The 230,686-nt window shown below is 40.5% G+C and carries 186 protein-coding genes, 7 tRNA genes, 3 rRNA genes and 2 pseudogenes (1 of these 198 cut by a window edge); 98 read left to right on the plus strand and 100 right to left on the minus strand.

The annotated features are described in order from the left end of the window. The first annotated feature begins 127 nt into the window (after positions 1-127). Entirely contained in the window at positions 128-628 is a 501-nt protein-coding gene (locus KJA62_RS00005; RefSeq protein WP_213317988.1) for a phage holin family protein, read from the plus strand. 166 nt (positions 629-794) lie between these two features. Here KJA62_RS00005 and KJA62_RS00010 read toward each other — a convergent pair. From KJA62_RS00010 to mnmE, 4 genes and pseudogenes are all read right to left on the minus strand, one after another. After that, positions 795-4,442 (minus strand): annotated as a pseudogene (locus KJA62_RS00010) (DEAD/DEAH box helicase); the annotation flags it as partial. A 43-nt stretch (positions 4,443-4,485) separates the two neighbouring features. Next, positions 4,486-5,736, minus strand: a complete 1,251-nt coding sequence (gene brnQ / locus KJA62_RS00015) for a branched-chain amino acid transport system II carrier protein (RefSeq protein WP_213317992.1) — start codon at positions 5,734-5,736, stop codon at positions 4,486-4,488. Between the two features lie 90 nt (positions 5,737-5,826). After that, positions 5,827-6,462 carry an endonuclease III domain-containing protein gene (locus tag KJA62_RS00020; RefSeq protein ID WP_213317994.1) on the minus strand — a complete coding sequence of 212 codons (636 nt, stop codon included), beginning with the start codon at positions 6,460-6,462 and terminating at the stop codon, positions 5,827-5,829. Between the two features lie 2 nt (positions 6,463-6,464). After that, positions 6,465-7,808: a tRNA uridine-5-carboxymethylaminomethyl(34) synthesis GTPase MnmE gene (gene mnmE, locus KJA62_RS00025; protein ID WP_213317996.1), complete on the minus strand. Its 1,344-nt coding sequence runs from the start codon at positions 7,806-7,808 to the stop codon at positions 6,465-6,467. Positions 7,809-8,090: 282 nt separating this feature from the next. Here mnmE and KJA62_RS00030 point away from each other — a divergent pair, with 282 nt between their 5' ends. From KJA62_RS00030 to secA, 3 genes are all read left to right on the plus strand, one after another. Continuing rightward, positions 8,091-9,002, plus strand: coding sequence for a phosphatidylserine decarboxylase (locus tag KJA62_RS00030; RefSeq protein WP_213317998.1), 912 nt, complete (start codon positions 8,091-8,093; stop codon positions 9,000-9,002). Between the two features lie 59 nt (positions 9,003-9,061). Then, positions 9,062-10,387: a tetratricopeptide repeat protein gene (locus KJA62_RS00035; protein WP_213318921.1), complete on the plus strand. Its 1,326-nt coding sequence runs from the start codon at positions 9,062-9,064 to the stop codon at positions 10,385-10,387. A 262-nt stretch (positions 10,388-10,649) separates the two neighbouring features. Then, complete coding sequence (gene secA, locus KJA62_RS00040; RefSeq protein ID WP_213318000.1) at positions 10,650-13,553, plus strand: preprotein translocase subunit SecA; 2,904 nt, start codon at positions 10,650-10,652, stop codon at positions 13,551-13,553. Between the two features lie 63 nt (positions 13,554-13,616). On the opposite strand, the gene KJA62_RS00045 is transcribed toward secA, so the two are convergent. The 7 genes from KJA62_RS00045 to KJA62_RS00075 all read right to left on the minus strand — a co-directional run bounded on the left by KJA62_RS00045 (position 13,617) and on the right by KJA62_RS00075 (position 20,632). Next, complete coding sequence (locus tag KJA62_RS00045) at positions 13,617-14,138, minus strand: hypothetical protein (RefSeq protein WP_213318002.1); 522 nt, start codon at positions 14,136-14,138, stop codon at positions 13,617-13,619. Between the two features lie 72 nt (positions 14,139-14,210). Continuing rightward, positions 14,211-15,701: a ribosome biogenesis GTPase Der gene (gene der / locus KJA62_RS00050; RefSeq protein ID WP_213318004.1), complete on the minus strand. Its 1,491-nt coding sequence runs from the start codon at positions 15,699-15,701 to the stop codon at positions 14,211-14,213. Positions 15,702-15,817: 116 nt separating this feature from the next. Continuing rightward, positions 15,818-17,050 carry a CCA tRNA nucleotidyltransferase gene (locus KJA62_RS00055; protein WP_213318006.1) on the minus strand — a complete coding sequence of 411 codons (1,233 nt, stop codon included), beginning with the start codon at positions 17,048-17,050 and terminating at the stop codon, positions 15,818-15,820. Between the two features lie 40 nt (positions 17,051-17,090). Beyond that, positions 17,091-18,368, minus strand: a complete 1,278-nt coding sequence (clpX, locus tag KJA62_RS00060; protein WP_213318008.1) for an ATP-dependent Clp protease ATP-binding subunit ClpX — start codon at positions 18,366-18,368, stop codon at positions 17,091-17,093. An 8-nt stretch (positions 18,369-18,376) separates the two neighbouring features. Then, positions 18,377-18,979: an ATP-dependent Clp protease proteolytic subunit gene (locus tag KJA62_RS00065; protein WP_213318010.1), complete on the minus strand. Its 603-nt coding sequence runs from the start codon at positions 18,977-18,979 to the stop codon at positions 18,377-18,379. Between the two features lie 200 nt (positions 18,980-19,179). Then, the gene (gene tig / locus KJA62_RS00070) at positions 19,180-20,514 is read right to left on the minus strand and encodes a trigger factor (RefSeq protein WP_213318012.1); all 1,335 of its coding nucleotides are present in this window, start codon (positions 20,512-20,514) and stop codon (positions 19,180-19,182) included. Between the two features lie 46 nt (positions 20,515-20,560). Next, positions 20,561-20,632, minus strand: a tRNA-Gly gene (locus KJA62_RS00075). A gap of 210 nt (positions 20,633-20,842) precedes the next feature. Here KJA62_RS00075 and KJA62_RS00080 point away from each other — a divergent pair. The 5 genes from KJA62_RS00080 (at position 20,843) to KJA62_RS00100 (ending at position 31,234) form a co-directional block, all read left to right on the plus strand. After that, positions 20,843-24,343 carry a DEAD/DEAH box helicase gene (locus KJA62_RS00080; RefSeq protein WP_213318014.1) on the plus strand — a complete coding sequence of 1,167 codons (3,501 nt, stop codon included), beginning with the start codon at positions 20,843-20,845 and terminating at the stop codon, positions 24,341-24,343. Between the two features lie 4 nt (positions 24,344-24,347). Continuing rightward, positions 24,348-25,448 carry a rod shape-determining protein gene (locus tag KJA62_RS00085; RefSeq protein WP_213318016.1) on the plus strand — a complete coding sequence of 367 codons (1,101 nt, stop codon included), beginning with the start codon at positions 24,348-24,350 and terminating at the stop codon, positions 25,446-25,448. Beyond that, a complete protein-coding gene (locus tag KJA62_RS00090) occupies positions 25,445-27,238 on the plus strand; it encodes a phosphoenolpyruvate carboxykinase (GTP) (RefSeq protein WP_213318018.1) in 1,794 nt (597 codons plus the stop codon). The genes KJA62_RS00085 and KJA62_RS00090 overlap by 4 nt, the downstream gene beginning before the upstream one ends. A 169-nt stretch (positions 27,239-27,407) precedes the next feature. Then, on the plus strand, positions 27,408-30,011 hold the full coding sequence (locus tag KJA62_RS00095; RefSeq protein WP_213318020.1) for a CT620/CT621 family type III secretion system effector: 2,604 nt from the start codon (positions 27,408-27,410) through the stop codon (positions 30,009-30,011). Between the two features lie 14 nt (positions 30,012-30,025). Then, complete coding sequence (locus tag KJA62_RS00100) at positions 30,026-31,234, plus strand: CT620/CT621 family type III secretion system effector (RefSeq protein WP_213318022.1); 1,209 nt, start codon at positions 30,026-30,028, stop codon at positions 31,232-31,234. A 46-nt stretch (positions 31,235-31,280) separates the two neighbouring features. On the opposite strand, the gene KJA62_RS00105 is transcribed toward KJA62_RS00100, so the two are convergent. The 10 genes from KJA62_RS00105 to KJA62_RS00150 form a co-directional block, all read right to left on the minus strand. Next, positions 31,281-32,333 carry a hypothetical protein gene (locus tag KJA62_RS00105; protein ID WP_213318922.1) on the minus strand — a complete coding sequence of 351 codons (1,053 nt, stop codon included), beginning with the start codon at positions 32,331-32,333 and terminating at the stop codon, positions 31,281-31,283. An 86-nt stretch (positions 32,334-32,419) separates the two neighbouring features. Then, positions 32,420-33,424, minus strand: a complete 1,005-nt coding sequence (locus KJA62_RS00110; protein WP_213318023.1) for an NAD(P)H-dependent glycerol-3-phosphate dehydrogenase — start codon at positions 33,422-33,424, stop codon at positions 32,420-32,422. Beyond that, positions 33,421-34,785 carry a UTP--glucose-1-phosphate uridylyltransferase gene (locus KJA62_RS00115; RefSeq protein ID WP_425513833.1) on the minus strand — a complete coding sequence of 455 codons (1,365 nt, stop codon included), beginning with the start codon at positions 34,783-34,785 and terminating at the stop codon, positions 33,421-33,423. Before KJA62_RS00115 ends, KJA62_RS00110 begins: the two co-directional genes overlap by 4 nt. Positions 34,786-34,806: 21 nt before the next feature. Then, positions 34,807-35,172 carry a hypothetical protein gene (locus KJA62_RS00120; protein ID WP_213318027.1) on the minus strand — a complete coding sequence of 122 codons (366 nt, stop codon included), beginning with the start codon at positions 35,170-35,172 and terminating at the stop codon, positions 34,807-34,809. Positions 35,173-35,175: 3 nt separating this feature from the next. After that, a complete protein-coding gene (locus tag KJA62_RS00125; RefSeq protein ID WP_213318029.1) occupies positions 35,176-36,480 on the minus strand; it encodes a type III secretion protein ATPase in 1,305 nt (434 codons plus the stop codon). Continuing rightward, positions 36,477-37,028, minus strand: a complete 552-nt coding sequence (locus tag KJA62_RS00130) for a FliH/SctL family protein (RefSeq protein WP_213318031.1) — start codon at positions 37,026-37,028, stop codon at positions 36,477-36,479. The genes KJA62_RS00125 and KJA62_RS00130 overlap by 4 nt, the downstream gene beginning before the upstream one ends. 65 nt (positions 37,029-37,093) lie before the next feature. Beyond that, positions 37,094-38,248: a hypothetical protein gene (locus KJA62_RS00135; RefSeq protein ID WP_213318033.1), complete on the minus strand. Its 1,155-nt coding sequence runs from the start codon at positions 38,246-38,248 to the stop codon at positions 37,094-37,096. A gap of 132 nt (positions 38,249-38,380) precedes the next feature. Then, entirely contained in the window at positions 38,381-39,196 is an 816-nt protein-coding gene (locus tag KJA62_RS00140; protein WP_213318035.1) for a NifU family protein, read from the minus strand. Next, positions 39,196-40,359 (minus strand): aminotransferase class V-fold PLP-dependent enzyme, encoded by a 1,164-nt coding sequence (locus KJA62_RS00145; RefSeq protein ID WP_213318036.1) that lies wholly within the window; start codon positions 40,357-40,359, stop codon positions 39,196-39,198. The genes KJA62_RS00140 and KJA62_RS00145 overlap by 1 nt, the downstream gene beginning before the upstream one ends. Further along, positions 40,335-41,015 (minus strand): 2,3-bisphosphoglycerate-dependent phosphoglycerate mutase, encoded by a 681-nt coding sequence (locus tag KJA62_RS00150; RefSeq protein WP_246481867.1) that lies wholly within the window; start codon positions 41,013-41,015, stop codon positions 40,335-40,337. Before KJA62_RS00150 ends, KJA62_RS00145 begins: the two co-directional genes overlap by 25 nt. A 169-nt stretch (positions 41,016-41,184) precedes the next feature. On the opposite strand from KJA62_RS00150, the gene KJA62_RS00155 reads away from it, so the two are divergent. Further along, positions 41,185-41,883, plus strand: coding sequence for a pseudouridine synthase (locus tag KJA62_RS00155; RefSeq protein ID WP_213318038.1), 699 nt, complete (start codon positions 41,185-41,187; stop codon positions 41,881-41,883). A 56-nt stretch (positions 41,884-41,939) separates the two neighbouring features. Then, positions 41,940-42,488, plus strand: coding sequence for a hypothetical protein (locus KJA62_RS00160; protein WP_213318039.1), 549 nt, complete (start codon positions 41,940-41,942; stop codon positions 42,486-42,488). Positions 42,489-42,496: 8 nt separating this feature from the next. Here KJA62_RS00160 and KJA62_RS00165 read toward each other — a convergent pair whose 3' ends face one another. Next, positions 42,497-43,051: a biotin--[acetyl-CoA-carboxylase] ligase gene (locus KJA62_RS00165; RefSeq protein ID WP_213318040.1), complete on the minus strand. Its 555-nt coding sequence runs from the start codon at positions 43,049-43,051 to the stop codon at positions 42,497-42,499. Positions 43,052-43,175: 124 nt separating this feature from the next. On the opposite strand from KJA62_RS00165, the gene KJA62_RS00170 reads away from it, so the two are divergent. Then, positions 43,176-44,306 carry an FtsW/RodA/SpoVE family cell cycle protein gene (locus KJA62_RS00170; protein WP_213318041.1) on the plus strand — a complete coding sequence of 377 codons (1,131 nt, stop codon included), beginning with the start codon at positions 43,176-43,178 and terminating at the stop codon, positions 44,304-44,306. Between the two features lie 18 nt (positions 44,307-44,324). On the opposite strand, the gene KJA62_RS00175 is transcribed toward KJA62_RS00170, so the two are convergent. The 4 genes from KJA62_RS00175 to KJA62_RS00190 form a co-directional block, all read right to left on the minus strand. Next, complete coding sequence (locus KJA62_RS00175) at positions 44,325-46,346, minus strand: heavy metal translocating P-type ATPase (RefSeq protein ID WP_213318042.1); 2,022 nt, start codon at positions 46,344-46,346, stop codon at positions 44,325-44,327. Positions 46,347-46,392: 46 nt separating this feature from the next. Then, complete coding sequence (locus KJA62_RS00180; protein WP_213318043.1) at positions 46,393-47,136, minus strand: VIT1/CCC1 transporter family protein; 744 nt, start codon at positions 47,134-47,136, stop codon at positions 46,393-46,395. A gap of 14 nt (positions 47,137-47,150) precedes the next feature. Further along, entirely contained in the window at positions 47,151-48,434 is a 1,284-nt protein-coding gene (gene serS, locus KJA62_RS00185) for a serine--tRNA ligase (RefSeq protein WP_213318044.1), read from the minus strand. Between the two features lie 102 nt (positions 48,435-48,536). Continuing rightward, on the minus strand, positions 48,537-49,892 hold the full coding sequence (locus KJA62_RS00190) for a hypothetical protein (RefSeq protein WP_246481868.1): 1,356 nt from the start codon (positions 49,890-49,892) through the stop codon (positions 48,537-48,539). 220 nt (positions 49,893-50,112) lie between these two features. On the opposite strand from KJA62_RS00190, the gene KJA62_RS05180 reads away from it, so the two are divergent. Genes KJA62_RS05180 through KJA62_RS00205 form a run of 3 tightly spaced genes read left to right on the plus strand, consistent with a single transcriptional unit; the run spans position 50,113 to position 52,652 of the window. Continuing rightward, entirely contained in the window at positions 50,113-50,754 is a 642-nt protein-coding gene (locus tag KJA62_RS05180) for a DUF8085 domain-containing protein (RefSeq protein ID WP_246481869.1), read from the plus strand. A gap of 47 nt (positions 50,755-50,801) precedes the next feature. Continuing rightward, the gene (locus tag KJA62_RS00200) at positions 50,802-52,175 is read left to right on the plus strand and encodes an alanine/glycine:cation symporter family protein (protein WP_246481870.1); all 1,374 of its coding nucleotides are present in this window, start codon (positions 50,802-50,804) and stop codon (positions 52,173-52,175) included. Positions 52,176-52,199: 24 nt separating this feature from the next. After that, positions 52,200-52,652 (plus strand): YbhB/YbcL family Raf kinase inhibitor-like protein, encoded by a 453-nt coding sequence (locus KJA62_RS00205; RefSeq protein ID WP_213318045.1) that lies wholly within the window; start codon positions 52,200-52,202, stop codon positions 52,650-52,652. On the opposite strand, the gene KJA62_RS00210 is transcribed toward KJA62_RS00205, so the two are convergent. The 4 genes from KJA62_RS00210 to KJA62_RS00225 form a co-directional block, all read right to left on the minus strand. Continuing rightward, positions 52,649-53,317, minus strand: a complete 669-nt coding sequence (locus tag KJA62_RS00210; RefSeq protein WP_213318046.1) for an SET domain-containing protein — start codon at positions 53,315-53,317, stop codon at positions 52,649-52,651. The two genes, KJA62_RS00205 and KJA62_RS00210, sit on opposite strands and share 4 nt — an antisense overlap. 28 nt (positions 53,318-53,345) lie before the next feature. Then, positions 53,346-54,146: an MBL fold metallo-hydrolase gene (locus KJA62_RS00215; RefSeq protein ID WP_213318047.1), complete on the minus strand. Its 801-nt coding sequence runs from the start codon at positions 54,144-54,146 to the stop codon at positions 53,346-53,348. Continuing rightward, entirely contained in the window at positions 54,143-56,623 is a 2,481-nt protein-coding gene (locus KJA62_RS00220; RefSeq protein WP_213318048.1) for an FtsK/SpoIIIE family DNA translocase, read from the minus strand. The genes KJA62_RS00215 and KJA62_RS00220 overlap by 4 nt, the downstream gene beginning before the upstream one ends. A gap of 71 nt (positions 56,624-56,694) precedes the next feature. After that, positions 56,695-56,768, minus strand: a tRNA-His gene (locus KJA62_RS00225). Positions 56,769-57,264: 496 nt separating this feature from the next. Here KJA62_RS00225 and KJA62_RS00230 point away from each other — a divergent pair. The 3 genes from KJA62_RS00230 (at position 57,265) to rrf (ending at position 62,212) form a co-directional block, all read left to right on the plus strand. Next, positions 57,265-58,814 (plus strand): 16S ribosomal RNA (locus KJA62_RS00230). Between the two features lie 226 nt (positions 58,815-59,040). Continuing rightward, positions 59,041-61,981 (plus strand): 23S ribosomal RNA (locus KJA62_RS00235). A gap of 116 nt (positions 61,982-62,097) precedes the next feature. Next, positions 62,098-62,212, plus strand: a 5S ribosomal RNA gene (gene rrf, locus KJA62_RS00240). Together the 16S, 23S and 5S rRNA genes form the textbook arrangement of a ribosomal RNA operon. Before the next feature lie 277 nt (positions 62,213-62,489). Here the strand turns inward: rrf and KJA62_RS00245 are convergent. The 5 genes from KJA62_RS00245 to hctA all read right to left on the minus strand — a co-directional run bounded on the left by KJA62_RS00245 (position 62,490) and on the right by hctA (position 66,249). Then, on the minus strand, positions 62,490-62,654 hold the full coding sequence (locus KJA62_RS00245; RefSeq protein WP_213318049.1) for a hypothetical protein: 165 nt from the start codon (positions 62,652-62,654) through the stop codon (positions 62,490-62,492). A gap of 17 nt (positions 62,655-62,671) precedes the next feature. Next, the gene (gene nqrF, locus KJA62_RS00250) at positions 62,672-63,964 is read right to left on the minus strand and encodes an NADH:ubiquinone reductase (Na(+)-transporting) subunit F (protein ID WP_213318050.1); all 1,293 of its coding nucleotides are present in this window, start codon (positions 63,962-63,964) and stop codon (positions 62,672-62,674) included. A gap of 120 nt (positions 63,965-64,084) precedes the next feature. Then, on the minus strand, positions 64,085-64,438 hold the full coding sequence (gene yajC, locus KJA62_RS00255; RefSeq protein WP_213318051.1) for a preprotein translocase subunit YajC: 354 nt from the start codon (positions 64,436-64,438) through the stop codon (positions 64,085-64,087). A gap of 72 nt (positions 64,439-64,510) precedes the next feature. Continuing rightward, entirely contained in the window at positions 64,511-65,764 is a 1,254-nt protein-coding gene (gene rlmD / locus KJA62_RS00260; RefSeq protein ID WP_213318052.1) for a 23S rRNA (uracil(1939)-C(5))-methyltransferase RlmD, read from the minus strand. Positions 65,765-65,883: 119 nt separating this feature from the next. Then, complete coding sequence (hctA, locus tag KJA62_RS00265; protein ID WP_213318053.1) at positions 65,884-66,249, minus strand: histone H1-like protein HctA; 366 nt, start codon at positions 66,247-66,249, stop codon at positions 65,884-65,886. Between the two features lie 263 nt (positions 66,250-66,512). Here hctA and KJA62_RS00270 point away from each other — a divergent pair, with 263 nt between their 5' ends. Beyond that, complete coding sequence (locus tag KJA62_RS00270; RefSeq protein WP_213318054.1) at positions 66,513-69,266, plus strand: hypothetical protein; 2,754 nt, start codon at positions 66,513-66,515, stop codon at positions 69,264-69,266. On the opposite strand, the gene hemG is transcribed toward KJA62_RS00270, so the two are convergent. From hemG to alaS, 5 genes are read right to left on the minus strand one after another with little or no spacing between them, the layout of a single operon-like run. Then, the gene (hemG, locus tag KJA62_RS00275) at positions 69,261-70,538 is read right to left on the minus strand and encodes a protoporphyrinogen oxidase (protein ID WP_213318055.1); all 1,278 of its coding nucleotides are present in this window, start codon (positions 70,536-70,538) and stop codon (positions 69,261-69,263) included. The genes KJA62_RS00270 and hemG overlap by 6 nt on opposite strands. Beyond that, complete coding sequence (gene hemN, locus KJA62_RS00280) at positions 70,535-71,923, minus strand: oxygen-independent coproporphyrinogen III oxidase (protein ID WP_213318056.1); 1,389 nt, start codon at positions 71,921-71,923, stop codon at positions 70,535-70,537. Before hemN ends, hemG begins: the two co-directional genes overlap by 4 nt. Then, the gene (hemE, locus tag KJA62_RS00285; RefSeq protein ID WP_213318057.1) at positions 71,910-72,896 is read right to left on the minus strand and encodes a uroporphyrinogen decarboxylase; all 987 of its coding nucleotides are present in this window, start codon (positions 72,894-72,896) and stop codon (positions 71,910-71,912) included. Before hemE ends, hemN begins: the two co-directional genes overlap by 14 nt. A gap of 46 nt (positions 72,897-72,942) precedes the next feature. After that, positions 72,943-76,224: a transcription-repair coupling factor gene (gene mfd, locus KJA62_RS00290; RefSeq protein WP_213318058.1), complete on the minus strand. Its 3,282-nt coding sequence runs from the start codon at positions 76,222-76,224 to the stop codon at positions 72,943-72,945. Further along, on the minus strand, positions 76,200-78,821 hold the full coding sequence (gene alaS / locus KJA62_RS00295) for an alanine--tRNA ligase (RefSeq protein WP_213318059.1): 2,622 nt from the start codon (positions 78,819-78,821) through the stop codon (positions 76,200-76,202). The genes mfd and alaS overlap by 25 nt, the downstream gene beginning before the upstream one ends. Before the next feature lie 406 nt (positions 78,822-79,227). Between alaS and tkt the strand changes: the two genes are divergently transcribed. Then, positions 79,228-81,219, plus strand: coding sequence for a transketolase (gene tkt / locus KJA62_RS00300; RefSeq protein ID WP_213318060.1), 1,992 nt, complete (start codon positions 79,228-79,230; stop codon positions 81,217-81,219). 37 nt (positions 81,220-81,256) lie between these two features. Here tkt and KJA62_RS00305 read toward each other — a convergent pair whose 3' ends face one another. After that, entirely contained in the window at positions 81,257-82,129 is an 873-nt protein-coding gene (locus tag KJA62_RS00305; RefSeq protein ID WP_213318061.1) for an AMP nucleosidase, read from the minus strand. Positions 82,130-82,273: 144 nt separating this feature from the next. Here KJA62_RS00305 and efp point away from each other — a divergent pair, with 144 nt between their 5' ends. Both efp and KJA62_RS00315 read left to right on the plus strand, forming a co-directional pair. Beyond that, positions 82,274-82,846, plus strand: a complete 573-nt coding sequence (gene efp / locus KJA62_RS00310; protein ID WP_213318062.1) for an elongation factor P — start codon at positions 82,274-82,276, stop codon at positions 82,844-82,846. 41 nt (positions 82,847-82,887) lie between these two features. Continuing rightward, positions 82,888-83,127 (plus strand): hypothetical protein, encoded by a 240-nt coding sequence (locus tag KJA62_RS00315; protein ID WP_213318063.1) that lies wholly within the window; start codon positions 82,888-82,890, stop codon positions 83,125-83,127. Between the two features lie 29 nt (positions 83,128-83,156). Here the strand turns inward: KJA62_RS00315 and KJA62_RS00320 are convergent, their stop codons facing one another. The 3 genes from KJA62_RS00320 to KJA62_RS00330 all read right to left on the minus strand — a co-directional run bounded on the left by KJA62_RS00320 (position 83,157) and on the right by KJA62_RS00330 (position 85,801). Further along, positions 83,157-84,047, minus strand: coding sequence for a metallophosphoesterase family protein (locus KJA62_RS00320; RefSeq protein WP_213318064.1), 891 nt, complete (start codon positions 84,045-84,047; stop codon positions 83,157-83,159). A gap of 12 nt (positions 84,048-84,059) precedes the next feature. Continuing rightward, the gene (locus tag KJA62_RS00325) at positions 84,060-85,625 is read right to left on the minus strand and encodes a TCP-1/cpn60 chaperonin family protein (protein WP_213318065.1); all 1,566 of its coding nucleotides are present in this window, start codon (positions 85,623-85,625) and stop codon (positions 84,060-84,062) included. Between the two features lie 105 nt (positions 85,626-85,730). Beyond that, positions 85,731-85,801 (minus strand) — tRNA-Cys (locus KJA62_RS00330). A 140-nt stretch (positions 85,802-85,941) separates the two neighbouring features. Here KJA62_RS00330 and murF point away from each other — a divergent pair. The 7 genes from murF to murC are packed head-to-tail and all read left to right on the plus strand — an operon-like array spanning position 85,942 to position 95,057. Next, complete coding sequence (gene murF / locus KJA62_RS00335; RefSeq protein WP_213318066.1) at positions 85,942-87,291, plus strand: UDP-N-acetylmuramoyl-tripeptide--D-alanyl-D-alanine ligase; 1,350 nt, start codon at positions 85,942-85,944, stop codon at positions 87,289-87,291. A 12-nt stretch (positions 87,292-87,303) separates the two neighbouring features. After that, positions 87,304-88,443, plus strand: coding sequence for a phospho-N-acetylmuramoyl-pentapeptide-transferase (gene mraY, locus KJA62_RS00340; RefSeq protein WP_213318067.1), 1,140 nt, complete (start codon positions 87,304-87,306; stop codon positions 88,441-88,443). Then, positions 88,440-89,717 carry a UDP-N-acetylmuramoyl-L-alanine--D-glutamate ligase gene (gene murD, locus KJA62_RS00345; protein WP_213318068.1) on the plus strand — a complete coding sequence of 426 codons (1,278 nt, stop codon included), beginning with the start codon at positions 88,440-88,442 and terminating at the stop codon, positions 89,715-89,717. Before mraY ends, murD begins: the two co-directional genes overlap by 4 nt. After that, positions 89,714-90,472 carry a lytic transglycosylase gene (locus tag KJA62_RS00350; protein ID WP_213318069.1) on the plus strand — a complete coding sequence of 253 codons (759 nt, stop codon included), beginning with the start codon at positions 89,714-89,716 and terminating at the stop codon, positions 90,470-90,472. The genes murD and KJA62_RS00350 overlap by 4 nt, the downstream gene beginning before the upstream one ends. Before the next feature lie 23 nt (positions 90,473-90,495). Beyond that, positions 90,496-91,623, plus strand: coding sequence for a peptidoglycan glycosyltransferase FtsW (locus tag KJA62_RS00355; protein WP_213318070.1), 1,128 nt, complete (start codon positions 90,496-90,498; stop codon positions 91,621-91,623). Beyond that, positions 91,559-92,611, plus strand: coding sequence for a UDP-N-acetylglucosamine--N-acetylmuramyl-(pentapeptide) pyrophosphoryl-undecaprenol N-acetylglucosamine transferase (locus tag KJA62_RS00360; RefSeq protein ID WP_213318071.1), 1,053 nt, complete (start codon positions 91,559-91,561; stop codon positions 92,609-92,611). The genes KJA62_RS00355 and KJA62_RS00360 overlap by 65 nt, the downstream gene beginning before the upstream one ends. A gap of 13 nt (positions 92,612-92,624) precedes the next feature. After that, positions 92,625-95,057 (plus strand): UDP-N-acetylmuramate--L-alanine ligase, encoded by a 2,433-nt coding sequence (gene murC, locus KJA62_RS00365; RefSeq protein ID WP_213318072.1) that lies wholly within the window; start codon positions 92,625-92,627, stop codon positions 95,055-95,057. A 113-nt stretch (positions 95,058-95,170) separates the two neighbouring features. On the opposite strand, the gene KJA62_RS00370 is transcribed toward murC, so the two are convergent. From KJA62_RS00370 to mqnC, 5 genes are all read right to left on the minus strand, one after another. Continuing rightward, positions 95,171-95,551, minus strand: a complete 381-nt coding sequence (locus tag KJA62_RS00370; RefSeq protein ID WP_213318073.1) for a KH domain-containing protein — start codon at positions 95,549-95,551, stop codon at positions 95,171-95,173. Between the two features lie 194 nt (positions 95,552-95,745). Further along, positions 95,746-96,540 (minus strand): cell division protein FtsQ/DivIB, encoded by a 795-nt coding sequence (locus tag KJA62_RS00375; RefSeq protein WP_213318074.1) that lies wholly within the window; start codon positions 96,538-96,540, stop codon positions 95,746-95,748. A 62-nt stretch (positions 96,541-96,602) separates the two neighbouring features. Beyond that, complete coding sequence (miaA, locus tag KJA62_RS00380) at positions 96,603-97,631, minus strand: tRNA (adenosine(37)-N6)-dimethylallyltransferase MiaA (protein ID WP_213318075.1); 1,029 nt, start codon at positions 97,629-97,631, stop codon at positions 96,603-96,605. Between the two features lie 12 nt (positions 97,632-97,643). Continuing rightward, the gene (locus KJA62_RS00385) at positions 97,644-97,976 is read right to left on the minus strand and encodes an STAS domain-containing protein (RefSeq protein ID WP_213318076.1); all 333 of its coding nucleotides are present in this window, start codon (positions 97,974-97,976) and stop codon (positions 97,644-97,646) included. A 205-nt stretch (positions 97,977-98,181) separates the two neighbouring features. After that, positions 98,182-99,264, minus strand: a complete 1,083-nt coding sequence (gene mqnC, locus KJA62_RS00390) for a cyclic dehypoxanthinyl futalosine synthase (protein WP_213318077.1) — start codon at positions 99,262-99,264, stop codon at positions 98,182-98,184. 85 nt (positions 99,265-99,349) lie between these two features. Between mqnC and KJA62_RS00395 the strand changes: the two genes are divergently transcribed. The 5 genes from KJA62_RS00395 (at position 99,350) to KJA62_RS00415 (ending at position 103,779) form a co-directional block, all read left to right on the plus strand. Further along, the gene (locus KJA62_RS00395) at positions 99,350-100,978 is read left to right on the plus strand and encodes a hypothetical protein (protein WP_213318078.1); all 1,629 of its coding nucleotides are present in this window, start codon (positions 99,350-99,352) and stop codon (positions 100,976-100,978) included. 5 nt (positions 100,979-100,983) lie between these two features. Further along, on the plus strand, positions 100,984-101,622 hold the full coding sequence (locus KJA62_RS00400) for an HAD family hydrolase (protein WP_213318079.1): 639 nt from the start codon (positions 100,984-100,986) through the stop codon (positions 101,620-101,622). A gap of 70 nt (positions 101,623-101,692) precedes the next feature. Beyond that, a complete protein-coding gene (rsfS, locus tag KJA62_RS00405; RefSeq protein WP_213318080.1) occupies positions 101,693-102,055 on the plus strand; it encodes a ribosome silencing factor in 363 nt (120 codons plus the stop codon). Between the two features lie 15 nt (positions 102,056-102,070). Then, positions 102,071-103,321 carry a beta-ketoacyl-ACP synthase II gene (gene fabF / locus KJA62_RS00410; protein WP_213318081.1) on the plus strand — a complete coding sequence of 417 codons (1,251 nt, stop codon included), beginning with the start codon at positions 102,071-102,073 and terminating at the stop codon, positions 103,319-103,321. A gap of 8 nt (positions 103,322-103,329) precedes the next feature. Then, the gene (locus tag KJA62_RS00415; RefSeq protein ID WP_213318082.1) at positions 103,330-103,779 is read left to right on the plus strand and encodes a bis(5'-nucleosyl)-tetraphosphatase; all 450 of its coding nucleotides are present in this window, start codon (positions 103,330-103,332) and stop codon (positions 103,777-103,779) included. Positions 103,780-103,836: 57 nt separating this feature from the next. On the opposite strand, the gene KJA62_RS00420 is transcribed toward KJA62_RS00415, so the two are convergent. Beyond that, positions 103,837-104,460, minus strand: coding sequence for an inorganic pyrophosphatase (locus tag KJA62_RS00420; protein ID WP_213318083.1), 624 nt, complete (start codon positions 104,458-104,460; stop codon positions 103,837-103,839). A 136-nt stretch (positions 104,461-104,596) separates the two neighbouring features. Between KJA62_RS00420 and KJA62_RS00425 the strand changes: the two genes are divergently transcribed. Further along, positions 104,597-105,637 carry a Glu/Leu/Phe/Val dehydrogenase family protein gene (locus KJA62_RS00425; RefSeq protein ID WP_213318084.1) on the plus strand — a complete coding sequence of 347 codons (1,041 nt, stop codon included), beginning with the start codon at positions 104,597-104,599 and terminating at the stop codon, positions 105,635-105,637. A gap of 7 nt (positions 105,638-105,644) precedes the next feature. Here KJA62_RS00425 and KJA62_RS00430 read toward each other — a convergent pair whose 3' ends face one another. Continuing rightward, entirely contained in the window at positions 105,645-106,628 is a 984-nt protein-coding gene (locus KJA62_RS00430) for an inositol monophosphatase family protein (RefSeq protein WP_213318085.1), read from the minus strand. 122 nt (positions 106,629-106,750) lie between these two features. On the opposite strand from KJA62_RS00430, the gene KJA62_RS00435 reads away from it, so the two are divergent. From KJA62_RS00435 to KJA62_RS00445, 3 genes are read left to right on the plus strand one after another with little or no spacing between them, the layout of a single operon-like run. After that, complete coding sequence (locus tag KJA62_RS00435) at positions 106,751-107,497, plus strand: lysophospholipid acyltransferase family protein (protein WP_213318086.1); 747 nt, start codon at positions 106,751-106,753, stop codon at positions 107,495-107,497. A 44-nt stretch (positions 107,498-107,541) separates the two neighbouring features. After that, positions 107,542-109,218, plus strand: coding sequence for an AMP-binding protein (locus tag KJA62_RS00440; protein ID WP_213318087.1), 1,677 nt, complete (start codon positions 107,542-107,544; stop codon positions 109,216-109,218). A gap of 26 nt (positions 109,219-109,244) precedes the next feature. Then, positions 109,245-110,357, plus strand: coding sequence for an aminotransferase class I/II-fold pyridoxal phosphate-dependent enzyme (locus KJA62_RS00445; protein WP_213318088.1), 1,113 nt, complete (start codon positions 109,245-109,247; stop codon positions 110,355-110,357). Here the strand turns inward: KJA62_RS00445 and priA are convergent. Both priA and KJA62_RS00455 read right to left on the minus strand, forming a co-directional pair. Further along, positions 110,286-112,538, minus strand: a complete 2,253-nt coding sequence (priA, locus tag KJA62_RS00450; protein WP_213318089.1) for a replication restart helicase PriA — start codon at positions 112,536-112,538, stop codon at positions 110,286-110,288. The genes KJA62_RS00445 and priA overlap by 72 nt on opposite strands. Beyond that, the gene (locus tag KJA62_RS00455) at positions 112,493-113,221 is read right to left on the minus strand and encodes a hypothetical protein (RefSeq protein WP_213318090.1); all 729 of its coding nucleotides are present in this window, start codon (positions 113,219-113,221) and stop codon (positions 112,493-112,495) included. Before KJA62_RS00455 ends, priA begins: the two co-directional genes overlap by 46 nt. Positions 113,222-113,405: 184 nt before the next feature. Here KJA62_RS00455 and dsbH point away from each other — a divergent pair, with 184 nt between their 5' ends. Together dsbH and lysS are read left to right on the plus strand one after the other, a co-directional pair. Continuing rightward, positions 113,406-113,906: a disulfide reductase DsbH gene (dsbH, locus tag KJA62_RS00460; protein ID WP_213318091.1), complete on the plus strand. Its 501-nt coding sequence runs from the start codon at positions 113,406-113,408 to the stop codon at positions 113,904-113,906. A 246-nt stretch (positions 113,907-114,152) separates the two neighbouring features. Beyond that, positions 114,153-115,763 (plus strand): lysine--tRNA ligase, encoded by a 1,611-nt coding sequence (gene lysS, locus KJA62_RS00465; protein ID WP_213318092.1) that lies wholly within the window; start codon positions 114,153-114,155, stop codon positions 115,761-115,763. On the opposite strand, the gene cysS is transcribed toward lysS, so the two are convergent. Beyond that, complete coding sequence (gene cysS, locus KJA62_RS00470; RefSeq protein WP_213318093.1) at positions 115,764-117,212, minus strand: cysteine--tRNA ligase; 1,449 nt, start codon at positions 117,210-117,212, stop codon at positions 115,764-115,766. It lies immediately after the preceding gene. Positions 117,213-117,462: 250 nt separating this feature from the next. Here cysS and KJA62_RS00475 point away from each other — a divergent pair, with 250 nt between their 5' ends. Next, positions 117,463-118,509 carry a thioredoxin family protein gene (locus KJA62_RS00475; protein WP_213318094.1) on the plus strand — a complete coding sequence of 349 codons (1,047 nt, stop codon included), beginning with the start codon at positions 117,463-117,465 and terminating at the stop codon, positions 118,507-118,509. Here KJA62_RS00475 and rnpA read toward each other — a convergent pair. Continuing rightward, a complete protein-coding gene (rnpA, locus tag KJA62_RS00480) occupies positions 118,484-118,852 on the minus strand; it encodes a ribonuclease P protein component (RefSeq protein ID WP_425513825.1) in 369 nt (122 codons plus the stop codon). The two genes, KJA62_RS00475 and rnpA, sit on opposite strands and share 26 nt — an antisense overlap. A 17-nt stretch (positions 118,853-118,869) precedes the next feature. After that, the gene (gene rpmH, locus KJA62_RS00485; RefSeq protein WP_213318096.1) at positions 118,870-119,007 is read right to left on the minus strand and encodes a 50S ribosomal protein L34; all 138 of its coding nucleotides are present in this window, start codon (positions 119,005-119,007) and stop codon (positions 118,870-118,872) included. A gap of 294 nt (positions 119,008-119,301) precedes the next feature. Here rpmH and rpmJ point away from each other — a divergent pair, with 294 nt between their 5' ends. Continuing rightward, positions 119,302-119,439 (plus strand): 50S ribosomal protein L36, encoded by a 138-nt coding sequence (rpmJ, locus tag KJA62_RS00490; RefSeq protein WP_213318097.1) that lies wholly within the window; start codon positions 119,302-119,304, stop codon positions 119,437-119,439. 15 nt (positions 119,440-119,454) lie between these two features. After that, positions 119,455-119,760, plus strand: a complete 306-nt coding sequence (gene rpsN / locus KJA62_RS00495; protein ID WP_213318098.1) for a 30S ribosomal protein S14 — start codon at positions 119,455-119,457, stop codon at positions 119,758-119,760. Positions 119,761-119,806: 46 nt separating this feature from the next. On the opposite strand, the gene KJA62_RS00500 is transcribed toward rpsN, so the two are convergent. Beyond that, complete coding sequence (locus KJA62_RS00500) at positions 119,807-120,322, minus strand: TIGR04086 family membrane protein (RefSeq protein WP_213318099.1); 516 nt, start codon at positions 120,320-120,322, stop codon at positions 119,807-119,809. A gap of 95 nt (positions 120,323-120,417) precedes the next feature. On the opposite strand from KJA62_RS00500, the gene KJA62_RS00505 reads away from it, so the two are divergent. Then, a complete protein-coding gene (locus KJA62_RS00505) occupies positions 120,418-120,906 on the plus strand; it encodes an Asp23/Gls24 family envelope stress response protein (protein WP_425513826.1) in 489 nt (162 codons plus the stop codon). Positions 120,907-120,976: 70 nt separating this feature from the next. Here KJA62_RS00505 and uvrC read toward each other — a convergent pair whose 3' ends face one another. Together uvrC and mutS are read right to left on the minus strand one after the other, a co-directional pair. Then, positions 120,977-122,785, minus strand: coding sequence for an excinuclease ABC subunit UvrC (gene uvrC / locus KJA62_RS00510; protein ID WP_213318100.1), 1,809 nt, complete (start codon positions 122,783-122,785; stop codon positions 120,977-120,979). A gap of 9 nt (positions 122,786-122,794) precedes the next feature. Further along, on the minus strand, positions 122,795-125,263 hold the full coding sequence (gene mutS, locus KJA62_RS00515) for a DNA mismatch repair protein MutS (protein ID WP_213318101.1): 2,469 nt from the start codon (positions 125,261-125,263) through the stop codon (positions 122,795-122,797). A gap of 177 nt (positions 125,264-125,440) precedes the next feature. Between mutS and dnaG the strand changes: the two genes are divergently transcribed. The 3 genes from dnaG to KJA62_RS00530 all read left to right on the plus strand — a co-directional run bounded on the left by dnaG (position 125,441) and on the right by KJA62_RS00530 (position 128,284). Continuing rightward, entirely contained in the window at positions 125,441-127,225 is a 1,785-nt protein-coding gene (gene dnaG, locus KJA62_RS00520) for a DNA primase (protein WP_213318102.1), read from the plus strand. 124 nt (positions 127,226-127,349) lie between these two features. Continuing rightward, on the plus strand, positions 127,350-127,904 hold the full coding sequence (locus tag KJA62_RS00525) for a CT795 family Sec-dependent secreted effector (RefSeq protein WP_213318103.1): 555 nt from the start codon (positions 127,350-127,352) through the stop codon (positions 127,902-127,904). Positions 127,905-128,077: 173 nt separating this feature from the next. Further along, positions 128,078-128,284, plus strand: coding sequence for a hypothetical protein (locus tag KJA62_RS00530; protein WP_213318104.1), 207 nt, complete (start codon positions 128,078-128,080; stop codon positions 128,282-128,284). Between the two features lie 42 nt (positions 128,285-128,326). On the opposite strand, the gene KJA62_RS00535 is transcribed toward KJA62_RS00530, so the two are convergent. Then, positions 128,327-131,359, minus strand: a complete 3,033-nt coding sequence (locus KJA62_RS00535) for a glycine--tRNA ligase (RefSeq protein ID WP_213318105.1) — start codon at positions 131,357-131,359, stop codon at positions 128,327-128,329. Between the two features lie 237 nt (positions 131,360-131,596). Here KJA62_RS00535 and pgsA point away from each other — a divergent pair, with 237 nt between their 5' ends. Beyond that, positions 131,597-132,217, plus strand: coding sequence for a CDP-diacylglycerol--glycerol-3-phosphate 3-phosphatidyltransferase (gene pgsA / locus KJA62_RS00540; RefSeq protein ID WP_213318106.1), 621 nt, complete (start codon positions 131,597-131,599; stop codon positions 132,215-132,217). A 19-nt stretch (positions 132,218-132,236) separates the two neighbouring features. Here pgsA and KJA62_RS00545 read toward each other — a convergent pair whose 3' ends face one another. Then, on the minus strand, positions 132,237-133,661 hold the full coding sequence (locus tag KJA62_RS00545) for a glycogen synthase (protein ID WP_213318107.1): 1,425 nt from the start codon (positions 133,659-133,661) through the stop codon (positions 132,237-132,239). 153 nt (positions 133,662-133,814) lie between these two features. On the opposite strand from KJA62_RS00545, the gene KJA62_RS00550 reads away from it, so the two are divergent. From KJA62_RS00550 to ispE, 8 genes are all read left to right on the plus strand, one after another. After that, positions 133,815-133,886: transfer RNA gene (locus KJA62_RS00550), tRNA-Gln, on the plus strand. Next, positions 133,855-134,001 carry a hypothetical protein gene (locus KJA62_RS00555; protein WP_213318108.1) on the plus strand — a complete coding sequence of 49 codons (147 nt, stop codon included), beginning with the start codon at positions 133,855-133,857 and terminating at the stop codon, positions 133,999-134,001. Before KJA62_RS00550 ends, KJA62_RS00555 begins: the two co-directional genes overlap by 32 nt. A 184-nt stretch (positions 134,002-134,185) precedes the next feature. Next, a complete protein-coding gene (locus KJA62_RS00560) occupies positions 134,186-134,743 on the plus strand; it encodes a 50S ribosomal protein L25/general stress protein Ctc (RefSeq protein ID WP_213318109.1) in 558 nt (185 codons plus the stop codon). Beyond that, positions 134,721-135,320, plus strand: coding sequence for an aminoacyl-tRNA hydrolase (gene pth / locus KJA62_RS00565; RefSeq protein WP_213318110.1), 600 nt, complete (start codon positions 134,721-134,723; stop codon positions 135,318-135,320). The genes KJA62_RS00560 and pth overlap by 23 nt, the downstream gene beginning before the upstream one ends. 102 nt (positions 135,321-135,422) lie before the next feature. Further along, the gene (gene rpsF / locus KJA62_RS00570) at positions 135,423-135,761 is read left to right on the plus strand and encodes a 30S ribosomal protein S6 (RefSeq protein ID WP_213318111.1); all 339 of its coding nucleotides are present in this window, start codon (positions 135,423-135,425) and stop codon (positions 135,759-135,761) included. Between the two features lie 19 nt (positions 135,762-135,780). Beyond that, positions 135,781-136,029 carry a 30S ribosomal protein S18 gene (gene rpsR / locus KJA62_RS00575; RefSeq protein WP_213318112.1) on the plus strand — a complete coding sequence of 83 codons (249 nt, stop codon included), beginning with the start codon at positions 135,781-135,783 and terminating at the stop codon, positions 136,027-136,029. Positions 136,030-136,052: 23 nt separating this feature from the next. Beyond that, entirely contained in the window at positions 136,053-136,565 is a 513-nt protein-coding gene (gene rplI / locus KJA62_RS00580; RefSeq protein WP_213318113.1) for a 50S ribosomal protein L9, read from the plus strand. Between the two features lie 41 nt (positions 136,566-136,606). Next, positions 136,607-137,458 carry a 4-(cytidine 5'-diphospho)-2-C-methyl-D-erythritol kinase gene (gene ispE, locus KJA62_RS00585; protein WP_213318114.1) on the plus strand — a complete coding sequence of 284 codons (852 nt, stop codon included), beginning with the start codon at positions 136,607-136,609 and terminating at the stop codon, positions 137,456-137,458. On the opposite strand, the gene KJA62_RS00590 is transcribed toward ispE, so the two are convergent. Next, positions 137,455-137,694 carry a hypothetical protein gene (locus KJA62_RS00590; RefSeq protein WP_213318115.1) on the minus strand — a complete coding sequence of 80 codons (240 nt, stop codon included), beginning with the start codon at positions 137,692-137,694 and terminating at the stop codon, positions 137,455-137,457. The two genes, ispE and KJA62_RS00590, sit on opposite strands and share 4 nt — an antisense overlap. 202 nt (positions 137,695-137,896) lie before the next feature. Here KJA62_RS00590 and KJA62_RS00595 point away from each other — a divergent pair, with 202 nt between their 5' ends. Further along, complete coding sequence (locus KJA62_RS00595; RefSeq protein WP_213318116.1) at positions 137,897-139,246, plus strand: putative Na+/H+ antiporter; 1,350 nt, start codon at positions 137,897-137,899, stop codon at positions 139,244-139,246. A 13-nt stretch (positions 139,247-139,259) separates the two neighbouring features. Here KJA62_RS00595 and KJA62_RS00600 read toward each other — a convergent pair whose 3' ends face one another. The 3 genes from KJA62_RS00600 to KJA62_RS00610 are packed head-to-tail and all read right to left on the minus strand — an operon-like array spanning position 139,260 to position 144,725. Then, positions 139,260-142,175, minus strand: coding sequence for an insulinase family protein (locus KJA62_RS00600; protein WP_213318117.1), 2,916 nt, complete (start codon positions 142,173-142,175; stop codon positions 139,260-139,262). Next, positions 142,172-143,173, minus strand: coding sequence for a 1-acyl-sn-glycerol-3-phosphate acyltransferase (locus tag KJA62_RS00605; RefSeq protein ID WP_213318118.1), 1,002 nt, complete (start codon positions 143,171-143,173; stop codon positions 142,172-142,174). Before KJA62_RS00605 ends, KJA62_RS00600 begins: the two co-directional genes overlap by 4 nt. Positions 143,174-143,186: 13 nt before the next feature. Then, positions 143,187-144,725, minus strand: coding sequence for an Rne/Rng family ribonuclease (locus KJA62_RS00610; protein WP_213318119.1), 1,539 nt, complete (start codon positions 144,723-144,725; stop codon positions 143,187-143,189). A gap of 208 nt (positions 144,726-144,933) precedes the next feature. Between KJA62_RS00610 and KJA62_RS00615 the strand changes: the two genes are divergently transcribed. The 4 genes from KJA62_RS00615 to KJA62_RS00630 all read left to right on the plus strand — a co-directional run bounded on the left by KJA62_RS00615 (position 144,934) and on the right by KJA62_RS00630 (position 152,326). Next, positions 144,934-145,437, plus strand: a complete 504-nt coding sequence (locus tag KJA62_RS00615; RefSeq protein WP_213318120.1) for a DUF177 domain-containing protein — start codon at positions 144,934-144,936, stop codon at positions 145,435-145,437. A 16-nt stretch (positions 145,438-145,453) separates the two neighbouring features. After that, the gene (gene rpmF / locus KJA62_RS00620; protein WP_213318121.1) at positions 145,454-145,639 is read left to right on the plus strand and encodes a 50S ribosomal protein L32; all 186 of its coding nucleotides are present in this window, start codon (positions 145,454-145,456) and stop codon (positions 145,637-145,639) included. Positions 145,640-145,659: 20 nt separating this feature from the next. Continuing rightward, on the plus strand, positions 145,660-146,631 hold the full coding sequence (locus KJA62_RS00625; protein WP_213318122.1) for a phosphate acetyl/acyltransferase: 972 nt from the start codon (positions 145,660-145,662) through the stop codon (positions 146,629-146,631). Positions 146,632-146,770: 139 nt separating this feature from the next. Further along, a complete protein-coding gene (locus KJA62_RS00630) occupies positions 146,771-152,326 on the plus strand; it encodes an autotransporter domain-containing protein (RefSeq protein ID WP_213318123.1) in 5,556 nt (1,851 codons plus the stop codon). 77 nt (positions 152,327-152,403) lie between these two features. On the opposite strand, the gene lpxB is transcribed toward KJA62_RS00630, so the two are convergent. Both lpxB and pcnB read right to left on the minus strand, forming a co-directional pair. Then, complete coding sequence (gene lpxB / locus KJA62_RS00635; protein ID WP_213318124.1) at positions 152,404-154,230, minus strand: lipid-A-disaccharide synthase; 1,827 nt, start codon at positions 154,228-154,230, stop codon at positions 152,404-152,406. A 49-nt stretch (positions 154,231-154,279) separates the two neighbouring features. After that, on the minus strand, positions 154,280-155,554 hold the full coding sequence (gene pcnB / locus KJA62_RS00640; protein WP_246481907.1) for a polynucleotide adenylyltransferase PcnB: 1,275 nt from the start codon (positions 155,552-155,554) through the stop codon (positions 154,280-154,282). Positions 155,555-155,865: 311 nt separating this feature from the next. On the opposite strand from pcnB, the gene glmM reads away from it, so the two are divergent. From glmM to KJA62_RS00655, 3 genes are all read left to right on the plus strand, one after another. Beyond that, positions 155,866-157,275 (plus strand): phosphoglucosamine mutase, encoded by a 1,410-nt coding sequence (gene glmM / locus KJA62_RS00645; RefSeq protein ID WP_213318126.1) that lies wholly within the window; start codon positions 155,866-155,868, stop codon positions 157,273-157,275. A gap of 9 nt (positions 157,276-157,284) precedes the next feature. Continuing rightward, a complete protein-coding gene (glmS, locus tag KJA62_RS00650; protein ID WP_213318127.1) occupies positions 157,285-159,120 on the plus strand; it encodes a glutamine--fructose-6-phosphate transaminase (isomerizing) in 1,836 nt (611 codons plus the stop codon). Positions 159,121-159,253: 133 nt separating this feature from the next. Then, positions 159,254-159,973 carry a Bax inhibitor-1/YccA family protein gene (locus KJA62_RS00655; RefSeq protein ID WP_213318128.1) on the plus strand — a complete coding sequence of 240 codons (720 nt, stop codon included), beginning with the start codon at positions 159,254-159,256 and terminating at the stop codon, positions 159,971-159,973. Between the two features lie 60 nt (positions 159,974-160,033). On the opposite strand, the gene ftsY is transcribed toward KJA62_RS00655, so the two are convergent. After that, positions 160,034-160,903, minus strand: a complete 870-nt coding sequence (gene ftsY / locus KJA62_RS00660; RefSeq protein ID WP_213318129.1) for a signal recognition particle-docking protein FtsY — start codon at positions 160,901-160,903, stop codon at positions 160,034-160,036. A 68-nt stretch (positions 160,904-160,971) separates the two neighbouring features. Between ftsY and sucC the strand changes: the two genes are divergently transcribed. From sucC to KJA62_RS00680, 4 genes are all read left to right on the plus strand, one after another. Further along, on the plus strand, positions 160,972-162,150 hold the full coding sequence (gene sucC, locus KJA62_RS00665; RefSeq protein ID WP_213318130.1) for an ADP-forming succinate--CoA ligase subunit beta: 1,179 nt from the start codon (positions 160,972-160,974) through the stop codon (positions 162,148-162,150). A gap of 2 nt (positions 162,151-162,152) precedes the next feature. Further along, positions 162,153-163,022 (plus strand): succinate--CoA ligase subunit alpha, encoded by an 870-nt coding sequence (gene sucD, locus KJA62_RS00670; RefSeq protein ID WP_213318131.1) that lies wholly within the window; start codon positions 162,153-162,155, stop codon positions 163,020-163,022. Between the two features lies 1 nt (position 163,023). Then, positions 163,024-163,680: a zinc metalloprotease gene (locus KJA62_RS00675; protein WP_213318132.1), complete on the plus strand. Its 657-nt coding sequence runs from the start codon at positions 163,024-163,026 to the stop codon at positions 163,678-163,680. A gap of 221 nt (positions 163,681-163,901) precedes the next feature. Continuing rightward, entirely contained in the window at positions 163,902-165,368 is a 1,467-nt protein-coding gene (locus KJA62_RS00680; RefSeq protein WP_213318926.1) for a DegQ family serine endoprotease, read from the plus strand. A 43-nt stretch (positions 165,369-165,411) separates the two neighbouring features. On the opposite strand, the gene KJA62_RS00685 is transcribed toward KJA62_RS00680, so the two are convergent. Next, complete coding sequence (locus KJA62_RS00685; protein WP_213318133.1) at positions 165,412-166,776, minus strand: M20/M25/M40 family metallo-hydrolase; 1,365 nt, start codon at positions 166,774-166,776, stop codon at positions 165,412-165,414. Positions 166,777-166,942: 166 nt separating this feature from the next. Between KJA62_RS00685 and KJA62_RS00690 the strand changes: the two genes are divergently transcribed. Then, the gene (locus KJA62_RS00690; protein ID WP_213318134.1) at positions 166,943-169,867 is read left to right on the plus strand and encodes an insulinase family protein; all 2,925 of its coding nucleotides are present in this window, start codon (positions 166,943-166,945) and stop codon (positions 169,865-169,867) included. Positions 169,868-169,960: 93 nt separating this feature from the next. Then, a complete protein-coding gene (locus tag KJA62_RS00695; protein WP_213318135.1) occupies positions 169,961-170,635 on the plus strand; it encodes a 3'-5' exonuclease in 675 nt (224 codons plus the stop codon). A gap of 53 nt (positions 170,636-170,688) precedes the next feature. Here the strand turns inward: KJA62_RS00695 and KJA62_RS00700 are convergent, their stop codons facing one another. Next, positions 170,689-171,993, minus strand: coding sequence for a DNA recombination protein RmuC (locus tag KJA62_RS00700; RefSeq protein ID WP_213318136.1), 1,305 nt, complete (start codon positions 171,991-171,993; stop codon positions 170,689-170,691). Positions 171,994-172,111: 118 nt separating this feature from the next. Next, the gene (locus KJA62_RS00705; RefSeq protein ID WP_213318137.1) at positions 172,112-172,930 is read right to left on the minus strand and encodes a CDP-alcohol phosphatidyltransferase family protein; all 819 of its coding nucleotides are present in this window, start codon (positions 172,928-172,930) and stop codon (positions 172,112-172,114) included. Between the two features lie 475 nt (positions 172,931-173,405). Here KJA62_RS00705 and KJA62_RS00710 point away from each other — a divergent pair, with 475 nt between their 5' ends. Continuing rightward, complete coding sequence (locus tag KJA62_RS00710) at positions 173,406-176,537, plus strand: ribonucleoside-diphosphate reductase subunit alpha (RefSeq protein WP_213318138.1); 3,132 nt, start codon at positions 173,406-173,408, stop codon at positions 176,535-176,537. A 24-nt stretch (positions 176,538-176,561) separates the two neighbouring features. Further along, on the plus strand, positions 176,562-177,602 hold the full coding sequence (locus KJA62_RS00715) for a ribonucleotide-diphosphate reductase subunit beta (protein ID WP_213318139.1): 1,041 nt from the start codon (positions 176,562-176,564) through the stop codon (positions 177,600-177,602). 59 nt (positions 177,603-177,661) lie between these two features. Here KJA62_RS00715 and KJA62_RS00720 read toward each other — a convergent pair whose 3' ends face one another. Then, a complete protein-coding gene (locus KJA62_RS00720) occupies positions 177,662-178,297 on the minus strand; it encodes a hypothetical protein (protein WP_213318140.1) in 636 nt (211 codons plus the stop codon). A 183-nt stretch (positions 178,298-178,480) separates the two neighbouring features. Here KJA62_RS00720 and KJA62_RS00725 point away from each other — a divergent pair, with 183 nt between their 5' ends. Continuing rightward, on the plus strand, positions 178,481-179,158 hold the full coding sequence (locus tag KJA62_RS00725) for a tRNA (guanine(46)-N(7))-methyltransferase TrmB (RefSeq protein ID WP_213318141.1): 678 nt from the start codon (positions 178,481-178,483) through the stop codon (positions 179,156-179,158). On the opposite strand, the gene KJA62_RS00730 is transcribed toward KJA62_RS00725, so the two are convergent. Further along, a tRNA-Val gene (locus tag KJA62_RS00730) sits at positions 179,149-179,222 on the minus strand. The genes KJA62_RS00725 and KJA62_RS00730 overlap by 10 nt on opposite strands. Before the next feature lie 110 nt (positions 179,223-179,332). Between KJA62_RS00730 and mnmM the strand changes: the two genes are divergently transcribed. Continuing rightward, positions 179,333-179,902: a tRNA 5-(aminomethyl)-2-thiouridylate-methyltransferase MnmM gene (mnmM, locus tag KJA62_RS00735; protein ID WP_213318142.1), complete on the plus strand. Its 570-nt coding sequence runs from the start codon at positions 179,333-179,335 to the stop codon at positions 179,900-179,902. A 13-nt stretch (positions 179,903-179,915) separates the two neighbouring features. Here mnmM and murB read toward each other — a convergent pair whose 3' ends face one another. Together murB and KJA62_RS00745 are read right to left on the minus strand one after the other, a co-directional pair. Beyond that, on the minus strand, positions 179,916-180,800 hold the full coding sequence (gene murB, locus KJA62_RS00740) for a UDP-N-acetylmuramate dehydrogenase (protein WP_213318143.1): 885 nt from the start codon (positions 180,798-180,800) through the stop codon (positions 179,916-179,918). Positions 180,801-180,821: 21 nt separating this feature from the next. Beyond that, positions 180,822-181,331 (minus strand): transcription antitermination factor NusB, encoded by a 510-nt coding sequence (locus tag KJA62_RS00745; protein WP_213318144.1) that lies wholly within the window; start codon positions 181,329-181,331, stop codon positions 180,822-180,824. Between the two features lie 370 nt (positions 181,332-181,701). Here KJA62_RS00745 and infC point away from each other — a divergent pair, with 370 nt between their 5' ends. The 6 genes from infC to KJA62_RS00775 all read left to right on the plus strand — a co-directional run bounded on the left by infC (position 181,702) and on the right by KJA62_RS00775 (position 186,209). Beyond that, positions 181,702-182,259 (plus strand): translation initiation factor IF-3, encoded by a 558-nt coding sequence (gene infC, locus KJA62_RS00750; protein WP_213318145.1) that lies wholly within the window; start codon positions 181,702-181,704, stop codon positions 182,257-182,259. After that, positions 182,240-182,434 carry a 50S ribosomal protein L35 gene (gene rpmI, locus KJA62_RS00755; protein WP_213318146.1) on the plus strand — a complete coding sequence of 65 codons (195 nt, stop codon included), beginning with the start codon at positions 182,240-182,242 and terminating at the stop codon, positions 182,432-182,434. Before infC ends, rpmI begins: the two co-directional genes overlap by 20 nt. Before the next feature lie 32 nt (positions 182,435-182,466). Further along, on the plus strand, positions 182,467-182,832 hold the full coding sequence (rplT, locus tag KJA62_RS00760; RefSeq protein WP_213318147.1) for a 50S ribosomal protein L20: 366 nt from the start codon (positions 182,467-182,469) through the stop codon (positions 182,830-182,832). Between the two features lie 18 nt (positions 182,833-182,850). After that, positions 182,851-183,879 (plus strand): phenylalanine--tRNA ligase subunit alpha, encoded by a 1,029-nt coding sequence (gene pheS / locus KJA62_RS00765; RefSeq protein WP_213318148.1) that lies wholly within the window; start codon positions 182,851-182,853, stop codon positions 183,877-183,879. A 21-nt stretch (positions 183,880-183,900) separates the two neighbouring features. Continuing rightward, positions 183,901-183,985: transfer RNA gene (locus KJA62_RS00770), tRNA-Ser, on the plus strand. A 172-nt stretch (positions 183,986-184,157) separates the two neighbouring features. Further along, entirely contained in the window at positions 184,158-186,209 is a 2,052-nt protein-coding gene (locus tag KJA62_RS00775) for a calcium-binding protein (protein WP_213318149.1), read from the plus strand. Here the strand turns inward: KJA62_RS00775 and KJA62_RS00780 are convergent. Together KJA62_RS00780 and KJA62_RS00785 are read right to left on the minus strand one after the other, a co-directional pair. Then, complete coding sequence (locus KJA62_RS00780) at positions 186,196-187,296, minus strand: LptF/LptG family permease (protein ID WP_213318150.1); 1,101 nt, start codon at positions 187,294-187,296, stop codon at positions 186,196-186,198. The two genes, KJA62_RS00775 and KJA62_RS00780, sit on opposite strands and share 14 nt — an antisense overlap. Beyond that, positions 187,297-188,376, minus strand: a complete 1,080-nt coding sequence (locus tag KJA62_RS00785) for an LptF/LptG family permease (protein WP_213318151.1) — start codon at positions 188,374-188,376, stop codon at positions 187,297-187,299. Between the two features lie 108 nt (positions 188,377-188,484). Here KJA62_RS00785 and tilS point away from each other — a divergent pair, with 108 nt between their 5' ends. Together tilS and ftsH are read left to right on the plus strand one after the other, a co-directional pair. Continuing rightward, on the plus strand, positions 188,485-189,444 hold the full coding sequence (gene tilS, locus KJA62_RS00790; RefSeq protein ID WP_213318152.1) for a tRNA lysidine(34) synthetase TilS: 960 nt from the start codon (positions 188,485-188,487) through the stop codon (positions 189,442-189,444). A gap of 201 nt (positions 189,445-189,645) precedes the next feature. Continuing rightward, entirely contained in the window at positions 189,646-192,372 is a 2,727-nt protein-coding gene (ftsH, locus tag KJA62_RS00795) for an ATP-dependent zinc metalloprotease FtsH (RefSeq protein WP_213318153.1), read from the plus strand. A 75-nt stretch (positions 192,373-192,447) separates the two neighbouring features. On the opposite strand, the gene pnp is transcribed toward ftsH, so the two are convergent. Next, positions 192,448-194,550, minus strand: a complete 2,103-nt coding sequence (gene pnp, locus KJA62_RS00800; RefSeq protein ID WP_213318154.1) for a polyribonucleotide nucleotidyltransferase — start codon at positions 194,548-194,550, stop codon at positions 192,448-192,450. Between the two features lie 30 nt (positions 194,551-194,580). Continuing rightward, on the minus strand, positions 194,581-194,850 hold the full coding sequence (gene rpsO, locus KJA62_RS00805) for a 30S ribosomal protein S15 (protein ID WP_213318155.1): 270 nt from the start codon (positions 194,848-194,850) through the stop codon (positions 194,581-194,583). A 254-nt stretch (positions 194,851-195,104) separates the two neighbouring features. Between rpsO and KJA62_RS00810 the strand changes: the two genes are divergently transcribed. Genes KJA62_RS00810 through KJA62_RS00820 form a run of 3 tightly spaced genes read left to right on the plus strand, consistent with a single transcriptional unit; the run spans position 195,105 to position 196,450 of the window. After that, the gene (locus KJA62_RS00810) at positions 195,105-195,770 is read left to right on the plus strand and encodes a hypothetical protein (RefSeq protein WP_213318156.1); all 666 of its coding nucleotides are present in this window, start codon (positions 195,105-195,107) and stop codon (positions 195,768-195,770) included. Continuing rightward, positions 195,760-196,233, plus strand: a complete 474-nt coding sequence (locus KJA62_RS00815; protein ID WP_213318157.1) for a nucleoside deaminase — start codon at positions 195,760-195,762, stop codon at positions 196,231-196,233. The genes KJA62_RS00810 and KJA62_RS00815 overlap by 11 nt, the downstream gene beginning before the upstream one ends. Then, positions 196,220-196,450 (plus strand): hypothetical protein, encoded by a 231-nt coding sequence (locus KJA62_RS00820; protein WP_425513827.1) that lies wholly within the window; start codon positions 196,220-196,222, stop codon positions 196,448-196,450. Before KJA62_RS00815 ends, KJA62_RS00820 begins: the two co-directional genes overlap by 14 nt. Positions 196,451-196,460: 10 nt before the next feature. Here KJA62_RS00820 and KJA62_RS00825 read toward each other — a convergent pair whose 3' ends face one another. From KJA62_RS00825 to KJA62_RS00840, 4 genes are all read right to left on the minus strand, one after another. Then, positions 196,461-197,174: a hypothetical protein gene (locus tag KJA62_RS00825; RefSeq protein WP_213318158.1), complete on the minus strand. Its 714-nt coding sequence runs from the start codon at positions 197,172-197,174 to the stop codon at positions 196,461-196,463. A 79-nt stretch (positions 197,175-197,253) separates the two neighbouring features. Next, complete coding sequence (locus KJA62_RS00830) at positions 197,254-197,802, minus strand: CT847 family type III secretion system effector protein (protein WP_213318159.1); 549 nt, start codon at positions 197,800-197,802, stop codon at positions 197,254-197,256. Positions 197,803-197,816: 14 nt separating this feature from the next. After that, the gene (locus tag KJA62_RS00835) at positions 197,817-198,311 is read right to left on the minus strand and encodes a DUF720 domain-containing protein (protein WP_213318160.1); all 495 of its coding nucleotides are present in this window, start codon (positions 198,309-198,311) and stop codon (positions 197,817-197,819) included. A gap of 47 nt (positions 198,312-198,358) precedes the next feature. Further along, complete coding sequence (locus KJA62_RS00840; RefSeq protein ID WP_213318161.1) at positions 198,359-198,841, minus strand: DUF720 domain-containing protein; 483 nt, start codon at positions 198,839-198,841, stop codon at positions 198,359-198,361. Positions 198,842-199,185: 344 nt separating this feature from the next. On the opposite strand from KJA62_RS00840, the gene KJA62_RS00845 reads away from it, so the two are divergent. Together KJA62_RS00845 and KJA62_RS00850 are read left to right on the plus strand one after the other, a co-directional pair. Continuing rightward, on the plus strand, positions 199,186-199,368 hold the full coding sequence (locus tag KJA62_RS00845) for a hypothetical protein (RefSeq protein WP_246481871.1): 183 nt from the start codon (positions 199,186-199,188) through the stop codon (positions 199,366-199,368). A 376-nt stretch (positions 199,369-199,744) separates the two neighbouring features. Further along, positions 199,745-200,659 (plus strand): hypothetical protein, encoded by a 915-nt coding sequence (locus KJA62_RS00850; protein ID WP_213318163.1) that lies wholly within the window; start codon positions 199,745-199,747, stop codon positions 200,657-200,659. Here the strand turns inward: KJA62_RS00850 and KJA62_RS00855 are convergent. The 3 genes from KJA62_RS00855 to KJA62_RS00865 are packed head-to-tail and all read right to left on the minus strand — an operon-like array spanning position 200,616 to position 202,712. Then, entirely contained in the window at positions 200,616-201,494 is an 879-nt protein-coding gene (locus tag KJA62_RS00855) for a methionyl aminopeptidase (RefSeq protein WP_213318928.1), read from the minus strand. The genes KJA62_RS00850 and KJA62_RS00855 overlap by 44 nt on opposite strands. Before the next feature lie 14 nt (positions 201,495-201,508). Next, complete coding sequence (locus tag KJA62_RS00860) at positions 201,509-202,126, minus strand: MarC family protein (protein ID WP_213318164.1); 618 nt, start codon at positions 202,124-202,126, stop codon at positions 201,509-201,511. 1 nt (position 202,127) lies between these two features. Next, a complete protein-coding gene (locus tag KJA62_RS00865) occupies positions 202,128-202,712 on the minus strand; it encodes a MarC family protein (RefSeq protein ID WP_213318165.1) in 585 nt (194 codons plus the stop codon). A gap of 84 nt (positions 202,713-202,796) precedes the next feature. Here KJA62_RS00865 and KJA62_RS00870 point away from each other — a divergent pair, with 84 nt between their 5' ends. Next, entirely contained in the window at positions 202,797-203,441 is a 645-nt protein-coding gene (locus KJA62_RS00870) for a nucleoside monophosphate kinase (RefSeq protein WP_213318166.1), read from the plus strand. On the opposite strand, the gene KJA62_RS00875 is transcribed toward KJA62_RS00870, so the two are convergent. Next, complete coding sequence (locus KJA62_RS00875) at positions 203,401-205,206, minus strand: ABC transporter substrate-binding protein (RefSeq protein WP_213318167.1); 1,806 nt, start codon at positions 205,204-205,206, stop codon at positions 203,401-203,403. The two genes, KJA62_RS00870 and KJA62_RS00875, sit on opposite strands and share 41 nt — an antisense overlap. A gap of 45 nt (positions 205,207-205,251) precedes the next feature. Between KJA62_RS00875 and fumC the strand changes: the two genes are divergently transcribed. After that, a complete protein-coding gene (fumC, locus tag KJA62_RS00880) occupies positions 205,252-206,634 on the plus strand; it encodes a class II fumarate hydratase (protein ID WP_213318168.1) in 1,383 nt (460 codons plus the stop codon). A gap of 22 nt (positions 206,635-206,656) precedes the next feature. Here the strand turns inward: fumC and KJA62_RS00885 are convergent, their stop codons facing one another. Together KJA62_RS00885 and KJA62_RS00890 are read right to left on the minus strand one after the other, a co-directional pair. After that, positions 206,657-208,357 carry a SulP family inorganic anion transporter gene (locus KJA62_RS00885; RefSeq protein WP_213318169.1) on the minus strand — a complete coding sequence of 567 codons (1,701 nt, stop codon included), beginning with the start codon at positions 208,355-208,357 and terminating at the stop codon, positions 206,657-206,659. A gap of 70 nt (positions 208,358-208,427) precedes the next feature. Beyond that, a complete protein-coding gene (locus tag KJA62_RS00890) occupies positions 208,428-208,637 on the minus strand; it encodes a hypothetical protein (RefSeq protein WP_213318170.1) in 210 nt (69 codons plus the stop codon). A 190-nt stretch (positions 208,638-208,827) separates the two neighbouring features. Here KJA62_RS00890 and KJA62_RS00895 point away from each other — a divergent pair, with 190 nt between their 5' ends. The 4 genes from KJA62_RS00895 to KJA62_RS00910 all read left to right on the plus strand — a co-directional run bounded on the left by KJA62_RS00895 (position 208,828) and on the right by KJA62_RS00910 (position 213,701). Further along, the gene (locus KJA62_RS00895) at positions 208,828-210,087 is read left to right on the plus strand and encodes an NhaD family Na+:H+ antiporter (RefSeq protein ID WP_213318171.1); all 1,260 of its coding nucleotides are present in this window, start codon (positions 208,828-208,830) and stop codon (positions 210,085-210,087) included. 70 nt (positions 210,088-210,157) lie between these two features. Beyond that, positions 210,158-212,002 carry a protease-like activity factor CPAF gene (locus KJA62_RS00900; protein ID WP_213318172.1) on the plus strand — a complete coding sequence of 615 codons (1,845 nt, stop codon included), beginning with the start codon at positions 210,158-210,160 and terminating at the stop codon, positions 212,000-212,002. A gap of 33 nt (positions 212,003-212,035) precedes the next feature. Further along, the gene (ispH, locus tag KJA62_RS00905) at positions 212,036-212,986 is read left to right on the plus strand and encodes a 4-hydroxy-3-methylbut-2-enyl diphosphate reductase (protein WP_213318173.1); all 951 of its coding nucleotides are present in this window, start codon (positions 212,036-212,038) and stop codon (positions 212,984-212,986) included. A gap of 22 nt (positions 212,987-213,008) precedes the next feature. Next, entirely contained in the window at positions 213,009-213,701 is a 693-nt protein-coding gene (locus KJA62_RS00910) for an SAM-dependent methyltransferase (protein ID WP_246481872.1), read from the plus strand. On the opposite strand, the gene KJA62_RS00915 is transcribed toward KJA62_RS00910, so the two are convergent. From KJA62_RS00915 to KJA62_RS05220, 4 genes and pseudogenes are all read right to left on the minus strand, one after another. Further along, entirely contained in the window at positions 213,702-215,285 is a 1,584-nt protein-coding gene (locus tag KJA62_RS00915) for a hypothetical protein (protein WP_213318174.1), read from the minus strand. 46 nt (positions 215,286-215,331) lie between these two features. Continuing rightward, complete coding sequence (locus KJA62_RS00920) at positions 215,332-216,936, minus strand: hypothetical protein (protein ID WP_213318175.1); 1,605 nt, start codon at positions 216,934-216,936, stop codon at positions 215,332-215,334. Between the two features lie 8 nt (positions 216,937-216,944). Beyond that, a complete protein-coding gene (locus KJA62_RS00925; protein ID WP_213318176.1) occupies positions 216,945-217,484 on the minus strand; it encodes a SycD/LcrH family type III secretion system chaperone in 540 nt (179 codons plus the stop codon). A gap of 1 nt (position 217,485) precedes the next feature. Next, a pseudogene (locus KJA62_RS05220) lies at positions 217,486-217,926 on the minus strand (hypothetical protein); the annotation flags it as partial. Positions 217,927-219,269: 1,343 nt separating this feature from the next. On the opposite strand from KJA62_RS05220, the gene KJA62_RS00935 reads away from it, so the two are divergent. Continuing rightward, positions 219,270-219,351, plus strand: a tRNA-Leu gene (locus KJA62_RS00935). Between the two features lie 154 nt (positions 219,352-219,505). Next, entirely contained in the window at positions 219,506-219,844 is a 339-nt protein-coding gene (locus KJA62_RS00940) for a hypothetical protein (protein WP_213318178.1), read from the plus strand. A gap of 14 nt (positions 219,845-219,858) precedes the next feature. On the opposite strand, the gene xerD is transcribed toward KJA62_RS00940, so the two are convergent. Beyond that, the gene (xerD, locus tag KJA62_RS00945) at positions 219,859-220,746 is read right to left on the minus strand and encodes a site-specific tyrosine recombinase XerD (RefSeq protein WP_246481873.1); all 888 of its coding nucleotides are present in this window, start codon (positions 220,744-220,746) and stop codon (positions 219,859-219,861) included. 83 nt (positions 220,747-220,829) lie between these two features. On the opposite strand from xerD, the gene KJA62_RS00950 reads away from it, so the two are divergent. The 3 genes from KJA62_RS00950 to KJA62_RS00960 all read left to right on the plus strand — a co-directional run bounded on the left by KJA62_RS00950 (position 220,830) and on the right by KJA62_RS00960 (position 224,432). Continuing rightward, positions 220,830-222,422: a glucose-6-phosphate isomerase gene (locus KJA62_RS00950; RefSeq protein ID WP_213318180.1), complete on the plus strand. Its 1,593-nt coding sequence runs from the start codon at positions 220,830-220,832 to the stop codon at positions 222,420-222,422. Positions 222,423-222,598: 176 nt separating this feature from the next. Further along, entirely contained in the window at positions 222,599-223,585 is a 987-nt protein-coding gene (locus tag KJA62_RS00955; RefSeq protein WP_213318181.1) for a malate dehydrogenase, read from the plus strand. Positions 223,586-223,607: 22 nt separating this feature from the next. Continuing rightward, positions 223,608-224,432: a hypothetical protein gene (locus tag KJA62_RS00960; RefSeq protein WP_213318182.1), complete on the plus strand. Its 825-nt coding sequence runs from the start codon at positions 223,608-223,610 to the stop codon at positions 224,430-224,432. Here KJA62_RS00960 and KJA62_RS00965 read toward each other — a convergent pair. The 6 genes from KJA62_RS00965 to KJA62_RS00990 form a co-directional block, all read right to left on the minus strand. Beyond that, positions 224,393-225,445 (minus strand): NAD(P)/FAD-dependent oxidoreductase, encoded by a 1,053-nt coding sequence (locus KJA62_RS00965; RefSeq protein ID WP_213318183.1) that lies wholly within the window; start codon positions 225,443-225,445, stop codon positions 224,393-224,395. The two genes, KJA62_RS00960 and KJA62_RS00965, sit on opposite strands and share 40 nt — an antisense overlap. Before the next feature lie 113 nt (positions 225,446-225,558). Further along, positions 225,559-226,464 carry a DUF2608 domain-containing protein gene (locus tag KJA62_RS00970; protein ID WP_213318184.1) on the minus strand — a complete coding sequence of 302 codons (906 nt, stop codon included), beginning with the start codon at positions 226,462-226,464 and terminating at the stop codon, positions 225,559-225,561. Positions 226,465-226,532: 68 nt separating this feature from the next. Continuing rightward, the gene (gene aroE, locus KJA62_RS00975) at positions 226,533-228,020 is read right to left on the minus strand and encodes a shikimate dehydrogenase (protein ID WP_213318185.1); all 1,488 of its coding nucleotides are present in this window, start codon (positions 228,018-228,020) and stop codon (positions 226,533-226,535) included. Then, the gene (aroB, locus tag KJA62_RS00980; protein ID WP_213318186.1) at positions 228,020-229,120 is read right to left on the minus strand and encodes a 3-dehydroquinate synthase; all 1,101 of its coding nucleotides are present in this window, start codon (positions 229,118-229,120) and stop codon (positions 228,020-228,022) included. Before aroB ends, aroE begins: the two co-directional genes overlap by 1 nt. A gap of 94 nt (positions 229,121-229,214) precedes the next feature. Beyond that, on the minus strand, positions 229,215-230,312 hold the full coding sequence (gene aroC / locus KJA62_RS00985; protein WP_213318187.1) for a chorismate synthase: 1,098 nt from the start codon (positions 230,310-230,312) through the stop codon (positions 229,215-229,217). Further along, a protein-coding gene (locus KJA62_RS00990) for a shikimate kinase (protein WP_213318188.1) crosses the window boundary here: on the minus strand, positions 230,309-230,686 show its 3' portion. It continues 192 nt past the right edge of the window; the window shows 378 of its 570 coding nt (coding positions 193-570); its start codon lies off the right edge, out of view — the gene reads right to left on this strand; it ends in the stop codon at positions 230,309-230,311. Before KJA62_RS00990 ends, aroC begins: the two co-directional genes overlap by 4 nt.

Below are 230,686 nucleotides of genomic sequence, written 5' to 3' on the forward strand. Positions count from 1 at the left end.
TTGATTTTTTCACAGGGTAAATTATAATCTTTACTAGGGAACGTTGCTATTCTGTGGGGGCTAGCGTCCAGAACTGAGCTAGAAGTCTTTCCTTCATTTGGAGTGGTGTCTTTTTTTTGAGGTCCATATGTCATTGCCAAGAGAGTTGGATGGTAAGAGATTGTGTTGGAAATGCGAAGGGAGTGTTTCTATCCACGTGGCGCAGTGCCCCTATTGTAGTGCTTTTTTGCAAGATCCTCCCGTTTCGGGTAGTGCTTTTTCGTCCTGCCATCTTTCTCCGGAAGCTCCTCAGGAGAGTGGTTTGGAAGATTCTTCGGGTTTATTTTCTGTTTCATCGTCCGATTGGGATTCTGTGCTGTCTACGGAGAACAGAGGTTACTCTGAAGAACACTCCGCTCGTACGGATTCTGATAATAGGCCCGTAGACTGGAGAGAGGCGGTACCTTTCGTCATGACTACCGCTGGGTTAGGTTTAACGATGTTTTCCTTGCTTTTGTTTCTTTTTTCCAAGGACGGCGTGTTGACTTTGTCGTGGAACAAAAGCGCTATGATGTACTGTCTTTTGGTCGGAGCTCCTGTCTTGTATAAGGGATATAAGATGTTGTCTTCGGAGAAAAGTTTTTTTTAATAAGTTATTTTTCGTAAAAATCTCCTAATTCAAACTCTTCGTTCAGGGCTTCTTTAGCGGTCATGATGTCAAGAGTAGTGTCTTCCGAATTTTCTTTCTTGATAGAAGGTGTTTCATTTGTTCTTTGATTTTCCAGCTCTGAAGCAGTGAAGGCCTGGTTTTGTAAATCTTCTCCGTAAGAGAGGATGGTCCGTAGGTCTTCTTTGTTCAGCATGTGGAGAATATTAGAATCTTGGCTAACGATTACGCTATCTAGAAGTTTTGTTTTGGTTTCTATGAGAGCATTAATTCTCTCCTCTAGCGTATTTGTTGCCATTAGCTTGTATATAAAAACTTTATTTTTTTGTCCTATACGATGAACCCTATCTAGAGCTTGATTTTCTTTTGCTGGATTCCACCAACGGTCATACATTATCACTACGTTTCCTGCTGTCAAATTGATACCTGTGCCGGAGGCAAGTAATGATCCAACAAAAACCCGACAATTGGGATCAGAAGCAAAGGTTTCTATTTCTTCTTTTCGGTTTAGAGATTTTCCTTGAATGGAAGCATATTTTATACCTATTTCCTCCAAGTAGAGGCATATGATGCGAATCATGTTAATGTATTGAGAAAAAACAACTATTTTGTATCCGGAATCTAAAGCTTCATGGAGAATTTTCAAAAATAGGTCCCATTTCCCAGAAGTATGCTGTTTATAATCTTCTGGCTTTTTAAAAAAAACAGCTGGATGATCGCAAATTTGCTTAAGATGGTTAAGCAAGGCAAATATGTGAATGTAAGTCGAGGGGGTATTATCCTCACTTTCGAGCTTTTGAACATGGAAGGAGTCTCGTTTCAGCACGGAGGTGTAGAGAGCCTCTTGTTCTCTGGACAGAGCACAGGGAAGGGTATGGTCCATTTTTTCGGGTAAATCTGGGAGGACATGTTTTTTTGTTCTCCTAAGGATAAATGGGCGAGTTAATTTCAGAAGGGATTCTTTCATAGATAAGTCACTGTCTTTTCCTAATTTTTTGGAAAACATCTTTTTGAACATGGAATCTGAAGGCAGATAATTAGGAAGGATAGTGTCGATAAGCCCTTTAAATTCTAGGATATTGTTTTCAACGGGAGTTCCTGTTAATCCCAGTTTCATACGAGCGTTTAATCGAGCTAGGACCTTGTGGGTTTGACTATTTTTGTTTTTAGCCATGTGAATCTCGTCAAAAACTGCTACAGTGAAGTCTTTATCGAAAAACAATTGATAATTTTGCCGTAAAGTTCCGTAGGAGGTAAGGACCAGATCAACACCAGGCAAAGAAGAAGGTTTTTCAGGACCATGAAAAGAAGCTACGGATACATTTGGTAGATTAGATTTTAAAATATGTTCCCAGTGGGACAGCACACTTGTCGGACACACAACCAAAAATGAGGGGCAAGAGCCTTCTTCGCAGCCTGTCTGAAAAACAATATCTAGTAGGGCTACGGCTTGGTGAGTTTTTCCTAAACCCATTTCATCACATAATAGCCCAGACAATCGATGCCCGAACAAAAACCACAACCATAACAGCCCACTCTCTTGATAAGGACGTAATTTATGGTCTGTAGAAAACTTATCTGTCGGTAAGGGGGGAAGGCAGGAATCTTTGATTTGGGTTAGCTGTTGAAAAAATTGTAGATCATGATCTGCTGCCTGTACATTGGGAGACAAAACTAAAGAAGCTAAGGCGTCCAATTTAAAAATATCTGTTGCTGTCGCGGTAATGGAATTGGTTTTGGAAGAAAATTGCTTTGGTAGAAATTGAGCAAGAAACTGGAATAATAAATTATTTTCTAAATTTAAAAAGCCTGCACTGGAAACTAAAAAAGTTTTTTTCTTTTTTAAAGCTGATAAGACCTTGGTCAAAGGCACCTCACCTATATCTGTTTGTAAAGTAAGCTCGAGTTGGAGGGAACGGTCTTCCGTTGTTGACGAGATGCTGTTAACAATCAAATTATATTTTTTAGGCAGCTGTAATGAACTGTCCACCAGACGGAAAAAAGGTTGAGAGGGTACAACTTCTGTCATAAAATGCGGGATTTTGTCTGAAGGAACAATCCCTGCGTAAGAGCTTGCGGGCAATAATTCATCAGGAATAGGCGAAAATCCTTTGCCTTCACGGTACAAGTAGGAACCAAAAAGATGATAAGTTCCTTTGGGGGAACCTTCTAAAGTAGGAGTTAGCGTTAACTCTGATGTTTTTTCATCGAAGGAGGCCTCCAAGAACAATTTGTCGGTAAAGTTTTCAGAAGCGAAGAAGTTTCGTACTTTCACCAAAAGAGAAGCGTTTTCTTCTATGAATTTGTGCACATCTTTTGCTTCGATAGTAGTCCCATCTTGTACAGGAGTGGATAAAGTGAGTTTAGGAAAGAATCCGTACTTGGGAAAAAAGATCCACTGATCAAAAATGATTTCTGTAGTCTGAGGGTTGGCGTCATCTAATTGGTAGCGAAAGAGTAAAGTTCCTTGTGTCGTTACAGAATAAGATAACTCTCCAGGGCATTGACCTTCTTTGTGGACTGTGAAGCCTTGCGTAGTGATTTTGTCTCCATAAACGTTGAGAAAATGATCAACGTCACACGCTTTTATGAGAATATCTTTATCTCCCAGAGGCAATTCAGTAACAGTGACCAACCCCTTTCCGGGGGTATATAATAAAGTATTATTGATAACAAGTGCGTCTTTGAGGTCTCCTGGAGTTTTAAGGTAGGCATGTGCGATTAGGGAGGCATCTCTTAGAAACTGCATTTCGTAGTGAACAGTCAATGGCGTCTGCTCATAAGGTAAGACGGAAAAAAGTTGTTGTTTTAGCTGTTCAGGGAGAATTTCTAGTTTAGAAAGAGGCAAGGTTAACTGTTCATTAACAGGACGGATAACCCCCCCTTTACCTGGAAGATACTTTATTCTCCCGATAGGGATGTTAGAATGCTCTAAGATTTCTTCAGGAATGGGATCGTAATGCTTCCTGCAGTGTAGGACTACCGGATTTTCAGAGACTTGGATGTCGGACAAAATATAATTTTTTGGCCAGTAAGAAAGATTGGTTCTTTCAAACGAGATACTTTGAAAAATTTTATCTGCGAGGGGGCGAGAAAGTAAAGAACCTTTTAAGGACAAAAGAGGAGTATCTATGGAAAATTCAAAGGGTTGCTTGTCCGCGTCTTCCTGGAAGTTTAAAAGACTAGTTTTTAGTTGGTGCAAGTAGAAATGTTTGGCTAAAAAATAGTGAGGAGAAAGCGCGTAATCTATTTCTATCGATGTGTGTCCATCTTTCCATGCAGAGAGTTCTTGCTTAGAAAAAGCTTCTAGAAGTAGAGGTGTAAGAGAAGCTTCAGGGGATGTTTTGAGAATCTTGACTAAGAGGGCAAAGGAGTCAGGAGTGTTGCAAGATATGGAGAGGTTACAGGAAGGATCGCTAATAGTAAAAGTGTTGTTAGTTGTTGGAGCAACTTCTACAGAAGATTCAAAAAGGTGAAGGAACAATTGATTCCAAAAAGAACTTTCGAAGCTTTTATGCAAAGGCAAAAGAAAAGAAAGCTCTTCTAGTGCCAGATACGAGGCTAGAGGATGGAAACAATCTTCTCCATCAGGACAATTGCAATAAGCAAAGGTAAGGGTTTCAGGATTATCGAGTCCTAATTTTAGAAAAGATGTCCAAAAACCATCAGGAGATTCATCGGAAGGAAAATGTATTTCGTAACAATTTTTGACAAAATCAACAGTTACGTTACTTCTGTGTATTTCCAGTTGCTCATGAGCTTCGCGAGCATGAGCTAGCAAAGAATTTAAAATCATATGGCGTGTTTTTGAAAAATCTGTTGTTTCCCAAAGGATCTTGTTATAGGCATTTCATTACCAATTCGAGAGCAAGAATCACGTAGAAGAACACGGTGCCAGCGTGGCGTAAGTTCCATAATTTGTGGCAAATGTTGCCTATAGTCAAGCCTATGAGTGCCGGATAGCAAAATTGTAAAACAGGCAAAAGCAAACCACTTATGTTATCGAAATTCAATATAGATACTAGATAGGTAGGAACCAAAGTAATAACAACTGCTACGGAAAAAGGTGTGTTTTTGGGCAAGCAACTTCTTCGCATGAAGTCTGCAAAAATTCCTGTTAAAGCAATTTCTGTAGTCAAGCAAGCTATAAAAATCCCTAGAGTTGGAATGAACGCCTTGCTTCCTAGAGTGAGATGACAAATCCTTCCTAGACAATCTCCCTTAGGGAAATGTAGGAGCGCTCCCGAATGTCTAGAAGATAGCGCGGAGAATCCGACGTAAACCACAGCTAAAAAGAAGCTGGCTAAAAGGAACCCAAAGAAGATAGTTTTTTTAGATTTTTCTCCGATATTTTGAAATGCTAAAGGCGACTCGTCGGACGCATGCCCTGGATGGTTGTTTTGTCTTGATAATTCGCGCAAGGATACGATGAGAATGGAACTGAAGAAGAAAGAAGCAAGAAGATCCATAGTGTTGAAACCTTCTATCACACCCGATAAGAACGCTTGTGGACGAGATGGATGGAGGAGAGCAAGATCGGGAATATGAGATTCTTGCATTAACCCGCGTACCACGGTCCATCCTAAGGACAACAGCATAATGGGGGAGAAGATATATCCTAGCCAGGCCACAAGGTTAGATAATTTATTTGAGAACAAGAAGATAAGGATACAACATAACAGACTGAACCAAGGGAGTGAAGGAAGGAAGCTTGTTTTGACCGAAAAGGATGCTAGGGTGGAGTACGAGATAGCAATGGCTCTAGGGATTCCTCCGAAAGGTCCTATGAGGCACAGGATAGCAACAATAATGAACATCCCCGGAATCTTTCCTATGGACAGAAAAAATTTTTTATAGTCTCCAGAGTAAAGGAGAATGCTTATCAGGCCTAAGAGTGGGACGATGACTGCAGAAACGATCATACCAAAGCTTGCGCAAAGGTAATGAGGATAGTTAATTGCTCCAACAACGATAGGGAAAACGGTGTTGCCAGCACCGAAAAACATAGCGAAAACTGTGCCAGCAATAGATAAAAAAGAAATTGGCGCTGTTTGTTTTTTCTTTTTATTATTTTTGCTGGAAAATTTCATAAGATAAAATTCAAATTAGAGAAACGATTCACAGGGAAGTTTACTCTTTCTAAGTTTTAAAAACAAAGTAAAACAGGAGAGGAGAATAAATCAATCGGGTGTTTTTTGTTTTGATAAACAAGAACATATGGGACATGAAGACACTTGGTGGCCTTTCGCGGGACAGTATTTTCTAGCGAATAAGATCAATTGGAGGTGTAGCTTTCTAGAATTTTTTTGTCCAAAAAATTTTACCAAGTCTTTTTCCGCAGCAGTAGGAGTTTTTGCTTTAGTTATACCCCATCTTTGGGCTAGTCGGAGGATATGGGTGTCTACGGGAAACGTCTCCATGTTGTACAGCACACTTAGAAAAACGGAAGCTGTTTTTCGTCCGACTCCCGGGAGGGAGGTTAGCTCATCCAACGTCTTCGGTGGGTTGCCTTGATAGTTTCGGAGTAGACATCGACTCAAATCTAGCAGGTATGAAGCTTTTCTTTCCCCTAGTCCACAGGGTTTTATTAGGGCGTACAATTGCTCGAAACTCAAAGAGGACATGGTTTCGGGTGAGGGGGCTTTTAGAAAAAGTTGGGGAGTCACTGTATTGACAGCTTTGTCTGTTGAGTTTCCTGAAAGGAGAATAGCAACAAGAAATTGAAAGGGGGTCTCCCAACCGACAAGAGATGGCTGGGGATCAGGGAACAGTAGGGCGAGCTTGTCTAGGATCAATTTTTTTTTAGGTAATGACATAATTACTTGCCTATGCAGAACTGACTAAAGATTTCTCCCAGGATTTCTTCCGTAACTTCTTTCCCCGATAGGGTTCCGGTTTCTTGTAGAGCCTCTCGCAATTCTAAGGCAATGAATTCAGGTTCTATGCCAGATTGGTGAGATTGAAGAGCTGCCTGTAACTTTTCCAAGACTTTGTTCAAAATATTGTAGTGTCTTGAAGAGACCAAAAACACTTTGGAGCTAGCTTGTTGCGTGTGTTCTTGCAACCATTTGCCTATAGCCCGTTTACATTCACGGAGGCCTATGCGAGTTTTTGCAGATACGGCATATTGTGGAATATTTGCTTCAATTTTTGGAATCGGGTGACATAGATCTGTCTTGTTCCAGATAAGAAAGGAGGGTTTTTGTTTTAAAATTTCAGGTAAGTTAAGTTGTGTATCTGAAGGGTCAGCTACCCATAAGATGAGTTTTGCGTTTTCCATAGCTTCAAAACTTTTTTGGATTCCTATTTTTTCTACTGGATCTTTAGCCTCCCGCCTTCCAGCTGTGTCTACGAGCTTAACGCTTTTCCCTCCTATCGTCCAATTTTCTCTCAGCATATCCCTAGTAGTTCCTGGAATGTCGGTGACTATAGCTCTGTCCTCTTCCAAAAAAGCGTTTAATAGAGAAGATTTTCCTGCATTAGGGTTGCCTGCTAAGACAATTGTTGCCCCCTGAGAAAGTTTTTGGCCCTCATCAAAGCTGTCGAGTAATTCTTGTACTGACAAAAGCGCCTCAGAGATCCATGTTTTAGATTGATCTAGCATGGAGAAATCCTCCCCCTCTTCAGGAAAATCTGCTTGTACCTCGAGAAAAGCCAGTGCCTGGACGATGAGTTGAGATATGTGAGATATTTTTTGGGAAAAATTTCCTTTTAAGTGGTTTTGAGCTATATCGAATGCCTCAGCATTCTCTGCAACAATGATGTTTTGAATAGCTTCTGCTTGTATGAGATCTATCTTGCCATTGAGAAAAGCTCTCTGTGTAAACTCTCCTGGAAGGGCTGAACGAGCGCCTGCGCAAAGAAGGGCTTCTAAAATTTTTGTGGAAGCGAAATAGCCCCCATGGCATTGAAATTCAACAGTATCTTCTCCTGTGAAAGATTTAGGGGCTCGCATCACGAGAACTAGACATTTATCTATGATCTTGCCTGAAGTTTCTAAAGCGGACCCTAGATGCACTGTATGAGAAGGGTATTTGGACACAGGTCCAGAAAATACTGCTTCAGCAACTTCTATGGCCTTTGGCCCGGAAACTCTCACTACGGAGATACTAGCTTCCCCTGGGGCTGTAGCTATAGCAGCGATGGTCGCATTGAGTAACATGGTTTCAACTCAACTAGTTTTGGTCTCACAAATGGTCGCGTAGTAATTTGGAGAAATTAGGGCTCTTGGTTTATGCAATGATTAAGCATCATTCTTAGGAACATTTTAACGTACAAAAGCATTATTGAACAACAAGTGCATATTGATTATGTGTAGGAAAGGATAAAAATCTTTTTGTTTTCAACAATATTTATGAACTCGAAAACTATTTTTTAATAATAGTTTTGAATATTTTTTGCTTTAAAACTATTATTAGAGATTGGGTTTCTTCTAAAGGAAGGTATGGACCACAGTCATTGTTACGTTGATAGAGAAAGTAAAAAGAGATTAATAGAGCCCGTTTATTGCGAGAAAACAATGAACGCAATCTATGGTTCCAAGATTGGTCGGTGGTTGGCCGATATAGTGTCCTCATACGCGGTGTTTTCTCGTTTTTACGGTTGGATACAAAGACTTCCTGTAACGAGAAAAAAAATAGTTCCTTTTGTTCGTCGATATGATGTGAATGCCCAAGAGTGTACTAAAGAACTATCGGCGTACCGGTCGTTTGACGATTTCTTTACAAGAAAACTGCGTCCAGAGTCGAGACCTATTGCTCAGGAGGATAATGTTGCAGTAGCACCTGCTGATGGTAGGTATTTGATCTATAAGAATGTCTCCGAATTCGGAGAATTTGTTGTCAAAAGTAAGCGATTTTCTCTAGAGAAATTGCTTGGAAGAAAGGAAAAATTGGTCAAGCGATATGCGCAAGGAGCCATGGTTATTATTCGACTTGCTCCATTTGATTATCACAGATTTCACTTCCCTTTTGATTGCGTGCCCTCTCAAAGCCAACTTATTTCGGGAAAGTTACATTCTGTGCATCCTTTAGCCATGCGTGATTACTTTGTCCATTTTTGCGAAAATAAGAGAATGTTGACTGTTTTAAATAGCAAATTGTTTGGTGAGGTTCTATGCCTAGAAATAGGAGCTATGAATGTAGGCAGCATTCATAACACATTTGTTCCGGGAAAAATGTACCGCAAGGGTGATGAAAAAGGTTTTTTTTCTTTTGGGGGTTCGTCTATTATCCTGCTGTTCCAGCCGGGCACTATCATTTTTGATGAAGATCTTGCCAGTAATTCAAGGATGGGGTTGGAGACTTTTTGTAAGATGGGCCAGTCTTTAGGTTTTTATCAAAAGTGCGATTTTTAGAGACATTAAAGATTTTTTTTGGTATCGCAAGAGCAGAGTTTTATCTGGATTGGCAAATTATGTGGATAATGGTGTCGTGGATCTTGGTGGTGGGGCTGGTGCTGGCTTTGCTTGCTAAAGCTTATTCGCGCGTTGTTGCTTTTCGCAGATATGCCGCTCGAGCAATCAAGGAGGTCCGTTTCTGTATCGGAATAAAAGATTGGGGAGTCGCGGAGCAAAAGTTACTTCCTCTTTTGAAAAAAAGAAGGTTTCGTAAACAGTACCTCATCGATTATGTTCGGATTCTTCGAGAAACGGGTAGATTTCGAGAGGTTGACTTATACCTAGATCAAATTCAACGGTTTGACTCTAAAGATTTCCGATACTATCTTGAACTAGGATACAGAGATTATCGAAGAGGAAGCTATAAAACGGCAGCTCAGTTTTTTTCTAAAATTCGTCAAGAAAATTTGGAAGAGCAAGATGTAGCAAAGTATGCATCTGCTCTGGTCCAACTAGGGGAGTTGGACCTTGCTTGTAGTTTGATAGAGCCCTTGGTTTCTCCTCTGTCTCCCCAGGAAACTTTCATAGCCCTAGGTCATATTTATTTCGCATCTAAGCGATACGCTGATGCAGCAGAGTTTTACTCAAGAGCTTCTTCCCTAGGGTATTGTTCCTCGGATATCATTTACAAATTTGCTCAAGCATCGAGGTTAATAGCTGATTATGAGAAGGCCAAGCTTCTTTTTAGATCCTTGTTGAAGGAGTCTTTTTATAGAGATGAAGCGTTGTTTAATATCGGACTTTGTGAACAAAAAATGGGTAGACAACACCAAGCTTTACTCATTTACCAAAGTAGTCCTTTATGGAAAAGAGGAGACGCGCTGCTGATGCGGCACGCAGCTTCTGCGGCGATGGCTGTTAAAGATTATTCCTTGTCCGAAAGTTGCTGGAAGCTTGCTTTGAAGTGTCCAACATATTCTGGAAATCCCGACTGTTGCTTTGATTATGGACTTAGCCTGTGTCGGCAGGGAAAATATGGTGAAGCAGAAAAGATATTTTTGAAAGCAGTAGCGCTGTTTCCAGAGCATTTGGGAGCGTTAAAAGCATTGGCGTGGTTATCGGGTATAGGTCTCGCTGCTTTAACTTCCCCTGAAGAAGGACTATCCTACGCTCGAAAAGCTGTGGGAGTTGTTCGGAATACGGAGACTCTTGAATTGCTTAGTGCTTGTGAGGCTCGGTCGGGGTATTTTGATGTGGCCTATGAAATACAGACTTTTCTATCAAGTTCTGATTCGTCGCAAGAGTCTAAGCGGCGGCGTTCGCTGATCTTAAGAAATCTTCGTAGGAAACTACCTCTGAATAATCAGCTTATTTCTGAGTTTAGTGAGCTTTTAGCTGCCTAATGCGATTTTTTTTAAGAAAAAATTTCTTTCAAAAGATTTTTTTCAAGCAGTAGTGTAGGATGAGCTTTTGATTTTTCTATTTTTTAAGCTCCCTTTCAGTCAATCCTTTTCGAGGTTCGTAGGGAACTTTTCATCGTCTTATTAAGGGAAATTCGTTATGGTAGGTGGAAATTGAAAAATCTTTAAGCGCTAAGGTTAGCGCGTCTGCCGACGTGGTAGCGCTTGTAAGTATTGGACTTCAAATTAATAGCGTAATCGGAAAATGTTAGGCTTCGTAAAACAGTTTTTTGGCTCTTCTCAAGAGAGGACTTTAAAAAAATTTCAAAAAATCGTCGAGAAGGTTAATGCCTTTGATCAAGAGTTGACCCAGTTGTCAGATGAAGAGTTGAAAGGAAAAACCCAGGAGTTCAAAGCTAGGATAGCTCAGGGGGAGACTTTGGATCAGTTGTTGCCTGAGGCTTATGCAACGGTGAAAAATGTTTGCCGGCGTTTTTCTGGAGTGCGAATAGAAGTTTCTGGCTATCGACAAGAGTGGGATATGGTTCCTTATGACGTCCAAATTCTTGGTGCCATAGGAATGCATAAGGGTTTTATAACTGAGATGCAAACAGGAGAAGGAAAGACTTTAACGGCTGTTATGCCTTTATATCTAAATGCCCTTAGCGGACGCCCTGTTCATCTCATCACTGTCAATGACTACCTGGCAAAACGAGATTGTGAGTGGGTAGGGTCTATCCTGCGTTGGTTGGGGTTAACTACTGGGGTATTGACCTCGGGAACGCCCCTAGAAAAGCGTAAAGAAATTTATCTTTGTGATGTTGTTTATGGAACAGCTTCGGAATTTGGCTTTGACTACTTAAGAGATAATTCTATGGCTTCCACTGCCTCGGAGCAAGTCGGGAGGGGATTTTATTTTGCAATTATTGACGAAGTGGACTCTGTATTGATTGACGAGGCGCGCACTCCTCTCATTATTTCAGGCCCGGGAGAGAAAAATAATCCTGTGTATCATGAATTAAAGGACAAAGTTTCAGAATTAGTTCGAGTGCAGAGGGATTTTTGTAACGCGAAAGCTCTTGCTGCCCGTTCAGGTTTGGAAGGGTACCTTACAACGGATGTTTTGCCTAAAAACAAAAAGGTTGTTGAGGAAATTTCAGAGCATTGCCGGGCGCTTTGGTTGGTCAGTAAGGGAATGCCCCTCAACAGAGTTTTGCGTCGAGTTCGTGAACACCCAGATCTCAGAATGTTGATTGATAAATGGGATATCTACTACCACGCCGAGCAAAATAAAGAAGAGGCCTTAGAGCAGTTATCTCAGTTGTTTATTATCGTGGATGAAAGAAACAATGATTTTGAGCTCACAGATAAAGGGATGCAAAAGTGGGTTGAAGGCCTTGGAGCTAGTGACCATGATTTTGTCATGCTGGATCTTGGAGATATTTTCTCTTCCATAGACGCTGATGAGGCACTGTCGCCAGCAGAGAAAATGGACAAAAAGATAGCGGTATCGGAAGAAGATACTTTACGTAAGTCCAGAGCACATGGTTTGCGACAACTAGTTCGAGCGCATCTGTTAATGGAAAAAGATATAGACTATATTGTTGAAGGAAATGAAGTTATTATCATAGATGAGCACACGGGGCGTCCTCAGCCCGGAAGAAGGTTTTCTGAAGGACTTCATCAAGCAATAGAGGCTAAAGAACAGGTGCCGATTCGTAAGGAGTCTCAAACGTATGCAACAATTACACTTCAAAATTATTTTAGGTTGTACGACAAACTTGCTGGGATGACTGGGACGGCCATCACGGAGGCCAGAGAATTTAAAGAGATTTATGGCTTGTATGTGTTACAGGTTCCAACTTTTAAGCCTTGTCTACGAGTGGATTTTGATGATGAGTTCTATATGACTGACAGAGAGAAGTATAGCGCTATTGTTAATGAAATTCTGTCAGTCCATGCAAAAGGGAATCCCATCCTTATTGGAACAGAATCTGTTGAAGTCTCAGAGAAATTGTCTAGAATTTTGAAGCAGAAGCACATTCCTCATACGGTTTTAAATGCGAAAAATCATGCTAAAGAAGCAGAAATTATAGCACAGGCTGGTAAACGTGGAGCTGTGACTGTGGCTACTAACATGGCTGGGCGAGGAACGGACATTAAGCTAGATGAAGAGGCGATTGCTGTAGGGGGGCTTTATGTTTTAGGGACTACCAGACATCAGTCTCGCCGAATAGATCGTCAGCTTAGGGGGCGTTGTGCTAGGCTAGGGGATCCGGGAAGTGCTAAATTTTTCTTATCTTTCGAGGATCGCCTAATGAGATTGTTCGCTTCTCCGAAGCTCAACGCTTTGATCAGACATTTTCGTCCGCCAGAAGGGGAGGCTATGTCAGATCCTATGTTAACTCGCTTAATAGAAACTGCGCAAAAACGGGTAGAGGGTAGAAATTACACTGTGCGTAAGCATACCCTAGAATATGACGATGTTATGAATAAACAGAGGCAAGTGGTGTACGCTCTGCGCAATGAGATTATTCATTCTTCAGATATTTTGTTGTTGGCTAGGGAGGTTTTGGAAGAGGTTGGTAGTGTCTTGAGTTATGCTTTGTATGATGAGCAAGCAACAACAGGTTTCCAATTGCCAAAGGCGTTAGCGTGGTTGTATCATTCCTTCCCAGCAGAAGTAGATATCGAATATCTTAAGTCATTACGAGATCCCGAACGAGCTGGGGCTGTTTTGTCAGAACTTTTGGGCAAAACCTTTGACGCAAAAATGGGGAAAATTATTGGTGGGCTGGAAGCTTCTGGAGAAGTTACTGACGCACAGTTTTTGCTTGCAGATGTGGCTCGCTCTCTGATGATTTTTCATCTGGATGCGCAATGGAAGGATCATATTGTTGATATGGATCTTTTGCGAAGTGAAGTTGGACTACGTACGGTGGGACAGAAAGACCCCCTGTTAGAGTTTAAACAAGAATCGTTTCTTTTGTTTGAAGCTCTTATTAGAGATGTTAGAGTGGATATAGCAAAGCATTTATTGATGTTGGAACTAACTGTTGAACGTCCTCAAGAAAATGTTATTCCGACGGTAGCGACATCTTTTAACCGATCTTATAATGAAGTGATTCCTAAGACACTAACCTTAGCTCCATCTTCGGGGGAAGAATAAAAACTTCGTTAAAGCCTTCTCTCATGTGGGAAGGCTTCGTATTTTTGGCATTAATAGCGAGAGCTAGTTGAAAATATGCCACTCAGACCACCCTTCAGGTATACTGTAGTTTCTAATCCAGAAGGTTCTTCGATCATCAGCTATGAAGAACTGCACGTAGTGATCCAAAATCGTTCGTATTGAGATGATGATATTGTCTAAGCTTGAGTTTGCCTTGGGGAAGTCTCTAGGTCCGTTGAATAATTGCTCTATGCCAGTAGTAATGATGTAGTCGGTGCGCAGGACTGCGTTAAAATCTAAGCTTTTAATGGGTAGTTTTTCTGGGGGAATCTGAAACCAGGCGGACCAGGTATCTCCTAAAGTCCTGGTGTAGGCTAGGCTATTCGAATTAATGTAAAATTGTCTTGTTTCAGGTAGAATAGCGTCTCCTAAAACAATAAGGAGGTCGCTGTCTTCTTTTTGATTTTCTTCTATGTATACACCAGTTTCTGTATAGAGGTCCAGGGACCGAGACTCATCAGAGTTTTGGCTAAGGTGTTCTTCCAAGTAGGGGTCGTATTCTTCTTCAAAGGAATTGTAAGTCATGGTAAAACTCTCTAATTAATAAAATTAATTTTTTAATTAGTTAATACCAATAGTTACAATTAGAATCAAAAGTTAATTATATCTTTTTGGCTTTTCTTTTAATTCTATATCAAAAGGAATTCCATGAAAATTAAAGGCATCCCTAAGATTGTTTCTTAAATATTGCTCATAAGATTTAGTTAATAAAGATTTAGAATTAATAAATAATAAAAATAGAGGAGGAGAAAAACTTTTTTGTACTCCGTAATATACTCGCAATCTCCTTTTAGCAATTAGTTGTGGTGGGTGTTTGGCTAAAGTATTAACGAGTGTTTTATTTAACAAAGAAGTCGGAATTTTTCTTGTAGCTATTCCGTGTAAACCTTGAATAGTTGCAAAAATTTTATCTAGATTGCGACGAGTTTTTGCGGAAACGCATAGGATGGGGGCTTCTTGCAAATAGGGGTCGGAAGCTCGAAGGTCTCGAACGTAGTGCTCCATCCGAATATCCTTTACCATATCCCATTTATTGATCAAAATAATGAAAGGCTTTTTAGCTCTAGCAATGGAGGAAAGAATTTTCTTGTCGTGAGAGGATAGGCTTAGGGAACCATCTATAACTAGTAAACAAACTTCTGACCTGGCGATAGCCTTTTCTGTTCTGGCTGAAGAAATCCATTCTACGGGGTTTCTTATACTTTTGACTTTTCTTAACCCTGCAGTATCAATGAACAAATAGTCCCCTGTTTTATGAGAATACAGGACATCAACATTGTCTCTTGTGGTCCCTGGGGAATTGTCTATCAAGCAACGTTCTTCGTTGAGTAATGCATTGATAAGGGAAGATTTCCCCACGTTAGGACGACCCACAAGAGCTACTTTAATAGAGTCTCTCAAGGAACAGGAGGGAATAGTTGATTGACAAGTTTCGCGATCTAATTCCGAGAAATCTTCAAGTATATGTTCCACAAAATTTTCAGTAGAATCATTGATGGGGGGAGATAATTCTCCTTCTGGGTTAGAAGCGTTATTGGAAGATTCAAGATCTTTTTGTTGAAACGAATTTTCTTCAAGCAACGTTTCTTGTACTGGAGAGACAGCCAGATTTGTTACAGTGCGGACCAAAAAATCTATATGTTTCCCATGAGCGGCAGAGAGTGCCACTACATTTGGAAATCCCAAGCTATAAAACTCATGTAAACGTTGCTCTTCTTTCTTTGAATCAGCTTTATTGGCCACCAGAACGACAGGTTTATTTAGGGGTTTTAACATTTTTGCTATTCTGGCGTCTTCCTCGGTAATTCCACAGCGGATATCGGTGACTAATAGAATGAAATCTGCTTCTTCAGCAGCAATAAGAGCTTGTTTAGCTATATCTTTTTGAAACTTATCTGGGGAATATTTATCTACTCCCCCTGTATCAATTAGGGAAACAGAAAAATTGAACCTTTTGGTTGTAGCTACTAGACGATCTCTTGTAGTACCTTCTTCGTCACTGACAATAGCCAGTGATCTATTACATAAGCGATTAAACAAAGAAGATTTCCCCACGTTAGGTCTTCCCAAGATAGCGATACGCAACATAAAAGATTCCGAAATAAGGGTTTAAATATCTGGGGGAAATGATAAAAGTTAAAAAATTAAATCTGAAGCATTAAAATTGATAATTTAAGAAAGTTCTTTAGACTTAGATAAAGAATTTATTTCCAAAAACCATGAGATTTGAGCAAGTGTAAAATTTCTTCTTTATTTTGGTTGTTCTTTTCTATAGATAGGGTTTCGGCTTCTTTAAGAAGGTCGCCAAGTAGCCTGCCGGGAGCCACACCTTTGGCTATCAAATCTGCAGCTGCAACTACTGGGCGTTTTGTTTTTATTCGCATAGTAAAGGGATAAAGTTCTTGTTTTAGCCTAGAGGTTTTAGACATAAAGTCTTTCCTTGAATCTTCTTGTGGGAGTAAAGCTCCATAGAGAGGAAGAAAAAGTTCTGCTTTTGAGGAAGCAAAAAAATGCGCCCAAAAAACTCTGTTAATATTTTTTTTAGAAAATTCCTGGAAAGCCTCATCCCACTCCTCAATTAGCTCTAACTCCTTTGAAGAAACTTTCAAACGGAGGAAAATATTTTTTTTCTCTATTGTTGATAAACCTGTAAACAAGGGAAGATAGTAGAGGATAGATGGTAGTGGAGTTGTTAGGCGCTCGAGGCATTTCATGGCTCTTTTCACTGAAGTAAGAGGAAGAGACCTTAATTCAGGAAATACAGTTTGCAGAATCTTGAGTTCTTCAAGAAGAGCTACAGCTTGGTAAAGGTTAGGAAAGGCTGCAATTTTTTTCAGTTCCTGCCATATACGTTCTGGGGATACTGAGACAGTGAGAGTATCAACCTCTTTGAGAATCGCCTTTCGAGTTGAAGGTTCTATAGAGAATCCCAGGCGAGAAGAAAATCGAGCAGCTCTTAGAATACGTAGTTTATCTTCCGTAAAACGTACTCGAGGATGCCCGATGGCTCTAATAATCCCCCTTTCTATATCTTTAATTCCATCGACATAATCAAAGATTTTATCCGCAAATGGATCATAGAATAAGCCATTGATGGTGAAATCTCTTCGTAGAGCATCTTCTTTCATGGAGGAAAAAACCACCCGGTCGGGGTGTCGCCCATCGGAATAATTTCCATCCGAACGAAACGTGGCCACCTCAAATAGCACTCCATCCTGTTTTACAACGATAATGCCAAAAGCTGCTCCTATGGCAATGGTATCAGGAAATAATGTCGAAATCAGAACGGGAGAGGCATTAGTAGCAATGTCAATATCTCCGATAGGGAGACCCATAATCATGTCGCGAACACAACCGCCAACGAAAAACGCCTCACAATCGGCATTTTTCAAAACAGTAATAATCTTCTTTGCCGATTCAAAGCGATCCGTCATCATAGTTCGACTTAACCAAAGCTTTGTTGTCTATTTGACATTGCTACGCGATAGCCCGAGGAGTCCTTCGAACAACTTCTGGAAGTTCGTTGTTTACGATGGTTTCTTCTTTGATGCAGATTTTTTCCACCGTGGGATCAGAAGGTATCTCAAACATCAAATCTCGTAGGAGATTTTCTAAAATCATCCCAAGGGCCCGAGCCCCAGTTTTCACCTGCTTAGCTTTCCTAGCTATAGCATAGAGAGCTTCTTTCTCAAAGACCAACTTTACATTTTCTTCAGCAAACAATTCTGTGTATTGCTTAACAATAGCATTAGCCGGCTCTGTAAGAATGGCTACAAGTTCATCCAAAGAAAGTTCCTCGCAGTTGACAATGCAGTTAAACCTTCCAATAAACTCTGGGATCATGCCAAAAGCTATTAAGTCTTCGGTTTCTACTTTAGACAAAAGATGATCTTTGTATTCTTGAGAGAGTGTAGTGGTGTCGCCAGTAAATCCGATGGCTGTTTTGCCCAACCGTTTGGCTATGATTTTATCTAAATTAACGAAGGCTCCTCCAACGATGAACAACATATTCTCCGTATTGACTCGAATACATTCTTGGTTAGGGTGTTTTCGCCCGCCTTTCGGAGGAACATTGGCCACAGTTCCTTCAATGATCTTTAATAAAGCCTGCTGGACACCCTCTCCAGAAACGTCCCTAGTGATAGAAACATTCGCTGTAGTTCTACCGATTTTGTCTATTTCATCGATATAAATAATGCCTCTTTCAGCTAGAGAAACGTCATAATCAGCAGCTTGAAGGAGTCTCAAGACGATATTTTCAACATCTTCTCCCACATAACCGGCCTCAGTAAGAGTGGTGGCATCGGCAATTGTGAAGGGAACATCTAAAATTTTGGCTAGTGTTTTGGCTATTAGAGTTTTTCCTGATCCCGTGGGGCCAAGAAGAAGAACGTTGGACTTGCCATAACCGACCGTCTTATTTTGTAATAGTGCTCGTATCCTTTTGTAGTGATTGTAAACAGCCACTGCAATGGTTTTTTTTGCTCTTTCTTGTCCTACAACATACTCATCTATGCAATTCTTGATTTCTATTGGGGTCAAAACTTTCAAGTCTTTCGTTTCGGACGAAGAAGAATTTTGACTCGCGGAGATTTTTTCGGGAGGCGGAGGCGTAGAAGGCTTCTTATCTAAAATCCCAGAGCATAACCTGATACAGTGGTCGCAAATGTACACCGATGGTCCCGCTATAAGTTTTTCTACATCTTGTTCTGAACGACCACAAAAAGAACAGAGTGTTAAGTTTTTTTTATTCATAGATAGGCTTAATGTAAAAGGTCTTTATCTTTTGCCGAGGTAACAACCTTATCTATAAGGCCGTAAGCGATAGCTTCCTCAGCTCCCATGAAGAAGTCTCTTTCCGAATCAGCTAGAATTTTCTCTACTGATTGGCCTGTGCACTCAGACAAGATTTTGGAAAGATGCTTCTTTAAAGTTAAAATTTCTGCTGCTTGTAGCTGAATATCGGCTGATGTTCCCATAATCCCTCCGGAAGGTTGGTGAATCATCATTCGACTATGAGGCAAGGCATGTCTTTTACCTTTAGTCCCCGCGGAAAGGAGGAGAGCGCCCATAGAAGCTGCCTGCCCGATGCAGTAGGTATTTACGTCACATCCCAAAAAACGAATTGTATCGTAGATAGCTAATCCCGCCGTAATATATCCTCCAGGCGAGTTGATAAAAATCTGAATGTCTTTTTTAGGATCCTCAGACATTAGAAATAGCAACTGAGCAATGACCGTATTTGCTAGAGGTTCGGTAATTTCTTGGCCGATCATCACGATCCGATCTTTGAGGAGTCGTGAATAGATGTCCATTGCACGCTCGCCTCTTCCCGTATCCTCTACAACATATGGAACCAAAGTCATTCTTCATCCTCTCACAAAATTGTTAAGGGAGTCTCCGTTCAACTACAGGGCAACTCCCATGGAATTCTGAGAACCTATTATTGCTGAAAACAAAACTGCCAAATCTTCCATAGGGAATCCTCTAGCAACAAAAATTCTCTTTAAAATCCCGAATTCTATGATTAAGGCCTTACAGGGTCAAGTTTTTTCCTGAAGAAACCTTATGCAGTAACTGTTGATGACTGGGAACAACATTTCTTTAAAACATGCTCCATAACCTTTTGATAGGTCAAGCGCTCCCTCGCTGTTGCTACCAGTTCTCTCAACACGTCATTCGTTAGAGCTTCTTTCGGAGGATTAACGCCAAATCGTTCTCGCGAACACAGCTCCAAAGCTATCTGTAGCTCATCCCGAGAAATTTGTAGCTTCTCCTGTTGGAAAATGCTATGGATAAGGAACGATATTTTGATAATTCGAGTTGTTTCTTCTTCTGCCTCTCTTTTTATCTCTTCCTTGCGTTCTTCTAGTTCCGCGTCAGAGCAGTACTGGATAAGCCGCGCATTCAGTAATTTTTCTCGAACGACAGCCTCTAAACGGTTCTTAAATAGAGTTTCAGGAAGTTCAAAGGAGACAGAATCTGCTAGAGCTTTTTCTGCTGCAGCTAACTTCTTTGAATGTAAATCATTCTTCGCCTTATTGGTGAGTTGAATGCGTAGTTTCTCTTTTAAATCCTCTAAAGATTCTGCGTGCACCTGACGAGCCTTTTCGTCGTCCAACTCAGGGACATTTACCTCTATGATTGAATTGACGGTGAATATCAAAGTGTCTCCTCTTAGAAAAGATTTAATGTCATCCGACTCAATCTTCTCAACAATTTTGGCTCCTGTAGAAACATTCAGAAATTTGTCTCTAAAGACGTCACTCATTTCATCTTGGGATAATTTGAAATACTTATTCTCAAAAACAGGAACTAGAGATCCTGCTTCCTCATCGCTCCCCTCAGAAACATGAAGAGACAGAGAAATGAAATCACCTTCTTGCGAATTTCTGGTTACAGGGGTTTTTGTAGCAAAAAAGTAGGCAACATTTTCTAATCCAGAACGCATGTCTTCCTCAGTGACGATAGGTTCTTCAGAAAATGTCTCCGTCAGAGATAACTGACCCAAATCAACCTCTGGAACAACAGGAAAAGACTCATAGCTTACAGAAATTTCCGCCCCTTCTTCGCTAAGTTTTTCTATCCTTATGTGGCGGAAAGCATTTTCCGATAAGGGAGGCTTCTTCGCCAACTCGCCAAGAGAACGATAAGCAGCTCTTACAACCTCTTCTCTCATCCCTTTGTCTAAGGAGGAAGCATACTTGGAAGTAACAATGCTGTCGGGGACTTTCCCCTTGCGGAACCCTGGTAAGGTGATGCCTTTTTTTATGGCTTTTATAGTTTTTTTTCTCAGGTCTTCCAGAAGTTTCGGGAAAATTAGCACGGAAGCTGTAACAACGCACCCAGGCTTTTCTTCCAAGCTTATAGAGAAACTCTCATTTTCAAATTTCTGAGACACTTAATCACCTTTGTTACGTAAGAAGGGAACTTCTTTTCGAAGCGAAAGCGGGTGATGAGGCTTGAACTCACGACCTTCACGTTGGCAACGTGGCGCTCTACCACTGAGCTACACCCGCACACAGAACAAACGTTATAGGGAGACCATACTAGTGATTTACAGAGTTTTTAGCAAATGTTAGCGTTACAAAATGTACGGGAAAAGTTTTTTAGCGTGTCGCAGGGGTAAAAGTGCACTAAAATTTTTCGTTGATTTACACTATACAAACGAGTACAAGTAAGCAAACTCTGTAAATTCTATTAAACAAAGACTCCAAATTAGAGGGGAAATGCTCAATTTTCGCAAATTACGACGAGATTTTTCTGCAAATGTTCTTCAAGAGGGGAAGGAATTGTTTGATCAAGGAACAGTTCTGAACGGTAAAATCCTGTCCATGGACGGCGAAACAGTTAGAATAGGTGCTCAAGTTCGGGGCCCATATGATAACGTTTATGAGTGCGAAATTGAGGTAGACAGGAATGAATCTGACACTATCGATTCGAATTGTGACTGCTCGTATAATTACGATTGCCAACATATTGTGGCGTTACTTTTTTACCTAGAGCAAAATTTCAATGAGATGGTTGTGGCCTATGCCAAAGAAACCGATCTAGAGAAAGATGGGGCTATCGAGGAAGAGGTTAAAAGGGAACTTCAGGAGACTTTTGAGGAGGCAGCAACCAGAGAAGAGGAAAGGAAGGATCGGGAGCATCAAAAGGAAATTTTGAGTGAATATATTCAAGCTTCACAAGCTCTCAGTGCCAATCCATTTTTCCTTCCTTTGGAATATTTAGAAAGAGATTCTGCGGAGTTGGCAGTGTTATTTACAGGAAACTCTACTGAGGATGTGTTTTCTTCGAATCGTATAGAGTTCCAGCTGGTTCTAAGAATGCCTTGTCGATCAAAACCTTTCTATGTTCCTAATATAAAAGTTTTTTTGGAGGGGGTGCTTTATCAAGAGCCAATAGTACTGAGTGGAAGAAGATTCTTTTTTACCATGCAGTCCTTTTCCCCTTCCGATAGGAAGATGATAGACTTGTTAACCCGGTATGCTAGGTACGCTAATGTAAATGGTGATGAGCGTTTACTTAAGTCAGCTCAGCTTTCATCAGCTTCTCTAGGCGTAATTTTGGCTAAAACGTTCGAGCATCAGTTGGCCGAGAGAAATGGACAGTCTTCTGAGAGAGAGTGTTTTTCAGGAATTTTTTGCGGTAATTTAGAGGAGCCTCTTTGTTGGTCTGCGACACCAGCGAAAATGAAATTCCACCTAGACTTGTTTGATACCCCGTACAAGGCTGTTCTTATGACGCCCTCCCTTATAGTCGATGATGAAGAGATTCAGCCAGAGCAGGCCCTTTTGTTAGAATCAGATGCTCCGGGCGTTATCTACAAGAACGTATATAGAAGGTTTGCTTCCCAGATTAAGCGAACGCATTTGAGATCGTTCGCTCAATTGCGGGATGTGACGGTCCCTGAGCCTTTGTTTGGATCTTTTAGGGAAAATGCTTTGCCTGTTTTTCGGGAGTATGCCGAGGTTTCTAATGTTAATGTATTGAATTCTTTCGTTACGCTTCCGTTTGTAGAGGAAGTAAAAGCTATCTGTGACATGAGCTACTTGGATGGAGAATTAGAGGCTAAATTATATTTTTTGTATGGGTCTTTAAAAATACCGGCTTCACCATTGTCTCTACAGTACAAGGATGTTTGTGCTTTCGTTAGGGAGGATGGGATTTTATCAAGGAGCCTGGTGGAAGAGAGGAAAATGATAGAGGAAGTCTTCACAGGCTTTATCTACGACGAACGGGATGGTGCTTTTCACGTCAAAAGTGAGAAGAAGATTGTCGAGTTTATGACAGAGACAATTCCGAATAATCAGCATCGAATCACTTTCAACTGCCCAGAAAATCTTTCAGAACAGTTCATTTATGATGAAACAGTTTTTGATTTACATTTTCGTGAAGGAAGTGATGTTAATCATTGTGAGGCAGAACTAAAAGTTAACGGTTTGCTTAAAGGTACAAGCATAGATTTACTATGGGATTGTATTAGTGCCAAGAAGCGTTTTTTGGAATTATCTCCTAAAGTAGGACAGTCGAAAGTTTCTAGTAGAAGAAGCAAGAGCGCCACAGCTTCTAGGCTTCCGTGTATTTTGGTCTTGGATTTAGAAAAAATCGCGCCTGTTGTGCAAATCTTTAATGAATTAGGATTTAAGGTTCTCGATGACTTTGTAGAAAAATGTCCTTTGTGGAGTTTGACAGGAGTGTCAGCGGAACATTTTTCTGGATTACCAGTGAATTTCACTATGAGTGAGAAGTTGTTGGAAATTCAAAAACAGATTCGCGGGGAAGTGGAATTTTCCTCCCAGGAGGTGCCTACACAAATTCAAGCTACACTAAGAAACTATCAAACAGAGGGAGTGCGTTGGCTGGAAAGGCTTCGGAAGATGCACCTTAACGGCATCTTAGCAGATGATATGGGGTTGGGGAAGACTTTACAGGCTATTATTGCTATTACGCAAAGTAAGATGGAGAAAGAATCTGGTCCCTCGCTGATTGTTTGCCCAACTTCTTTGGTGTATAATTGGAAGGAGGAATTTCGTAAGTTCAACCCTGACTTCAAGGTTCAAGTCGTTGACGGGGTTCCTTTGCAGCGCAGACGGCAATTGGCTTCTTTACAGGATTATGATGTTGTTATTACCTCCTATAATTTGTTGCAAAAAGATGTGGAGGTATACAAAGACTTCGTTTTTGATTATGTAGTTTTAGACGAAGCTCATCACATCAAGAATAGAACTACGCGTAATGCCAAATCTGTCAAGATGATTAAGGCAAACCATAGACTGATATTGACAGGAACACCTATAGAAAACTCTTTAGAAGAGTTGTGGAGTCTATTTGATTTCTTAATGCCAGGTTTATTGAGTAGTTACGATCGGTTTGTTGGCAAGTATATTCGTACGGGGAATTACATGGGGAACAAAGCGGATAATATGGACGCTTTAAAAAAGAAAGTAGCTCCGTTTATCCTTCGTCGAATGAAAGAAGATGTTTTAGAGGATCTGCCGCCTGTTTCAGAGATTTTGTACCATTGTCATTTGACAGATTCTCAGAAGGAGCTGTATCAATCTTATGCTGCTTCAGCCAAACAAGAACTTTCAAGACTTGTTAAACAAGAAGGTTTTGATAGAATCCACATTCATGTACTAGCTACGCTTACTAGGCTAAAGCAGATCTGCTGCCATCCGGCTATTTTTGCAAAAAATTCTCCGGAGCCGGGGGATTCAGCAAAATATGACATGTTGATGGATTTGTTAGGATCTTTAGTGGAAGCTGGGCACAAAACCGTGGTGTTCAGTCAGTACACAAAGATGTTAACAATTATTCGCCAGGATTTGGAAGCAAAAGGCATACCTTTTGTGTACTTAGATGGTTCCACCAAGAACAGATTGAGTTTGGTTAATCAATTCAATGAGGATCCCTCTTTGGCTGTGTTTTTGATTTCTTTGAAAGCAGGAGGAACTGGATTGAACCTCGTTGGAGCAGATACAGTGATTCATTACGATATGTGGTGGAATCCTGCTGTGGAGAATCAGGCTACAGATAGGGTGCATAGGATTGGACAAAATAGATCAGTTTCTTCTTACAAGCTGGTAACATTGAATACTATTGAGGAGAAGATTTTAAGTTTGCAAAATAGGAAAAAGAGTCTTGTCAAGAAAGTGATCAACTCGGATGATGAGGTCATTTCCAAGTTGACTTGGGAAGAAGTTTTGGAATTACTGCAGATATAATGTTATGATCTCCCATAGAAATCTTTCCAAGATTCGGAATATTTCTAACCGTTTGTACAACAAAGCGTTGTGTCGGTTTGATAAAGTCTTCAATTTTTTTTCTGGTAATATAGGTATTGATTTAGGCACGGCGAACACCTTGGTCTATGTGAGAGGGCGAGGGATAGTTCTCAGTGAGCCTTCCGTGGTTGCTGTTGATGCTAACACTAACGAAGTTTTAGCTGTAGGTCATAAGGCTAAAGCTATGTTGGGGAAAACTCCTAGGAAAATTATGGCTGTTCGGCCTATGAAAGATGGAGTTATTGCAGATTTTGAAATAGCAGAAGGAATGTTAAAGGCTCTCATTAAAAGAGTCACTCCGGCTAGAAGCATGTTTCGTCCGAAGATTCTTATAGCGGTGCCATCGGGAATTACTGGGGTGGAGAAGCGTGCTGTAGAAGATTCTGCCATTCATGCTGGAGCTCAAGAAGTTATTCTTATTGAAGAGCCCATGGCTGCTGCCATTGGAGTGGATCTTCCTGTTCATGAACCTGCTGCAAGCATGATTATTGACATTGGCGGTGGAACAACGGAGATAGCTATCATTTCTTTGGGAGGAATTGTAGAGTCTCGATCACTTCGTATAGCTGGGGACGAATTTGATGAATGTATCATCAATTATATGCGTCGTACTTATAACTTGATGATAGGGCCTCGTACTGCAGAAGAGATTAAAATTACCATAGGTTCCGCGTATCCCCTGGGAGATCAGGAATTGGAGATGGAAGTTCGTGGTCGGGATCAGGTTGCAGGGTTGCCTATAACCAAGCGGATTAACTCTGTGGAGATTAGAGAGTGTTTGGCGGAACCCATTCAGCAGATTATAGAGTGTGTTCGTTTGACTTTAGAAAAGTGCCCTCCAGAGCTATCTGCTGATCTTGTAGAGAGGGGAATGGTTCTTGCTGGTGGTGGAGCTTTAATCAAAGGTCTAGATAAAGCTTTGACAAAAAACACTGGCCTTTCGGTCATCACTGCTCCGCATCCTTTGCTTGCTGTGTGTTTGGGTACAGGAAAAGCATTAGAGCATTTAGATAAATTCAAAAAGCGAAAAGGAAGTATGGTATGAGTATGGAAGAGCTCATTCGTCATGAGGGTTTGAAAGCTTGGATTACTGAGGTGGCGGCTCATACTCAGCCAGATTCCGTGCATATCTGTTCTGGTTCCCAAGAAGAGTTTGATGCTTTGACCGCTGAAATGGTTAAGAGTGGAATGATGATCCCCTTAGACGCTAGCAAAAAGCCGGGATGTTTCCTAGCTCGATCAGCTCAAGAAGATGTTGCTAGGGTAGAAAAACGAACTTTTATATGTACCCCTAAAAGGGAAGAGGCTGGGCCAACTAACAATTGGGAAGATCCTGCGGCTATGAGAGAAAAGCTTATGAAGCTTTTTAAGGGCAGCATGAAAGGCAGGAAAATGTATGTGGTGCCGTTCTGTATGGGGCCGTTGAATTCAGAGTTTTCTATTATTGGAGTAGAGATTACAGACTCTCCCTATGTTGTTTGTTCTATGCGAATTATGACTCGCATGGGTAGTGCTGTTTTAGAAGCTTTAGGAACTTCTGGCAAATTTCTCCGTTGCTGGCATAGTGTTGGAAGGCCATTGTCTTCAGGGGAGAAAGATGCCCCTTGGCCTTGCAACCCAGAGAATATGTATATAGTGCATTTTCAGGATGATGCGAGTGTCATGTCTTTTGGAAGCGGATACGGAGGTAATGCTCTGTTAGGCAAAAAGTGCGTTGCTCTAAGAATTGCCTCTTATATGGCTAAGACTAGTGGTTGGCTGGCAGAGCACATGTTGATTATTGGTGTGACAAATCCTGAGGGTAAGAAAAAATATTTTGCAGCTTCCTTTCCTAGTGCGTGTGGGAAAACTAATTTAGCTATGTTACAGCCAAAAATTCCTGGATGGAAAGTAGAGTGTATAGGTGATGATATAGCATGGATTCGTCCAGGCAAAGGTGGCATGTTGTATGCAGTAAATCCAGAGTTCGGGTTCTTTGGTGTTGCTCCGGGGACATCAGAGAAGACAAACCCTAATGCTTTGGCAACTTGTTCCAAGAATACTTTATTTACAAACGTAGCGTTAACTAAGGACGGAGATGTTTGGTGGGAAGGGCTTACAGATACTCCTCCAGAAGGTTTAACTGATTGGCTGGGTAAGGCTTGGGCTCCAGGAGGGGCTCCAGCGGCTCACCCTAATTCGAGATTTACGGCACCGTTGCAGCAGTGTCCTTCTTTGGATTCTGCTTGGAACAGTCCGGAAGGGGTGCCATTGTCGGCAATTGTTTTTGGAGGAAGACGCTCAGATACTGTACCTCTGGTGTATGAAGCTCTTTCATGGCAGCATGGCGTAACCATAGGAGCTGGAATGTCATCGACTACGACGGCAGCAATTATCGGTGAGCAAGGGAAGCTAAGACACGATCCGTTTGCCATGCTGCCTTTTTGTGGATATAACATGGGGGATTACTTTGCCCATTGGCTATCTTTTGCTAAAGACCCTAACTTAAAGTTACCTAAGATTTTCGGGGTTAACTGGTTCTTAAAAGACAAGAATGGAAAGTTTCTTTGGCCGGGATTCGGTGAGAATCTTCGTGTATTAGAATGGATGTTCAAGCGAACAGACGGCGACGATTCTGTAGCACAACAGACTCCAATAGGGTATTTGCCTGCGCCAAATGCTTTAAATTTAGATGGGTTGCAGTTAGAAGAAACTTCCTTACAAAGGTTGTTGACAGTTGATACCGTTGGTTGGAAACAGGAAGTTGAAAATATTCGAGAATATTTGAAAATGTTTGAGGATCATTGTCCTAAAGAAATTTTGGGGGAACTCGATAGAATTAGTTCAAGCTTATAAAGTTTGGCTAGGCAGGACTCTTTTTGGAAGCGAAGAAAAAGTTCTTCGCTTTTTTTTTGTTTTAAAATTATTAGATCTTTGCGTTTTGCGTTTTTATTTAAACAAACATCTTTTTTCTATTACTTTTATTTTTTAAAATAAATAAAAGTAGATAAATTAGTTTGTTGTTATGGCTATTGAGCCTAGTTATATTTATTATAATAAAAGAATCACAGAATCTCTATTAGGGAATCCTGTTAACTTAAGTGCTAATTTATCCAGAGAAGCTATTCTTTTTCATCAGCTTAATGAAAAAGCTGTTAATCTCAAAAGTGCTTTAGGATTGTTGGAGAATACTGTAAATTTTCAAAAACAACCTGAGCCAATATACAAAAATTCAGAAACTTTCTCCTTAGCAAACGATCTCAGGGAATCTTTATCACAAGCTAGTAAGTATGGTCAGCATACCGATAATTCTCTGGGGATGAAGGATGTTAGTACTGTAATTTTCTCTCAGGGTACTGGAAAAGATCTTGCTTATGTCGACACCGATATTATTGACAAACCGAATAAAATTTCTGCAGCAGTTTTTATTAAAGGCTTAGAGAAGGCTTTTCAGTTTTGGACACTGGATCCAAATAAAGGAGGGGTAGCACCTACCGGATCTAAAGAAAGGCTAATAGTAGAAAAATATCAACATGATTTAAAAACGCTTGAACTTGGGTGGACTTCTATTGGGAATAATACAACAGGGACGTCGGAGGCTGATTCGAGATGGTACGAAAGTTTATACAAAATTCCTGGAGATTTCGTCGCTTCTGTAGAATCTTTACAGAAAGGAATTCATGAAGCGATTACTGAAATCATAAATCTCGAAGACAAAAAGCCCACGGCTGAGGAAATAGAATCTTTGCAAACTAGATTAACAACGTTAGGAGCTCCAGGGGAGATAAACGAAGAGTTGGTAGCGCTTATAGGAAGGAAGGTTACCGTAGAACTTTTAAAACCTATCAAAGAGCAAATGATTGATTTTGGGAAACAGGAATACCCCAACGTCAACAAAATTAGTGTTTTTTGGCAAGATCTTATGGGTGTTTACCAAGATATGTTGGCAGCCACCTATCCTGGGGTGGAGAAAATTTCAGAGCAGATTTCTGAGAACGTAGAATATATTGATAAATCTAGAGAGTGCATTGAAAAAATTACTAATTTTGTGACTTCCTTAAAAGATTTTTTAACAGTAGCGTGGACCCAGCCTGGCAGTGAAGATAGTTTTTATGGAAATGCTAGATATGGAAGTCTTGTCGATAATTATATGTTAATGGGGGGATTATTAAGACTGCTTTCTGATGGTTTAACAGATGATAAAAATTCGAATTGGCCAAAAGAAATACAAACGGCTTTAAAAGAATTTTTCAATTCTGTGGGAACTGAAAGTAAATTTTTCATAGCTAGGCAAAACAATACCAAAATAGCCTGGTCTAAATTTATGGGGGCCTTGTTCGCTTACCAAGCGTGCGTACGTGGCGCTAGTTTACCTAACTCCTATCATTCAGAAGAAATTAAGAACGAATCAACGTATTGGCAAAACCACGATGATAATAAGTTCGCTGAGGTTATTAGTGAGGAACTAAAAAGACTAAAACAGGCTTATGATTCTACTATAGGAAATAATGCCAATAGTAATGCTTTCGTTTCTTATGCTTGTTTCGGAGTGAGAATTTTTACTTCTTCCAATTCTTCTCGGATAGATCGAGTAAACCCTCGGTTCCTCCAGCAATTAATGGACTTAGTCAAGAATGATACAACCATTAATTGGGGAGGGTTCCAGGATGTCAAGGATGCAGGGGACCAAGCTATTCAAAAAATAAATGAGGCCATCAAGAAAAAAGAAGAAGAAAACAAAACTCTTTTGGAAAAGAAAAACAAACTAGACCCTTCGCAAATGAATTATGCTTTATCCATGTCGAAGTACCAAAAGGCATTCATCGACACTTCTCCATTGCAGACCTCTTATGTCAGTCTCTTGTTAGACAAGTATTTCCCTGAGCAGAACCATATTTTGAAATTAATTGGCGGACAGATGGTCTTTTCTAATAGAGCTGCTAGGGAACTGAATAAAATAGTGCAAGATATTACGATGTTTCAAGCATCAGATGTTTACTATTCCCTATCTTTATATCTGCGTCAAATGAACCTGCGAGCAATAGACAACGCTAAAGGAAAAGCTGAAGCTGTGAAAAACAAAGAGCTAGAGCGCACACAGGCAGACCTAACAAGGTGCATGTATCTCGACCAGAAGATAGATAAAATAATAGAGGAAGTAAAACAGATAAAGAAGGAAGAAGATCCTGACCCAGTTAAGAGAAAGGAATTTCTTTATAAGTTGTATCAATACAAGAATCAAGTAGCATCGTTGCGTCAAAATCTTTGTAACTTGAAGGTGTTTTTGCAAGGAATGACTTTTGAAAATCCTTCGGCACCAGATTCCACGGATAAGGCTTTTCAGGTTTCTATATATGGAGAACCCTCAGAGACGTGGCTAAGGCAACTAGCTATCTTAGAGAGCTTTGTTGTTGAGGGAGGAAACAAAGGAGAAGTTCCTGGAGGAGAACAACAGTTTCTGAAAAGTGTCGAGGCTGAAGAACAAAACTACACAACCTTTAACCAGAACCAACAGCTGGCTCTACAGATGGAAACATCTGCTATTCAGCAGGAATGGACTATTGTGACAACTGGTCTGGGATTATTGAATCAAATATTTTCCAAAATCATCCGACGAATTAAATCATAATGCAGGGAAGAATTATGAGTAACGATTTTATCAGGGGTACATCCGCTATTTCACGTTTTCCAAATATGGAAACGATGGTTAACAATATTGAGCATGGTCTTCATTCTGAAGTTATTGGAATGGTAGTCGACTACAGCAGGCTCCAGCATTATGTTAAGAATCTTAATGAATTAGTAGAAGCTTTGGATGGTATTCAGCTTAGTGTGGAAATGGATGGTAAACAAGAAGCTAAAAGAGAGTTTATTAATAATTCTGCAAAATTATCTTCTGTAGCAGTGATTTCGGAAGAGAATTCCAAGAAGAAGCAGCGTAAGGAGATACAGAAAGCTTTTGAGAAGCATCAACAGCGTTTAGAAGATATTAGATCGATAACATCTCCCCAATCCCTTACGACAGCATCTCCAATAGTTACGATTCCAGAAAATTCAGTTATCACGCAGATGCCTTTTCAATCTGCTTTTGCATATATTGTGTTAGATAAATATCTTCCAGCGCAGGAAGAAGCTTTATATGCTTTAAGTTTGGAGCTAAATTTAGCGGGCTATGCTCAAGCCCTGTTTAATCCTGTAGTAGAAACCATTAAAAGTTTTAACTCAGCTCCAATTTTTTATAATTTTGGATCATATCTGGCCCAAACCATGAATATGGCTAACTTTAAGGACGGGTATGACAATGTATTAGAAAAATATCAGCAGGAAAAGAATTGTGTTGCGACGGATTTAAATTCCATTGAAAACGCCAGGGAGTATTTATCCGCAGTGAAGAGAAAAGTAATTGCAGACACAAATTTGACTGCAGGTCAAAAAACTGACATTAATAATATTTGTGATGGATATCTAAGCTCTCTAGAGATTTGCTCCAATCAATTGAAGTCGCTTTTGGTTTACCTTAATGGTCTAGGATTCGTTCGTGGGGCCAGTGAGTATGAGCCTTCCTATGTTGTGATTGGACAAGAATTTTCTGCTGTACAAATACAAGATTTAGAAAACGCTGTTGTTGATGGAGATGTCAATATTGGTACCGGGGAAATCAAAGGTGGACTACTAACAGTATTTAACAAAATTGTATCAGATGTCCAAAGTTACGGAGACCTAGCTCAAACTCAACAACTAATGTTGCAATTGGAGCTAACTGCTATGCAGCAAGAGTGGACCTTAGTTGCAGCTTCTCTGAAATTATTGAATGGAATGTACAAAGGATTAACAGCTTCCATCAAGGGGTAGCGATTAATTTTTTGTTGAGGCGGCGCTTTTTTGCCGCCGTTTTTGTTTAAAAGAATATACCGCCGGAGAGGTTACACGCTCTTTGGTATCCCCACCGAGCTTCTACGTTGCAGTAAGTTTTATCTGCTATCAGGTATGTAATCCCTCCACAGATGTTGATTCTGTGGTAGTTTTTAAGGTTTCTTGTTTTAAAGAACAGATTAGTAAACTGTCTTTCTAGGCTAGTGAAACTAATTTCCGGAGCTTCCCAGATAGTGTTGCCTGTGCTTACAGCGATGTAAGGAATTAGACAATCATTGAAGTAAGTTGTGAGCCCTATATTAAAGGCCCACTCAGAGTATCGAACGTCACCTCCAGCAGAATTATCAAAATAAATCTCCGGGTTAGCTTGATCGTGGACGATAACGTAATCTACAGGGCAGGAGCAACGACGGTAATCAGCACCGACACTGATAAGGGAGACCCCATCTTTCCATATCACCTTTTTTATTCCGAAATCCCAAGCTATACCGTAATTGCTTTTGACTTCAACAAGCCCGTTCGTAACTTGTGATTCAGAAGCCAGAGGTGTTTTAGTGAAATCTCTGTAGGCATTGAGGGGTAATCTATAGTAGGTGGCAAGGCCGCCTAATTTTGCTGTAAAAGATACATCTAGAAGGGGAAACTGTGCTGGGGAGTAGTCCTGGAAAGCGACTGTGGCGAACAAGGAGCTGGAGGACACTGAACAATTTACCGCATCGTAAGTAACATTTTTCGTCGTAGATGTAATTTTTGTACTTGTAGAGGGGCCGCCGGCTGTTGGCGAGGCCGTTGATACAGAGGTGACTACAGGAACGTTTTTGACTGCGGCGCTTTCAGAGAAGATGTAATCTCCGGCGAACCCAAATCGGAAATTACCTCCGATAAGTGCGAAAGGATTGATATCTGGGCAAAGTCTGATTTGTTGGCAGGAAGGTGGATTTGCGGTATAGGGGAGGATAGGATCAGCTGGATTGCCTGCAGACATTGCCTGCAGAGAGCCACTAGCAAAGATCCCGAAGAGGCCTAAAACAGGGCTAACTTTTCGTAAAATCCAGGGTCTCAACGGTCTATACAGCATCTTAATGAACTTTCTCTTTTCAGTGTCCGTGATGCTATCTTTACCAGATACAGCGAAATAGTACAACGAAAACTATAAATTAAATTTTATAAATATTCTTCTTTGGTATCTCTCTGCATTAACAGGGCTACACCCTCGGCAGGATCGAGTCCTTCGTATAGGACATGATAAATACCGGACGTGATAGGCATGGAAATGCGGTGATGCTCAGCAATTTGGTGAGCGGACACTGCAGTGTAAGAACCCTCCACGACCATACCAATTTGTTGTTTGGCCTTTTCTATAGGAATACCTTCAGCGATTAATTTTCCGAATTGATAGTTTCTACTGAAACTGGAAAAGCAGGTAACACATAAATCTCCTAGCCCAGCCAATCCATTAATGGTGTCTGATCGACAGCCGAGAAGAGCTGCACACTTACGAATTTCATGGAGGCCTCTGGTAATTAGACCTGATTTGGCATTATCTCCGAAACGAAAACCATCAGAAATGCCACAAGCGATAGCAATTACATTTTTCAGAGCGCCTCCGAGAGCGACACCTTTAATGTCGGAATTGGGGTAGACGCGGAATTTTGGTGTAGAAAAAGCAGAGTGTATTTTAGTCAACGTGTCCGTGGAGTAGGCGCTCACAACGACGGAACACGGACACCCTTGTAGTACTTCAGAGGCTATAGATGGTCCGCTCAAATACCCTATGTAGGGACGAGCTTTTTCTCCAAATTCTTCGAGCAGGATTTCACTTAAGAATAATCCCGTATTTTGTTCTATTCCTTTGGAAGTGATCACAAAAGGGACATCTAGTTGCTTAATGGCTTGAATCTTTTTTGCCAGAGAGCGAATACCAGCAGAAGTCACTCCCTCAATGATCATATCTGCTTCGTGGAGAGCTTCTTCGAGATTCGTGGTGAACTTGACAGAATCAGGGACTAGAACGTTGGGGGCTTTAGGATGCGAGCGCTGAGTATTCAAATGCTCAACAAGGCTAGGATTCCGAGACCATCCTGTTACTTGAAACCCTTTCTTAGAAAGCAGTACGGTGAGGCAGTATCCCCAGATGCCCATTCCGAGATAAGCTATTCTTTGTGTCATGTAGCCTCAATAAAAGATTCTTTGAAAAAAGCTTTACTTTGCCACTGCGTAAAACCAGACTGAGAAGCATAATAAAAACTGGCTTCCAATTCAAATGTTGTATTTGGTGTCACCTCTTTACCTGTAGCATCGCGATATAGTTGGCGCTCTCTAGTATTCAAAGCCTGGCGTACAGTTTCTGGACTATGATTTCCCTCCAAATTTTTCAAGGGAGCGAAACATACATCTCTTGGATACACTAAGGTTGAACAACGGTTTCCGTAGTGGAAGAGGTCAAAGATGAATTCTTCGAACTTCCATGCTTGCCCATCAATGGTACGCCCCTGGGAAAATTTTTTTGTATGCTTACAGGCTCTATGGATAGGCAAAGGCAAGGATGACACTGTTTTAATGAAATCCATAGACAAACAGTATAAGCCGATATTACCTAAGGGGTATTTTAATCGGCCTTCACGATCTTTAGCAAAGCGTTCTTGATTAGGAATTTCGGAGTATTCGATAACTGTGGTTCTATTGGTGGCAATATCCGTTGCTAGCACACCTATATCCTCTGTAGGATGGTTTCTTAGTACAGTTTTTATAGTGACGTCGTTTTTTTCCGAAAAATGATACCCAAATAGCTCAGGGTCAAAGGGAAGTGCCAGTGGATTGTCAATGGGAATGACACTAACCATTTCGATGCCTTCATTTTTCCACTGATCCCAGAGACCAGACTCAAGCATCATTCGGGCAAAACAACCGTTCCCATTGGGGCCAAAAGCCATACTGTTGCTTGTCTCCAAGAATAAATTACCTTCTAGATCTAGTAAAGGCCACAGTTTTTGTTGGAAAAAAGACACTTGGTGAGGAGATAAGCCAAAGTATTCATGAGAATCAAAGTAAGAGAGTGTCTGTGCATTATTGAGAGGAGAGGTCATGAAGGCTAAGGGCAGCCTTTGTTGGGAAAGGTGACTTGCTGCCAAGACTTTTTCTGCTATCATTTGGAATAAGGTTTTGTTTTTTACCGCGGAGATAGGGAAAAGTCCCTTGGGCCCATTACATTTCAGTCTAGACCCTTGTCCACCGGCTAGCACAACACAACCTACTCGTTTTTTCCTAAGCAAATCGTTGCCAATCTTTTGAAGATTGGGATTTTTTCCTGAAAAAGAAAAAGTTTCTAAAGGGGAGAACTTTGTTAACGAAGGAGTTTGAGAAAGTAACTCTCGTTGCTGTCGAAAAAAAGCTATATCTAAAGACTCGAGTTGGTGATGAAAAAGAGTTAAATCCTCTGATTTATTGATCTGCTCCAAAAGATGGTTCTGTGAAATATTTTCTAGCTTTCTATACAAATGGGTCATTGTAATGTACTGTTTAGCAAGAATGTTATATTCAGTCCCTTATGCTTAGAGGCAGATTTTCTTGCCGTCATGTTTCCTCTGAGAAAAATTCTCGAGGGTTCTTTTTCGTTTCAATCGTTCCTCTAGAAGGGTCTGGTGCTCAGAAAATTTTTGTTCCAGTATTTTGATTTCTTGACGAATAGTCTTTTCAAAAACTCGCAGATTTCTTAAGAACCCATCGTACTGGAGAGTCTTCTTCCCAGAAAGAAAGCTTTGCTCTCTGGCTTTTAAAGTTTCGTGTATCGTTGCACAAACAGTCCACAACTGGCTCTCCAAAGCATCTTTTCTATCTAGAACTTCTCTGGAATTATACAGGCTATCGAATATTTTTATTCTAGACAAAGTAATGAGAATTTGTAACTTTTTTTTCATCTGTCACCAGTGGAGATCCATCAGGTTTTGAATAACAACTTCATAAGGGATGGGTTGGGATTTGTTTTGTGTAATAAATTGTTTGAGTGCGGGCACCAATTTCAAGGCTTGATCGAGGTCTTGGTTTGTCCCTGGCGTGTAAGCTCCTAACTGGATGATGTCGAGGTTTTCTTTATACACTTTAAGCAGAGTTAAGATGGTTTGTGTTTTCGCTTGTTGGTTTTTAGTCGCCAGCAGGGGAAAGGATCTAGATAGGCTTTCTAGCAAGTTTATCCGTGGGAAAGAGGCCAGACTTGTTTCGTATGAAGAAAGTACGATATGGCCATCGAGGAGAGATTTTGCGTAATCCACAAAGACATCGGGAATATTTTGGTAACATAATACGGAGTATAGAGCAGTTATAGATCCTTTGTTGCTATTGCCAGATCTTTCAATAAATTTTGCCGTTTGGTAGAAGACAGATGCGGGATAGTGATGTTGGGAGGGGGCTTCTCCTAAAGCTAGGCCTACTTCTTGTAGGGCCGCGCCGTACCGAGACAAAGAATCCATAGTGAATAATACGTTTAGACCTTGCTGACAGAAATGTTCAGCTATTTCCATGGCAGTGTTGGCTGCCAGTATTTTCGTTGCTGCAGGTTCTGATGATGAAGCGACGACAGCTACGGTTCGTAACCTTTTGGATGAAATCGTCAAATCATTTAGAAATTCACTAATCTCTCTACTTCGTTCTCCTACTAGAGCAGTCACATAGATATCAGCTTCTGAATTATTTGCGATGGAAGAGAGGAGAGAGGTTTTTCCTTGGCCTGGCTCAGAAAAAATAGCTATGCGTTGGCCTTTTCCCAAGGTGAGGAAAGAATCTATCAGCTTAATACCTGTGGGAAAAATTTCTTTAACAGGGGTCTTTTCGCAATTTCGAGACTTGCTCTTGAAATAGTACGAAGTTTGTTTGGGAATAGGGGGGCCCTTATCCAGGGGATTTCCAAAAGCATCTATCACTCGTCCTAGAAGAAAGTTAATGTCAGGTTTTGGAATAGGTGATTGAGAAGGAATAACTTCTGCTTCAGGGTGTATATAATAAGTTTCACAGAAAGGTATTAACAGTGCTTTATTGTTTTCAAATCCAATAATTTGAGCATGAATCTCCTGAGAAAATTTATTAATAATTTTGCAATGCTCGCCAATAAACCCTTCAAGACCTGACGCTTGTACGATGGGCCCCTTAACACAAGATACTTTCCCACATTTTCTAATAGCTGTCCAAGATTTAAGGAACGTAAATTCTTTGTACAAAAGAGAATGGTTCATGAATTTAATAGAGTTAACAAATTATCTAGTTCTTCGGAGAGATTTTGATACAACAAAAGGGAACCCATACTAATCTTGCATGCTTGTTCGGGAATGCTAGGGTCTGAAGAAAAAGTAATGCCTTGTAGCTCTTTTAGGTGGCCTCGAGTTTCTATCCACTTAGAAATCAAAGAATAATCTTTAGGGGACAATGAAATAATAACTGGGGAGTTTTTGCTTTTCGAAGAGAAATTGTTCAGAATAGATGTTAGTAAGAGTTGTAATTCTTCGGGTTTTTCTAATTTTCGTCTCAAAAATTTTTCGCAAACTAGGATAGATAGTTTGATTAATTCAGGTTTTAGTTTTTCCACCAACGAATTTGTGGAATCAATCATATGAGTCGTTAGTTTCCCTAACAATTTCGTTAAAGCCAGTAACTCGTCTGCTTTTGCATGCCCTCTAGTTTTGGAAGAAACATCTTCTTCAGAAGGAGTTTGGACGGATGGTAGAAGTTTCTGTGAAGTCTCGGGGATTAAAGAGAATTTGTTCTCCTGTTGGCAAACATTCATAACTCCCTTCCCTCCCCTTGAAAATGGCTATTGCTTAATCTTAAGTTAGGTTAAAAGCTTTTAAGCTATAGTTTTTTATTAGAACTTCTGAGGATCTCTTCGCGTTTCTCCTGGGGTAAAGCTGTGAGGATAGCTTCAGCTTTTTTTGAATCCAAGTAGGAGAGCAGCAGAGAGATTTTCCTCGGATGTTCGTTATGAATTACCTCTACCAATTTAGCCATATTTATTTCCCCTGTTATTTTTGCTCTCCTATGTAGGTATCTTTCCGTGATTTTTGTAAATAAGTAAGAATAAGCAGCAATAAGAATAGATGCGCTCAAAAGTAAATAAATAGAACCTACCAACCAGGGACGGGAAAAAAAGGAAGTTTTTTCTAGGGGCAGTATGGGTGCGGTATCGATGAACACATGCGGGAGAACACCGTTTGATAAGCAAAGATCTTCAGTATATGACTGAATCCATTCCTTTTTCTTAGATAACTCCTCAGGACGTAAGGAGGTTGCCGTTCTTTGATCTAGTGTAAGGGTAATAAAGCCTTTTAACCCATCGTTGCTAATAGGGTGTTTCAAAGTTTCTGATGAAAGAGTGTTATTTTGCTGAAGAAAGACTGAAAGTAGAAAACTATTCTTAGGAAAAATTTTTTCGCATTGCTTGGATAAACCGGAGGTTATTAGTTTCTCTGTCAGATCTTTTTCGTGTTGTTTAGTACCTGGCTTCCCTGAATAAACAATCCCATTTTGGTCTGAGATTATGACATCTTCGGGATTCAAATTGGAAATAGCGCTGCATAAGTAATGGGTTATGGAATCCACCAAAGATGAGGAAAGCACCCGAAAATCAGAGACAGTTTGTACGATGACAGAAACTTGAGTTGGAGAAGGTTTTTCTTGGGAATTTTTATCTTCTTCAGCAATAATAGGTAAGGCTATGTGTACGGATTCGACAAAATCGAAAGAGGAAAGATCTTTTTCGAGTTGGGCCTTTAGAGCTAATTTTTCGCTAGTAATAGGGTCTTTGAAAGAGGTGAAAATGGATAACTTCTCCCACGTGGAGGTAGTTTTTTTTGGTTGAGGAGCCTCAGAAGATACTGGAGAGGTGCTGGTTTTGGTATTTAACCGCAAACATAAAAATAGCACAAAAGCTGTTACAACAATCCCAGTGGTTGTTGACAGCCATGATCGGATCTTGTGAAAGAGCTGTGAATAACGTCTCTCGATCATATAAATTGATTTATTGATGATAAGTCTTCGTTCTCTGTAACAAAAACTAAATAAATTGACAACGTATCGAAAAGAAAGATTACTTTTATTGGGCTATCTTTTTCGGAAAAAGTAAACAATAAGAATTTGTTGCTAATGTAATTGGGAATCTTTTGGAGAGAAGAACAAAGAGTCTTCTTTAACTTTCACCGTTATTGAAGGGTGTACATGAGCTTGGAGAAGGTGTAGGATGGAATTCAAGGTTGTCCCCACGGCAGAAAAGCATCCAGAGCAATTGCCGGAATAGGCGACGAGCACCTCGTCTCCCACAATATCTTCGACTGATAAACTGCCCCCGTCTATAGCAAGATAAGGCATAATGCGTTGTTCAACGACGTCTTTGAGAATTTGAAGTCGGTTTTCTTTAGATGTTGTAGCCCATTCCTCATCTGACAGTGGGTTAGCATCTTCTTGATCAAGGAAGTCTGGGGTGCTATAAGTAAATCCAGGTACGGCAATGTCAGAACATTGTTCTGAAGCAGAATCCATGGCATCTATAACGAAGTGAATGAGAGGTTGGTATTCTTTGGGTATAGAGGTTTTGTCTGGGGAATCTCTAAGGTGTTCCTCTATGGTATTCACGCCTACTTTGTAGGATTCTGTATAGAGTTTAGATGTGACGAGTTCGCAGGATGCTTCAGCAACAGCTACGAGTAAGGCGTGGCCAAAGATCTGAAACTTAGCATCCAAAATTACTCCCGTTTCATTGTCCACAAGCCAGTACAACACAACGACATTGCCCATGAGTCGATGTCCTTGCTTGCCAACAATTAAGCGAGCATTTTTTGTTTCTGCATCTTGGGGAGAAAAGACTCCCGAACAAAAAGGAGAGCAAATCTTTTTTAATATTTTGCGACTAAAAATACTTGGCAAGAAACCGGGAAACAAAGAAGGAATGGAGGGAAGCATTAAAGAGCACCTTTTGTGATAGTTTTTAAATGTGCAATATTTTTTTTGATTTCTTTAATGATAGTTACCAAGTCAGCTGCTGAGAGCGTCTCGTTTAAAGAAAATCCTATCGAAGAATGACAGAGTAAAGGAGGCACGCCGCAGCTTTGCAATACCTGAGAAAGAGGTTGAAAATTTTCGTAGCCTATAGCAACACAAATTCGAGAATTTTGTAAAAGAAAGGCTAGAGCTTCAGCAGGGGTATCAGGGAAGGCTGCAAGAATAACATTAGGGAGACGATCGGAAGCATCTTTGAATAGGTACTGTACCTCAGGAAGTTCTTTGGATAGAGTGGAACAAAATTGATGATTTAGAGAACCAGTTTTTAGTGCAAAAGAACTCAATGTTTCTGATCGTTCTTTGCAAGCATTCGCGAGAGATACTACAGCGCCTAGAGGGAAATTTTGTAGCAGTGTTTGAGAGTCAGGAAATATAGGAGAAAGGATTTTATTTAAATGATGTCGGAAGAAACAGCCCCCGATGGCTCCAGAAGATCCTAAAGGTAGTCCAGAAAAGGTAATGATGTCTGCCTCAAAAACCTCTTTGTCTAGCAGGATTTTGCCTAATGCATGAGAAATGTCTAGGTGTAAGAGGATATTGCGTTCCTTGCAGATGTTTTTAATAAAGTTTAAGGGTTGTATAACACCTGTTAGACCGTTAGCTAAAGACAGGGAAACCATTAATGTTTTAGGAGACAAGGAATCGATGAAAGATTCTTCGGTGATAATTCCCATTTTATTGGGGATGATCCAATCATAGGAGGCTCCTTCAATATGTCTACGACAAATGGAGGTGATTAAGGTTTGTTGATCATGTGAAGGGACAAGAAAATGCGATCGTCCCTGAAATAATTGTGAGTGTAAGAGCAAAGATGAAACAATACCGGTCAGACCTTGAGAGGTCGGTACTATGTAACTAAAATGAAAGCTCTCTTTGGCTGCTGGCACTAAAGAGCGAACACTTTTTTCGCTTTTTTCCAGTAACTCCTGAACGGACAAGCCCTCTTCTAAAGAAAAAACATCCGGCAGGGAAGTGGCTAACTGTCTCGTCTTCTCCGAAGGAGGTTTTGCTACCTCATTGTTTAACCATATTACGGGCTCTAAAGATTCGCTTTTGTGAAGCATTGGTTTTCTCTTGTGTACACGATAGGGTTCCCTGTCGGGACTTCCAAAGAGATTACTCCTTCTTTGCTTAATTTTTCTATATTCATGATTATGGATCTTAAAGAATTACCATGTGCAGATATCAAAATGTTTTTTCCAGCATCTAAAAGAGGTACTATTGTCTCCAGGAAGTAAGGAATAGTTCTTTTCGCTGTGTCTTCCAAACTTTCGCCCGAAGGAGGTGGAACATCATAGCTACGCCTCCACAGTTTCACCTGTTCTTCCCCGTACTGCTCGGCCGTTTCTTTCTTATTTTTGCCTTGTAAATCACCATAATGACGTTCGTTGAGAGCGTTATTTGTGATGAGGGGAATCATAGAAGATTTTTCTTCAGAATTGTTAAAATCACTTCGTTCCTTTAGATCGTTTTCTTCGTGAACGATGTAAGGAATTTTTTTAGAAGAATGCTTTGTCATAGCTAACAACGCCGTCATAATGCTGCGTATCAGTTTTGATGTGAAAATGTAATCTACGGGTAACCCTTGGATAATAGTGCCAGCTTGAAGGGCTTCTTCTACACCTAGAGGACTCAAAGGGACGTCAACCCACCCTGTAAACAGATTTCTCTCATTCCAGACAGATTTCCCATGACGTAGCAGGATTAGTTTTGCGGGCATAAACAACCTCCTATTGAAACTTAGGGTGCATAAAAACAAACATTTAGTTTTTGGGCAAGGGTTATGAGAATGTAAAATCATGTAAAAATTTTTTTTAGAAGGATATGATGGCAATCTATTTGCAGTCTTAGGCAAAATATATGCATCGGTATTTGTTATAGGGAATCTCATGACCAAATTTCGGTTGAACAAGTTTTTGGCTTCTGCAGGGGTGGGATCTAGAAGGAAGTGCGATGATTTGGTGTTTTCTGGCCAGGTGAAGGTCAATGGGAAAGTTGCGGAGGGACCTTTTGTAGTCGTCGATGAGGCAGACCGAGTAGAGCTTCGCGGGAAGAGAGTTTTTCCTGAAAACAAGAAGGTGTATTTCATGCTCCATAAGCCTATGGGGTATTTGTGTTCATCAGAAAGAAAATTTGCTGGGAGTAAGCTTGTCATTGACTTGTTTGCTCATCTGCCTTACCGAGTATTCACTGTAGGTAGGCTAGATAAAGAAACTACAGGGCTTATCTTAGTTACTAATGATGGAGATTTTGCCAACAAAGTTATCCATCCTTCTTTTGGTGTCACTAAGGAGTATCTGTTGAAAGTTGCCCAAGATGTTTCTCATGCACAGTTGCAATTGTTATCTGAAGGAGCCATCATGGATGGCAAACATGTAAAACCTGTTTCTGTCAAGAAAGTACGAAAGGGGACTCTTAAAATTGTTGTTAACGAAGGCAAGAAGCATGAGGTTCGTATTTTAGCAGAAAATGCGGGGCTCGATTTGCTTGAGCTTTCTCGTATCCGCATAGGCAACTTGGTTCTTGGAGGTCTTCCTTACGGGGAGTATAGGGAATTAACGGATGCTGAGCTTGCTGTTTATTTCTAAACACAAAAACTGCTATATCAGCAAGAGTCCTTGTTAGTTTCACGGTGTAGCTGTTCATGCTAACTTTTGTCACTTTGGCCTCCTTTTTTATAGGGTTATTGATTAGTTCTTATTGTCGTTTGTATCTGGCTTTGTGCTGTGTCGTAGATAGTTGGGTTATGCTCGTGGGGCATGCCATTAAAAAGCGTGAAGCCTTGATTTCTTTGTGTCGATTGTCCGCGGATCCCATAATTCGATCATATTTAGAGAGGCTGTTGCAGGAAGAAAAATTTTTGAGGAAATGTATTGTTTTGGGAAAGAGAGTTTTTTTAAAACAATCCAAAGAAATTGTTCTCACCTTTCATGAAATGGAAATGGAATTTCTTTACAGAATTCAAAAATTATATTCTCAGTTTGAAAAGCTTTCGGAAGACCTCCCCTCGTGGCAAGAGTTCAAAGAGTTGTCGGAAAATTTTTTAGCTGCGGATAACTTATTTTCTTTCGAAACGATGGCCTTTGAGCAAGCTGTCGAGAAGTATGAAGATTTACGGACAAAGCCTATTCTCCAACTGGCTAAAGAGATATTTCGTTTTTCAGCAATTCCTGAAGTAAGATTCGGTCGCTAGTTTCATAGTTACACGATCTTTCTCATGGTGGATAGAACATGGGAACGGACTTTCGTACTCAAATTGGAAAGAACATTGTCTAGGTTGTAGACAATTCCTGTCTCTATGAGTAAAGAAGTTGCTGGTTGACCCACATTTTTTAAATTTTCTAGAGAAGAATTTACGTTTAATCCAATACCCAAAATTATTGCAGTAGATTCGGGTGCTACAGGAATTGTTTCGCACAATATTCCTGACAGCTTTCTCTGCTTGACAAGTACGTCATTAGGCCATTTAACACATAACTCTTTGATGCCAAAGGTCTTTGTAAGTTCAATAATAGCTTCTGCTCCAGGGCGGATAAGGTAAGAGGAATCGATATTCTGTGAGGACACGAAGAAACAGAAGGAGGCGGTGATGTCCTTGTTTGTAGACGACCAACTCTTCCCAAACTGACCTCTTCCCCCCGTTTGATTCCAGGTGTAAACTACAGTAAGAGCAGACTTGTTCAGTTGCGAAAGAAGCTGTTTTGATAAATCATTAGTGGACGTAGTTTCTGCAACTTCGTAAAATATAATTTCCATAGCTACGAGGATAAAAGCTATTTCTATCTTTCGTCAATCTCATCTTTCCTGGAATAATGAGATTGATGTTGCTTCTCATTATTTATAGTATGAAGTTTACTTCGTGATTTTTTCTTTGTGATTTATGTTAAGCCTTAAATATTTGCGTCATTTGAATTACTGGAGCATATTTGTAACAATTTCTCTTATGTTAGTAAGTCTTGTCGTGGTTTCTGCTATGGATCCTGCTTCCTTAGGAAGTAATGACTTCTTTACTACTAAGACATGTATTCAAATGCGGCATTTTGCCATTGGCTGGCTAGTGTTTTTTGGATGCTCTTGTTTCGATTATTCAAAGCTTAAGACATGGGCTCTTCCAGTTTACTTAATTACATTATTGAGTCTTGCTGGACTGTTTCTAGCTCCAGCTGTCCAGAATGTGCACAGGTGGTATCGGATTCCCTTTATTCATCTAAGTTTTCAGCCTTCAGAATATGCTAAGCTTGCGGTAGTTATTATGTTGGGATATGTCTTGGAATTATCTAAATGTGCTATTTCTTCAAAACGGACAGCTTTGATGGCTTGTCTTATTGTTTTTCTTCCTTTCTTTTTGATCCTTAGAGAACCAGATTTAGGAACAGCTCTAGTGTTATGCCCTGTAGCGTGGGGGATCTTTTACTTGGCCAACGTCTACCCTCCTTTGGTTCGTGTCAGTGGTTTTATTGGTGGGGTCTTGTTTTTGTTTACCTTGTTGGTTTTTACTGGGGTTATTCCTCACGAAAAGGTGAAACCCCATGCACTGAAAGTTCTTAAAGAATATCAGTATGAGAGATTAAATCCCGTTAATCATCATCAAAGGGCCTCTTTAATTTCTATAGGATTGGGAGGGGTTTTGGGTAGAGGATGGAAATCCGGAGAATTTGCGGGTAGAGGTTGGCTTCCTTACGGCTATACAGATTCCGTTTTCCCCGCGTTGGGCGAAGAATTTGGTTTAGTCGGTTTAATAGGATTGCTGGGACTATACTACTCCTTAATTTACTTCGGGTGTCGGACGGTAGCTGTAGCTTCTGATAATTTTGGAAGGCTCTTGTCTGCAGGTATCACGGTATACATATCTATGCATATCTTAATTAACATTAGTATGATGTGTGGCATTTTGCCTATCACGGGAGTCCCTCTGGTCTTGGTCTCATACGGAGGGTCTTCAGTGATAGCTACTATGGCTTCTCTAGGTTTATTACAAAGCATTTATGCAAGAAGATTTCGTACTTATTGAATCAATCTGTCAGACCCACTAAGTTTTAAGTAGTCGAAGTGCGTTTAATCCCACAACAACGGTGCTGCCTTCATGAAGGATGACAGCCATCCACAGAGGAATAATTCCTAACGATGCAGGGACTGAGACAAAGAAAATTATGGAAAGAGCTAAAGCAATGTTTTGGGATACTATAAACCGAGTTTTTTTTGCTTTCTTTAATAATTTGGGTAGGCAAGCTAAGTTGTTGTTAAGCAATACAATATCGGCAGCATCTATAGCAGCTGCATTGCCTGCTTCTCCCATGGCTATACCGACAAAAGACTTAGCTAGAGCCGGGGCATCATTGATCCCATCCCCAATCATCATCATTCGATTAGACCGTGATAAAGAATCCAATTTTTTCAATTTATCTTCCGGAGCTAGATTGGCGTAAACGTGGTCTATTCCCAAAAGATTAGCTGTGTTCTTAGCGCTAATTTCATGATCTCCTGTTAGCATTACTATCTTTAACCCGCTGTCGGATAAGTTTTTTACAACCTCTTGTGCATCAGATCTTAGAGTGTCTTTGCAATAAAAAATAGCAGCAGAAGAGCCTACAGTAGCTAAAGAACAAATTTCTCCTCGTGCTTTAGCCTCAGAAATGAGGACACGAATTTGCGGCAAGTATTGAGGAGAGATGTTTTTGATGGCTGTGTCCACTTTGCCAACAAAGACGGATTTGCCATCGATATAGGCCTGAACTCCTTCTCCAGGCTTAGCAACATATTTTTCTAAAGCAGCAGGTGGGATATTATGCTTTGCAATGAAGTTTTCTATAGCCTGAGCTATGGGGTGGGTGGTTGATTGCTCAACACCCCTCACTATAGACAAAAACTGATTCTTAAACGGGGTTTCTCCAAAGAAATCCCAGCCAAGACAAGTAAGTTGACCAGTTGTTAATGTTCCCGTTTTATCCATAGCGACCATGTTACACGCCAGTAACCGATCCAAGGTAACACCTCCTTTGAGGAGAATTCCCTGTTTGGCGCAGGAATTAACAGCGCTTAGGTAGGCTATTGGTACTGCTATAATGAGAGCACAAGGAGAAGCAGCAATTAAAAAGGCTAAAGCACGATAGATGGAGCAGTTGCTCAAGTCTTGAATATTGATGAAGGGCATAGAGGATAGTAGAGGGACAAGAAAGGCTATCCCTAGAGAAATTGTGAAAATGCTGACAGCATAGGCTGAGGAGTACTTGTCTAATCTTTGCTGTAGTTTCGGTTTGGTCTGTTGAGCTCGAACGACAAGCTGAATAATGTGTTCTAAAGTAGAGTCTGCCCCAGTCTTTAGTACTTTTAGGTCGAGGGCTCCTTCCAAGTTTCTTGCTCCTGAAGGTACCAATGAACCTTCTTTGCAAAATATAGGTACTTTTTCTCCCGTTAGGTGCATAAGGTTTACCGATGATGTTCCTCGTGTGACCTCTCCGTCTAAAGGAACTACTTCTCCACTTTTGACGTGTATAGTATCTCCGACTTGAATAGATTTTATAGATCTGCTTCTCAGAACTCCGGTGTCATCAAAAATCCAGGCCGTCTGTGGAGAGAGTTGCTTGAGCGATGAAAGAGTACTTTTGGCACGTTCAGAAACAGACTCACCCAAGGCTTCTGAGATAGAAAATAAAACAAGCAGTAAAGCTCCCTCCAAGCTACTTCCGATGAAAATGGATCCGAAAGCTGCAATGGTCATCAGTACGTCTATGTTGAACTCTTTTTCAGCTAAGTCTTCGAGAGATTTTATGATGGCGGGAGTCCCAGACAAGAAAAAAGTCATCAAAATAAAAAAATGTGATAGGTGAAGATACATCAGTGCATGCCCAGGACAGTAACGCTGTCCCAAATGCAAAAAAAGAGCTATCAGGTAAGTTGTTAACGATAGCAGGGAAGTTTTAAGAGGCAAGCTTTTGCTAATAGATCTCCCAGCCTGAGTAAGCAAAGGACTTCTATCTTCCGACATCCCTGAATCAAAAAAATCCGTCATGAGCTCTGGAGAGAAAGGGGAAGGAAATAGTTTTTTAAACACAAAAACTCCTCAATGGTAATAACAATAGTAACAACCTAAGTCACGCCTAAAAAATTCTTAGCAAGGAATAAGCTACGCCCAAGGACGTGATGAAGATAGCCATCCCCCACACTGCCTCGCCAATAGTGCGGTTCCCTATCATTTTGGCTCTAGCAAAAGAAACAACAGCCACGGCTAGTATTGATGAAAAACAAGCCAGTAGAAGATGGTTCAACAGCATCAAAGGTGTAAAAATACACAAGCCCAAACATCCACCAAGAACTGTAGATAGAGACTGAGTCAAAGGATGAGGAAAGTTTTCTAGATCTATATTTAACTCTTCTCTAATCATGGTGTCTAAGATAAGTTTAGAATCAGAACTGACGTATTCAGTCATTTCTTCTAGCAGCGGTTCCTTAAAACCTTTGTTAGAGAAGATAGACGTAAGTTCTTCTTTTTCATAATCAAAGTTGTTTTCAATTTCTACTTTTTCTTCATCGATAGATCGGTGACAGAGTTCTATATAAGACCAAGCATTTCTAGCTTTTGTGCATGCTTGGGAAAAGATAAGGGCTACTCCTAAAGAAAGCATCAGAGGGAGATGTTGATTTTTAGGTGTCGCAGAAAAAATAAAAAGTAGCCGAAGCAGTCCAGAAAAAACGGCCAAGCGATAAACTTCTTTTAGCATGCAGTAGAGGAAGCCGTAATAAGTGTTGTGAGGCTCTCCCTTACAAACAGCATGCTTATCTTTGATAACTTTTACATGATCTTTTGCGCTATGTGACCCAAAATGAGGGTGTAAATTGCCCATAGTTTTTCTCTATATTAATTAATGGGAGATAAGAGTTCTTTATTATCTAAATAGGGTTGAAGAACTTTAGGAATTTTTACAGAACCATCTTTTTGTTGATAGTTTTCTAAAATAGCAACAAAGAGACGAGGGGTCGCTAGTCCTGAACCATTCAACGTATGTACAAAACTCATTTTGCCATCTTTATTCTTATATCTCGTATTTGATCTTCTAGATTGATAATCTCCGCATTTAGATATAGAGGATACTTCATAATAAGACTTTTGTCCGGGAAGCCATACTTCTACGTCGATAGTTTTAGTTGCCGTAAAAGACATATCACCCGTAGACAAGAGGGAAAGTCGATAATGTAAGCCTAACTCTTGCAGAATCTCCTCAGCAACTTCTAAAAATTTCTCAAAAACAACGTCTTCGGTTTCTAATGTAGCAAAAGAAAACATTTCAATTTTGTGGAATTGATGCATGCGTACAAGACCTCGTTCGTTGGCCCCAGCAGCTCCTGCTTCTCTTCGGAAGCAAGGGGAAAACGCGGCGTACATCAATGGCAAGTCGGAAAGTTCTAAAACTTCATTAGAATGAAAACCGTTCAAGACTACTTCAGCTGTTGGGATGAGAAACAATTGCTTATCCCCATCCTCTACCGGATAATATTGGCCATCGAATTTAGGAATCTGGCCAGATCCAAACAGAATGTCTTGACGTACAGCCAAAGGTGGCATCCACAAGGTGAAGCCCTTAGAGTATTGCTTGTCTAGCATATAGGAAAGCAAAGCCCATTCTAGGCGGGCCCCCATGCCGCGATAAGCTGGCCACCCAGAACCTGTTGTTTTTGCTGAGAGACGAAAATCTAACAAATTTAACTTTTGATTAAGTTCTAGATGGTGTAGGGGGGAGAAGTCAAAACTGGGCTTTTCTCCTACAGTTTTGATAACAACGTTACCCTCTTTTCCTGGAGAAATTGGGACACCTTCGTCAGGGAGGTTAGGAATTCGAGCCAACATATCCATCAGCTCAGATTCAGACTGATTTAATTCATTTTCCAGAGATTTAATACGAGAGGACAATGACTCTACTTGCTCTAAAAGCTGAGGAAGAGTATCGGGACTTTCCCTTCCTAGAGTGTGTATCTTCTCTGATAAAACACGTTTTTGGGCAACAAGGCCCTCCGACTCAGTCTTGAGAGAACGAACAGTTTTATCTAAAGCAAGCAATGGGGCTAAGGAGATAGAAGGATCTTTTGAGCGCAAACGAATTTCGTACTCTTCTGGGTTCTTCCTAAGTAAGCGGATATCTAACATATAGTCCCTTCGATCTAAATCAAAAAACAAAGATCTGATTATAAGGGAATCTAGATAGTGGACAACAGCTTTTTCCCTAGGATTCGTTTAATAACTGGAGGATTATGCATAAATGCTTACAGATCCGTTGAGATGAATGCGCACAGAAATCGTGTCTGAAAAAACGTTCAATCCTCCGAAAGTACTAGCAGTTTCGACGAAATCCAAAACAGTACCTTTGGGCAGTAATTGTTTTTGCAGCATATCCTTCTCAGTTTTCAACCCTTTCGCCAATAAGGACAGGGTGGCAGAAAAGACCTGTCTGAGACGAGGCTCAATACCCACAATTGTATTGGGCGTGATGGCAGCAAGTCCTACAGTTAGGGCGGGTAATCCTTTGATGTCTCTTTCCAAGTATTCCCCGCCGGTTGAGTAAAAAGCGGAAGTAATATATTCCATCTCTTCAGAAGAAAGATTGTGAAAGCTCCAGAAAAGAGCAGCGGCTTCACTCGGAGAAGAAATATTCATTAATGAGGAAAGGCGGACAAGCGTCATGTCTGATTTGGATTGACCTTCTAGACCTAGTTTATTTGCGCGAAAATTTAGATAGCGAGAAAAAGCTTCCTCCACAGTTGAGTTTTGCTGGAGGTAAGCAGAAAAGACTTGCAGATTTTGAAAAAAATCTTCTTTGTAAGATCCTGATCCAAAAGCATCTAAGTTGTATAGGCACACGTCCAAAAGGACTACAGGATGTTTCGTCCTACCCAACTGAAGCAACTTCTTCGATGGAGATTTGGTTAAGGATAGAAGATCGCCATAATTTCCTAATTTTCTAAGAGAAAGAAAGGCATCTTTTTGTTCTGTAGACAATCGACTATAAGAGGGACTTAACTCTGGAAAAGCCTTTAAGACAAGCATAGCTTTGTCATAAAATAATGCTGGATCGTTTTCCGTAAAGTATGGTTGGAATAGTTGCCTTGCTTTGCGTGAGCATCCAATATTTTTAAGCACTAAAGAAGTTTCCAAGATCTTGACAGAGTTATCAAAAGCTTTGGGCGAGTTCAAGTATTTAACTAATTGCTTATGCAAAGATTGAAATAACTTGAATGAGGGCAAGGCTTCATTCGATTTTACCAGCTTAGTTAAAGTTACATACGACAACCGAGACCCATTCAACAGAAGGTGTAGGTATATGAGAGAGCGGATGGTGGAGTCAAACTCTGGAGATTCCCTTTCGAATAATGTTTCTGAAGAGTGTTGAGAGCCTTCATCAGTGTTTAGACGCTGGGCAGACAAATGTGCAGGGACGTCTGCGAGCCAAAGGAGCTCCGGATATTGTCGTAATTTCTGCTCAATCCAGAGTTCTGAGCCAATTTTTGCTGCGGCCTTGCCTGGAGTAGAAGAAGAGTTAGGCAAAGGGAAAGATGGAATCGGCGTAACTAGGAGCGCCAAGAAAAGACCACAAAGAAACCTACACATACTGAAATGCCTTTTTTTAGTTGATCGACTCCCAGTTTTAAGCGGGGCTTAACTCGGGAAACCCATCCTTCATAACAAAATGGCCAATATCAAATCAACTCGAGAAAAACAAGTAATCTTTGCAGATAAAAATATTTTTATTCTCAATAAATTGCTCTCTCGAACGATTTTTTAATGGAAAGTTGGTATAATTTCCCAAAATTTGTTAGAAATCATAACTATGAAGAACAGTCTAAATGCCAGCTTGTTGTTTATCCTTTGTTCGAGTGCTTTGTTACTCACTGGGTGTATGAGATCAGATAAGATAGGCAGTTCCACGAAAAACCCTTCTTCTGGTACAATGGAGCGCGTCGAAGGCAGGTCTTTGCCCAAAAAGTTTGGGGTAAAGAGGCTGCTTTCTAGGTCTCGAAGAAAGAAGAAGGGAAAGCATACCTTGACTGGTAAGTTTAAGGATTACTCAGCTAGCGTTTCTGAGCAGGACAAACGTGATATGAAGTTTGTCGTGTCTTCTGCTGCAGAGAAATCGACCGTGTCTTTGGCTCTGTCTCAAAGAAAAATTTTGGAAGCTTTGGACAGAATTCAGGAAATACATCCTCTAGCTCTTCTAGAAACCCTAGCTTCCGATCCTTCCTTAGTCGAGGGATTAGAGAAAATGCGGGGGCGAGACTGGGTCTGGAATCTTTTCACAGAAAAGCTCGGGGAGGCTTTTTCATTGGCGGCTTCTCAGGGTTTGCTCTCTTCCAGTAACGTAGAGTCTTTTTCTACTTCCTTAGGGATAGATGCTAAGGTGGTCTCGGATCTTGTTCAAGGTGAGAATTGGTCAGAGCTTTTGGATGCGGCAATGACCTCCCAAAAGGCCTAAAAAGATTTTCTCAATACGTGCCAGAGTAAAGTAATTTTAATTTTGAAATGTCTATGTATTTTTTAGATGCCCTTAACGAGATAGTTTCTTCTTATATCATATTCCCCTTGATCTTATTTCTTGGAGGAATGTTAACTCTAAGATTTCGTGGAGTGCAGTTTACTAGGGCTCTTCAGGGGTTTCGCTTTATGCTTGGCCAGGAGCTAGAGAAAACCGAAGGGATAGTTGGAACTGTTTCTCGCTACGAAGTCATAGCTACAATTTTGGCGGGTAATTTTGGTACTGGCAATATCGTTGGTATGGCGATGGCTCTTAGTTGCGGTGGACCCGGCGCTATTGTGTGGATCTGGGTTGCCGGGATGCTCGGCTCTGCTTTGCAGTTTTTTGGGTCTTACATAGGTATAAAGTACCGCTATCTGAATAGCCAAGGAGAATTTTTAGGAGGGCCCATCGGTTGTTTAGTAAAAGGTTTACAAAGTAAGGTGTGTGCCGCATTTTTCTGCATTTTTATGCTGATCACAGCATTTTCTGCAGGAAATATTGTCCAAGTTAGTTCTGTAGTGTCTCTATGTTCTAAAGGTTCTCCCTTGGTGGCTTCCCTCATTGGTTTGTTAATCATGTTTTTAGTGATTCCTGTGTTAGCTGGCGGAAAAGTTCGGGTGATGCGTTTTTCAGCCAAGATAATTCCCTTTGTAGCGGGGTTTTATTTTCTTGCTTGCGTGACGGTCATTGGAATTCATTCTAATAATATTGTTGCAGCTTTGAAAGATATATGGAGCTCGGCTTTCGGGATCAGTGCTGTTGCAGGAGGGGTAGGTGGTTATTCCTTGTCAAAAGTTTTGTCAACAGGGGTTAGCAGAGCAGTTATGGCTACAGATTGTGGCAGTGGTATGGTTGCTGTTCTTCAGTCAAATTCTCGGTCGCGTAGCCCAGCTATAGACGGTCTTGTTACTTTAGTTCCCCCCATTGTTGTTTTAATTGTGTGTTCATTAACTACTTTGGTGTTGCTTGTTTCGGGAGCATATTCTTCCGGTGAAACAGGAACGCTTATGATTATAAAAGCTTTCTCAGACTCTTTGGGCCCCTTAGGTATGCTTGTTGTTATCATTGCGATGTTGTTGTTTGGATTCACGACTTTGTTGACATGGTTCGTTTGCGCAGAAAAAGGGTTGTCTTATTTCTCTTGCAGTTCATCGCTTAACTCTGGGTTGAAAATAGCATTCATAGCACTTATTCCTTTTGGTGGGCTTATGGATGTGCGGCTTGTTTGGATTCTAGGAGATATTGGCTTTACCGGGATGGTCTTTTTCAATTGTTTGTCTGTTATTGGATTGCTTGGTAATATCATTTCTTTGAAAAGACAAATAGAGAATTTGTCAGAAGTTCCCTTCGTAGCCATGGATAGGGGACTTCAAAAATAGGGACGAATTGCAGGGATTGTTGTTATGGAGCTTATTAGTCCATCGTTTTCTTATGGAGGGGAGATTCCCGTTAAGCATACTTGCCAAGGAATAGAGGTTTCTCCTGAGTTGATGTTTCTAAATGTGCCCAAACACACTAAGACTTTGGCATTGATAATGGAGGATCCCGATGTTCCGGAGTACGTTAGAAAGGACCAACTATGGATTCATTGGATCGTGTACAACATTTCACCTGAAACTACAGGTGTAAAAGAGGGTGAAGTCTTGCCCGCTTGTTTTGGGATAAACACGTCTGGAGCTTCAGTGTACCAGGGGCCTTGCCCTCCGGATAAAAGGCATCGTTACTTTTTTACCTTATATGCGCTGGATTGTTCCCTGGAGCAAGAAACAGCAATGACCAGGGACCGGCTTTTAGCTTCAATGGAAGAGCATATATTGACAAAAGCTGAATTGATGGGAACTTATGAGAAGCTTTAGCTTTCTCTGGGGATGAACTCGTCTCGTTTTTTTCTGTGCTTCCAGTAGAGGGGTCCATAGTGGTAGCAGATCTCTTCGCCTTTTTTTACAAGCCTAATAGTGCGGATAATGACGTGAAAGAGTCCATCATGAAAAACGCCTATAGCTTCTGCGTTAGGATTGTCACTATGGTTAATAAACCGAGTAAAGTTTCCGCAGGTTCCGCTATCAATTGTGAAGTATTTTATTGTAAATAGTGGCAGAGGATAGCGAAAACAGTAGTCATTTTCATCCATCCACACAGCTTTTCTTTTTCTCAATATGCCAGTGTATTCTCCGATATAACTCCATGCCGGAATGTTTTCCAAAGCGAAAACTCCGTATCCAATATTAGAGTTAATCCAGGAAATAACGAATGAGTTAAAAGAAGGAGTCTCCAATTCTTTTTTGTGAAATTTACCTAACCATTTGGAAGAAAGGGAAACTAAGTGACGTTTTTCGGCCTTTTTACAAAGATGCTTAATAGCCGCTTCTACTTCCCAATCGGAAAATGTTAAATTAGGGAGGAATTGAAAGTTTAAGAGTTGCGATGCTCTGTCTATGGAGTATGAGGTTCCCTGGTCAGGGCCTCCTCCTAGGGATAGATTGATAAAATTTAAGTCGTTCTCTGTATCAGTAGTGGCCATGTGGAAAGAGTAGGTTGTTCCAAGCCCATTATAGAGACGATATTAATTTTGTCGATTTTTCAAAAAACAATGGTTCAGAAAGTTTGTCTTGATAAGCTATTTTCGGAGTTACAGAAGAAATATCTGATAAATAATGGCTGATTTTATCAAAAGCTAGTTGTTCGGTATTTGTCTCGGCAGAGAGGTGAGCTAGGTACAATCCCTTCAGCCTAGGGGACGTTATTTGCATTAGCAGTTTGCCACATTCGTCGTTGGAAAGATGGCCTAGCTTGCTTAACACCCTGTTCTTGTATATTGACGGACGAGAAGAGCGGAGCACCATGTCTGGTTCATGGTTTGCTTCAATTACCAAATACTCGCAATCCATGAGGTCGGTAATAAGAAGAGAAGTGACAAAGCCCGCATCTGTGCAAAAACCCAGCCTTTCGCCTTGGTAGGAAAAAACAAACCCGACAGGGTCTGCTGCATCGTGGCAAACACTGAATGATCGGATAATTAGATCTTGAAAGCTGAAAGTGTCTCCAGTAGAAAATATTTTAAATTGAGGATGAAATTCCAGGGATCGGCACAAAGATTTAGCTGTTTCCAAATTAGCTATCACTGGTGTGCCAAAAGTTTTTGCAAAGCTTTTTATTCCTGCTGTGTGGTCAGTATGTTCGTGCGTGACTAGTATAGCCTGTATATCTTCGGGATGAATGCTCAGTTCAGATAATCTGGACAGGACGGTATTCTTCCCAATCCCCAGATCTATTAGAATTTTACAGCTGTCTGTTCCTAAAAAAAAGCAGTTCCCTTTAGAACCTGAAGCTAAGGGGCAAAAACCTATCATTGCAAATGCTCTGGGGGTTGTAATCGAGATAAAATTTTCCTAGGTTTAGCTCCCTCTGAAGGACCTATCACTCCGGCTTCTTCTAATTGATCCATCAAACTTGCTGCTCTGGCGTATCCAACTTTTAATTTTCTTTGTAAAAAAGTCGTAGACGCATTGCCTGTCTGCAAAATAAGATCCTTAGCTTGTTGTAGAAGAGGATCTTTTTCTGAAAAGTTTACGTCACAACTAACGTCTGAAGTATCGAAAGAGGGGACAATATAATTGGTTGGAAACTTTTTGCGTAGGTCCTGAATGACTCTGTTGATATCATCATCTCGGATATACGCGCCCTGAGCTCTTATGGTTCCAAAACTTGAGGGAGATAGAAAAAGCATATCCCCGTTCCCCATCAAAATTTCCGCTCCAGGTTCATCTATAACAATTTGGCTATTGATTCTACTAGAAACTTTAAACGATATTCTTGATGGGAAGTTTGCTTTGATCAGCCCCGTAATTACTTCTCTTGAGGGCCTTTGTGTGGCAAGGATAAGGTGAATACCGACTGCTCGAGCCATTTGAGCTAATCTAACAATAGGGGTTTCAACATCTTGGGATGATGATAAGAGCAAATCAGCTAATTCATCAATTATTCCAACGATGAAGGGCATTTTTTCGGGAATTTCTATGTCTGACGAATTTTCAATTTCCTCATCGACGGAGCGAGAGTTAAAGGACTGGATATTTCTTAATCCTAATCTTCTAAGGATTTCATAACGATGTTCCATTTCTCTTACCAGCCACATCAAAGCAGAATGGGCATCTTTAGCTTCTGTCACAACAGGTGAAAGCATGTGAGGTAATTCAGAATAACCAGTAAGCTCTACTTTTTTGGGATCAACAATAACTAATTTGATGTCAGATGGATGGGTTGTCATTATGATGGACATCACGATAGCATTGATGCACACAGATTTCCCCGATCCTGTCGTTCCTGCAATAATCAAATGAGGCATGGTAGCTAGATCTGCCCAAAGATTTTCTCCATTGGCTTTTTTCCCTAGAAGAAGTGGAATTTGAAGTTTTGTAGAAGATTTTCTGTAATCCTCCAGTAAATCGCGAAAATTAACTTCTTGGGGATAGGGATTTGGAATTTCAATTCCTACAGCAGCCTTTCCTGGGATGGGAGCAATAATCCGAATGCTGGAGGCTTGTAGGTTCAGAGCGATATCATTTTCTAGCGCTTTGATCTTTTGCACTTTCACCCCCGTTTGTGGTAAGACTTCAAAAGAGGCTAGTGTTGGCCCAGAACAGATATTTCCTAGGGAAACTTCTATACCAAAACTGGAAAGAGTCTCATGAAGTACCTGCGCTTTGTTTTTTAGCTCTTCCTTTAAAGAGAGGTTGGAGTTAGAAGTTTTTTTGCTTAGCAAATGACAATCTGGAAGAAATTCTTCAGGGCAGCGCAGGGGGGTAGTTCTCTGAAGTTTTGAGGGTTGCCTTGTGATGTTACTTAAAGGTGTCTTTTGAGAAGGGAGAGGTAATGGGGTAATTTTAGAAGACTTTTTCGAAGAGTCTATGTTTAGAGAGGATGGGGGGAGTGTTCCTCCCTTAAGGTTGTTGAGAGATTGGTAGTCATGAGGAAGGGGTGAGGGCTCTTGAATAAAATTCTTGAAAGATCTCTCTTGGGGATGAGGGGTGAGTAGAAGTAGAGAATCCTGTGAGCCAGTGGGAACTAGATGAGAATTTTTTGATGACTCTGAAGAAGAAATAACGGTTGGGACTAAAGGACTACTAGGTTGTTTAGAGGTAATTTTTATGGATGGTTTTGGTAGGTATTTTCCTTTGTCTAAAAGATTTGCCATGGCTTTTCGTGAAAAAAGGAATAGGCGGTAGAAGTATTTTTTTGCCAGCCCTCCCAAAATTTTTTTTTTCGCGAAAGCGAAACCATTAGTCAGGTAAAGCAGAGAAGCAATTAGGGAGATAGAAAAAAATACAGCAGTACCTACACGTCCGATCAGGTGTTTTACACATATGGACTGTCCTGTATACGCGATGTAGAAGGGAATACCTCCTAGGTAAGAGACAGGAGAGTTTAACCCTATAGAAAATTGCGGTAACTTATTTTCTAGGTAGGAGGGTAAAGTCGTTGTAGGAGAGACCATCGATAGCAGGAAGGAGAGAGACACTAAGATTGTAGCCAGGGCTAGGTGTTTTTTTCTGATTAGTTGGAGAGGTGTTTTTCTAAAATTAAATATAGATAAGAGGAGGAGATAAGGAGGAAAAGCCAGTGCAGCAGCACCAAAAGAATAGGTAAGAATGGTGCTTAGAGACCACCCCAATAAACCTATCCAGTTTTGGGTGCACGGCTGATTAGGGTGAAAGCTAATCAAACTTAAGCAGGAGAAAAAAGACCAGAACAAATAAATAATGGCTTTGACTAAAGGAGGAAGAGAAGGGAGGAGAGAAAACTTCGGAGCTTTTTTTTCCTTAGACATTGTCCGCCTTGGCATGGTGATCGCACTTGTTGTTATAGCAATAAAATCAAAAGAAAAAAAGCACAAAGGAGGGCGAACGACGGGGCTTGAACCCGCGACCTTCGGAACCACAATCCGACGCTCTAACCAGCTGAGCTACGTTCGCCAGGAAACTAAGTTGGGGGCATTCTAAGATTTTTCTGTTGATAATTCAAGGAAAAGAAGAGTTTTAGAAGTAAAAGGCAAAATCGGGAACGGAAACTTTACTCTATTATAAGTTAGGCGTTGATTAAATTTTTTTTACAAGAGGGAAAGGGTTTTTCTAGAGGAGTTGGATAGCTGGCATAATGGAAAGTCATTTGTTCGCTGTGATGAACATCATTTTTTTTGCCTTCACAATAGATTCTCAAGGCGTTTTGAAGTTTTTTTCGAAAAAAATAACAGCATTGTTGTTGCATAAATAAATGGCTTTATTGTAATATCTCGATTTCTTCTTCGCTGCGATCCAAGCAGGGAAAGAAACAGCTCCTCTGAGAGGGAGTGAGGGCGGCTAGGTTAGCGTCTTCGAAGTCTTGACAATGCAAATGAGATAGAATGCAGGCCAATATATAAAATGCTTGTGAGGATTTTTAAAAAATCCGTTGATTAATTTGATTTATTTTTTTTCTGAGAATTTGATCTTGGTTCAGATTGAACGCTGGCGGCGTGGATGAGGCATGCAAGTCGAACGGAGCAACAGCTTGCTGTTGTTTAGTGGCGAAAGGGTTAGTAATACATAGATAATCTGTCTTTAACTTGGGAATAACGGTTGGAAACGATCGCTAATACCGAATGTGGTGCGCAAAGGATTCTTTAGCGTATTAAAGAAGGGGACCTTCGGGCCTTTCGGTTGATGAAGAGTCTATGGGATATCAGCTTGTTGGTGGGGTAAAGGCCTACCAAGGCTATGACGTCTAGGCGGATTGAGAGATTGACCGCCAACACTGGGACTGAGACACTGCCCAGACTCCTACGGGAGGCTGCAGTCGAGAATCTTTCGCAATGGACGAAAGTCTGACGAAGCGACGCCGCGTGTGTGATGAAGGCTTTAGGGTTGTAAAACACTTTCGCCTGGGAATAAGGGATTTTGGCTAATATCCAGAAAACTTGAGCGTACCAGGTAAAGAAGCACCGGCTAACTCCGTGCCAGCAGCTGCGGTAATACGGAGGGTGCTAGCGTTAATCGGATTTATTGGGCGTAAAGGGCGTGTAGGCGGAAAGGAAAGTTGGATGTTAAATCTTGAGGCTCAACCTCAAGCCAGCATCCAATACTATCTTTCTAGAGGGTAGATGGAGAAAAGGGAATTTCACGTGTAGCGGTGAAATGCGTAGATATGTGGAAGAACACCAGTGGCGAAGGCGCTTTTCTAATTTACTCCTGACGCTGAGGCGCGAAAGCAAGGGGAGCAAACAGGATTAGATACCCTGGTAGTCCTTGCCGTAAACGATGCACACTTGGTGTGGATGGACTCAACCCCATCCGTGTCGTAGCTAACGCGTTAAGTGTGCCGCCTGAGGAGTACACTCGCAAGGGTGAAACTCAAAAGAATTGACGGGGGCCCGCACAAGCAGTGGAGCATGTGGTTTAATTCGATGCAACGCGAAGGACCTTACCTGGGCTTGACATGTATGCGACCGCGGCAGAAATGTCGCTTTCCGAAAGGACGGATACACAGGTGCTGCATGGCTGTCGTCAGCTCGTGCCGTGAGGTGTTGGGTTAAGTCCCGCAACGAGCGCAACCCTTATCACTAGTTGCCAGCACTTCGGGTGGGAACTCTAGTGAGACTGCCTGGGTTAACCAGGAGGAAGGCGAGGATGACGTCAAGTCAGCATGGCCCTTATGCCCAGGGCGACACACGTGCTACAATGGCCGGTACAGAAGGTAGCAAGACCGCGAGGTGGAGCAAATCCCAAAAGCCGGCCCCAGTTCGGATTGTAGTCTGCAACTCGACTACATGAAGTCGGAATTGCTAGTAATGGCGTGTCAGCCATAACGCCGTGAATACGTTCCCGGGCCTTGTACACACCGCCCGTCACATCATGGGAGTTGGTTTCACCTTAAGTCGTTGACTCAACCTTTTTAGGAGAGAGGCGCCCAAGGTGAGGCTGATGACTGGGATGAAGTCGTAACAAGGTAGCCCTACCGGAAGGTGGGGCTGGATCACCTCCTTTTAAGGACAAGGATGGTTGTTTTTGACAACCTGACTAGGTTGGGCAAGTGTTTTATATCCTCATTCTGTCTCTTTTGCGTTGTCAAGTGTTGTTCTCTATACATTCAAGAATATTGTGATTAAGTATGTTATGTAAATAATGGTATCAAGTATTTTCACATATAGTAGTAGACGTTTAAGAATACAGTTTATGGTGAAAGTTGACTTGCATGGATCAATAATTTACAGGCCAAGTTATTAAGAGCTATTGGTGGATGCCTTGGCATCGACAGGCGATGAAGGATGCGTTTACCTGCAGTAATCCTCGGCGAGTTGGTATAAGCTATGACCCGGGGGTATCCGAATGGGGAAACCCGATAGAACTAATATTCTATCATTATACGCTGAACACATAGGCGTATAAGGCGACACCTGCTGAACTGAAACATCTTAGTAAGCAGAGGAAAAGAAATCAAAGAGATTCCCTGTGTAGCGGCGAGCGAAAGGGGAGGAGCCCAAACCGTATTTTCAATGCGGGGTTGTAGGGTCGATAACACGAGATTTTAAGTTTTAGCTGAATATTTCTGGAAAGTTAAACGATACAGGGTGATAGTCCCGTAAGCGAAAAAACAAGAGACTCTATTCGATTCCTGAGTAGGACCAGACACGTGAAACCTGGTTTGAATCTGGGGAGACCACTCTCCAAGGCTAAATACTAGTCGATGACCTATAGCGAACCAGTACTGTGAAGGAAAGGTGAAAAGAACCCTTGTTAAGGGAGTGAAATAGAACCTGAAACCAGTAGCTTATAAGCGGTCGAAGGCCTATGGCTTCTTTTAGGAGTTACGGCTGACGGCGTGCCTTTTGCATGATGAGCCAGGGAGTTAAGTTAAACGGCGAGGTTAAGGGATATACGTTCCGGAGCCGAAGCGAAAGCGAGTTTTAAAAGAGCGTTTAGTCGTTTGATTTAGACACGAAACCAAGTGATCTATTTATGACCAGGTTGAAGCATGGGTAAAACTATGTGGAGGACCGAACTAGTACCTGTTGAAAAAGGTTTGGATGAGTTGTGAATAGGGGTGAAAGGCCAATCAAACTTGGAGATATCTTGTTCTCTCCGAAATAACTTTAGGGTTAGCCTCGGATATTAAGCTTTTGGGGGTAGAGCACTGAATTCTAGCGGGGGTCTACCGACTTACCAACGGAAATCAAACTCCGAATACCAAAAGCGAGTCCGGGAGATAGACAGCGGGGGCTAAGCTTCGTTGTCGAGAGGGGAACAGCCCAGATCGCCGATTAAGGTCCCAAATTTTATGCTAAGTGAGTAAGGAAGTGGTGATTCTAAGACAGTTGGAATGTTGGCTTAGAGGCAGCAATCATTTAAAGAGTGCGTAACAGCTCACCAATCGAGAATCATTGCGCCAATAATAATCGGGGCTAAGCATAAAACCGACATCGCGGGTGCACATTTTTGAGATGTGCGCGGTAGGAGAGCGTAGTATACAGCAGTGAAGATGTATCGTAAGAAGCGTTGGAGCGTATACTAGTGAAGATCCATGGCATAAGTAACGATAAAGGGAGTGAAAATCTCCCTCGCCGTAAGCCCAAGGTTTCCAGGGTCAAGCTCGTCTTCCCTGGGTTAGTCGGCCCCTAAGTCGAGGCGGAAACGCGTAGACGATGGAGTAACAGGTTAAATATTCCTGTACCACCTAAAACTATGGCAATGGAATGACGGAGTACGTTAAGCACGCGGACGATTGGATGTGTCCGTAGCACAATGAGGCTGGTTAGTAGGCAAATCCGCTAACATAAGGCTAGGTTGTGATTAAGGGAAATCTTCGGAGGAACCGATAGTGTGGCGCAAGGCTTTCAAGAAATAATTTCTAGCCGTTGATGGTGACCGTACCAAAACCGACACAGGTGGGCGAGATGAGTATTCTAAGGCGCGCGAGATAACTTTCGTTAAGGAACTCGGCAAATTATCCCCGTAACTTCGGAATAAGGGGAGCCTTTTGGGGTGATTGTCTTTACGGCATGAGCTCTGGAAGGCCGCAGAGAAATGGCCCAGGCGACTGTTTAACAAAAACACAGCACTATGCAAACCTCAAGGGGAAGTATATGGTGTGACGCCTGCCCAATGCCAAAAGGTTAAAGGAATATGTTAGTCGTAAGGCAAAGCATTGAACCCAAGCCCTGGTGAATGGCCGCCGTAACTATAACGGTGCTAAGGTAGCGAAATTCCTTGTCGGGTAAGTTCCGACCTGCACGAATGGTGTAACGATCTGGGCACTGTCTCAACGAAAGACTCGGTGAAATTGTAGTAGCAGTGAAGATGCTGTTTACCCGCAAAAGGACGAAAAGACCCCGTGAACCTTTACTGTACTTTGGTATTGATTTTTGATTTGTTATGTGTAGCATAGCCAGGAGACTATGAGCATCTCTCGTCAGGGAGGTGGGAGTCACCGTTGAAATACTGGTCTTAACAAATTGGGAATCTAACGTTGCTCCATGAATCTGGAGAACGGACATTGCCAGACGGGCAGTTTTACTGGGGCGGTATCCTCCTAAAAAGTAACGGAGGAGCCCAAAGCTTATCTCATCGTGGTTGGCAATCACGAGAAGAGCGTAAAGGTATAAGATAGGTTGACTGCAAGACCTACAAGTCGAGCAGAGACGAAAGTCGGGCTTAGTGATCCGGCGGTGGAAAGTGGAATCGCCGTCGCTTAACGGATAAAAGGTACTCCGGGGATAACAGGCTGATCGCCACCAAGAGTTCATATCGACGTGGCGGTTTGGCACCTCGATGTCGGCTCATCGCATCCTGGGGCTGGAGAAGGTCCCAAGGGTTTGGCTGTTCGCCAATTAAAGCGGTACGCGAGCTGGGTTCAAAACGTCGTGAGACAGTTTGGTCTCTATCCTTTGTGGGCGTAGGATACTTGAGAGGAGCTGTTCCTAGTACGAGAGGACCGGAATGGACGAACCAATGGTGTGTCGGTTGTTTTGCCAAAAGCATAGCCGAGTAGCTACGTTCGGAAAGGATAAGCATTGAAAGCATCTAAATGCCAAGCCTCCCTCAAGATAAGGTATCCCTATGAGACTCCATGTAGACTACGTGGTTGATAGGTTGGCGGTGTAAGCGCAGTAATGTGTTTAGCTTACCAATACTAATATGTCCATCGACTTGGCCTTTTTGTCATAGACAAAGCTTAGTAGGCTTTGTTGTTGAGTTTGATGATCATTTGTGAGTCTTTCCATAGGCTTTCTTAAGCGTCTATTAGTATACGTGAAAACGATACCAGAATTAGCTTGGTGACAATAGAGAAGAGGATACACCTGAACCCATTCCGAACTCAGAAGTTAAGCTCTTTATCGCCGATGGTACTGTACACAAGAGTATGGGAGAGTAGGTCGTTGCCAAGTTTTCTTTTTTTATTCCTAACTGTTTCTAGTTAGATCAGGAGAGAGGTTTTAGCCTCTCTTTTTTTTTGTGCTTAGATAAGATCGTCGCAGAGAAATTTTGTGAATACGAGTCTTTTCTTTGAATTTATTAGCGATACTGATTTTTATATGGTTTTGCTTTTTAATTTTTCAACCGAAGTTCATTAGCCTCTGTTTGTAATTTTCTTTAAGGACAGGGTCTTTTCTATCCGTCAACTTCTAGTTCCCTATTGCAATTAGTTTTATTATCTTGACTTACTTAGCCTATTTTTTTTGCATGTGGCAAAGTTCTTTTAAGCTCTTTTCTTTCTTCTGGCTTTTCTTTGTATTTTGGAATGAGGAGAAAGCTTTTACCGTGCATGCTGGTAATGTAGTGGTAAGTTATGAACTCCTCTTCTGCCCTTTTAAAAAAAAGGAGCTTCAATTGAAGCTCCTCTGTTTCTAACTGCCGAAATCATCAAGGACAATAGATGATCTTTCTACTCCGTAATTATCTAGTAATTTCAGAATGCTGCTGTTGTGTAAAGGAGGACCGCAGACGTAATACAGGTAATCTTCGGGATTATCTAACTTACTCAGTTGTCCTAATTCAAAAGCTTTGAATAGAAAATTAGTTTTTATCGGATCTTTAGTATCCCAGCCACTTTGGATATCTTCAGGTAAAGGCGAAGACAGAACAAGATGATAATGAAAGTTTGGAAAGGCAGCTTCTAGCTCTCTATACTCTTTTTCGTAGATATTCTCTTTCAAGGATCTAGCTCCATACCATAGGGTGATATCTCTAGAACTGTTCTTATCTTTGAGGAGATCCATGATATGACTTCTTCCGAACGAAGATCCAGCACCTCCTATAAGAAATATCAACGGTCGTTCGTCATCTTTCATGAAAGATTCTCCGTAAGGGCCTGAAATAAGTATTTTATCTCCAGGCTTTAGGGAGAAAATATAAGAAGAACAGATCCCCCAGGGGATATCTTCTTTTGGAGAATCATTTACAAAAGGAGGGGTAGCTATTCGGATATTAAATTTCAGTATAGGAGATTCTTTGGGGTATGAAGCTAAAGAATATGCTCTTTGAATTTCATGTTCTCCTAGGAAGGAATAATCTACGGTAGTGTCAAATAAGTGAAAATGTTCCCAATCTGAAAAGTACTGGGGATCCATAGTTCTTTTCCAATCGGAAGTATTAGTTTTATAAGGCGGTACGGTTATTTGTAGATATCCTCCAGGTTTGTAGGGGACGTTGGTATTCGTATCAACTTTAACCACAAGTTCTTTGATAAAAGTGGCTACATTTTGGTTAGATATTACTTCTGCTTCCCATGTCGTAGCATTTAGATAGCGATCCTCTATTTCTAGATCAAGATCGTGCTGAACTTTGTACTGACAAGAGAGTCGCCATCCTTCAGTAAGTTGCTTTTTTGAAAATGTAGACTTATCGGTTTCTAAGGGCGTATCCGCATTTTTGATACAAACTTTACACTGCTTACAAGCTGCTTTCCCCCCACAGGGAGAAGGTATAGGGATTCCCGATGATAGAAGGGCTGACAGAAGAGATTGCCCGCTATCCACAACTTTCGTCTTGGAGTCGTCCTCGTTGATACGAAGCTTGCAAGGGCGCACCTTAACGAAGAGCCTTTTCGCAGCAAGGATAATAACTGTTAGGGAAAGACCTATGCAAGAAAAAATCAGCCCAGCTATCATTACGACATACAAGTCCTGAAGCCAATCCATAACTCAGCATATCCCTCGAAGCTAAAGGTATTGAAAGCCGAATTATAGTGCTAAAAATAAAAAAAGCAATGGATATTCTTCCAGAGAGAAGTGCCCATTGCTTAAGAGTTTCTATCTTTGTCAGGACTTGATTTTTTCTGATTTTAAGACCTCGTTGATAGCAGCTTTCAAAACTTCTATTTTCCCTGAGGTAATATTCAGAATAACGGTATGTTCTAGGACTTGGTCAACGGTTCCAATGATTCCCATTGCATTCACTTTATCGCCCTTAGATAGCTCGCTGCGTGTTTTCTCAACGGCTTTCCTCCGTTTTTGTTCTGGGCGCCAAAGGATAAAATAAAAAAAGAATATAGCGACAACCAACATCAGCGCAGAAGAGGAAAAGTTTCCTTTAGAGACAGGCTCTGACATAGACTCAGCAAAAACTGGAGATGAAAGTAATAAAAGGCAAAGGACCGAGAGAAACCAGTGCATAGAAAGACCCCCTATAGTATTCCAAAAGAAGCAAGGATAACATAGAAAAGCTTCTCAAGCAATGAGGATTTGTTAAGGTAGAGCCTTAGTTTTTTCCATCAGAACGATGTTTTCTATGTGATTAGTAAAGGGAAATTGGTCAACAGCCTTCATGGAAGTTAGTTTATAACCTTCTTTAGAGAGAGAGAGACACTCCTCCAGTTGAGTTTTGGGGTTGCAAGACACGTAGATGATACGGGGAGCATTGATTCTTATTAAATATTTTAATGTTTTTGACTGCATCCCACACCGAGGAGGGTCCACAATCACAACATCAGGGTGTAGGATTGCGGAGGTTAAAGATCTTTCTGGAGAGAAAGTTGTTAAAGACCGACAAAAGGTTTTAGCATCGCTTAAAGAAACAGAGACTTTTTCTTCTAGTTGGTTGATAAAAATATTTTCTTTAGCAGAATTTACAGCATCTGGGACTATTTCTATTCCCTGCACGGTTTTTACGGAGTCTGCCAAACAGATACCTAAAGTTCCTGCTCCGCAGAAGAGGTCCAATATTTGCTCTTTACCTGTGGGTCGTATAAAATCGGCTATGATTTGGGGAATGAGAGCAGCCTGTTGCGGGTTTGGTTGGAAGAAGCTTTTGGCGTAAACTTTGAATAGGAGGTCTCGGGCTTTAGTGGTGGCTGGAAGTTTTTGCCATAGGAACCCCTGTCCATGAAGGATTTTTTGAGAAAAGAATGTTGGATGACCTCGTTGAGCATGTTTTTCCTCCCATACTACAGAGGTGATAGGAAGGGTGGTTGCTAAAAGATTATCAACAAGGGCGTCCACTTGCTTCGGAGATAGTTTATACTCCGTAGCTCCGGAAGAGGTGATCACTATAAGTAGCTCTCCAGAGACATTACTTTTTCTTATTATAAGGGATATTAGAGAGCCTTTATTTTTTGGAGCAAAGTATGCTGAGATTTCGGGATGATTATACCACCATGAACGCACTGATTCTAGGCAACTGATAAAAGTGTCTCCTGCAACGAAGCAGGAAGCAATAGGAACAGCGAAACGAGGTTTTTTATTGGACATCAGTCCCAAGGCTTTTTTCCCGTCCACTGTTTGGAAGAAAGAGAATTCCATTTTGTTTCTGAAGTCGCTAAGTTGGGAGGCGGGGACAATCCCTAAAAAAGAAGAATGAGTTGAGAGCAGAGATGAAAACTGGGAACGAAGGTTTTCGTCCTTTACTTTTAGACTATGCTCATAGGCATCACTGGGGTAGTAGCATCCGCCACAAATGCCAAAGTGTGGACAAGCAGGGGGAGCTTTACGACTTAAAAACATCAGAAAGACTCGTAGAAAAGGAGCGATGCTAACAGAAGGAAGGCTTTTCTACAACAAGAGGTGATAAAGAAAATGGCGACACGAAGGACATGTCGCCTAGGGTAGGAGTCAAAAAGAAGTTATCTTTTCGAAGATCTTCTAGATGCTTTTTTCTTTTTAGCAACAGAAGCACATCTTTTTGTTGAGCAAGTAGCTTTTTTCTTCACTACTTTCCTCATAGGTCTAGCAGATGTTTTAACTGTCTTTTTTGATGTAGCAACACGCTTCGTAGAAGCTTTTTTAGCTACTGGTTTCCTCTTCATCAAGCCAGATTTTTCTGCTTTGATAGATTCTTTTCTATATACTTTGGCAACTTTTTCTAACTTGATAGATTGCGTACGTACTCTTTGAGCCGCAGCTTTATTGCCATTGTCTGCTTTGGAAAGATCGCTTAGAATTTTTTCTAAAAGATCTTTCATTTTTTTTGCCGTGTCTTTGAGCGCCATGAAGAATAATCCTCAAACGGGTTAGTTGTATTAGTTTCAATTTTTTTAATTAGTTTGTTGATAAGAATTCATGCAACTATTTTTTAGAGAAAAAATGTTTAGAGAAGACAAAAAAACTATGATTTGAGTTATAACGTCTTTGTTTATCAATGTTTTATTCCAATTCTTTTGTTGTTAAAATTTTTTAAAAAAAATCAGTTTTTTTTTTGTTCAAAATGCGTTTTCTTATAAGTGGAGCATCGTATTTTTGTGAGGAATGGTTTTTGACTAGATTTTTTGCGAAGATTATTAGAGTTTCCCTGCATTTCGTAATTGTCGTCAGCACCCTTTTGCCTCATCGTGATTTGATGGCCTCTGATAAGCTATTTACTGTCAATTTCCCCAGGGGAGAAAAATTCAATACCTCTTCAGGAGCAACTTTGAATGGGGAATTTAAGGGGATCCTAGATAAGAAATCTCCCCAAGATCAATGGGAGTTCTTTCAGCTATTTTTAGAAGCCGTGAAGAAAAATAGCTCGAGTTTTTCGGTGCAAGAGTTTGTTACGGTAGCAAATTTGGCTAAAGATCTTGCTTCTTCCCTCGTAAAAGATGGAACTCCTAACAAAGCTGTGGAAGTTATTAAAAATACTTTGCGTATCCCAGGTCTTCCCAAGCAAGCGAGAACAGAGCTTTTTGCATATTTACAAACTCTTAATCCAGAAAAATTATCCTTACCTCAACTTGTTGATAGGCTTTTCGGATTGCCGAAGGAAGTTCGGGATAAACTGTCTTGGAAAGATTCTTTGTTGATGGATGTGTGTAAATTAGCTCTTCTGGGTGATTACACAAATAGAAAATATGAAGTAGAGCAAGCTTTCTCTTCAGAAAAGTATTCAGAGAGTTTAATCTTAGCCGAGAGGCTTTTGGAGGACATAAGCAAAGATAAAGTTTACTTAGAACCTTACTTGTTAAAATTAGAAAAGGCCTGTCTTCTCAAGATACGCGAACTTTCAAATTTTTTCTTAGCTAAAAAGGAGGGAAAAGCAGACTGGGAGTTGATAAATTTGATGAACAAAGTCTGTTTAAAAGAAAAAAATTATGCAGAAGCATTATCTGATTTGCTAGCTCTTATGGCAAGGGGGGAAGTGCCTAGGTCCTGGGAGTTGGACAGAGTGCTGTTTTCTGATGCTTTAAATCGTAGTGTTAGCTCGTTGAGTGATGCGATTAAGGAGTTAGAAGTCTTGACAGACAGGGGGCTGTATTTGTCAGGATCTATTGCTTGCAATGGCTATTTCAAATTATTGGAGTGGTATTTAATAAGTTTTGAAAATGATAAGTTAGATAAATTGCTAAAAGTTGGGGAGAAGGAATTTTTCAAAGAAGATTCCCCTTACTACTCCAGCTATTTATTTTTTTTAGGGGCTAGCGCTTACCAGAGAGGAGCATATGCAGAAGCCTGCTCAATTTTGGAAGAAGGTTTGAAAAAAGCTACGGGGTCTTGTTGTTTTCTTGCAGATATTTGGGAGTGCTTAGGATGTAGTTTGCTGAGACAGTCTCAGCACGTAAGATGTCAAGGGCAAAGAAAGCATCTTTACTCTCAGGCAGGATTCTTTTTTCTGAAAGCTTACAAGAATTGGGCTCGGGTGGAAAGTGGGGTAGCCTGGTTTTTGTGCAAGGCACTACAAGGAGATCAAGAAAGTTGTACTGACTTTGTGCGAAAAGAGATCCAATCCATGCCGTTCAAGGAAAAAAATATGACTTTGAATTTATATGAATTATTTTTTTCTCCCCCGGAGGAACCTCACATATATCCGTTTTCTTTGAGAAAAGAAAAGAATATACAATCCTACCTGCGAGATCCTCTTTCGATAGAACTAATGACTCTTTACGAAGAAATTTTTGCTTCTTTGGTATGTTTGCTTCCTTCCAAATTTGAAATAAAACAACGGGAAGAGATAAGTGTTTTAAGGGAACTGTTGGATTTTAACACATCTAACAAGCGATCTGGAAAAAGGTTTAACGGAAGGACCTCTTTATTTTCTGACGAAATTCTTTCTCTTATAGAAGAGACAATATCTTTCGAAAATACAGAAAAAATAGGGAGAAGTCTGAGAGAGGGTTGTTGGGAAACTCCTTTTCAAGAGGCTTTAAATATGCTTTCTGCTATTAGAAAGAAGGATCTTCGAACTGTAGACAGTTTCAGTAATAAATACCTTTCCGTAGCTTCGCAATGCTATGCAGCATGCGTGTACGGGAAGAAGGTCATCATCGATCCTAGTTTCTTCCAAGAAGTATCACCGTTGGTTAGATCATATCTATTTTTAATAATATCTAAAATCCCACATTGTTTTGATCTGTGTCCAATATTTCTTTTTGAAACTATATTTCAATCAGGGGTCCCCTACGGAGATAGGTTGTTTTTTCTATTGCATCCTCACTTCATTGGAGAAAGTTCTTCAGAGACTATATATGCAGCTGCCAGCTATTTCCCGAAAAAGTTCCCTTTTTCAGCCTTTTCTTCCATTGCCTACTATCTGTCTAGTCTTGGTAGAAAGTCATTGGAAGAAAAAGAAGGAGATTTAAGAAAGGCTGTAATGAATTTAGTTGATTTCCCTTATGGGCTAGGGAAAGATGCTGCTACATCCCATGCTAGGTTTATTATACGCCTAGCTTTAGCTAGCGTCCTTATGGAAAAAAATACAGTCAGTTCTCTGGCTGATGCGACATGTATTTTAGAAGAACTTAAAGAAGAAATCTTTTCCCCCACGCATCCTGCGACAATTAGTTGGAGATCGGATAATCCTTTAGCTTTTTACAAAGCTGGGCATCAAGTTGGATCTCTTTTGGCTAAATGTTACTCTCTGCAAAACGAGGAGGCTGCATTGCTCAGTCATTTGGTGGAAAGCTTAGAAAATAACCTTTTACTGGACGTCAGAATGGGAAAATATTTTGATGGGACTCTGGCTGCATCTGAGGAATTAGGAGAGATGGCTGCTACCACCTATTATCTAGCTTCATCTAAGCAGCATTTTTCATAAAGATTCTACGAGATTGTAAGCGCTAGAAATACAACGATTAACGCCAGGCCCTACTATATGATGTCCAGCTAGTCGTATAGAATCTGGAAGAGTTCTTTTTAGCAAGGAGAGTTTATCTAGAAATCCCGGCATCAGTTGAGGGATACCTTCAGGAGCAAAAGAATAGGCAAAGGCATCAGGTTTTTGAGATATATCAAAGTATTTTTTTATGGAACGAACGCCTAATCGTAATGCTTTAGATTCTTCGAAATTGGAGTCGAGCAGAAGAGCTATTTGTGACTTTCCTGGAGAAATTTCAGGAAATATTTCTGTTGTCCAAACAATGCCTAGAATGGGAGGCTCGTCTGCAACAAGCATGCCATAACCTCTTCTATTTAAGATGTGAGGAGTATTCCATCCAAGGGAAAGACAAGCTAAAGCTCTGTCTTTTGAATTATCTAAGACTTGATCAAAAGGGAAGGAAGGAAGAAGGGCTGCCAGAGTTTTGAGATGTCCTGTATAGATGATGGTATCGGCAAAGTACTGGGATGTTAGGGTTTGTATTTGTAGATATGGACCGAGAGTTATTTTCTGGATTTCTTCTTTGTATATAGGTTGGTGAGGAATATTTTTTAGTAGTTGCTTGATTAGAGTAGACATTCCGCCCTCGGGAGTAGCCAACCTAGGACCTTTGATTTTGGTCTTATTCTGAGAGGAAGATATAAGATCATACAAGAAACTTTTAATGAGAGAGCCATACTGAGCTTCCCTCTGTTTAAGGGAAGGAAAAGCTAGAGTTGCAGATAAAATTTCTGGATATCCCGCCCGAATGCCGGTTGTGATGGGAGTGAGGATATTTTGAACCATTTTACTAGTTGCATGTCTGTCGAAAAACTCTTTTACGTTCTCTTCCTTCGATTGAGGCTTTACCATTAGGTCCTTGATAAGTGATGGTATAAGTCCTTGAGATAATAGACATGGAAGGCCTATTTTTCTTGTCTTGTTATTAAATCGCATGTAGCGTTTTTTTGCCGACTTACTACAGAATAACAAAGGAATAGAGAGCTCCTGCATAAGGCGAGTTGTAAATTGGCCATCGCCGCTAGTTAAAAAACCTTTTGGTCCTAAATCAAAATTAAAGCCTTTGGAATGTTTGGAAAGAATAAGACCTCCAGGAGTAGAAGAGCGTTCTAAAATAGTGATGTGTGCTGCGTTTCCATATTTCCTATTGAGGAGATAAGCCACAGTGAGCCCTGTTAATCCAGCGCCAATGATGACGAAACGTTTTTTCATATGGACGAAGAGAAAAGGTTAGTGATGGGATCAGTTTTGTTAAGCAGGTAAGCATCGAAGGCTGTAGCTATTACTCTGACAAACATCTCTCCCAGAGGCGTGACTGTGAGTGATTCTGGGGAGTTGTGAACGAGGCCAGCGCTTTCCATTCCAATTATCCGGGGAGAAGAAGAAGCGAAATACTTGTCAAAATCTTCTCCAAAGAGGCTAGAGAAGATTTTTTTATCTACAAAAAAAGAGCACATTATTGTGTGGATAACCCATTTTCTTATTCGATCATCTTTGGACAGAATCTTGTACTTTCTTGTGGCTAGTGTTTGGGAATTTATGGTGTTTTCATATTCTGACAGGGTTTTTGCATTTTGCAAGTAGGTCGTTCCGACAAAACCTGTTGCGGTCATTCCAAATCCGATGAGGTCATTGGCAAGAGGTAATGAGTAGCCTTGAAAGTTTCGAATTAAAGTTTTATCTAAGAAACTTTTTGCCATTTCGTCATGGGGTAAGGCGAAGTGATCCATTCCTATGGGCAGGTATCCCGCGTTTGTCAGAGCCTTCCGAGATTCTGAGTAGATGCGAAATTTTTTTTCTATATCTGGGAGGTGCTGGTCTTTAATGGCTTTTTGGTGTCGTTTGACCCAAGGAACTTTGGCAAAAGAAAATAAAGCAATCCTGTCTGGGCATAATTGGAGGATCTTCTCTATGGTTTGAGAGAAAGATTGGGGAGTTTGTTTAGGGAGCCCATAAATGAAATCCATGTTTATACTTTCGAATCCAACGGAACGAGCCTCCTTGTAAGTGGAGACAGATTGATGCTCTGTCTGGCGACGACGGACAGCTTCCTGCACTTTTGGATCTAGATCTTGGATGCCCAAACTAACTCTGTTGAACCCCAGGGAACGAAGGAACTTAGGATCGCCGGTAGTACCTGGAAGGGAGGTTCTGGGATCGATTTCTATGTTAAGTTCCTTAGAAAAGTCAATTCTAAAAGAATTGACTATCTTATCAAATAACTTCTCAAAAAGTTTAGGGGCGATTTTTGTCGGAGTTCCTCCTCCAAAATGCAGTTGCGTTACTCTTCGATTAGTCCCTATAATTTCACAAACGAGATCTATTTCTTTCATCAGGGTGTCCACATACCGAGATTCTACCTCGGGATTTCGATTGAGGACAACGGAGCAAGCGCAATACAAACACATTGTTCTACAGAAAGGAATATGAAAGTAAAGGGACAAAGGGCTTTCTTTTCTATTATCCAAATCATATAAAGCTTCTAGAGCTGGAGCAGGGGAAGCACAATCTGACCATTCAGGAATAGTGGGATAGCTAGTGTAGCGCGGGGCGGGTCCATTGAGTCCCCTTAGAAAATTAAAATTAATTCCGAACATAATCTATTAAGGCTAAAATGTTTTCTAGGGGTGTTTCTGGAAGTATTCCATGGCCCGTATTTAGGATATAGTTAGGAAAATCCTTTATTTTTTGGAATTGAGAAGCAAATTGCTTCAGTAATTCTTGCTTGGGTAATAACAGGAGTGCCGGATCAATATTTCCCTGATAAGAGATGTCTTTCCTATTTTCTCTGAGAACCTCTTCCATAGGTTGGTGCCAGTCGATACTTAGAGCTGTCGCTCCTGTTTGTTCAAGGTCTTTGATAAAAAAAGAAGAGTTTCGGCAGAAGAGAATAGTAGGGACTTTCAGTACCTGCAATTTTTTTATGAGTCTTTTATTGGTTTCTACAACGTATTTTTGGAAGAGAGAGTTGGGGAGTCTATGAGATGCAGAGTCAAATAGTTGAATAACGTCAACTCCAGCATCGACCTGGCCTTTGAGATAGTGGAAGATAGAAGAGCTGAGGGTTTCTATGAGAGAGAGAAAATATTTGGGATATTCATACCAAACTTTAGCAGCTTTGTGAAAATCTTTGGAGGATCCCCCTTCTAGTAAATACGAAGCTAAAGTGAAAGGCGATGCGGAGAATCCAATGAGCGGAATTTTTAAGGAGCGTTTTAACTCAGAAATGGCGTGGAACAAATAAGAAAAAGTTTCGGCTGGATTTTCTGTGAAGACAAGCGGATTATGGAGAGAAAAATCAATAGCTGGGCCTGGAGAGAACTTGTAGGGAATGTTAAATCCATCGAGGATAGAAAGAATATCAGCAAAAATTATGGCCGCGTCTGTTTGTAGAATTTGAGGGCCTAAAAGGGTCGCTTGTACGACAGTTTCTGTATCATGAAAAATAGAAAATAGGTCGCGATTTTTCTTTAATTTTTGGTATTCGGGCATGTATCTGCCTACCTGCCTCATAAACCAAACGGGTGTGGTTTTTGTTTTTTGAGAAAGCGCATCGAGGAAGATAGACATAAGATTTCACCTAAAAGGTTGAGCGATTTTACCCTATGGACAGATCTTAAGAAGACAGCTCTTCTGATAAAGCATCTTCCAATGGAAAGGCCATTTCTATAGCTTTAACAACGTCCGAAAACAGCTCCTGAGGATCAGCAGACAAACTGAAGGGTAAGGTCTTACGAATTTCTTCAGATTTTCCGTGTTTTTGCACCACGAATAAGGTGTTCGAAGTTGCTTTGATTATGGAAAAGTTGTTTTTTACAGCGAAAAGACGAATCTTGGCAAGAACAAATAATAAATCTATAGACACATCATAAGGGCCAAAACGATCCCTTAGTTCTTCCTTGATTTCATCAAGATCTTCATCCGTTTCCGCATTACCTATTTTTTGATAAAACTCTATTCTTATAGTGGCTGAAGGGACATAGTCCTCTGAGATAGAAGTGTTATAAGGAAACTCTATCTTAACTTCATCACCAAAAATTCCCTGAGTTTTGTTTTTCTTGAGGTTTTTGACAGCTTTCTTTAGAAGCTTACAATAGAGATTAAAGCCTATAGAGGTAATGTGTCCTGATTGATCCGTTCCTAAGATATTGCCAGCTCCTCGAATTTCAAGGTCTTCTAAGGCTATTTTCATTCCTCCGCCATATTCTTGTTTGTTAAGAACTTCTAGCCTCTTCGCTGCTCTGCTTGATAGAATCTCTGCGTTTGCAACCATGAAGTAGCAGTAGGCTTTTTTGTTCCAGCGTCCGACTCTACCCTTCATTTGGTAAAGATCTGCCATACCAAATTTATCCGCATTGTCGATAAGGATGGTATTAGCGTTAGGAATATCTATTCCGTTTTCTATCAAGGCCGTTGCTACCAGCACATTTGTCCTACCTGCTTTGAAGGTCTCAAAAATTTTTGTTAATTCCTCTGAGTCCATTTGACCGTGGGCTACGGAAATTTTAGCCTCAGGGATTAACGTACGAATATTTTCTGCTAGAGAAAAAATAGATTCTATACGGTTGTGAATGACGTACGCTTGTCCACCTCGAAGTAACTCGTGTTTAATTGCTGCTTGGATTGTTTCATCTTTCTTTTCTACAACAAAAGAACTTACGGGAAGACGATCATAAGGAGGAACCGTTATAACGGATAAGTCTCTGGCTCCGGACAAAGACATGTAGAGCGTTCTGGGGATGGGAGTCGCTGATATTGTCAGGCAATCGATATCTGGGTATAGTTGTTTTAGATGTTCTTTAACTTTCACTCCAAATCGCTGTTCTTCATCAATGATTAGCAGTCCAGGATTTTTGAATGTAACATCTTTACCTATTAGTCTGTGGGTTCCTATGAGGATATTTATTTCCCCGGAACTTACCTGAGATAGCAGCTGTTTAGTAGCTTTAGTGCCAGAGAAACGGCAAAGAACGCCTATTTTTATTGGAAGATCACTCATTCTTTGACAGAATGTTTCGTAGTGTTGAAGAGCTAGGATAGTTGTTGGTACCATGACGACAACCTGCTTGCCCCCATCACAAACGGCTTTTACTGCTGCGCGCATTAAGACTTCAGTTTTTCCAAATCCTGCGTCACCACAGATTAAACGATCCATAACTTTATCGGACAGCATATCAGAGTAAATACTATCAATGGCTTTCAATTGATCCGGAGTTTCTTCATAGGGGAAAGACTCCTCAAATTTTTTAACATTTTCGCCATTTGGAGGGTATACGAAGGCTGGTAGAGTAGTTCTTTCTGCTTCTAATTTTAATAATTTTTCTGCATAGGCGATCAAGGACTTTTCGGTTAAATCTCTGCAGCGCTTCCATTTAGAACTGTTTAAATCATGAAGATCAGGAGATTTTTCTGAAGATCCAACGTATTTCGATATGAGAAAGGCCTGGTCGGAAGGAACATATAGTTTAGCTTTGTTAGCATATTCTATCACCATGTAGTCTGTCTCAACATTTTGGTGATTGGGTTTTCTTTCCACTCCCAAGAATTTTCCGATACCATTCTGTAAATGGACGACAGTGTCTCCAGGTAGTGGAACATAAACCTCCTCTGTGGAAGAGGAAAAATAACTACGTTGCTTTTGTCTGCGCAAAATTTTTTTATGAGCAAATTCAGACAAAGAAACGGCAGCAAACCCTCCCTCAGGAAAAAAGAAGCCGGAGGATAAGGGGCCTTCCTGAGTATATATAAGAAATTTAGACAAGGTCGCTTTTAGCAGAGTAGCAGACTCCGCTAGAATTTTCCCTTTTGTTCCATACACGCATATTGAGGGAAAATTTTCTTCCTCGAAAGTAGTAGAGGTAAAATCTTCTAAGTATTTTGCATAAGAGGCTAAAGCATTAGCATTTTCCTCGTCATGAATGAATTCTTGATCTATCTTTAAAAATGGGGAGGCCACTCTTTTTATTGGAAAGGTGGAGGACAGAATATCAATCACGTCATTATGTAAAGTCTCTTGAGGGAGTACCTGTGACGATAGAAAAAGTTTAGGATTATTCGCTATATCTGACCATAATTTACTAATGGGAAGAAACTGCTTTTCGTGTGTTCTGAATATGCCTACTTGGTTGGCATAATCGTTTTCTAAATCTATAACCTCATCAAATATGTACAATGTCTGAGAATCAAAGTAATCCGTCAATGATCCAGAAAAATTTTCTCTGGAAAAGTCGCTGGCGGGAGTAATATTTATCTTCGATGTCTTGCCCGTAGAGAGTTGACTTTTAGGATCATAGACTCTTATAGAAGATAAAATTTCTCCCCAAAATTCTAATCGGACAGGCTCTGTAGAAGATAATGGAAAGATGTCTACAATGCCGCCTCGACAGGCAAACTCGCCTTTTTCTACAGCTAAGGTTTTGTGTTGGTAGCCGAGTTCCCTTAAAAGGTCTATAACTAGTTCGGAGTTAATTTCATCATTGACAGAAAGAGTAATGTGCCGGGAAGAAGATTCCTTAGGAGTAGGAGTCTTTTCCAAAAGGGCTTTCAATGTTGTCAGACAAATGACAGGCCCCTTTTTCTCCGATAGCGAGTGGAGTAAGGAATCTCTTTTCCCCACAGCATCAACGTTCACCCATTTCAAAGACAGGTCAATTTCCGAGGAAGGGAATTCCTCAGGAGCATGCCCAAGAAATGTCTCAACGTTCCCTAAAAGGTCGTCGAAGCGCTGCTGGGTTGTTACAACAATAGTCGAGACTGATCTAGCCCAGAACAGCTTAGTTGCCAAAAACGCTGCAGCTCCTGACCCAATATTTTCTATAACTATGGTTGTGCTTTCCTTAAAGTCAGCTCGGCATTGAGAAAAGAAAGAAGTTTTTATTTGCTTTGGGTCGAAATCCATTGTTGTACGATCGAAATGATATCTTCTGTTTGAGGCAAACTCATTGCACTCCCTTGAGAATAATTAGCTTTTCCTCCGCATTTTCCTCCTAGAGGAGAAAGAACATTAGTTAAAAAGGCATTGGCATGGAGGCCTTCGGCGACAAGATTGTCAGATATTTTTACTAAAATAGTTTTTCTGTTTCCTTTGCCAGCCATAGAGACCGTGATAAGATTTTGTGGAGATTTTTGATGTAATTTGTCTGCATAGAGCCGAAGGGCGTGTGCATAATCAGGGTCCGTTTCATGAACAACAAGGAATACCCTTTCTCCAATTTTTCTGGGAGATAGACATTCTATATCTTGCCAAATGAACTGATCTTCTAATTTTTTTATTTTTTCTTTTGCGTCTGAGAGCTCTGAGTAAAGGTTATCTACCTTAATTTCTAAAGCATCGTCAGGGCTCTGTAATTTTCTGGAAAGAGAAGCTAGTAAATCTTCTTTTCTTCTTGAAAAAGCCAAAGCTTCTTCTCCTGTAACAGCTTCTATACGGCGAATGCCTGTTCCCACAGCTTGTTCTTTAACGATAAGAAAAATTCCTATACAACCTGTAGATCTTGCATGAGTCCCACCACAAAGTTCTTTGGAGAACTCCATATCAACAACACGCACAACATCACCGTATTTATCTCCAAAGAATTGTTTAACATCTTTATTGTCTACAACATCAGCGTACAAAGATTCACGAACATTGATATTCAAATTTTCTCGAATTTTCTCATTAACGATATCTTCTATAGTTCGAAGATCTTGCTTGGATAAGGCTTGTGGGTGAGTAAAGTCTAACCGTATCTTGGACTCATCAACGTAAGAGCCAGCTTGACGAACATGAGAACCGAGAACGACCTCTAGAGTTTTGTGAAGCAAATGGCATGATGAGTGGTTGGCGCAAATTTTTAATCTTCTTCCGTAATTTACGTGGGCCGTCACGGCAGATTGAGAGGATAAAGAACCTTCTGTTACTCTGCCCTTGTGAACGATAATTCCAGCTCTTGGAGATTGAGTGTCCTTCACAGAAAAAGATCCGGAAGAGGAAAAAATTTCTCCTTGATCGCCCACTTGCCCTCCTTTTTCCGGATAGAAAGGTGTTGAAGAAAGAATAATTTCTCCCTCTTCCCCTTCATTCAAGCGGTCGACACTTTGACCGTTCTTTAGTAGACAGAGAATGAAACTATCGAAAGAAGTTGTTTCATAGCCGCAGAAATTAGAAGAAATACTTGGATCTAGAGTTTCGTACATAGCATTGTGGTCGGCCCTCATTTTTCCAGAGGATTTTCTGGATAGATCTCTTGATTGCTGGTCTAAAAGAACAAATGTTTTAGTATCTACGGAAATTCCATGATCTTTAGCCATAAGACAAATTTCGTCCAAGGGGAGGCCATAAGTGTCTTTCAACTTGAACGCATCTTCTCCAGATATCTTGCCCTGTTCTTGAGAGTGAGTGATGATTTTTTGGAAGAGAGTCCCACCGCGACTTAAGGTTCTTAGATAGTTCTCTTCTTCTCCGGTCAAAACATCGCAAATGTGTTGTTGAGCAGATTTTAATTCAGGGTAGGCCTCCCCCATAACTTCTACGAGAGCAGGGATGATTTCTCCTAGGAAAGGTTTTGAAAAACCGATTTGTCGACCATAATTAACAGCCCTTCGAAGGATTTTTCTTAACACGTAACCCCTATCCACGTTTCCTGGTAGTAGCCCATCAGCAATGGCAAATGATAGGGAGCGAACATGATCTGCTACAACTCTAAAGGGGGCTCCTTCGAAAGAGGAGATGTAATCCTTCCTTGATAACGACTCAATTTTTCGTATGATATGTCTTAGTACATCTGTTTCGAAAACGGATGAAACTCCAGAAAGCAGAGAAACTAGACGTTCTAGGCCAGCCCCTGTATCGACATTTTTTTTGGGAAGCGGGTTTAGAGAGCCTTTCTTGGAACGATTAAATTCCATGAAAACTAAATTCCAGTACTCTAAAAAACGCTCCCCTTCGGGGTCATTTTCTGGAGATGTCGCAGAACTAAACGAAGCTCCTCTGTCAAAAAGTAGCTCAGAACAAAAGCCGCAGGGGCCTGTGTCGGCCATTGACCAAAAGTTATCTTTATCTTGTAAGCGGACAATTTTTTCCGGTGGTAAATATTTTTCCCAGAGAGAGAAGGCTTCATCATCCTTCTCGTGGACTGTAGCCCAAATCTTCTCCGGATCGAAGTTAAAAACGGAAAGGGAGGCCTCCCAAGCGAAAGAAATAACTTCTTCCTTGAAGTAATCGCCAAAAGAAAAATTTCCCAGCATTTCGAAGAAGGTTAGATGTCTTGAAGTGTGCCCAACGTTTTCTAAATCATTGTGCTTTCCTCCTGCTCGAATACATTTTTGCGCGGTAGAAACCCTGGTGTAGTCTGAAGATTCTTTGTTTAAAAAAATATCTTTAAACTGATTCATCCCAGCATTGATAAAAAGAATGGAAGGATCATTATGAGGAAAGACCGGGGAAGAAGGGAGGAGAGCGTGGCCCCTATTTTTAAAAAATTCTAAAAATCGAGCACGGATAGTGTTACTTAACATAAATGACGTTCTTTGGTTGCGTTTCGAAGGAAAAAATCTTCGGAGGTCCATTATACCTGTAAGAGGTTTTTATATAAGGGGTTTTTATATCGCCTGTTTCTTGTATTGAGGATTTTTTTCGTCACTTGCTTTTTGCTGAATGATTTTTTATGATCCAATGGCTTTGCTGCCGGATTGAGACGAGAATAGCCGTTCGTAGTTAAAACTTGACTTGTTTCTTTCGCGATTGTTGTTTTGGTTTGCTTTCAGTTTTTCTGAACATCCAGCCATTTTTAGGAACAACGGGTTTTTCAATTCGGGGGAGTATTTGTGCCTTCAAATTGAGATAAAGTATTCTCGTTTTCATTGGTTGGTGCCGGATTTAGTATTGTGTAAGTAAAAAGAGGCTTTTTAAGGACAGGTGGGTATGGTTATCAAGGAACTTGATACTGATATTTTGGGAAAAATTTCAGGGGCTATTAAGCAGTTAAGTATCGAAGCTATTCAGAAAGCGGGATCAGGACACCCTGGCATGCCCTTGGGATGCGCAGAATTGGCAGCGTATCTCTACGGATTTGTTTTGAAACACAATCCTAAAAATCCGAATTGGATCAATAGAGATAGATTCATTTTATCTGCGGGTCATGGGTCGGCTCTCTTGTACTCCTGTTTACATTTGGCTGGATACAACGTGTCTATGGAAGACATACAATGTTTTCGACAATTGCATTCTAAAACACCTGGGCATCCAGAGCTTGGACATACTGAAGGAGTGGAAGCTACTACAGGACCCTTGGGTCAGGGAGTTGGAAATGCTGTAGGTATTGCTTTAGGTATGAAAATAATGGCAGCGAGATTTAATCGTCCAGGTTTCCCTATTTTTACTAGCAAAGTCTACTGTCTTGCTGGAGACGGGTGCTTTATGGAGGGTATAAATCATGAGGTTTGTAGCTGGGCTGGGCGAGCAGGGTTGGATAATCTTGTTCTTATATACGATTATAATGGCATCGTTTTAGACGGTAGTATGGAGGAAATCTCTTGCGAAGATGTGAAAGCCCGTTTTCAGGCATATGCGTGGGAAGTTTTTGAAATAGACGGATATGATTTTCATGCTATGGAGAAGGTCTTTGATATTGCCAAGCGCGGGGTAGGGAAACCCATATTGATTATTGCTAAAACGGTTATAGGTCACGGATCTCCTAGGGCAGGTAGTAGTAAAGCTCACGGAGCTCCCTTGGGTGAGGAAGGTGTTGCAGAAACCAAAAGGTATTGGAATTTAGCTGAGGACAAGTTTTTTGTTCCGCGTTCTGTAGAGAAATTTTTTGCAGATAAGCTTCACGAAGATCGAAAATCAGAGGAGGAGTGGGCGGATACGGTTCGAGTATGGTCCAAGCACTTTCCGGACTTGCACAAGGAGTTTTTAGCTTTTGTCGAAAAAGGTTTACCTGAAGATTTGGAACAAAAGTTAAGGGAGATGAAAGTTCCTGAAGCTGTCTCAGGTCGGGCTATTTCTAACAAGATCTTGCAATTGCTTGCCAAAGATATCCCTAACTTATTGGGAGGGTCTGCCGATCTTTCTAGTTCTGATGGTACCTTTATCTCTGACGAAGATATTGTTGGAATAGAAGGGTTTTTAGGGAAAAATATTAAATATGGAGTTCGAGAGTTTGGCATGGGAGCTATTATGAATGGCCTAGCTTCTACAAAGCTTTTCCGTCCGTACGGGGGGACTTTCTTGGTATTTTCTGACTACCTGAGAAACTCTATTCGGCTAGCGGCTCTATCAAAACTTCCTGTGATTTATCAGTTTACCCATGATTCCATTTTCATTGGAGAAGATGGCCCCACACATCAGCCCGTAGAGCAGATTATGTCTCTAAGGGCTATCCCTGGATTGCGTGTATTTAGAGCTGCTGATGCTCATGAGGCTAGGGTAGCTTGGTTTTCTGCTTTGAGGTATAAGGGGCCAACAGCTTTGATCTGGTCTAGACAAAATCTCCCTACATTGGATGAGACTGATAGGCCTTTTTCTGAAGGGGCTGCCAGAGGAGGATATGTTCTTGTTAGAGAAAGACGCCCCTTAGACTTTACTCTTTTTGCCACGGGCTCAGAAGTTTGTTTGGCCGTAGAAGTGGCACGAGAGCTATCTCAATTAGGCAAAGGCGTACGCGTAATTTCTATGCCTTGTTGGGAAATTTTTGAAGAGCAAGATGAAGATTACAAGAACTCCGTGGTCGGTGGAAATTTGGGTAAAAGAGTCTCCATAGAAGCCGGTAGCAGTTTGGGATGGTTTAAGTATATCGGCTTGGACGGAATAGCAATCAGCGTGGAAGGATTTGGACTTTCTGGATCTCCCAAGCAAGTTGCAGAAGAATTTGGTTTCACAGTTCATGGAGTTCTAGAGCAGTTGCTATCATAAGTTACATCTCAGGCCCTCCTTACGGAGGGCCGAGAACTCAATAGTCAGAATCCTTTGATCCGCCAGAATCAAGGTCATCGGCCTCTCCGACTTCCATATGGGGTAGGTCACCCTTGCTAGAGGCTTTTTTGTTAAGTAGTTCCTCGAGCCTGTGGAGGACCGAAATGCCCTTGGAGATGTGGTCTTCTGTGTACGTCTTGAGGACAAAGGAGCTGCTTTGTTTTGTTTTGATGCCTTCCTTACGTAGAGGTAAGTCAGAGATTAGCAATAAGGCCCCTATGGGGAAGTTTCTCCTGTAGCCAGCGGCGAATAGAGTAGCACATTCCATTTCTGCTGTTTGAGCCTTTGTTTCGTAAAGTTTTTTCCGAAATTCTTTATTAAACTCCCAAAAACGAACGTTGGTAGTGTGTGTTATTCCAATATGATAATGAGCTCTACTTTCTTCAAGGATTTCTGTTGTCGCTTTTTGCACAACAAAGTTAGCAAGGGCAGGAACTTCTGGAGGGAAATAAGCGTCCGAAGTGCCTTCCCCACGAATACTTGCGACAGGAACGAAATAGTCTCCGACATTGTAATGAGACCGGAGTCCTCCGCACATCCCTAACATCAAGCTAGCTCTAGTATTGGGTAGAAATGAGCACAAATCAACCGTTAGAGCAGCCCCAGGAGAGCCCAATTTAAAATCTAATATGGAAACTCTCAGTTCGGGGGCATGTGCTGCAGAGAACATAGATCCCTCTGTGATAGGAACTTGAAACATTTTTGCGAAAACGCGGATGTAGTAAGAGAAATTGGTCAAAAGCAAAAAGGGGCAAAAATCTTGAATGTCTGAGCCAGAGTAGCGTTCTAAAGTGTCCCTGGCTATTCTTTCTTCATGTTTTCTATCGTCAAAGTCATTGTCTGGTAACACGGAGCCCGCCTTGTCTAGTAGGTTTTACTCAAGATACAAGATTAATTATTTTTCTGAGATCTGTTTTCTCTGACATTCTTCTGGACAAACCGTCTATTTCAGGAGTAGAATCCATCTACCGATAATGAAACGGAAGTTAATATTATGGTACGTGTAAGCACGAGTGATTTTAGAGTGGGCTTGAGGATAGAGATAGATGGTCAACCCTACCTGATATTGCAGAATGATTTTGTTAAACCTGGAAAGGGACAAGCTTTTAATCGCATTAAGATTAAAAATTTTTTAAACGGTAGAGTCATCGAAAAAACTTTTAAGTCAGGGGAAACTGTCGAGACTGCAGACGTGAGAGAGCAACAGATGAGGCTCTTGTATACAGACCAGGAAGGGGCAACTTTCATGGATGATGAAAGTTACGATCAAGAAACTGTCTTTTGGGAGAAGCTTGAAAATATTAGACAGTGGTTGCTAGAGGATTCTATTTACACGCTGGTGAGATATAATGACGAAATCATTGCAGTTGAGCCCCCTATATTTATGGAGTTGACCATAGTGGAGGCTGCTCCGGGTGTACGAGGAGATACGGCATCGGGGAGAGTTTTGAAGCCCGCAGTGACAAATACGGGAGCTAAGATTATGGTGCCTATCTTCATTGAAGAGGGTGAGGTGATTAAAGTAGACACTCGAACAGGTGATTACGAATCTAGAGTTTCTAAGTAGGTTCTTGTCTAAAATTTGTTGGTTTCGGTAGAGTGCGAGGTATGAAAAAGAAAACATTGATCGCCTCGGAAGAGGCCCAGCTTCTTCGAAAACTTCGTGATCGGGGTATTCAGAGAGAAGAGCAGGAAGCAACTAAAAGAGACATGTGGGTTAAGAAACTCATGGAAATGGCCCCGCCCTCAGCTAGGGATATCGATGTGTCTTCAGTGGTCGATTACAACACCCCGTCAGCAGAGGTTCTTGACTATATAGCCGGCAGGCTCCTAGAGGAAGGTATATAGAGGTCTTCTATCGGACTGTCTGCCCTTTGTCAAAACTGCAGTTCGTAAGAGGACTCAAGCTCCAATTCTAGAGGGGAGTTTTTTTTTCGGAGGCCTCTTATTGCCATGGTGAAGGAGCTGCATCCTTGGCTGCGGACGTCGATTACGTTGAATCGAGCGTTTTTTCTGTCAGAAATGGACCCAGAGTTCAAGATCAAACTAGGATAGTGGTCTTTGCAGCTGTAAACGGCTGCGGCGTGGTCATGCCCGTGTATGTAAATTTTTGCGTTTGAATATTTTTTTAACATATTTTGTAGTAACTTTCCGTTGATGAGATCATGATAAGGTCGGCTTGTCGCTAGCAATGGGTAATGGTTAGCTATGATAACTTTCTCATCTGCAGGAATATTTAAGAAAAAGTTTTCTAGAACGGAAATTTGCATAGGATCCACTTTCCCATGAGAGGTCATCCATCCGTTAGGGTAAGAACAATCTAACAGCACCAGCCACCATTGTTCACTGATTTTATTGAAGGTGACACGTCCTTGCTGCAACTGAGGGTTGGGAAAAATCTTGTAGAAAACTCCCTCCGAGAAAGCTTTCTTTGTGTAAACGTCATGATTGCCTGGTAGCAAGTATATTGGGACAGAAAGCGTTTCTTTAAGGTGATTAATGAAGTTTTTCGCTAAAAGGAACTCTTTTTTAGTAGCAGTAAGAGTGAAATCTCCAGTTACGCACAAAGCATCTACTGATAAACCAGAGATTAGCTCCGAGAAATGGTTAATAATTTTACGCGTTTCAAAGCCCAGAGGACAAAAAAGTTGTCTTAGCATCCCTTTGGCTCGCTTGTTAAAGCATGTAAAAACGTTGAAAGGGAAACAATAGCAATGCAAGTCCGAAAAATGCAGAAGTCGAAAATCCCCTGGAGATTTAGCAATCATAAGCACCTCAAACTATTTTTTGCTGATAACAGCTTCAGATCTTAAAATTAAGGCAGCCAATTCAACAGAGCTTCGAAGAGTTTCTATTACAGTTTTATATGGATCCAAGATTCCTGCTGCAATAAGGTCCTCTATTTGCTCTGAACAACCATTCAATCCCATAACAGGATTCTTAAGTGCCTGCAATTTTTTAATAACTACTTCTGGTTTAAAACCGCTATTAGAGATTATTTGAGACATTGGTATAAAACAAGCTCTTTGTAGAGCCGTTATACCTAATTTTGTAGAAGAATCGGGTTGATTTTCTAACAGTGCCTCGAGAGATGATGAAGCGTAAAATAAAGAGGCTCCTGCACCAGGAATAAAGCCACTTTCTAAAGCTGTTTCTACAGAAAGTATGCATTCTTTGATCGATGATTCAAGGTCTTTGAAGTTCTTTTCACATGCTGAGTTTATATTTATGAAAGACACTTTTTCTGATAATCTTTTTTTTCGTTGTTCAAACAAAAATTTTTCTTGCTCGTCGGCAGTATTTTTAATGCTTTCATTAAGCTTTTTTATTTGTAGTGCATGCAACTCCGGTTGCAGATAACTTCCCAATAGGACCAGCTTGTTTGAAAAGATTCTAGCTTGATCGCATTTTCCTAAAGCTTCTAGAGAAAGTGAAGGAAGATTTTCTTGTCGTACAATGAATGTCCCAGAAAAAAGTGCAGCATCTTCTAATTCATGTTTAGAAAATGAAGAAGGATTCTTTGGAGAAGCTACGCATACTCGAAGAAGATCTTTAATTTTATTAATAATCAATGAAGACAAAGTTTGGGAAGAAATAGATTCACAAAGAATAAGAAGGTCTCTTCCTTTTTCTGATATTTTTTTAAACAGTGTAAGAAATGGGTGTAGTTCGGAAATTTTTTCATGGACAACGAGGACGTAAGGGCTTGATAAGGAGACAGACATAGAAGAAGTATCTGAGACGAAATACGGAGAGGAGAAACCAAAAGGCAATTTTAAGCCATCTGTGTTGCTTAATGGAGGACGTTGTTCTACATTATCAACAAGTATAAATCCCGAGGGGAAAACGGCAGAGAAAGCTGCATGCACCGTTTTAGCTACTAGTTCATTGCCTCTTGAAGCACAAAGGGCTAAGTCTCTTATTTTATCTAAGTCTTTTACTCTCATAGAGATTTGAGAAAGCTCTTTTTCTAATTCTTGAGCTCCTAGGTGTAATCCTTCGATGATTTGTTCTGAATGAGCTCCTTCTTTTATGGCTTTTACGCTCTCCTTTAGAAGGGCTTCTAGTAAGAGAATAGAAGTAATACTGCCTCCACCAGCTTTGGTATTTACAGAATCTCCCAGGGACAAGGCCATTTCCGCTCCTACGACTTCAAAATCATTCTCTAAAGACAAGAGTTTTTTTTGTTCATTAGACAAGCTGCCTCTATTTAGGGAGATGATAGAAGTCCTAGAAACAGTTTCTGGTCCGATATGTGGAGCTACCAACGCAGATAACTTACTGATTCCAGATAGTAATTTATCTATGGCATCCTTACCGAAAGCAAGATTTTTGGCTGAAGACAAGACGCAACCTCCATGAAGGGATACATGCGTACCTTACCAAGAGAGTTTTTACTTCACAATAGTAAGCAGCAATAGGAGGGAACGCTGAAAAGAGAACTATTCCTTAGGTGGCACCCGGAATCGAACCGGGGATAGAGGCTTTGCAGGCCTCGGCCTTACCGCTTGGCTATGCCACCGAGTGGACAGAAGTCTAACAAATATTGGATTTTAGGGGGCATTTTCTTTTCGTCAGCAACCATTTTTTCTGCTTTTCTTGCAATCATTACAAAATCTTTCTTATAGTGAGCTGAGAAAAAAAAGAATTTTAGGTAACAAAATGCGTCCTATTCTTCTGTCTGAGTGGGTTTCTTTGTTGTTTCCAGATGTTCCAGAAGTAGCGTCCTTACAAAAAATATCCGGAGTCGTGATAGACAGTCGCCAGGTTCAGGCTGGGGATGTATTTTTTGCTTTGCCCGGAGCTCGCGTTGATGGACACTCTTTTTTGCAAGAGGCAGCTCAAAAAGGGGCTGTTGCTGCTGTGGTTTCTTCTGAATATTCGGGAAGTAACTTTGGCATGGAGTTAATAAAAGTCTCTTCTGTGTCAGAGGCTTTGTCTCAAGCGGGTAATTGCAAGTACAATTTGTATGAAGGGGTTACCGTTGGAATCACTGGGTCGCTGGGGAAAACAACGGTTAAAGTTTTCCTAGATGCTATTCTTTCTTCTGTGTATTCGGTGTTTTCCAGTCCTAAAAGCTATAATACGCAACTAACGGTTCCTCTAAGTCTTTTGATGAGTGAAGGTAATGAGGATTTCCTGATTCTAGAAATGGGAGTCTCTTCACCAGGGGACATGTCAAATCTTCTGAAAATTATCGAACCTGACGTGGCTGTGGTTACTCAAGTTTCTTCCCAACACAGCGCATTTTTCCCCGATGGAAAACGGGGGATTTGTCACGAAAAGACTCGCATCTTTGGAGTAAATAAGGCACAAATACAGCTTCTGCCTAGGGATAGCGAATTTTTTGAATTTATGAAAAATGTTAATCCCGTGGCTGAGCAATTTTCTTTTTCTTTTAGTAATTTCTTAGCCGATTTTTATTACAAGTCCATATCGGATAATGGGGTGGTTATATCAACTCCTTTTGGAGAGCTATCATTAAATATCAAGTTTCCTTACAAGCCTGCTTATGTTAACTTCTTAATAGCAGTGTCCCTTGCCACCATTCTTGGTATTTCTTCGGAAGAGATAGAGTCTGTTTTGCCAAATATTAAATTACCTCCCATGCGTTTTGAGAGTATGGAAAGCAATGGGATTACAGTTATCAACGATGCGTATAACGCAAGTCCAGAAGCTGTTCTGGCTGCCCTGGAGTCTCTTCCAGATCCAGGCCCTCAAGGGAAAACGGTATTGGTCTTAGGTCATATGGCAGAATTGGGAGCATATTCTAACGAGGGGCATGCTATCGTGGCCGAAGTAGCCTTGAAAAAGGCTCAAGCTATATTTTTTATTGGAGATAAATGGGAACCCATACAGTGGATGTGTGAACAAAGCTCGTGTAATGTGGAGTTTCATCCTACACCTAATTCCTTAGTGGAGAAACTAAAAAAGTTAGTTTGTAAGGGGGATGTTGTCTTGTTAAAAGGGTCCCGGATTTTTGCTTTGGAATCTTTGCTAAACTGTTTTTAGTTCGTTGTCCTCATGATTCATGGTCCTTTGCTTTCTTCTCTTCTTTTTGAAAGAGCTTTTCCTTTAGTAGTGGGGGGGTTTTCTTTTGCTTTCCTTGCATTTCTGGCGTTGATAAATCCTTTCATTCGTTGGTTAAAGAAAGAGAAAATTCAAGATACTCCTGAGAAAGAATATTGCGAGAGGTTAAAGAAGTTACACGAGGATAAGAGCAAGACCCCTACAATGGGAGGGGTTCTTATGGCTATGGTTTTGATTGCGACTTGTTTCCTAAGTTTTGGTGTGTACTCCCCTATGGCGTGGCTTTTGATCTTTTCCATCATTTGTTGGGCGTCTCTAGGTTTTGTAGATGATCTGGTTAAGCAGAAACGTAAGAAAGGACATGGACTTTCCGCAAAGAAAAAATTCGTTTTTCAAGTGCTGATAGCTTCCATTACCGTATTCGGACTTATCCAAATTTCCTCTAGCGATTGCCCTAGAGAAGTGTCATCGGTATGGCATCAAGAGCAAAAAACGGACAATGTTTGTGCAGCAGACTCATTTTTTATTTTCAACGTGCCCTTTATAAAAGAAGGCATAACGGTTTCTTCCTTTTTGGGAAGAGCTTTCCTCTTTTGCTTGGCTATTTTAGCAATCGTTGGTTCGGTAAATGCGGTGAATTTAACTGATGGATTAGACGGTTTGGCGTCCGGTTGTATGCTTATGGCATCAACTTGTTTTATCATCGTAATGATTCTTTCTGAAATGTTTTCTAGTCATGCAGTGAAAGCACCAGTAGAGATTTTATTATTGTTATCAAGCACCGTTGGGGTTTGTTCTGGGTTCTTCTTGTATAACAAATTCCCAGCTAGAATTTTTATGGGAGATACAGGATCTATGATGTTAGGCGGAGTGCTTGGGACTTGCGTTGTTTCCATCCGTCAAGAGCTGCTCCTTCTCATCATTGGGGGGGTGTTCGTAGCAGAAGCCTTATCAGTTATTCTTCAAATAGCTTCTGTTAAGATCAGAAATAAGCGTATCTTTTTGTGTTCTCCGTTGCACCATCATTTTGAATATAAAGGCATACCAGAAAATAGAGTGGTTGTTGGGTTTTGGTATGCTGGAGCTATTTTGGGTGTAATTGGGGTTTTGTCTGCAGTATTGAGTTTTTTATGAAAAAGTCTGTAGTTATTCTGGGGCTTGGCGTGAGCGGGTTGTCCGCAGCCAAATATTTGGATGAAAAAGGGGTTCCTTTGCTAGGAATGGATAGAGAGCCCGTGTTGAAAAGTATAAGGTTGAGGTTCCCCGTTATTTCAGATAAGGCTGCTTTACCAGAAGCTGTTGTTGGTATAGTGCGTTCTCCGGGGATTCCTTGTGATCATCCCGTGATTTTAGAAGCTAAAAATAGGGGATTACCTGTTGTTACAGAATTGGAACTCGCTTTTGGCGATGCAAGGCTTAACAAGTACCCCTGTATAGGGGTGACAGGAAGTAATGGGAAAACGACAACAGTAGAATTTCTCTCTCATTTGATAAATAGTCAGGGAATTCCTGCTCTAGCCGTAGGCAACATAGGTTTGCCTCTGTTGGATACGCTAGATGCTCCAGGAATTCGTGTGATAGAGATTAGTTCTTTTCAATCTGTAATGGCCTTAGAATTTCCAATTCTTTCTTCCGCTGCCGTCTTAAATATTTCTAGTAATCATATTGATTATCATGGAAGCATGGAGGATTACTCTGTAGCAAAATGTAGGATTGTTAGATATCTTAAAAATAGAGAAAACCTATTTGCAGAAGGACATATTATCGCTAAAAAATTTGATGGAGTGGGGATATCTCTTTGTAATCACTACGGGAAGATGCAATTTCTGTGGGATAAAGAAGATGCATTAAAAAGTGTTTACTCGCATGATAGGAGGAATTACTGTGCAGCTTTGGCACTGGCCAGAACGGTTATTGACGTGAGTGATGAGGAGTTTGTGAGCGCTGTACAAACTTTTCGTAAGCCTGCGCATAGATTAGAGTTCGTTGCAAATGTTTCTGGAGTTTGTTACGTTAACGATAGCAAGGCGACGACTTTTGATTCTGTCATCAAGGCTGTCAGTTCTGTGCAGGGAGAGGTAATTTTGCTTCTTGGAGGGAGAAACAAGGGGGGCGATTTCTCTTTTCTAGTGTCTCAATTGCTTGAAGAAGTAGGAAATAAAATAAGAAAAGTCATTACTTTTGGTGAAAGCAGGGGTGAGATTCTCATAGCTTTTTCGAGATGGTACGAAACAAGTGAAGTAGAGTCTTTGGAAGCCGCTGTGGAGTTGGCCAAAGGTGAGGCTATTGTGGGCGATACTGTTTTGCTTTCCCCAGGATGTGCTAGTTTTGATCAGTTTGCTAGTTTTGAACATCGAGGGGATGTCTTTAAACGGTTAGTGCACGGATTGCGGGAGTCATTGTTATGAATCGTAGAGATACTGTCATCATTGCAGCTGTTCTTAATTGTGCTTTACTCGGAGCTTTATTCATTACGGCAAAGCGCTCAGAAGAGAAGAATTTGGAGATACCAGCGTCAGCTTTTCGGGCTCCGATAGTAGAGGTTTCTCCTAATGCTGAGGGAACTTCAACGGGTGGGGGGAATGGAGAGTTAGTCCGTCAATTTATGGAAGAACCTGTAGTGATAGCGAAAGTTCCAGAAGTATCCTCTCCAGGTGTTCCCTCGGCGCCTTCCAATACAAAACCTCAGGAGGGAACTAGTAAAACACAAGGGCAGGTGAGCAATGTGGGATCAACCACAGTAATGGCCAATAAAGAGTCAGCAAATGTGCCTTCCGTAGAAGTTATGAAAAGGGATGGCGCTGTCTCCCAGGAAAAAGCAGAGCAATTCATCACCATAGTGGTCAAGAAAGGAGACTTTCTGGAAAGAATAGCAAAAGCTAATGGCACCACTGTAAATGCTATCATGAAGTTGAATAATCTAACTTCAACTCAGCTAAAAATAGGTCAATTATTGAGGGTGCCAGAGCCTAAAGAAGAAAAAAAGATAAATTCTGTGGCTGTGGCTTCTGCTGAAGATTATTACACCGTACATGAAGGGGACAGTGCTTGGTCTGTTGCTTTACGCCACAAGATGAAGGTCTCAGATCTATTGAAGTTGAACGACCTTGATGAGAACTCAGCTCGCAAAATTAAACCTGGGGACCAGTTGCGCATTCGATAATTGAAAAGGTAGGTTAGAGCCCAATGAAGTGGTTTATTATTTCTTGTTTATTGGGCGTTTTCTCTTTAGGCCTTATCATGGTTTTTGATACCTCTTCGGCTGAGGTTCTAGATCGGTCCTTGAGTTATGGTACGCACAAGGCTCTTATCAAACAAATAATATACGTGGTTATTGGCCTTCTGGTAGCAGCAGTTATTCGGTTAGTGGGGTGGAAGGATGTAGTTGGAGCTAGCCCGCTGATTCTTTCTATTTCTGTAGCGTTTCTTGTTTTAGTATTGATCCCAGGTGTGGGAATTTGCCGGAATGGAGCTAGGCGATGGTTGGGGATAGGGCATCTTACGGTACAGCCTTCGGAATTCATTAAATATCTCGTTCCCTTGGCTTGTATAGAAAAATTGTCTACACGATCGGTGGCTTCTTTTGCTCAATTTCTTCGGTTGGCGTCTTTCTTATGTTTGCCTATTTTTTTGATAGCTATAGAGCCTGATAATGGCTCTGCTGCGGTTATTGCTTGCTCACTAGTTCCGATATTTTTCTTGAGTTCTCTAAAGGTTCGTTACTGGTTGATCCCTTTATCCATTGTAGTCATTCTAGGAGGGGGCGCTGCCTATAGATTACCCTATGTTCGGAACCGCATATATGTTTATCTGCATCCCGAAGTAGATCTGAAGGGAAGAGGGCATCAACCTCATCAAGCAAAAATTGCTGCAGGGTCCGGTAGATTGTTAGGCAAGGGATTGGGCAGTAGTTTGCAAAAGCTTACCTATTTGCCTGAAGCCCAAAATGATTATATTGCGGCCATTTTTGCAGAGGAGTTTGGTTTTTTGGGAATGTTATTGCTAATTTTACTCTATCTTTTATTCATTTACGGGGGCTATTACATAGCTATGACCTCTCGATCTGAAAAGGGTGCTCATGTGGCTATTAGCATTACTTTTCTTATAGCTATACAGGCCTTCCTAAATTTGGCTGTTGTTTCTGGTCTTTTGCCTAGTAAAGGAGTAAATTTGCCTTTTTTCAGTCAGGGGGGATCTTCTCTAATTGCGAATATCTGTGGAGTCACTCTTTTACTCAAAGTATATGAAGATGAAAATAAGAAAAGTTATCCTTGCAACAGGAGGAACGGGAGGACACGTTATCCCTGCTCTTGAAGCGGCTCGGTTATTGAGTCAGCAAGGTATAGAAGTTTTACTTTTGGGCAATAATGTTTGCAAACATATTTGCCAGAAAGGGGATGGATTTGCGATTCAAGAAGTTCCTTCTGCTCCGGTAATTGTTCACTCTCCTTTTGAGTTTTTTCGCAATTTAAGGGTCCTTAGTAAAGGTGTTTTTAAGGCGAAAAGTAGAATCAAAGCTTTTAAGCCCGATTACATGATTGGTTTTGGCAGTTACCACAGCCTCCCTGTTCTTCTTGCTGCTATCTGGTCCAGGATCCCTTTCATTTTGCATGAGCAAAATATTGTCCCAGGGAAAGTGAATCGTGTATTGACTCCTTTTTCTCGAGGTGTTTGTGGAACTTTTATGAATCCATCGACGGTTACCTGCAAGCAAGAAGATTTGTGTAATAAACAGGCTGAAGAAAAGTTTTTAAAAATTTTTTCTGGCGTTCGTCCTATTATAGTTGTTGTTGGCGGGTCTCAAGGAGCTAAAACTCTCAATGTCACTTTTCCTAAGGCTCTGAGAAATATACACAAGAAGTATCCAGCCATGGGAGTATTTCATATAGTGGGTTCCCAATGTTCTAAGGAGGATCTAATGAAAGAATACCAAAATATGAAAGTCCGTCATATTGTAACGAATTTTGAAAATCAACTTCCCAGTCTGATGCATGTGGCAGACTTGGTGATAGCTCGTGCTGGAGCTAAGACTATGGAAGAATTGATACGTGTCCAAACACCAGCTATACTCATTCCATACCCGGGAGCGTATAATCATCAGAGGAAAAACGCAGAGTTTTTTGTTGAGAATATTCGGGGAGGAGAATTTTTAGAAGAAAGCCTTTTAACTCCTCAAGCTTTAGCAGAAAGTATAGAATATTCGTTGTCTCCGCAGGTCATGGAAAAAAGAAAAATGTCCTTAGAGCAATATTGGAAGGAAAGAAAACCTAGGACGATAGTACAATTTCTGCAGGAATTATAGATTTGAGGTTTTTGTGATTAGTAATGAGAAGGTATATCACTTTATAGGAATTGGTGGCATAGGTATGAGTGCACTGGCTCATATCTTGTTAGACAAGAAGATGAAAGTTACGGGCAGTGATGTATCTTTAGGTGCTAACGTAAAAAATCTTGTTCGTAAGGGAGGGCAGTGCTGGCAAGGTCATTCCAAAGACAATGTCTCTGATGGTGCAGTAGTTGTCTATAGTTCAGGCATTCCAGGTTCCAATGTTGAATATTTAGAAGCTCTTAACAAAAAGCTACCGCTTATACATCGCTCCGAACTGTTGGCATCCCTTATGGAAGGAACGGATTCTATTTTGGTTTCTGGAAGTCATGGGAAAACTACGACGTCTTCTTTGATTGCAGCTATCTTTACTCAGGCCGGAAAGGATCCCTCTTTTGCTATAGGTGGAAACAATCATAATATGATTAATGGGAAAGCAGGCAATTCTAGGTATTTCATTGCTGAGGCTGATGAAAGTGATGGATCTTTAAAGTCCTATAAACCTCATTCAGCCATAGTTACAAATCTAGATTATGAGCATTTAGTAAATTATGATCATGACATTAATAACTTAGGAAGGGCTTTTTACTCCTTTATGGAGAAAGTTTCTGATAAAACAAAATTATTCTACAACGGAGATTGTCCACTTCTTTGCCAGTTTAAACCTTCTGAAGGGTTTTCTTTTGGATTTTCTCTCAGTAATAACCTCATTGTTTCAGATTATAAATGTTCATCCTGGACTTCTATTTTTTCTTTCAGTTTCCTTGGTAAGAGTTACGAAGACATAGCTTTGGCTCTTCCAGGGAAGCATAATGTTTTAAATGCTGCCGCTGCTTTTGGTTTGGCCCTTTCTTACGGTATCGAAGAAAATGTAATTCGAGAAGCGCTGAAGAATTTTTCTGGAGTCAAGAAGCGATTAGAAAAGAAACCTTCTTCAGAAAAAATTTTGCTTTTAGATGATTATGCCCATCATCCGAGAGAAATATCTTGTTCGATAAGCGCTGTTAGAGAAGCTATAGGGGAAAGAAGATTAGTGGCTGTCTGTCAGCCTCATAGATTTTCCCGCGTAGCGGATTGCAAAGATGCTTATGAAAAGGTTTTTGATGAAGCAGATGTTATAATTTTTACCGATATCTACTCCGCTGGGGAAGATCCTATTCCTGGGATTTCTTCGGAAAACATTGTAAGAAAAATTAATGAAAGGTTTTTTAACAAAGCTTTTTATGTTCCTCGTCCTGAGCTGGTAGATTTTTTGAAGAACATTCTACAAGTTCATGATGTGTGTTTGACGATGGGGGCTGGAGATGTATCTTTGATTCATGATGATTTAGCTAGTTTTGATGTTTCAAAGCTAAAAATAGGACTCATTTTTGGAGGAAAATCTTTAGAGCACCAGATATCTACCCTGTCAGCAAGAAATGTATACAGTAACTTGGATCCATCTTGGTATGAAGTCACAGCTTTTGCAATCGATAGAGAGGGTAATTGGATTTTTGGAGCAGAGGATGTTTTAGAAGGGGAAGACATAGATGTTCCCCTAGGAAAAGGGGAGTCTCCTTTATCTTCCTCGGTGGCTTCTCAGTTATCTAAGTGTGATATGTTTTTCCCAGTGCTTCATGGCCTTAATGGTGAAGATGGTAGCTTGCAAGGCTTTTTTGAGGTTCTGGGGAAACCTTACGCGGGGCCGAATATTATTTTTTCTTCTTTGTGTATAGATAAGTTGCTTACCAAACAGGTAGTTGCCTCAGCGGGAATTCCTATTGTTCCTTATAAAGATTTTTCGCAGTTTCAATGGATAAGGGAGAAAGACAGAATTTTGGAGGAAATTACTGCATATTTTTCTTTTCCAATGTTTGTAAAAGCTGTTCATTTAGGATCCAGTTTAGGAATTTACGAGGTCAATAATACAGACGAGCTGTGCGCAGGTGTTCACCAAGTATTCTCCTTAGATACAAGAGTATCTGTAGAAGAAAAAGTCGCTGGAGCTAAAGAAGTGGAATTTGCTTGCTTGGGAGGTTCGGAGGAGCCTTTTTGCTCAGTGGCCAGAGCAATTTCCAGAAATAGCCGAGGAAGGTTTATTGACTATAATAGCAAATATGGTCTTAATGGGGTTTCTTCATTTGAGAGTATTTGTGATTCTCAGATTGGTTCTCAAGATGTGCTTTGCGAAGGGAAATCCTTAGCAAAAGCCGTCTACAAAATCTTAGGCGGAGTCGGTTGCTGTCGCATAGATTTTTTTCTAACGGATGATGGAGAATATTTATTTTCTGAAGCGAACACCATCCCTGGCATGACGTTGGCAAGTACTTTTCCGAAGGCTTTTGCTAGGGAAGGGATGGATATGAAAACAATCTGTCACAAACTTGTCTCTGAAGGGCTTTACCGTTGCCAGATAAGGAGAGTGAAGGGGATATACAATTAGCTGGGCTTGGATAAGAGAGCGTAGGTCAAGCTTACAAAAAAACAAAAGCACAGTTTGCTCAAAGGAAAGAGGCAAACTATGCCACGAATCTTGACTTGACTTTTGTTAGCTTTTTAAAGCGACTCACTATGACAACCGCAGGAATGCTGTAATTGAGGCTCTTCTATGACCTCTTCCGCAGCCTCCTGGCAGCACCCGCCCTCAAAACTACAACAACTAGAAGAGAATTCCTCGTCTTCCAGAGATGCCACACTTTGATTTTCGGGTTGAATCAGATCTATCTCGACTTTCTTTCTCACTCGAGAAGAAATCCTACGAACAATAGTGCGTAAAGCGTGTATGGTACTTCCTCTACGACCAATAACTTTTCCTACATCTTCTTGAGCGACCCTGATCTCCAGCTTTACGCTATCATTATCGGAAGTAGACCGGATTTCAACGGCCTCAGGACTCGCTACCAAGTTCTTAACAATATATGCTACAAATTCTTCCATGAAAACTTGAACTACGCGAATTATTTTAGTTAGGTACGCCCCGCCAGAAACGCCACCACGGGTTTCTCGGACAAGAGACTTTCCAATTGATTATATACTGCAAATTTAAAAAGTCAATGTAGATCTGATGAGTTATACTTTAAAAGGGTTTTATTCTTTGATATGAATGGGAAAAAAACTTCATAAATAGTCTTCTAAAGGTTGTTTTTGACTAAAATATGTCCAGAAAGTCTTAGATCGCAAATTACCATATTGGGGAACTTTTCGATAAGTTTAGGATGCAACTTTTTGTAGAGAAGCGTGGCCTCTTTCCAGTTTTTCAATGGAATTCTAATTAAAAGGCCATTTTGTAAGGTTACGATGATTTCATATGGATATGAATGAATCCTAGACAAATCTATGACTGAGATTTGCTGATCTTTAAGGCAGGAAAATAGTTCTTGAGCTAGTTGTAATCCAGTTTGTGAGATGTTTTCTTGTAAGGAGTGGGGTAAATCGGAATAAGAGAAAAAAATTTTTGGCAATTTCTTAGGAGAGTGAAAAGGTTGGCATGGAAAGCATTTGCCATTGGCATCGAAGAGCATATTTGAAAAATTCCCCAAGTAAGCCATAGGCTGTTTTAAGGAGTAAGAAATTACTAACCCTTTGTTATCTGGAACTTTGTCTATATGTACGTAATCGAAGAGGTTTGTCTTATTTAAAATGGTTTCTGCATTTTGTACTGAAAAATTTTTAAGTGAAGTTTGAGAATCTGCATATAAACCTAGAATTTCAGAAAAGAATATTGGAGGAAGGAGATCCGAAGTTTTGGGGCAGACAAGGAAAATGTTTTTAATTGGGAAAGATCTGGAAGGTTTTAGTGCAACATGAGGCAAGAATAACCAGCAAATCAATGGGGTGCATAAGACTGTGCTTAAAAATATATAGGCTAGAGATTTCAGTAGAGAATACTGAGGGCCTGGGCCAAGTATCGAGGAAGTAGTTTTCAAAAAAAATCCTCTATTTTTGGAAATGTATTAGAGTTATCCAGATTAAAGCTTTTAAAATGATTTTAGCCAAACCGAAGGTAGTCAGCAGCTATGATCGAAGCAGTTTCCTCTATATCTAGGGATTGAATATCAAGCTCCTGGAAAGTAGGGTACCTCTTAAACCATGTTATCTGATTTTTTGTATATTTTTTTGTTCCTCGAATGAAGTCATCCATGTATTTGCTAAAGTCGATTAAAGGTTCGTCTCTTTGTAAGTATTCTATCCACTGTTTGTAGCCTATCGCGCACGATGCAGACGGATTACATAAGATGCCTTCTCCCATCAATTGGCGAACTTCCTCAAGGAGTCCTTGATGCATCATACGATGGCATCTGTCAACGGCGCCTTGTAAGAGAATTTCCTTAGGCTTGGATAGAAACCAAGCTCTGGTTGAGTATTCTATTTGCTGGGTTAGCTTAGTTTCCCACTGATGTTCACTAACTTTCTTTTTAGTAAGACAAATAATTTCTAGAGCTCTGATTATTTTTTGTTTGTCTTTTCTTGTGATTGTAATGGCATATTCGGGGTCGATCTTCGATAACTGATCATATAGAGCCTCTATCCCAATTTCTTGGAATGTGTGTTCTAATTCTCTGCGGATGTCTGGGTCGGAGGGAGGGCCTTTGGGTGGACCATTCAGGAAGGAATGAAAATAGAAACCGGATCCGCCTACCAATATGGGGACCTTATTTCTTGCAAAAATTGCCTGGCAGGCATTGTAGGCCTCATGGCAAAAATCCACAACGTTAAAAGGTTCTTGAACATGTCGGATGTCAATTAAATGGTGAGGGATGCCGGCCTGGTCTTGCAAAGATACTTTTGCTGTTCCTATGTCCATGTTGCGGTAAACCTGCATAGAGTCAACGGAAATGATTTCTCCATTGATTTTGGGAGCTAAAGCCAAAGAAACTGCTGTTTTTCCCACGGACGTAGGGCCTGCTAAAAGAACAACAGTCCGCTTAAATAGTCTAGAGAAATGTTTTTGTGTCTCAAAGCAAGGTTCTTTGGCTGAATAGATTTCAAAACAAGATTTTTTGTTAGAAGAAAACATAGCTAAGAACAATTAGAACCTGGCAAAACAATCCCTTTCTGATTCATAAAACGGCAGGATTTGGTCAATTCCTGATAATTTCATTATACCAGAAATGGCCTCAGGAACGCAGCAAAGTAACAATTTCCCCTCAAGCTCTGTAAGTTTGCGATAAAAAAGAAGCAATAACCTAATACCTGCGCTACTCATATAGGAAAGGTTATCCAAATTCAGGACAAAGTTTAACCGACCCTGGTTAATGAGTTGATTAAAGTCGTCTTCGAAACCGGGAGCGGCGGCTGCATCTAACTTTCCTATAAGGCGGATAACCGACACATTTCCATGTTCTTCCAATTGAATTTCCATACTTCAAACCCTATGGTGACTGGAGGAATATTACAAAACTGCGGCAGGAATCTGCTGTTAACAAAAAATTGCCTCAAAGCAGAACTTACACGCATCCTTAAAACTATTCAAGGGCATAGCATCAAGAAGACAAAGGACGGGGATTCTAACAAGTTTTACGGAAAAGCGCTATTTAAATAAAGCCCTGTCGCTTGCGATAGGACTATCAGTGGATCTCTAAAATCTCTTTGGATGAAGTAGGTTGAGAGGAGATGTGGTTATAGAAAGAGTCCCTTTCTACTGGGGTGTATCCAGCCGAACGGATGATTTGACAAAGTTCTTCCTTCGAGCTTTCTAAAGACCATCCGGTGCATCTATGAACACTCTCGTCCAAGATAGTGCCCCCAAAATCATCTACACCATAATCAAGAGAGAGTCTGCCAGAATTTTCCCCTTCGGCCAGCCTAGAAGAAGCTATGTGTGGAAAATTATCTAAATAAATTCTAGAAAAAGCTAAAAGTCTAAAAAATCGCTCAGGGCAAGATGTTCTAGAGATAAATCGACCTAAGGCAGTATTTTCAGGTTTATAAGACCAGGGAATAAAAGAGGAGAAACCATTAGTCACATCTTGAGTGGATCGAAGAATTTCTAGATGAAGCAATATATCCTCATCGGTTTCAATGTGTCCAAACATCATTGTGGCAGTTGTTTTAAATCCTACTGAATGGGCTTCCTTATGAAAGTTGATCCATCCATCAGGCTGCATTTTTTTGGGAGACAATTGCTTCCGAACATTTTCCGACAATATTTCTGCCCCTCCTCCAGGGATGGTTCTTTGCCCCGCATCCCAGAGTAGGCGTAACGCTTCCTTATCAGAGATATTAGAAACTCTTGCAGCATTGTGGATTTCAACGGCAGAAAAATAGTGGGGATGGATGGACGGAAATTCTTCTTTTGTAATCCGGACCAATCTTACTAGAAAATCTATACCCACTTGCGGATGGACCCCTCCTTGAAGAAGAACGGTGCGAATTCCTGCGTTCTGGTATTTTTCTAGTTTTTTTCGATAAGCATCAGTAGTGAGTAAGTAAGCATCCTTATGGTGAGGCTTTCGATAGAAGGCGCAAAATTTACAATCTATGCGGCAAACATTTGTGTAATTAGGGTTTGCATCCAAAACGTAAGTAACTATGCTTCCAGGGTGCTTTTCTTGACGCACTTTTTGCGCCCAGTTTCGCAGTTTTTCAAGAGGAAGTTTTTGGTACAAATCTAGTGCTTCTTCATAGGGAATTCTGCCACGATTTGTCATACAAAAACCTGCTTGACTAGAAACTATACAGGGAGCAAACTTAGCCTCTTGTTGATTCTTTGTCAATCCCAGCCAGAGTCCTAGTATGAGTAACACGGAAAGAAAACCTTCTTTAGATCAAGGGTCTGGGGTAGATTCCTTGGTATCTCTTGTTGAAAGTAACTCTGCATCTGTTGTGGAGACGCTCAATTCTATTGATTCCCTACAAGAAAAGTTGTCCTACGGGATAGAGGTTATGAAGAAGCTTTTGAGCAACACCTCCTCTACGGATTGGAGAGTTTTTTGGGACGTAAGAAAGATATGTTTGCCGCTCTTCCATGATTTGAGCGACCCTACGTTGCGGGCGAGTTTATGGAAAGAGTATGTAGAGCTTACTAAAGAGGCTAGACACTTAAAGGAGTGTCAAGATGAGGAGAGCAGTTTTGTGATCAGTCAGATTGATCTGGCAATAACTTCCTTAGAAGGTGATATCAAATCCTTCTGTGAGGGTGGCTCACAGTTTTCCGTAGATAGAAGGGATCTAGAGATTTTCTCTGAAACGAAAAGTTTGGCTGGTCATTCAAGCTTTTATGAAGAGAAATATATTCAGGCTACTTGGCTAGGAAGTTTTGCTTCTCGGATTGCCGGGTTAAGAAGGGAGCTAAGTGAAGTTCCCATAAGGGTAAAGGCTAAGAGTGAATTTTTTCGACGTTTGTTCGCCATGGGGAATACCATTTTCCCTATTAGAAAGTCGATCACTACTGAAGTAAGCAACCTGTTCTCTGAGGATGTTTCTGCTTTTGTGCATTTGCATTTTAAAAAAGGGACTTCTAAGGACAGTTTCAAGAAGTCGTTGTTTTCCTTAAGAAAAGAGATTAAAAGCTTACAAAGCGCTGCTAAGTTATTGGCTGTAAACTCTGAGATTTTTTCTTCCACCAGGTTGCAACTAAGTGAATGTTGGAATTGTCTGAAAGGGTTGGAAAAGGAAATTCGCCAGGAGCAAGGCGAGTTAAAACAGGCTTCTGTCAAGTATGTCAAGGAACTCGAAGAGGAATTGGCTAAGGTAATTGCAGATATTGAGGCGGGGGCGTCGGCCATTCAGTCCGGAAGGGAATTAGATCGTATCAGTCGAAAAATGCGTTCGGTTTCTTTGGTTTACTCTGATGTCCAATCTTTGAAGGCGAAAATAAGAGAGGTTTACGAAAGAATTCAGGAGCAGAAAAACATAGAAGTCAAAGCTAATGAAGAGGCCAGAGAGCGGATTCTCCTAGAGCAGAGAGAGGTTTTGCAAAGATTCGTAGATGGTGTCAAAAGTTTTCGTGAGATTGCTCATTCGGGTAAGGAAAGTTTTTCGGAGATCGAGGAACGTTTGAATATTTTGCGAAGTATGTTATTAGGAATGGATTTTTTATCACAGTCCGAAAGTTTATCTTATGAAAAAGACTTGAGCGATTGTGAAGAGATTTTGCAAATTCTTCAGGAGGAACAGCTGTTACAGCGAGTTGGTTCGGATGATAGTTTTGATGACCTCTCTATGGTTGTGGATTTAAAGGAGAATCGGCGCAGACAGTTGAAGCAGTCTCTGGAAGGGTGGAAAAAAATGGTAGGAGGCTCAGGGCTAAGTTTTGAGCAGGCCATGCATTATGGTTCCTTGATTCAAGAGGGAAAAGAAAAATTGATGAAGCTAGAAAGTGAGATTTCTCTATTGAAGCAAAGGATGGCTTGCGATAATTAAGTAGTATGAATTGCGAGTCAGCGTGCATTTTTGATTTAGACGGAACGCTTCTTAAAAGTAATATTAGCTTGGCTTTTTATTTCTATGCTTTGAGAACAGGTCTTTTTTCGAAGAGGTCTTTGCCTGTATTCTTCAGGGAGGCTTTGCGGTTTTTTCTGACCGCGGATGTGTCTGTTCTTAACGCTAGTGTTTTTTCTGCATTGCTTAAGGGATTAAGATCTGATTTTCTCGCTAGCGCGGGGGAATGCTTTGCCGCAGGTATAGAGGAAGCGCAGAGGTATGAGCCAGCTTTTGAGAGGCTCAGGTCAGCTCAGGAAGCAGGAGTTTTTACTATGATACTTTCTTCTTCTCCGGAGTTTTTGGTGGCGCCCCTGGCTAGACGTTGGGGATGCTTAGGGTTGGGGAGTACGTATCTTTCGGATTCTTCTGGTTTCTATGAAGATATTGACGTGTGTTTGACTGGGGAAGTAAAGGCTCTTCATGTCTTGAGTATGAGACAGTCTGGGATGTTTAAAAGAATTATTTGCTTTTCTAATGGGTTTTCAGATCTTCCTTTTTTGCTCTCCGGAGATGAAGCTATTGTAGTTCGTCCTGATAGAAAATTAAAAAAAATTGCGATCAGAGAAGGTTGGGATAGTATTTAGAAATTCAGAAAGAGCTCTGTAAAAAAAGCTCGACCTTATCTTGGATAATCAGTTATCCTCTTGGGAACCTATGGAAGTATTTTGCTTTAACGCACTTAAAATTGTTGCCAAAGCGATTGATGATAAGAAAGGCTGTAACACCGTTGTTTTGGATGTGCGCGCTATCTCAGAGTTGACCGATTTCTTTGTTTTTGCCGAAGGTAACGTGGGGGTGCATGTTCGGGCAATTGCGGAGTTTATCGTCAGTCAGTTGAAAGAAGAATGTAAGCTGTCTCCATTGTATGTTGAAGGGTTATCTCACAGCGAGTGGGTGGTCTTGGACTATGGGTTTATCGTTATTCATTTGTTCACCTCTTCTGTCAGAGATCATTATCGTCTAGAAGAAGTATGGAAGGATGGAGCTGTGATTACATCAAAGCTTTTGGCTTCTTAAGAGGACTTTTAGTTTATGGGAAAGAAACGAGTAGTTGTCACAGGAATGGGAGTAGTCTCCTCTCTCGGGAATGATGTGGAATCTTTTTACGAGCAGTTGTTAAACGGCGTCAGCGGTGTCAGAGACATTGTAAATTTCCCATGTAGTGAGTGTAGCACTCGTTTTGCTGGATGGATAGAAGAATTTGACCCAGAGCCTTATCTGGATAAAAAGCAAGCTCGAAGAGTGGATCCTTTCATAACTTATGCTGTAGTTGCCGCAAAGAAAGCTATATCCATGTCTGGCTGGGATAAAGATAACCTTCCTGCTGATAGCAATCGGTGCGGAGTGATCATTGGTTCTGGTATGGGAGGGTTGGGAACCTTAGATGATGGGGCTCAACGGTTGATTTTGGAGAAAAAACGTCTCTCGCCTTTCTTCATTCCTTACATCATATCTAACATGGCAGGAGCGCTTGTAGCCATGGATTACGGTCTCCTAGGGCCTAATTATTCTATCTCTACTGCCTGTGCGACAGGAAATTATTGTATAGACGCGGCATATCAGCATATTGTTTCTGGTAGGGCTGATTTAATTATTTGTGGAGGATCTGAGGCTGCGGTTAACAGACTTGGGTTAAATGGGTTTATAGCTAATAAAGCCCTTTCTCAGCGCAATGACAATCCTCAAGGAGCCTCCCGCCCCTGGGATAAAGATAGGGATGGGTTTGTCCTCGGTGAAGGGGCTGGAGTTCTTGTCTTGGAATCTTTAGAGACAGCTTTAGAGAGGAACGCGCCTATATATGCCGAGGTGTTAGGGACTTACACTAATTGTGATGCCTACCATATGACAGCTCCAAGAGAAGATGGATTGGGAGTTACATTGTGTATAGATGGAGTTCTTAAGGAGGCTGGCATTGAAAAAGAAAGAGTTAACTACATTAATGCTCATGGAACGTCTACGGAACTAGGAGATATTGCTGAGGTGACAGCTATTCGAAAAGCTTTTGGTTCCCACGTTGAGAACATAAAGATGAATGCTACGAAGTCTCTAATAGGACACACCTTGGGTGCTGCTGGTGGTATAGAAGCTATTGTTACAGTTTTGGCAATTCAGACAGGGCGGTTGCATCCGACTCTTAACTTGGAGAATCCAATACCCGAAGTGGAGGGGATCGATTTAATTGCTAAGAATGCCAAAGATTGTAACATTGATGTTGCTATGTCTAACTCTTTTGGATTTGGGGGACATAATTCGACTATATTATTATCTAAATATACGCAGTAAAGTTGGCAATGGAAACGGTGAAAAAAGATTATTCTTTCGGAATTATTCCGATTAAGTACTTAGAAGGACGTTCTTCTAGAAATGTGAAAGTTTGTTTGGTTCGTCATGCCAAGGGGGGGCATTGGGGTTTCCCTAAGGGGCATAGTGAGGAAAACGAGGGGCCTCAGTTCGCTGCTGAAAGAGAACTTGTGGAAGAGACTGGGTTAAGCGTAGTCTCTTTTCTCCCTAAGGTGCTTAAAGAACAGTATGAATTTTCTCAAAACGGGCAGGCTATTTCCAAGGAAGTGACGTACTTTATAGCAGAAGTATCTGGAGAAGTCCGAGCTGACCCTGAAGAGATATCGGACCATAGCTGGGTTTCATTGGGGGAAGCGTCCAAAATTTTAAGCTTTCCAGAAGCCCTAAGTACCTTGAAAGAAGCGAAAGCTTTCTTAGATAGTATTCCTTCTCGAGAATAGTTGCTTTAGAAAAAACTATAGGCCCTGTTGGAAAGTCCCTCAGGGCTGCTCCTTGTGTTAGGCAAAAGACTCCATATAATCCTCGTGGGCGAGACGAATAACATCTTTCGCTTCTTCTTTCCCATAGACTCCGGCTACTTCTACCTTAGGCTTCCCAGAACTCATTAAGTGATCCGGGGTGGCTTTGTACGTGAGAAAATAATGAATAATCATGTCTAATATGGTTGAGGGGCAGTAAGTAATATCAGCTATTCCTCCATAGACTAAGTCATCCTCAAGAACAGCTATAATTTTATCGTCTGCTTCGCCGGAATCGATGATTCTTATGCCTCCAATAGGTCTGGCTTGGACCAGAATATTTCCTTGGGTGATGTTTTTTTCTGTTAATACACAAACGTCCAGAGGATCATTATCGCCAAGAATATCTGATCGATTTAATCTTTGAGCGCTGAACTCCCCTGAACGCTTACCACAGTATGTTCTAGGAAGTAGCCCGTACAAACAAGGGCAAAAATTGGAATATTTTTGAGGTCTGTCTATTTTTAATAAACCACTATCCTTATCAAGCTCAAATTTTACTGAATCGGAAGGAGTAATTTCAATGTAACAGCACAAGCTTTCGTAGTTGTCAGGGGAAAGCTCAGGACCATGCCATGGGTGGGGAATAAATCTTTTACTCATTTTAGAACTCTCTTTGTAGTGACTTTGATGTTTTAGGATATCATTATAATGAGTTTTAGAAAAAATTGATATTTCTCTTTATTTTGACTTTTAAATAATTTTTAACGATCATTCCCCTTTGATTTTTAGAGGTTTTATGAAGTATCAACTGATTCGGGAAGACCTAGAAATAGAAGGTTATGAAAAAGTAGTAAGGTTTTCTTGTGAGGAGACGAAGTTAGACTCTATTGTAGCCATTCATAATACCCGTCAGGGACCGGCCCTTGGTGGGATTCGTATGCTTCATTACGGTTCTTTTGAGGAAGGCTTGCAGGACGTGCTCCGTTTAGCAGAAGGGATGACTTATAAAGCTTTTATTTCGGGGGTTAAAACAGGTGGCGGAAAAAGCGTAGTTTTTTTGCCGGAGGGTGATTTCAGTCGAGAAAGTTTGTTTGAAAGTTTTGGGCAAGCCGTAGCTTCTTTGCAAGGGGAATACATTTGTGCTGAAGATATGGGAACCTCTCCGGAAGATATGCAGTTTGTTCAAAGAGCAACGAGCTATGTTGTCGGAAGGAAAAACATTAGTGGGGATCCTTCTTATTACACTGCGCACGGACTTTTTTTATGCTTAAAATCTGTGGCTAGGAAATTGAATGCTTCCTTTGGAGATTCTTTGAGAGGATTGAAGGTTGCGATTCAAGGTCTGGGGATGGTTGGTTTTAAACTGGCTGAGAAACTATTTTGGGAAGGAGTTTCTCTCGTTGTTGCTGATGTGAATGATAAAATCACGGACATAGCCAAAACTAGATTTGGTGCTGATGTTGTCGGAGTAGACGAAATTCTACGTGTTTCCTGCGATATTTTGTCTCCTTGTGCTAGAGGAGGGATACTAAATAGTAAAAGTATTTCTGTGCTAGGCTGTAAGGGCATAACTGGAGCTGCTAATAATCAATTAGAGTCGCCAAAAATAGCTGAAGACTTGTTTCTTAAGGGCATTTTGTACGTCCCAGACTATTTGGCTAACGCTGGGGGATTAATTAATGCTGCTTCAGAGCTAGAGAAGCCTTATGACCCTAGAAAAGTCTTGCTTTCTTTAGACCGGATTCCAGCAATATTCAATGAAGCTTACAAAATTTCGAACACCAAAAATATTAGTCTCGAAAGGGTTTTTTTGGAGCGTTTTCAAGAGGAGTTTTAGGATTGGCTTACTGAACAATGGATTTCAGTTTTGTTAACACTTCATCATGGATATTAGGATTAGAGGCGGCTATGATAGCTTCCTGATTTTCTAATTGCAGAGGGGTTCTCATTTTCAGAGGGTTCCCTAGTAGATCGGAAACAATACCCCCTGCCTCTTCTGTTAGCAAAGCCCCAGGGATGTGATCCCAGGGGCTGGCCTGGGTTTTTATGTGAGGAACTCTCAGGAAAAAATCTACCTTCCCTGAAGCTACACAGGCGTATTTATATTGGCTGTCTATTCGAATGGGTTTTGGTCTTGAAGGTAAAATTTCGCTTAGTCTTTTTGTTATCAGGTGTTGCTGATTGTATGCAGCCATAGGCGCTTCGCAGAATCTATGAGTAAGTGCTGTTGCCGTAGATATCTTTTGGTAGCTGATAGATTTTTTAGAAATACATAGAGAAAAAGAACCATGATTTTTTCTTGCAGAAAAGACCAAATATGGTTGAAGTGGGTTTTGTTTCCTTATGTTCGGGTCTGAACAAGCTATAACAGAGATACAAGGTTCCCCATCAATAATGAGAGAGACAACTACAGAAAAAGACTGATTTTTAATAAAACCTGAAGTTCCATCAATGGGATCAATTAGCCAAAATGTATCGGTTGCAGCATGTTGTCCTCCAAACAATACATCTGTAATGAGTGATGAAGATACGTCAGGAACGTACAAGGAAACAAAATCATAGACGCTTTGAAGTTGTTTTTCACATAATTCATGAACAGTTTCCTCGCAAACAAATGGAATGCCAGAAATTTCACCTGAAAGCTTCCTTTGTATAAGGAATTGTACCCCGTAATCGGCTGGTGTAACAAAAGATCCATCAGATTTTTTCCATATAGAGAAAGGAGATAGATTTTGTTGGTACCAGACTAACTTTGGTAATATAGAAAAAAACAGATGTTCGATTATTCGTTGATAATCGGAAAGAAATTGGTGTTTTGGGTTTAGCATAGTTTGAAATAAATCAACTCAAGATAAAACATATTATCAAAAGCATTGTTTATGTTAAACTGAGGCGTGTGGGGGCTGCTTTGTTATAGTTATAAAAAAGAGCGATATCGAGCTTAAAAGAAGTGTTTAAGAATTTTATAAATTTTTTCATTTTTTATTTTGTAAAGTTTTCGCTAGCTTTGCGTTACCGATTTACTGTTGAAGGCTTAGAAAAACTAGACTTGGACGGGTCTTGTGGTGTTTTGCTCCTTTCTAATCATGTTGCTGAGATAGATCCTGTTATCATAGAGTTTTTGCTCTGGCGAAAGCTAAAGCCGCATCCGTTGGCTTCTAGCACACTATTCAAGTCCCCTTTTGTGCGTTGGGTGTTAGGTCAAGTTGGAGCGGTATCCGTCCCTAGTATTTCCTATTCAGTAAGAGGTAGGGAGGAAAACGAAAGAGAAGTGAAGAAATATTTTGCCAGTGTTTTACAGATTTTAGAAGATTCTGGAACTGTGTTGCTTTATCCATCAGGAAGAATTTCTCGCGAAGGCAGAGAGGTTTTAGGGGGAAATTCTTCGGCCTACGTCTTATTGCAGGAGGTGGAGAAATGCAACGTAGTCTTGGTTAGGATTAGGGGCTTATGGGGGAGCTCATTTTCTAGGTATAACAGGAACACAACGCCTCCCCTGGGGAAGACTTTTAAGCAAAGTTTCTTTGCTCTTTTAAAGAAGGGTTTTTTCTTTTTACCCCGGCGTCCAGTTTCTCTAACTTTAGAGCAAGCAGACTTATCTCTGCTGCGTTCCTTTGTGAGTAAGCAAGAATTAAATCGTTTTTTGGAAGAATGGTTTAATAGAGATCCAGAGAAGGTTTGTTTAGTGCCCTATTAACCAATTGCTTGCATTGGCGTTTTTGTATCTGAAATAAGGAGAGCATGATGGGGCAACAAAAGGATCCCCGTGCGTCGCATAACAGTTGCTCAGGCTTTCGTCGAGGGAAGACTATCTTGGAAAAGTTTCTTCGAGTTTGCGATGACTTGTCTACAAAAACAGTTTGTTTTGAAGATCAACTAGGTTCTCTTAGTTACAAGCGTGTTAAGCGGGCCATTATTGCTTTGGCTAGAGAGTTTAAAAAGTATCCAGGAAAATCGCTCGGTATAATGATGCCGGCTTCCATGGGGGCTTATATCTCTATGTTCGCTACATTACTCTCGGGGAAAATTCCCGTAATGATAAATTGGTCACAAGGGAAAAGGGAGTTAGCTGCGGGATTAGAAAAGACGCAGTTAAGTAAAATCATTACCTCAAAGGTTTTTTTAGAACATTTGAAAAAAATTCGTGAGGAAGAAGGATTGAAGGATTTATTCGATCCAGATCAAATGGGAAAAATTTCTCTTGATGCGCTTCGCCTAGAAAAAATCAGTATTGAAAATGTATCTGATTCACTAAGTTGGATAGATAGGGTCTTAGTCTTTGGGTTGAGTTTTTTACCGATCTCTTTTCTTCTTCGTATCTTTGGTGTGCATAAGTCTTCTGGTGATGATATAGCAATTATGTTGTTTACTTCAGGAACAGAAAATGTTCCTAAGTGTGTGCCTTTAACGCACACCAATCTCATTACAAATCAGGAGGATTGTTTCCCATTTTTTGATATTAAGCCTGAAGATAAAGTAGTTTCTTTCTTACCACCCTTTCACGCTTATGGGTTTAATAGTTGTACCTTATTACCTTTACTTGCGGGACTTCCTTTAATCTTTGTTGCCAATCCACTAAATATTAATCGCATTATTCAGCTCGTAAAAGCAAAGAAAGCGACTATAATGGGCACAACACCTACCTTTTACGGTTATTTTCTGAAGAAAGTAGAGAGTGATCCGGAGCTAGCAAGATCTTTATCTTTAGTTGTTTTGGGAGGAGAGAAAGTTAGTGGAGAATTATATAAAACTTCTGAGGCATTATTGCCTCATGTGACTGTGATTCAGGGATATGGTGCAACAGAAAGCTCTCCTGTTATCACTTTAACTCCTAGGGAATTAAATCATAATGGAGTTGGATATCCTCTGGAACGAGCTTCCGTTAGGGTTTTATGCCGAAAAACATTGAAGCCCCTGCCCAAAGGGAATTCCGGGCTTATCGTTGTTTCTGGCCCCTCTGTGTTTTCTGGGTATTACGGAGAGGACCCAGATTTTGGATTTATTAATCTCGATGGAGAAAGATATTACAACACAGGCGATATAGGGCTCATCACTCAGGAAGAGTACCTGGTTCTTTTGGGTCGGCTGAGTCGATCAGTGAAGATAGGAGGAGAGATGGTAAGTCTTGAGTCTGTAGAGGCCATCCTTCATGAACATTTTCTCACCAGGAGAGGAAAGGTTTGTCATGGAGAAGGGCCTTGCTTTGTCGTATGTGGTGTGGAAAAAGATTTAGAAAAGACTAAACTTTGTTTATTTACTACGTTAGAGTTGTCTCTCCAAGATGTAAATGAAGCGATAAAGCAGGCGGGGACTTATAGTGTTGTAAAAATCTCGGATGTCAAAAAACTAGATGCTATACCTCTTTCTGGCATAGGAAAGCCTAACTATGTAGTGCTGAATAGGTTGTTAAGAGAATAGATAAAAAGAATTGTCGATTGTTTTGTATGGTGAGAAAATTTATAGATTTTGTTTCTAACGATTTTTTAGGGTTTGCTGGATCGCCTTTGCTTCAGCAATCGGTGCAGGAGAAGTACTTGGAAGTAGTGCAAGCTTTCCCAAAAGTAATGCAAGGGTCGGCAGGGTCTCGTCGTATCGTTGGGGGACATCCATTTCTGCCAGTTTTAGAGAAAAAAATAGCCAAATATCATGGGTTTGAGTCTGCTGTTGTGGCTCATTGTGGATATATGGCTAACCTTAGTCTGTGTTATCTGGTGTCTGAGTCCAGTGATGTGATGCTTTGGGATGAGGGTGTTCATGTGTCGATCCGCGAGGGCAGCGCCGTCATTTCTGGAAAAAACGAGTCTTTCATGCATAATGATATGGAGGACCTGGAGAGATTGCTTGTTAAGTACCGTAGTCAAGGTTGTGGCCGTATATTTATTTTTATTTCCACTGTTTATTCATCCGATGGTTCTCTAGCGCCCCTCAACGAAATAGTGGGTCTGTCGAAAAAGTATGAAGCTCTTTTGGTGCTCGATGAGGCGCATGCTTTGGGTATTCATGGATATGAGGGAAAAGGTTTTGGATCTGGAGAATTTAGGGAATATGCTTATGCTGTATTAGTCACTTATGGTAAGTCTTTTGGTGGATTCGGGGCAGCTATACTTTCTTCTAGTTCTGTTAGAGAAGATATTTTAAGAAAAGGTATCCCGATTATGTTTTCTACTGCTCTTCCTCTTCATGCGCTTGTGGTAATAGATAGAGCTTATGAGCATTTTGAAAAGTTTGGCAATTCTTTAAGGAAACAGCTTTTCAATTTAAGGAATTATTTCTCCTCCTTCATTCCTAAATGTTCTCCGGGTTGTGTTCAGTCAATAATTTTTTCTGAATATCAGCATGCTGTTGACTGGGTAAACGCGCTAGAAGAGCATGGCATACAAGTCGGCATTTTTGAATTTGGGTCAACTACTTCCGTCAGAATCAATTTGCATGCATTTAATAGCTATGCAGATATAGATAATCTCTTTGCTGCTATTGGGGAATTTTTAGAAGAAGGTCGTTGTAGGATCGACATCGATCATAAACTTTACTTTTCCAGAGAGCTTAGCATCAAATAGTGCTTTTTGTAGGAAATTATTAATGCGCATCACTTGCTTTCCTTTGATTAAAAATTGGAATCGGAAGAAATCTTTAATCTTGGAATATCCACACGTGGTGATTTCCATGACTTGAAAATCAGAAGAAGATTTTTTTGTCAGTAACGCATGCACTTTCCTTGTTTCTGAAAGGGTTTCTTCAGGATTTTTTCCTATAAAAATACAACGGATTAACCTCTGAAAAGGAGGAAAATCGCATAGCTCTCTTCCAGGAAGTTCTTTTTGATAAAATGTAGAGTAGTCTCTTTCAACTGCAGATAATATCGTAGAATGGTCTGGCAGAAAGGTTTGAATAAGAACTTCTCCAGAAAGTTTGCCTCTTCCGGATCGACCAGCTACCTGTGTTATCAGTTGGAAAACTTGCTCCGAAGCTCTGAAATCTGGAATATGAAGTCCCGAATCTCCGTTGAGAATGACTGATAGCGTAACAGATGGACAGTTCATACCTTTGGCAATCATTTGAGTCCCAATAAGGACATCAGCTTTACCTGTGGAAAATTGACGAAAAAGTTCGTCGTGAGCATTTCTACTTCGAGTAGTATCAGAATCGATTCGAATGATTCGTATCGAAGGAAAAATAGAATACAGAGCTTTTTCTATTTTTTCTGTCCCCATTCCCCTGAATACCAAAGACATAGAATCTCCACATTGTTCACATTTTGTCGGAGGAGGGGAGACAGCATAATTACATAGGTGGCATGACAGAGTATTAGATTTTTTATGAAATGTGAGAGTAACATCACAATGCCTGCATTTTAAAACATATTGACAGGATGAACAGAGCGCACTTGTATAATACCCTCTCCGATTATAAAAAATGACCGTCTGTTCTCCTTTTTTTAAACGTTCTTCTATTCCATTGATTACAGGCTGAGTGAATAAAGTAGAGGAGTGGGATTTTTCTAACTCATTATTCATGTTTATGAGAGATACCTTGGGAGGAATAAGACTAACAGCAGGCTTAGATAATGTTAGGAGCTGATATTTCCCAGACAATGCGTTGTAATAGCTTTCTATACTGGGGGTAGCGCTTCCGAGAAGAACGGTAGCATTGGCTAGTTTTCCTCTCATAACAGCAACATCTCTGGCTTGGTAGCAAGGGGCGCTTTCTTGTTGTTTATAGGCAGTATCATGTTCCTCGTCGACTATAATGAGTCCAAGATTTTTGAAAGGACAAAATAGAGCAGATCGAGGACCTAGGATGACATCTATAGCTCCTTCAGAGGCTTGTTGCCAGGTTTTGCTTTTTTCGCTATCGCTTAACTTATGGTGGAGAATGGCTACTTTTTTCCCTAATCGAGCACGAAATAAATCCATATTCTGTACGGTCAATGCAATTTCAGGAACGAGAAATATGGTGCTTTTCCCTAATTCGCGAGCCTTTTCTATTGCTTGGAAATAAATTTCAGTTTTCCCACTGCCGGTAACACCAAAAAGCAGGTGTGTCAAAAAACTAGCTTTTTGGAGTGATTGAAAAATTGTCTGTACGGCCGAGGATTGTTCAGAAGTTAGCTTTTTAGACTCTGGAAGAAAAAACTCTATGTTATCCAGCTGTAGGTCGTACTCTGTGTTAGTGACTAATTTGATAACCCCAGATTTTTCTAGAGAAAGAACAGGAGAGGTAGAAACGCTTGCTTCCTTTAATAATTCTGCCAGAGTTAGAGAGTGGGTCGAATTAGTGAGAGCTCGAAGTACTCGAGTTTGAGGAGAATCTTCAGATCCCTTTTCGCGAATAAGGGCGCGAAGTTTAGATTTCGACTTTAAGCAAGACACCAAGTAATGTTCTTTTGGCTGTATAAGTGTTTGGGTGCTGCTGGGAATTACCAGTTTTAAAGTCTTCCCGAGAGGACAAAAATAGTACTTACTCATCCAGATGATAAGTTCCAACAGATCTTCAGAAAGGGTAATTCCAGAGTCAATGTTACTGATAATAGGGAAAACATAAGGGCTTTGAGTCTCATTTTTTATCTGTATCACTACTGCGGGCTTTTTCGAGCCTCTTAGAGGAACCAAGACGACGGAGCCCTTAGAAATTTTGTTTTCCAAGTTTTCGGGAATGCCGTAGTCGAGAATTTTGTTAATTGTAGATCCAACAATTACTTCAGCATATTGACGAAAGGTGACTTGCTTAATATGGCCCATAGGTCTTTCTTTAATCCAGTATTGTTGGAATATTCTTCAGAGGAATAGATAGGAATTATAAGAGATTTTTTATCATATGGCAAAGAAACATGAGGAAGGGTGCTAGGGAAGTATTGTTGAGTTACTGAAGGTGATAGCAGAGCCAGAGAATGCTGCGTTAATAATTGTTTAAAGGTGTCCGCAGAACGCACAAAAACGCAGCGGGCTGGGAATAAACGTTGAGTTATTACCTTTGCTAGGCGAGAGATAAAGACGACTTCTTCACAATCTTCTCTGTGGGAAAAGATAGCGCAAGGGATAGCTAACTCAGAGAGAGTCTTATCTTTTAGAGAGGAGAAAGAAAGGCTAGCTATGTCGTCAATGGGATCTATGGGTGACAATGATAACTCCCAGTTAGTGCCATTGTAGACAGGGGCCTTCTTCGGTTTGAATTTGGGAGAGTAGGATGTAGCCGTGGCTTCGTTTTTTAGAGGGCTTTGCAATGGATTGAACGTATTTTTGGAGGAAGTAACTTGCTGAGCAGATCTTAGCTTTGGTCGTATTGCCTTTGGGGAAGAGGAAATTTTTTTTTGCTTTATACTCGTCAAAGAATCTAACGCTTCTATTGTTTTCTCGACATGACAGTAGAAATCCTCAATGTTAGCAGCTAACGAATCAAACAAGTAAGCAACGGAGTTATCCATGATTAGTAAGAAATGGTTCTTTCTAGATAAAACCACCACTATATCTTCTGTTGGATTTATTGCTCCATCAGATCTTATGTCAGTTTTTTGGGTTTTTACCTTGGATTTTATTTTTGTTCTGGCAATAACAAGGTGGTGAGACTTTTTATGAGTACGAATGCATAGAACATACTTCAAGGTTTTTATGAGAACGTTAGTTAAATTTTTGATGACCGTTTTTTGTTTGTTTTCAGTTTCCTGTTGTTACGGAGAGGCTGGCAAAGGTAAGTTGAGAAAGAATGACCGTAAGGAATCTTCTTACAAGACGGCAGTGTTATGGGAGTCTTTAAAACAAGCCACGGAGGCTTCTCAGAAAGATGGGAAGCCAATATGCTTATTTTTCACTGGGTCTGACTGGTGTATTTGGTGTATCCGAATGGAAAAGCAAATTGTTGGAACTTCTGAATTTGCTTCTTTTTCAAGGCAGAATTTACATATGGTCCAAATTGATTTTCCTCAATCTACTCAATTGGACGAGTCGATCAAGCAACAAAATCGCTTATTGAAACAGAAGTATGACGTTAGTGGGTTCCCTGAGATGGTGTTTATTGATGCCGACGGCAAAGTGCTTGCTAGGGCCGGTTATGAGCCTGGTGGGGCAAATCCTTTCATTGTTAAGCTAAAAAAAGAGTTGTCTATAAGATAGACAGAGAAAGAAAAATTTTTGAAATGTAAAGACCCTCTAACTCCTTCCATTGCTGAGAAGGAGTTTTCAGGGGGTGTTCTTGTTTTTGAAAATATTTTTTGGTGAATTTTCGTTCAGATTATCCGAAACTTCTTTCACGCTTCATCTAGATTTTTGTTATTTAAAAAGAGTATACTGCGGAGGAGTGCATCCCTCATGCATGATTTCGTGAGGGATATAATTTTGTGAAAACAAGGATAACACCCTATGTCATCGAAGCCCCCTTACGTAGATCGAGAAGATTTTCTTTATCGCTCGGAAAAATTAAAAGAAATTCGTGAAAGGGGAATCGATCCTTATCCTTATAGGTTTCCTGATGTAGAAACTGTAGATAGTATTTGTTCTCAAGATCTTAGTTCTATAGGAGATAGCGAGGCTGCGCTGGCAAGGCAGACTCCCAAAGTTTGTGTGGCTGGTAGGCTGGTTTTGTTCCGAGCTATGGGAAAAAACGCTTTCGGTAGGATTCTTGATGGGAACTGTAACATCCAGGTTATGTTTAATAGGGAATTCAGTTCTGTAGCTGGACTTGAAGCAAATCAGGATATTACTCCAATGAAATTCATAGAGAAGAAATTAGATCTCGGAGATTTCATAGGAGTTGAGGGTTATTTATTTTTAACCCATTCCGGAGAGCTAACGATTTTAGTAGAAACCGTTACTTTATTAACAAAAGCTCTTCTTTCGCCTCCAGACAAGCATTCTGGGCTTAGTGATAAGGAAGTTCGTTATCGTAAGAGATGGATGGATTTAGCTTCATCTGATGAAGTGCGAAGGACATTTTTAGTTAGAAGCCGTATTCTCAAATTGATAAGAAGTTACATGGATTCACACGGCTTCATTGAGGTCGAGACTCCGATTCTTCAGACGACTTATGGAGGAGCTGAGGCGGAGCCTTTTGTCACGCACGTGAATGCTCTACATGCCGATATGTTTTTAAGAATTTCTCTGGAAATAGCACTTAAAAAGATTTTGGTTGGGGGGACGCAGCGTGTTTACGAAATTGGAAAGGTGTTTCGTAACGAAGGTATAGATAGGACTCATAATCCCGAATTTACGATGATGGAAGCCTATGCGGCTTATTTGGATTACAATGACATCATGGTGTTTGTTGAAAATTTAGTAGAAAGTGTCGTCAAAGATGTCAATTGTGGAAGCACGGTTGTGACATACACTCATGCAAAGCATGGGGAGCAAACTATCGATTTTAAGGCTCCTTGGATTCGTATGACCATGAAAGAAAGTCTCAGGCAGTATGCTAACCTTGACGTAGATTTGTGCAGCGATACTTTTCTTAGGAATGAGTTGCGGGGAAGAACCCTATTAAAAGAGGAGGAATTTGCTAAGGCTCCTCGAGGGTTATTAATCGCTATGTTATTTGATGAGCTAGTGTCCAATGATCTCATGCAGCCTCATCATATAACAGACCATCCAATAGAAACGACGCCTCTTTGTAAGACTTTGCGTTCTGGAGATGCTCAATTTGTCGAACGTTTTGAAAGCTTCTGTTTGGGTAAGGAATTATGTAATGCGTATAGCGAACTCAACGACCCTATGCAGCAGAGAAGATTGTTAGAAGAGCAGCTGCGGAGAAAAGAGATCGTTCCTGGAAGGGAATGTCACCCTATAGACGAGGATTTCATAGAGGCTCTTTGTCAAGGGATGCCTCCTGCAGGCGGTTTTGGTATAGGCATTGATAGGCTGGTTATGATGCTAACAAACTCTGCGTCTATTCGAGATGTGCTGTATTTTCCCCTGATGAAGAAAGTGTTAGCAAACACTTCAGGCGGAGAATCTTCTGAAGAGGGATCGATGGGTTAGTTACTTGCCTAAAAAGGTCAGTTCTGGACCTTCTTTAGTATCCTTTATTTCGTATCCCAGAAGAGTGATCTGATCCCTTAGCGCGTCAGCTAGTTGCCAGTTCTTGTTTCTCCTAGCTTCAGTGCGTTTTTTTGCTAGTGATAAGACTTCTTCTGGAATAGGAGTTTTCTTGGGTTCCATTGAAAGAATGTTTAATACGGAATTGATGCGGATCAAAGCAGCTAAGATAGCTTGCGCATCCTGATAAAAAATACCTTCAGAATGCATCAACTCGTTGGTTTCTTTTACGAGTTCAAAAAGGGCAGCAATTCCTACGGCAATGTTAAGATCATTGCCTATAGCCGTTGTGAAGGCAATCATAAACTTGTTTAAAGCTTTTTTTACAGAATCCTGGACAACTTTTGAAGTATTCGTTGTTTCCGGAATAGCATTCAGACGATCTACAAAAGCCTCTAGTCGACGCAAGGCGCTGCAGCAACCCTCTAGGGAATCGTCAGTGAAATTTAATTGCATGCGATAATGGCTTTGTAGAAGGAGAAAGCGAATCTCTTTGCCTCGATATCCTTTTTCTAGGAGATCCCTTAAAGTAAAAAAATTGCCAAGACTTTTTGACATCTTTTTCCCATTTACTAGAAGATGCTCCGAATGCATCCAAAACCTACTGAAAGTTTTGCCTGTCACACTTTCTGATTGAGCGATTTCGTTCTCATGATGAGGGAAAATATTATCGACTCCACCGGCGTGAATATCTAATGTTTCTCCCAAGCCATGCATGGCCATGGCAGAGCACTCTATATGCCATCCTGGGCGCCCTTTGCCCCAAGGGCTTTCCCAATAGACATTTCCATCACGTTCCTCATTGTAAGCTTTCCAAAGAGCAAAGTCTCCCACATGGTCTTTTTCGTACTCATCTGATTCCATCGGGGTAGATGACGATAGCTCTTCGAGTTTTAAATGCGACAGTTTCCCATAGGGAGGGAATTTACTCACAGAGTAGTAAACCGACTGATCGGATCCGACGTAGGCAATTCCTTTTTCCAAAAGGGAATTAATAAGGGATATCATTTCTGAGATATAGTCCGTGGCTTTTGGGTACATGTTAGCCCTTTCTATGCCTAGCCAGTCTACATCTTGCAAAAATGCGTCTATATATTTTTGTGTGTAAATGCTCAAAGGCTCCTTTTTTTCCGTAGCTCGCCTTATTGTTTTATCATCGACATCTGTAATATTCATTACGTGATTAACTTTATAACCAAAATACTTTAGAGTGCGCTTGAGTATGTCCTCGAAAACATAGGTGCGAAAATTTCCTATATGAGCATAGTCGTATACGGTTGGGCCGCAGGTATAAAGAAGAACCTCTTTTTTGGAGCAAGAGAAAGGTTCTTTTTTCCCTGATAGGGTGTTATGAAGGAGAAGAGGGGCGTCAGAAGTTGAAAATTCTTTCATAAGTTGGCGTATATACTATTTCCAGCTGATTAAGGTTCTTCGGATTATAATTTGTTTGTTGAAAAAATCAAAGATGGGTGTCTAATTCGTAGCTTTATTTTGAGTTATGAAGTATTTTTTTTAAACTTGTCTACTGGTCCTGTTTTTTAGTTTTGTTTTAATCAAAAAAAAGATTATATAACAGAAATTTTAGAGAGCGGTCAGAACGGATCGCCAAGTCAAGGAATGACTATTTCAAGGAGAGGCGCTGGTGATATTAGTAAGAAGGTTTAGGAACGTTAAGTTACTCCGCTCATTGTCCCTATTGCTTTTTGTAAGTACTGTTGCTCACGCTGCTCCAGAGAAGGGTAGGGCATCTTCGGTTTTTTGGTGTACTAGCTACCGAGATGCTTTAAAGAAGGCTAAGGATGGTAATAAAGGAATTCTTATGTTTTTCTCTGGATCTGATTGGTGTGGGTCTTGTATGAAAATCAAGCGGGAAGTTCTTTCCAATCCAGCTTTTATTTCTAAAATTCAGAGGCCTTTTGTTTGTTTAGAAATAGATTTTCCAAGGCACAAGAATTTGGATGAGTCCATTCGAAAGCAAAATATAGCATTAAAGGAGCGGTTTCATGTCGACGAGTTTCCTTGTATGGTGCTTCTAACGAAGGAGGAAAGGGAAGTTTTTCGTGTGATATCTTTCGGTAATGAATCAGGAGAGGGATTGGCTGACCATTTACAACATATCATGAAAAGTGATGAAATTCTCCAAGGGGCCATACCCATTCTCCATAAGCTTTCTTTGGAGGAGTTAAAAGAGTGTTACGATTTGGCTCAGGAGTTGGGTCGTAGAGATATTATTAAAAATATTCTTTCCCTTGGGGTGAAGGAAGATGATTACTTTTTCTTATCCGAACAATTTCGTCTTCTAGTTGAATGTGGAAAGATGGATACCGAAGAGTGTATAAAATTAAAGAAAAGATTACTTTCAAAAGACCCCAAGAATGAGAAACAAACCCACTTCACGGTTGCTATCATAGAGTTTCAAGAGTTAGCAAAAAGGTCTAAAGAAGGCGTTCGCCAAGATTCTAGCCAAGTTATAGCGCCTTTGGAAGCGTATTTAGCTCAGTTTGGAAGGCAAGACAAAGAGAACGTATGGCGCATCGAAATGATGATAGCACAATTCTATTCCGAATCTGATCAGTGGGATTCGGCAAGAAAACACGCCGAAGTAGCTTATGAATTTGCCCCGAGCAGTGTTCGCTCTCACATTTCGCAATCTTTAGACTATATCAAAGATCAGGAATGTTGTTCCTAGGATGCAGTTCTGCATTCATCTGTTTGATTTTTGGGATACACTCCAGGAAATCATCAAACGCGCTTTGCACAGAGGGAACTACCCGGCTTGATTGAGGCATAACGACTATATTACAAGGAGGAAGAGAGGGCCGAGAGTAGCGAAAAGCCTCACGGATCTTTCTTTTGAAGGAATTTCTTTCCACAGCCTTCCCAAATTTTTTCGAGACAGTGATGCCAAGTTTAGCAGAACTTTTTCTAGACGAAGTTACATAAAAAAGAACCCACTTGCCACGGAGGCAGACCCCCTGACGTTGGGTATAGAGAAACTGCTTCCGTTTAAGAATACGAAACTTTTTCGGCAAAGAAAAAGGACCCACGCCTACAGGTCAATTAGAAGATGACGACCATGACGTCGACGACGATTTAAAAGTTTCCTACCACCTTTCGTCTGCATGCGCTTTCGAAATCCTACTGAGGAGCGGCGTTTTTTCTTACTGGGCTGATATGTGCGTTTCACGATAAACCTCTCACCTTTTGCACGCATCTCTCGATCTCAGAGAGAGAAACGCTGACCAAACAGGCGGTAATGGTATCAATTTGTCTAAATAAACATCAACAGTAAACAATACCCCAACCTTTTTTATCCAATAAAGGAAAGCAAGATGATTTTCTAGGTCTGAATTAGTTGAAAAAAAAAGCAAAAGGCAATAAAGTATCCTCTTGTCAATCTGTTGTGCTTCTTGGTGGGAACCATACTGTTCTTTGTGTGCAAACGCCTTGGTTAGCTCGAAGATGTTTTGTAAGGTTGTTTATGAAAGTTAGTTCGTCCATAAAAGCAGATCCCTCCAAAGGAGATAAGTTAGTTCGCAGGTCTGGTCGCCTTTACGTTATCAACAAAAAGGACCCCAACCGCAAACAAAGACAACGTGGTCCTGCACGCAAAAAATAATTTTTAGGATTAAATATGGCCAAAAAATCTGCAATTGCCAGAGAGAAGAAGCGTAGAAAGTTAGTAGATAGAAATTTTAAAAAGCGCTCTGAACTTAGAGCTTTGGCTAAAAGTTTGTTTGCTAGCGAGGAAGAAAAGGAGCAAGCTAGAATTGCTTTAAATAAGATGAGGCGGGATACGGCAAGCATCCGTTTGCACAACCGCTGCCAATTGACTGGGCGCCCAAAAGGGTTTCTAAGAAAGTTCCAGATTTCTAGAATTTGTTTTAGGCAAATGGCTTCTATGGGAGAAATTCCTGGGATTGTCAAGTCTAGCTGGTGAGCTTCAGAGGGCGGGTTCTCCTGCCCTCTGATAGAGTTTTCCTCGTCTATTCCTTCGTTTCCTTAAGGTCTTCTGCCCGCTTCCAGTTCTTCATGCCCTTTTTCCAGACCCATATTTTCTTCCAGTCATCGGCCCTAGGGCTTAAGGTTTTTATCTTCTTATAAAGATCTTGGCGAGGCATGGGGCCTATGGCTTGTTTGTTGAGGTCCAGATAAAACCAACAATCTTCCTCAATCGGTTTTTCCACATCTTCCTTTTGAGACTTATCTAGAATGAAGTGGGTATCAGGAGAAAGAAAAAGGTCGTCATTTATGTTTTCAGGATCTGAGGAATCCAAGGTTTCTAAAAAATCTGTATCGTTTCTGGTGTCTGAATCTTCTTGCTCTTGATCAATCTTTGGAGGTAAAATGAGGAGGAGGAAAATTCCGAAGAAGCCTAGAAAAAGAGTTCCCAGGAACCATCCTACGGGGCTTCTTCCTTTCCGGATAGCCAAGTAGGCGCCAAAAAAGGCTACGATTGCATAGAAAATAAAAAAGAAACCAGGAAGGATTGAGGGTAGCATATTAACCGCTTGAATATTAGACTATCATCTAAATCTTATTATTTCTGTGATGTCTATTTCGCGCTAGTGAAATAGACCAAAAAGGGAGTACTTTTATGGGAGAAAAGCAAAGTTTGAAGCTGGATGTAAAGGAGATTGAGTTCCCTGAAACAGTTTTTAGCCGTGATATTGAAACTCGAGTTATTCAGGTAATCATTCTGCATTGTCTAGCAAAAATTGAAGGAGTTTCTCTGTTAGGAGGAAATTTAATCGATACCTTGTTCGGAAGAGATATAGAAAGAATGAAGGGAATCTATGTCGAGCAGGATACCAAGAATCATTTGGTTAAAGTTAAGGTAGAGGTTAATGTGGAATATGGAGTGTCCATCCCAGAAAAAACTGATGAAATTCAGGGAAAAGTTGTCTCGGAAATTTCCGAATTCACGGGGTTGCATGTGGCTTCTGTTCACGTCATTATCAAAGGATTAAGTCAACCTAAAGATAAGAATGCGGAAGATGCAGGTAGAGAGGAGATAGATGAAGGAGAAAAGGACTTAGTTGAACCCTTACTGTTAGGTGAGGGGGAAGAGGAAATCATAGAATAAGTACGTGTTACTCCACTCTTTGACTTTTCTAGTAGCGGGTTTGGTGATTAAAAGAATCACCAGGCCGCGTTTATTGTTCTGTATGACCATTCTTTAGGGCATATTCAGTGATGCTGAGGACGTCCCTCTTCGTAATCCCTGGGACAGATAGTAATTCCTCTGGAGTTGCAGCGAGGATCGCCGAAGGGCTTTTGAAGAGTTTCAATAGATTGGCCATTTTGATTTTGCCTATTCCGCGAATTTTTATTTGAGATTGTAAGGAAGACTTAGCTCTCACTTTCCTGTGAAAAGATAATACGAACCTGTGAGCTTCATCTCGCAAGCGTTGCAAGAAGTGTAACAAAGGTGAGTGTGGGGGGAGGAGAATTCCTTTTGGGAAATAGGAACAAAAGATGCTTTCTTTTAAAAGGCCTTTCCCGTGGTTACCTTGTTCTTTACTTATTGCTAAGAGATCGATGTTAGAGATGCCTAATTCTTCAAGAGCCTGTTTGGCTGCTGCGAAGTGACCTTTTCCCCCGTCAATAATTATTAGATCCGGTATTTTAAGGGGTCTAGATAAATTAAATCTTTTCTGAAGAATCTCTTTGACAAAGGCATAATCATTTGCCTTATTTGAGGTGCTGATGAGAAAAGTTCTGTAATCTTGCTTTATAAATTGATTATTTTCTAATACAACTAATCCGCCAACAGCTTGAGATCCAGATGTGTGAGCATTGTCGTAACATTCTACTCTATTAGGAAGTCTGGATAGGTGCAACAGTTCTTTAAGTCGTGAACAGAGTGAAAATTCCTCTTCTTTTGATTTAAAATACTCTCTAGCATTTTGAATAGCTAAAGCGACCATGTTTTTTTTATAGCCTCTCTGGGGGCAGAGGATTTTTACGGGGGGGCTTTTTCGCAGAATCTTTGAGAGGACTTTTGGAAGGGGAATCGGAACTAAAATTTCTTGGGGTAGTTGAAAAGAGTCCTCATAGTATTGTACTAAAAAGGAAGTCAATAAATCAGCTTCTTCCTGAGCATTTTCTCGAAAGAAAAAGTGCTTGGCTCCCAATAGTTTTCCTGATCGGAAAGATAAAAGAGTGATAATGACTGACTCTAGGTTTTTAAAAACACCAATGACGTCGATGTCAAAATTGGCGTGACGTTCAACATGCTGGTTAGACAAAGATTTTTTTATCAAAGTTAACGTTCTGTGAACGACTGCTGCCTTTTCAAATTCTAAATTTTCGGACAGGTTTTGCAATTTTTTTTCTAGGAGTTTTATTACCTGAGTTTTTTTCCCAGCGAGAAATAAGGAAGCTTCTTTAATCAATAATTGATATTCCTCGGAGGAGGTATAGCCAACGCAGGGGGCTACACATTTTTTCATGTCGTAAAGTATGCAAGGTCGTTTTCTACTGCTAAACTCTTTGTCAGAACAGGTGCGTAAGGGGAAAAAATTGCAAATTGTCTCTAAAAGTACTTTACAGGCTTCGGAGTTAACATAGGGGCCAAATAAAGAGATTTTTTTATTCTGCTTGGACAGAGCGCGAGTTCGAATTAAGCCAATTTTCGGCCATGGATGTTCTCGATCAATGAGCAGATAAAAAAACGTTTTATCATCTTTTAATAAAATGTTGTATTTAGGTGAATGTTTTTTTATTAAGTTGTTTTCTAAAAGAATAGCTTCGGTTTCATTAGATACGGAAATTGTTTCTATGTCACTTACTTTTTCTAACAGATAGGGGATATGTTCTCTGGAATCTTTGTTTGTAGAAAAGTATGACGAAACACGCTTGCGTAGATTTTTGGCTTTCCCTACATACAATACCGTGCCTGCAGAATCTTTCATGAGGTAAACACCGGGAGATTCTGGAATAACTTTGGTAGATATAGGCATTAGAGGAGCTTAAAAAATAGTTAGTTGCATAGATCTTTCTTTATTACGAGGCTTGGAGTCTTCTTTTGTTTCCATAGAAGACAACAAAACTTGAGCTCTAGCTACCACAGATAAAGGAAACCCAGCTAGCTTTGCAACGTGTATGCCGAAACTTTTATTTGAGGGGCCTTTAATAATTTTGTAAAGAAAAACTGGCTGCGCATTGGACTCATTAATCCCTGCGTGAAAATTCTCTACTTGAGGGAATGAATCCTCCAAATTTGTTAATTCTTTGTAATGAGTCGCAAACAAGGTTTTTGCTTTTCGCCCTTCTGTAGTTAATAAATATTCTATTACCGCTTGCGCGATTGCTATGCCATCATAAGTGCTTGTACCTCTACCAATCTCATCTAAGATTACAAGAGAACGAGACGTAGCATTATGGAGAATGTTTGCTGTTTCTGCCATCTCTACCATAAATGTGGACATACCTTTAGTGAGATTGTCTCCAGCGCCGATGCGGGTGAAAATTTTGTCAATGATACCTATGTGAGCAGATTCTGCAGGTATAAAGGAACCCATTTGCGCCATTATCACTAGCAGGGCAGTTTGTCGTATATAGGTTGATTTTCCTGCCATATTAGGACCAGTAAGGATCATCATACGAGTTTTTGTTCCACGCATAATGGTGTCGTTAGGGATAAATGTAGAACTAGGTAGAAGTTGTTCAACAACGGGGTGCCGGCCTTTATGGATAATTAAATTATCCCCGTTATCTATTAAGGGACGGCAGTAGTTTTCATTGGACGCCAACGTAGCCAATGAATAAACGTAGTCCAGCCGAGCAATTCCCTCGGCCAAAGACAGGATAGCGTTTTTTTCCTTAGCTATGTCTTCACAAAGCTCCTTGAACAGCAAGGCTTCTAAAGCTTGTAGATTTTCTTCTGCATGAAGAGTCTTATCTTCAAATTTTTGTAACTCTTCTGTAACAAAACGTTCGGCGTGCATCCGGGTCTGTCTGCGGATGAAAGTAGAAGGAAGTCCAGACGCTTGCTCTTTGCTGGCTTCGATGTAATATCCCATCAAATTGTTAAAACATACCTTTAGTCGCTTCCCAGTTTCTTGCCGAATTTTTTCTTGATAATCTTTGACCCATGCTTGGGCATGGATCCTAGCGTTACGTAGTTCCTCTATTTCTGGGTGATAATTGTCCTTAAATACGCCACCTTCGGATACTCTTAGGGGGAGTTCTGATAATAATGCGCCCTCTAAGCGGTCGGATAGAGGAATTAAAGTTTCTGTTATTTCAAATGGGAGAGAAAGAAATTCAGGGAGAGCGTAAGAAACTAGCTTATCAAAGATCTCTAAAGAACTGGATAGAGAATTCTTCAGTGTTCCCAAATCTTTGGGAGTAGCTAACTGTGTCGCCACCCTAGTGACTAATCTTTCAAAATCACGTACTTCTTTAAGGCGGACCTGCAAAAATTTTCTTAGGTCCTTCCTATACAGTAGAAACTCAACGGCGTCTTGGCATGCTAGAATGCGATTCTTATCGTAAAAGGGCCGGATAATTCTATTTCTTAATAACCTTCCTCCCATAGGAGTGAGAGTTTGGTCCATGATGGATAGTAGAGAAGAAGCTCGGATATCATCGTTGGATGATCGTAATAGTTCTAGATTAATTTGGGATGCCTTATCAACCGATAAGTATTCTTTTTCGCTGTGTGAGGAAATTTTTGAAACATGATCTAAGGGAAGTAAAAGTTTGTCATGAATGTAAGATAGTAGGCCTCCTGAAGCATTTACTGCTGGAACGGCGCCTTTAAGTCCAAATCCATCCAAGGTGGATACTTTAAAATGCTTAGTTAGTGTTGCATAAGCCAACTTGTGGTCAAAGGTCCAATCTGAATAAACGGAGATGGATAAATTAACCTGGGTTTGGATTTTTTCTAATTCATCACAGTGTTTTTGGGAGAACTTTTCTGAGATTAAAAGTTCTTTGGGTTGTAAGCGAAAAATTTCTTCATGGAGATTTTTAATAGAGTCATACTCGCAAGCGGTAAAAGAACCAGTGGAAATATCTAGAGCTGCGAGGCCAAACAGGGAGCCCACTCTATCCAAAGCTACAATATAGTTATTAGCTTTTTCCGAGAGCAATGATGAATTTAATAGAGTTCCAGGCGTAATGAATCGAGAAATGTCTCTGTTCATTGGACCTTTGGTGGAAGATTTAGATTCTTGCTCAGCTATTGCAACCTTAAATCCCTTCGCAACTAGTTTGTCAACATAGGAGTCTATGTGCAAAACAGGGATTCCCGCCATAGGAATTCCCTGTCTTTGCGTCAGCGTTAGTTCTAGATTGTCTGCCAAAAGTTTTGCATCTTCATAGAAGGCTTCATAAAAGTCGCCAAGCCTGAACAACAACAAGGACTCTCCGGCTTTTCTTTTACAGTTGTGCCACTGCTCCATCATCGGGGTTAGCTTCTTTTCTACGGTCATAAGGCCACAAGATAATTGAAATTCTCGAGGGATGGTAATAATTCTACTCTGTTTATATTCACTCTGGGTATTATATCTACTGAAGGGTTTAAGTTTCTACTATTGCTAGTATTGCTAGATGACAAGCATTTCTGTTGCTTGTGATTTCGTGTTGCTCTCAAATTTTGAGGTGTTGAAATGTACACAGAAGAAAGTTTAGATAATTTGAGACAATCTTTAGATGTTGTGGAGGTATTATCAGAGTACATTTCTCTAAAGAAATCTGGAGCTACTTACAAAGCTTGTTGCCCTTTTCATAGCGAGAAAACTCCTTCCTTTATAGTGAATCCATCGACTTCCCGATATCGCTGTTTTGGGTGTGGAGCAAGTGGCGATGCTCTAACTTTCCTCATGCAACATCAGGGATATTCATTTACAGAGGCCGTTATTCTTTTGGCGAAAAAATTTCGGGTGAACTTGGTTTTGCAGGCCAAAGAAGGGATTCAAGAGTCTAGTAATGAGAAAAATGAACTTAGGGAAGCTTGTTTAGAAGTTGAAAAAATTTTTTGTTATTGCATTCGATTTTTGCCCGAAGGTCATCAAGCTCAAAAATATTTGTTTTCTAGAGGAATAGCTCCAGATACTATAAAAAGGTTTCGCATAGGCTATGCTCCAAGCAGTGAGCTTTTTCTTCAGATGGCTAGGGAAAAAGGTATCCGCAAGGATCTTCTAGCACGGGCTGGAATCATCAAGGAGAAGCATTTGCTCTTTGCTAATCGCATTACCTTCCCAATTCGGGATCTTTTGGGTCGGACAATAGGCTTTTCTTCTAGAAAGTTCCTTTCTAATACTTACGGAGGAAAGTATGTAAACTCTCCCGAGACTATCATATTTAAAAAATCTCGAACTTTTTTCGGAGCAGATTTATCTCGTAGACGAATAGCTAAAGAGGGAAGAGCCATTTTGGTAGAAGGCCAAGTAGACTGTCTACAGATGATAGAGGCTGGATTTAATTGTACTTTAGCTACTCAGGGAACAGCTTTTTCCGAAGAACATGTTCGAGAATTAGAAAAATTAGGAGTGAAAAGGTTGTACCTTTTATTCGATGGTGATCAAGCGGGTAGAGAGGCGGCGCTAAAGGTTGGAGATCTTTGTCAGCAGGCTGGTGTAGCCGTTTTTGTTTGTCTGCTTCCCTCCGGTGAAGACCCAGATTCCTACCTAGTGACCAAGGGAACAGAAAAACTTATTGAATTGATCAATAGTGGCGAGGAGTACCTTGCTTTTATGTTGTTTTCTTCAAGAGCAAAATGCAGCGCAGCTTCTCCAGTAGAGAAAGCTGCGATCATTGAGACTATTTCTTCCAAGATCAAAAAGTGGGGGAACCCCTTAGTTGTCCACGAAAGCTTAAAAAAATTGGCCTCTTTAATGAAGGTGCCAGAAGAACTAGTGGTCGGGAAAGGATCATTTTACGCTGATCCAGTGTTTGCTAAGGTAGCATTCTCTAGAGGAAAAATAAAAAAGAATTTTGACGCCAACTTGATTATGGAGACAGACGTTTTGCGTTGCATGATTTTTTGTAAAGAGAACGACAATTCTATTTTCCAAACAGTCGAAAAATATGTGAAAGAGGATAATTTTAGACACGATGTTTGCCGAAGTATATTCAAGGCGTTAAGCAATCATTACAGAGACAATAAGAAGGGGATGGCTCCAGAAGATGCCTTATACCTTATAAAAGACGAGGAAGTAGTAGAACTTTTAACCAAACGGTTGGTTAATACCTCTGATTTATCAAAAGTCTTGGTGCAGTCGCTTCAAAAACTTTCTGATAGGGAATGGAAAGAGGAACAAGAAACTTTGCGGATAGCAATCAGAGAAAAAGAACAGCGGGGGGAGGAGTGTTCGTTAACTGAGTATGTAGAAGCCTCTAGCAACAGACCTATTGTTTCCTTAGTGAATCCATTGGAGGTTGACAATAAGTAACTTAAATGCTTTTTATGTTCTTTACAATTTTTCTATCTAGTGTCTTTTCTTGTGAAATAATGGTTTTGTTTTATCCTTTCGGTTGAGATAATCCCTCGGAAAGTTTGCAATTCTAGGTGGATTTATGAACAAAATCCTTATGTTTTTATCTTCGTTAGGATTAATTTTGGGAGGTACAACGGCACTTGCTTGTGAGACAAGCATCCCTACTGTTTGTCCTTTCCCTGTTGAAGCTCCGACTGCTGTGGAGAACGAAGGGGTATCTATTTTTCTAAGCTATGAAACGGCTCTTACTGATGCCAACGAGAATGATAAGCCTCTTCTGGTTGTTTTGTTCTCAAAAGAGGCTTCAACTATATTTTCTCCCTTTTTTTCTGGAGACGTTTCTTTTGGAGGTGCTGTAGACGCTTTGTTTAATGTGGTTATTCTGCAGCCATCTTTGGTAGCTCCTCTGATTTATCCTCCCAAAATGGATCCTATGATATTTCGTGTCGCAGATTTTCAGGAAAAGTTTGCTTCGGCCTGTGATTTTGCGCAGAAGAATTATATCTTTATTGTGGATGCGGAGTCTGAGGAGTTACTATTTCAGATGGCTATCCCAAGTGATTTAAGTGGGAATGAGTTATCCGTTTTAGATCTTTTGAAGGAAGTTTTTAACGAAGCTTCTGAGGAAGAATAATTTACAATTAAGATTTCTTTGCAAAAACCCTGGATTGCCAGGGTTTTTTAATATTATTGAATTTATAAATAAAATCTATTAAAATAGGCTCTCTTAATTGTTCATTTTTTTTGGGTTTTATGAGGATAATTCACTTTATATTGTTGCTGGCCCTGTTTTTAGGTTGCTTTTGTTTGATGGGTCAAAGCTCCTCCTATCTTATAGAAAATGCAACAAATCTTTCCGAGTCTGTAGGTACAAGTATTCTTGCAAGGAGGCCAGTGTCCTCGTATGCTAGCGTTGTCGAGGCCGTTGGGACGGGCTTTTTTTCTTCCGAAATGATGGCTGAAGAGGATGCCGCTCAGTGGAAGAACGACGGGGCTCTGCTAGCAAGGATCTAGGAAGTCTTGACTTTTTCGATATCTAAAAACCTGAGAAAAGAACTAGAATCCTATTTTATCTAAAACATAAAACTTATTAAATTGGGTTTCCGCCCTCTCTAGTAGCATTCGTCTTGCGTAGATGACGCAACTTTCTCCCTCGGATACTCTTACTGAATCCAGAAATGTGTTTACTTTGTCTGTCAGGAGTTCCAGATAGGAGAAGTAATTTAGGTCACAAACCTCATCGGGAGCCTCTTGTGATAAAAATTGCAAGAAATCTATTTCCTGGTCTGCTGTTAAAGCTGCTGGGTGTTCACTTGCTTTTACAGATGAATCTATGGAAGCTAGAATGTTTTTGAGTCGCTTGTATCCAGTAAGTATCTTGGTCATCTTGCTTTTAGAAACAGCCCTGAAAGCTTTTAAAGCTTCTGCTCTTTTAAATAGTAAAACAGGGTTAGAACTAGATTTTTCCATAACAGCGGAAATTTCCTCTTTAGAACATTCCAGAGAAGAAGAAAGTAAAGTTTTTAACCTACCTAAAATAAATGAAGTGACTTCTTCAACAATCTTTTTTTCAGGTTCAGATGCCTCAACAGGAGGGAAATGTTTTAAGCAGTTCGATAATACATCTCGGAGCTCAACAGGAACATCCAAAGTTTTCAAAAGAATTAAGATCTCAAGAGATTGTCTTCTCAAAGCATAGGGATCTTGAGAAGAAGAAGGCTTTAATCCTAGCAAGAAACAAGCCAGTATATTGTCAAACCGATCGATAAGGCTTAATAGGGCTCCTAAACGAGAAATAATTTTTTCTTTAGTGATATGGCAAAGATGTTCTCCTATCGCGGTAGAGACTCTATCCGGGAGAGAAGCATTTCGGGCGTAATACCCACCCATGATTCCTTGGAGTTCCGGAAATTCATTCACAACAGAAGAAACCAAATCGGCCTTACAGTAAGTAACACTAGAGATCAGATCTAACTCATCGTACACTGGGACTAAATTTTGAATTATGCCAGCGTGCTTCTTTAACCTTTCCACTTTATCGTGTAAAGTGCCTAATCCTTCAATAAAGGTAACAGAACGCAACTTATCTATGAAACTCTCCAAAGGTGTTTTTAAATCTTGCTCAAATAAAAATTTTCCGTCTGTCAGTCGAGGAACCAAAGCTTTCTCATTGCCCTCAATGATGGTAGAGTTTGGTATGTTATCACAGACAATCGCAAATACATTGGACATACTTCCCTCCAGAGTTTTTAGGGGGAAATATTTCTGATGTTGAACCATTTCCGCGGTTAGAAGCTCTATAGGGAGAGAGCAGAATTTTTTGTCAAAAGAAGCCTCGGCTACGAAAGGGTACTCACTTAGGAAACAGGTTTCCTCGCAAAGTTTATTTTTTGACAAGGCCTCAAGAGCGTGTTTTGCACAGATTTTACTCAGTCCCTCTTCTATCATAGTTTTGCGGACATGGTGGGAGACTATGACCTTAGCTCTTTCCAAGCTAGTTTCATATTCGCTGGCGCAAGTAATTTCAATACGACCGGGTGACAACTGACGATGTCCATAGGAAAAGTTACTCGCAATAACTTTGCCTATCTGTATCGGAACTACAGAGGATCCGTACAAGGCAAGTAACCATCGGATGGGCCTAGCGTACTCAAAGTTAGTTTCGTCCCAAACCATCTTTTTAGGGAATTTCAGATCCTTAATTAGGTTGGGAATAGTTTCAGTTAAAATTTCCGTACTCAAGCAAGAAGAAGCGGGTCGGATTACAAACAAATAGTCGATACCTTTGATCTTTCTAATTTCAAACTGAGGGAAGGAGGCTAAGTCTTCAAAATGTAGGGCTGGGAAACCTTGTGACTCAAAAAATTTCTTCCCACACTCTGTGAGTTTGAGATTTGCATCGTAAAGAGAGGATATTGGTGGGCCCTTTTTTTCTTCTTGTTCTTTGACCGAAAATGGAGACATATTGCGGACATAGACAGTTAGTCTTCTAGGGCTGCCTAAGACAGAGATTCCTGAGTGAGAGATTCCTTGATCTTTGAAAAGAACGTGGATTGCATTTTCTAAATTTTTTATCCCGATTGGGACGAAAGTAGCTGGTAGTTCTTCAGAACCAATCTCCAAGACAAAATCTTGGGGAGTTTTTACAGAGGGACAGAGGTTCAAAGTTGGTCCACAACTAGTATCAGAATCAGTGTTCGGACTCAGTTTCATTAAAGGAAAACCTAAAGCTTCTCTCCATTTGACGTAGGAATCTGCCACCAATCTAGCCAATTGACGAATACGTGCAATATAACGAGTCCTTTCTGTAACAGAAATTACGCCTCGAGCATCTAAGATGTTAAATGCATGGGAGGCCTTTATCACAAAATCGTAAGCTGAGGCAGGAAGGTTAGCTGCTACACATCGAGTAGCTTCCTCGGAGAAATCTTCAAAGTGACGCAACCACATATTTGTGTTAGCTTCATCAAAATTATAATGGCTCCACGTCTTTTCGAAATCATGAACGATATCCCCGTAGGTTAGGGAATCATTCCACATGATGTCATATACAGAATTTTTCTTTTGTAAGTACATGGCAATCCGCTCGATACCATAAGTAATCTCTCCACTAATAGCATCCAACGCTTTACTTCCCACGGATTGGAAATAAGTCATTTGTGTTATTTCCATTCCGTTCAGCCAGACTTCCCAACCCAACCCCCAAGCACCTATGGTAGGATTTTCCCAATCATCATGAACGAAGCGGATATCATGTTCCTGAAGGTCTAATCCTATGGATTTTAGTGAATCAAGAAACAACTCTTGTAGGTTGTTTGGCACTGGCTTGAGGATAACTTGAAGTTGGTGGTAGTTTTGTAGTCTGTTGGGGTGCAGTCCGTACCGACCATCCTGGGGTCTTCTAGACGGTTCAATGTAAGCAGTTCTGTAAGGTTCTGGGCCTAGAGCTCTCAAAAAAGTCGCTGGATTAAAAGTCCCTGCTCCGGTTTCCAAGTCATATCCCTGATGTACCACGCACCCATAGTCGCTCCAAAATTTTAGGATTGCTGTCATCATTTCTTGTAATGTGAGACATTTTTCTCCAGACAATGTGAACTCCCTTTTTGGAACTAGAAATCAAAAACAGACGCGAAACATCAGGGAGAATTGTAGAAGAACTTTGGTATTATAGCAACTTGACTGTACAAAATATGTCGCAGTTTTTTGATTTTTGAGTAATTCAAAGAAAATAAATGATTTTTTGATTTTATTAGTATAGAGTTGTCAGTGCTTGCACTGTAATTCTAATCAGGTTAATTTTTATGTCCTAAGGGTTAGGGGGATGAAATGGGCTTGCCGAACTATCTGACATTTTTCAGGATATTTATCACTCCAATTTTTATGTTAATTTACCTGAAGGGTCGTTGGTTAGGAATATCTCCTGTGCTTCTGCCTTACGTGTTGCTATTGGTTCTGGGGATTTCTGAGTTAACGGATGCCGTCGATGGTTACTTGGCTAGAAAGTTTTCGCAGGTCACTGATTTGGGAAAATTGTTGGATCCCATGGCTGACAGTATTTATCGGAATTCTTTGTTCCTTACTTTCACACAGCCGCCGGTCAATTTGCCTTTGATTTTGGTTTTTATTTTCCTTGCTAGAGATTCTGTGTTAAGCACTCTTCGGACTGTTTGTGCCTTAAGGGGTTTTGCCTTAGCAGCCAGAAAAAGTGGGAAATTAAAAGCGATTTTTCAAGGTGTTAGTTGCGCTTTGATTTTGGTTTTAATGATTCCTTATTCACTGAATGTTTTATCTTCTGACAGATTGGAGTGTATTGCAACTGTGATAGTATCACTGGTTGCATTCTACTCTGTGGCTTCCGGGGTAGAGTATTTATGGATTAACAAGGGCTTTTTGATGCAAATTTTCCAAGGGAAGTTTTCTGGAGATAAAGGTGCATCGGATGAGTAGCATGATCCTAGCTCGTTTTTTAAGAATCTGAATAGATGCTGAGGTAGCTGATTTCTGATTTTTTCCAGCTGTAGTCAGAAGATATCCCTTGGCGAATAAGCTTTTTCCACAAAGGAAAGTGATCTCTATAGGTCCTTAGGGCCTCTTTCAGTGTATTCAAGAATTCATTAGGATCATTTGCCTCAGAGAAAACAAATCCATTTTCAAGATTGGTTACAGTGTCTCTTAGCCCTCCAGTTTTTCTTACGATAGGAACAGTCCCGTACCGCATCCCAATAAGTTGAGTTAGTCCACATGGTTCGAACAGGGAGGGGATAAGGATAATATCTGCTCCGGCATATACCAGATGAGCTAAAGGTTCGTCATATTCGAGACGCATGAAGATCCTTTCAGACCCTTGTATTTTATTTCGGGCCTCTTCCATTATTTTCTTTGAGTGATCATCCCCGCATTGTCCCAAAAGAATTATTTTATAGGACTCTTTTTCTGCATGTTCGACGGCTTGTAGCATAAAAGACAAACCTTTCTGGTGAACCAATCTTGATATGACACAGACCAAGGGATCTGAGTTTTGAGGTAATCCCAGCGTTTTTAGGAGAAAACTTTTGTTCCTGCTTTTCCCAGAAATTATTTGTTGAATCTTTTCTGGGTTTGATGGGTATTTTTGATGAATAAGGTTGTCTGTTTCTGGGTTCCAGTAGCTAACGTTTATTCCGTTAAGTATGCCTTGAAATTTATCTTGTGAGTTAATTAGAGCCCTTGAGATGTCCTCATCAGATCGATCTTCTAACATTTCTTTGCTGTATCCTGGGGACACTGTCGTGATTGCATGAGAGAGTAAAATTCCACCCCTCATAAGGCAACCAGAGTTGGGATCTCTTTCCAATTGATAAACTTGTAAAGTCTTTGGGGATAGGGAAGTTTTTCTCATGGAAGATAAGGGGAAATACCCTCTGTGGGAAAAATTATGTATTGTGAAAACTATTTTGCTATTAAAATTTTTTTTATCCTTTAGTAGCCCAGCGGTTAGTGCAGCATGCCAGTCATGTAGGTGAACCACGTGTATTCTTGTCGTGAGTGATTGTTGATAAATGTATTCTGCTGCTGCAGAGCAGAAACAAGCAAATCTTTGAGGGTCATCGGAAAATCCATAGATGTTGTCTCGATCAAAAAAATTCCGATAGTTTGTCCTGATGAAGGTTATAGCAATGCTGTCTTTTTGTGTTTGAATAGCTGATGCTGTGTGTTCTTTTTCGAAAAAGAACTTGAAATCTAAGATTTTGTTTAAATTAGAGTTCGTCTTGCAGAGCCTCTCATAAAAGGGGATAACTACTTCCACGTCGTGATTTCTAGAGAACGTATTAGCTAGGTCATGAACGACGTCGCCCAATCCTCCGACTTTTGCGAAGTGAGCAACTTCTGCGGATACATGAATAATTCTCATATTTTAGGTAAAAAACTTTTTCTTTATTCATAAGCTAGTGTGACAAAAACCTCAAGAGATCCCTTATAGGGTCAAATGCAAAAACTCTAACGCACAGAAGATTTACAAGTTGTTAGAAAAAAGCGAACGTAGTACACTGCGTCCCTTCCTCGTTGGGGTGTGGCCAAGCGGTAAGGCAGCGGTTTTTGGTACCGTGCATCGGAGGTTCGAATCCTTCCACCCCAGTAGCTTGTCTTTGAGTCTGTCTCTGGGTTTTTCTTTAGGGGTTGGGGTCGCTGTTGTGGCTCTGTGTTTTGGAATGGTTTTGCGAAAGGTTTTGGTGGCTCATTGCTCAGAATAGTCAGGGTTTGGGTTTCAGTGGTCGTCTTCAGCATCATGAGAGCTTCTTAAGGGAAGTGCTTGACTTTTTCCTCAAGAAAGCTATAATCTTGCCGCTGAAAGTTCTGGAAAGCTGATTCTCCTTTTTAATTAGGAAGCTTTCTTTGCCAGGTGATTCCCTGGGTTCAAGGTTATGGAGAAATAAGATGAAATTGGTTGTTACAAGTCGGGAGACTGGCAAAAAGTCCTTTTTGAAAATGATTCGTCAGCAAGGTGGTATTCCCGCAGTTGTCTACTCTAAAGGGGAGACTGTTGCCAATGTGGTTGTTGATGGGCATGTTTTCAATAAATTTCTTAACGGACTAGAGACGGGGGCTCTTTCTTCTACGGTTTTTTCTATAGAGTTTGGGGGAAAGACCTTTTCGGCCATCATTAAGGATATTCAGTACAAGATCACCACTTACGAAGTTATTCATTTGGACTTTGAAATGCTGCATAATGATTCACCTGTGCAGCTCAATATTCCTATTCGATTTTCGAATATTATGGAGTGTATTGGAGTTAAGTTGGGTGGAACTTTGCGTCAGATTATTTATAGTTTGAAGGTAACTTGTTTGCCTAAGGACATAGTTCCTTTTCTTGAGTTGGATGTTCGGGATCTTGGGATGTCTCAGACTAGAAAGTTGTCAGATATTGCGCTGCCGAAAGGGGTTAAACCCATCACTCCTTTGAGGGAGGTTGTTGCTACGGTTTCCAGAAGGTAGAGAGATTGAAACTTTCATGAATGGCCAGCCCACCAGATTGATTGTTGGGATAGGGAATCCTGGTGCCCGCTATGTGTATACCCGACATAACGTCGGGTTTTTAGTTGTTCAGGCTTTTTCTGAAAAGTATGGCTTGGATTTCAGAAAAAAAGTTGAGATCGGGGGGGTGTTGGCTAAAGGGGTTGTAAAAGGGGCCGCCTGTTGTATTCTCAAACCCTCCACCTACGTTAATCTCAGTGGGGAATCTGTAGCTAAAGCTAAGAGATTCTTGGGTGTTGATATCAGTAACATTCTTGTCGTGGTTGATGATGTGGATATCCCTTTCGGGGTGATTCGATTACGTGAAAGGGCTGGAAGTGGCGGGCATAATGGAATAAAGAGTATAACGAGCTCTTTGGGGGGAAACACTTATTTTCAACTGCGTGTAGGTGTCGGACGTCCAGAGGGTCTGTCAGAGTTATCGGATTATGTTCTCGGCAATTTTTCTCTTGTGGAAAGAGAGAGACTGGTGGGTGTTTTTGATCGCACTTCAGCGATGATTCTGGAGTGGATAGCTGCTCGACCCGCAGAGGAGTAAAAAAATACTTTCATTTGGGTTGTGTTTTTTGCATGTGGTTCAACTTTTTGTGGACCAGGATATTCTGAAGGTAATAGAATAGTCGACTTTTAGGAGTGTCGAATGAGAAAAGAAAAAAAACAGCTTTACGAAGGCATGTATGTTTTTAGTGTGACTTTAAGTGAAGAAGCCAGGAAGAGGGCTTTGGAAAAGGTTACCTCGGGCATAGTCAATTATGGCGGGGAAGTTGTAAAAATTCATGATCAGGGTAGGAGGAAACTTGCCTACGAGATTCGTGGAACTAGAGAAGGATACTACTATGTAATTTATTTCACAGTGGCTACAAGTGCTATTGCCGAGTTATGGAAGGAGTATCATCTTCACGAAGATTTGCTTAGGTTTCTTACTTTGAAAGCGGACTCTGTAAAGGAAGTTTTGGAATTTGCTTCTTTGCCAGAATAATAGTTAAGGAGAACAATAAATGAAAAAGCCTGTTCATCATCATGAACATAAAAGGAAGCGCTTCAGTAAGAAGTGCCCTTTTACTACCGCAGGTTGGAAGACTATTGATTACAAAGATGTCGAGACCTTGAGGAAATTTATCACTGAGCGAGGAAAGATCCTTCCTAGGAGGATTACGGGGGTTTCCTCTAGGTTTCAAGCGCTATTGGCTCAGGCCGTTAAAAGAGCTCGCTATATCGGGCTTCTTCCATTTTTAGGTGAAGATTAAAAAGGTTGTGGAGAGTTTTATTCATGAAACAACAGTTATTATTGTTAGAAGATGTCGATGGATTAGGAAGAAGTGGCGATATTGTTACTGCTAAACCCGGGCACGCTAGGAATTATCTTCTTCCTAAGCAGAAGGCCGTTGTAGCTGGAGCTGGTACTTTGCGATTACAGGAAAGGCTCAAAGAGGAGAGACGCTTGAAAGCTCAACAGGATAGGGTGCTTTCTGAGGCTTTGGCGAAAGAATTACAAGGGGTAATCCTTGAGTTCCCTGTGAAAGTTGATCCTGAGCAGAATATGTATGGGTCAGTGACGGTGGCGGATCTTATTGCTGGTGCTGCTGAAAAGAATATCGTGTTAACTAAGAAGAATTTTCCTAGTGCTCATTATGCCATCAGAACTCTAGGTAAGAAAAAAGTTGCTTTGAAGCTTAATGAAGATGTTGATGCGGTTTTGGTTGTTGAGGTATTTCCTGAAGGTCAGGAAATTAGGATTCCTACTTCCGCAACTCAGCAGCAAGCAGAAGAAATAACGGAGTAACTCAATCAATTTTCGTAATGCTCGTCTAGGTTTATTGTTTTGTGGCGGTCTATTTTTCTCCTGCGAAGATAAATTTGTTCCTGAGAGTTATTGGTAGAAAGTCATTTGGGTATCACGAAATCCTGACCCCTATGGTTGCCTTGAGCTTCGGTGACGAGGTTTCTGTGGGGGTTTCTTCCTCGGATTCTTTTGTTTGCAATGTTAAAGAAATTTCTGGTTCTAGTAATTTAGCGCTTAAGGCCCTTGATTTGTTTAGACAAAAAACGGGAGTTACTACTCCGGTGACTATTTCCCTTAAGAAAAGGATTCCCGTAGGATCAGGAATGGGAGGAGGTAGTTCCAATGCTGCTACGGTCCTTTTTGCTTTGAATCAAATTTTTTCTGTGGGGTTTTCTAGTGAGCAGTTAGCTTCTATGGGGGCGCACCTGGGGTCTGATATACCATTCTTTTTTTCTTTGGGTGAAGCCTTATGTTCAGGGAGGGGTGATGTCGTAACGACTCTTTCTGAGGGGAGCATCGAGATTGCTAAAAGGTTTCTTTTGGTTTTTGATAACCGCGGGGTTAGTTCTGATGCAGCTTATCAAGCTTTTTCTGCTAAATACTCGCCATCTACCGAGAATCTCTTCGAGTTAGCTAAGAATGATCTAGAGGATCCAGTATTTTCTTTTCGACAAGATTTGTGTAGGAAAAAGAAGTTTCTCCAAGAAACTTTTTCGGAATCTCAGGTGGTGATGTCTGGTTCTGGAGCAACGTTGGTGGTGTTTTCTCCATCAAGACTAGAAGAAAAAACCCCTCTCATCTTCGAAGGGAGCCCTCTCAGATATGCTTTAGCAGAAAAGATTGTCCGAGAAAAAGGTTCTTGGTATCAGAGCAATAATTTTAGTTATAACTAATCCCTCTCCAAAAACAAGGCAGAGCCAGCAACGAAAGTTGCTTTATTAGCTTCTAAGGAAAGAGGAGCCTCTCCTGTGCAAACTTTTCTAGAAAAGCGCCTCTCTTCCAGCTGACTTCCTACTACGTCTCTAATTTGATGGAAAAAAATTTTTTCGATCTGAGATATCTTTTCAACACTTTTCTTCACAGAAGGGTTATTAGATTCATTTTTCAGAGTAACTCCTTTTTCTGACATAAACACCCTCCTTGGATTCTATTTCATACTTATAGGAATAAATTTTTTTTTACAAACTGTTTGTGTAAAGAATTTTTTCTTTGAGAACCTTTTTGAGAAGGTTTTTCTGAAGCAACAGTCACATTCTAGCTATAGATATTCACCTTTCTTTTTTCTTTCTTTAACTCTATATCATGCAAAACAAGGAAGAGAGGAAAAATATATGGAATCAGCGCAATATTCCGAACTATTGAGAACAGGTGCTTTATGGATTTTCTTCCTTTCTCTGATTCATATGTTTCTAACTCCTTATTTTTACAAGATTTGCGAAGGGTATGCGCACAAAAAAATGGTTTATCCTGAGCAAAGGGAAAAGTATGGAGTCTTATCAGAGCTATTCAGGATACTAAGTCGAGTAGAGTTAGTGTTCGTTCTCTGGGCTGTACCCCTGTTTTTTTGGTTTTTGATTACTGAAGGATCCAGGTTATCAACAGCTTACTTTAGTAGTAGGAACTACATCTTTCCATTTTTTGTTGTTGTTATAGTTTTGTTTATAGAGTCTCGTCCCATAGTGTTTTTAGGTGAGAGATTGTTATCAAACATAGCCAATTTTGGCAAAAAGTCCCCCGCTGCATGGTGGTGGACCATATTGCTAATAGCTCCACTTACTTCTACTTTGATCAAAGAAACAGGTACGATGGTTCTAGCTTGTATGCTACTTGTTGCTAAATTTTTTCCTTTTTCTCCTTCAAAAAAGTTTTCCTACGCGACTGCAGGGCTGTTATTTTCTAATGTTTCCATAGGAGGGATGCTATTCCCGATAACTTCTAGAGCTATGTTCCTGATCAACCCTAAGCTTCGTTGGAGTTCCGTTTTTGCCTTGAAGTACTTTTCTTGGAAAGCCTTTCTGGCTATTTTGATTTCCACAGCGACTTATTACTTGATTTTTAGAAAAGAGTTTCAAGCTTTTCCTTCCACGGTTCCTTCAAGAAAGACAACAGATGCTGTTCCTTGGTGGGTGGTGTGTATTCATATTCTTTTTCTTGTTGCCATTATTTTTGTAAGACAAACCCCTGTAATCCTTGTTGGCGTAGTTTTAGCGTTTCTGGGATTTCGGTCATTAACTATTATGTACCAGTCGCCTATTAGCTTCACAAAAGTAGGCATGGTTGGGCTATTTTTCTCTGGGTTGATATTATTTGGTGATTTGCAAGAATGGTGGGTTTTAGCAATCATGGAAAAAGCATCTTATGGAGGATATATGATAATATCCTTCATTATGTCTATGTTCCTCGACAATGCTCTTGTCAATTATCTCATATTTAAACTGCCACTAGGTAACGATTGCTATCACTATTTAGCAATTTCTGGAGCGATGTCTGCAGGTGGATTAACCTTGATGGCCAATGTTCCTAACATCGTAGGATATTTACTGCTAAGGTCATCTTTCAAAGTTAGATCTGTTTCCTTAGCATGGCTGTTCGTAGCAGCGTTACCTCCAGCTCTAATTTCTGCAGTAGTCTTCTGGGCATTTAAAAACTTTCCTATTTTCACACTTTGTGAATTCAAATAGCAAGCCTTTGCAATTATTTGTTCCCTAAAATGCGGATAGCTACGGAATTTTTGTTATTCTTGAGTAGATTTTTGCAATATTCAATGCATTCTTCATATGTTAATTTCTTTGCTGTTTCGATTTTGTCTTCCAAATATCTAGGATTTGGAGTGCTCTTATCAAAACAGTTAGAGAATAATGTGCTATTAAGCTGTTCAAAAGAAATTTCTGGAGAAGAGAATTTCCTTATGTAAGCGTTTTGCATTGCTTGGAAGGCTTCTTCTGTCAACCCATATCCCTCTAAATTTTCTGCTACCTGACTAAGGAAAAGGGTCGTGCGGTTTAGTAAGTCATTGGGAGTATAAGTGTCGGATCGTATAAGGAAAAGAACTAATGGTTCAGTGTTTACTTCTCTATAAAGCGCTGAGACAAAATATCCAGTTTGTTGCTGAGTTCTTAGTTCATTAAAATAAATATCCCTTAACCAGGGAGTGATCATTTCCGTCACCACTGTGTTGTCTATGGAAGAAACTATGTAAGGATTTTGTAGACCTAAAAGCATAGCGTTAGCTGGTAAGGGATAGGGAAAATCTAAGACTTGAGGAATGCCAGTTTTATTTAAGAACAAAGACTGGTCTGTAGAAGTAAAAGTTTTGGATTTATCTGAAAAATGTTCAAAAATTGAGGAGAGATATGCGCGTTCCTCGATCGAGAGATTTCCTAACACCATGCTTTCTAAAAAGATGTCATCGTAAACGTGACGTTGGAAATTTTTATAGTCTTCGTAAGAAACTTCCTGGCAAGCTTGGAGTTTTTCTCTATTTGAACAGAAATTGGTTACGGATTGTGAATAGAGATAATCCACTCCAGAGATGATGGGACAGGCTGTAGTAGCTTCTGCATACTCGTCAGAGATTGTGGAGAGGTAATACTGAAATTTTTTCTTGTTGAGCTCTACATTGCGCAAAGAAAATAATATTTTTTGTAGAACCAAAGGCAGATTTTCCGTGTAACCAAATAACTCTATGTCAATACCTGTTCTTGAGGCAGAAATAGAATTCTCTATTCCTGCAGCCTCAGCTTGGTAAGTGATATGCCTGATAGCATTTTTAGCTGCCAAGCAATAGATTTTGGCCAATACAGCATGTCTTGCGTTTGTTTCTTGAAGCAGAGGGGTTTTAATTCTTAGATAACACGCAGCTTTGGGGATGGTATAGTAGTTGTCTTGACAGTAGAAGGACCGAATTTTATTCGAATTTTGTTCTGGGATTATAGAAAATGGATATCCTTCAGAGCTAGGTTCTACTAGAGGCACGCTTTCGATATGCGCAGGAATGAACAAGTTCCTTCCGGGAAGTTTTAGTTCGTTATGCATTTCCAAATTACTGAGAGACTTTCTGCAGTTTTCCGTGAGAGGGATCTCATAAATGATTAATTCAGGGAATATAGTGTCTTTCTGGATAGATACAGCTTTCGATAACAGGGGATCAGAAGAAGCTTCATTGATGGAGGGAAAGTCTGGAGAGGAGAGGATGTATCGAGCAGAAGAAGGGTCACACAACTTGCTCAAAAAGTGTTTTTCTTCATTTTTTGAAAAAGGTAAGGGAGAAATTGAACGATGGGGATATGTGGAAATATCTTCTCGAAGAATGTGCTCAGACTCAACACAAAGCAAATCGAACAGAGGCTCTTTTGAGCGAAAACAATAATTGATTTCTCTCATGCGAATATCTTCTTTGAAGCAATGAGAAGGAATTCCTTTTTCTTTAAGGAGCTTTAAAGATTGGAAGAGTCTTGTTATAACGCTTTCATAGTTTTCTGCTCCTTTGGGAGTTAGGCGAAAATCTATATCCATGATAGCGGATTTGCCTGAGCATTTGAAAAAGTTTGCTTGCACCGAGATGACCAAGTCTTCTTTAATCAAAACATCTTGTAGACTACCTTTTTCCTTGCTGGAAAGAATTTGTGCAATTAAATCACCGCAAGTAGGGGAACAGTTATCTTTATCCGAAAGCAGCCAATGAATGTTCATGTAACGTTTTGGTTGTACAGCTTTGGTAACAAAGATAGACAAAGGATAGGGGTGAGATTGGGATTTATCTAGCTGGTTTGGCTTATATCGGTTAGAAATAGGAATCCAGGAAAAGGCTTTAGCGATATCCTTTATGGAATTTTCAATTGAGAGGTTTGTGTATACCAGGGCATGCATATTTTCCGGGGAATAATGCTGAGCATACCACTGATGAATATTTTTTTCCTTTACGGGTGCGAGAGTTTCGAGGTTACCGCAGTGAAACCGGTGGAAGGTATGATCCTTCGGGGCGATCATTTCAGAGATTCTTTGTATTCTTCTCTCATCTGAAAGAGTATTTCGAGCAAATTCTTGTTGGACTGCATTTTTCTCTTTGTCTAGATACTCTTGCTCGAACAACGGATAAGTAAACATGCTGGTGAATCGATCTAATGTTTCAAGGAAGGCTGCATTGTCGACAGAGAATAAATAGACGGTCTTATGAGGGAAAGTAAATGCATTGTACTTGCCTCCGTTTTTGCTCAAAAAGGATGGAAATTCTCTTGGCTGAGGATACTTTCTATTTCCTAGAAAAACACTGTGTTCCGTGAAATGTGCTAGTCCGGGTAATTCAAGAGGATCTTCAGAGCTTCCGGAACCAATCACAAGACATGCTCCGGAAGTTGGCAATGAAGGGTCTGAAATTACGACGACAGGTAGCCCGTTGGCACAAACGAACTTAAAGGTTTGTTGGTCTTTGAAAGCGGGAGTAAAGGTTTTTAGGAAACACCGATCGGGAACAATGCGTATATCATAGATATCCTCACAGTTTAATTCTTCTAGTTGTTTGAAGGCGATTTCGTTTGGGGCAGCTTGGCATGGGGGGGAGAAAAGATTTGTGAAGAAACTCAGTAGAGTAATAATGCAAACTTTTCTCATAAGTCGGCAATCTCCTTATATAGCAATTGAACTCTGTTAAACACAGCGTTAGCTCGTAATTCTCTTAGCACTCTTTTATCAATAGACTCTGTGTCAGAAATGATCTTGTTAAGATCTACCTCTTCTCCGAAGGCAAAGTGAACCGGACTTCGTTTAGTGTCACGCTGCTCCCCAATACTCTGTTCTATAACTGGTGGAGGAGGGAGAATGTCAAAGGTTTTTAATGCCATTGGATAAAAATGTGTTGGCACGGAGCAAGCTTTACCTAGAAGACGAAACATTTCAATGCTATCTGGATGGAAAGGAGACGGTGCTAATTGCCCTGAAGCATCCTTCCTATCCCTCCCTCCGGAAGGCGCTACGTAAATGAATTTGCTTCCTTGAGACAAGAGTGTTTTCAAAACTTTCATGCTCTTTTGGTTGTGCCGCAGTTTTTCTTCTTTTTTCTCTGGAGGCGAATCAATATGTCGCTTGGAATAGATGCAAAGCAGGTTACATCCCATACTAAAAGGCCTGGCTATAGGGTCAGATGTAACTCGATCCCCAGCAAGAAAAATAATTTCTCGGAGCAGTTTCTCGGGGAACAAAGATTTTAACACGATCTGCATAATTTGTGGGTCAGCCTCAACTTGATGATTAGCAAGCAAAATTACGTTCTCTTCAGAAGAAAGTTGCTGAATCATTTTATTGGTGACTTCACTGTGCAAGAGGTGAGAGTGAGGCAAGTCTATTAGAGGTTGAAAAAACTGTTTTCCAAATGCTTCTAGATTGATAGGAGAGACTATCCGCTGGTGGAAACAGGGAAACCGGAACGGATTTTTTTGGTCAGTTTTTAGTAGTTCTAAAAACTGTAAGAACATGTTCTCAATCCATTCTGAAGAAAGGATATCCTCTGTTTCTCGAACATACGAAAGATACACCATTTTAGCTCTTTCGTAAACGTCATGAGGGAGTTCCTTGTTGGCCAAGGATTGATTTAAGGCTTGTAGAAAGCTCATCTGATGTACCTTATTATAAATCTATCTTTTCTCCAGTGATCAAAGAAAAGAACTGATAGTGATTAAGATGAAGTTCATCAGAGGTGTTGATTTGAAGTTTGGCTTTCAGTTGTTTAGCCAGTCTGATCAAAGCAATGTCATCCCCTTCCAACTTCATGTAAGAAGCCAATTCCGGGTGAACAACAAGGCAAAGATTTCGGTGATTGCGATAATTGATTACTTTTTTTAACTCTCGTTCAATTTCGATAGCTATGCTTTCATTAGTTTTGATCAAAGCATTACCACAGCAGTAAGGACATGGAGTAAATAAAGTTTGTACTAAAGATTCTCTGTTTCTTTGGCGAGTCATTTCAACCAAACCAAACTCGCTCATACTCAATATAGTACATCTAGCAGAGTCTGCTTTCATATGCTCTTTTAGTCTCTCTAAAACTCGCTTTTGGTTTTTTCTGGATTTCATGTCAATGAAATCAATAATGACAAGGCCACCTACATTTCGAAGACGGAGCTGTCTTGCAATCTCCTCTGCAGCTTCTAAGTTGATTTGAACCAGAGTCTCTTCCACGCCACCCTCTAACTGGGTGCTACGACCGGAGTTAACATCAACTGTGTGCATGGCTTCCGTTCTATCGAAGAAAAGATACCCCCCGCTGGTAAGCCAAATTTTTCTTTTTGTGGCTTTTTCTATTTCTTTTTCCACGTTAAAGCGTTCGAACATAGGGACAGAATCTCTATAATATTCGATTTTCATTGTGCTTTCCGGGGAGTATTTCTTCATTATGTGACGGCACTTCCGGTAAGTGGCGTAGTCATCTATAAGCAATCGGTTAAAGTTCTTGTCGATTCCAGTAACGACAGCCTTTTTTACTAGATCCGTTTCTTCGTAGAGTAAAGAGGGTTCCTCCGTGGCGTGAAACTTTTCAATGATGGTCTTCCACGTTTTGAGAAGTTCGTGGGCTTCAGCGATCAAAGTTTCCGTAGAAGCTGTCATGCTTGCAGTTCGGCAAATCAGGCCCATATCTCGAGGCATTTCAAAAGAGCGGATAAGTCTTTTTAGCTGGTCTCGAATTTGAGGGTCTTCTATTTTTCTAGAAACGCCTCGGTGAGGCGAATTAGGCAGCAATACCAGATATCTTCCAGGAATGGAGATATTAGAAGTCAGTCGCGCTCCCTTCGTCCCTATAGGCTCCTTCACAACTTGAACTAAGACTGGGCTATCCAACTCCAGAAGGTCTTCGATCGGAGAATCCGGTTGCTCAGTAGGAGGAGGCATATCTTCATCTTCATCCAAATCCGTATCAAACATTTGCTCAAACTTTTTGGAATTTTCCAAAACATCTGAGATATGAATGAATCCATTTTCGCGTTCGTCAATGTTGATGAAAGCAGATTGGATGTTTCTTAAGATGTTGGTAACTTTGCCTCTGTAGATATTGCCCTTGAGTTGGCGAATCTTTTTTCTCTCTATGATCAAGTCGAAAAGCAGACCATTTTTCAAGTGAGCATAACGAATCTCTTTTGACTCGATATTCAACAAAACATCATTTTCCATGCGTGTTCCTTGGAATGCTAAATCTTTTGGGCGGTTTTTTAGGGAAAAAACACGCGTTCTGAAGAGGGGATCATAGGAGAAACAGATAAAAAATTCTACAGAAATGCTTTATGTAAACTATTTTTGAGATCGTTAATAGAGTTAGTTTATCGTCAGGGTTATAATTAGAAACAACTCGGTATTTTCCATAAATCCCTGTTTTGGTAGTATGGGTGCCGAATTCGTTTTATGTCCTGCAGAGGGAGCCTTGAGTTTTGTCGATGATCTAAAAATTTATGTTTATAGACTGAAAAATATCGGGGACAGAGAGGCCTTGCAGTATACGGTTGCTCCGGGGGTCTTTTCTGAGAAGGGCTTGGAGAAGGTTTTCTCTTGTCCCATTCAGGTGTCGGGGCATGTCGAAAGGGTTGATGAAGAGCAGTTGGTTCTTTCTCTGTCTATTCAGACAGAGGTAGGGGCCTCTTGTCCTTTCTGCGATAAAGCTTTTTCTCGTACTGTTGCTATAGACAGTATCTGCCACCTGATAGAAAAGGATCAGCTTCGAGACGGGGTTTTTGATTGTTCAGATTTGATTAGACAAGAAATCTTGTTAGAATCTGAGGGGTTGTATGAGTGTGAGTCTGGAGGTTGTCCAGATAAGGCTGGGATAGAGAATTTTTTGCAGAAGAAAGAAAAAAAGTTTGAGGGAAATAATCCCTTTGAAAATTTGTAGACTAGGATTTTAAGCCATGGCAGTACCACGTAATCGTCTGAGTAATGCAAGAAAAAATATCAGAAGAAGTCATCATGCAAAAAGACCCCGCCAAACTGCGGTATGTAAGAATTGTAAAAATGCTTTCATTCCGCATACAGTTTGCTCTTCTTGTGGTTTTTATAACGGTAGAGCTGTTCTACAAACGGCTGAGAGAGATTAGTTTTAGTCCGTAAAGGTGTTATGATCAAAGCCTTTACCCATCGTGTAGGTATTGATTTAATGGGGGGAGATCGCTCCCCGGTCTTGGTGTTCAGGGCTCTCCTTGAGGTTGTTCAGGCCGGGGGGGGCGACGTTTCCTATCTGGCTATTGCTCAAGAGGGACTTCAAGATAGGCTAGAATTAGAAAAAAAGAGGGTTTCTCTCTTAGAAAAAGTTGATCTGGATATTTTGTATGTGAAAGACGCTGTCTCGATGGAAGATACCCCTCTTTCTGCTAGTAGGAAAAAGGCTTCTTCCATGTCTGTGGGGCTAGATTTGTTGGCGCAGGGAGAAATTTCAGCCTTATTCTCTACCGGCAATACAGGAGCGCTAATTACATTGTCGCGATTAAAGGTTCCTTTACATCCTACAGTCTCCAGGCCTGCTCTTACAGTACGAGTTCCAACTTTAACTGGAAGCGCCATTGTCTTGGATGTTGGAGCTAATGTTGCTGTTAAGCCCGAAGAGTTGGTCAATTTCGCTCGCATGGGCGAGGCTTATAGGAAGTGTATTTGTTCTGAAAAAAGGAGCAAAATTGCTCTCCTAAACATAGGTTCGGAAGAAAGAAAAGGGACGGAAAGTCATCGCATAGCCTTCAAAATGTTACAAGAAGTCTACCAACAAGATTTCTTAGGTAACATAGAGGGAGGAGATGTTTTTGCCGGAAAGGCTGATGTCATTGTTACTGACGGGTTTACTGGAAACATCTTTCTAAAGACTGCAGAAGGAGTTTTTGAATTCCTTTTGCAGTTACTCGGATCTCATTTAGAAGATGATCTGAAGGGTAAGCTGAACTACTCTATTTACCCCGGATCTGTCTTGTGTGGTCTCTCAAAATTGGTCGTCAAGTGCCATGGCAAAGCTAATGAAGAATCTTTGATTCAAGGGATTTTTGGCTTCTTACAGCTTTCTAAGGCTCATCTGTGTGATAAGATTTTACGAGAGCTTAGTTAATTTTATTTAATTAAGTCGCTGTGTTTCGTTGACAAGTCTTTCGTTTTTCTATAAGTAGTAATTCGATCAAGAAAATGTTTTACGTTGTGTTCTTGCGTTTCTTTTGATCAATGAAACTTTTGAGAAAAGCGGGCTGTTCATGAAAAATCGTTATATTTCTTCTTTTTCCCAATCTGTTATCTTAGCAATAGTAGCTTCCTCTAGCTTGCACGCTGATGCAAGTTCTTTTGATGGAAAAAAATTTGTTGCCACACATTTTCTGTATCCTTTTTCTCAGGAACGTTTTGAAAGTAATCGTTATTTTTCTTCTGCAGCTGATAGTGCAGACGCGCCACCAGCTCCATCTTTGGAAGATGCAGAAGATGCCTCTGAAGAAGAACATTTAGATTCTATTGATCATGAAAAACAATCTTCTGATACAAGTCTTCAAGATCTTAAAAGTCCTTCTGGTGAAGAGGATGCAAGCTCAGAAGAATATCACCGGGAAGGGCAGATCTCTGATGCGACTTCTGCCGTAGGGGCTGTCTCCGAACAGCCGTCTCAGCTTTCACCTTCTTTTCCTGAAGGTGAGGCAGAGAAAGTTGTTGCTTCGGGTGAGGAAGCTCAATCGCCTGTTATTTCAAGTCCGGTTGAGGGTCATGCTGATGTACAACCATCTCCAAACTCTCCTCCTATGGCAAGTGATAGTGGTTCAAAAGAATCCGAGATTTCAGAAACAGAGAACCTTTTATCTTCTGACTCGGAACATGCTTCTCCTGTTAACGAGGGGAGTTCTAGCGAAGAAAAGGTTGCAGTCGGGACTGGTGAAGAAACTGTAGAGTCGCCCTGCTATACAACTCAAATGTTGACTTCCGGAGGTAAAAATTCCGCTTCCCCCGACGATTTGGAAGGATTTCAGTATTGTTCTCAGGGAAATGTTGTTTACGAAGTTCTAGGCGGCTTAGCTTGGAATAATGTAGATGCATTGTCTCAAGTGAATGACGTAGACCAAACAGAGCAATCTCAAAAGCAAAATCTCTCTAAAGATGAGGATTTAAAAGTGAATGATGGCTCTTCTCAGGGTGACGTTTCTGAAGAAGCGGAGGTTGATAATTCACAGGAATCTGATTCAGAAGACAGAGGAGGGGCACTTCATACTGATATTTCGCAGGAAGATATTCTAGTTAAATCTACACCAAATTCCAGGAGTACAGCTTGTAAAGAACATGGATTAGCTTTTTGCAATACCAAGTCTGTCTTAGAGAAAGAAGTTCAATCTAACTGCACTGTCAATGGTGTTGTTTTTTCTGGAAAAAGCAAGTCTGATGGTCTCTTATTTTCTAATCTTAAGGCGAAGAAAGGTGGAGCCGCAGTTTACAGTGATGCTGATGTAATTTTTGAAAATCTTCAGAGAGGTTTAACTTTTTCTGGTTGTGAGAGTTCTGAGTCTGGAGGAGCCGTTGCAGCAAATAATATTACGGTGAAAGGTTGCAATGGGATAACACTGACAAAGAATAAAACCAGTTTATCACCTTCTTCCCAAGAATCAGAGAGTGGTAGTGCGTTAACTGCTTTGGTAAAAAAAGTTTCCCCTAAAGATGATCTGGAGTTAGGCGGAGGGGCCTTTTGGGCAGGGGAGGGGCTTTCCTTACCAAACAAAGAAAAAATAGATCCTCAGGATGAATCTGAACAGCAACCAAGGAGTGGATCTATCCAATTTTCTGGAAACTCGGGAACCATTTTGGTTTCGCAAAACACCTCCACTGTTAATGGTGGAGCTATGGCGGCGAAAACTATATTGTTTGATAGCAATATCGGTAATATAGATTTTTCTGGAAATACTGCAGATTTTAGTGGAGGAGCCATATCTTCCTCTTCTTCTATAACTTTTTTAAACAACAAGGGGGGAATATCTTTTTCTGAAAATTTGTCTTGCAAAGGATCGGGGAATGCCCCTGTTAAGGGATTCGGTGGAGCCATTGCGTCTAGTGAGATAATGTTTTCTAAGAATAATGGTGACATTGTTTTCCTAGGTAACAAGTCTGGGGTAATTGAGGATGGAGAAGGTCAAGAGGCTATAACCCAAGCCTTGGGAAGTGGTGGAGCTATTTCATCGCAAAAATGTTCTTTTGAATCTAACCTAGGTAAAGTTTCATTTTCTGATAACACATCTTCTCACTTCGGTGGGGCTATCTTCTCCAAAGAGCAAGTGTTGGGTAAGGGAAATTTGGGCAAAATAGAGTTCTCTAAAAACCAGGCAAGGGGATCAGGCGGTGCCGTGTACTGTTATCCTGATTCATTATCGGAAGTCGCAAACGTCCTGAAGGTATTAAGCGAGGAGCAGAAAATAGTTAATGGGCGGGTTACCTTTTTATCCAACGAATCAGGTGTTTCCTTTTCTGAGAATTCTTCTAAAAAGAAGGGGGGAGCAATTTATGCTCAGGGAGTTTCCTTTTCCAAAAACTCTGGGATTTCTTTCTTAAGGAATACCTCTGTAATTGCTGGTGGGGCTATTCATTGTGAACATCTTCCTTTGGCCAGTGATAGAAGCGAAGATTCTGATCTTTCGGAAGGAGATGTAGTATTTTCTGAAAATTTAGGTGGCATCGTTTTTGAAGGTAATTCTGTTAGAGTTTCTTCTGAAAAGGTTGTTGATGGTTCTATTAGCTTAGGTAAAATAGGTGGAGGAGCTGTTTGGTGTAAAAACTTTAAATTGTTAAACAACAAGGGAATATGCCTCTTTGAGAATAACTCTTTGTCTGATGAAGATGATTCTGTGGGTAAGATCGCAGGGGGAGGGGGAGTTTATGGAGCTGACTCCGTTTCTATTTCTGGGAACATGAAGGGTGTTGTTTTCTCTAATAATTCCGTGACGGGTAAATCTGTCAGTGGTGAGGATAAAGCCCCTCTTGGGTATCTGCGTTTAAAGACAGATTCTTCAAAATCTTTGTCTAAGAGTGCTTCGCCAGTAGGGTTACAAAATCCTTTTGGAGGGGGGGCTGTTTCTGCAGGTTCCTTTGTGCTTTCTGGCAACAAAGGAGATTGTAGTTTTTCTAATAACAAAGTTTCTAATTCTGGAGATTCTATCCTTAGCGGTGATCAAAAAGTTCATTCTGGGGGAGGAGCTGTATTGGCGAAAAAATCAGTGTCTCTAGAAGGAAATGAAAGGATAATTTTCAGCTATAACATTGCTTCCGGAGGGAAATCCTTAGGAGGAGCTATTCTTTCTAGTCAGGTTTCTCTAACTGGAAACCAGAGAATAATTTTTGACAGTAACTCTTCAGGATACGGAGGCGGAGCTATTTATTCTGCAGGAGGAGGAGTTTCTATTTCTGAAAACACGGAAGTTATTTTTTCTAATAACTATTCAGGAACTTCAGGTGGAGCTATTTTATTAGATGCTAAAGTCTTATCTGGAGATGTAGACTCTTTTCCCAGCAATGTTGCTCAATCAGTAGAGTCAAAAGATGTTGTTTTAGAAAAGCTTCTTATTAGCAATAATTTTGGACCTGTAACTTTTTCTAACAACTATACTACAGAGGTCTTTACTGAAACTTCTCCAGGAGATTCGAAGACAGATCCATATTCTGTAGATACCCTCACTAAATTTGGTGGTGGAGTCGCCTTTCTCAAAGATCTCGAAGTTTCAGGAAATAAAGATGTGCTATTCCTTTTTAACAAATCTGATAAAGGTGGTGCTTTTTATGTCCGGGATCATGGAACAGTTTCTCTCTCAGCTGACTATGGAAATATTGTTTTTCAGGGGAATAGAGAATTGGGTGGAGCTTCTGATTGTATCTTCTTAGAGGGATCTTCTAGTAAAATAACTAAGTTGCGGGCTAGAGAAGGACATGCTGTTCAATTTTTCGATGCTATTATTTTTGAAAACACAAGCAACCGGGACACTTCTTCGGGTGGAGTAGGTCAGATATTATCCTCAGAAAATCCTTCTTTGTCTATCAACAGTCCAGATTCAAACAGTCCTAATCTATACACGGGGGTTGTACAGTTTGGAGGAGGGATTACGAAGATTCCACAGAAAGCAAGGTTAGAAGCTGGAGGGTTAGTTGTCAGTAATGGAGAATTATGGTTGCAGGGATTGGATCAAGTGAGTGGTTCTTATGTTCAATTGTCAGCCAATACTGTCTTTGGTCAGATGTCAACTAGTCCGGAAACTAATACTGTAACAGGTTCTGGAACACCTTCTTCTCTTTCTCCTGTATCTTCTTCTTACAACAAAAAACAAGTTTTCACTTCTTCTGTTTCGGCTTCTTCAGCTGCAGAAGCAAACGTTCAGCAAGAGATAAGCCCTGGATTTAATTTGACTGAACTAAGAGTGGATTTAGCATCGTTTTCAAAAGATTCTACTCCCCCCAGGGTTGTCATAGTTCCTGCAACACAATCTGGTTCAAGCTCTGTAAATTTATTAACCCAAAATGAAGGTGGTCCCAACCTTAAATTTGTCTTGGTAGATTCCTCGGGAGAGTCGATGGAAGGAAAACATGATTTGTTTTCTGATAACTCTAATATTCAGTTTGTTGAGTTCATGAAGAAAGGAGAAAATGGGAACCTGGAATCTACTAATATACCAGGATCTGGTAATGGCAATTTTGTAACATTTTCTTTAGGTCAGGGACTGGATAAAGGCCAATACGGTTATCAAGGAACTTGGGATGTTAAGTCCCTTACCAACGGCTCTGTCCAAGTCCAATGGACAAGGACAGGATATTCTTTAAATCCAAATAAAGATGGATCTGTTGTTGCCAATGGTTTATGGAGTCAGTACACTGACGCTAGAGGAATTAAGGGACAAATTTTCCACAACCACGTAACGGATCAGAGAATGGAAATGGACTTCTTCACCAACGTGTGGGGAGCAGGATTAGGTCAATTTGTCAACAGTGTTGTTGTTGGTGATGTTGATGGTTTTGTCCATAGAGCTGGTGGTTATGTTTTAGGTATGGATACAGAAATTATCCAAGACTTTTTAGTTGGGGGCAGTTTTGCTCAAACTTTCGGATATACCGACAGTCGGCTTCACAGTATTCGTTGCTCTGAGAGAGGTTATATAGGATCTGTGTACGCAGGAATTTCCCATTATGGAAGAGGTTCTGGTACATGGATGTTTAAAGGAGCGGTCCTGTATGGGAATATAGGTAACGATATGTCTGTAGATTATGGATCTAATTTAGGTGTGTCTAAAGGTTCTTGGTCGGACCATTCTCTGTTGGCCTCTGTTAGAGTGGATCGCAAGAAGTTTTCCAACTCTCGATCATTCTCTTCAGCTATGATTACTGCGTGGGCACCTTTTGTCGAAGTGGAATATGCTTTTATTGATCAAATGCCTTTCCTGGAAGTCGGTGGGACTCAAGTTAGGGATTTTGAAAAAGGTAAATTACAAAATCTTGCGGTCCCTATGGGGATCACTTTTGAGAACTATTACTCGAGGGGCACAAAATCAGAGTCTTTAAGTTTTTCTGTAGCTTATAGTCCTGATGCTTACCGAAGAAATCCTAAAGGATCCGCTACGGTTGTTGAGGCTAAGCATTCCTGGATTACTAGAGGTTGTAAATGGCCTCGACATGCCGTTCGTTGTCGATTGGATAACAATACGGAATGGAATGAATCTTTGGGAACATACATAAGCTTTGAATATGAAGGTAGAAGGCATGTAGCTTCTTACAACTTCAGTGGTGGGGCTCGCCTAATTTTCTAGTTAGCGTTGTTCTCTAACTTGGTAAGAAAAAAGATCGATGGATTTCCCATCGATCTTTTTTTTTTAGGAAAAGAATTTTATTGGTTAACGATAGCAGAAATAATTTCGTTTTCAGAAGAGACATTAGATTCCATAACCTCTTGCAATTTTTGACAAGAAAGTCTTTGTTTTTTCTGCTCTTCGGGAGAAACAGTCTTTTCAATAGCAATGGCAATTTCTTTTGGAGAAGCGTCTATCTTGCTTCCAAGGAACTCGGGAAATACAATTTTGCTTAGGATTATATTTGGTAGACTGTACGATGACAGAAAGATTCTGAACAAATATTTAATGAAAAATGCATCTAAAGATCCCAATCTGCAAGTCACAACTGTTGGAGCTTGCATTAACGCTGTTTCAAAAACTATAGTTCCACATTTTGCTATGGCACATTGGCAAGATTTCGCAAGTTCGTATCTATACTCACAGGGAATAACGAAAAGACGGTCTATTTGTTCTTTCTTAGCTATTGCGTGAATGATTTCAGCAAAATTAGGAGAGCTACAGGATACGAAAGCTAGATGTGTATCATACAAAGAGGAAGATTTAAAAGCTTGAAGTTGAACGGGAAGATTTTTAAGAATATCTCCACGCCTACTTCCTGGGAAGAAAGCGATAAAATCTCCTTCAGGGACGCTGCACTTTTCTTTCCAGGAAGTTATGGGCTGATGATTTTTAATTTCTTGAACAAGCGGATGGCCCACGTACAGAACTCTAAGGGAAGAATCATTAAAGAGTTGCTTTTCAAAGGGAAGGAGAGATAGCAACAGATCTACGTTTTTTTCCAAGAAAAATTTTCTTTTTCTTCTCCAAGCCCATATACTGGGGCAAACATAGAAAATTATCCTTTTTGTAAACCTCTTTCTTCTTAGTTTTCGTATGATAAGAAAATGAAAATCAGGGAAATCAATGAAAATAAGCTTGTCAGGGTTTGTTGTGAGGATGAACTTCGTAATCTTTCTATAGAAAAAAAATATTTTAGGAATAGCAAGAAATACTTCTCTAAACCCGGAGATACAGAATGCTTCTGTAGGTAAGATTACTTCCATGCCGGATTCTCTCATTAGAGGGCCACCAACTCCGACAAAGTGGATTTCAGGATGTTTGGTCTTTATTTTAGCTATCAAGTCGGCGCCAAGGCGATCTCCGCTAATTTCTCCTGCCGAAATGAAGTAAACGGGGTCCTTAGAGAGCGGGGGATGGAGTCTCCTTCGGTTTTTATATATTAGAAATAAGTTTGCTACTGGGGGAAATATTCCACAGCCATAACTGAGAATATTGATAGGATCTGCGACTCTAATGAAATACATGAGAGATAATAAACAACCAAGGAACCCTATCTTCCAAAAAACTTCTGGGAAATTGCTGGTTTTGAAATGTTCGGCATATAGCCACTGTACAAGGAAACGGCTCGAAAAGATAAAAAGACCTAAACAGCCCACTATTCGCCACATAGTGTTAGGAGGGTTTATGGGTAGATTAAGAACATTAGGGGTAGCCATCCAACAACTATTTTCAGAAATGATGGCCTGCACAACAAATGGGACAGAAGTTAGGATGACCGAGAAGATCATCAACCAGACAATCTTCAAAAAAGAGGCTGGATACTTGTTATAGAGATTGATATTCCTCAAAGAAATTACAAAATTTATTGAGTGGAGTAGGGTCACAGGATACTGGCTTTGAATCATCCCATGAAAAATCATCATGAACGACCCAATAGCAGACAGGTACCAAAATGTTTTAGGTACGAAGGACTGCTTGAATTTTGTGCTCAAGATCCATTGAAGGATAAAGGCAGTACCGAAGAATAAGTTAGCTATTAGCCCTAAGGGGTAGAGGATGCGGACAATACTCTCTGAAAACATAACGCAGTCACTATTCAACTAAATTCTTTGCAGGATAGAAGTACTGTTTTCACCATTCTGTTTTTTCTGGGTCCCAATGGGTAAACCAAGCTCTGTAAGCAGAGATCCATTTTGAGTCTACTAAGCTTCTGAGTTTAAGGAGTAACAGAGCTTCTGGGAACCGGGAATGTTGTAACAACTTTTTGTTAAAAAAATTTCGCTTTTTGGAAACTTTGAGGGGCGTCAGCCGGTACTGCATCTGTATTAGAAGGGTAGTGAGAATGAAGTTTTTTTTCGAGCAGCTAGTGAAGGAGTTTGCAAAGAGTTTCTCCAGGAATTTTCTAATGAATTCGAAGGTTTCCGTTAGATTAATACCTTTGTGCTTTTGGTAGATGTAGTGAACGTTGAAATTGACTATAGGAAAGAGGAAGGTCGCGAGAAGAAAATGTCGATCAGGCTGTAGGTTTTCCTTTTTTACCAAATGGTCCACATTTCTTAGTAAAGAGAAGGTTTGTTCTTGGATAATGGGGCTCAAATTGAAAGCTTTGTCAATATAAGGGAACAAGACAGTCAGCATTCCCCAGTCTTTAAGCAATCTAAAGAAAGCTTCAGCGTATCCTGACCCTAGCATTTTTAAGAGTTCCTCAAAAACACGTGTTTGAGAGCTCTTTGTTAGCTCATAACGATGAGCGGTAAGGGCTAGAGAAGTTTCCTTATCTACAGAGAAAGGGTAGCGAGCCAGAATTTTAAGCAAACGTAACATTCTCACAGGGTCTTGCTTGAATCGGACAACAGGGTCTCCTATCGTCTGCAAGAAATTATTTTTGATATCTTCAAAACCACCTGTGTAGTCGATAATTACTTTCTCAAAGGGGTCAAAGAATAGGCCGTTAATAGTAAAATCTCTTCGCAAGACGTCTTCTTCGGGGGTTCCCCAAAGGTTATCTTTAGTGATTAAAGAATCCTCATCTGGGTTTCCAGCTCTGAAAGTAGAAACTTCTATAATTTGATTAGAAAACCGGATATGAGCCAGTCTAAAACGCTTGCCCACGAGGATACAGTTTTTAAAAATTATTTTAATCTCTTCAGGTTTTGCTGAAGTAGAAACATCAAAGTCTTTGGGAGTTTCCTTGAGTAAGAGGTCCCGGATGCATCCACCAACAAGGTAGGCAGTGTGTCCGGCTTTTCGAAGAGTTTTTATTACGGAGAGAGCGTTGGTAGAGAGGTCTTCCAGTTGAATTCCGTGCACTTCTTGGGAGTATATTACGGGAACTAAAGGAAACCCAGTGTGTTGCTTTGACAATTCCAAACCCCTGCTACTATAGAAACTTAATTGCTGTCCTATCCAAGGCCATTATATCGATAATGATGGTTAAATGTCTCGGAAGAAAAAGATCTTTTTCTTATGCTACGGGACGGAAGATGGGTCATGAGTTAGACCGGTATTGGGTCTCATATTGAAGTAAAGTCTTAGATATCGTGTAAACGTTTTATTTCCATGCTGATATGCAATGATTTAGCTCTTCTTGGAGTGACTTGTAGGAACGGCCTTGAAGTTTACTGTTGTTAGGCTCTATAAGACGCTTAAATGCATTTTTGGTGTTATTTTGCCTCATTAGAGGCAACGAAGAAATGGTTTTGGTATTCGGGTTTTGAATGGACACAAATTTACTAGAGCAGAGCAAGGAACAAGGGGAGAAGGTGAAACTGTTCGGGACGGACGGTGTTCGAGGGCGAGCAAACTATCATCCCATGACAGTTGAAACGACTGTTTTATTAGGAAAAGCTGTTGCAGGCGTTCTGAAGTCTAACAAACCTTCTGGAAGGCAGAAAGTTGTGATAGGTAAAGATACAAGACTTTCTGGATATATGTTTGAGAGTGCCTTGGTTGCAGGACTTACTTCTATGGGGATAGAGACACTAGTTCTTGGGCCTATACCTACTCCCGGAGTAGCTTTCATTACAAGAGCATATAGAGCTGATGCGGGTATCATGATATCAGCTTCTCATAATCCTTACCAGGACAACGGTATTAAAATTTTTTCCTCTGAAGGTTTTAAGATCACAGATTCTGTGGAATCTCGTATAGAAGCAATGGTTACTAACGGAGCGTTTGAGGATCTTCCTGGAGATCATGCAGTGGGTAAAAGTAAAAGAGTCGTAGATGCTTTGGGCAGGTATATTGAATTTGCCAAAGCTACTTTTCCCAAGGGAAGTACTTTGAAGGGATTAAAAGTCGTTTTGGATTGTGCTCACGGAGCTGCTTATCGAGTGGCTCCTTACGTTTTTGAGGAGTTAGATGCGGAAGTGATTTGCTTAGGTTGCGAGCCTACAGGCACAAATATTAACAGTCAGTGCGGGGCTCTCCATCCGTCAGTTATCCAAAAAGCTGTCATAGAGTACAAAGCGGATGTTGGTATTGCCTTGGATGGTGACGGTGATCGAGTGATTATGGTTGATGAGAAAGGCCATATTGTTGATGGGGACGTCATTTTAGCTGTTTGTGCTCACGATTTAAAAAAGAAAGGTATTCTTAGTGGAGATCGAGTTGTAGCCACAGTTATGACCAATTTTGGTGTTCTCCAATATTTGGAGAAACTTGGGATAGATTTAATTCTTTCTCCTGTTGGTGATCGGCATGTTCTTCAGCATATGAGAGAGAACAACGTTTCCTTGGGTGGAGAACAAAGTGGTCATTTGATTTTCTTAGACTACAACACAACAGGGGATGGTATAGTTTCGGCTTTGCAAGTTTTGAAAATTATGACTGAGAGCGAATCTACGTTATCTGATTTAACAGCTCCTGTATGCAAAAGTCCTCAAACATTGATCAATATCCCTATAAGAGAGAAAGTTCCTATCGAAGATATGCCAGAAGTTATCGAGGCTATCAAGGACGTGGAAAGTACCTTGGGCGGTTCAGGTAAGGTGCTGGTAAGATATTCTGGTACGGAAAATGTGTGTCGAGTTATGGTTGAGGGGACGAAAAAACACCAGGTAGATGGGTTGGCAAGGATTATCGCTGATGCTATAGAGGCTTCTTTGGGCCTTTGTGCTTCTAGATAAGGAAACAGTATGTGTGGAATTTTTGGGTATCTGGGATTGAATTCGGCTATTCCTATAGTCTTGAGTGGATTAAAAAAATTGGAATACCGAGGGTATGATTCCGCAGGTGTAGCTTTCATTGATGATGGTAGGTTGCTTGATCGTAAGTCGGTGGGTCGGGTGTCTTCTTTGAAAGAGAAAATTGCTGCAGGTAGTGTTTCTGGTGTCGCTATAGGTCATACTCGGTGGGCGACCCATGGGGAACCCACAGAAAGAAATGCGCATCCTCATTTTGACACGGCTAGAACTTGTGCTGTCGTCCATAATGGAATTATAGAAAATTTTGAAGTTCTTCGGAGGCAACTGACTTCCGAGGGGATGACCTTTCATTCCGATACAGACACAGAAGTCATAGCTCAATTGGTGGCCAAGTACTATGACGGAGATATTGAAAAAGCATTTCATAGAACTTTGGAAAAGCTTTCAGGTAGTTTTGCCTGTGTTTTACTCCATAAAGATCATCCAGACAAACTTTTGTGTGTTGCCAAAGATAGTCCTTTAGCCATTGGCGTAGGGGACTCAGGAGTATTTATTTCATCTGATGCAAGATCGTTTTCAGAATATGTAAACACAGCAACATTCTTATCTTCAGGAGAAATAGCCGTCGTTAGGATTGGAGGTTTTGTAGCTTATGATGCTTCCATGTCTTGTATTGAAAAAAGTTTTCGTCCAATAGATTTTGTTGATGAAGCGTCTTACAGCAAGGGTGATTATGAGTATCACATGCTAAAAGAAATTTACGAACAGCCAGAGATTTTCCTGAACTTGGTTAACAAATACGTTTCTTTAAATGAAGAGACGGGGTTATTCAGTATTTCTTCGGATTTCTTGTCTGGGATTGATTTAACCCAGTTCAATTCCATTCACATTGTTGCTTGTGGATCCTCCTATCACGCAGGTTGCGTAGCTAAGTATGTCTTTGAGTCTTTCGCTAAAATACCAGTCCGAGTTGAAATAGCATCGGAATTCCGATATAGGGATCCTTATGTAGACCAAAATTCTCTGGCGATTTTGATCAGCCAGTCTGGGGAAACAGCGGATACTTTGGCTGCGCTTAAGGAGTTCCGGAAAAGGGAAATTCCCTTTATCCTCGGTATCTGTAATGTACCCGAGTCTTCCTTAGTTCTGGCCGTGGACAAGTGTATATTTCTTGAGGCGGGTATTGAGGTAGGCGTGGCCTCTACCAAAGCTTTTTCTTCTCAACTGCTTTTGTTGATGCTTCTTGGAGTAGCTTTGGCAGAAGCAAGAGGTGTTCAATCAGCCTCTATCATAGATCTTGTGCTACGAGATTTTCAAAGCTTATCTTCAAAGTGTGCTTACATTTTACAGGATTCTTCGATTCAATCCGTTGTGAGGCGATACAGCCATCATAATAGTTTTCTTTTCTTGGGAAGGCGGTTAATGTATCCGATAGCTTTGGAGGCTGCATTAAAAAGTAAGGAGATAGCGTATGTGTATGCTGAAGCACATCCTGCTGGGGAGCTGAAGCATGGGCCCATAGCTTTAGCTAATGAAAATCTTCCTATAGTGGCTTTTTGTGCAGATCTTTCAGTATACGAAAAAACTATTAGCTCCATTATGGAGGTTAAAGCAAGACGATCTCCAGTTATTGCCATCGCCTCAGAATCTTCTTCTGATGTAGCTGCTGTCGTAGACTCTTTAATTTTAGTGCCTGATAGTCACGCACTATCTTCGCCCATTTTATGTACTATAGTTTTGCAACTAATGACGTATTTTTTGGCTTTAGAGAAAGGAACAGAAGTAGATTATCCAAGAAATTTAGCTAAATCTGTAACTGTTGAATAAAAGTTTATTTTGTATTTTCTTATTATAATATCTTTGTTTTCTTGATTATTTTTTAATTTTTTTATTTAGTTGTTGAATTAATTCTTTTTTTAGAATAGCTTGTGTGATAGTAAGTCCAAAAATGGAGTATACCATGGGTCTATTTGAGCGAGATTATTATATACGTGATACCAGGATGCCTGGGACCTTTGCTTCTAGAGTATATGGCTGGATGACAGCTGGGTTGGGAATTACGACACTAGTAGCCTTGGGATTGTATTTCTCAGGATTATACAAAGTGCTTTTTCCTATGTGGGCAGTTTGGTGCTTTGCTACTTTAGGTGTATCCTTTTTGATTAATAGTAGAATTCATAAGATGACAGTTTCGGGAGTTATCGGAGCTTTCATTACGTATGCTGTGCTTGAGGGGTTATTTTTTGGTACAATAATGCCTGTTTACGCAGCGGCTTATGGAGGCGGAGTTATTTGGGCTTCCTTTGGGACCGCGGCTCTCATTTTTGGTGGAGCAGCGGCTTATGGTATGTTTACAAAACACGACCTAACTCAGTTGAGCAGACTTTTATATCTGGGAGTTATGGGATTTGTTTTCGTTACTTTAGGTTTTGTTATTTTATCATTGTTCATCCATATGCCCATGGCATATTTGTTTATCTGCTACCTAGGGTTGGCTATCTTCGTCGGTTTAACCGTTACTGATGCTCAGGCTATTCGAAGAGTTTCTGAGAGGGTTCATGATGACTCTGACCTAGCGTACAAACTTTCTATGGTCATGGCGCTAAAGATGTACTGTAATGTCATTATGGTCTTTTGGTATGTGTTGCAGATTTTCTCATCTTCTGGGAATAGGGACTAGGCGAGCTTTCATCTAGTATCGGGGAGGCTCTGGAAAGGAGCCTTTTTTTGACACCACGTTTTACTCAACGAGATCTTGAAAGAAAGTGTCAAGAAAGGCTTCTAGGTTAAAAGGAGATAAGGATTCTAAATTTTCTCCAAAGCCTAAAAAAGCTGCAGGTAATCTTAATGATTGGTAAATGCGAAATAGGGTGCCTCCCTTAGCACTGCTGTCTGTCTTGGTAAGAACAAATCCGGTCAGTGGGAGAGCTTGTAAAAATGCACCAACCTGCTCCACAGAATTACCTCCAACAGAAGCATCGATAGTGATGAGTATCTCATGGGGAGATCCGGGAATGGCCCTACTGCACACCTGTGCAACCTTTCCAAGCTCGTTCATCAAAGGTTGGTTTGTGTGTAATCTGCCAGAAGTGTCTATGAGCACAACATCATAATTTTTTGCTTTCGCTGATTGTAATCCGTCGAAAGCAACAGCAGCAGGATCTCCGCCGGAAGTTCCAGAAACAAACCCACAGTTTATTCTGTCTGCCCATACTTTCAATTGGTCTATTCCTGCCGCGCGGAAAGTATCAGTGGCTACAATAAGAACTTTTTTTCCTTGATTTTGGAAATAAGTGGCCAATTTAGCTATCGAAGTTGTCTTGCCAGCGCCGTTACTTCCTACGATGAGGAATACTTTCGTTTGTAGTTTATCGCCAAATTCACAAGCGGTAGACGGGGGCACATCCCATACTACTTTAGATAAAACTTCTCGAAGATTTTCAGTAAGCTTGTAGGTTTCTTTAGACTGGCGCACAACCTTTAGGAGTTTTTCTGTAAGTTCTGATCCAAAATCAGATTCGTAGAATACTCTCTCCGCATCTTCCAGAAGTTCTTCATTGACAGTTCTTTTGAACAACGATCTAAGTTTGTTAGAGAGAGCTTTAAACATCTAAAAGGTAAAGTTGAGTTGAACGAAAAGGAATTATACAAGATAAGGAGGCAAATAGGAAGATCTTTATGAATCTACATGAGTACCAAGCCAAAGACTTATTAACACGTTATGAACTTCCCATTCCCCCTTATGAAGTCATTTCCTCCGGAGAAGAGATCTCCTCTTCTTTGAGCAAGTTACAAATAGAAGAGGGGGTAGCTAAGATCCAAGTACACGCCGGAGGTCGTGGAAAAGGTGGTGGGGTTAAAGTTTTTAAGGGTAGGGATTCTGCAAATTCTGTGATTGGAGAGTTGTTGGGAATGAAGTTTTCTAACAATCAAACAGGAGGTAAAGAGCTTCTGGTAGAAAGAGTTCTGGTATCTCCTTTAGTGGAAATAGCATCAGAATATTATGTTGCTGTGACCATGGATAGAAAACGACAGTGCCCCTCGCTGATTGTCTCCCCTTCTGGAGGAATGGATATCGAAGAGGTTTTACTCACATCACCTCATAAGATGCTTTCAGAGCCCGTTACATACTACGGAAAAATTTATGATTACAGGTTACGTAGGTGTATGAAGTTTTTAGGGTGGACAGGGAAGTTGGCAGAACAGGGGGTCCGATTAATGAAACAATTAGTTCGAGCTTTTATGGAGAATGACGCCTCCCTTATTGAGATTAATCCTCTCGTGGTTACGAAGTCTGAAGAGCTTTTTATCTTAGATGCTAAAATTTCCATAGATGATAACGCTCTATACAGACACTCTGTTTTGTCATCCTATTATGATCCTTCTCAAGAAAATATTAGAGACGTCATGGCTAAACAGGTCGGGTTATCTTACATAGCTATGGACGGAAATATTGGATGTCTGGTTAACGGAGCAGGATTAGCTATGAGTACTCTAGATATTTTGCAGTTTTATGGAGGTAATGCTGCCAATTTCCTGGATGTTGGTGGAGGTGCTTCCGAAGATCAGGTAAGAGAGGCTATCTCTTTGACACTCTCTGACACAAATGTTCGGGTGTTGTTTATCAATATTTTTGGAGGGATTATGGATTGTTCCGTAATTGCTTCTGGCTTAGTTTCAGCCTTAGGGCAAGGAGAAATATCTAAGATCCCTATCGTGCTTCGGATGGAAGGAACTAATGTAGAAAAGGGACAAGAACTTCTTAAGCAAGCAGGGTTAGAATTTCATAGTGTTAATTCTATGGATGAGGGGGCGCAGCTTGCTGTTAAGTTGTCTCAAGAAAACGGTAAAGTGTAATCATGGTGTTCTTATTATCTTCGGATTTAAAAATCATTACGCAAGGAATAACGGGGAAGTCAGGTTCATTTCACACAGAGCAGTGTATGGCGTATGGGTCTAACTTTGTCGGAGGAGTAACTCCTGGCAAAGGAGGAGACACTCACTTGGGGTTACCTATATTCGATTCTGTTAGAGAAGCTAAGGAGGAAACAGGATGCGAAGCCACCATGATTTTTGTCCCTCCTGCTTATGCTGCAGAATCCATAATTGAGGCTGAAGAAGCAGGCATACCCCTGATAGTTTGCATCACGGAAGGTATTCCTGTTAGAGATATGATGGAAGTAGTACATGTTATGAAAAATAGTAAGACTTCTAGATTGGTTGGCCCCAATTGCCCAGGGATTATTAAGCCCGGTGCCTGTAAAATAGGTATTATGCCTGGGTATATTCATTTGCCTGGCAAAGTTGGTGTAGTTTCCAGATCTGGAACATTAACTTATGAGGCTGTATGGCAACTAACCAGATTAGGTATAGGGCAAAGTGCTTGCATAGGTATTGGGGGAGATCCTCTCAACGGAACATCTTTTGTTGATGCTTTAAAAGAATTTAATGATGATGCTGAAACTGAAGCCATTTTGCTTATTGGAGAAATCGGAGGATCTGCTGAGGAAGAAGCTGCTGAATGGATAAGAAATAATGCGAAAAAACCTGTGGCAGCCTTTGTTGCGGGGATTACCGCGCCTCCAGGGAAGAGAATGGGACATGCAGGAGCTATAGTTTCTGTGGGTTCGGGAAAAGCTGAAGACAAAATTGTAGCTTTAAGGGATGCGGGGGTTTCTGTCGCTACGATACCTTCTCTTATAGGACAGACTGTTCAAGGATTGTTGTGATATGGCGAATATTAAATGCTTTTCTAAAAACTTTTCTTTTCAGTGGTCTTGGACGATTTTTGTTTTCCCGCTTTGTATAGGCCTTTGTGGTATCAAATATTATGGGTTGCTTCTTTCACTATGTTATTGCGTAATCTTCTTAGCTTCATTATTTCTGCACGAGTTGGGTCGTTCTACGATATTTATTTTACGTAATAAATCTGCGGCTGTTTTGTTTTCTGGATTAGGAGCCAGGTGGAGAAAAGGAGGTCAACTTTTTTCTATTTTGGAGAAGTTGGGAGCTTGCTTCTCAGGATGGGTAGTAACTTTGGTCATTTTTCTAATAGCTTTCTTACTCTCTTGTGCTACAAATGCTATTTCAAAAGTGCTCTTCGAATTTTTCCGTTTAACAGCAGAGATAAATCTGCTCATTCTTGTGGTTAACTTATTTCCGGCAAAACCCTTAGATATGGGGTACCTGGTGGATACTTTATGCTATGCGTGTCTGCAAGAATTGGGGTCAAAATTAGCTTTTTGTATCTCCTTTTTGTCGTACCTTGTTCTAGTCTTTTCTTTGTTTTTCATTGGTAAGGTGGGATTAGGAATTGTTTTTTTAGTTAATTTGTTTGATGATTTTCGATTGTCCATTTTTTCTAGAAAAAGAGAGCAGTATTACTAATGCTCTCTGGTGACAAAACATTAAATCCTTTTGGGACGGGTCTACCTTATTTTTTTCGTAAAAGCTTCTTTAGATGTCGTATACCTTGAGGAAATGTCCCTTGTTGTATAGGATGATCTTTTCTTCCTGGATTAGTGAAGTTAGGTTGGTTTTATCCGTTTCGTTCTTCGTCTTGTCTAGGATGGTTTGATATGTCTTCAAGTTTCTTTAAGGTTGTGAGTATGTTTAGGATTTTAGTGTCACGGGTGCTTGTAGGGAGTGTTCTCATAGCGGCATCTTGCGTTCCCTCTGTATCGGCCGCAGCATTGAAAAGAGATATTAAGAGTACGGAGAGTTCTCAGGATGCTTTGCTGAAGGAAATTTCTAGTGGTTTTTCTAGGGTGGCTAAACAGGCTACTCCAGCAGTGGTTTATATCGAATGTTTCCCAAAAAGCGCTCGAGAGTTGAGGAATGTACAAAAGGGAAATAGAGTTCCTCACGAAAATCCTTTTGATTACTTCAATGATGAGTTTTTTAATCGATTTTTTGGTTTTCCTTCTCCTAGAGAACGAGCTGTACCTAAAGAGGCTGTAAGAGGGACAGGATTTATCGTTTCCAAAGATGGGTTTATTGTTACTAATCATCATGTTGTTGAAGAGGCAGGAAAAATTAATGTTACTTTGCATGATGGTCAGAAATATCCTGCTACCATGGTAGGAATAGATCCCAAAACTGATTTAGCTGTGATTCGTATTAAGGGAGATAACCTTCCCTATTTACAATTTGGAAATTCCGACAAACTAGAAGTTGGAGATTGGGCCATAGCTATCGGTAATCCTTTTGGTCTGCAAGCAACAGTGACTGTGGGGGTTATTAGTGCTAAGGGTAGGAATCAATTGCATATAGTAGACTTTGAGGATTTTATTCAGACTGATGCGGCTATTAATCCAGGTAATTCTGGAGGGCCTTTATTGGGTATAGATGGAAAAGTAATCGGGGTTAATACGGCTATTGTCAGTGGCAGTGGCGGGTATATGGGGATAGGGTTTGCTATTCCGAGTTTGATGGCTAACCGGATCATTGATCAGCTAATTAAGGAAGGGCAAGTAACTAGAGGGTTTTTAGGAGTTACTTTGCAACCCATAGATTCTGAATTAGCGTCTTGCTATAAGCTAGATAAAGTGAAAGGAGCTATGATTACTGATGTTGTTAAAGGGTCTCCTGCAGATAAAGCTGGTTTAAAGCAAGAGGACATAATTGTTGCTTGTAATGGCAAAGAAATAGAATCACTTAGTGCTTTTAGAAATTCTATTTCTTTGATGACTCCTGGAACGCGCGTTCTGCTTACTATTGTCCGAGAAGGTAGGTGCAAAGAGATCGCTGTTGTTATTGCTTTGGCTCCTAGAGAGGACGGTACAGCAGTTTTGCAAAAGGTAGGTATTACTGTGCAGAATATCACACCAGAGTCTGCTAAAAAACTAGGTTTAGGAGATATTAAAGGTGTTCTTATTGTCGGAGTAGAACCTGGATCAGCAGCGGCTTCATCAGGTATAGCTGCGGGACAGGTGATACTTGCTGTCAACAGACAGAAGATAACCTCGATAGAGGAGCTCAACAAGGTTTTAAAAGAAAGCAACGCAGAAAATATCCTGCTGATGGTCTCTCAAGGTGATGTTATTCGGTTTGTTGCTTTAAAACCTGAAGAGTAGGTAAACGAAAGATTCAGTGATTACACTGAATCTTTTACTCCGTTTACTCCCCAATAGATTCCAACAGAGCCCTTATCGAAACATAACCTTTCTCTAATTGCTCCATAGAGAATCTTTCATTTGGTCCGTGAATGTTGTCAGAAATATAAGATACTCCGCAAACCAAAGGCGAGGCACCAGATATTCTAGCTAAAAGAGGTACTATAGGGATAGAAGCCCCCATGATGATATTGTGGCAAGGTTTATTGTACAAGGCCGAATAGATTTCTCTAAGTTTTATAGCTACTACGGAACTACTGCTGGCTTGCCACGCAGGAGATCCCGACACGAGAGAATGCTCAAGATGCATGCCGTTTGGCAATCGTTTCACTAGATGATCTATTATCCTTCTCCAGATGGTCTCTGGATTCTGGAAGGGGACTAGCCGGCAAGAGAGGTATGCTGTCGCTTTGGACGGTATCACCGTCTTGAATCCCTTTCCTGTATACCCTCCTTGCATGCCCGTGATTTCTAAGGTCGGTCGTACAGATACAGCTTCTCCTACAGAAAATCCTGTCTCCATTCCGGTAGGATGGAAATGCAAATTTTTTTCACACTCTTCGGTGATATCTTCATAAAAGATTTCATCATTATTCTTGGAACTCTGGCGAGTAACTTCAGAATAAAACCCGTCAACAGCAACGGAATTATCTGAGTGGTGCAGAGAAGCTAAAAGCTCTGATAAAGCTCTGTTAGGATTATAGGCAGCACCCCCAAAGACACCGGAATGTAGATCTTCGGAAGCTTCTTTGACAGTAACGTGTCCGTTAGCAAGACCCCTAGCACCGATGCTCACACTGGGTTGGAGAGGAGAAGAGAACCCGCCATCCACAAATATTAGATCATCAGCCCGTAGATGATCTCTGTAGGCGGAAGCAAGTTCTTTCAAAGCATCGCTCCCGATTTCTTCTTCCCCTTCTAAGATAATCTTGATGTTGCAAGGGAAAGTTTTGTGTTGTTGGAAATGGTCTCGAAGTGCGCAAAGCGTATAAAAACACTGACCTTTGTTATCGGAGACACCTCTCCCGTAAAGAATATTCTCTTTTTTTGTGAGAACAAAGGGATCTGAGTCCCATCCATCAGAAAGAATCGCAGGCTGAACGTCGTAATGGCAATAAATGAGAAGAGTCCTAGCATCAGGTCCCTTGGATAGGTTATAAGCAAACAGAATCGGAGGCGAGTCCCTAGTAGACCACGTCTCTACAGAAAAACAATTGGAGAGAAGGTCTTTGAGGAAACAAGCACATGACAACAGCTCGTTGCTAGAAAATTCTTTATTGGCGGAAACAGTTTTGAAAGCTACGAATTTAGAGAATTTTTCTAAAAAGGTGTCTTCATTTTTTTTGAATTCATTGGAAAGGCGTTTCATGAAGTCTCCTTGGAAAGATTGAAATTAATGTTCAAGGTAACTTAATTTAGTTCTTGTCGGAAACAGCATTGAATAGGAATTCGGTTTTTTTAGTCTCACCAGGATTTTTCTCGATTCTAAATCATGAGACAAAATAGATCGAGCAGCAAATACTCGGGAGAAGGGAATGAAGGCTGGAGATTCATATCGTAACTTTGTTATACGGTCGTATAGAGAAATTCCAGAAATCGAAAGCGTTTTGTTAGAAGCTGAGCACAAGCCTACAGGTGCTTCTATCATGATGATTATGCATGATGATGATGAGAATGTATTCAATATCAGTTTTCGCACTTGTCCTGAAACCTCTAATGGGGTTGCACATGTTTTAGAACACATGGCTCTCTGCGGATCCGTAAACTATCCTGTTCGTGACCCATTTTTTTCCATGACTCGAAGAAGTTTGAACACATTCATGAACGCTTTTACGGGTTCAGATTTCACCTGTTATCCAGCGGCCTCCCAGATACCTGAGGATTTTTATAACCTTCTTAGCATGTACATAGATGCAGCCTTTCATCCCTTGCTGGCGGAAAATGCTTTCCTCCAAGAAGGGTGGAGGTTAGAGTTAGAAGATGGAGAGTTGATCTTTAATGGTGTTGTTTTTAACGAAATGAAAGGCGCTTTGATGTCTGGGGAGTCTCGCTTAGCGGAAGCTCTTAATGCATCTCTGTTTCCTTCGGTTACTTACGGAGTAAATTCCGGAGGAGATCCCAAAGAGATTCCTTCGTTGACTCTAGATGACATAAAAAGTTTCCATGAATCTAATTACACCTTGAGTCGATGTTTATTTTATTTTTACGGCAACATTAAGCCATCTGCGCATTTGGATTTTTTAGAAGAAAAATTGCTCAGAGACGTCAAAAAGGTGGACAAGACTGTGTTTTCGATGCCTTTGCAGAAGCGTTTTAAGGAGCCAGTAAGGCAAATATTATCTTATCCGGCGGATCCTGGGCAAAAAGACAAGGTTTTGTTTGGGTTGTCGTGGTTGACTTGTTCCATTTTGGAGCAGCAAGAGCTTTTGGCCATTAATGTTTTAGAGTTGGTTTTAATGGGCACTGACGCTGCTCCTCTCAAAAGTTGTTTGTTAAAATCCGGTTACTGTAAGCAAGCAGATTTAGTTATTGATAATGAGATTCGAGAGATCCCCGTGACCCTGGTTTGTAAAGGTTGTTCTCCTGAAGGAGCTAGAGAGCTTGAAGGGCTGATCTTTTCCACGTTGGAGGACATTGCTAACACAGGACTTTCTGAAAATTTAGTGGAAGGAGCTATTCATCAATTAGAGCTCTCTCGCAAAGAGATAACAGGTTATTCTCTGCCTTACGGTTTGTCATTATTTTTCCGAGCTGGACTTCTCAAGCAGCATGGGGGAGATCCTGCTGATGCGTTAAGAATTCACAGCTTATTCTCAACCCTTAGGGAAAAAATTAAAGACCGTACTTATTTGCCTGGGTTGATTCGAAAATATTTCTTAAGCAATACGCACTTTTCTCGCATTATAATGGTTCCGGATCCGGAGTTAAATGCTAAAGAAAGTGAGGAAGAAAGGAAGCGATTATCGGAGATAGGCTTGGAATTAACTGATGAAGATCGGGTGAGGATAGAACGGGTTTCTCAGCAATTGGAGGAGTATCGTTCGGCGGAGGAAGATATAGATGCTGTTTTGCCTGGAATAACTTTAGACAAAATTCCCCCGACAGGGAAGGAGTATGATTTGGTTGTTGTCGAGGCTGATTATGGCAAAGTTTACCATCACGAGTGTTTCACCAACGATATTATCTTTGTTGATATTGTTGCAGATTTGCCAGCTCTTACCAAGGAAGAGCTGCCTTGGTTGCGTCTCTTAGCTTTCCTCATGCCACAGCTGGGGTGTGGAGGAAGGAATTACAAGGAGCACTTGGAATTTCTTCTAGAAAATACGGGAGGGGTAGATGTTTCTTACGAATGGTCATCTCAGGCCAAGGATCCTTCTATTCTAAAACCTTCGATAAGTCTCAGAGGCAAAGCTTTGTCTACGAGAGCATCGCAGTTGTTTTCTGTCCTTTCCGACTTAAAAACTACTGTAGATTTTTCCGACATTAGGAGAATTGGCGAGCTGCTGATGCAGCATGAGGAAGCTCTGACAAATAGCATCCGGAATAACCCCATGGGATATGCTATAGGGGAGGCCTGTTCAGCTTTATCGACTGCTTCGGCAGTTTCTTATCTTTCCTCAGGGATCCCTTATGTGCGTAAGATTTGCGAGTTGGTAAAGCTATTTAAAGAAAATCCTGATGAAGTCATAAATAATTTGAAAACTTTGTATGCGAAGTGTTTTCAGGGGGAGAAATCCCTTTTGGTGAGCTGCAATAAGGCTCTTTTTGGGGTTCTTCAAGATGAAAATTTCTTTGGTGTGTTGAGGGAGAGTTCGTCAGAGACTTTGAAGGAATGGAAGACTCCTGAGATTTTGTTGGAAGCAACGTCTAAAGCTTACGAGATTCCTGTGCGAGCGGCCTTCAATGTTTTGGCTTTTCCTTTGGGAGATTTTAGTTATGAAGATCCTGATTCTGCTGCTTTGCTCGTTGCTGCTGAGATACTAGATAATGTCATTCTACATACGAAAGTTCGAGAGCAGGGCGGAGCTTATGGGTCAGGAGCTTCCGTTAATCTATCCCGAGGAGTTTTCTACTGTTACAGTTATAGAGATCCAGAAATTTCTGTTACTAAGAAAGCTTTTTATGAAGCTTTAGAGGCTGTTGCTAATGGAGATTTTAAAGATAAGGACGTAAGAGAGGGTATTCTTGGTGTCGTTCAAGATATAGATTCAGTTATTCCTCCTGGGGGGCGTGCTTCAGCAGCATACTTCCGCTTGCGTTCAGGGAGAAACCCAATTGCTCGCCAAGAATTTAGGAAGAATTTATTAAGTGTCTCGAAGGAGCAAGTGACGACAGCTTTCTCTCGTTGGCTTTCCTCTCAGAAAGAAAACTCGGTATTTGTAACTTTCTCCGGTAGAGAGATGTTAAATGAAAGTTCAGATGTTGTAGAAGATCTTTCAGTCTGTGCTCCAGTTTCATAAGTAGGATGGATACTCCATTAGAGGAGAAAAGTTATTTGTAAAAAAAAAGATAAAGGGTACGTTGTAAATTAGTAAACGTCTCTTTTCTTGCTCATGTTTTTGATTTTTTTGGACACGGAAACTTGTGGATTACGTCCAGAAGTTCATAAAATATTGGAATTAGCTTTTCGAATCGTTCATAGCGATACTTATGAGGTCTTGTCTTCATATTCGTCTTTGATTAAGCATGAAGATAAAGGAGTTTGGGCGCAAAGAAGCGAGGAAAGTTTTTGTATTAACGGATTGGATAAATCTTACGTAAATAGTTATGGCAAAACGGAGGGAGAAGTTGCTGCTGAAATTTTAGAGATCTTTTCTAAGCTGGATATCACCAAATTTTCTGCAGTCTTCGTATGCCAGAATCCCAGTATGGATAGAGCGTTTTTTTCACAGCTTGTTTCTGCTGAAGAGCAGCAGCGGTTGAATTTACCTTATCATTGGTTTGATTTGGCATCCATGTTCTGGGCCTTAGAGGTGGTAGAAAGGGGGCATATAGCCAAAAGTTTTTTTGGATTACTGTCAAAAAACAATATAGCTTCGTACTTTGGTTTAGCCGAAGAGCCTACTCCGCATAGGGCGCTGCAGGGGGTGGATCACCTTATCGATTGTTATCGAATGTTAATGGAAAACAAGTCAGTGACGAATGGGAAAGCTGCTCCTGAGTTTATTGATTTGCCTACTATGCAACGAAGGCCCGTACCTTCTGCTTCTGACAAGGTAGAGAGTTAGTTTCTAGGGGTGATAAGGTTGGTTTGTTGCTGATCTTCAATAAGAACTAGAGATTATTCATCTAAGAGTTCTTTAGTTGTCATAGAAGAAGGGAGTTTTTCTGATAACAGCAATTCTTCTTCATCCTCTGGGTTAATGGGAAGAGGCCCTTTATTAGTGATTTCAATACTAGTAACTTCAGAGATATGTTTGTTTTGAGGAGCTACATCCAGTTTCTCGAATTTTTTGATTGTGGGTAACATCCTAGTTCGTAGACTGGAAGCCAATTCGTTATAACTTTGGGAGGCTGTCCTTAAATTGTTCCCTAATTTATTGAAATGCCTAAAAACAACACCTAGACGTTCGTAGAGCTCCTTTCCTAAAGATCCAATTTCTTGAATTTGTTGGTGTAAGTTTTCTTGTTTCCAAGTATGAGCGACAGTTTTCAGTAACGCAAGTAGAGTGGAAGGTCCTGCAATGAGAACATTGGAAGAAGCACTGATATCCATAAGTTCTGGAGCATGTTTAACGGTATCGTTAAATAGGCTCTCTCCTGGTAAAAAGAGGATAATAAATTCTGGTGTTTCAGAAAATTTCTCCCAATAAGCTTTTGCTTTTAAACATCTAACGTGTTCTTTGATTCTAGAAATCATGTCATCTTTGTCGTACTCGCCTTGTTCCAGATAACTTTCTGATAAGGGGGCCTTAGAATCTATGATAAGACACCGATTTTGGGGTAAGCGGATTACGGCATCAGCTCTCGACTGACCGGATGAAGAGGATACCTGCATTTCATAATCACAGTATTTTAACATTCCAGAGAGTTCGAGGATTCTTTCCAACTGCACTTCACCCCAACGGCCTCTTTTGGCTGGATGAGCTAGAATATTTCTTAGTGCAGAGGTTTGTGTTTCTAACTGTTTTTCAGCTTCCATTAGCTGAGAGATTTGTTCTTTTAGAGAGCCGCGCTCTTCAGCTTGTTTTCTCTCATAATCATCGATATTTTTTTTAAATTCTTTGAGAACGGAATTAACAGGAGAGATGATATCTTCGAAGTGCTTAGATCTTTCTGAAAAATATTCCTTTGTTTCTTTTTGTATTTCTTTGATTAGAGATTGAGTAGAACAGGCTAGTTTATTACTAAAGGTTTCGATTAGTACTTTTCGATCTTCTTGAGATTCCAATGACTGAGCCAGAAAGTTTTTCTCCAACTTGTATTGATTTAATGTTTTTTCAAATTCTTTATTTTGGATCTCTTTTTCTAGATGATGCCTTTGAACTATTTCTTCCAGGGTTTTTCTTAAAATTTCATTTGCCGCCTTTTCTTTCTCGAAACAATGTTCTAGAGATCTTTTGGTGCGAAGATCTAAGACTTTCATTAGCAACGAACCAATGATCAATCCTAAAAAAAAATGTACGAAAAAATATGGGAAAGACATAGAAAGTGTCTGGGTTTTATTTTACTTGCCGGAACTTTGTGAGTAAGTAAAGGTCATGTTAATTCCGTTTGCTCTTTGTAATAGCTTTCCTGGAAAAAGCAGCTACAGGAAAGATAGCAAAAATGTATGCCCAAGCGACAAGGAAAAATACTTCTACGAAGTGATCAATGATTCCTAGGAAAAGTAGACAAGCAAAGATTCCTAAAAGAACTATGAGCAGAAAAGAGGAAATCCTAAAACGCAAAGCTCCCAAAGATGGGAAATACCAACGGGAGACCATCAACCCACCTAGCAGTAACTGTCCACAGCAGAGAAGAGGTAAGCGAAGGCTAGGGGAGATCATGGAGGCACTTCCAGATGATAGGAATAAGGCTAACGACACTATAGCTGCTGCGGCTGCAGGAATAGGTAGCCCCTTAAAGAAACCTTTAGGTAACTTTTCTTCCGTGTTGTTATGACGCTTCATAATCGTGTAACGAACGAGGCGCAAGACTCCACAAAGGGAGTAAATCATAGAGCAGATCAAGAGAATTGAAGAATAGAAATTTCCTATGCTCAAAGCTTCCACGCTTTTGATAACAATTAGCGATGGTGCTATACCAAACGTCACAGCGTCAGAGAGAGAGTCAAACTGTTCGCCAAAGGCGCTTTCTGCCTTCATAATTCTGGCGACAGCACCATCAGAAAAGTCAGCAACGATCGAACAGATTAGGAGAACCGCTAATCCTTGCAAGCGATGCAATAATTCTTGGGGACCGGATGTTGAAAGCATGCTTTTGAAAATAATAAAAAGTCCACAGCACAGACCAAAGGCTGTAATGGTGTTTGGTGCGACAACACGCCGGCGCTGACGTTGAGAAAAGTCCGTATCAGTCATAGGTGATTACTTCATTACTACACCAAAGCATGCCAGAATTTTATAAAATCAACAAGCTTTTGGATTTTGTACTGTATGGTGATTCCGTGATCTTTAAGGGGGATAAAGTTGGGAAAATAGATGCAGAAAAAAGATCGTTTTTTTACCCTCTCCCATTCTAGTCGGACCCCTTTTGGGGCGTGAAAAATGGTTCGCTTGTCGGCAGAGTTTTTTCGCGAGAGAGACTGTATTTTTCAATTGCAGATAAAGCAGCTCAGTTCCTATATATGGTATACATGGCGGTTAATATGCACTATATGTTGGGTTTTTGAGGGGTGTTTCCGCTTTTCGATTTTGGGTTTTTTTTCAAGTTTTTTTGGTGGACAGAGTGAAATTTTTAGCACTCTATAAAGTGTTTTGAGGGCTTTCTAGATCAGCAGTAAGGAGATACTTCTGATTTGGATTTTTCTGAAGAGAATTACGGAGCAGGGAAGTTATGGCAGAAGCAGAAATTCAAGAAGACAAATGTTCAATAGTTAAACGCAACGGGATGTTTGTTCCATTGAGCAGGGATCGTATAAGTCGAGCTCTGGAGGCTGCTTTTCGAGATACCAAGCAACTAGGCAACGAGGCACCCCTACCGGAAAATTTGGAGTTAACGATATCAGATATTACGGCAAAAGTAGTTAAAGAAGTTGTCGAAAAGATTAACGAAGGACAAGTTGTTACTGTAGAAAGAGTTCAAGATATAGTTGAGAGTCAGTTATATAGAAGTGGCATGCAAGATGTTGCCAGAGATTATATAGTCTATCGTGATAATCGTAAGTCATATAGAGAAAGCCGATGGGGCAAAGTTGTTGTTATTCGTAGAGATGGGACGAAAGTGCGCTTTAATCCTATGAAAATTTCTTCGGCTTTGGAGAAAGCTTTTCGTGCAACATTGGACGGGGGAGCAGGTTCAGAGGCTGTTCCTACCATCAATAGCTTGACGGAATCCATAATAGAAGAGTTATTCCTCATACACAGCGATGCCGAAATAGGACTTCACATAGAAACTATACAAGATGTTGTTGAAAAGACACTGATGTCTTTTGGACATTATGAGGTAGCTAAGAGCTACATTTTGTATCGAGAAGCTAGAGCTAGAGTGCGATCTAAGAGTGAGGGATCTTCCGTTGCAATCGAAGAAGTATATGAGGTTGTACGCAAAGACGGGGAATCTTATATCCTTAGGAAAGAAGATCTATTTCGTAAATTTTCCTGGATAGGCAAGCGGTTTCCTTCTACCGTCGATCCCAAAATGTTAGTGGATATGACTTTTTCCAATTTGTACTCTGGAATAAAAGAATCTGAAGTAGATTTGGCGTGTATCATGGCTGCTCGAGCCTGTATAGAAAAAGAGCCGGATTATGCTTTTGTAGCTTCTGATTTGTTGATGGACATAGTTTACCGTGAAGCTTTGGGAACAGGTATCACCAATCCCGATTTAGAGGATATTCAGAGAAAGTATTTTAAGGAGTATATCAAACAAGGAGAAAAGTACAGGTTAAACCCAGCTTTGGCTGATTTTGATCTTGACAAGTTGGCAAATGCTTTGGATTTAAATAGGGATCGAAGATTTGCTTACATGGGAGCGCAGAATCTGTATGATCGTTATTACAATCAGCTCGATGGTAGACGCTTAGAAACTGCTCAAATTTTTTGGATGCGGGTAGCTATGGGGTTAGCTTTGAATGAGGGTGCCCAAAAAGAAGATCAAGCTATAGCTTTTTATCGCTTAATTTCAGATTTTCGCTATGTTCCAGCAACTCCAACGCTTTTCAATTCTGGGACTGTACATTCTCAACTTAGTTCTTGTTACTTGTCTATGGTTAAGGATGACTTGAACCATATTTTTAAATTGATCTCCGACAACGCCTTGTTATCAAAATGGGCTGGAGGATTAGGCAATGACTGGACGTCCGTAAGAGCTACTGGGGCTCACATAGCTGGTACTAACGGGAAAAGCCAGGGTGTTATTCCGTTCATAAAAGTGGTAAATGATACAGCCATAGCTGTGAATCAAGGGGGAAAAAGAAAGGGTGCTGCTTGCGTATACATGGAGGTTTGGCACTACGATTACGAAGATTTTCTAGATCTGCGTAAAAATACGGGAGATGATAGACGGCGCGCCCATGATATTAACACAGCTAGCTGGATTCCGGATCTCTTCTTCAAAAGGTTGCTAGCGAATCAAAAGTGGACTCTGTTCAGTCCAGATGAGGTTCCTGGTTTGCATGAAGCTTACGGTCGGGAGTTTGAAGTTTTGTACGAAGAGTACGAAAGAAAGGCTGCAAATGGAGAAATTAAAATTCACAAAACTGTAGAAGCCGCATCTCTTTGGCGCAAGATGTTGAGCATGTTGTATGAAACAGGCCATCCTTGGATGACATTTAAAGATCCCTCTAATGTTCGGTCTGCACAGGACCATTGTGGGGTAGTTCGTTGTTCTAACTTATGCACGGAAATTTTACTAAATTCATCTGAAGAGGAAACTGCCGTATGTAATTTAGGGTCTGTCAATCTGGCTGAGCATTTTACAAATGGTAAGTTAGATGAAAATAAATTAGCAGAAACAGTTTCTGTTGCTATCCGCATGCTAGACAACGTAATAGATTTAAATTTTTATCCTATTCCTGAAGCTAGGAAGGCTAACTTTACCCATAGAGCTGTAGGTCTAGGCGTAATGGGCTTTCAAGATGCCTTATACATGCAAAATATAGGGTATGCCCAAGAGGAAGCTGTCACTTTTGCAGATGAAAGTATGGAGTTGATTTCCTACTACGCTATTTTGGCTTCTGCAAATTTAGCTAAGGAGCGAGGAGTATATAAATCTTACAAGGGATCCAAATGGGATCGAGGTTTGTTGCCTATAGATACTATAGAGCTATTAGGGAAAGTTCGTGATGAGGGCAATCTGGTTCAAGATAGATCCAGTAAAAAGGATTGGACCCCTGTCAGAGAGGCTGTAAAAATGTATGGTATGCGCAACTGCCAGGTAATGGCCATAGCACCGACAGCAACAATATCAAATCTTGTAGGGGTTACTCAGTCAATAGAGCCTACGTACAAACACTTATTTGTAAAATCTAATATTTCGGGAGAGTTTACTATTCCCAATGTGCATTTGATTCAGAAACTAAAAGAACGAGGGTTGTGGGATGATGATATGCTCGATGATCTCAAATATTTTGACGGTTCTTTATCCGAAATAGAAAGAGTTCCTGATGACCTTAAGAAGATATTCCTTACGGCTTTTGAAATTGACCCAGATTGGTTAATAGAGTGTGCTTCGCGAAGGACTAAATGGATAGATATGGGGATATCTTTGAACCTATATCTTGGTGAGCCCGATGGTAAGAAGTTATCCAATATGTACATTAACGCATGGAAGAAAGGTCTGAAGACAACGTATTACTTGCGATCGATGGGCGCCACTTCTGTTGAAAAATCCTTCACGGATGTCAATAAGAGAGGTATACAGCCTCGATGGATGAAAAATAAGTCTGCGTCGACAAGTATTGTTGTAGAAAGAGTTTCCACTCCCAAGGCTTGTAGTATGGAAGAAGGATGTGAAGCGTGCCAGTAAATGGTTGCTGAAAAGGAGGTTATTATGGAAGGGGATCTTTTAGAAGGTAGAAGTAAACGGGTAGATGTTAACCAGAAATTTTTAATCAATTGTAACCAGGTTGATGTTAATCAGTTGGTGCCAATCAAGTACAAATGGGCTTGGGAGCATTACCTTAATGGTTGTGCCAATAATTGGCTTCCTACAGAAGTGTCCATGGCCAAAGATATCGAGATTTGGAAGTCTAATAGGTTGTCCGAGGATGAGCGTAGGGTGATTCTTCTAAATTTAGGTTTTTTTAGCACAGCTGAAAGTTTGGTAGGAAACAACATTGTTTTGGCGATATTTAAGCACGTAACTAATCCTGAAGCTAGACAATATCTTTTACGACAAGCTTTTGAGGAGGCAGTGCACACTCACACTTTTTTATATATCTGTGAGTCTCTGGGATTGGATGAAAGAGAAGTTTTTAATGCGTACAATGAGAGAGCTTCCATTAAAGCTAAAGATGATTTTCAAATGTCTTTAACGACTCACATTCTGGATCCTAATTTTTCTACTGATTCGGTAGAAGGGATAAAGGATTTTATCAAAAATCTAGTTGGCTATTATGTCATTATGGAGGGGATATTCTTCTACAGTGGTTTTGTTATGGTATTGTCGTTCCATCGACAAAATAAGATGACCGGGATCGGAGAACAGTACCAGTATATCCTTAGAGATGAGACCATTCATTTAAATTTTGGTATAGATTTGATCAACGGTATCAAGGAGGAAAATCCCGAGGTATGGACTCCCGAGTTGCAGCAAGAAATAGTTACTTTGATTGAAAGAGCTGTTGAGTTAGAGATTGCTTACGCGGAAGATTGTTTGCCCAGGGGTATTTTAGGGCTTAAGTCTTCCATGTTTATAGATTATGTTCGACATATAGCTGACAGAAGATTAGAGAGAATAGGTCTTAAGCCTATTTACAACGCCAAAAATCCGTTTCCTTGGATGAGTGAAACCATGGACTTAAACAAAGAGAAGAATTTCTTTGAAACTCGTGTTACAGAGTATCAAACTGCTGGTAGCTTAAATTGGTAAGAACCGATTTAGGAGTATGGCTCAACCGCACCATATGCAGTTGAGCTAGCTCTTGATTACTAAAGATCGCTGCTGTTAACCGCTAATACATTTGTTGTGAGCACAATTTCTTCTTCCTTCTCGAAAAGAAAATCTTCTTCCTCCGCCAAGTTAACGTTTCCCTCGTCAATTGCAGCTTCGGCTGTTTCGGAAACCATGGTTAAGACCGTGTTTTCTTCCCCGAGGTCCAAGTAATTTTCGCGTGCCATTTTAATAATGGCTTGGCCAGCAGTTTCTTTTTCTTTCAAACATCTGATTTGCTTCATATACGACAAAATTTCCTCTTCGTTCATGAATTCATCAACGAGAAGTTGCTCTTCCGCTATTTCCGCTATTACATTCCATGCAGAGCCTTCTTTGATTTGTGCATCGAGCGAGCAAAGCGTTTCCATGTTTTTAGCTACTTCTAAAATATTTTCATAACATTCATTAAAAGTAGAGTGAGCATGTTTTGTTGGTTGCTTTTCTAGTTGATTTAAAGTGCTCAAAAAAACAGCTCCATCTTCTAAAGCCATATCTAAGAGACTTTGTAAGCTCCTACGAAACATATTTTGTTCTTTTGCAGTCATCGTTATCAGACATTCCTCGGATCCTAAACTTGTGTTAAAGGTTAGTGGAGCTAAAAGAATTGCAATTAAACAATAAAAATTTTTCATAAAAACCTTTTATTTTAACAAGCTTGTCGGCATAGTTTAGTATTAATTTGTGTTTTTTTCGATTAAATAAAATTATTTGCATACCTTTTCGTTTTATTTTTGTGACATTTTCCCAATCGTATTGGCCGAAAATTCATATATGTTTATAGTCTCACACTCTTTAACTAGAATCGTTGGTATTCTGTGAGACCCAAAGATTTACCGCTTCCATTCGACAGAAGTCGACAACACATCCTTATTAGAGATGGGATTTTATTCATTCCTTCTTACTCAACATCAAAGTTAGACGAGCAGTTTGTTATGCCCTCTTGGGAAGAATTATTCCCAGGAAGCAATCCTATTTGTTGTGAGGTTTGTTCGGGAAATGGAGACTGGGTTATAGACCAAGCTGAAAAATTTTCTTATAAGAATTGGGTTGCTGTTGAAAGAAGGTTTGATAGAATCCGGAAAATTTGGTCAAAAAGGGAGAACAGGGGATTGCAGAATCTTTTTCTGGTATGTGGTGATGCACAAACATTTCTCAAAGATTTTGTTCCCAAAGCTTCTTTCAGCGAGGTGCATGTTAATTTTCCAGATCCATGGCCCAAGCCTAGGCACCATAAGCATCGATTGTTTCAAACAGCTTTTGTAGATGATCTGTCTAAATCTATGTGTGCTAGGGGGATATTATCCGTAGTTACAGATCATATAGAGTTTTTAGAGGCCTCCTTGATTGCTATTATGAAAAAATTTTCTCCCCAACAACTACAGCCCTATTACGAAGAAATAGAAACCAATTATGGGAATTCTTGGTTTGAAAACCTATGGAGAATGAAGGGGAAGAAGATCTTTCGAGCCAGATTTGAAAACGATGGGATATAGCTGACTTGAACAGCTGACCTTCACGATGTCAACGTGACGCTCTAACCAACTGAGCTAATACCCCAGACCACGAGGGATGTTACCATGAGAAATCTTATCTTTTCAATTCAAAAATCTAAAAGATTTTGAAAATAGTAAGCACTTTTTGCAAAAATTTTAGTCGGGTTTTTTGTTATGAAGACATTTTTTTCTAATGTGGTGTCGGTGGCTCATCGTTTGTTTTCAGAGTTTTTAGTCCCCGGAGATGTGGCTGTAGATGCCACATGCGGTAATGGCAAGGACATCCTCATAATGGCCAAGCTTTTGAAAGGTAAAGGAAAAATTATCGGTTACGATATTCAGCAAGAAGCATTGATCAAGTCTCAGGTGGCTTTCAATGCCTTGTTGAGTAAAGAGGAGGCTAACATTATCCTATTGAAGCATGGCTCTCACGTTTGTTTGGATGAGAAAGGAGCCAAGTTATTTCATTACAATTTAGGGTATTTACCTGGAGGAAATCACGATATTACAACTGTTACGGAAGACACCATTGTCAGTTTAAACAAAGCGTTAGATCTTCTTCATCCAGAGGGAATTATTACAGTTATCTGTTATCCTGGACATGAAGAAGGAAAAAGAGAAAAAGAAGCAGTAGAATCGTTTGCTGAAGCTTTAGATCCAGGGGCTTGGACAGTAGTTCTTCGTAAAATGGTGAATCGAAGCTTAGCTCCGGAACTATTTGTTTTTAAAAGAAATGTCTTATGAAGTTCGCCAGGGACTATCTGTGGGGAATGATAAGGACTTCTTCTTGTAGGGAGAAACCGCGTTTTTGTGCGGCTTCTTTTGCTAATTCGATAAGTTTTAAAATGTCCTTTGCTTTGGCAGCACCTTTGTTGACAATAAAATTAGCATGCGTTGGGGATATGACAGCATCGCCAACACTTAGCCCTTTTAGGCCGCATTCTTCGATGAGCTTTCCTGCAGGCACCTCTTTTGAAGGATTCCGAAAAATACATCCAGCGGAAAGTTGTTTATAAGGCTGAGTCTTCATCCTTTTTTCCCTGTAGGAGTTTTCTAAGACAGAAGAATCAGGGTTGTGATACAACTGGAACTCTGCGCTCAGTATAAATTCTGGGAATTTTTGGAACCGCGATGAACGGTAGCCAAAACTTAACTCGGGTTTTCCATAAGACACGATTTCTCCGTTTTGGTTAATTACTTTAACTCTCACAACAGTATCTGCAGTTGCTTGCTTTTGTACTCCAGCATTCATGAAAACAGCTCCGCCCACTGATCCAGGGATTCCTGAGGCAAACTCTAAGCCGCCTAATTTTTTCGAGACTGTGTACCGTCCTAAAGAAGCGAAAGAATGCCCAGAACAGACTTCTAACAAAGTAGAGGTTAAAAATTTTTTTTTATTAATATTATTGAGTAGAACTAGCCCGCGAAATCCTAGATCATCGAATAGACAATTAGAACCTTTTCCTAAAATAAAGTAGGGGAGGGGAGTTTGACGTAAGAAACGGAAAACTTCCACAGCTTCCTCTGCTGTAGTAATTGCTTTAAAAAATTTTGCAGGGCCTCCTACTCGAAATGTAGAATATTTACTTAAGGGAACTTCTCTCTTCACAGGAAAGGGGAAGGCAGGGCTTGGTTTACACATGTGGCATATCTAATCAAAGAATTAGTTGGTCTTTAGGTTAGAAGGAAAAGAGATTCTAGTAAATGTTAAGGAATGATTTTTTTGAAAGATAGAGTCGAGTACGGCGTGAACGAAAGCCGAGGCTGGTGGGTGACCAAATTTTTTTGTTAATCTAATAGCTTCAGAAATAAGTACGGCATCGGCAGCAGGAGAATCATTAGCGGAAAAACGCTCATAACAAATGAGTCGGAGGACATTTTTCTCCAATCGAGAAACTTTCTCTTGATGGCTTCCTTCTATATTTTCTCTTAGGAGGTCGTCGAGAGAATTTTTATTGTCGATGACAGCTGACGCCATAGAAAAAGCGCTGAGGACATGTCTTTTGGAAACGCGCACCTCCCGCATGACCATAGGAATAACTTCATCTTCCTGGCCGGAAACGTCCATGGCAAAAAGGATCTGTAAAGTTATCTCCCGAAACTTAGTTTGTGGGATAGAGCTGTGACAAGACTCTACGCTAAAAGGAACTCCCTTTGTAGCAGGCGCAGCCATTAAAACACCTGTGTAAAAAAAGAATCTGATTTTTGTAACAAACAACCACTTGCAACGACCCTGGGAAAGCTCGTGCTTTTTGACCGAGGGATGGAGGAGACGATTTTAATTATTGGGAAACTTTATTTGCAATAATGAATTTCTATCCAAAACTTCTATAAAACTAATTTTTTACTTCTAAAGGTTTTCTTTTCAAAAGAGATGCCTCTTACTCGAGAAGTAACAGATTTTCGATTGATTTTCTTTTCATAATAAACTAAGATCTTCCCCTTCTTGAAAGGGACTTTTTTGTCTCGGAGAGTGGGAGTATGAGTGTTGGGACTGCCCAACGGTGCGGTTAAGGTTCTCAAAATATAATTGCAGGATAAAAGTGGCTGTCAATCTGAAAGTTAATAAGCAAATTCGTGCTCCTAAGGTTAGAGTAATCGGGGTTGGTGGAGAGCAAATGGGGGTTGTTTCCATCAAAGAGGCTCTCGATATGGCCAGGGAAGCAGATCTAGATTTAGTAGAGGTTGCGTCCAATAGTGAGCCTCCCGTCTGTAAGATCATGGATTACGGAAAGTACCGATATGACCTCACTAAAAAGGAAAAAGACAATAAGAAAGCCCAACATCAGGTTCGTGTCAAGGAAGTTAAGCTTAAGCCGAACATTGATGAGAATGATTTTATGACAAAATCCAAGCAAGCTAGGGCTTTTTTGGAAAAAGGAAATAAGGTTAAGATTACTTGTACCTTCCGGGGGCGGGAATTGGCTTACCCAGAGCATGGTCATAGAGTTGTTCAGCGTATGAGCCAGCTCCTAGAGGATGTTGGGGGAGTGGAGGCTGAACCTAAGTTGACAGGTAGGTCTTTGAGCTGCGTCGTCGCTCCTGTGACAGTAAAAACTAGAAAAAAACAGGAAAGAATACATGCCCAAGATGAAAAGTAACAAATCTGTGAGGTCTCGTTTCAAATTGACGGGCACAGGAAAATTGCTCAGGACTTGTCCTGGGAAGAGGCATAAGTTGACTAAGAAGTCTTCTCAAGCTAAAAGAAATCTCTCCAAGCGTCCTGTGATGGATGAGTCTCAAGTAAAAATGTATAAACGTATGATGCTCGCTTAGTTCGAGTGTTTTGCAAGGATGGTTTTTAACGTATGGTACGTGCAACAGGTTCAGTAGCTTCTCGTCGTCGTCGCAAGCGCATCTTGAAGCAGGCTAAAGGGTTTTGGGGGGATAGGAAAGGACACTACAGACAGTCTTGCTCGGCTGTCATGAGAGCTATGGCTTTCAATTACATGCATCGAAAAGATCGAAAAGGGGATTTTCGTCGTCTCTGGATTACCCGTTTGAATGTGGCTTCCAGGATCAATGGGCTTTCTTATAGTCGATTAATAAATGGGTTAAAGCTTTCTGGAATTTCTCTAAATAGAAAAATGCTTTCTGAAATGGCTATACACAATCCTGAGGCATTCTCTCGAGTGGCCAGCGAAGCTAAAAGAGCTCTTGAGGCTGCGGTCTAGAGTAATACGAGATTCTTTATGAGTATCGAAGAACGGGTATCCTCTGTTCGTAGGGACTTTTCTGCGGAAATTAGTAGTGCTAAGAGTTCTGAGGAGCTTGCTGATATTAGAGTTAGGTATCTTGGGAAAAAGGGGATTTTCCGTAATTTTTCTGAGGAACTCAAGAAGGTTCCGCCAGAAGAGAGGCCCTCCTTGGGAGCCTTGATCAACTCCTGCAAAGCTTTTATCGAGGAAGAGATATCTAGCGTTTCGGAGAAGTTCCTTGAAGAAGAGGAATATAAGAGGTTTTTTTCCGAAAGGATAGACGTGACTCTTCCCGGAGAGGCCTGTTTTTCCGGAGGGGAGCATGTTTTGAAAAAGACTCTTCGCGAAGTCGTCGATATTTTTGTTTCCTTAGGCTTTTCTATTCAGGAAGCGCCAAACATTGAGAGTGAAGCTAATAATTTTTCTCTTTTGAATTTCCCCGATGATCACCCAGCTCGGCAAATGCATGACACTTTTTACTTAGATGAGAAGACCTTGTTGCGCACCCATACTTCAAATGTTCAAGCTAGGGAATTGAAAAGAAGTCAAAGCAAAAGGATGAAGGTCGTAGCTCCGGGGCTATGTTTCAGAAATGAGGATGTGTCTTCTAGATCTCATATGATGTTTCATCAGATAGAGGCTTTCCTTATAGATGAAAACGTTAGTATGGTGGATCTTATCGTGGTTCTCCGAGAAGTTTTTCAAAGGTTTTTTAATAAAAATGTGCGCTTGAAGTTTCGCCATAGCTACTTTCCTTTTGTAGAACCCGGTGTCGAAGTAGACGTATCTTGCATAGAATGTGCGGAAAAGGGATGCTCTCTGTGCAAGAATACGGGATGGCTAGAGGTCGCTGGCGCGGGGATGATACATCCAAATGTATTGTGCAAAGGAGGGGCAGACCCGGAGAAACTTTCTGGTTATGCTCTAGGAATGGGAATAGAGCGACTTGTTATGTTGCGTCACGGTATACCAGATATTCGACTGTTTTTTGAAAATGATGTTAAGTTTTTGAAGCAGTTTTAGTATAGTTGTTATCTCTCTTATGGAAGAATGGCAGAGCGGTTTAATGCACCTGTCTTGAAAACAGGAGATCTGAAAGGATCCGGGGGTTCGAATCCCTCTTCTTCCGGTTTTTCCTTATTTTTTCTCTCTCTTTTCCTTTCTTTTTTAGTTGATTGTGTTTTTTGTTCTTTTTTATCAATTTTGAATTAATTGATAATAATATTATTTTTTTGATAAATTAAATAATTATTCTTTAGTTTAGCTTTTTATATTTTTTGTTCCATGTCGGGGGGATGGCTATGGAAAAGCAAGAACAGAGCTTGCAAGAGGCAATGAAACATGTTCAGAATATAAGAAAAAATCTTCTTTCAAATACGTCTTGCTTCTTTGAAGATTCAGAGGTTGTTGTATCACCAAAGAACTCTCGCGATTCATTGTATTTATTTCCTTGCGGAGAGTTGGCAGCCTCCATAAAGCACTCAATGGAGTCAATAGGAAGCTACATTAACAAATTTTCTAATAAGCAACAGCTTACAAGGAACCCTTTTATTCACGAGGTGGAAGATTTGTTAGAAGTCTTTGATGGTCAATCAGATCTACTGGAAAGTATAGGAGTATCCGAAGAATATAATGATCTACGAAATACTTATGAGCATGTAATTGGCACAGAAGCTAAGGATTCGTTAGCCATTAAAGAACAAGAAGTCAATCTTGATAATGACCTATCCAAAGTCCCCACTTTGGATAGTCTTGTAGAAGTGAAGCGAGATAGGTATTACGAACTATTTTTTATAAGAAATGAAGATAATAAGAGGTTTTATACAGAATCCTTAGCACAGATTATAGCAAAGCATGGAAAGCTTCATGAAGCCTCTTCTACTGTCGACCCTTTAACAAAAACGTTCTTATGGCAGGGCAACGAAAAAGAAAGACAAAGTAACTACATATTTTCCGCCTCAGAACCTTTCATACGAGATTTTTATAAATTAGGAGCCCTAAAAAACAAAACCATTCCTGAAGTTTCTGCTGTTCATAATGCGATTTTGGCTCTCATGTTATCCAAAACTTCTAAAACAAAGATCTCTTCAAAACCTATAAAAAGTAATTTGGCCTATTTCAATGACTTTTTGGGTTTTCTCAGAGAGGCAACACTGTTGTTGGAAGAGGGGAGTTTTAATACTTCAGAGAAAACTGATTTAAGGATTACGTCTGGGAGGATCGTTGACAAGTGGATATTGTCTTTGTTCTTCTATCGTCCAGATAACTCTGAAGCTTTGCGTTATTTGTTCAGCCAAATGAATTCTTCAATGGAAGGAAAAAAGATGTCCGCAAGCAAGTACGTATCTGATTTATATGATGAACAGCATCGAATATTTTCTAAATTTCCTAATGGCCCATTACTAAAATCACTAGATTATCTATCCGATAAGCATTCGTGTCAGCAATTTGATCCATTCAAAATGGGCATGACGCCCTCCTTTGAAGGCAATTTGGTTTGCAGCAATGGAAAAGCGTTTATGAAAGTCTTTTCTTCAGCTAATCCTATCACTCAAGAATCCGTTTTATATGCTTCTTTAAATCAAGAATTTTTATCTTTATTGAAAATTTTAAAACGAGAAGGATCTTCTGTTTTTGTCGTCAATTTTCAGAATAGGCAATCCAAGAAAGATAAGGCCAGGACCAGGCTCCTAGAGGAGTGTGCAGACAATTCTGATTTTTCAGGAAATATAAAGGTATTCTCTTGTCCTGAGCCAGAAGATTTGCTGCTAAATATTGAAGGAAAAGAAGAGATCAAAGATTTTAATGAGTTCGTCCAGGCAGTGTTGGAAGAACTTACAAAAAATGAGGTAAGTTCTTCTTATAGAATGGATAGTCTTATTAAAAATAGACTGGAAAAAGAATTTTTACCTAAATGTCTCAATAGTTTAAAAGATGTCTTTTTCTCTAAGAAAAAAATTTTATTCCGGAACGATAAGTTGCTACTACTCCACTTGGTTTCTTATTTGTTGGTTTTTAAGCAATTAGAAATTATTCTCCCAAATTATTTCTGGATAATGTCTAAAGATGGACTTGATTATGTGGGTGCTTTTCTTGCTGGGCTTTGTTGTTTCTCAAGAAAATCAACAGAGTGGGATGAGAAATTTTTAAAATCGATGCTAGCAAAGCTTTCTGTTTCAACATTTTTGATGCGAGATAGGCAGGTGATGTCTCCTTGCGTGGAGCTTTTGGAAAAATTGATGAGCTCTCTGAGGAAAAATAGGAAAAACTTACCTAAGTTGCATTCTTTATATGAACTCGATTTGGAGGGATGGGAATTTATGGGGTTTGTGCCACAAATCAACGAAGGTTAGCAAATTTGTAACCCGAGTATAAAGCGAGCGCCAATGGCGCCACAACCATTGTTTGCAAGACAGGTAAGACGCTGTTTGAAGATAAAACCATACCAGCTTTGAGGAAAACAAAGAAGATATTCACTAGACTAAGAGGCACCAGATAAGCCAAAGCTACTTTTGGTGTTCGAGAGAAGCGTAAGCAAAATGCAGCGGAAACAATTGTTGCTGCAAGACACGCTAAAGGAGAGAATAATCTGTAGTAGAAGTGAGAGATGAGAGCAGCTATTCGCTGCGGTATACTTGTAGTTGTCCCTGGTCCAGTGGCTTTCCAGGGAATGGCTCCGAAGATTTCTGATAATCGATTTTTTGCTCCTGCAGTGAAAATTTTGGAGAAAGGATTATCGTAAAATCCGAATTCAATTTCAGGAAATTCCTTCATATCAAAGAATTGTTGGGAAACGGTGTTAGTGCTTTCTTGATTTTTGAAAAGCATAACACTAAACCCCATAGGTAGGGAAAGAGTATTGAAAGCAAGTCGCTCGATAGAATAGATCTCATTTCGAGATTTTATCCAAAACACCTTATTTAAGGTCATGGCCGTTCTGTCAATGCTAGAGTAAATTAAAACAGTTTGATCTTTCAAGTAAAGAGCTGGAATTTTATCTTCCCTAGTGGTTTTGGATCCTTTCTCTAGAGACTCTTTTTTTAGTGAGATGTTTTCGCAAGCGGGGTACAACCATTGAAAGTTTGCGTAAAGAAAGACCGTGATGAGTCCCACAGAGAATAGCAAGGGAGAAAGAAACTGCTTTAAAGATAATCCGGAGGCTTGAAGTAAAGAGACTTCGCGTTTGTGTTGCATGGATGAGAGAGTCAGTGTAGTTGTTACTGCAATTAGCTGAGGAAATAGAAATTCACTTTTTAACCCGATTTGGGAGAGGTAGTATAGGGTATTGAGTTTCCAAGGAACTACAGTCGAAGTTGAACCGGTAGACTTCATTACATGCAAAGAGTGGTGAATCGAGGAATAAAACAGGAAGGAAGAAATCACCAGTACTAAAAAGATAGTCCAAAATCGGAGTAGTAAGTGACGCTGCCACAATTTCATTTAAGCTCGACCTCGTGTCTCTCTATATGATGTAATGAAAAATATAATCCAAGCAAAGAGCTGAGGTAGAACAAATAGGATAAAAGCCATGGCCATGGATTTCGTGTTTTTTCCTATGATCAGAAGGGTTATAGTCAGGATAGGGAGTACTATAAGGGGATTGAATCTTTTTTTGAATCTAGGTTTGTAGGTGCCAAGGACAATACCGGAATAGGTAAGGGTAACACATAGAGTACCTATGGCCAGCCGTCTAAAGATTTCGGGTAATAATTCTCTAGAGTCTTTTCCCCGCCTGCAATTTTGCAACAAAGTTTTCCATGGCAAGTAGTCTGTCCTTGTTTTCATGTAAGATTTCCCTGCAAATAAAGTGGAGGTAACTTTGGGTATTAAGATACTGTCGATGGTTTCTGTATAAATTTCCTGTGAATCGGAGTCTTGCTTCAAAGAGTCTGGAATTTTTGATATAATTAGCACCTTGTTAGCGGATACGGTATCTTTAGCTGTGTCTGGAATAATATTTTTTATGATTCCAATATCGGATATTTCTCTGTCCCGTTTTAGGGCTACAATCACATCACTAAAGGTATTTTTACGACAATTGTCAACTGCTATGAAAATCCGATTAGTTTCATTTTTTTGAATTGTTTGTAGCAACAGAGCTGGAGATGTCATAGCTATGTTAGCTATTTCTTTGCATGTTCTGTATCTGCAGATAGAAGCTAATTCAGAACAAGTATAGAAGTTGATACAACAAATTACACCGGCGGCAACCAGTAACGGGAAGATAATCAAGGCTTGAGAAGCTCCTGAAGATCTTAAAAACGTTATTTGGTTATTATCTGATAACTTTCTAAAGAGAGAGAACGATGCTACAAAACAGGAAACTGGAATGATGAAAGGGAGCAGGTAAGGGATTTGGTAAATAGTTAATTTTAAAACTGTAATATAGGAAATATTCTTAGCAATTAAAGCTACGATTTCTTGTAGGGACCCAATCATAGAGATAAAAATAAGACTGAGACTACACAGGCAGGTAGTTTTCAAAAATCTTAATATGAGAAGCTTCCAAAGTAGAGGCATGTAACGTAAATTCCCTTGACTTTCTTAGAAGAGCGAGCTAATTTCTCCAGCTTTTATTCTGTCTCAAAGGGCGTGAGGTCGCCGCTTTTGCCGCCTTGAGTTGTTTTTATGCGTAGTGTTCTTTTCAAGGATAATCAATTGGAGTTATTTTTTTCTTCTTTGGATAAGAAAAAACGTTATTTATTGGCACTTTCTGGCGGTCCGGATTCTACTTTTCTTTTTCATGTGCTAATTTTATATAAAATTTCTTTTATTGCAGCCCATGTGGATCATGGGTGGCGTGAGGAATCTTTTCTAGAGGCCTCTTTATTACGGAAGCTTTGTGAAGAGCATGGCATCTCTTTCTTTTGTCGCTCGATAGATAAAAAAGATTGGGGAGAAGGAGATTTGGAAAATGTCGCTAGGGAGGCTCGTTACGCTTTTTTTCGGGAAATTTGTGAACAAGAGGGATTGAGTGGTGTTTTTGTTGGGCACCATGCAGATGACAAAATAGAAACCGTCCTTAAACGAATTTTTGAAGGGGCAGGATTAGCTAGCCTTTCGGGACCTAGGGAGTTGTCTTACATGTTTTCTATTCCCGTTATCAGGCCCCTATTGCATTTGAGAAAACAGGATATTGAAGATAAGTTGCAGCGAGCAAATATTTCTTACTTTTTTGATAAAACTAACTTGGAAGACCGTTTTTTGCGTGCGAGAATGCGTAAGTCCATCATTCCTTGCATTCAAAAAAAATTTGGAAAAAATATTGTGGCTCCTTTGCTAGCTTTAGCTAAAGATTCTGATGAGTTGTCCGAATATATAAACCAAGAATCAGCGGTATATTTTAAAGAAATTTTTCGAAGTGATGCGAAAGTTTCTATTACTTTACCGGTTGCTTTATTACAAAAACCTTTTTTGGCTAAGCAAGTGATTAAAAGGTTTTTTGTTATGGAAGAGATGGGGGTCTCCAGACATACGGTGCTGGCTGTTTATCAACATGTGGTTCAAGGGACTCGCGAGGTGTCTATGCGGGTTAACGGCAAAAGTATTGACATTAGTAGAAATACCATCAGTATACGCGAGAGTTAGACTGCCTGTTGAAAATTCCATAATCTAATTGTGGTAGAAGCATCGGTGGATTAAGTTGATAGGTAAACTAGGGTGATATATGATGGACGTTTGCGAAAGTTCTTTTTGTATCTTCTAGATTGTACGCTTTTTTGTGAAAAATAAAACAGTAGTTATATAATAATAATTATTACGAATAATTAGTTCTTAGTTAGTGCGATTATGTCATACGAAAAAAAATTTAAGAGTGACCCTAAAAAGAATTTCCCTTCTATGTTCTTTTTCCTCCTGTTTGGAGTTGTTTTTGGGGTCTTCGCGCTACAGAACTTCGTCAGTTCAAAGAGAGCTAAAGTAGGCTTTAGCCATCAATTAGAACACTTAGTCAATTTGCGGTTAATTGTCCCAGAAGATAGTCGTAAAGTTGCCCTTAATGATAATCTAGTGTCTTTTAGTGGTAGGTTTAGAGATGGTAGTAGTGCCGATAGTCAATCCAGGTATCGTTACCTGGAACTAATAGATAAGGAACATCGCTTCTTATCGGAAAGACAAGAAACGCTTGCTTCCTTAGAGAGTTTGGAAGGTGAAATTGCGAATTCTGTTTCCTGGTTTTCTGCAATTTCTGGAATTGCTATTCCAGACTCAGGATACACTATCTTTGATAGGGCTAGTAGTAAACTAGGGCCTCTCGTTGTCAAGGAGAGTGTTTCTCCTCAAATTATAAATTTACAAGCGTTGTCGGCTAGATTTCGGAGAGATATTCGGGAACCTTCTGATTTGAAGAGATTTGGTTCTGACCTTTATGAGCTAATCAGCAAATATCTTTCTCCAGCTTTGGGGATTAGTGCTGAGTCTCTTAAAGAAGAGTTAAAAATTCTTTCTAGCAAGGTAGAGATCTCTCTACAACAAGACTACAGCCTGGAAGATGCTCGGCAATTATACAGCCAAACACTAGATGCTCTGCAAAAAATTTCTCAATCGTTTCTCTATCCTGAAGACGGTGTCCGTTTTGCGTCGCTGCGCTCGGTGAGGTTGTATAGAGAGGAGCGAAGAAAATACCTTTCCATAGAAAAATCTTTGGAGCTCAATGCTAGCCAGTTGGATAAGGCTAGAGGAGAAGTTTCAGAGGTGGTATGGTTCTTTAATAATAAGGAACTTTCTTCAAAAGCTTTGGAAAGACAAGATCCAGAGTTATTTTCTCATTGGTTCAATGGAGCAAAAGAAGAGTGGAGAAACTTTAGTCACAATAGATCACTTTCCTTTAAAGCTCCAGATCAGCCACGCAATCTAGTTCTGGAAAAAACTTTTAAAAGCGAAGAGCCAGCACCTCACTACGTAGGGTATGTATTTACTCTTATGCCTGTTATGCTAGTAGTGTTTTTGCTTTACTTGGTCTTTTCTAGGCAAATTAAAGGGGTTGGCGGGTCTGCCATGAGTTTTGGAAAATCTCCAGCAAAGTTACTGCCCAAGGGGCAAAACAAAATTACGTTCGCCGATGTAGCTGGAATAGAAGAGGCTAAAGAAGAATTGATAGAAATTGTAGATTTTCTTAAGAATCCTTCTAAATTTACGGCTTTGGGGGGGCGGATCCCTAAGGGAGTTCTTCTAATAGGGCCTCCAGGGACAGGTAAGACTTTGATAGCTAAGGCCGTTTCAGGAGAAGCTGACAGACCTTTCTTCTCTATAGCGGGTTCTGACTTTGTAGAGATGTTTGTTGGGGTTGGTGCTAGCAGAATTCGAGATATGTTTGAGCAAGCGAAAAGGAATGCCCCTTGCATTATTTTCATCGATGAAATAGATGCTGTGGGTCGACATAGAGGAGCAGGTATCGGCGGTGGACATGACGAACGAGAGCAGACTTTAAATCAACTTTTAGTGGAAATGGATGGTTTCGGCACAAACGACGGCGTCATACTTATGGCGGCGACAAACAGGCCAGATGTGTTGGATAAAGCTCTGTTACGTCCTGGAAGATTTGACAGACGTGTGGTAATCAGTTTACCCGATATTCGAGGTAGACAGGAAATCTTGGCTGTGCACGCGAAAAAAATTAAATTGGATCCTACAGTAGATCTAATGGCTGTGGCAAGAAGTACTCCGGGCGCTTCTGGCGCAGATTTAGAAAACTTACTTAATGAAGCGGCTTTATTGGCTGCTAGAAGAGACCGAACTGCTGTAACTGCAGTAGATGTTGCTGAAGCCAGGGATAAAGTTCTATACGGCAAAGAAAGAAGAAGTTTAGAAATGGATGCTGAGGAACGTCGAACAACGGCTTATCACGAATCTGGGCATGCTGTGGTTGGACTATCTGTTCAGCATAGTGATCCCGTAGATAAGGTAACCATTATTCCTAGGGGCTTGTCTTTAGGAGCTACTCATTTTCTCCCAGAGAAGAATCGTCTCAGCTATTGGAAGAGTGAGCTGTTTGATCAATTGGCTGTTCTTATGGGAGGGCGTGCGGCTGAAGCAATTTTTCTGAATGATGTTTCAAGCGGAGCTCAGCAAGATATTGCTCAGGCAACAAAATTAGTACGTAGTATGGTTTGTGAGTGGGGAATGAGTGATCAGCTAGGCACTGTTGCCTATGACGAGCGTTCTGATAACTACACGGGATACGGTAGTTATCATGAAAGAATCTACTCTGAGGAAACCGCTAAAGTGATAGATGCTGAAGTAAAAGCCATTCTCGAAAAGGCGTATGCCAGAGCTTTGGATATAGTTCAAACTCGAAGAGAGGAAGTGGAATTAATGACAAAAATGTTGATAGAGTTTGAAACTCTTGATGCTAAAGATGTCAAGGAGATCATGGACCATACTTGGGATCCTGAGAAGAAACGGCTTCGACTCAAAGAAGAGAATCTGCTTTTCAAAAAAACTTCGGATGAACTTCCACCACCACCTCCGGATGAAGGAGATTCTTTGCAGAATGGATTAGGTTTCAATGCTACCTAAACAGAAAAACCCCGCTCCCTCGAGAGGCGGGGTTTTTCTTTTGTGGACGTGAAAAGGAGAAGGAGACGTATCAGATTATTTGGTCGCTTGTTCAGAAAGCAAAACAGCCTTATGACTTAGTTTAAGTTGTCCTTTTTCGTTTATACTTAGAAGTTTGACTTTTATAATATCGCCTTCTTTGACTATGTCGGAAACATTCTCCACTCTCTTAAAATCTAATTCGGAAATGTGACAGAGCCCTTCTTTACCAGGAAGAACTTCAACGAAGGCTCCAAACGGAACAACAGAAGTCACCCGTCCATTATAGACCTTGCCAACCTCTACCTCACAAGTCAGTTCTTCAATGATGGCTTTAGCTTTAGCCATGGCCTCTGGAGTCTGAGCAGCTATACTGACAAGCCCAGAATCGTTAATGTCTATCTGTACGCCTGTTGTCTCTATGATATGACGAATCTGTCTTCCTCCAGGGCCTATAACTGTTGCGATCTTATTGGGTTTGATACGCATGGTCTCTATGCGCGGAGCGTAAATAGACATCTCCTCTCTAAAGGTTGGGACAGCGCTTTTCATAGAATGTAAAATAGTGGTCCGCCCAGTCCTGGCCTGTTCTAAAGCCTTCCGCATAATTTCCTTAGTGATACCTTCCACCTTTATATCCATTTGGAAGGCAACAATGCCGTCTTCACTCCCAGCAACTTTAAAGTCCATGTCCCCGAGATGATCTTCTATTCCAGAGATATCAGAAAGGATTACTGAACGATCACCCTCCAAAATTAGACCCATAGCTATTCCTGAAACAGGAGTAGTAATAGGTACTCCGGCATCCATTAGAGCAAGACATCCACCGCAAACAGAAGCCATAGAAGACGAACCATTGGACTCTGTAATGTTCGACTCTAAGCGAATAGAATAAGGGAAGCTCGAGAAATCAGGCAAAATATGAGAGAGAGCTCTTTCGGCTAACTTACCGTGACCCACTTCTCTTCTTCCAGGGGAACCAACCCTACCCACTTCTCCAACTGAAAACGGAGGGAAAAAGTAGTGCAGATAAAACCTACTAATACCTTCCCCGTTCAAGTCCTCATATCTTTGCCCCATGCTGTCTCCCCCCAGAGTACAAACAGCCAAAGACTGAGTCTCACCTCTTGTGAACAAGCAACTACCGTGGGTCCTGGGGAGGATAGAAGGCTCTATGGTAATATTCCGAATTTCTGTGACGTTCCTTCCATCTGCTCTGCGGTTGCTTTCCAATATCATTTTACGCATGAAATCGGATTTGATCTTCTTAAATGCATACCTGACATTGAAAGAAGAGAAATCGGGAGCTCCCTCAAGAGACAATTCTTGGACGAGACTGTCCTCAATTTCTTTGAGAGCAGCTTCCTGAAGTTTCTTGTCTGATAGGGACAAGGGGTCAAAAAGCTTTCCATTGGTTTTTTGCTGGACAGAATCAAGCACAGCCTGCGGAAGAGGGGAAATAGCATCTTTTTCTTTAGCTTTTCCTACCACTTGTTGCCAGGTCGACAACTGACGACATATCAAAGACAAAGACTCGTGACCGAAGGCAATGGCGTCTAAAATCTGTTCTTCATCCAAAAAATGGCAGTGTCCCTCTATCATCAAAATGGCGCTTTCTGTACCAGAAAGCATCAAATCGAGAGTTGAAGAAGGGAGTTGCTGTACATCAGGATTGATAACGAACTTTCCATCAATATACCCGACTCTAACTCCAGCAACAGGATTTAAAATCGGAACACTAGATATAGCCAAGGCTGCCGAAGAAGCACAAATCGCCAATGGATCCGGAGAATTTTTCCCATCATAAGACCATATGTACGAGAGAATTTGAACATCCCTCATCAACCTTTCGGGGAGAGTAGGTCTTAAGGACCTGTCAATAAGTCGGGAGACCAGCACCTCCCTTTCGGAAGGGCGCCCTTCTCTCTTTAAAAATCCTCCTGAGGTTTTCCCTGCAGCGGAGAAGCGCTCTTGATAATCCACTCTGAAGGGAAGGAAATCTGTTTCTTCAGTCAGAGATGCTGAGCATGCCGAAGAAAATACAACAGTATCTCCCGATCTAGCCAAAACGGCACCACTGGCTTGTCTGGCAATTTTACCTGTCTCAAAAAACAACTTCTTACCGTTGCCTAGGTCGATGTCGATAACTTCTGCTTTCATTCCGTATTCCGTGCTTGTGATGGGAAAAGCTTATTTTCGTAGGTTAAGCCTTTTGATTAAGTTTTTATATCGCTCGGTATCTGTAGAGTTTAGATACTCTAAGAGTTTTCTTCTTTGCCCTACTAATTTGAGAAGTGATAAACGAGAATTATGGTCTTTAGGAGACCTTTTAAGATGTTCCTTTAGGTCGGCAATGTGTTCCGTCAATATCGCAATTTGGACGTCCGCAGAGCCAGTATCCTTTTCATGAAGTTGAAACCGTTTTGTAATTTCTTCTTTAGTTCCCTTATCCAAAGACATTCGGATATCTCCTTAACATGTTTACTGCAAAACGCAATTATACGTCAGAATGGCGTTAATGTACACCATTTGTGAGATCTTGAAAGTGTTTTTCTAAAATCAAATAAATCATGATAGCTTTCTTTCCTTTTCTCTGTGATGCAATGAATTTTTTTAACCCCTCTTAAAGATTGGTTTGAATGGTTATTTTTCTAAATCACAAAAACGTTTAAGCTCCTGGTTTGTGAAGAATTGAATATTGGAGAAAGATCCTAATGGAATACACAGAGTGTTTGAAAAGATTACACCCTTGGTTTAAAGAAATAATTTCCTTGGTTAAGAAAGATTTGAAGCAAGAGCATCTAGCTAAGGACGCACGTTTTGTTAAAGAATTTTTTCCAGGAAAGAAATTTTCGTCCTTATCCACTGAAGAACTTTCGGAAGGGTACTTGAAAGTTATAGAAAATTCTTCAGGAGAGCATGAAGAACTAGCTTCTTTTATTGCTTCTAGATGGGTTTTAAAAAAAACGGAGATATATGACCATTTCTTCGATGCACTTTCTTCGATTTCCAGAGAAACAGAGTCTATAAAATCAATTCCTGCTGATATTTCTAAGCCATTAATTCGGTCTGCTCTAGAAAGGTTTTGCGCTATAGATGTTTATTTGTTTTCAGAAATGAATTTTGTAGTTTTTTCTTTCGAAGAAAAAGAATTTCTTCGCCAAAAGGCCTTGGAGGCAATATCTCTTTTAAAAGATGAGGTGTCGAGTGACGTTTCCACTGAGATTCTTACTGCTGTTAAAAGTTGCTCAGACCGGTACGAAAAGAAAATCTCGGGAATGCAGAAGAAATATTTGACAGATACGATAGCGTTAAAAAAACAAATATCAACTCTGCAAAAAAAATTATGTAGGCTACAAGGAGTTTCGAATGATTTCTGAAGAGGATCGTCGATTTATGCTTCTGGCTTTAAAAGAAGCGGAGAAAGCCTATGCTGAAGACGAAGTTCCTGTTGGGTGTGTGATAGTGAAGGACGGCAGAGTCATAGCCAGAGGGTACAATAGGGTTGAATCTTTACTAGATCCTACGGCTCATGCAGAAATTTTGTGTATAGGGGCGGCTGCGCAAGCGCTTGACAATTGGAGATTAAGTGGAGCGGACATCTACATCACTCTGGAGCCATGCCCTATGTGTGCAGGAGCCATACAATTGGCTAGGCTTTCCAGGGTGATCTGGGGCGCTCCAGATCTTAGACTGGGAGCGGGTGGTACTTGGGTGAATTTACTTGCGGAAAAACACCCTTTTCACACAGTGAAATGTGTCTCCGGAGTGGAGAAGGAAGCTTCTGAGTATTTGATGAAAAAGTTTTTTTTAGAAAAGAGGAAGAAGAGTGGAGAAGAGTAGTAGTGAAGATGTTGGGATACTTCTAGAGGTTCTTATAGAAAAACAATCTGAAAAAGTGCGGATTATAGGCGAAGCCATTGTCCCAATGATTACTTCTGAAGACCTCCTTCAGCCGATGGATTTCCCTGAGTTGGAAAATCATGCCATCTTCCGTTTTGAAGAGGGCGTTTTGTGTGGCCTGAAAGAAGCTTTGGCTGCTATTCGAGCAGCGAATTGAACATAGCCTGCTAGAAGGAGAAAGAATCGGAGATCGTGTAAGGGTTAGGCAGTCTTTCTGCTTGGCAGAACAATATTGAAAGAAGCACGGAAAGGACTGCTCCGCCGAAGAAGAAAAAGGCTCTACATGCTATAAGGGAAAGGAGGAAAATTCCTAGAATAACGAGAAACCCCCACTTTCTCGAGATATAAAACGGAAAGGGTCTGAGATAAAATCGCTTCTCTGGATCTAGGAACACGCTGACTGTTGCTAAAGCACACAGAATGCATTCAGCGCCGAAAAAGGCAGATTCAGCTCCGGTAAGCTTCATTAAGCTCCATACAGCAGCTCCCACGCAAGGTATCTGTATCCCCAGAAATACAAGGAAACTGGTAGTTCCCAGTTTTTGAATGAAGTGTCTTGAGACCTTTTGAAGAAAAATACATACGAGAGTGTTTCTAAGCAAGAGTCTTTGAGAAAGCTCGAAACTAGCATCTATAGTTAGATTTATAGAGTCTGAAGAGATCAGCGGGTAGGTGAAAAATTGCCAAATACGGTGAGAATTTATTCCATCTTTTGATAGGGAAAATAATTCCAACAGACCCGGAGCATGGAATATCTTTTTTAAAATATAAGAGGCTATTGGGGCTGTACAGGAGAAAAAAAGAAGCACGAAAGGAATCTTAGAAAAAATCTTAGAAAATAAGTGAGGCTTCTGATGTTTATCTGGGAAAATAACTCTCATAGAGACTTTCCTTGCAACTACGAAAGCCTCTATAGTATAAGATCTTATATTTTATTAAAACTTTTTAATTTACTCTAAACTAACCAGCAGGTCTAGTTAAATTAGCCTTAATAGTTAATTGTTCTAGCATTTCTAGTAGTGCACAAGCAGCTTGGATAACTTGTAAGGACTCACTAAAGGAGGAGTTAACTACTTTTTGGTTTGCTTGTGCTCTTTGCTGAGCGGAAGATAATTCTTGTTGTATAAAAGATCTTTGTGCACCAATTTGTTGGTTGGAGTCTTGGTAAGCTTGAACTTGAACGCTGTTTTCGTACTCTACCTTCTCGTCTCCCTTCTTTTTTTTCTTGCCCTTCTCTTTTAATGAAGGAACGCTCAACAGAGGAAGGTTTATCAGTTCCTTCGTTTTCGCTTGTTGTACTACCGTATTTTCTTGAAGTACAGACATAACAGATTTGGCAAAGTCAGTCGTAGCTATCGATAATTGAAGAAGAGTAGTTATGCAGAAGTTTATTGCAGAATTTTTATTGATAATGATTTGATCAGATATGACTTTTGTCGAGGGAACGATAACAGTCGCCACAGGAGAAGTGGGTAAGTTCGCGGTTTTCCCGGAGCCAAAAAGAGACATAATGTTTCCTCGCTCTAAATATTTGCAATCAAGCTGACTACTTGGGAGAAGGTTTGTATCAAAGCCTGACCCACCTGCAAAGATTGTTGAATTATGTTATTATTGGTGTTTAGGTTGCTGGATATAACCTGGGAGGCGTTCCCTAAGCCTGAAATTTGGTTTTGTATAGCTTGTCTAGAAGCGCCTATGGCCTGGTTTTTAGATTGAATATCTTGTAAATATCCTGGAGAGTTGTTGTCTATTTTGTCCTTGGGGACTGCCGTGTATTGATACAAAGCTTCTTGGTTGTTGAGGTAGATCTGAGCAGAGGAATTTGCTTGAAGTTCCTTAGCAACGATGGTTAAGTTGTCTTGAGCAACCAATACGGATTGGTACACGTAGTAAACCGTTACGATAAGGGGGTTGGAGTCTTTAGAGAATCTTTCTATAATAGAATCAGCTGTGGCAGAGCTTACTCTTCCAGAAGAAGTTGTCATTGAATTAATAGTACTAGATTGTGTTGAATCCATTTTCTGCAAATTCCTTTGGGTTTAATTTATTTGTCCAAGATGTACTATTATCCTGGGGGTTTGTTAAGCTGGTTGACTACGGATCCTATGGAATTTGTCGTTTTTAGGAATGAGGAGTCTTGGGAAGCTAGCTGTTGAATGATGTTAATATTTGTTGAAGCATGGGACAGAATTATTTGACCGTTTTGTCGGCAAGTAACCAGTTGGTCTTGGATGTTGGATCTTTGTGCTGAGTAGTTTTGGTTTTGGTTTTGGACGGAGGATATCTCAGCTTCTGATGCTCCTGAATTAACTACGGCGAATTTAATTTGATTAGTTTCTTGGTTTAATTGTTGTTGGATATTAGTATTGTCGTTTAACTGAGTGGATTGAGTTAAAACAGTTTGCTGTCTAATGGTAATAGCTTCTAGTAATAACTCGTAGATGTTAAATAAGATGATTCCAATTTTTGGTGTATTCAGCGGTTCCAATGGAGGAAGTTTGGATTCCTGTATTGGTCCTGTTGGTGTAGTTCCTGCGGATACTGACATGTTTTTATCTCAAAAAAAAGTAATTTTTGTTGATTTAATTTTATCAGTTGACATTTCTGTTTTTAATTAATTTTTTTGCTTTGTTTGAAAGTGATTATTTTTTAGTTATTAGTGTTTTTATTTTATTTTGATTTCAAAGGTGTTTTTTTCGTCAAAAACTTTGGGAGTTGGCGAGATTAAATTGCTGTTTCTAAAAAAAAGTAAGCTTGTTATCCGTAAGTTTGATAGCCTACTGAACTTTGTGTGAATTGTTGGGTTCCTGTGGGCTTTAGGGGAGGTTTTCCATTTAACTGATGGATAGGGAGAGAATTTTGACTCAGAGCAGTTGTGAAGGGTGGTTATCTATGACTAAAGAAGACGTAAGTGCTTATATATTGATTACTTGTGGAAACTCCTCTTTAGATGGAAAAATTCATGTTGAAATGACTTATGAGGGAGACCCCAGCTTAGTGAGTTATCTTTTGAAAACCGCCAAGGAATCTATGGATCAGTCCATTGAAGAATCTTTTGAACAAGAAACACTGTGAGTTGTTTAAGAGAATGAGATTACCTGGTTTAAGATTTTCTCGATTTTGTTCTAAGAAGTCGTTGAGCTTATATCTTTTTGAGAAGCTACAACCCTTTCGGAGGGATTGGATTTTCTTTGTTTCTCTGGTTCTCACTTTAATTAGTTCTTTTTGTGCCTCTTTCTGCAAGTGTGCTCTTCTTTCTTCGTTGCTGGCGTATTCTGTTTTGGCATTTTTTTTGATACTCTTTTTTGATGTCTGGGGTTTTGTCTTTTCTTTTGTTAATCTTTCGTTTTTAATGTGTTTTGTAAGGTGGTCAGAACCTTTATTAACCTTTGAGTTTGTTTGGGATATGGGGATGGCTGGTACGTTTTCTTTAAGCTGGTTTGTGTTCTTTATGGGGGTAAAGAGCGCAAAGGAGCAGTCGGGAAAAAAACAGGAAAGTATTAAAAGTTTGATGAATGAGTTAGCTTTTGTAAAAAAGTCTTATGAAGAGGAAAAGGCCAAACTTTTGAAAGAGAATGCCGGATTGTCATTGCAGATGCATGAGACTGCTCAGATTTTTGATGTAACTCGGAAAAATTTAGAGGATTTACAAAAGAAGTATTCGTATCTGGAAGTTGATTTCAAAATATTGTCTGAGCAAAAAGAGAGTTGGCTAGGGGATTATGCGGTCTTGCACCGAGAGTATGTTCAAGTTTCAGATCAGCTTGGAATGTTGAATGTTTCTTCAGCGAGTGAAGAAAAAGTTGGCATACAGGAAAAAGATCCTAAGAATCAGAAAATTGTTAGTGTTTTAGAAGAGCAACTTCTTCTTAAGGACTCTGTAATCTCCGAATTGTCTCAAAAACAAGAGGATTGGAACCAGAAAAAATTGGATTTGGAGAAAAGTAACCAACAATTAACAATAGACATAGATGGGTTAAAGAAGTTGTTGGATGGCAGAGAATTAGAGATTAAAGAATTGCAAGATAAACTAAATTCTCTGAAACAGCAGTTACTACCAAGTTCAAGAATAAAAGTTTCTGGGGAGAGGTCTTCTGTGGATGAAGGCAAGGTCGATTACAAAGCTCTTTACCTGCAGCTAAGGCTCCAGTTCACAGAAAAAGACAAGGCCTTATCCTCGGTTAGGAAGGAATTTTTTCTCTTGAAAGAGAAGCTCTTAAAGAGAGAGAAGGTTGATGAGTTAACTTTGGGTGAAGAAAATTTCGAGGAGCTTGGCATCGTAGAGCAACTGACCTCGAAAGTCTCTGCGCTTGAACTGGAAGTTACTCATTTAGAAGAGTTAATATCTCGCATCCTTCTTCAGTAATTAAGAGGGTGTGTTCCCATTGCGCGCTGGGCTTTCCGTCAACTGTTCTGGCTTCCCAGTGGTTTTTCGAGTCTAACACCCCTTCTTTACGTCCCACATTGATCATCGGTTCTATCGTGAAAGTCATCCCTGGCGCTAGGGGGGTATTACATTTGTTACGATGGTGAGGGATATAAGGCTCTTCATGAAATTGTATGCCTACCCCATGACCAACAAATTGATCTACGACAGAAAAACCATATTCAGCAGCAACGTCTTCTATGGTATCTCCGATAGCATAAATAGGGAGGTCGGGTCTTAAAATGTTTATAGCTTTTTCTAACCCTTCTAGGGAGGCTTTGCAGACAAGCTGTTTTTCTTCAGAAACAGGTTCTATTAGCACCATTCGACTGCAATCACCGTAGAAGCCATCGACAATACAGGAGACATCTATGTTAAGTATGTCACCTTTCTTCAATGGAGTATCGTTAGGAATTCCATGGCAAATAACCTCGTTTAGGGACGTACAAATTGTTGCCGGGAAAGGCGGAGTGCCATAATGCAGGGGAGCCGGTATTGCAGAGAATTTACTATGTAATTTTCTAGATAAAGCATCCAATTCCTTGGTAGTGATCCCTTCTTTTGCTGCAGAACAAAGCTCGTTCAAAATATGAGCTGTAACTTGACAAGCGTTTCGAATTTTCCTTATTTCGACATCGCTTTTTATCAAAATTCCGTATTTGGATCGATACCAAGAGATGATGTCCTTAGGTTTTTCTTGCATGCCTTTGATGGGATAGTGACAGTGTTTCCACTTCTTTTTGCTACCACACCAGCAGAGGTCATTCCTACTGATCACTTTACCCACCATCAAGTTACATAAAAGCCTATGTTAAAAGCTATGCTAAGGCCCTTCAGCACTAAATTGCCTGCTATAACTAAAAGGATTACTCCGAATAGTCGCTCAAGAGCGATCAAACCATTGCTACCCATAATGCGGTTGAAGACTGTTGAGTAAAGAAAGATTGCTAGAGAAGCAGCCCAAGCTAAGCAAATAGCGCAAAAAATAAGTTCAATGCTGTAAATTTTTTCTTCTACACAGCTTAGCGTAGCAGAAATTACCGCAGGACCCGTTAATACGGGAAAAGCCAAAGGAAAAAAGACTGGATCCTGGTTGGAATTATGGGTTGTTGATTCAGTGTGCTGTTTAATTGGAGAAAAGGCCATTTCCAGCCCGAGAATAAAGAGCATTGATCCCCCAACTACTTGGAAGGAGTACAAAGATACGTTAAAAAGATGAAAAATCTTCCTTCCAAAAGTGATGAAAACTACTAATGTGGCTAACGCGAATAAACATTCCCTTATGATGATCTTTCGACGTCTCTCTGGAGAGAAATCTTTTAGTAGCGTGACGAACACCGGAAAAGATCCCAACGCATCAAAAAGCATGAAAAAAAGAAGGCTTAATTGAAATAAAGCTAATAACATTTTAACGTGATAGCAGCGCTAACTGCAACCCCCTTATAAGAATTTGGACTCCAATTATAGATACAAACAAACCTGTAATTGCTCTAGAGGCTTGTAAGATTTTGTTTTTCCTTGTTAAGGAAAACACAGCCAAACTGCCTAGAAAGATAAGGATCCAAGATAATCCCAAAACAGAGTAGCTTTTTAGCGGCTGGAGCTTGCTCGTGATTAAAACGAAACAACCAGCCAGCCATGTAGGGCCAATGATTAAGGGAATTGCTACGGGGAAAAGCAAAGAGCGATTTTGAGGGATAGCGGGGGTTTCACCCGATCTGTTGAAGGAAGCCCTTATCCCGTTCAAGGCTATCAAAGCTCCTGCCGAGGCTAAGATAGCGCAGTCAGGAGTTTTTAGTGCGGAAAGAGCACCTTTCCCAGTAAAAAAAAGAACAATAGTTATAGGCAAAGAAATTAGTAAATCTTTAGATAAAAGCAGTAGGGATCTTTTTAGCGAATAAGATTGAAATAGAGCCTGTAAATAAGCCATATTTAAAAACCCATCGGTCACCAAGCAAAGCACCAGAGAGAAAGATAAAAGCTGAACAGTCATTGTTACAAATTTTTCAAAAACTAATTGGAAGAGCTATTATTTTCCAATACTATAAAGAATAGCAAGGTTTATATAAGTTTTGGTATGTTTAATCAAGAAATTGTTGATGTGATAAAACCTTATTCGGAACTTTTTTCCACTATTCTTCTTTTTGGTCCCCCAGGTGTTGGAAAAGATTTGTTAGGAAATTTTTTATCTCAATCAGGTAGTCAATGTTATGTATCTATGGGGGATGTTTTTCGCTGTTATTCTCCAGAATCTCCTATACGCAGGATGTTTCATCACTATGCCAAGACTGGGGCATTGATCCCAGACGAATACGTAATAAATGTGTGGCAGTATTACGTTCAAGGATTGATAGCCACAGGGAAATTTTTACCAGAGAAGCAAGATTTATTACTTTCCGGAATGCCCAGGACTTTGAGGCAGTGTGAGCTTTTAGGGACTTTTATAAGAGTTCGTCATGTGATTGTCTTGGAAGCTTTTGATGAAGTTGAGCTACTAACCAGGACCCAAAGATTGGCACATACTAGGGGATTAGTAGGAGAAGTAGGGATAGATGTTTTGAAGCGAAGGTTAGAGTCATATTACAGAGACATTGAGGAGCTTATAGCTTTTTACCCCAAACACAAGGTTTCTCGAATTCAAGCAGAACAAAAGCCTTTTGAAGTTTTGAAAGATGTTTTATCTAGGCTTTCCCATGTTCTTTCAAATCCTTGTGCGATGTGATCTTTGGAGAAACAAGCTTTTCTAAATGCCTCGTTGCGGCTTCGGCCAGCTCTGGATAATGGTGGATAATAGTTTTAGTAAGTTCTATTTGCAGTCCTTCGGTCAAGGGGTTTTGATTTTCTGCTAGAAGGTTTAACGTTTCTTCCCATTGTTGTCTTTCATCTTCCAGCGTTTCAGTTGCTTTCGAAGTAGCCTTTGCATATATGGAGAAAGCCATATCTGGATTCTCTTTAGAAAAGCAGATGCTTTGGTGGAGTGCTTTTTGGAATAGACTTATAAACTGTTCTGAAGATGCAAGAGTATTGGCTTTGGCACAGACCAATAGCTGAGGGCCAGAAGGGAGTCCATAATCTTCTGGGAGGAAATGGATAATGGGAATTCCGAGAGCTTTTAGTTTAATGCCTTCGATGTTGTAAAATCCTCCATATATACAATCAACTTGTTTCGAGATAATGGGAGAAAGAAGGTCTGAGCTTACATTTTTGATATCCCCCGGATAAATACCTGCTGTATTCAAAGTTTTCAAAAAAGAAGACAAATTTTGAGGGTTACTTAAGCAAAATCCCAAGGTTTTTCCGTTGATATCATGGATGGAAGAGATACCACAGTCCTTCCTACATATCAACCCTCCAAGACTTTTATCTACTAGTCTACCCACATGTACGATGGGCATGCCTTTTAGTTGGGCTCGAATTAATCCAAGTGCATGATAAAGAGTAAGATCTGTCTTCTCAAACATCAGATGGGGAATCACGGAGCTATTATCAGAGCTTTTAATAATATGGAGGGTAATCCCTCGTTCAGAAAAAAACCCTTTTTCTATCCCTACATAGAGGGGAATATGATTTGGGTTCGGTGTCCAATCGAGCAATAAGGAAATCTCGTAAGTATTCCTCAATTTGTTAAGAGATGCTTGTCTAGGATAATAGGAAAGAACTCCTACTAAAAAACACACCAAGGAAGAAAGGATACAGAGGGAACTTCTAGCTCTACGTTTTTTGATTTTTAACAGATTTCTTTGCTTTATATTTTGGAGAGTGAAGATTGTCTTCTCAAAGCAAAGGACCAAATTGTATAGAGAAATTGTTAATATAGAAAGTACCAAAAGGCCAGCAAAAGTGAGTTCTGTTTCATAGTTTCTGCGACTTTCTAAGATGAGGATTCCCAGTCCCGAGTTGCCACCGACCCACTCTCCTGCTATAGCTCCAAAACCTGCTGAACCTATGGCAACCTTTAATCCAGAGAAAATGTTAGGTATAGAGTGAGGAAGTAATAATTTTGTAAATGTTTGAACTTTCGTTGCATTCTGTAATTTAAAATACTCTAGTAACTCTCTAGGAGCTGAAGAAAATCCTTGATATAAGGTTAGTGTCAAAGGGAAAAATATTGTCAGGATCGTAGGAATAAGCACGGCACTCGTTCCCCACCCAAACCACAACACTATTATGGGGGAAAGAGTGAACATGGGGATACATTGTAGTAAAACAAAAATGGGTTGTAGGAAAGTTTTCGACGTTTTATAGGAGAGCATGATAGTAGCTAAGAGGAAAGAAAGGATCCCAGCGAGGAAAAATCCTCCTATAATTTCCCTTAAAGTGATTATAGACTCTTTAAACAAGATTTCTCGAGAGTAGAAGCATCGTAAAATGATAGAAGTAGGGGGGGGGCACACAAGCCTTGCTACAGGTGAGTAAAAGGCCCAAAGCTCCCAACCAATGATGAGGCAAGCAATAAGAAAAATAGGCAATAAGAAACTTTTTTTCATAAAAGCAATTCAGCCTAGGAAAAAAATTACCAGGAAGAAAGAAACATGCGGCAAGAGTTCGACAGTTTAGGAACCGTGGAAGTTCCAGAGAACGTGTATTATGGCGCACAAACACAAAGATCTCTACAATTTTTTTCTTGGGGTGAAGAAAAGATGCCCGAACCTGTTATTAGGGCGCTGGTTTTGATAAAAAAATGTGCAGCTAAGGCCAACGCTGATCTGGGTCTCCTGGAGAAGAAAACTTCTGAAAGGATAGTTGCTGCTTCTGAAGAAATTTTAACAGGAAACTTTTTTGAACACTTTCCTTTAAGAGTATGGCAAACAGGAAGTGGTACACAATCAAACATGAATGTTAATGAAGTAATAGCAAATTTAGCTATTAAGCGTTCTGGAGGGATTGTGGGTTCCAAAGATCCAGTTCACCCTAACGATCATGTGAATTGTTCTCAGTCGTCCAATGATGTCTTCCCTACCGCCATGCATATAGCGGCAGTTCGAGAATTAAAATATCAACTGATTCCCTCGCTGGAGCGTATTATTTCCGTCATAACCGAAAAGTCTAAAGAGTTTCATAAACATGTTAAAATAGGTAGAACACACCTCATGGATGCTGTCCCTATGACTTTGGGGCAGGAGTTTTCGGGTTATTTAGATCAATTGAAAAAGAATGTTGAAAGAATAGGGTTTTCCTTCACACACTTGCACGAACTTGCCATAGGAGCGACTGCGGTTGGCACTGGGTTAAACGTTCCTCCTGGGTTTGTGGAGAAGTTTCTTGAATATCTAAGACAGGAAACCGGAGAGCCTTTTTGTGCAGCTTCTAATACATTTTCTGCTTTATCTTGCCATGATTCGCTAGTTTTTGCTCAGTCTTGTCTATCCTCTCTAGCTTGCTCATTGACTAAAATTGCTACGGATTTGAGTTTCTTAGGATCAGGACCTCGATGTGGTTTGGGGGAATTATTTTTCCCTGAAAATGAACCAGGGTCTTCCATCATGCCAGGAAAAATCAATCCTACTCAATGTGAAGCTATCTTAATGGTCTGCACTCAAATTTTTGGTTACACGCAATCTGTAGTTTATGGAGGGAGTAGAGGTAACTTTGAGTTGAATGTGATGAAGCCTGTTATTATTTACAATTTCCTAAGATCTGTATCCTTACTCTCAGGAGCGATGCGATCTTTCGCTGATAACTTTATTTTAGGCCTTCGTGTGAACGAAATGAAGATTAAAGAATACACGGAGAGATCTCTGATGATTGTAACAGCGTTATCTCCCGTAATAGGTTATGACAAATGCTCAAAGATAGCGCTCAAGGCCCTTCATGAAAATCTGACTCTTAGAGAAGCCGCAACATCCCTAGGATTTATTTCGGAAGAAGAATTTGATAAGCATGTTAACCCAGCCAACATGGTAGGCGACCATTAATAAGTTGCTTTAACACTTTCAGCTAGTCGCGGATAGCAGTTTTATTTTCCAATTTTGTGAGTGCGTTAGCAAACAAAAGGGCCCCCTTGAGACTGGAGAAAATATGATCTTCACCTATTAACTCATCTAAGTGGTAACGCTTTAAATCGCTGAGAGGTGTTCGTTTAACTCCTGCCAGAAGCAGTAGAGTGCCTTGTCGGTCACATTCTAAATAAAATTCTTCTAGAGCATGCATGGCCGAAACATCTATTGTTGGTACTCTTGTCATACACAATATGAAGATCTTGGGGGGAGAAGCTACCTCGTTCAGGAGATTTTTTAATCTATCAGCTATCCCAAAGAAGAAGGGACCGTTAATTTCATAAATTTCTGTGTTTGGCGGGACCTCAGATTTCAAAACTTTAGTATCTTCTTTTGACTGAGTATCGTCATCAAAATAGTTTGCTGTTGATATGGCATCCGATAAGTCGCTCATTTGTTTCATGAACAGAAACGCTGCTAACATCATACCAACTTGTACAGCTGCAGTAATAGTCGTCATTACCGTTAGGATAAACACTGCCAGCAGGACAATAACGTCTTTTTTAGGGGCAGTAAACAGATGGATAAAGTGATGAATATCACTCATATTCCACGCTATAAGTATTAACACGGAAGCAAGGCATGTTAAGGGTATTTTTGTAGTCAATGGCCAAAGGACCAACAAAATGACACAAATAAACACGGAATGTACAATGCCTGCTACTGGAGTCGTAGCTCCGGATTTGACGTTGGCAGTAGTCCTTGCCAAAGAACCTGTAACGGGTAGCCCGGAAAACAAGGAAGTTCCCATGTTGGCAATACCCTGAGCTACTAATTGACAATTAGATTGATGTCTCCATCCCGTCATCCCATCAGCAACTACTGCTGACAGGAGAGTTTCTATACCTGCCAAGACGGCCAAAGTTAGAGCATCAGGCATTATTTGCAGGATTCTGGTAATGCTTAGGTGAGGCCACGAAGGGGTAGGGAAGGATGCCGGAATAGACCCGTAGCGGCTGCCTACTGTAGGAATGTCTATTTTTAATAGCCAAACAACGACTGTGGATATAACGATGGCAATCATAACTCCGGGGTAACGGGGTTTATAATTCCTAAAGTAAATCATAATGATTAATGAGAAAAAACCTACGGCTAGAGATTTTGGATCCCAGGTCCACCGGAAATCCCAGTAAGCAATCCATTTTCCAACAAAATCTGCGGGAATAGAATCTCCCATTTGAAGTCCCAAAAAATCTTTGATTTGAGAGGAGAAAATAATGACAGACAGTCCTGTAGTGAGTCCTGTAACGACTGGATAAGGCATGTATTTAATAAAGGTTCCTAGCCCCATTAATCCAAACCCTACAAGCAGAAGACCAGCAAGAAAGGTAACAATAAAAAGAGTTTCTACGCCATATCTGGCAGAGATTCCATAGAGGATAGTAATAAAAGCACTTGTGGGGCCAGAAACCAAAACTCTGCTTCCGCCAAAAAAAGAGGCTAAAAAACCACCTACTATAGCCGAATGGATACCTTGTAATGGGGAGACCCCTACCCCAATGGACACAGCAATAGCAAACGGAAAAGCCAGGATGCCGACGGTGATGCCTGATAAGATGTCTTTTTTTAAGGCTCCGAGATTATAATCTTGTCTTAAGCAAGTATACAGTTTAGGTACAAAACTTTTTACAGACCAAGACATTCAGCAACCCACTGGATCAAACGTTTCCCATTATTGTTTGTTTTAAAAGGTATCTTTGTCAATCTGTTCGTTAATGAATTTTAGAATTTGTGATTTTTATCTCAAGGTTCCAGGTATTGGATTTTTGTTCTTGTACGGGAAGACAAAGATTTGACTGTCCTTCCACTAGTTGGAGGCCAGAAAATCGCTTCGGTTGTGTTTGAACGGCAGAATTGTTTCTTGAGCTTAACGCATAGCTGGCGTATCCTATCGCCTGTTCCTTCTGAAGGGAGCTTTTCAAGTTTGGGTCTTGCTTTAAAGAGCTTGATTCAAGACTCTTCCTGATGTATGTCAAGTGTTTTTAGCTTTGGGCTAGGGGGATGGTGATTGGGCATTTTTCTAGGATACACAGATGCGTGCCCTGCTGATTTTGTGTGACTTGTTGTTTTTGGGTTAGGGTCAAATAGGGAAATTTTAGTTGAGGATAGTTTATGCTGGTTTTTCAATTAGGTGTTCTTTTTTTATTTGGGTACTTAGCCATTGTTTTTGAGAATGTGGTTAGGGTTAGTAAGTCTGCAGTGGCCCTCGTGATGGGGGGGCTGATGTGGCTTGTCTGTTTTGCCCATATGAACCAGTCCAACGAAGCAGCTTTGGCTGTGCAGCTTTCAGAAACAGCTCAAGTTATTTTTTTCCTTTTTTCGGCTATGGCCATCGTAGAACTGATAGATGCTCACAAGGGATTCTCTCTTATAACTCAGTTTTGCTACATACAGTCTAGAACAGCGCTTCTTTGGGTTCTCATTGTCCTGTCATTTTTTCTTTCCGCAGCTCTAGATAATTTGACTTCTATCATAGTGATAGTATCTATCTTGAAAAGATTAGTGAAGTCCAGAGAAGATCGATTGATGCTAGGCGCTGTCTGTGTAATTTCTGTGAACGCTGGTGGAGCGTGGACTCCTCTGGGTGACGTCACTACAACCATGCTCTGGATTCACGAAAAAGTCTCAACCTGGGGAATTATTAGCTCTTTATTTGTGCCTAGTGTTGTTTGTGTACTGATAGCTGGCTGCTTGACGCTTCTGACGATGAGGAAACAAACAGGCAGTGTGGTGTCGTTAGAGGAAGAAAAAAAATCTCAGGCACCTGGTGGAGCCGTTATTATTTGCGTAGGGTTATTTTCCTTGTTGATGGTACCGGTCTGGAAATCTTCTTTGGGATTACCTCCGTTTTTGGGTGCTCTAATGGGATTGGGATTGGTTTGGCTTGTTAGTGACTGGTTGCATCATCCTCATGACGATAGAAATCACCTGAGAGTACCTCACATTCTAACGAAAATAGACATTTCCTCTATCACGTTCTTCATAGGTATTCTTCTCGCTGTTGGGGCTTTATCTTATGCAGGTATTTTAAATGCCTTTTCAACACATCTGGATAGTTTTTTTCCGAGAAGAATTGTTGCTGTTGTCATCGGTTTAATATCTAGTGTCCTAGATAACGTTCCTTTGGTTGCAGCGACGATCAACATGTACACTGAACCTCTAGATGATTCCTTATGGCACCTGATAGCTTACACGGCTGGAACAGGAGGAAGCATTTTATTGATAGGTTCTGCTGCGGGAGTTGCCTTTATGGGATTAGAGAAGGTGGATTTTCTTTGGTACCTTAAGAAAGTATCTTGGATAGCATTGCTTAGTTACTTTGGGGGAGTTTTCACCTATTTTATTTTAGAAAAAATTTTTTATATTATTTAACCTAAGCGTCGAACAAAATCATAAGATAATATAAGATCTCTCCCCGTTTCTTTTTAGGAGGTAGAGTAGAATGAAACTGAAAAACTTTTCCACCGCGCTCTTGGTAGCTCTTCTTTGTAGTACGGCTTCAGTGCATGCCGATGGATTCGCTACAAAGGATAGGGTTCGAGAAAACGCTCGCTCTGACTTGTTATTTCTGGAACACCTTATAGAAACTAAGTATGCGCCTTTGCCGTGGAAAAAGTTCTTATTCGATTGGAATTTAGAGAGAGAGGTTAATCGCTGTAAGGTAAAAATTGCTCTTCAAGAGAATCTGACTACAAGATATTGCCAGTCAGTATTTGCAGAATTTTTAGAATCCTTGAATGATTACCACGCTGGTGTCACGTTCTACAGTTCGGAAAAAGCTTATTTGCCTTTTGAGTTAAAAATATCTGACACAGGTAGGTGTTTCGTTGTCAGTGTTTCTAAGGCTATCACTAACCTTCAAGTGGGTGATGAGATTATTGAAATAGAGGGAATTCCTATCCTGCAGGTTATAGAGTCTTTAAGAAAGGGAAGGGGGAGTCTAGCGGATTATGCTGCGGCGGTGAGAGAGATAACTTTCAGGAGCGCTGCGCTAGGTCAGCAAGTGCCTAAAGGTTTAGTAACAATTAAGGTTCGTAGGGTTAGCGGCATAACGAGAGTGTTGATGGAGAGGTGGAGATACTCTCCAGAGAACGTAGTCGATTTTTCTTTTGTTTACCCTTTAGCTCCTAAGGAGGTTTCTATAAAATCCTCCGTCTTTCCAGAGGGGAGGGGTGAAAATAAGAGGGCTACGGTCTTTGGAACCAAGATGGTGCCTTACTTCTTGGAAGAGTTAAAGGCACAAAACAAGATAGCAGATCGTTCTAGCAGTTTCAGTTTAGGTGATAAAAATGGGTTTTTACCAAATTTAGGAATTCCTGTTTGGCAGGCTGATGGTGAGGGTCCGTTTAGGGCTTATATTTTTGGGCTAACAGATAACCAGGGACAAGATCGCAAGGTTGGTTATATTCGTATCGGCACCTACCTTTGGACAGACCTCGTTCCAGAAGATGGCAAAGATGAACCCTGGAAGAATTTTGAAGCAATAGTATCCAAGATGGATGCTGAAACAGATCTTCTTATTATAGATCAAATGAATAACCCTGGAGGTAGTGTTTTTTACCTTTACGGGTTGGTTTCGATGCTCACAGATCGTCCTTTGAATACGCCGATGCACCGGCTTATTTTAACTCAGGAGGATGTGAGCGCTGCCTCTGGCTGGTTAGAGCTACTAGAGGACGTCTACACAGATGAACAAGCTAGAGTTGCTTTGGGTGAGGACATGGAAGGTTTTTGCATAGATGTTCGCGGAGCGGAGGCTATGAGATCTTATTCGCGGTCAGTGCTATCTGAGTGGCAAAGTGGCCGATACGATTTAACATCCCCTATAGCACTTTTAGGTTTTGACAAAATACATCCTCACCCCAGGGTAAATTATGGAAAGCCTATTATAGCTCTGATTAACGAGGATAATTACTCTTGTGCAGATTTATTTGCAGCCTTGCTGAAAGATAATGAAAGGGCTTTGCTTGTGGGGAAAACCACTGCGGGTGCTGGTGGATTTGTTTGTGAGGTTACTTTCCCTAACAGAAGTGGTATAAGAAGATGCTCTCTAACCGGTTCTTTAGCTGTCCGGGGTGATGGGTCTTTCATAGAAAATGTGGGAGTAGCTCCGCAAATTGATTTGGGTTTTACAGAAAAGGATTTACAAACAGGCAGATTCACTGACTACATAAACTCCGTATTATCTTTAGCGAAAGACTTATTGACACAAAAAGGGGAGGGCCGGTCTAATCTAGGGGGATCTCCGTCCGAAGAGCCCATGGAAGATGGGAGACTGGGGGCTTAGGTCCTCTTCAAGGTTGTTTTAGTAAGTTTTTGTATGCCTAGAGTTATCTTGTGTAACCCAAGGGGGTTTTGTTCTGGGGTTGTTCGAGCTGTGGATACGGTGAGGGTCGCCCTGGAAAAGTGGGGAGCTCCTATCTACGTGAAGCATGAAATTGTGCATAACGCGCATGTTGTCTCTTCTCTTAGGGAGCAGGGTGTGGTTTTTGTGGAGGATTTGTCAGAAGTTCCTGAGGGGGAGAAGGTTATTTTTTCTGCTCACGGAGTTCCTCCTTCTGTCAGAGAAGAGGCTGCGGCGCGGTCTTTGCTCACCATAGATGCCACTTGTTCTTTAGTGACCAAGGTGCATTCAGCTGTCAAACAGTATGCGTCCAAGGGTTACAAGATCGTTTTGGTAGGTCACAGAAATCATGTTGAGGTAATCGGAATTAAAGGGGAGGCTTCAGACAGTGTTTTTGTTGTCGAAACAGTTGATGATGTTAATAATTTGACCTTCTCCGATGCGGATTCTTTATTCTACATTACTCAAACTACTTTGAGTCTAGATGATGTTGCTTCTATCACAAAGAGATTAGTAGAAAGGTTTCCCAGCATAATCACGTTGCCAAGTTCTTCCGTTTGCTATGCTACGACAAACCGTCAGCAGGCTTTGCGGTCTGTTTTGCCTAGGGTTAGGTTTGCCATCATTATCGGAGATAGAACAAGTTCGAATTCTACCAGATTGTATGAGCTCGCGGTTAGACGAGGGGTTGCGGCAGCTTTCGTCAATGATCCTAAAGAAATATCTCTAGATATGGTGAGTCATGGAGGAGACATAGTGGTGACTTCTGGTGCATCCACTCCTGAAAAAATTGTCCAGGAATGTGTGAAGGAACTTTTAAAGTTAAATCCGGGATTCGAAATAGAAGAGGATGTATTTATTCAGGAGAACGTGAGTTTTGGACTTCCTAGAGAGCTGAGTAAGTTTTCTGTTGGAAGTTCTTTATAGTGGATGCTATTAAAGGTACCAAGTGTTGCTGCAAGTAAGGAATTTCTTAGGGTTTTTTCTTAGGTCGGCCGTGGATAAGGTAGCGCTTTGTTCCTCTTTGTATTGGTCGCGTCCTTCTTTGTTTTTTTACGACCTGATTGTTCTTTTCTATTCTTTCTTTTATAACCCCTATACAAAGTTGAACAAAAGGTCTGCTGGGTCTGTTCTGCGTAGAGGAGAATTTTATGGAGAAACTCCCTGGCGAGCATTGGACAAAATATGTAAGGAATTCGGAATCTCTTCAAAGGACTCTATTGCGGATCTTGGATCAGGACTAGGTAAAGTTTGCTTTTGGTTTTCTCAAGTTGTTGGGTGTAAAAGAGTCACCGGGATTGACAGGGAAGAGAGTTTTCTGTCTTTTGCGAGAAAAGTAGGACAGCTCATTTCTTCCAAACTATTTTGTGGAGGTAGACTGAGATATTTACTTGGAGATTTTACAAGCCAGTCTTTTGTCGATTATTCTTGTGTATATTTCTACGGAACGTCTTTTTCTCCACAAACTATACGAAAACTTATCAGAGCCCTAAAAAGCTTGCCAGAGAGTGCCTGCGTAATATCCGTGAGCTACCCTTTGACAGATTTTCTTGAAGGAAAGGAATTGTTTTTTGTTGAAAAATTCATCAAAGTTTCCTTTCCTTGGGGAAAAACTGAGGTATTCAAGAATGTTCGAAAGTGATTACTGGTAAATAGATCTGGTAGCTTCGTGTTCTGTTTGCAAGAGTTGCAATAGGAAGTTTTCCATATTTCGCCAGTTTTCTTTTATTTCTTCTATTGTACGAGTTTGCTCTTCAGTTTCCATTCGCAGAAGATCTTTGTATTGTTCATGCAAAGTTCTATCTGCAGTAGACTTTAGCTCATAAATTTTAGAAGAGGTATCCATCAATTGGGATAGAGAGGTCAGAGTTTTACCAAAGCCTTCAAAAAACGTTTTAGATTGAGTGTCGTTAAACTTAGTAGAAACATTTCTAAGAATACCAATAATGCCCTCTCCAGCACATTCTCCTATTAAGGGGGAGGAGGCACCAAAAACTCCGAGAGTTGCAGATCCTATCGAAAGCCATTTATTGACTTTTGCTTGGTATAGAAAACTATCCACCATTTTTTGCGCTTTTTCCATTAATCTTTTTCTAGATTCTATACGTTCTATGGAATCATTGTGCCTGCTTTTAAGCAAAAGCTTCATTATTTCTGCACATAGAACAAGGATATCTAAACGGGTAATGCGGTGGCCTGCAATTGGAGAGCATAAAGACTCTGATTCAATAAACTGCGTAACTGATTTAGGAAAAACTGATATAGTCGTTGATGGGATGTCGCCTGTTGCCTCGTTTTGAGACAGAATGTCATGGGGCTTAGCTTGTCTTTGAGATTCTATGCTACTGACATTTTTGTTCTCAGTAAGGGATCTTTCAGAAGATTCCAAATTTTCTTCTTGATCCGATTGAGAATCAGAATGTTTTTGTTGTCTCTGTTGCTGATCTTGCTTGTCGTCTCTAGTATCAGCTGTTGAGTCTTTTGCATGCAATCTGTTTTCTTCCAAGGATTTGTGAAACATTTCCATTGGAGAGCACAGCATGCCCTCTTTTTGGGAGTTTGTCAGTATAGATTCTTTGTGTTCTTGCAACTTAACCTTACTTTGGTCTTTAGTTTCTTTAATTTCTTTAGAAAATGCTGTGAAAGCGAAGGTCTTGGGAGATAAGGACATTCTTCCTGGGAGTTGATTAGCGCCGTCGCCTCCTTGCTCTCCCGGGAGGAAAATTGTCAGTGTGCAAGGCTTATTGGATAAAAGCCCTTTCTGAGAAGATTGTTGAGAAGTGCTTAGGGAGAGAGCAGCTTTACCTGTCGAACTCACAAGCTGATCCTGGGCAGACTGTGTTCTTTGAGCGCTTTTAGAAATGTCTCGGAAGGGATTTCCTGATTTGAGGAATGGATCTGATGAAGACTGCGATCCTGAACTGCTGGAGAAATTAATTCCTAATTTTGCTGAGAGAGTTTCCGCAGGATTTCCTGGAGAGTCAGAAAGTTTTGTGCTGCTGAAAGTTTCCGCAAGGCAACTTACTGCTGCAGCACAAGAATCTGAAACCCCACGTAATAGAGCCATCTGAGAATTAGAAAGAGGAAGTATTTTCGAAGTTACAACAGACGACTCTCCGGCAGAAGAATCACTTGATGCTTCCTCTGATTCGACCGCTGTTTGTTGTAATTCCGGGCTCACAAGCGCATCAGATGAACCAGAAAAACCAGGCGTGGGCGTAGACATAACAGCTCCAGGTTGGGCTTTTAAAGACTCTTTCCGAGAAACAAATTTAACTTCTCATAAGACTGAGATGAGAAGCGTTCAATTCCTGCTCGAGAGAGAGTATTCGAGAAATAGCCTCGAACTGTTCCTGTATATTTTCGACCAGCTCCTCAACTGACTGGTAAGTATCATCTCTTTCTTGGTTTAATTGGTCAATGAGATTTTCAAGAGAAACTAAGGATCCCTTTGCAGCTATAACCATAGATCGGGTCCATATAGCTCCAGAACGTATCACGGCAGAAGCGGATTCAAAAGCTGGTGCTACTCCAAGCATCAGTCCATTAATCACTGAAGACATTTCCAACCTATGAAACTTCACAGTGGCAAAAGACAAGAAGCAATTAGATATGAGAATAGAGAAGTAAGCTATCCTAATGATTTTCCGTTTTTTTTCTTGGTTGGATCCCGGTAGAAACCGTTCTAATTTTTCCCAAGCGTTCATAGAGTCCATCAACGCTAAGGTTAACGTTATCAGTCCAGAAAAAAGCGTTAAAGTAGCGAAGACGCTTTCTCCTGAAGATATAGATAGAACAGATAGACCAATGGAAAGCCACGGCATGACCCATTCAACCAAAGTAGCAAGAGTTCCCCATCGCTTTGCAGTGTTTTCCTTATCTAAATTATTTTTCAATTCTTTTATACGTTGTTCATGAGTGAGTTCGAGCTCTTTCTGAGTAGTTTCTATGTTGTCCTTGTAGGCTCCGTAGGAGGTGTAATCACAAAGGATCCCTTGTTTGGTAAGGAGGTAGCTTAAAGTGAATATTCCCACAGAAGGCAAAGGTATGACGGGGACAACTAATTCCGGAGCTAAGGGTTTTTTGACTTTTTTGTTTTTATTTTTAAAAATTGATGCGTTTTCAGAAATTTTTTGTGAAGAAGCAGATTTTTTTTTGACCTTTTCTGTGAATTCTTTCTGTTGCTCTTCTTTTTGTTGATCTGAATGTTCGTCCTTTTCAAAGTCTTTAGCCAAAAATGACGACGGCTTGCCTATCTTAGATTCTTTTATATAGGGGTCCTTCTCTTGAGAAAACGAAGTCTTCTCGGCTAAAAGGTCTTCTTTCTTAGTTGGTAGAGGAGATTCCTCTGAGGAATCTTTTGATGGAAGTGTTTGCCAGGGTTGAAAGATTCTTTCTTCAAAGGATTTTTGTGTGGAACAACTTGTTGCTGTCTTTTCTATTTTGTCTACGGAAGCCGACAAATCTTCAGAATGATAGCCTTCTGGAAATAGATCCTGAGAATGAAGGTCCTGAAATAGTTTATCGGATTCTTGTTTTGGCGATTGAGTGAAAAGATTCCATAAGGAGGATCGTGTATAAGTCTGTTGTGGCAAAGAGAGGGATTTTTCAGAAAATCCAAAATGGAGAATAGCTTCTTTCTTGGAACAAACCTTGATGATCAAATCTTTCATTAACTCTAGGGGTTTTCCTGAGGTTTGTTTAGGAACATTTTTTTCAAAAACCTTTGAAAAGGTATGGGAGATATTTTGACTTTCCTTTGGTTTTAAAGAAAAGGAGTGGCGAGTGGGCTCAGCCTCGAGATTTGTCTCGCATGCACTAGGATAGTTTTTCTGAGAAAGGATAATATCACAACTTTGCGACAGCCATGAAGACATAATTTCTCCTACCAAAGTTCATTTTTGGAAGATTCTGAAGAACGCTTAATGGCTAAAATTTCCTCTCTTAGCTCTCTGTACCTCGGGGTAGTAGCTCGGATCCAAGCCATATTTAAAGCTTTAGTAGCCTCTGGTTCTACGTTGAGTAGTTTGTAACATATGTGAGCATAGTAATGAGGATAGGGATCTTTATTTCTGAAAATAGCTGTAACGGCATAAGCATGGATAGCTTTCTCAAAATTCTTTTCCATTTGCAGAGAAGCACCCAAAGAAAACCAAAACTTAGATATGAAGGGATTAAAAAAGATTAGCCATCTAAAAGTTAGAGTGCTTTCGGGGTAATTGCGATCCAAATACGCCTGGTAAGCTTCTTTATAAATCAACTCGAGCTCTTCGTCGGAGACATTAAATATTTTTTGATATGTGTCTAAACCTACGGTAGGGTCAGGGAAAAAGTCCTGGAGATATTCTTCCAGATTATCAGGGAACGGGAAGACCTCTTTTGTTTGTTGAGAGATCCTTTCCAACAAGAGAGAAAGAGCTTTCATTTTAAGGACGCAAGTTATAGATGAAGGTATCCATTAATTCTTTAAGAAGTTTCAGAACATTAGATCGCGCTTGGTGGCACTGAGAAACTTCTTGCAAAAGTCTTTGCATGTCTGTTCGTTCCAACTGCGTAATTTTTTCCATGTTCTCTTTACGCATTTGGATATTCTCTCTAAACATTTTTTTTTCTTCTTCAGTCCACTTGTAGTTGCTATTCGGGACCACAACTCCTAATCGCTTAGCTCTATCCACCAAAGCCATCATTTCTGGATCTTTGGACCAGTCGACATCACCTTTGGTTGCATTAATTTTGGATATTAAGAGAGTCAAAGACTCCACGTCGTCTGTACGAGCTTTCACTTTTAGGTAGAGCTCATGGGCTTCGGCCTCGGCTTGACCCAGTATTCTAGCCATCAGGCGCATAAATCGTAAAAAAATATTCTCGTTGGAAGAATCTTCCACCTGGGAAGAGTTCTTTTCGACAGAGATAGAGGCTCTTCCCGAAGAACCTTTCTTAGACTGTGAACTGAGGCTGGAACTAAAGAATGCCATAGGGGAGGCAGATTTTTTTTGAAAGTTTGGTGAAGGAGCCTCTCTTTTAGACATAGGAGTTGAAGTTGTACTTTGATTGTATTGAAAAAGCAATTGGTCAATTCCTAGTGTTTGCTCTTTTTTTTGAGACGAATACGTTTTTTTCGTTTCATTTGGGCTTGTGTCTTCTTCTCTATCTTCTTTTGAATTTTGCTCAGAATCTCGACCGCTGTCTTGTCGGGAGGACTCTTCCCCTTGATCCTTTGAAGATTGAGAAGAAGATTCCGTTGTTTGCAACGAATCGCCTTGCTCAAAGGTTTTGGTTTCGACTAAAGAAAGCCTTACTGATGAGTTGCTCTTATCTGGGGATAGCAAGGAGATGTTCTTCACAGCTCCTCTGTCAGATTTTTGTGGGGATAGTAGAGACAAGGAATTTCTCTCTAAGGAATCAGGAAGCGCTTTTTGTTCAGAAGTTTCAGAGCTAGTCTTTTCTTGGGTAGGCTTGCTGCTGTTGTTAAAGTTTGATAAGCTGTTAGTTTCGTTTAGGGGACTTTTTGGTAAAAGCAGGGGATTATCTATGGGTCCTCTTGATAAGGTTATTGGTTTATTACTTGTGCTTCCTTGCTCGGTATCAGGCTTTTGTAGTTCTAACAGTAGATCTTTAACTTCTATTTCTAGAGAAACCGTCTCAGGAGAAAGAAAAATAATTTCTTGCTCCATAGGAAGCCGAGAAGCTGAAAATAATTCCCCGGAGCTCTCCAGTATGTTTTGAGAGCAGATAGTTTGTACTGCTTGTGAAGCGTTTTCCATGGTTTCGCTAGAGCACTCACAGGAGAAAATTAAAGTGCCCACTTGTGTCTTTAAAGCCCCTTCTTGGACAACACTAGAGTCTCCTTTGGAGGCAAAGGCTGAGTTGCTATTAGAGGTAGTATTTACTATTGGGGCGGCGGTCTGATTCATGCGATTCTCCAAAGATGCGCGACGGTTTGGGTTTCCCCTCAAAGAGGGGCGTAACTTATATGATCTCAATAATTTTCGGCAAGGGTGATTGTTTTTTCTATAACTCCTTCTATTCGAGGGTGTTTTATGCGTTATTTCTAGGGAACGCGAAGTGTTTTTTTTTAAAGGTTTAAGTGCTTGAAAGGGAATGTGGTAAGGGGTAGAATTTTTTGCTTTTGGCAGATTTTTTTTTGTTAAAGTTTTTAGAAATAAAAAGTATTTACAAATATCCATTTCGGTATAGAATTAGTCCCTCGGCCCGGGTGGTGGAATTGGTAGACACGCCGGACTTAGGATCCGGTGCTTTCGGGCATGTAGGTTCAAGTCCTATCTCGGGCATTCTTTTTTTTTCTTTGTCATCTGCTTGAGATTGTGTTGTTTGATTCACTTTCGTTCCCATGTTCGCTCTTTTGTGGGGTCTTTTGTTGTGTGAAAAAATTTTTTTCGACTAGTAGAATAAGAGATAGGAAAAGGAATTTTTTTAGGGATATTTATGAAAACCCGGTTGGCCTGTGCTTTATTTTTACTAAATCTTACTCCTTCTCTCGGAGATAACGTCCAAGGAACTTCTTTTTCGTCTTCGGATGCAAGGGAGGGAGCAGCAAACTATGAAATAGTCGGCCGGAAAGCTCAAAAAAAGAAGAAGGCCAAGAAAGCTCCTAAAAGCTCCTCTAATGATAACCCTTCTAATCAAGATACTGTCCCCTACAGCTTCTACTATCCTTACGAGTACTCTTTCTATTACCCTGAGACGGATGGGGAAGACGAGGAAGATGAGGAGGAATGCCATGCCTCCTTTCAGGACGGAAATGTATTTTACGAGTGTAATTAAAGGGACGCCTAAACTTAGCCGTTATTTCGTGGGTGGAAGGCTTTAAATTTTTCGGTGAGGCTTTCTTTTGAAATATGTGTGTAAATTTCTGTAGAAGAGATGCATGCATGTCCCAGCATTTCTTGAATAACCCGAAGATCAGCCTTGTTGTCCAGAAGGTGTGTGGCGAAAGCGTGTCTCAGAGAGTGTGGTGAGATCTTTTTGTTTATTCCGGAGAGCCTGGCATAAGCTCGGATGTTTTTCCAGATAGTGGTTCTATTAAGCCTCTCTCCTCTGAAAGAAAGAAACAAATACTCGCTGGATCCCTTTTTCTCCTTGAGAAAATCTCTAAAATGAACCAAATAATCATCGACAGCTTGTGAAGCCTTTTGGCCTAAAGGAACGAGCCGGGATTTAGAACCTTTCCCTAGCACTCGTATGAATTCATCATTAACATCTCCCAATTTTAGATTGCAAAGCTCAGATACTCTTATTCCTGTGGAATACATGAGGTATAAAATAGCTCGATCTCTGGCAGAGCAGTAGGAGTCTTTGAAGTTTTTGATGGACTTATAGGAGGGTGCCTCTAATAATGTGTCGACTTCATTTTTATTGAGCACGGAAGGAAGTTTTCTCCAAATTTTTGGGTGTTCAATTGTGGGGACTTGTTTTAAAAGTTCAAACTCCTTTAAAAACTGGAAAAAGACCTTTAGAGCAATAAGTCGTCGGGTGATCGAGGTTTCAGCTTCGCCTTTAGAGTGAAGGAAATCTGAAAAATCCGTGACTGTTTGTTGAGTAATGTCGCGGCAAGATTGAATTTTAGAATTTTCTAAAAATAGGGAGATGTCTCTTAGGTAGGCTGATACGGTGTTGAGGGACAACCCTCGATCTATTTTTAGAAAAGTCTCAAATGATGAAAGCATGTTGTAAAAGTTAGCCATACAATTTGGTGGGTAGCGGCTTTTAATTACTCTGTCTGAGGTCTACAAGAGTAGTCAGGGTATTTATGAAAGACAATGAAAAGTTTTTATCGTCTAGGTCCATTCCACTTCTTCATGAATTATCAAAATCTCCTTTTAATCTAAACCATGAAGGAGTGCTCACTCCCGATAGATTCCTTAGGTATAGTATGTCGGCTGCAGGTCTCTTTTATTGCTATGCTTTAGAGAGAATAGATGACTCTGTGATTGAAAATTTAAGAAATTTAGGAGAAGAAAGAGGGATAGTTTCTCAAATGCGTTCTATGCAGTCGGGAGATGTTGTCAACGTAATCAAAGGTTTTCCTAGCGAGAATCGTCCTGCGTTACACACAGCAATGCGAGGATGGGTGTCTTCAGAAATATCTAAAGAGATACAGTCTTCACTGGCTAAAGAAATGATGGAAAAAGCGAAAAGAGAATTTTATAAATTAGAATCTTTCTTAAATTCCATTGGCAACAATTATTCCACTTTAGTTCAGGTCGGTATTGGAGGGTCTGAACTAGGCCCTCACGCCCTGTATCAAGCTCTTTCTTATCCGGGACAGAAACGTTTTGTTCGGTTTGTTTCTAACGTTGACCCAGATTCTGTGACGGCAACTTTTTCTGATTTGGATTTGCAGTCTACCTTAGTTGTTGTTGTTTCAAAGTCTGGTAGCACTTTAGAAACAGCAACTAATGAAATGTTTATTCGATCTTTGTTTAAGGAAGCAAATTTAGATCCCAATAAACACTTTATAGCTGTTACTAACGAAGGTAGTCCTATGGATGATCCTAAACGTTATTTGAAAGTTTTTTATATGTGGGATTGCGTTGGTGGACGGTATTCAGCAACCTCTATGGTTGGTGGTGTGGCCCTGTCTTTTGCCTTTGGGTCTGGAATTTTCAAGGAAATTTTATGTGGAGCTGCGGATATGGATCTCAATGCTCTTGAGGGTTTGCCAAAAAATTTACCCGCTATTGCGGCCCTTTTGGGCATATGGAATAGAAATTTTTTGCGGTATTCCACAGTGGCTATAATTCCTTATTCTGAGGCTTTGTTGAGGTTTCCTGCGCATTTACAGCAGTGTACCATGGAATCTAATGGAAAGGGGATAGACAAATTTGGGGATAAGGTAACCTTTCAAACTTCTCCTGTGATATGGGGAGAGGCTGGAACAAATAGTCAACACTCTTTTTTTCAAATGATTCATCAAGGAACGGAAATAGTTCCTGTAGAGTTTATAGGGTTCCGTAGCTGTCGTTATGGAAAGGATCCTTTTTCTGAAGGAACCTCTTCTCAGCAAAAATTGTGTGCTAATTTGTTAGCACAGGCTTTGGCATTAGCTAAGGGGGAAAAATCAGATAATCCTAATAGACAATTTGATGGGAATAGACCATCTTCATTATTGCTGGCAGATATTGTTGATGCAAAGACTTTAGGGGCGTTGTTAGCTTTCTATGAACACAAAATAGTCTTCCAAGGTTTTTGTTGGGGGATTAATTCCTTTGATCAAGAAGGGGTTTCATTGGGAAAACGTTTGGCTGATAGTTTCTTAGGAAAGATGGCAGGAAATTCTCAGGAAGTCCCATCAGAAGTAAGTGCGCTTTTGGATGTTTTTGATAAGCAAAAACGTCTTTAGCAACTTTAAGCTTCCGTATGGAATTTTTCAAAGTTCTTTGGTGAGAATGGTTTGAAAATCAAAGCGTTAGAAGATTTTCTTTTGTTGCTATTTGAACGGGATATTTTTATCTTCGTAGTAGTTCTTGATTTTGATTGATTTCGTGGATATAGTTTCCCCTTTTCGGAGGCGTTGTTATGGCGGATGCATCTTTGGTGAAAGTAGCTGTTACTGGTGGAACAGGGCAGATAGCTTATGCGTTTTTGTTTTCTTTAGTTAACGGAGACGTTTTTGGAAAGAATTGCGAAATTGATTTGAGGGTTTATGATGTTCCTGGCACAGAAAAAGTTCTTTCGGGAGTCCGGATGGAACTAGATGATGGTGCCTATCCTTTGATGAGATCTCTCCGGGTTTGTACCGATTTAGAGGATGCATTTGATAGTATTGATGCGGCGTTTCTTATCGGAGCTGCGCCTAGGAATGCTTCAATGGAAAGATCGGATCTTCTAAAGGTCAATGGGGGAATTTTTGCCTTGCAGGGATCTGTCTTGAACACTTGTGCTAACAAGAATGCGAAGATATTCGTTGTTGGAAACCCAGCAAATACCAATTGCTTAATAGCCATGAAAAATGCCCCCTCCCTGGATAGGAGGAATTTCCATTCCATGCTGCGTCTAGATCAAAATCGTATGCACGCTATGTTGAGCCATAGAGCAGGAGTTTCTATTCGTGATGTAGAGAGGGTCATTGTCTGGGGAAATCATTCAGCTAAACAGGTTCCAGATTTTACTTTGGCTACAATCAAAGGGCGTCCTGCAGCAGAATACATAGGAGATAGGGACTGGCTAGAAAATGTAATGATTCCCTCGGTGCAAAGGAGAGGTACGGCGGTTATAGAAGCGAGAGGACGTTCTTCGGCGGCCTCTGCAGCTAGGGCATTGGTCAATGCTGCAGCGGAGATTTTCCAACCTGTTGGGGGTAGATGGTTTTCTTCTGGTGTTTGCTCTGATCATAATCCTTATGGTATATCTGAGGACCTCATATTTGGGTTTCCTTGTCGAATGAAAGCCGATGGAGATTACGAGATTATAGCGGACCTTCAACTGGATCAGTTTATTCAAACAAAATTGCGAGTAGTTCAAGAGGAACTATTGGAAGAAAAAGCTGGTATAGCTTCTTTATAGAAGAACTTTTATTGAGGTACTTATGGGTGAGCCTTTTAATTCCTTATGTCAGGTAGCTTTTAAACAGGCTTTTAATAGACAAAGGTTTAGTCTTATTTTTTCTGGCTTGTGTAGCTTCGGAATGCTCTTTACGCTCTTTTTGAAAGTAGGAACAGAGTTCTCTGCTGATATCTCTGTTTTTATGTGGTCTTCGGGGGCGTTTTTTTTAGCTTTTACCGTCTTGTTTGTACTGGGTGTAATTGTTCATCAGTTGCTGAAAAATGAAGGAAGAGAAGAAGAGCAACCTCTGACGGTACTGTCTGCAATTCGTACTAATTGGAAGGCCATTTGGCTATCTCTTTTGCTCTCTATGCCCTTCTTTGTAGCTGTTGTTGCCTTAGTGACAGCTGTAATGTTGACTTTAATTCTTTGCTCTTTGCCTGTAGTGGGTAAAGTGTTTAGTGTAATTTTGGCCTTTGTTCCCTACGTGTCAGCCTTGCTGTGTACACTTTTGTTTGTGGGGGCCTTTTCAGCTTTGTTCTTTTGTTTGCCTATTTTAAGCTACTCCGAAGGTTTTGACTATTCGAAAATTATCTCAGGGTTTCATGGTTATGTTGCTAGGCAGTTAGGAGCTTTTTCTATAGCACTTGCTCCTATCATTGTTTCTGGGTTCTTAGTAGTAAACTCGTATTTGCTCTCGAAGAACATTTTTGTTTTTGCAGAAGTTGATAGTTGGACTTTTCTACTGCAGACTTTGGTTCTGGTTATCCCTGCAGCATTTGTATTAACGCCTTCTCTAGCCTTTTTCTTTAGTTTTTCTTTTGCTTACTACGCAGATACAGAAAAAAGAAATTCCTTGTCGATGTAAGCAGTAGATCTTGCTAAGAGAGCTTTTGCTAACATGTCCCCGACTAACCCGTGATAAAGGAGGCCTTTGGAACCGAACCCTCCAACGAACCAGAGTTTTTCTTTAAGGTGGGCCACTATGGGCTTCCTTGTAGGGCTAGAGACCCTCATTCCAGACGAGCATCCGACGATTTGCGCCTCTTTAAGTTGAGGGAATAGGGGGAGGAGAGATGGAAAAATTTCGTTGTATGCAACTTCTTGATTAGGGGTTTCATCGGCAAGGTTATGTTCGAAAGTTGCTCCTAGTGTATAAGTTCCATCGGAGGCGTGGGCAACCATGTACTTATGAGCGTTTATGCTATATTTGGGAGCTTGGAAACTTTTAGGTAACTCTACTTTTAAAAGTTGTCCTTTTACTTTGTTTAGAGGAATATCTTTCGTTTCAGGAAGAATATCCCAATTGGCTCCAGGAGCTACTACAATGTGATCATAAAATTCCTCAATATCAGAAATATTTTCTATAATTTCATCATAAAATTGCGTGCCCAAATTAGAGCAGGCTGCCCAGAGGCCCTGCATGTAGGCTTCGTTATTTACCGTGATACCATCTTTGATGAACAAGGCCCCACTGTTCTCCGGGATAACTATACCCGGAATTTCCAATTCACATCGAGATTTTTCCCACCATTCCAACTCTCTAGGGAATTCTTCTACTCGTTTTTGGAAGAGAGAATTTTGCTCATCATCTGAAGCAGGTCTGACGATTCCAGAGGACAAGACAAGAGAGTGTCCTAGAACTTTGCTTGTTTCAGTAATGAGATAATGAGCAGAAACGAGCGCATCATTAGCCCTATATGGTTTTAGAGCTTTTCGCCCAGTGAAGGCATGTAACAAGCCTGAAGACATACCTGAAGTCCCTTCTCCAATAGGGATTGGATCAAAAAGATCTATAGCAGCAGTTCCCTGGGAGTGTAACAAAAGGTGCCAGGCCAGGGATAGTCCAGCATAACCAGCCCCCAGTACGGCGATATGCATAAAGTCCTCTTATCTTTGCTTTCTTACCGATAAAATCAAAGGATAAGGAAATAAGAAATTAAAAAACAGAGAAGAACTTTTACGGAATGTTTTAAAAAGATTTTTTATCGTTTTTAGGAAGTGAAGTTATTTCGAAGGAGTAACGCTGCAGCATCGTTACTCAGTAATTTTTCCGTGAAAGTGTGCTGAATTTTTGACAACTCTGGAGAATAGATTTTGGGCTGGTAACGCAAAGCAGTGTAAGTCACGCTTAAAGAAGGTATATCTAAATTCTTACAAGCCTGATTAAAAGCAGTTGCAATCTGGCTGTCGTCATTTAAAAAAATGATTTTTTCAAAAGGCCTTTTTGCTAGTTGTTCTTTTAAAAAAAGCAGGATTTTTTGAAAGTCAGCAGAAGAGGTTCTGTTTGCCGCAAATAGAACTCCGAAGGAAAGGCCAGTGCTTAGGGATGCTTTATCTAAGAACTTTTCAGTAAAAGAAGTTGAGGAGTCATGTTCTGGTATAAAAGCTGTGGGAGTTGGATAAAAGCTAACGGCAACAGAGTCTAGCTGATTCTTTACAAGATCTCTATTTTCCATTGCCTTATTAGTGTATGCTAACACAGTTTTACCTTGCTCTAACAGTCTAGAAATCATTGTTTTAGATACATTTTCTATAAGTTTCACGGATCCTTTTTTTTGATATTCCACCCAATAGGGGTAAACAACATGCCAAGCTTCCTCTTTGGATAGTCCCAATTCCGTAAATCCAATGATAGTAGCTGTGAACCAGTCTTTATGTGACAAAGCTTCTGCACCTTGAAATAAAGTATTGTCTAGCCCCACGATTACTAAAGTTTTTTCATCAGAAAAGAGGACCTCTTCAGATATTTCATTTAGAAATTTAATGGAAATCAGATGGTTGCCTTTGATTTCCTTTACGTAGACAAACCTGCCATCAGAAGAGTTTCCGAAACCTATATTTATTAAGAAACTCAACGTAAATGCCAAAAAAAGGGATCTTTTCGGTGAGCTGCTCATATGGATACTTCTTTGAATGTTGAGTTCAAAAAGTATAGGGAAGAAAGAATTTTTTATAGAATATTTTCCTAAGTGAAAAACAGAGTTCTTTCAGTTTTTTTGAATAACATTCTATTGAACCCCAGAGAGAGAGTATTAGGGAACCACAAACGAATTTGGTCTAGGGCTTGTTCGACGAACATTTGATAGCCATGGATGACTGGAATACCTTGTTGCTGGGCTGAAATGATGTGAGGTGTTTTTTTTGGTAATGTGGACAAATCCATAAAACAGCGAGCAATTTTCAAAGGAATGTTAATGGCCACTTTGGGGGGTAACGTAGATATGAGTAAATCGTAAGTAGTTTCTGGTGAATCTAATTTTTTCAGCGAGAAGATTTGTATAGAATGCTCTTTAATAAGATGAGAGAATTTATCGGTGGTCCTGTTGTACACAGAAACTTTAGATCCGTTCAAGGCTAAAGCCAAGGCTATGGCTCTTCCCGAACCACCGAACCCTAAGATGGCCACTTTTTTTAGAGGAATGTTGAGTCTTTGTAGAGCACGAAGACAGCCGACACCATCAGTATTGAAGGCATAGACGTAACCTTTTTTAATTACTAGAGTATTTGCAGCACCTACTTTTTTTACGAAGGAAGAGGGGAAGTCTACAAAAGGTAATATGGCTGATTTTAGTGGAGCTGTTACGCTGAGCCCTTTAAAGGGCAAAGTTTTTATGATTTGTAAAGTGTCTTCTAAATTTTCAAGAGGGGTATTTAATTTCAAGTAGCAGGAATTGATTTGTTTTTTAGACAAAAAATAGTTGTGGATTACGTGACCAATACTGTTTTTTACAGGATCTCCTACGAGGGCAAAGATAGAGGAATGCTTATTTAAGAAACGGTAATTGTATCTAAGAAGTTCTTTTGTTGATAGTTGCCCCTTAGCTACCGGAGGATACCCTGTAACGTGAGAATAATTGATAGGATTTTCTTTTACTGGAGATAAAATTCTAGAAGCCGTGCCTTTTATGCCAGAGCAAAGAAATATGAGATCTTTACCCAGAGTCAGCGACTGGGAATATAGGTTGAGGGTGTCTAAGGTAGAGTCTGTTTCTACGACAATTTTGTACAGATACGCAGAGAAATGTTTTTTCATGGACGCATAAACGTCCGGTAGAGATACGAGAGAAAGGTCTGTGTGATCGAGATGAGTGGAGCGAATGATTTTTGTTTTGGAATAGGGGCGTAAAATTCTTGATGTAGGATACTCTGGGACTGTGATATCTATGTCCAAGTATTCTGGACGAAGGAGGGCTAGAATCTTTATCAGAGTTATGTAATCACTCAAAGAGTGAAAGTAGTCTCTGTATGGATAGTTGATGATTACAGGGATCGGTGCTAATTCTCTGAACTTTCGAAGACTATTGAAATCTATGGACTCTATAGACCCTTTGGAATGAGGAAACATTTTATCTAACCGGAACTCCAAAAGGTCAGCGAACTGAGACGCCAAGTGTATTTGTTTAGATATAGACTCTGGGGTTGATTCTGAAATAGTTGCACAAAGTAAGGACATTAAAACCTCTGGGATAGGAAAGAGAGGATAGTTTCTTTTGGGATTTCCTGGCAATATTTGCCGTCGAAGGGTTCTGGTTGACCAACGTCTCTTAGAAAAACGAATTTTGGGGCAGCTCCGGACAGATTCTTTTTGTCATGGGCCATGAAGGCCAGAATTTTTTTTGGATCAGGGGCTGTCTCTATAGAGTTTTTTCTATGCAATTCCTGAATGGAGGTGGGAAGGCTAAAAATTTGTAGAGCGTCTTTCAGTTCTTGTAACACAGCTGTAGAACTTGCTGCGCGTACCTTTGTAGTTAGTTGAGTTTCTAACATCATTCCTACAGATACAGCATGACCGTGAGAAACTTTAGGTGCGTAGTAGGCTTCTAAGGCATGTCCAAAAGTATGTCCGAAATTTAAAATGTTTCTTCGCCTTTTACCTGCTATGTCGGAGGTTACTATGGAAGTCTTGATTTGATTGTTCTTAGCAATGAGGGATTGGAGATACAAGGGCTTTCTGTTTAGGAGATCAGTTTTGTTCTGAAGTAAAAACCGAAGTAGTTCCGGAGATTGGATAAACGAGTGTTTAATCACTTCGGCAAAACCTTCTAAGTAAATTTCTTCGGGAAGAGAGAGCAAAAACTTTGCATCTATCCAAACTGATTTTGGGAAATATACTGTCCCTATGGAATTCTTGATATTATCTATATTGACCCCATTTTTCCCGCCTACGGAAGCATCAACCATGGCGAGCAAAGAAGTGGGTACGGCTACAAAAGGAACTCCCCGACGAAACGTAGAAGCTAGGAACCCCGTAATATCTAAGACAACACCTCCTCCAATTCCCAAAATAAGAGTATGAGAAGTGCATTCGAGTTGGATGAGGGAATCTTGCAAATTTTCCAAAGTTTTTCGACTTTTGAAGTTCTCTCCTGGAGGGAAAGAGAGGATGAAGTTTTCCTTGAGCATCGGGTGTAGCGATTTCAGAAGGGTTTTTGAGTATAGCTTCCGTATGTTTTCGTCACATACGCAAACAATGGGGCACTTGAAAGAGGAGAGGTAATCGAAAAAATTTTGGGAGAATGGGGACTGATAAAATATTTTAGTGGGGAGAGTCACGGCCAAAAAAACCTTTTAGAAGATAAACAGAACCAAAAACCGAGAGCAGTTTAGACGATTTTATTCTATTTTCAATAGAATTATTGGGTATGGGTTAAAGTTGTGTGCATCTGTGCCATAGCAACAAGTCTGCAAGGACTAAATTAATCATAGCCTCGACTACGGGCACAGCTCTAATTGCTATGCAAGGGTCGTGTCTAGAGGACATTGGATGAAAAGAAATAGGTGTGGGTTTGTTGTCACAAGATACGGTGTTTAGAGGTTTTCCTATGGATGAGGTGGGTTTGAAAGCCACGGCACCCGTCAAAGGAGCCCCTACTGAGATTCCTCCTAGGCATCCACCACAGTGGTTGCTTTTTAGTCGAGGTTGTCCATCAGCTATTATTATTTCGTCAGTAAAGTTTGATCCAGCGTATTTCGAAGAGGAGAACCCTTCGCCAATTTCAAATCCTTTGACCCCAGGGATGCTGAACATAGCCCCTGCTAGGAGGGCAGGGAGTTTAGCATAGATGGGTTCTCCGAGTCCTGGTGGGATGGGAGTTGTTACAAACCCAACAATTCCACCTATGGAATCTTGACGAATCTTTATCTCTTGTAGTTGATCGCAAAACTTCCTTTCCAAGTCTTTTTGGGGGCAAAATATTGGAGAATGATAAGTCGAATCACGTAGAGATGGAGAAAAAAAATTTAGATGGGAAATTTTTTTTGAATCGCCAATAGAAGCTAAGTAGGCTAACGTATGTATGTTGTAGTGATTCAATAGTTTATTTGCCACAACTCCCGCGGCAACTCGGCAGGCAGTTTCTCTCGCTGAAGATCTTCCTCCTCCTCGGTAATCATATACTCCGTATTTCTTTATGTATCCGAGACTAGCGTGTCCTGGACGATAGATGTTTTTTACATGATCATATTCTTTTGTGTTATGATGAAGATTACTAATAGAAAGGGCTATAGGAGCGCCTGTCGTTTTCCCGTTGAAGGTTCCTGATAAAATGCGGACGATGTCTGATTCTTTTCTGGACGAAGTAAAACAAGAATTTCCTGGTGATCTTCGATTCATAGCCGGCAGAAAATCTTCTTCTCCCAAAACTATTCCTGAAGGACATCCGTCTATGACCACTCCGACAGATTCTCCGTGAGACTCTCCCCAGGTGGTAAATGAGAAAATTTTTCCGAAAGAGTTTTTATTCATATAGTGACTTTTTCTTTCTCAGGATTTTTTATTGGAATGATACCCAGGCTTTTTAGCTTTCTAATGAGTTTTTGAGAATTCTTTTCTGGTGTTTGATCATGGTTGTAAGCAATTGAGAGATTAGAGAGTTTTTTAAAAATCAGGTTTCTAAACTTTAGCTTGATTATTAGTTCTTTGCAGGAAAGTTTATTGAGGGTTTCAGGCATTTTTTGCTTGTTGGAGACCGACAGATATTTATCAAATGGAATTTCGAGGTGTATTATAACCCCAAGTTTTTTTGCTAGTGAAGTTGACTTAGGGTGTAGCAGAGTGCCCCCTCCCAGAGATATCACAGAAGGACGATAGTGTTGATGGATGAGAGTTAAGCAGAAAGA

It is taken from the genome of Chlamydiifrater volucris, from assembly GCF_902806995.1.
GTDB lineage: Bacteria > Chlamydiota > Chlamydiia > Chlamydiales > Chlamydiaceae > Chlamydiifrater > Chlamydiifrater volucris.

Coding starts and splice junctions, on each gene's coding strand:
- hctA (WP_213318053.1), bottom strand. CDS start 66,249: ATGGCGCTCAAAGACACGGCAAAAAAAATGAAAGATCTTTTAGAAAAA.
- rpsR (WP_213318112.1), top strand. CDS start 135,781: ATGAAAAAGCCTGTTCATCATCATGAACATAAAAGGAAGCGCTTCAGT.
- ispH (WP_213318173.1), top strand. CDS start 212,036: ATGCCTAGAGTTATCTTGTGTAACCCAAGGGGGTTTTGTTCTGGGGTT.
- KJA62_RS00830 (WP_213318159.1), bottom strand. CDS start 197,802: ATGTCTCTTTTTGGCTCCGGGAAAACCGCGAACTTACCCACTTCTCCT.
- KJA62_RS00815 (WP_213318157.1), top strand. CDS start 195,760: ATGATTTCTGAAGAGGATCGTCGATTTATGCTTCTGGCTTTAAAAGAA.
- KJA62_RS00320 (WP_213318064.1), bottom strand. CDS start 84,047: ATGATTGCTAAATCTCCAGGGGATTTTCGACTTCTGCATTTTTCGGAC.
- KJA62_RS00845 (WP_246481871.1), top strand. CDS start 199,186: ATGACTAAAGAAGACGTAAGTGCTTATATATTGATTACTTGTGGAAAC.
- KJA62_RS00170 (WP_213318041.1), top strand. CDS start 43,176: ATGTTAAGCCTTAAATATTTGCGTCATTTGAATTACTGGAGCATATTT.
- KJA62_RS00875 (WP_213318167.1), bottom strand. CDS start 205,206: ATGAAAAAAAGTTTCTTATTGCCTATTTTTCTTATTGCTTGCCTCATC.
- hemN (WP_213318056.1), bottom strand. CDS start 71,923: ATGTTCGGAATTAATTTTAATTTTCTAAGGGGACTCAATGGACCCGCC.
- fabF (WP_213318081.1), top strand. CDS start 102,071: ATGGGAAAGAAACGAGTAGTTGTCACAGGAATGGGAGTAGTCTCCTCT.
- KJA62_RS00385 (WP_213318076.1), bottom strand. CDS start 97,976: ATGGAAATTCAATTGGAAGAACATGGAAATGTGTCGGTTATCCGCCTT.
- mutS (WP_213318101.1), bottom strand. CDS start 125,263: ATGACCGTAGAAAAGAAGCTAACCCCGATGATGGAGCAGTGGCACAAC.
- KJA62_RS00045 (WP_213318002.1), bottom strand. CDS start 14,138: ATGACTTACAATTCCTTTGAAGAAGAATACGACCCCTACTTGGAAGAA.
- KJA62_RS00915 (WP_213318174.1), bottom strand. CDS start 215,285: ATGTCTACGCCCACGCCTGGTTTTTCTGGTTCATCTGATGCGCTTGTG.
- KJA62_RS00155 (WP_213318038.1), top strand. CDS start 41,185: ATGACCAAATTTCGGTTGAACAAGTTTTTGGCTTCTGCAGGGGTGGGA.
- rpsN (WP_213318098.1), top strand. CDS start 119,455: ATGGCCAAAAAATCTGCAATTGCCAGAGAGAAGAAGCGTAGAAAGTTA.
- KJA62_RS00745 (WP_213318144.1), bottom strand. CDS start 181,331: ATGGCTGCGCCTGCTACAAAGGGAGTTCCTTTTAGCGTAGAGTCTTGT.
- mfd (WP_213318058.1), bottom strand. CDS start 76,224: ATGGATTTCGACCCAAAGCAAATAAAAACTTCTTTCTTTTCTCAATGC.
- KJA62_RS00455 (WP_213318090.1), bottom strand. CDS start 113,221: ATGGATAACTCCGTTGCTTACTTGTTTGATTCGTTAGCTGCTAACATT.
- glmM (WP_213318126.1), top strand. CDS start 155,866: ATGGACACAAATTTACTAGAGCAGAGCAAGGAACAAGGGGAGAAGGTG.
- mqnC (WP_213318077.1), bottom strand. CDS start 99,264: ATGACAAATCGTGGCAGAATTCCCTATGAAGAAGCACTAGATTTGTAC.
- aroE (WP_213318185.1), bottom strand. CDS start 228,020: ATGTCCTTACTTTGTGCAACTATTTCAGAATCAACCCCAGAGTCTATA.
- alaS (WP_213318059.1), bottom strand. CDS start 78,821: ATGTTAAGTAACACTATCCGTGCTCGATTTTTAGAATTTTTTAAAAAT.
- KJA62_RS00205 (WP_213318045.1), top strand. CDS start 52,200: ATGGAGCTTATTAGTCCATCGTTTTCTTATGGAGGGGAGATTCCCGTT.
- KJA62_RS00120 (WP_213318027.1), bottom strand. CDS start 35,172: ATGAAAAAAAAGTTACAAATTCTCATTACTTTGTCTAGAATAAAAATA.
- KJA62_RS00005 (WP_213317988.1), top strand. CDS start 128: ATGTCATTGCCAAGAGAGTTGGATGGTAAGAGATTGTGTTGGAAATGC.
- KJA62_RS00600 (WP_213318117.1), bottom strand. CDS start 142,175: ATGAGAAAAGTTTGCATTATTACTCTACTGAGTTTCTTCACAAATCTT.
- KJA62_RS00400 (WP_213318079.1), top strand. CDS start 100,984: ATGAATTGCGAGTCAGCGTGCATTTTTGATTTAGACGGAACGCTTCTT.
- KJA62_RS00425 (WP_213318084.1), top strand. CDS start 104,597: ATGAAGTATCAACTGATTCGGGAAGACCTAGAAATAGAAGGTTATGAA.
- KJA62_RS00055 (WP_213318006.1), bottom strand. CDS start 17,050: ATGATGACGGATCGCTTTGAATCGGCAAAGAAGATTATTACTGTTTTG.
- KJA62_RS00125 (WP_213318029.1), bottom strand. CDS start 36,480: ATGAACCATTCTCTTTTGTACAAAGAATTTACGTTCCTTAAATCTTGG.
- brnQ (WP_213317992.1), bottom strand. CDS start 5,736: ATGAAATTTTCCAGCAAAAATAATAAAAAGAAAAAACAAACAGCGCCA.
- KJA62_RS00785 (WP_213318151.1), bottom strand. CDS start 188,376: ATGCCTCTACTTTGGAAGCTTCTCATATTAAGATTTTTGAAAACTACC.
- rpmI (WP_213318146.1), top strand. CDS start 182,240: ATGCCCAAGATGAAAAGTAACAAATCTGTGAGGTCTCGTTTCAAATTG.
- KJA62_RS00420 (WP_213318083.1), bottom strand. CDS start 104,460: ATGAGTAAAAGATTTATTCCCCACCCATGGCATGGTCCTGAGCTTTCC.
- KJA62_RS00835 (WP_213318160.1), bottom strand. CDS start 198,311: ATGGATTCAACACAATCTAGTACTATTAATTCAATGACAACTTCTTCT.
- KJA62_RS00590 (WP_213318115.1), bottom strand. CDS start 137,694: ATGTCAGAAAAAGGAGTTACTCTGAAAAATGAATCTAATAACCCTTCT.
- KJA62_RS00440 (WP_213318087.1), top strand. CDS start 107,542: ATGATGGGGCAACAAAAGGATCCCCGTGCGTCGCATAACAGTTGCTCA.
- KJA62_RS00715 (WP_213318139.1), top strand. CDS start 176,562: ATGGAAGGGGATCTTTTAGAAGGTAGAAGTAAACGGGTAGATGTTAAC.
- KJA62_RS00970 (WP_213318184.1), bottom strand. CDS start 226,464: ATGAGCAGCTCACCGAAAAGATCCCTTTTTTTGGCATTTACGTTGAGT.
- KJA62_RS00630 (WP_213318123.1), top strand. CDS start 146,771: ATGAAAAATCGTTATATTTCTTCTTTTTCCCAATCTGTTATCTTAGCA.
- KJA62_RS00680 (WP_213318926.1), top strand. CDS start 163,902: ATGTTTAGGATTTTAGTGTCACGGGTGCTTGTAGGGAGTGTTCTCATA.
- KJA62_RS00895 (WP_213318171.1), top strand. CDS start 208,828: ATGCTGGTTTTTCAATTAGGTGTTCTTTTTTTATTTGGGTACTTAGCC.
- KJA62_RS00840 (WP_213318161.1), bottom strand. CDS start 198,841: ATGTCAGTATCCGCAGGAACTACACCAACAGGACCAATACAGGAATCC.
- KJA62_RS00065 (WP_213318010.1), bottom strand. CDS start 18,979: ATGACTTTGGTTCCATATGTTGTAGAGGATACGGGAAGAGGCGAGCGT.
- secA (WP_213318000.1), top strand. CDS start 10,650: ATGTTAGGCTTCGTAAAACAGTTTTTTGGCTCTTCTCAAGAGAGGACT.
- KJA62_RS00315 (WP_213318063.1), top strand. CDS start 82,888: ATGAAAAAGAAAACATTGATCGCCTCGGAAGAGGCCCAGCTTCTTCGA.
- KJA62_RS00940 (WP_213318178.1), top strand. CDS start 219,506: ATGAAAACCCGGTTGGCCTGTGCTTTATTTTTACTAAATCTTACTCCT.
- KJA62_RS00215 (WP_213318047.1), bottom strand. CDS start 54,146: ATGATAGGTTTTTGCCCCTTAGCTTCAGGTTCTAAAGGGAACTGCTTT.
- KJA62_RS00960 (WP_213318182.1), top strand. CDS start 223,608: ATGGGTGAGCCTTTTAATTCCTTATGTCAGGTAGCTTTTAAACAGGCT.
- KJA62_RS00810 (WP_213318156.1), top strand. CDS start 195,105: ATGGAATACACAGAGTGTTTGAAAAGATTACACCCTTGGTTTAAAGAA.
- rplT (WP_213318147.1), top strand. CDS start 182,467: ATGGTACGTGCAACAGGTTCAGTAGCTTCTCGTCGTCGTCGCAAGCGC.
- lpxB (WP_213318124.1), bottom strand. CDS start 154,230: ATGTTTTCAGAGAGTATTGTCCGCATCCTCTACCCCTTAGGGCTAATA.
- KJA62_RS00625 (WP_213318122.1), top strand. CDS start 145,660: ATGATCAAAGCCTTTACCCATCGTGTAGGTATTGATTTAATGGGGGGA.
- rlmD (WP_213318052.1), bottom strand. CDS start 65,764: ATGTTTTTAAGTCGTAAAGCTCCCCCTGCTTGTCCACACTTTGGCATT.
- yajC (WP_213318051.1), bottom strand. CDS start 64,438: ATGCACTGGTTTCTCTCGGTCCTTTGCCTTTTATTACTTTCATCTCCA.
- KJA62_RS00615 (WP_213318120.1), top strand. CDS start 144,934: ATGGGTGCCGAATTCGTTTTATGTCCTGCAGAGGGAGCCTTGAGTTTT.
- serS (WP_213318044.1), bottom strand. CDS start 48,434: ATGTTAGATATCCGCTTACTTAGGAAGAACCCAGAAGAGTACGAAATT.
- KJA62_RS00035 (WP_213318921.1), top strand. CDS start 9,062: ATGTGGATAATGGTGTCGTGGATCTTGGTGGTGGGGCTGGTGCTGGCT.
- pnp (WP_213318154.1), bottom strand. CDS start 194,550: ATGAAAGCAGAAGTTATCGACATCGACCTAGGCAACGGTAAGAAGTTG.
- KJA62_RS00605 (WP_213318118.1), bottom strand. CDS start 143,173: ATGAGCTTTCTACAAGCCTTAAATCAATCCTTGGCCAACAAGGAACTC.
- hemE (WP_213318057.1), bottom strand. CDS start 72,896: ATGTCTATCTTCCTCGATGCGCTTTCTCAAAAAACAAAAACCACACCC.
- KJA62_RS00710 (WP_213318138.1), top strand. CDS start 173,406: ATGGCAGAAGCAGAAATTCAAGAAGACAAATGTTCAATAGTTAAACGC.
- KJA62_RS00360 (WP_213318071.1), top strand. CDS start 91,559: ATGAAAATAAGAAAAGTTATCCTTGCAACAGGAGGAACGGGAGGACAC.
- KJA62_RS00780 (WP_213318150.1), bottom strand. CDS start 187,296: ATGAAATTGTGGCAGCGTCACTTACTACTCCGATTTTGGACTATCTTT.
- KJA62_RS00430 (WP_213318085.1), bottom strand. CDS start 106,628: ATGCTAAACCCAAAACACCAATTTCTTTCCGATTATCAACGAATAATC.
- rpmF (WP_213318121.1), top strand. CDS start 145,454: ATGGCAGTACCACGTAATCGTCTGAGTAATGCAAGAAAAAATATCAGA.
- murD (WP_213318068.1), top strand. CDS start 88,440: ATGAAAAAGTCTGTAGTTATTCTGGGGCTTGGCGTGAGCGGGTTGTCC.
- fumC (WP_213318168.1), top strand. CDS start 205,252: ATGCGGCAAGAGTTCGACAGTTTAGGAACCGTGGAAGTTCCAGAGAAC.
- KJA62_RS00705 (WP_213318137.1), bottom strand. CDS start 172,930: ATGACTGATACGGACTTTTCTCAACGTCAGCGCCGGCGTGTTGTCGCA.
- KJA62_RS00165 (WP_213318040.1), bottom strand. CDS start 43,051: ATGGAAATTATATTTTACGAAGTTGCAGAAACTACGTCCACTAATGAT.
- nqrF (WP_213318050.1), bottom strand. CDS start 63,964: ATGGATTGGCTTCAGGACTTGTATGTCGTAATGATAGCTGGGCTGATT.
- KJA62_RS00150 (WP_246481867.1), bottom strand. CDS start 41,015: ATGCCCGCAAAACTAATCCTGCTACGTCATGGGAAATCTGTCTGGAAT.
- KJA62_RS00030 (WP_213317998.1), top strand. CDS start 8,091: ATGGACCACAGTCATTGTTACGTTGATAGAGAAAGTAAAAAGAGATTA.
- KJA62_RS00220 (WP_213318048.1), bottom strand. CDS start 56,623: ATGTCTAAGGAAAAAAAAGCTCCGAAGTTTTCTCTCCTCCCTTCTCTT.
- tkt (WP_213318060.1), top strand. CDS start 79,228: ATGGTTATCAAGGAACTTGATACTGATATTTTGGGAAAAATTTCAGGG.
- KJA62_RS00610 (WP_213318119.1), bottom strand. CDS start 144,725: ATGGAAAATGATGTTTTGTTGAATATCGAGTCAAAAGAGATTCGTTAT.
- KJA62_RS00110 (WP_213318023.1), bottom strand. CDS start 33,424: ATGACACAAAGAATAGCTTATCTCGGAATGGGCATCTGGGGATACTGC.
- KJA62_RS00145 (WP_213318036.1), bottom strand. CDS start 40,359: ATGCTTCACAAAAGCGAATCTTTAGAGCCCGTAATATGGTTAAACAAT.
- KJA62_RS00685 (WP_213318133.1), bottom strand. CDS start 166,776: ATGAAACGCCTTTCCAATGAATTCAAAAAAAATGAAGACACCTTTTTA.
- KJA62_RS00140 (WP_213318035.1), bottom strand. CDS start 39,196: ATGCTTCCCTCCATTCCTTCTTTGTTTCCCGGTTTCTTGCCAAGTATT.
- sucD (WP_213318131.1), top strand. CDS start 162,153: ATGGTGTTCTTATTATCTTCGGATTTAAAAATCATTACGCAAGGAATA.
- KJA62_RS05180 (WP_246481869.1), top strand. CDS start 50,113: ATGAAGAACAGTCTAAATGCCAGCTTGTTGTTTATCCTTTGTTCGAGT.
- KJA62_RS00950 (WP_213318180.1), top strand. CDS start 220,830: ATGAAAGACAATGAAAAGTTTTTATCGTCTAGGTCCATTCCACTTCTT.
- KJA62_RS00965 (WP_213318183.1), bottom strand. CDS start 225,445: ATGCATATCGCCGTACTGGGGGCTGGTTATGCTGGACTATCCCTGGCC.
- ftsH (WP_213318153.1), top strand. CDS start 189,646: ATGTCATACGAAAAAAAATTTAAGAGTGACCCTAAAAAGAATTTCCCT.
- lysS (WP_213318092.1), top strand. CDS start 114,153: ATGTCATCGAAGCCCCCTTACGTAGATCGAGAAGATTTTCTTTATCGC.
- priA (WP_213318089.1), bottom strand. CDS start 112,538: ATGGGCCATATTAAGCAAGTCACCTTTCGTCAATATGCTGAAGTAATT.
- KJA62_RS00695 (WP_213318135.1), top strand. CDS start 169,961: ATGTTTTTGATTTTTTTGGACACGGAAACTTGTGGATTACGTCCAGAA.
- KJA62_RS00690 (WP_213318134.1), top strand. CDS start 166,943: ATGAAGGCTGGAGATTCATATCGTAACTTTGTTATACGGTCGTATAGA.
- murB (WP_213318143.1), bottom strand. CDS start 180,800: ATGTGTAAACCAAGCCCTGCCTTCCCCTTTCCTGTGAAGAGAGAAGTT.
- uvrC (WP_213318100.1), bottom strand. CDS start 122,785: ATGCCTATATCTACCAAAGTTATTCCAGAATCTCCCGGTGTTTACCTC.
- glmS (WP_213318127.1), top strand. CDS start 157,285: ATGTGTGGAATTTTTGGGTATCTGGGATTGAATTCGGCTATTCCTATA.
- KJA62_RS00090 (WP_213318018.1), top strand. CDS start 25,445: ATGAGTATGGAAGAGCTCATTCGTCATGAGGGTTTGAAAGCTTGGATT.
- KJA62_RS00595 (WP_213318116.1), top strand. CDS start 137,897: ATGGAATCAGCGCAATATTCCGAACTATTGAGAACAGGTGCTTTATGG.
- KJA62_RS00870 (WP_213318166.1), top strand. CDS start 202,797: ATGTTTAATCAAGAAATTGTTGATGTGATAAAACCTTATTCGGAACTT.
- rpmJ (WP_213318097.1), top strand. CDS start 119,302: ATGAAAGTTAGTTCGTCCATAAAAGCAGATCCCTCCAAAGGAGATAAG.
- KJA62_RS00545 (WP_213318107.1), bottom strand. CDS start 133,661: ATGAGAATTATTCATGTATCCGCAGAAGTTGCTCACTTCGCAAAAGTC.
- KJA62_RS00445 (WP_213318088.1), top strand. CDS start 109,245: ATGGTGAGAAAATTTATAGATTTTGTTTCTAACGATTTTTTAGGGTTT.
- aroC (WP_213318187.1), bottom strand. CDS start 230,312: ATGAATAAAAACTCTTTCGGAAAAATTTTCTCATTTACCACCTGGGGA.
- KJA62_RS00180 (WP_213318043.1), bottom strand. CDS start 47,136: ATGGGCAATTTACACCCTCATTTTGGGTCACATAGCGCAAAAGATCAT.
- KJA62_RS00505 (WP_425513826.1), top strand. CDS start 120,418: ATGGGAGAAAAGCAAAGTTTGAAGCTGGATGTAAAGGAGATTGAGTTC.
- KJA62_RS00675 (WP_213318132.1), top strand. CDS start 163,024: ATGGCGAATATTAAATGCTTTTCTAAAAACTTTTCTTTTCAGTGGTCT.
- KJA62_RS00020 (WP_213317994.1), bottom strand. CDS start 6,462: ATGTCATTACCTAAAAAAAAATTGATCCTAGACAAGCTCGCCCTACTG.
- rpsF (WP_213318111.1), top strand. CDS start 135,423: ATGAGAAAAGAAAAAAAACAGCTTTACGAAGGCATGTATGTTTTTAGT.
- mnmE (WP_213317996.1), bottom strand. CDS start 7,808: ATGTTACTCAATGCGACCATCGCTGCTATAGCTACAGCCCCAGGGGAA.
- efp (WP_213318062.1), top strand. CDS start 82,274: ATGGTACGTGTAAGCACGAGTGATTTTAGAGTGGGCTTGAGGATAGAG.
- KJA62_RS00080 (WP_213318014.1), top strand. CDS start 20,843: ATGCTCAATTTTCGCAAATTACGACGAGATTTTTCTGCAAATGTTCTT.
- KJA62_RS00850 (WP_213318163.1), top strand. CDS start 199,745: ATGGGGGTAAAGAGCGCAAAGGAGCAGTCGGGAAAAAAACAGGAAAGT.
- xerD (WP_246481873.1), bottom strand. CDS start 220,746: ATGCTTTCATCATTTGAGACTTTTCTAAAAATAGATCGAGGGTTGTCC.
- KJA62_RS00720 (WP_213318140.1), bottom strand. CDS start 178,297: ATGAAAAATTTTTATTGTTTAATTGCAATTCTTTTAGCTCCACTAACC.
- hemG (WP_213318055.1), bottom strand. CDS start 70,538: ATGAAAAAACGTTTCGTCATCATTGGCGCTGGATTAACAGGGCTCACT.
- KJA62_RS00355 (WP_213318070.1), top strand. CDS start 90,496: ATGAAGTGGTTTATTATTTCTTGTTTATTGGGCGTTTTCTCTTTAGGC.
- tilS (WP_213318152.1), top strand. CDS start 188,485: ATGCGTAGTGTTCTTTTCAAGGATAATCAATTGGAGTTATTTTTTTCT.
- KJA62_RS00885 (WP_213318169.1), bottom strand. CDS start 208,357: ATGTCTTGGTCTGTAAAAAGTTTTGTACCTAAACTGTATACTTGCTTA.
- mnmM (WP_213318142.1), top strand. CDS start 179,333: ATGAAGACATTTTTTTCTAATGTGGTGTCGGTGGCTCATCGTTTGTTT.
- KJA62_RS00525 (WP_213318103.1), top strand. CDS start 127,350: ATGAACAAAATCCTTATGTTTTTATCTTCGTTAGGATTAATTTTGGGA.
- ftsY (WP_213318129.1), bottom strand. CDS start 160,903: ATGTTTAAAGCTCTCTCTAACAAACTTAGATCGTTGTTCAAAAGAACT.
- KJA62_RS00130 (WP_213318031.1), bottom strand. CDS start 37,028: ATGAATGTTTGCCAACAGGAGAACAAATTCTCTTTAATCCCCGAGACT.
- rpsO (WP_213318155.1), bottom strand. CDS start 194,850: ATGTCTTTGGATAAGGGAACTAAAGAAGAAATTACAAAACGGTTTCAA.
- KJA62_RS00655 (WP_213318128.1), top strand. CDS start 159,254: ATGGGTCTATTTGAGCGAGATTATTATATACGTGATACCAGGATGCCT.
- KJA62_RS00920 (WP_213318175.1), bottom strand. CDS start 216,936: ATGTCTTCATGGCTGTCGCAAAGTTGTGATATTATCCTTTCTCAGAAA.
- KJA62_RS00100 (WP_213318022.1), top strand. CDS start 30,026: ATGAGTAACGATTTTATCAGGGGTACATCCGCTATTTCACGTTTTCCA.
- KJA62_RS00825 (WP_213318158.1), bottom strand. CDS start 197,174: ATGAGAGTTATTTTCCCAGATAAACATCAGAAGCCTCACTTATTTTCT.
- KJA62_RS00415 (WP_213318082.1), top strand. CDS start 103,330: ATGGAAACGGTGAAAAAAGATTATTCTTTCGGAATTATTCCGATTAAG.
- KJA62_RS00105 (WP_213318922.1), bottom strand. CDS start 32,333: ATGCTGTATAGACCGTTGAGACCCTGGATTTTACGAAAAGTTAGCCCT.
- KJA62_RS00190 (WP_246481868.1), bottom strand. CDS start 49,892: ATGTGTAGGTTTCTTTGTGGTCTTTTCTTGGCGCTCCTAGTTACGCCG.
- miaA (WP_213318075.1), bottom strand. CDS start 97,631: ATGTTTTCTTCTAACAAAAAATCTTGTTTTGAAATCTATTCAGCCAAA.
- pheS (WP_213318148.1), top strand. CDS start 182,851: ATGAGTATCGAAGAACGGGTATCCTCTGTTCGTAGGGACTTTTCTGCG.
- KJA62_RS00860 (WP_213318164.1), bottom strand. CDS start 202,126: ATGTTATTAGCTTTATTTCAATTAAGCCTTCTTTTTTTCATGCTTTTT.
- dnaG (WP_213318102.1), top strand. CDS start 125,441: ATGTACACAGAAGAAAGTTTAGATAATTTGAGACAATCTTTAGATGTT.
- KJA62_RS00085 (WP_213318016.1), top strand. CDS start 24,348: ATGATCTCCCATAGAAATCTTTCCAAGATTCGGAATATTTCTAACCGT.
- KJA62_RS00775 (WP_213318149.1), top strand. CDS start 184,158: ATGGAAAAGCAAGAACAGAGCTTGCAAGAGGCAATGAAACATGTTCAG.
- murF (WP_213318066.1), top strand. CDS start 85,942: ATGCGTCCTATTCTTCTGTCTGAGTGGGTTTCTTTGTTGTTTCCAGAT.
- KJA62_RS00135 (WP_213318033.1), bottom strand. CDS start 38,248: ATGATCGAGAGACGTTATTCACAGCTCTTTCACAAGATCCGATCATGG.
- KJA62_RS00395 (WP_213318078.1), top strand. CDS start 99,350: ATGAGTAACACGGAAAGAAAACCTTCTTTAGATCAAGGGTCTGGGGTA.
- KJA62_RS00700 (WP_213318136.1), bottom strand. CDS start 171,993: ATGAAAGTCTTAGATCTTCGCACCAAAAGATCTCTAGAACATTGTTTC.
- KJA62_RS00865 (WP_213318165.1), bottom strand. CDS start 202,712: ATGACTGTTCAGCTTTTATCTTTCTCTCTGGTGCTTTGCTTGGTGACC.
- KJA62_RS00370 (WP_213318073.1), bottom strand. CDS start 95,551: ATGGAAGAATTTGTAGCATATATTGTTAAGAACTTGGTAGCGAGTCCT.
- KJA62_RS00955 (WP_213318181.1), top strand. CDS start 222,599: ATGGCGGATGCATCTTTGGTGAAAGTAGCTGTTACTGGTGGAACAGGG.
- mraY (WP_213318067.1), top strand. CDS start 87,304: ATGATTCATGGTCCTTTGCTTTCTTCTCTTCTTTTTGAAAGAGCTTTT.
- KJA62_RS00210 (WP_213318046.1), bottom strand. CDS start 53,317: ATGGCCACTACTGATACAGAGAACGACTTAAATTTTATCAATCTATCC.
- rplI (WP_213318113.1), top strand. CDS start 136,053: ATGAAACAACAGTTATTATTGTTAGAAGATGTCGATGGATTAGGAAGA.
- KJA62_RS00500 (WP_213318099.1), bottom strand. CDS start 120,322: ATGCTACCCTCAATCCTTCCTGGTTTCTTTTTTATTTTCTATGCAATC.
- KJA62_RS00900 (WP_213318172.1), top strand. CDS start 210,158: ATGAAACTGAAAAACTTTTCCACCGCGCTCTTGGTAGCTCTTCTTTGT.
- KJA62_RS00095 (WP_213318020.1), top strand. CDS start 27,408: ATGGCTATTGAGCCTAGTTATATTTATTATAATAAAAGAATCACAGAA.
- dsbH (WP_213318091.1), top strand. CDS start 113,406: ATGAGAACGTTAGTTAAATTTTTGATGACCGTTTTTTGTTTGTTTTCA.
- KJA62_RS00925 (WP_213318176.1), bottom strand. CDS start 217,484: ATGAAAGCTCTTTCTCTCTTGTTGGAAAGGATCTCTCAACAAACAAAA.
- rsfS (WP_213318080.1), top strand. CDS start 101,693: ATGGAAGTATTTTGCTTTAACGCACTTAAAATTGTTGCCAAAGCGATT.
- clpX (WP_213318008.1), bottom strand. CDS start 18,368: ATGAATAAAAAAAACTTAACACTCTGTTCTTTTTGTGGTCGTTCAGAA.
- sucC (WP_213318130.1), top strand. CDS start 160,972: ATGAATCTACATGAGTACCAAGCCAAAGACTTATTAACACGTTATGAA.
- KJA62_RS00560 (WP_213318109.1), top strand. CDS start 134,186: ATGAAATTGGTTGTTACAAGTCGGGAGACTGGCAAAAAGTCCTTTTTG.
- KJA62_RS00200 (WP_246481870.1), top strand. CDS start 50,802: ATGTCTATGTATTTTTTAGATGCCCTTAACGAGATAGTTTCTTCTTAT.
- KJA62_RS00160 (WP_213318039.1), top strand. CDS start 41,940: ATGCTAACTTTTGTCACTTTGGCCTCCTTTTTTATAGGGTTATTGATT.
- der (WP_213318004.1), bottom strand. CDS start 15,701: ATGTTGCGTATCGCTATCTTGGGAAGACCTAACGTGGGGAAATCTTCT.
- pgsA (WP_213318106.1), top strand. CDS start 131,597: ATGGGCTTGCCGAACTATCTGACATTTTTCAGGATATTTATCACTCCA.
- KJA62_RS00350 (WP_213318069.1), top strand. CDS start 89,714: ATGAATCGTAGAGATACTGTCATCATTGCAGCTGTTCTTAATTGTGCT.
- cysS (WP_213318093.1), bottom strand. CDS start 117,212: ATGAAAGAATTTTCAACTTCTGACGCCCCTCTTCTCCTTCATAACACC.